Raw genomic sequence first — 230,686 nt, 5'->3', positions numbered from 1 at the left:
ATGTTCCCGTGAATCATCGGTCCAGGCTTGATGCCACGGCGTTGCGTCCCAGCATCTATGCAGTTCAATTCCAACAGCCAAACCCATTCAGAAGGATTTGAATCTCGCGCACTGACTGCATGGGTCAGCACAAACCGGATCGTCCAGGTTTTTCGAATCGTGATGCTGGCCATGATGCCTCCTGCAATCAATGAAATCATTGATTGCAGGACACCTTGTTCCATCAAAACTCGCAGAGCTGCCGAACGGCCTTACACGCAAATCGCATTGGTAAACACCAACCGATTGCCGAACGGATCGCTGATCGTCATGTCCTGGCTGCCCCACGGCATCGCCTGGATCTGTGGGTGTGCGAATTTGTATTCCTTGGCCAGCAATTGTTGCTGGAATGCCTCCAGCTCATCGGTCTCGATCCGCAACGCCGAGCCCGGTGTGCTGTCGCCATGGTGTTCGGAGAGGTGCAGCACACATTCGCCTCGGGAGACTTGCAGGTACAACGGAAAGTTGGGCTCGAAACGATGCTGCCAATCGATCTTGAATCCCAGGAAGTCGACGTAGAACTCCACGGCCTTGATTTCATCGAAAATCCGCAGGATGGGGGTGGTTTTGCCGAAGCTCATGGCGTTGCTCCCAGACTGATAAGGCCCACAGTGTAGCTGGGCGAGATGTCAGCGCTTCGGCTTGGTGATGGCTTTCTTTAGTCTCAATGTGCCATCACTGTGACGCAGCACTCGGAATGTTTACTGGAAACCATCACGCAAGTCCCCGTCCCTCGCCAGAAACCGCCCTTCCCTCCTTCCGTTTGCCTGGCCTTCGCTGTAACTCAAGGCACCGTTGACCCAAACCCCATCGATACCTTCCGCCGCTCGTTGCGGATCATTGAAATCCGCCACATCGCGAATGGTCGCAGGATTGAACAACACCAGATCCGCCCAATGTCCTTCACGGATTTCGCCACGTTCCTTCAAGCCAAATCGGGCCGCCGACAACCCGGTCATCTTGTGCACGGCGGTGTGCAGCGGAAACAGCCCCACGTCGCGACTGAAATGTCCGAGCACGCGTGGGAATGCGCCCCACAAGCGCGGATGCGGAAACGGGTCTTCCGGCAATCCGTCAGAACCGACCATCGACAGCGGATGCGCGAGGATTCTTCGTACGTCCGCCTCGTCCATTCCGTAATACACCGCGCCGGCCGGTTGCAGGCGTCGAGCGGCGTCAAGCAACGGCACGCCCCACTCGGCGGCGATGTCCATCAGGTCACGACCACCCACTTCAGGGTGCGGCGTTGACCAGGTGATGGTGATGCGATGAGCGTCGGTGACTTGCTTGAGGTCCAGCGTCGATGAACTCGCCGCGTAGGGATAACAGTCACAGCCTACCGGGTGGGTTTTCGCCGCGTGTTCGAGGGACGCTAGCAGTTGTGGACTGCGCCCCCAGTTACCGGCGCCGGCACATTTGAGATGGGAAATGATCACCGGTGTTTTGGCATGACGGCCGATCTGGAACGCCTCATCCATGGCCTCCAGCACCGGCTCGAATTCGCTGCGCAAATGGGTGGTGTAGACCGCGCCGAAAGCGGTCAGCTCTTCAGTCAGTTGCATGACTTCATCGGTGGAAGCCGAGAACGCGTTGGCATAGGCAAGCCCCGTGGACAGGCCCAACGCACCGGCCTCAAGACTGTCGCGCAGTTGCTCGCGCATCGCGCTGATTTCGTCCGGCGTGGCGGTGCGGAACAGGTCGTCGAGGTGGTTACTGCGCAGCGCCGTATGGCCGACCAGTGCAGCCACGTTCAGCGTGGTGTTCGCCGCTTCGACGGCTGCGCGGTAGTCGCTGAATCTCGGATAAACGAACGCCGCGGCGGTGCCGAGCAGGTTCATCGGGTCGGGCGGATCGCCGCGTAAACTCACCGGTGACGCACTGATCCCGCAGTTGCCGACTATCACGGTGGTCACACCCTGGCTGAGCTTGGGCAGCATCTGCGGCTGGCGGATTACCACGGTGTCGTCGTGGGTGTGAACGTCGATGAAACCTGGCGCCAACACGCGACCGGTGGCGTCGATTTCTTCGGTGGCGCTGGCATCGTGCAAGTCGCCGATACGCTCGATGCGGCCGTTCAGGATCGCCACGTCGGCGGGATAACCGGGCGCGTTGCTGCCGTCGATAATCAGGGCGTTGCGGATCAGCGTGTCGTACATCAGGTCAGTCTCCCAGCGGCAAATGATCGTCGCCGCCGCGGTAATCGTCGAGGGCGAGTTTGATCCGCCGCAGACGCTCTTGATTGTCTTCAGGATTGGCCAGCGCCAGCTCGGTGGCGAGCACGTCGATGGCCAGCAACATGCCGTAGCGCGCCGCCGTGGGTTTGTAGATGAATGAGGTTTCGACACCTTGCAGCGGCAGCAGCACATCCGCCAATTGCGCCAGCGGCGAGTCGGCCCGGGTGATGGCGAGAATTCGTGCGCCGTAGCTGCGCGCCAGCTCGACGGCCTCGAGCAGTTCGGGGGTGATGCCAGTCAGCGAGCAGGCAATGACGACGCGTTCGGCATCGAGGCTGGCGGCGGTGACGCGCATCATCACCGGGTCGTGGCACACCGCAATCGGGTAGCCGAATCGCACCAGCCGCACCTGCAATTCATCACTGCACAAAGTCGAGCAACCACCCATGCCGAAGGCGTGAATCATCCGCGCCTTGCCCAGCAATTTCACCGCGTCGGCGAAACGCGACTCATCGAAGGCCGACAGATGCTGGCGCAAGGTCGACTCGATATCGCCAACGATCTGTCCATAAAACGCCGACTGCTCGGGCGTGCCCGCCGGGTCCAAAAAACGACTGCCGACGCCGCTGGCCTGGGCCAGTTGCAGACGCAGATCGCGCAAGTCGCGACAGCCGACGGTGCGAGCAAAACGCGAGAGCGTGGCGGTGCTGACTTCCGCTTTCAGCGCCAGTTCATCCAGGCTGGCGGCGGAGGCAAATCCTACGTCGTCGAGCATCAGCCGAGCGATGCGTCCTTCACCCGCACTGAAGGAATCCTGACGGGCGCGGATCTGGTAGAGGATGTCCATGGCGGGCGGCTCCGGCTAAAGCAGGTAAGAAAGGCCAACGGTCAGACCGAAGGCGACGACCGAGATAATGGTCTCGAGCACCGTCCAGGTCTTGAAGGTCTGGGCGACGGTCATGTTGAAGTATTCCTTGATCAACCAGAAACCGCCGTCATTGACGTGGGAAAAGATAACCGACCCCGCGCCCGTCGCCAGCACCAACAGCTCTGGATGGGGATAACCCAGACCAATGGCCACCGGCGCAACGATACCCGACGCAGTGGTCATGGCCACCGTGGCAGAACCGGTGGCGATGCGCATCAACGCAGCAAACAGCCAGCCCATCAACAGCGGCGACAGCTGGAACACCTGCGCCAGACTGACGATCTGGTCGGTGACGCCAGCGTCCACCAGAATCCGGTTCAAGCCACCGCCCGCGCCCACCAGCAAGGTGATGCTGGCGGTCGGTGCCAGGCATTCGTTGGTGAATTTGAGGATCGATTCGCGGCTGAAGCCTTGGGCCAGGCCCAAAGTCCAGAAGCTCAGCAAGGTCGCCAGCAACAAGGCGATCACCGAATTGCCGATGAACAACAGAAACTGATTGAAACCACTGCCCGGCGTAGAAATCAGATTGGCCCAGCCGCCGATCAGCATCAGCACCACCGGCAGCAGAATGGTCGCCATGGTGATGCCGAACCCCGGCAGGCCGTCGCGTGGTTCACGCTCGAGGAACTGACGCTCCAGCGGGTTATCGTCCGGCAGTTGAATGCGCGGCACGATGAACTTGGCGTAGAGGGGGCCGGCGATGATCGCGGTCGGTATCCCGATCAAAATCGCGTAGAGCAAGGTCTGCCCCACCGAGGCCTGATAGGCCTGCACCGCCAGCATCGCCGCCGGGTGCGGCGGCACCAGCGCGTGGACCACCGAGAGCCCGGCGACCATCGGCAAACCGACCATCAGAATCGACACGCCCACGCGCCGCGCCACGGTAAATGCGATCGGCACCAGCAGGACAAAACCGACTTCGAAGAACAGCGGCAGTCCAACAAGGAAAGCGATGCAGACCATCGCCCAGTGGGCATTTTTCTCACCGAAGCGGTCGATCAACGTTCGCGCCATCTGCTCGGCACCGCCGGACTCGGCCATCATTTTGCCGAGCATCGTGCCCAGCGCGACCACCAGCGCAATATGGCCCAGCGTCTTGCCGACACCCGCCTCATACGCCCCCACCACGCCCGACGGCGGCATCCCCGCCAGCAGCGCCAGGCCGATGGACACCAGGGTGATGACAATGAACGGATTGAGTCGGTAGCGGGCGATCAGAACGATCAGCGCGATGATGGCGATGGCGGCGTAAACCAGCAGCCAATAGCCGAAGGACGGTGTCATGCGGTACTCCTCGAAAGGGTCACGTCGAATGGGTTGTGAAACTCATAAAACATTTCGAGACGTGATATTCAAACGAGGTGAAAGTAATTTTCGTGGAGGGGTAAGGGTTGTCGCGCAGAGGTATGAGAGGTCGCTAAATATGCAAATCAGATAGGCGAATTTACACCCCGATTTCCCTGTGGGAGCGAGCCTGCTCGCGATGAGGGAGAGTCAGTCAACAGTGATGTGACTGATACACCGCCATCGTCGGAACGCCGCCCGGAGCCGGCTCGCTCCCACAGGGATTTTGCTGGAGACCTCAGTCGTGACTGACCCGGGCGCGTTTGAGCAGCTTCTTGCAGCGTTCGGACAAGTGCAGCACGCGCAGGTGCTTGCCGGCCTTGGTGTAGCGTTCACGCAGCGTTTTTAGCGCAGCTATCGCCGAGTAGTCGACGAAGCTCAGGTGGCGACAATCGATCGTCACTACGGATGGGTCGTTGGCGGGGTCGAACTGGTTGAGAAAAGGCGTAGTCGAGGCGAAGAACAGCGTGCCATGCAGGTGGTAGAGCTTGCTGCCGTCGACTTCAAGATGACTGTCGGCATAGAGCTCGCGGGCCTGCTGCCAGGCGAAGTTGAGCGCCGCAATGATAATCCCGCAAAGCACGGCAGTGGCCAGGTCGGTGAACACCGTTATGACCGTTACCGCGATGATCACCAGCACGTCATTCAGCGGCACTTTGTTCAACACCCGAAGCGAGGCCCAGGCGAAGGTCTGCTGCGAAACCACGAACATCACCCCAACCAACGCGGCCAGCGGAATGCGCTCGATCAACGGCGACAAAAACAATATGAAAAGCAGAATCAGCACACCGGCCACCACACCGGACAGCCGACCGCGACCACCGGAGCTGAGGTTGATCACGGTCTGCCCGATCATCGCGCAGCCGCCCATGCCGCCGAACACGCCGGAGACCATGTTGGCCGCGCCCAGCGCCACACATTCGCGATCCGGGTAGCCACGGCTCTCGGTGATCTCGTCGGTGAGGTTCAGGGTCAGCAGGGTTTCCAGCAAGCCGACCAACGCCATCAATATTGCGTAAGGCACGATGATGCGCAGGGTGTCCAGGCTCCAGGGAATGTCTGGCAGTGCAAAGGTCGGCAAACCGCCGGCAATGTGCGCCATGTCGCCCAAGGTGCGGGTCGGCAAGCCGAGCAGATAAACCGCCAGCCCGACACCCAGAATCGCCACCAGCGCCGGCGGCACGGCGCGCGTCAGGCGCGGCAGCACGTAGACGATGGCCATCGTCACGGCAACCAACCCCGCCATCAGGTACAGCGGTGTGCCGCTGAGCCAGACGTCACCGCTCTTGAAGTGTTCCAGCTGCGCCAGGGCAATGATGATCGCCAGGCCGTTGACGAAGCCGAGCATCACCGGGTACGGCACCATGCGCACCAGCTTGCCCAGCTTCAGCAGCCCGAACGCCAGCATGATCAACCCGCCCAGCAACACGGTCGCCAGCAAATACTGCACACCGTGCTGAACCACCAGCGCAACGATCACCACGGCCATCGACCCCGCGGCACCGGACACCATGCCCGGCCGCCCACCGAAAAGCGCGGTCAGGGTGCAAATGATGAAAGCGCCGTAAAGTCCCATCAATGGATTGAGGTGCGCAACCAGCGCGAAGGCGATGCATTCGGGCAGAAGAGCGAATGACGTAGTGAGCCCGGCCAGGGTATCGGCGCGCAGATGTTTGGGTTTCATGGCTGATCTAAATACAGGCGGGAAAAGAGGGGGCGGATGTTACGGAATTGGGGGCGGCCCGGCCAGTTATTGGGTCGTCAGAAACGCAATCGCGGGCAAGCCACGCTCCCACAGGTATTGTGTCGTTCGCGAAACTGATGAACGACACAATACCTGTGGGAGCGTGGCTTGCCCGCGATGAACGATGACGCGGTCTAGAGCGAACTCACACCATCTCGTCACGAATCCATTCAATCACCGAAGTCCGCTTCGGCACCCAGCCCAGCAGTTCGCGCGCCTTGTTACCACGAACCCGGCTGTTGGAACCCAAACCATAGTTGGCCATTTCATACCCCCACTCGGCTTCGGCCTCTTTCAGCGGCCAGTCTTGTGGCTCACCCAGATTCAGCGCTTGGGCAATCGCAGTGGTCATGTCGATGAACGACGCTTCACCGCTTTCCACGAAGTAGAAAGTGCCCGGTACGTTGTTGGTCAGCACCAGCAGGTACAGGGCAACCACGTCTTCGATGTGCACGTTGGACCAGATGTTCTGGCCGGTACCGACATGCCGGACCACGCCACTTTTACGCGCCTGTTTCAGCAAACGCGGCAACTGCACGCTGTCGCGATTCACGCCCAGGCTGTGGCCGTAGATCAGGGTGTTGCAGATCACTGCCGAGTTCACCCCGTCCTTTGCTGCGGCAAGGATCAGGTTGTCGATGGCCACGCGCGCAGCTTTGTCGATAGTCGGCTCGGGCAGATTATCTTCGTAATAGATAACGTCGCTGGATTTACCGCCCGACGCATCGCCGACAATGCTCGAACCGCTGGTGTGCAGGAACACTTTGTTGGAACCGCGAAGTGCATCGAGCAACGCTTCTACCGCGCCGCGATGGTCGCTGCTGGCGGCGTTGATCACGGCATCGGCAGCGCGGGCCTGTTCGGCCAGTAGGGCGCTGTCGTCAAGCGTGCCGAGCACCGGGGTGATACCCAGAGCGCTCAGTTCATTGGCTTGTTCGGTGCTGCGAACCAGGCCAGTCACCATATGGCCAGCCTGGACCAGGCCGGTGGCGATGGAGCCACCGATAAAACCAGCTGCGCCGGTTACGAATACGTTCATGGAGAGACTCCCAGCGTTAATAAGTGATGCAGCCAGTATCGAGGACCGATGCCAGTGGAAACAGACGGCATCGCCCAATTCACTCTTGCGCAGGGATCACGAATCAGCCCTTGAAATCCGCATTCGCATAAGCCGCCAATTTGCCCTGGATGAAGTCCAGGAAGCATTGAATCCGTAGGGCAAGTTGCGAGTTGCGGTAGTACACCGCGTTGATCGGCTGGCGATAGCCGCTGTTGAAATCCGCCAGCAGCACCTGCAAACGTCCGGCGCGGATGTCATCAATCGTCATGAAGTGCGACAGGCAAGCGATGCCTTGGCCTTCCAGCGCCAGGTGCCTGATCGTCTCGCCGCTGGAGGCGCTGATCGACGCCTGAATCGGCCAACGATCACCGTGCACGTAACGCAGCGGCCATTGGTTGAGGCCTTCGTTGTGGGTAAAACCCAGCAACGTATGCCCGGACAAATCCGCCACTTCAGCCGGTACACCGTGTTTTTCAAGATAGGCCGGGCTGGCGACGATGTGCAGCGGACTGCAGCCCAGCGATCGAGCGTGCAGGGTCGAATCGGCGAGCGTGCCGATGCGGATGGCGATGTCGGTGCTTTGCTCGAGCAAGTCGATGATCAGATCGTTGCTGTTGAGCTCCAGCTGGATGTCCGGATAGAGCCGGCGGAACTCGTCGATGTACGGCACGATGGCGTGCAGCATGAACGGTGACGCGGCATTGATCCGCAGGCGCCCGGACGGGGTTTGCTGACGCGAGGTCAGACGCTCTTCAAGCTCGTCCATCTGATCGAGAATCAGCTTGGCGTGCTCGAAAAAATACTTGCCCTCTTCGGTCAGGTCCATGCGTCGCGTGGTGCGGTTGATCAGCGTGGTATCGAGTTTCGCCTCCAGCCGCGACAGCGTACGGCTGACCGCCGAAGGCGTTTGCCCGACCTGTTCGGCCGCAGCGGAAATCGACCCGCATTCAATCACGCAGACGAAAATCTGCAATTCATCGGATCTGGCTTTCACGGATGCCCCTCATTCAAAACTGGCTTGATAGTAGCTGGATGTGGGGCAAAAGGAACCTTACGCCGGCAGGCCGAACACCTCGGTCAAATGCTGCTCATAGCGCGCCACATCGGCTTCGATATTAGGGCGCTTCATCACATCAACGCACAGGAACGTTGGCAAACCGGTCATGCCGAGGAAGGTGTTGGCCTTGTGGAACGGGAAGTACACCGCGTCCACGCCCTTGGCTTCGAAGAAGTCGGTTGGATCGTCGAAGGCTTGCTGCGGCGCGTTCCAAGTCAGGGACAACATGTATTGCTTGCCCTGCAACAGACCACCGCTGCCGTACTTTTGCGACGCGTCGGAACGGGTGCGACCGTCACTGGCGTACAGGCTGCCATGGCCTTCGGTGAAGACTTCGTCGATGTACTTCTTGACGGTCCAGGGCGCGCCCATCCACCAGCCGGGCATCTGATAAATGATCACGTCGGCCCAAAGGAATTTGGCCACTTCTTCGGCGAGGTCGTACCCCTCGTCGATGAAAGTGGCTTTCACGTCGACGCCGCCGCGATCCAGCACGCTCAGCGCGGCTTCATGCAGGGTGGCGTTGTAACGGCCATCGGAGTGGGCAAATTTTTTGCCGCCATTGAGCAACAGGACTTTTTTCATGGGAAGTCTCGGAAGGTTGGAATTCGATGGCGCCAGAGTAGCGATCTGCCTCGCGCTGAATAAGCGCTGAATTCACAAAATTCATTTGACCAATACGCACGAATCGACAGGCGATTGTTGCCATAAACTTGCGTCGATTCTGAACTTGAGGAAATTTCTGATGAGTGAAATGCAAGGTTTCATCCTGCACGCCAAGACCCGCCCGGAAAAATCCGACGCCTTCGAAGCGTTTTTCAGCGGTTATGTGCAAGCAAGCCGCGCCGAACCCGGTTGCATCGAGTACCACATGTTGCGCGACAAACAGGACCCGACGCTGTTTATCTTCTACGAGATCTGGCAGTCCCAGGCTCACTTGGACGTGCACTCGAACCTGCCGCACATGAAGCAGTTCCTTGAGCAGCGTGATGAATACCTGGAACGGGATTTCGATATCCGCGCCATCGACATGCTCAGTCCGCCGTCCGCTACCCGCTGATCAGCAAGTGGCCGCCGAGCACGCCGAGGCCGATAAAGAACACACGCTTGAACAGCACGGCGCTGATCCGCTGGCGCAGCCATTGCCCCAGCAACATGCCGAGCACCGCCGGGATCAGCGCCAGCAACGACGCACTTAACTCGCCACCGCCCAGTGCGCCGCGCCATAACAATCCGCCGGCCAAGGCCAGGGTCGAGACGGTGAACGACAGACCCAGCGCCTGCACCAGTTCATCCTTGTTCAAGCCCAAGGCTTGCAGATAAGGCACGGCCGGAATCACGAAGACGCCGGTGGCCGAGGTGATGACGCCCGTCAACAGACCGCCAAGCGGACCGAGCCAACGCTCAGTGTGACGGCCGACACGCAAGGTCGGCAGACACAACCCGCTCAACGCGTAGAGCAACAGCGCAGCGCCCAATCCCCGCACGACCCAATGACCACTGGCCATGCCGATCCACAACGTGCCGGCCCCGGTGCCGATGAAGATCGCCAGCAGCATCGGCCACAGGCGTTTGATTAACCCTCGCAGATGCCCGCCGAATGCCAGTTGCCAGACATTGGTGAGCGTTGCGGGGATGATCAGCAGCGCGGCAGCCTGCGACGGCGCCATAGCCAGACCGAGCAAACCCATCGCGATGGTCGGCAGACCGAGGCCGATCACACCCTTGATCATGCCGGCCAGCAAAAAGGTGGCAATGACCATCAAGGAAAGGGCCAGACCGAGGTTTTGATAGAACGCGGCGAGAGTATTCATGGCGCTATCGTGAGCCTGGATTGGCTGCTTGAAAATCTGCCATATACTGAGGCAGCCTCTTGCTCAGCAAGAGGCATGATCGTTCCCACGCTCTGCGTGGGAATGCAGCCCGTGACGCTTCGCGTCGCATGCCAAAGCGGACGCAGAGCGTCCAGTGAGGCATTCCCACGCAGGAGCGTGGGAACGATCTTTGGGACTGACGATGCACTTCAACCTGACCGATCTGCGCCTCTACCTGAACATCCTCGACAGCGGCAACATCACCGCCGGCGCGGCTCGCAGTCATCTGTCCCTGGCGGCGGCGAGTGCGCGCATCCGCGCAATGGAGGCATCGTTGGGGATCGAATTTCTGCAGCGAGGTCGCCGCGGTGTCAGCCCGACCCCGGCCGGCAAGGCCCTGGCGCAACACGCCCGTGTCCTCCTGCAACAAGCCGAACGCCTGCAGCAGGATCTGGCGGAATACGCCAACGGCGTCAAAGGTCAGGTGCGGTTGTTGTGCAACACCACGGCAATCACCGAGTACCTGCCGGAGTTGCTTGCGGATTTTCTTCGCGACCACCCCAACCTCGACATCGATCTGCAAGAACTGCCCAGTGCACGCATCACTCACGCCTTGCGCCAAGGTGCCGCAGACCTGGGCATCGTCTCCGACGCCGTAGACACCGATGACCTGCAAACCCGCCCGTTTCGCGACGATCCGCTGGTGCTGATAATGCCCCGCGATCATCCCTTGGCACCCGCAAGTGTCGTGAGCTTCAGCGACACCTTGCACCACGACTATGTCGGCCTGAACGCCAACAGCGCGTTGGCGGTGTACCTGGAAGAACAGGCGCTGCACACCGGGTCACGCATGCAAATCCGCATCCGCGCCGACGGTTTCGATGGCGTGATGCGCATGGTCGCTCGGGGGGCCGGGTTGGCGATCGTCCCGCTTGCGGCGGTTGAGCGCTGGCGCGACGAACAATCTTTCAAAAGTCTCGCCCTGCAAGAACCTTGGGCTCAACGCAAACTCCTGCTCTGTGCGCGGGACTTTGAGACGCTGCCCGGCTATGCGAAGGCCTTGCTGCACGCCTTGACTCTCCCCTGAGGGGCAGACTTTACCCTTGGGCTTTCATCTTTGAGCGCAATGCGCGTTTCTGGACAGCTCAATGTCGAGTACAGACAACTGAGCGGCAGACGGGCGCTATAGGGTGCGACTTCAGTTCTCTAGTCCACTGCCCCGGAGTCCACATGACCGCACCTATTACCGTTCTTCGCGATACCCATCCACTGCCGGTGCTCGACGCCTGCAAATGGGAAAAACTCGAAGGCGACCCGCACACCGTCAACCTCAACGCCTACACCAGCGAAGACGGCAGCAAGATCATGGGCACCTGGATCTGCACGCCGGGCAAATGGTATGTGGAATACGTGAAGTGGGAATACTGCGATTTCCGCGAGGGGTACTGCATCATCACCCCAGAAGGAAAAGAGCCGATCCATCTGCGCGCCGGTGATATTTTCGTCATCGAGCCGGGCATGAAAGGCACGTGGGAAGTGGTTGAAACCGTGCGCAAGTATTTCGTGTTTGCCTGATGCAAAAAAACCGGGAGATCACCCGACGTGATCTCCCGGTAAATGTCGATAGGAACAATGCTGCCCCTGTGGGAGCCAGCTTTTGTGGTGAGGGGGTTTACCCCCGTTCGGCGGCGAAGCCGTCGTAAAACCTGCCTACACGGTATGCCTGAGGGAATGCGGGGGAGCGCTACGCACTCCAACGGGGGCAAGCCCCCTCGCCACAATCCCGGAAAACTCCTTATTGCGGTTTGCGATAGCTGTTGATGATCGCCGAGAAGTCCTTGCCACCTTCCCCACGCTGGCTCATCGCCTGATACAACTGCTGGGCCACCGCGCCGAGCATCACCGGTTGGTGCGCCTGACGTGCTGCCTCAGTAGCTAGCCCCAGATCCTTGAGCATCAACTCGGCACCGAAACCGCCGGTATAACCGCGCGAGGCCGGCGCCGTTTCGACGATGCCCGGCCACGGGTTGTACATTTCCGAACTCCAGCAACGCCCTGTGGAACTGTTGATGATCCCGGCCAGCACCGTGGTGTCGATGCCGAGCGCATCACCAAGCGCCATCGCTTCGCTGACTCCGACCATCGAGATCGCCAGCAGCAGGTTGTTGCAGATCTTGGCGATTTGCCCGGTGCCGACTTCGCCGCAATGAACGATGTTGCGGCCCATTTGCGCCAGCACGGGTTGCAGGGTGGCAAACAGCTCAGGGGTGGCGCCGACCATAAACGTCAGGGTCCCGGCTGCCGCACCACCGGTACCGCCCGACACCGGCGCATCCGCCATGGCCACGCCTTGCTTGGCCGCCGCCGCGGCGACATCACGCGCCGTCTGCGGATCGATGGTGCTGCAATCGACTGCCGGCACGCCCTTGGCGATACCCGCCAGCACGCCGTCTTCACCCAGCCACACGCTGCGCACATGCACCGCGGCGGGCAGCATGGTGATTACCAGTTCTGCGCCTTGAGCCGCTTCACGCGCCGAAGCGCTGATGCTGCCGCCCAGTTGCTCAAGCTCCGCCAGGACGGTTTTGTTCAGGTCGACCAGGTTCAACGAATGGCCGGCCTTGATCAGGTTGCGCGCCATCGGCGCGCCCATGTTGCCGAGACCGATAAAAGCGATTTTCATGACCGGCTCCTTAACGCAAGTTAATGGTGGTGTTCACACCGTCGTTGACGCTGTTGTCATCGAACCAGCGACTGGTGACAGTCTTGGTCTGAGTGTAGAACTGCACCACTTGCTTGCCATACGGACCGAGGTCGCCGAGTTTGGACCCGCGCGAACCGGTGAAACTGAAGAACGGGACCGGCACCGGAATCGGGATGTTGATGCCGACCTGGCCGACGTCGATTTCAGTCTGGAACTTACGCGCCGCCGCACCGCTTTGGGTGAACAGGCCAGTGCCGTTGCCGAACGGGTTGGCGTTGACCAATGCGATGGCCTCATCGAGGGTATCGACTTCCAGCACCACCAGCACCGGACCGAAGATTTCCTGGGTGTAGATCTGCATCTGCGGGGTGACGCCGGAGAACAGGGTCGGGCCGACAAAGTTGCCCTTCTCGAAACCAGGAACCGTGATATCGCGACCGTCCAGCTCCAGCTTGGCGCCTTCCTTGATGCCACTCTCGATCAGATCCAGAATCCGCGCCTTGGCCTTTTTGGAAATCACCGGACCGACGTCAGTGCCCGGCTCGCTGCCGGCATTCACTTTGAGTTTCTGCGCCAGCGCCTTCAGGTCAGGCAGCCATTGTTTGGCCGCGCCCACCAGCACCACCACGGAGGTGGCCATGCAGCGTTGCCCGGCCGCACCGAAACCGGCACCGACCAGCGCATTCAGCGCTTGCTCGCGGTTGGCATCGGGCAGCACAACCGCGTGATTCTTCGCGCCCATCATCGATTGCACACGCTTGCCGTGCTTACCGGCCAAGTCGTAGACGTGCGTGCCGACGGCGGTCGAACCGACGAAGGAAACAGCCTTGATGTCCTTGTGGGTGCAGAGCGCATCCACCACGTCTTTACCGCCATGAACGACGTTGAGCACGCCCGCCGGAACACCGGCCTCGATCGCCAGTTCCACCAGCAGCATGGTCGACATCGGGTCCTGTTCGGACGGCTTGAGCACAAAGGTGTTGCCGCAGGCGATGGCCATCGGGAACATCCACAGCGGAATCATCGCCGGGAAGTTGAACGGCGTGATGCCGGCGCAAACGCCGATTGGCTGACGCAGGGTGTAGGTATCGACGCCGCCCGCAACGTTCTCGGCGAACTCGCCCATTTGCAGGCTGCCGATGGAGCAAGCGTGTTCGACCACTTCCAGGCCGCGGAAGATATCGCCTTCAGCGTCGGCGATGGTTTTGCCTTGCTCGTTGCTGAGCACCACGGCAATGCGCTTGGAGTGTTCGCGAATCAACGCCTGGAGCTTAAGCATGATGCGCATCCGCGCGCCGATCGGCGTCAGCTTCCAGGTCTGGAAGGCGCGATGGGCGGCACTGATCGCAGCGTCGACTTCCTGTGCGGTGGCGAACGGAACCTTGGCCAGCACTTGCTGGGTCGCCGGGTTGACGATGTCGTGCCACTCGGTAGTCTGGGACTCGACCCACTCGCCGTCGATCAACAGCTTTACCGTTTGGACAGTGGTTTCGTTTGGCGTGAGCGAAGCGTTCATATTGGGTCTCCGGGAAGTTGTTCTTATTTAGAGAGCTATCTGTATAGCCAAGGCGAGACTGTCGCCTTGAAACGAGACGTGTGTCGCGAGTTGGTTCTCGGACTGTTTTTGGAGTATAGATGTGCAAACTTCTAATAAGAACGCACATAAAAGCCGGTCCATCATGCAAAAAAACATCACGTCTCTAGGCTCGTTGAACTGGGATGACCTCAAGTTTTTCCTTGAAGTCGCCCGCACCCGCAAGGCCAGCACCGCAGCCAAGCGCCTGGCGGTCGACTACACCACGGTGTCGCGGCGCATCAGCTCGCTGGAAGCGGCGTTGGGCACGTTGCTGTTCGAGAAATCCCGGACCAGCGGTTTTGTCCTGACTGCCGAAGGCCAGCGGTTGCTCGGTTATGCCGAGTCGATCGAAAGCACGCTGCACATGGCCTGTGAACAGGTTTCGGGGTCTGGCGTTGCGTTGTCCGGGCATGTGCGCATGGGCTGCACCGAAGGCTTTGGCAGCTTTTTCATCACTCCACAGCTGAGCCATTTCGTCGACGCCTACCCGGCAATCTCCGTGGACATCCTGCCGCTGCCGCACTTCATCAGCCTGTCCAAGCGCGAGGCCGACATCGTCATCGCCCTGGAGCGCCCGGAGCATGGGCCATACGTGTGCTGCAAACTCTGCGACTACAAATTGCAGCTCTACGCGACGCAGGATTATCTGGACAAGCACCCACCGATCCGCCGCCCGGCTGACTTGGGTAAACATTCATTCATCAGTTACGTCGACGATCTGGCGTTCAGCTCGGAGCTGTTGTACCTGGCGAATGTGTTGCCCGGCGCCAGTGCCAACCTGCGCAGCACCAGTGTGATTGCGCAATTCGTGGCCGCGCAGCAAGGGCGGTCGCTGGCGATTCTGCCGTGCTTCCTGGCCGCCCAGGATCCGCGATTGCTGCCGGTGTTGCCGGAGGAAATCAACATCACCCGACAGTTCTGGATGTACTGCCGCGAGGACCTGCGCAAGCTCAAGCGCATCACCCTGTTGTGGGATTACATCCGGGAGGTGACTGAGCGGAATCAGGGTCTGTTGATGGGTGAAAGTCGCGAGACCCTGTTCGCCGATTAGTCGGCGCTCACCACGATCGACACCCGGCGGTTCTCGGTACGGCCGGCCGGTGTGTTGTTGGAAGCAACCGGTTCACTGCTGCCGAGGCCGCGCAGCAGGATGTTTTGTTCCTTCATCCCGACAACGGTCAGCACCTTGCCGACGCTTTTTGCGCGGCGCAACGAGAGCTGCTCGTTGTAAGACTCTTTGCCCGAGGCGTCGGTGTGACCGTCGACCCGCACTCGTTCTATTTCAACCCCCAGCAATGCCTTGCCGATACGCTCGACGATGTCGGTGCTGGCTGGGTTGAGGCTGTCGTCGTCACTGCCAAACAGCACTTTGCCGGACAAGCCAAAGGCCCAGCCCTCATCGGTCAATTCGAAGCCTTGCTGCTTGAGCACAGCGATCTGCGCCGGAGTCAGGCCTTTTTGCGGCGCCGTCTGGCAACCGCTCAATGTCAGCAAAGCCATCAATAAGGTGAAGGTGAAAAATCGCAGGGAACGCCGGGTCAGTGAGAACACAAAAATTAGCTCCTGGTTTGAACATCGGCGACAGAGTGCTCCGACCCTGCCGTGTGCTGTGCGCCTCGGGAAAGACGCTTGGCTTGGTACATGGCCGCGTCGGCGGCGTTAAGCAAAGCACCGGGTGTGGTCCCATGGTCGGGGTACACGGCGATGCCGATGCTGAGTGAAGTCAACACCTGGGTATCGCCCGGCAACGGGATCGGTACTTCCATGCTGGTGATTATTTTGTCGGCAATCCACTCGGCATCCTCGATCCGGTGCAGCGGCGTCAGCAGGACGGCAAATTCGTCACCGCCCAGGCGTGCCACCAGATCCCCTTCGCGCAGTTGCGCTCGAACCCGATTGGCCACGGCCACCAACACCGCATCGCCAGCGGCATGACCGAAGCCATCATTGATCTCCTTGAACCGATCACTGTCGAGAAACAGCACCGCCACTTGCTCGTTGAGTTTGTTGGCATTACGCAGCGCTCGAATCAGCCGTCCTTCGAAAAACGCCCGATTCGGCAACCCGGTGAGGCTGTCATGGCTGGCCTGGTGGGCCAGGGTTTCGTTTTCGCTTCGCAGGTGGGTCTGCCAGGATTCAAGCTCATCGAGCAAGGCATTGAAGTCATTGCCCAGGTTGTCGAGTTCGGCGATGGCGGCGGGAGGCACACGCTGATCGAAGGCTCGCTCGCTGCGGGCGGCGTGAGCCACGAACGCCAGGCTGCGCAATGGCCCCGTGATTGCGCGAAGTTGTCGGCGCGCCAGATAGAGCGCCACCCAGGCACTGACGGCGGTACACAAAACGATGCCGAGCAGACCGCTGAGCAGAAACCGCAACAGGCTGCCCCCGTGACCGGTGAGCTGGATGCTTCCAATTGCCTGACCTTGATGGACGATTGGCATGCTGATCGGTTTTTCCAGAAAGGCCTTGGCAATCTGCATTTCGAGGTCCGAGAAGAAGCCCGTTTCCGGCCGCTCCCAGCGAGCCAGCAACGTGCCTTGCTCGTCCAGCACTTGGGCATCGGCCACTTCTTCGGTGGACGCAATCAATGCCAGCGCTTCGCTAGCGGCAGACTTGTCGTTGAACACCACCGCCGCTTCCACGGTGTAATTGATCGAGCGCGCAATCAGGTGCAAGTTGTGGTCGGCATAGACCCGCAAGGCCAGTACGCCGAGCAACGTCAGCGAGATACTGGCCATGGCCACGGCCACGAGTGCGACGATCAAATGTCCGCGCCCGATGACCGAGCGCAAGGTTGGGCGGTTACCCGGCTTGAAAAGACTCATGGCGCCGCCGGCTTGCGGCGGGACAGTTGCAGCACACTGGGGTGAATACGCACGCCGCTTCGGGCGACGGAATCCAGGTTGACTTCAAAGGACACTTGCTCATCGCTGACCCGCAGGCAAAACAGACTGCCGACGGTACAGGGGTCGTCGCGTTCGCTGATGCTCAGCACCGGACGCCCTGCCAGCGAAGCGAATAGCCGGCTACGTTCATCACTGGTCAGTTTGCCGATATACACCGCATCGCACTCACCGGTAATCGACGGGTTGTCGGCCAACAGACGTCGCACCGTGACGGGGCGACCGGTGGCCTGGGTCGTGCCTTTGACCAGATCGTCGGTGTATTCGGTGGGGCCCACAATGCACAAGCGCAGTTGTGCTGGCTCAACAGGCCAGCGGGCATAACTGAGAATCCCGAGGACCACCTGAGTGACGGATTGTGCGCGCTGATCGGCCATGCTCACAGGCGTTTGCGACTGAGCGAAAACGATGCCGGTGAACAAACAGAGAAGGCCGGCGAACAGCACGTGTTTGCACCCGGTAACGCGCTGTGTCGTCCAGACAGCGACCTTCATGCAGGGATTCTCTTCGATCGTAGCGAAATGATGCCGCAACGATAGCACAGCGTTCAAACGCCAGCGAGGCGGCGTCCTACGGCACTTCAGTCAGTTTCCGGCGCCTGACGCCGTCCCTTTCAATCCCTTGATTCGACACCCTCATCCAGTTCCAGCATCAACCCGCTCAAGCGTTTGACCTTGCGCCTCACCGCCTCTTCGAATACGCCGGTACGCGGCTCGATCAGGGTGAACCAGTTTTTGGCGCGGGTAATCCCGGTATAGATCAATTCCTTGGTAAGCACAGGGTTCAGGGCATCCGGCAGAATCAACGCGGTGTGGGCAAATTCCGAGCCCTGGGATTTATGCACTGTCATGGCGTACACAGTTTCCACATCATTGAGCCGGCTCGGCAGTACAAAACGTACGCCACCCTGACCATCATTACGCGGGAACGCCACACGCAGTACCTGTTTCCCAACCTCTGGCCCCTCGCGTTCCGGCAGCTTGAGGGCAATGCCGATGTCGCCATTCATCAAACCCAGGCCATAGTCATTGCGGGTCATCAGCACCGGTCGACCTTCGTACCACTGCTGGTCGCTGTCGATCAGCCGGGCCTTTAGCAGCGCGGCGGTCACGCGTTGATTCAAACCTTCAACGCCCCACGGCCCTTTGCGTACGGCGCACAACAACTGGAAGGTGTCGAAGGCTTGCAGGACTTGGCGAGCCCAATCGGTCCAGCAGGGATCATCAAGCGTGCTGTCGAGCGGTGGCCGCAGGCTGCGTAACAGACTCAGGTAATGCCGATAACCCTGCGGTCCATCGCCATGCCCCTCAAGCAGCAAGCGTTCCAGCGCCCGGTCCTGCTCCCCCTTGAGGGGCAGGGAAAACACGTCGTCATGGCTTCGCGCTGCCAACAACTTGCGAGCTTCCTCGGGTTGCTGCTGGTTGACCCAACGAGCCAATTGGCCGATGCCGCTGCCCTCTCCGAACCGACGCGAATGACGCAGCATCACAACTTGCTGGGCCAGCGGATGAGTGCCCTGGGTGTCTTCCCGCAAACCGCTGGCATCCAGGCTTTCACCACTGACCGCTTGCAGCCACCGGCGAGTCTGCGGGCTGTACCAACCGGCCTCGGCGTCGCGGCACAGGTCGCCCAGCACCGCGCCGGCCTCCACCGATGCCAGTTGATCCTTGTCACCGAGCAGCACCAGACGGGCATGAGCCGGCAACGCATCGAGCAGGTTGGCCATCATTTCCAGATCGATCATCGAGGCTTCGTCCACCACCAGCACATCCAGCGGCAAGCGATTACCGGCGTGGTGACGGAAGTGTCGAGTACCGGGGCGACTGCCGAGCAGACGGTGCACAGTGGTGACATCTGACGGGATCTTCACGCGTACGGCTTCATCGACTTCCAGTGTTCTGACCTGCTGACTGATGGACTCCGTCAGTCGGGCTGCAGCCTTGCCGGTGGGTGCCGCGAGACGGATGCGCAGCGGCTTGCCCGCCTCCACCGCCGGCGCCTGGAGCAACGCGAGCAAACGCACGACCGTCGTCGTCTTTCCGGTCCCCGGGCCACCGGTAACGATGCTGAAAGCGCTGCGGGTGGCGAGGGCGCAAGCGAGCTTCTGCCAGTCAATCACTTCCCCGGGCCTGGCTGGGCCGAACAAGCTGGTGAGGCGTTGGGGCAAATCATCCGGTGTGGTTTCGTGTTCGACCAGGCGTTGACGCAGCGACGTATCGATACGCCGTTCGTAAGCCCAGTAGCGACGCAAGTACAGGCGTTTGCCCGACAACACCAATGGCCGATGTTGCGCCGCCTCACGACCATCGACCGCCAATGCGACCAGGCTGCTGGAAGCCAGGACCTTGCACCAATGGGCACCGTCCAGCGCCTCAAGCAATTGCGACGGCAACAACATTGCGCCACTTTGCACATCACCTTCCGGTGGTAGCGACAGGGCGAAGTCCGGTTCCTTGAGCGTCTCGAACAGATCCAGGCACACATGACCGTGGCCCAGTTGATGGCTGGCCAACGCCGCGGCCAGCAGCACCAGTGGATCATCGCAGGGAGCGAGCTCGTGAAGAAAAGCGACGAAGGCTTTATCCAGCGCTCGCAGCCAGCCGCGCTCAACCCAGCGCGTCAGCAGTAGCAGCAAGTCATCGGCGCGACTCAACGGCGCCAGATCCACGAGGCTTTCGGCTGTCAACGAAGTCGGCAGCAAATCAGCGAAGGTGCGACTCATAGCAAAACTCCCTGTTCCCAGGCGGGTTCGGCCTTGGGTTCTGGCTTGCCCTGGAACAGCCGGTCGAGACGTTCGATCAACTCTTTTGGTGGACGGGCAAAATACACGCCTTGGCTGGGCGCGCGCGTACCACGCAGGAACAGGTACAACGCACCGCCGACATGCCGGTCGTAATCGTAATCGGCTAGTCGCGCCTTGAGCTGGCGATGCAGGGCCAACAGGTACAGCACGTATTGCAGGTCGTAACGGTTGTCGAGAATCGACTGCTCCATGGCCTGCTCGGTATAGGCCGCGTCATCGACGCCCAGCCAGTTGGATTTGTAGTCGGCGACGTAGTAGCGGCCGTCGTGTTCGAACGTCAGGTCGATGAAGCCCTTGAACATGCCATTGAGCAACACCGGCTCGGCAGCCACCCGGGCCACGCCGTTGTGGGTGTATTGGCGCACCAGTTCATCGAGCTTGAGCACATCGACCTTATGGCTGGCGAACCAGAATTCCATCTCGACGCGGTAGTGGGTCAATTGCTCGAATACCACGGGAGCCTGCCCACCACCGATATGCAGCGGAGAGGTAAGCAGATGCTGCAGCCAATCGCTCAGGGCGGTTATCCAGCCTTCCCAGCCACGTCGATTGCAACGACGGGCAATGGCGTCTTCCACCGCTTTTGGCGTGGCGGTAAAACCTTCGTCACCGGCCCATTCGAGCAAACCATGGAGAAAGGTGCCGGGGTTCGGGCCGCGAGGGAATCGATGGATATCCGCGCCGCCGGCCACTACTTCGCGTGGTGCTTGCGGATCGAGGCGTTCGTCGTCGAAGAGCTTTTGCGCTTGCGGGCTTTCCGGCGCTTCATCAGTGCCCACGCTCATGCTGTCGCCAATGCGCAGGGCACTGTAAGAGGCAATCCACCAGTTTTCGCTGGCCTTGCGCTTGGGTATCAGCGGAGCAAGCAACGTCGCATCGTTGCGAGGTGGATGGTAGTGCTCGACGGTCGCTTCAGGCATTTCACCGTAGCTCAGCGCAGGACAGTCCTGCTGCAGGTCTTCCAGCCACCGCTTCAAGCCTGCCGACTCGGCCAATGGCACTCCGCCGCCCAGCAGATAACCCAATGCCGACAGGTGCAGCACCGAGCTGTTGTTATTGCCGCGTTTGAGATCCGTCACTCCGAGCCAGCAGGCGTGTTGCGCCCGGGTCAAGGCCACGTAAAGCAAGCGCAGATCCTCGGCCAGTCGCTCATCATCCGCCTGAACAATCAACTCGGCCGTCGGCTTCAAGGTCACTTGGGCCTTGCCGCTTTCGTCGTGGTAATGCAGCGGCAGACGACTGCCATCCACTGGCTTCGCCGAGCAAACGAATGGCAGGAACACCAAGGGATACTCAAGCCCCTTGGACTTGTGAATGGTCACGACCTTGACCAGTTGTTCGTCGCTCTCCAGACGCAGGATCTGCTCTTCGCCGGCCTGACCGGACAACGCCAGGTGCTCGGACAAATGACGGATCAGCGCTTGCTCACCATCGAGCTCGGCGGCCGCCTGTTGCAGCAACTCGGACAGGTGCAGCAAATTGGTCAGCACCCGCTCGCCGTCACTGCGCAGAATCAATGTCTGAGGCAGCTGAAAGTCATGCAGCAATCGCCGCAGCATCGGCAACACGCCCTGCTTGCGCCAGAGCTCGCGATAATGACGGAACTGCATGACCCGCGCTTCCCAGGCCAGTTCGTCCTGATTCAGCCGTTCCAGCTCAGCCAGCGACAGGTTCAGCGTGATGCAGGCCAACGCGGCCCGCAGTGGACGCTCGACATCCGGCTCGGCACAAGCCTTGAGCCAGGTCAGTACGTCGTGGGCCTCTTGGGCAGCGAACACCGAGTCCTTGTCCGACAGATAGACGCTGCGCACGCCACGGGCGGAGAGTTCGCCGCGCACAGCCTGAGCTTCTTTACCGTCGCGGACCAGGATCGCGATATCCGCGGGTAGCAGCCCTCTGAAGTCCTTGTCATCCTGGATGAAACCCGCGCGACCTTGTTGCCCGCCGTTGAGCAAAGCGGTGATTTCACTGGCGCAGGCGGCGGCGAGTTGTTGTCGGTACACCGCGCCGGACAGCGGCTGATCGGCGGACAGGTGCCAGATGTTCAGGGCGGGCACGACCTGGCCGTCGATGTGCAGAACTTCTTTGCGCCCTTGGGATTCGACCGGCAGGAACGGTACCGGGTTCTCGCCGCTCTTTTCACGAAACAGGAACGCGCCCCGACCGGTTTCGCGAGATTCGGCGCGCTCGAACACATGGTTCACCGCACGGACCATGCCATGGCTGGAACGGAAATTCGTACCCAGAGTATGCAGTCGGCCAGTGGTTGCCTGGCGGGCGCGCAGGTAAGTGTAGATGTCGGCACCGCGGAACGCGTAGATAGCTTGCTTGGGGTCGCCGATCAGGAACAGGCCGCATTCGGGATTGTTGTCTTCGATGCGATAGATGCTCTCGAAGATCCGGTACTGCACAGGGTCGGTGTCCTGGAACTCATCGATAAGCGCCACTGGAAACTGCTCGCGAATCAGGGTCGCCAGCCGCTCGCCGCCATCGGATTGCAATGCTGCATCGAGGCGAAGCAGCATATCATCGAAGCCCATCTCCGCACGGCGACGCTTTTCTTCCTCGAACCGTGTACCGACCCACTGGGCGGCGTGTTGCAGCACGGCGGCATCAGGTGTCGGCAATCCATCGAGGCAGGTCTTGAGGCCGGGCATGGCGTCCAGCCCGGGATGACGGGGTACTTCACCCTTCCAGGCTTCGGCCATACCGTCGGGAGTCAGGCGCGTGAATCCGGTGCCGATATCCAGCTGCTCAAGGGATTCGTCTTCAGCCCAGGCCCTGATCTTTTCGAACCAGGGTTCGAAATAGCGCGCCTGCATCTTGCGACCGTCGACGCTCTTGCTCGCGACACCCTGGTGACAAATGGCAAGCAGTTCGTCCGCCCACTGGCGCCAGGGCATCTTGAGTTCGAGCAAGGCTGCCCGTCGCTCTTGCAGACACGCCGTTATCAGCTCGGCAGGTTCTTTACCTTCAACACTGTCTCGCTCACTGGCGAACAAACCACGTACTCGAGGCAGCAAGGCTGCCGGACCACCCCAATTCCCACGCACCCAGTTCAGCGCATCACCTTGCATCGGGTAACAAAACAGACGCCAGTAATCGCGCAGGACTTCGCCCAGCAAATCGCTGTGATCGGTTTCCAGGGTCTGTGTAAACAGACTGCCACTGTCGAACGCGTGCTCGCGCAACATGCGCTGGCACCAACTGTGGATAGTCGAAACTGCCGCCTCGTCCATCCACTGCGCAGCGATGTCCAAGCGGTTCGCGCATCCGGACCACTGCTCGGGAAGGTACTCCTCACGAAGCTCCGCGATAAGGCTGTCGGGCGCCGGTGTTTCATCACGGAAAAACCGTGCAGCTTCAGCGAGACGCGTGCGGATACGCTCGCGCAGTTCTTTGGTCGCGGCATCGGTGAACGTCACAACCAGGATTTGCGGCGGCAACAGTTCACGTCCGAAGCCGCTCGACTCTGCGCCGTGGCCAAGGACCAGACGCAGATAAAGCGCGGAAATGGTGAAGGTCTTGCCGGTCCCGGCGCTCGCTTCGATCAGTTGGCTGCCGCGCAGGGGAAATGCCAAGGCCAGAGGTTTTGTGGTCATGCGCGCGGCTCCTCGCTGTTCAATGAACGCCAAGGCGCTTCAAGCAACGGCCGATACAACGCGTTGCACCAATCCGGGAACGTTTCGTCTGCGGCAAGCGAGTCGAAGTCGGCGAACTGTCGGGCGAGTGCGGGGCTTTCGCGACGCTCGCCGTCGGTGGTCAGGCCATCGCCTTCATAGGCTTTGCGGGCTGCGGTCTGGGCTTTGACCGGATCAGTTTGACCCAGCCATGCGAAGCCGGTCTTCACCGCAATCGGCAATGGTTGACGCATGCCCGTCTGCCAAGCCATTAACAGGTCGCCCAGAATCCGCAAGGCGGCATCCTCCAGCATCGGACCGAGCAGCAGACTGTCGTCGCTGGCCACCAATGCAGTGGTCATCGCCATACCACTGGCGCAGGCAACCAGGTGATTGACCCATGGCCGTGTCAGCCGATGCCATTTGCGCGACTTGATTGAGCCGATGCTGTTGGGGATTGTAGTGACGGATAGCAAACCACCGTCCGCTCGCTGATGCAGACCGCTGAGCCAGCCTTCCAGGCGCAGCCCCTGCAACTCCAGATTCACTGGCAGAGCGTTGGTCAGAGGTGTTGGCCATAACGCCAAAAGCTGCTGATAACGCTGCAACAGATCCGGCAACGGTTCGATCAACTCTCGCTGTAGGCATTCGCCAAATCCGGCCATAGGCAGGAGCCCACTGTTTTGCAGACGTTTTGCCTGCGCTTCCAGTACCTGGTCGGTGCTTTCCAGATTCCCCAGTGCAGCTTCGAGCAAGCTGTCGCTGAGGCTGTAACGTTGCAACGCGTCGAGTACGAATGGCTCTTCATCAGCCAAGGGCACTTCAGCCGCTTCGAAGTACACTTTCAGCCGTTGACTGAAAAAATGCCGCACAGGATTACGCAGGAAGTCCTGCAGTTGTCCGAGACTTAGCGGCTCCTCCTGAACATACGGATCAAGGACTTCGGTATCAGTCGACGGCTCACCGGTTTGATGCAATACCTGCCATTCATTGGCGTAGCTGAACAAGTCATCGCCTTCATGAAAGTAGCGGGCGCTGAACGGTTGCAACGGATGTTCCTGAGTGATGGCCGCAAGCAAATCTTCGTCGACATCATGCAGTCGCCAACCGCTGGCCAGATGATCGCGCAATTGGCCAATCAGTACCGACGCGGGGCGTTCACTGTTATCGCGAATGCTGCGACCGACCCAGCTGATATAGAGTTGGTCCCGTGCCGACAACAGGGCTTCCAACAGTAGATAGCGATCATCTTCGCGTCGGGAGCGATCGCCAGGGCGGTAATCACTGCCCATGAGATCGAAGTCCAGTGGCGGTTGTGCACGCGGGTAGTCCCCGTCATTCATGCCCAGCAGGCAGACGAGTTTGAACGGGATCGCGCGCATGGGCATCAAGGTACAGAAGTTAACTGCACCGGCCAGGAAACGCTGGGACAGGCGGCCTTGGTCGAGGCCGGCGAGCCAGGCTTCACGGACCACGGTCAACGGCAGCTCATCATGCAAACCAACTGACTCGCAGGTCTCAAGCCAGGTTTCACGCAGCTCTTCGAGTTGGGCCAATACGTAGTCGTCATGTTCGTTACTGGCCAGGAAAAACAACTGAACCAGTGCGTGCAAGCGAAAGCCCCATTGTTTGGGAGCGGCAGGTTGAGAGAGCTCCTGGTGCGCAATCTCCAATGCGTCCAGCAGCGCAACCAAAGGGCCGATGAGCGCGGCGTCCAGACCACCGATCTCGTCGTAGGGTTCGATACCCTCGCAAGCACCGGCACTGCCTACGGCATAACCGAGCAGCATCCGTCGCAGGCCGAAACGCCAACTGTTTTGTTCCAGCTCCTGCGGCAGACCGAGACCCGCGCGCTGTTCGGCATTCATGCCCCAGCGGATGCCTGCGCCTTCGATCCAACGATGCAGTGTCGGCAGATCGCGTTCCTCTACACCGAAGCGAGCGCGCAGTGCAGGAACATCCAGCAGATCGAGGATCTCACTCACGGGGAAACGGCTGTCGGGCAGTTTGAGCAGGTGTTCGATAGCAATCAGTAGCGGGTCACGGCCGCGTTGGCCTTGATCTGCGAGTGTGAAGGGAATGAAACGCGGGTCGTGGCGTTCAAGCTGAGCAAACACCGCTCGAATATGCGGTGCGTAGCTGTCGATGTCCGGGACCATCACAATCACATCGCGAGGCCTTAAGTCCGGATCAGCACTGAAGCGTGCGAGCAACTGGTCGTGGAGGATCTCCACTTCGCGCTGGGCGCTATGGGCAATGTGAAAACGGATCGACTCGTCCTTCGCCGGATCGACAGCTGGCCAGCGCTCGCGAGTCTCGTTCAAGGGACGCAATTCAAGAATGTCGTCCTGCAATTGATTGAGCATGTTCTGTGGCTGGCTGTCGCTGAACAGGTCAATACGGCCATCGCGGAATGCCGAGCGATAACTGTTGGGATCATCGTAACTGTCGAGCAGATTGATATAGTCTCGCCCCTGTTTGCCCCAAGCCGCCAGTAGTGGATGCGCATGCTGGTGAAGGGTTTGCGGATCGAGCACAACCGGCATTCCGCTCTTACGAGCCTGACGCTTGTATTGATGCCGCAACAGGTCTTTATCGGCGACGATGTCTGCCCAATGGTGACGACACGGGTTGTGTACGCAGAGCAGAACCTGACTGAAGCGCGCCAGCCCCGCCAATGCTTCCAGTGCTTGAGCGGGTAGTGAAGAAATCCCGAAAACGATTACCCGCGAAGGCAATCCGCCAGGGGCTACGTCGAGGCTGTTGATGCGTTCGATAAACCGCTGATGGACGCCGGCTCGACTTTGCGCCATGCCTTGTTCACCCACATCCAGCAACAGCGCACGCCACAACTCTGCCTGCCAGCAGTTAGCCGGGGTCAGAGGTTTGGTTTCACCTCTGCCATTTCGTAGTTGATGACGACCTTCGGCCCAGTCTTCAAGCCAATCGGCCCGATACACCTGGTATTGGTCAAACAAATCCGCCAGCCGCTCGGCCAACTGATAGCGTTTGCGTAAATCGGTGTCATGGGTCAGGAAGCGCTGCAGCGGTTCGAAGTGCGGTTGATTGATCAACTGTGGAAGCAGACGCATCAGACGCCAGGTCAAAGGAGCTTTATCGAGCAGGGATTTGACCGGGATTTCGTCACGCCCAAGCACCATGCGATAGAGCTGCCACATAAAGCTACCCGGTAACTGAACGTCGATGGCTGCAGCGATTCCGCAGCCACCCATGTCGTCATCTTCAGGATCTTCCGCTAGTGCCAGCTTCAGCCATTGAGCGATGCCGTTGCTCTGTACCAGGGCAATTTCATTTTCCAAGGGAGCCAGCGGGTAACGCCGCATCCAGCTGACCACCAGGCTGCGCAACTCGTCCAGGCGATTGCCGTGAACCACCATAAAACCAGCACTGAGGGACGTCGCGTCCGGCATAAAGGCTTCCTTGGGAAAATACAAAAGCTAGGGCCGAACCTTAGCATTGTCGGGAGACTGTGACAGCCGGGAGCCGTCCGGGATTGCTGTACGAACTTTCCCGCGGACAAAACAAAACCCCTACCTGCATACGCAGATAGGGGTTTCGGAATTTAATCTTGACGATGACCTACTCTCACATGGGGAAACCCCACACTACCATCGGCGATGCATCGTTTCACTGCTGAGTTCGGGATGGGATCAGGTGGTTCCAATGCTCTATGGTCGTCAAGAAATTCGGTAGCCAGGTCGTGGGCCTTTGCAGGTTCACGCTCCAGCGAATGGGTATGTGATAGCCAGGTGTTTTGTGAGTATCTCGAACTTTCGGTTCGTTTCGTCTTCACACACCGCAATCTGGTGCCCTTTCGCCTTTCAGCTCGAAGCATGCAAATTGCTTGGGTGTTATATGGTCAAGCCTCACGGGCAATTAGTATTGGTTAGCTCAACGCCTCACAGCGCTTACACACCCAACCTATCAACGTCGTAGTCTTCGACGGCCCTTCAGGGGACTCAAGGTCCCAGTGAGATCTCATCTTGAGGCTAGTTTCCCGCTTAGATGCTTTCAGCGGTTATCTATTCCGAACATAGCTACCCGGCAATGCCACTGGCGTGACAACCGGAACACCAGAGGTTCGTCCACTCCGGTCCTCTCGTACTAGGAGCAGCCCCTCTCAAATCTCAAACGTCCACGGCAGATAGGGACCGAACTGTCTCACGACGTTCTAAACCCAGCTCGCGTACCACTTTAAATGGCGAACAGCCATACCCTTGGGACCGGCTTCAGCCCCAGGATGTGATGAGCCGACATCGAGGTGCCAAACACCGCCGTCGATATGAACTCTTGGGCGGTATCAGCCTGTTATCCCCGGAGTACCTTTTATCCGTTGAGCGATGGCCCTTCCATACAGAACCACCGGATCACTAAGACCTACTTTCGTACCTGCTCGACGTGTCTGTCTCGCAGTCAAGCGCGCTTTTGCCTTTATACTCTACGACCGATTTCCGACCGGTCTGAGCGCACCTTCGTACTCCTCCGTTACTCTTTAGGAGGAGACCGCCCCAGTCAAACTACCCACCATACACTGTCCTCGATCCGGATAACGGACCTGAGTTAGAACCTCAAAGTTGCCAGGGTGGTATTTCAAGGTTGGCTCCACGCGAACTGGCGTCCACGCTTCAAAGCCTCCCACCTATCCTACACAAGCAAATTCAAAGTCCAGTGCAAAGCTATAGTAAAGGTTCACGGGGTCTTTCCGTCTAGCCGCGGATACACTGCATCTTCACAGCGATTTCAATTTCACTGAGTCTCGGGTGGAGACAGCGCCGCCATCGTTACGCCATTCGTGCAGGTCGGAACTTACCCGACAAGGAATTTCGCTACCTTAGGACCGTTATAGTTACGGCCGCCGTTTACCGGGGCTTCGATCAAGAGCTTCGCGTTAGCTAACCCCATCAATTAACCTTCCGGCACCGGGCAGGCGTCACACCCTATACGTCCACTTTCGTGTTTGCAGAGTGCTGTGTTTTTAATAAACAGTCGCAGCGGCCTGGTATCTTCGACCGGCATGGGCTTACGCAGTAAATGCTTCACCCTCACCGGCGCACCTTCTCCCGAAGTTACGGTGCCATTTTGCCTAGTTCCTTCACCCGAGTTCTCTCAAGCGCCTTGGTATTCTCTACCCAACCACCTGTGTCGGTTTGGGGTACGGTTCCTGGTTACCTGAAGCTTAGAAGCTTTTCTTGGAAGCATGGCATCAACCACTTCGTGTTCTAAAAGAACACTCGTCATCAGCTCTCGGCCTTGGAATCCCGGATTTACCTAAGATTCCAGCCTACCACCTTAAACTTGGACAACCAACGCCAAGCTGGCCTAGCCTTCTCCGTCCCTCCATCGCAATAACCAGAAGTACAGGAATATTAACCTGTTTTCCATCGACTACGCTTTTCAGCCTCGCCTTAGGGACCGACTAACCCTGCGTCGATTAACGTTGCGCAGGAAACCTTGGTCTTTCGGCGTGGGTGTTTTTCACACCCATTGTCGTTACTCATGTCAGCATTCGCACTTCTGATACCTCCAGCAAGCTTCTCAACTCACCTTCACAGGCTTACAGAACGCTCCTCTACCGCATCACCTAAGTGATACCCGTAGCTTCGGTGTATGGTTTGAGCCCCGTTACATCTTCCGCGCAGGCCGACTCGACTAGTGAGCTATTACGCTTTCTTTAAAGGGTGGCTGCTTCTAAGCCAACCTCCTAGCTGTCTAAGCCTTCCCACATCGTTTCCCACTTAACCATAACTTTGGGACCTTAGCTGACGGTCTGGGTTGTTTCCCTTTTCACGACGGACGTTAGCACCCGCCGTGTGTCTCCCATGCTCGGCACTTGTAGGTATTCGGAGTTTGCATCGGTTTGGTAAGTCGGGATGACCCCCTAGCCGAAACAGTGCTCTACCCCCTACAGTGATACATGAGGCGCTACCTAAATAGCTTTCGAGGAGAACCAGCTATCTCCGAGCTTGATTAGCCTTTCACTCCGATCCACAGGTCATCCGCTAACTTTTCAACGGTAGTCGGTTCGGTCCTCCAGTTAGTGTTACCCAACCTTCAACCTGCCCATGGATAGATCGCCCGGTTTCGGGTCTATTCCCAGCGACTAGACGCCCTATTAAGACTCGCTTTCGCTACGCCTCCCCTATTCGGTTAAGCTCGCCACTGAAAATAAGTCGCTGACCCATTATACAAAAGGTACGCAGTCACCCAACAAAGTGGGCTCCCACTGCTTGTACGCATACGGTTTCAGGATCTATTTCACTCCCCTCTCCGGGGTTCTTTTCGCCTTTCCCTCACGGTACTAGTTCACTATCGGTCAGTCAGTAGTATTTAGCCTTGGAGGATGGTCCCCCCATATTCAGACAAAGTTTCTCGTGCTCCGTCCTACTCGATTTCATGACTAAGAGATTTTCGCGTACAGGGCTATCACCCACTATGGCCGTACTTTCCAGAACGTTCCGCTAATCTCAAAGCCACTTAAGGGCTAGTCCCCGTTCGCTCGCCACTACTAAGGGAATCTCGGTTGATTTCTTTTCCTCAGGGTACTTAGATGTTTCAGTTCCCCTGGTTCGCCTCTTAAGCCTATGTATTCAGCTTAAGATAACCATCTTATGATGGCTGGGTTCCCCCATTCAGACATCTCCGGATCAAAGTCTGTTTGCCGACTCCCCGAAGCTTTTCGCAGGCTACCACGTCTTTCATCGCCTCTGACTGCCAAGGCATCCACCGTATGCGCTTCTTCACTTGACCATATAACCCCAAGCAATCTGGTTATACTGTGAAGACGACATTCGCCGAAAATTCGATTCTTGCTCCAAAGAGCAACTCACAAATTTTACCTTAGCCTGATCCGTTACCAGTGAAAGTAACGTCCAGTCTATCTTTCTATCACATACCCAAATTTTTAAAGAACGATCTAATCAAAGACTAGAAATCAACATTCATCACCATCTTGGTGGAATGCTCATTTCTAAGCTTTCAACAAACAGAAGCAGTAGTGGTGGAGCCAAACGGGATCGAACCGTTGACCTCCTGCGTGCAAGGCAGGCGCTCTCCCAGCTGAGCTATGGCCCCGTATTTCTACAGGTGTTTCCCACACAAAATTGGTGGGTCTGGGCAGATTCGAACTGCCGACCTCACCCTTATCAGGGGTGCGCTCTAACCAACTGAGCTACAGACCCAATTTCGGGCTGCTTCTTATCGTCTTCTTCAATGAATCAAGCAATTCGTGTGGGAACTTATGGAGCAGCTGATGTCGTCGATTAAGGAGGTGATCCAGCCGCAGGTTCCCCTACGGCTACCTTGTTACGACTTCACCCCAGTCATGAATCACACCGTGGTAACCGTCCTCCCGAAGGTTAGACTAGCTACTTCTGGTGCAACCCACTCCCATGGTGTGACGGGCGGTGTGTACAAGGCCCGGGAACGTATTCACCGCGACATTCTGATTCGCGATTACTAGCGATTCCGACTTCACGCAGTCGAGTTGCAGACTGCGATCCGGACTACGATCGGTTTTCTGGGATTAGCTCCACCTCGCGGCTTGGCAACCCTCTGTACCGACCATTGTAGCACGTGTGTAGCCCAGGCCGTAAGGGCCATGATGACTTGACGTCATCCCCACCTTCCTCCGGTTTGTCACCGGCAGTCTCCTTAGAGTGCCCACCATTACGTGCTGGTAACTAAGGACAAGGGTTGCGCTCGTTACGGGACTTAACCCAACATCTCACGACACGAGCTGACGACAGCCATGCAGCACCTGTCTCAATGTTCCCGAAGGCACCAATCCATCTCTGGAAAGTTCATTGGATGTCAAGGCCTGGTAAGGTTCTTCGCGTTGCTTCGAATTAAACCACATGCTCCACCGCTTGTGCGGGCCCCCGTCAATTCATTTGAGTTTTAACCTTGCGGCCGTACTCCCCAGGCGGTCAACTTAATGCGTTAGCTGCGCCACTAAGAGCTCAAGGCTCCCAACGGCTAGTTGACATCGTTTACGGCGTGGACTACCAGGGTATCTAATCCTGTTTGCTCCCCACGCTTTCGCACCTCAGTGTCAGTATCAGTCCAGGTGGTCGCCTTCGCCACTGGTGTTCCTTCCTATATCTACGCATTTCACCGCTACACAGGAAATTCCACCACCCTCTACCATACTCTAGCTCGACAGTTTTGAATGCAGTTCCCAGGTTGAGCCCGGGGATTTCACATCCAACTTAACGAACCACCTACGCGCGCTTTACGCCCAGTAATTCCGATTAACGCTTGCACCCTCTGTATTACCGCGGCTGCTGGCACAGAGTTAGCCGGTGCTTATTCTGTCGGTAACGTCAAAACACTTACGTATTAGGTAAATGCCCTTCCTCCCAACTTAAAGTGCTTTACAATCCGAAGACCTTCTTCACACACGCGGCATGGCTGGATCAGGCTTTCGCCCATTGTCCAATATTCCCCACTGCTGCCTCCCGTAGGAGTCTGGACCGTGTCTCAGTTCCAGTGTGACTGATCATCCTCTCAGACCAGTTACGGATCGTCGCCTTGGTGAGCCATTACCTCACCAACTAGCTAATCCGACCTAGGCTCATCTGATAGCGCAAGGCCCGAAGGTCCCCTGCTTTCTCCCGTAGGACGTATGCGGTATTAGCGTCCGTTTCCGAGCGTTATCCCCCACTACCAGGCAGATTCCTAGGCATTACTCACCCGTCCGCCGCTCGCCACCAGGTACAAGTACCCGTGCTGCCGCTCGACTTGCATGTGTTAGGCCTGCCGCCAGCGTTCAATCTGAGCCATGATCAAACTCTTCAGTTCAAACATCTTTGGGTTTTTAAGAAACCCTAAACTTGGCTCAGCAATCGTTGGTTACATCTTTGATTTCTCGCGGAGTAACTTGTGATGCTGATAATCTTGTTGACTATCAGTCTGACTCCACAAGCACCCACACGAATTGCTTGATTCAGTTGTTAAAGAGCGGTTGGTTAAGATCTTTCGTCTCAACCGAGGCGCGCATTCTACAGCAGCCTCTGTTGCTGTCAAGCGGTTATTTTTCGAAGTTTTCAAAGTTTCCTTTGCAACTTCAACCACTTGCGCTTTCGATCTCTCGTTAGCGGGAGGCGAATTCTACAGCGTTACTCGCTGCTGTCAACACCTCTTTTACACCGCTTTCGACCGAGAAGATCGAACCGTCAAAAGAGCCAAACCACCTCGCTCTTTCAACTCCTTCTGGGCTTCGACGACCTGAAGCAACTCGCTGCCGAAAACCGCATAACTCATTGTTTACCAAGGAGTTTTCCGTTTCGACTGCGCCGGAAGTGGGGCGAATTATAGACTTCCAGGATCTGCCGTCAACACCTTTCTTCACAATTCTGTCATATAGGTGAACCCCCCCCTTAAACGCAAAGGCCGGCCCCAAGGGGCCGGCCTTCTTCCCTTCTACTTACAAGCTAGGAAATGCGAACTGCGAAGCTTCATGGCTCGCTCGTTGTGGCCAGCGCTGGGTAATGGCCTTGCGACGGGTGTAGAAACGCACGCCATCCGGACCATACGCATGCAAGTCGCCGAACAGCGAGCGCTTCCAGCCGCCAAAGCTGTGATAAGCCACCGGTACCGGCAGCGGTACGTTAACGCCGACCATACCGACTTCGATCTCGTCGCAGAACAACCGCGCCGCCTCCCCATCACGGGTAAAGATGCAGGTGCCGTTGCCATACTCGTGATCGTTGATCAGCTGCATCGCCTCTTCCAGGCTGTTAACCCGGACAACACACAGCACCGGCCCGAAGATCTCTTCTTTATAGATGCGCATTTCTGGTGTGACGTTATCGAACAGGCAGCCACCCAGGAAGAAACCTTCCTCATGACCCGCCACGCTCAGGCCACGACCATCGACCACCAAGGAAGCACCCGCCGAAACACCGTCTTCTATATAGCCACTGACTTTGTCGCGAGCCTGACCGGAAACCAGCGGCCCCATGTCCAGACCGCAGGAAGTACCGGCACCGATTTTCAGTGCCTTGATTTGCGGTACCAACTTGGCCACCAGCGCATCCGCCACCTGGTCACCGACGCACACAGCCACCGAGATCGCCATGCAACGTTCACCACAAGAACCATACGCCGCGCCCATCAATGCGCTGACCGCGTTATCCAGATCCGCATCCGGCATCAACACCGCGTGGTTCTTCGCGCCACCCAGTGCCTGAACACGTTTGCCGCGCTTGGTGCCTTCGGCGTAGATGTATTCGGCAATCGGCGTCGAACCAACGAAGCTCAACGCTTTGACTTCCGGCGCTTCGATCAGCGCGTCCACCGCAGCCTTGTCGCCGTGCACCACACTCAGTACACCTTTAGGCAGACCGGCCTCGATCAACAGTTGAGCAATCAACAACGTCGAACTTGGGTCACGCTCGGAAGGCTTGAGAATGAAGCAGTTGCCGCAGACGATCGCCAGTGGATACATCCACAACGGCACCATGGCAGGGAAGTTGAACGGCGTAATACCAGCCACCACGCCCAGCGGCTGGAAGTCCGACCAGGCATCAATATTCGGGCCGACGTTACGACTGTATTCGCCTTTGAGAATTTCCGGCGCGGCGCAAGCGAACTCGACGTTCTCGATTCCGCGTTTCAGTTCACCGGCAGCATCTTCCAATGTCTTGCCGTGCTCTTCGCTGATTAACTGAGCGATACGCGCCTCGTTCTGCTCCAACAATTGCTTGAAGCGGAACATCACCTGCGCACGCTTGGCCGGCGGAGTGTTACGCCATGCAGGGAATGCAGCCTTGGCCGAGTCGATGGCTTTTTGAATGGTTTCGCGACTGGCCAATGGCAGCTTGTGGATTGCCTTGCCGGTGGACGGGTTGAACACGTCAGCTGTGCGACCGTCTTCGGTCACCAGTTCGCCATTGATCAAATGCGGGATAAGGCTCATGCGGGGCTCCAGAAAAGTTGTCCACAGGCGCCCATCACCGGGCGCCTCTATATAGAAGGGAAAAATCAGTCGATCTTGTTCAGCACTTCGCCGACCGCGTCGAACAGACGATCAAGGTCTTGCGGCTTGCTGTTAAAGGTTGGGCCGAACTGCAGGGTGTCGCCGCCGAAGCGCACGTAGAACCCGGCTTTCCACAACGCCATGCCGGCTTCGAACGGACGCACGATGGCGTCGCCGTCACGAGGTGCGATCTGGATCGCACCGGCCAGGCCGTAGTTACGAATATCGATGATGTTTTTCGAGCCCTTCAGACCGTGCAGCGCATTTTCGAAATGCGGCGCGACTTCGGCCACGCTCTGCACCAGGTTTTCCTTTTGCAGCAGGTCGAGTGCTGCCAGGCCAGCGGCGCACGCCACCGGGTGCGCGGAATAGGTGTAGCCGTGCGGGAATTCCACCGCGTACTCCGGCGTCGCCTGGTTCATGAAGGTCTGGTAGATCTCGGAGCTGGCAATCACTGCGCCCATCGGAATCGCGCCGTTGGTAACTTGCTTGGCGATGCACATCAGGTCCGGGGTCACGCCGAAGCTGTCGGCGCCGAACATCGAACCGGTACGGCCGAAACCGGTGATCACTTCGTCGAACACCAGCAGGATGTTGTGCTGATCGCAGATCTCACGCAGACGCTTGAGGTAACCCTGCGGCGGAACCAGCACGCCAGCTGAACCGGCCATTGGCTCGACGAATACGGCGGCGATGTTCGAAGCATCATGCAGCTCGATCAACTTCAGCAGTTCATCGGCCAGTGCAATACCGCCCTGCTCCGGCATGCCGCGGGAGTAGGCATTGCTTGCCAGCAAGGTGTGCGGCAGGTGATCGACGTCCATCATCGCCTGACCGAACATTTTGCGGTTGCCGTTCACGCCGCCGAGGCTGGTGCCGGCGATGTTCACACCGTGGTAACCACGGGCACGACCGATCATTTTGGTCTTGGTGGCCTGGCCTTTCAGACGCCAGTAAGCGCGGACCATCTTCACTGCGGTATCAGCGCACTCGGAACCCGAGTCAGTGAAGAACACATGATTGAGATTGCCCGGGGTCAGGTCGGTGATTTTCTCAGCCAGCTGGAACGACAGCGGATGGCCGTACTGGAAGCCTGGCGAATAATCGAGGGTGCCCAATTGCTTGGCGACCGCGTCCTGAATTTCCTTGCGGGTATGCCCGGCGCCGCAGGTCCACAAACCGGAAAGCGAGTCGTAAACCTTGCGCCCCTTGTCATCAATCAGCCAACTGCCTTCAGCCGCCACGATCAGTCGCGGATCGCGCTGGAAATTACGGTTGGCGGTGTAGGGCATCCAGTGAGCATCGAGCTTGAGCTGGCTGGCCAGGGAAGTCGGGTTGTTTTCAGGCAAGTTCATTGGGCAAAACCTCGCAGGGCAATAAGCGGCATAGAGATCAAAAGCGTTCTTGCAGCTAAATTGCCACGGGGATAAAGTCGGTGAAATCCAACTCTTCTAACGTTCAGTCAGCCCGCCACTAAACTTTGAGTATTTTGAGCATGAGCAGCCGTCGCCCCGATCCGCTGGCGCAAGTCAGTGACTTTGATATCCGCCTGCTGCGGATCTTTCGCAGCGTGGTGGAGTGCGGCGGCTTCTCGGCAGCGGAGTCGGTGCTGGGGATCGGCCGCTCGGCCATCAGCCAGCAAATGAGTGATCTGGAACAGCGCCTCGGTTTGCGCTTGTGCCAACGCGGCCGAGCCGGCTTTTCCCTGACCGAAGAAGGACGCGAGGTCTATCACTCGGCGTTGCAGCTCTTAAGTGCGTTGGAAAGTTTCCGCACTGAGGTCAATGGACTGCACCTACATTTGCGCGGCGAATTGACCATCGGCCTGACCGACAACCTGGTCACCCTGCCCCACATGCGCATCACCCACGCCTTGGCGCAATTGAAGGAGCGCGGGCCGGACGTGCAGATTCAGATCCGCATGATCGCGCCCAATGAAGTCGAACAAGGCGTGCTCGACGGTCGTTTGCATGTCGGCGTGGTGCCGCAGGCCAGCGCGCTGTCGGGGCTGGAATATCAGCCGCTCTATAGCGAACGCTCGCTGCTGTATTGCGCGGTCGGTCATCCGTTGTTTTATGTCGACGATAAACAACTGGATGACGAGCGCCTCAATAGCCAGGACGCCATCGCGCCGACCTTCCGTTTGCCCGCGGAAATCCAGGCCCACTACCAGGCGCTCAATTGCACCGCCAGCGCCTCGGACCGGGAAGGCATGGCGTTCCTGATCCTGACCGGACACTTCATCGGTTACCTGCCGGACCACTACGCCAGCCTCTGGGTGCAGCAAGGCCGATTGCGTGCGCTGAAACCAAAGGTGCGTTTTTATGACCTGAGCCTCGCATCGGTCACGCGCAAGGGCCGTCGTCCGCATTTGGTGCTGGAAAGCTTCCTCGAAAGCCTGGCCGCGACGCGTTGAAACATGTGGGAGCGAGCCTGCTCGCGAAGAGGGCATATCAGTCGATACTTCTACAGCTGACCCGCCGCCTTCGCGAGCAGGCTCGCTCCCACAGTTTTATTGCGTCAGGACTTGTCTGATGCCGGTGGGTGCGCTATCAACGCTCTGGTTGCACCCACTCACTTGTTCGGAAGTGCCTATGACCTTTGAAGTCCCCGCTCACGGCGGCAAACCTGCCAGCCGCATTCGTCAGAAGAACGAAGAGACCATCATCAAAGCCGCCGAAGACGAGTTCGCCCGTCACGGGTTCAAAGGCACCAGCATGAACACCATCGCCCTGAATGCCGGGTTGCCCAAGGCGAATCTGCATTACTACTTCACCAACAAACTCGGTTTGTACGTGGCGGTGTTGAGCAACATCCTCCAGTTGTGGGACAGCACGTTCAACACCCTGACCGCCGAGGATGATCCGGCCGAAGCGCTGACTCGCTACATCCGCGCCAAGATGGAATTCTCCCGTCGTCAGCCACAAGCCTCGCGGATCTTCGCGATGGAGGTGATCAGCGGCGGCGAATGCCTGACCGAATATTTCAATCAAGACTATCGCGCGTGGTTCCAGGGTCGGGCGGGCGTGTTCCAAGCCTGGATCGACGCCGGCAAAATGGACCCGGTCGACCCGGTTAACCTGATTTTCCTGTTGTGGGGCAGCACTCAGCATTACGCCGATTTCGCCACGCAGATCTGCCGTGTCACCGGTCGCACCAAGTTGACCAAGCAAGACATGGAAGACGCCGGCGACAACCTGATCCGCATCATTCTCAAAGGCTGCGGCCTGACGCCAACGATCTAAGACACTTATGCCTTTTACCCTCAGCGGTTTTTGCGAGTACCGCGAAGAGATTCGCAAAAGCCGCTTCGTCACTTTCGCCGCGCCAATCAGCAGCCCTGCTGAAGCCCTGGCGTTCATCGAACAGCACAGCGATTTGAATGCCTCGCACAATTGCTGGGCCTGGAAGCTTGGCGACCAGTACCGCAGCACTGACGACGGCGAACCCGGCGGCACCGCTGGCCGACCGATTCTGGCGGCGATCGACGCGCAGGATTGCGATCAGGTCGCGGTGCTGGTGATTCGTTGGTATGGCGGCATTCAACTCGGCACCGGTGGCCTCGCCCGGGCGTATGGCGGCGGCGCCAACAAGTGCCTGCAAGCGGCGGCGAAGGTTGAACTGATCAGTCGGGTGCCGGTGAGTTGTGCCTGTGCTTTTGCAGAGTTGCCGCTGGTGAAGCTTCGGGTGGCGGAACTGGGTGGATTGGTGGTGGAAGAAACGTTCACGGCCAACGGCGTAGAGCTGCAATTGGCGATCGGCGAAAGCCAGATCGATACCCTGCAAACGCAGCTGGCGGATTTGAGCCGCGGACGCATTTTGTTGCAGCACTAATCGCACCAACAACGCTCACCGTCCTTTCGTCGAACCGGTGCATTTGCCCACATCTACTGTGCACCCGGCTGTGGATAACCTGAGCACACTCGGCTGTAACCCTTCTGTCATGCGGCTTTGCGGGCTTTGCTCACTTTTCGTCCAATCCGTTATCAAAAAAGATAAATCCACGTAAAAACAATCGGTTAACGCGGTTTATCACCATTAGAAGAAAGCCACCCAGTGCTTATGCCCGAGCTTCGAGCTTGCGCACAAATACTGTGGAGCAATCTGTGGATAACCCGTTCATGGCTGTCGCCGCCCCATGTCCGGCATGGCTTGGCGCCGGTTGCTTGTTTTTTGACCAAACGCCTTGTGCAAAACTGGAGCCTGATCAACGGCGCTGCCCTCAAGTGGTGCCTGGTTCGGATCGACATAGGGCGAGGCGCCGTCCTCAAAGCCTTTATCTGTAGCGCATTGGATTTTTCCTGACTCAATGGCCAGGAAATTGCTTTATCCACAGGCATCACTTCAATCGACCCGAGCCTGTCATGCCCAACCCCGTGCCGATCTCCGATCCAACACCTCGCCTGCAACTGCGCAACATCAGCAAGCGCTACCCCGGTTGCCTGGCCAACGATGCCATCGACCTGAGCATTGCACCCGGTGAAATCCACGCCCTGCTCGGCGAAAACGGCGCGGGTAAAAGTACGTTGATGAAGATCATCTACGGCGTCACCCACGCGGACTCGGGCGAGATGATCTGGCAAGGACAACGCCTGACCCTGCGCAACCCGGCTCAGGCTCGGGGGCTGGGAATCGGCATGGTGTTCCAGCATTTCTCGCTGTTCGAGACTTTGAGCGTGGCGCAGAACATTGCCTTGGCGATGGGCGCTGCGGCGGGTACACCGAAACAGCTTGAGCCAAGGATTCGTGAAGTCTCCCGGCGCTACGGCATGGCGCTGGAGCCGGGGCGACTTGTCCACAGCCTGTCGATCGGCGAACGCCAGCGGGTGGAAATCATTCGTTGCCTGATGCAGGACATCCGCCTGCTGATTCTCGATGAGCCAACTTCGGTGCTGACTCCGCAGGAAGCCGACGATTTGTTCGTCACCTTGCGCCGACTCTCCGGCGAAGGCTGCAGCATTCTGTTTATCAGCCACAAACTCGGTGAAGTTCGCGCGTTGTGCCACAGCGCCACGGTGTTGCGCGGCGGTCGGGTGGCCGGGCATTGCGTGCCGGCCGAGTGTTCGGATCGGCAACTGGCGCAGTTGATGGTTGGCGAAGTCGCTGCGCTGATTACGGATTATCCGAAAGTCACTGGCGCGAAGGCATTCCTGAACGTGACGGGACTGTCCTGGCACAACCCCGATCCGTTCGGCTGTTCACTGAAGGACATCGAGCTTGAAGTACGCAGTGGCGAGATCGTCGGCATCGCCGGGGTCGCGGGCAACGGTCAGGATGAGTTGCTGGCCCTGCTCAGCGGCGAAGAACAGCTCGGCCGCAACGATGGCGCAACGATCAGTTTCGGCGGGCAACCGGTGGCGCACTTGCGCCCGGATGCACGGCGCAAACTGGGCCTGGCCTACGTCCCCGCTGAACGTCTGGGCCATGGCGCGGTGCCGGACCTGAGCCTGTCGGACAACGCTCTGCTGACTGCGTTTCAACAGGGGCTGGTCAGCAACGGCCTGATCCAGCGTGGCAAGGTCGAAGCGCTGGCCGAAGAAATCATCCGCCGCTTCGGGGTCAAGACACCCGATAGCCAGACACCGGCCCGCAGCCTGTCCGGCGGCAACTTGCAGAAATTCATCCTCGGCCGGGAAATCCTCCAACAACCGAAACTGCTGGTGGCCGCGCACCCGACCTGGGGCGTGGACGTCGGCGCCGCCGCGACCATTCACCGGGCACTGATTGCCTTGCGCGATGCCGGCGCGGCGATCCTGGTGATCTCCGAAGACCTCGACGAACTGTTCCAGATCAGCGACCGCCTCGGCGCGTTGTGCAGCGGTCGATTGTCGCCGCTCAAGGCCACGGTCGACACACGCCTGATCGATGTCGGCGGCTGGATGGCCGGCCAATTCGACGCCCCTCAATCACTCGCACCCGCAACGGTTTAACGGAGTTTCACATGCTGCTTTCTCTCGAACCCCGTGGCCAGCAATCGCGCCTGATGCTGTGGTGCTCGCCATTGCTGGCGGCTGTCCTGACGTTGGGCTGTGGCTCGCTGCTGTTTATCGCGCTGGGGCATGATCCATTGCTGACGCTGCACACCTTGCTGATCGCGCCGATCAGCGACCTGTATGGCGTTTCCGAACTGCTGGTCAAAGCGCTGCCGATTTTGCTCTGCGCGTTGGGGCTGGCGGTGGCGTACCAGGCGCGGATCTGGAACATCGGCGCCGAAGGTCAGTTGCTGCTTGGCGCGCTGGCCGGCAGTGCGCTGGCGGTGAATATCATCGGCATGCAAAGCCGCTGGGCGCTGGTGCTGATCCTGCTCGTCGGCACCCTGGCCGGTGCCGCATGGGCCGGACTGACAGCGTGGTTGCGCACGCGTTTCAATGCCAATGAAATCCTCACCAGCATCATGCTCAATTACATCGCCCTGAACCTGCTGTTGTTTTGTGTGCATGGACCGTTGAAGGATCCGGCCGGGTTCAACTTTCCCGAGTCCGCAATGTTCGGCGATGCCAGCCGTTTGCCGCTGCTGATGGAGGATGGTCGGGTTCACGTCGGCGTGTATTTCGCCTTGCTCGCGTTGGTCGCTGTGTGGGTGTTGCTGCAGAAAAGCTTTATCGGTTTCCAGATCAAAGTCCTCGGGCTGGACAAGCGCGCAGCGGGGTTCGTCGGCTTTCGCGAGAAACGGCTGATCTGGCTGGCGCTGTTGATCAGCGGAGGATTGGCGGGGCTGGCCGGGGTGTGCGAGGTCACCGGGCCGATCGGCCAATTGGTACCGCAAGTCTCGCCCGGTTACGGCTATGCCGCGATCACCGTGGCGTTTCTCGGACGACTCAATCCCATCGGCATTCTGTTTTCCAGCCTGCTGATGGCGTTGCTGTACCTCGGCGGCGAGAGCGCGCAGATGAGCATGAATCTGCCACAAGCAATCACCCAATTGTTCCAGGGCATGATGCTGTTTTTCCTGCTGGCCAGTGACGTGCTGATTCTCTACCGACCGCGCTTGAACCTGCGCTGGACCCGTCGTGCACCAGCCACCGCCGTACACGCAGGAGCGCTGTGATGGATATCGATCTGCTGAGCAATATTTTCTACGCCATGGTCCGCTGCGGTACGCCGCTACTGTTGGTGGCACTCGGTGAGCTGATCTGCGAGAAGAGCGGCGTTCTGAACCTCGGCCAGGAAGGGATGATGCTGTTTGGGGCGGTGATCGGTTTTATCGTCGCCTTGAACAGCGGCAACCTGTGGCTCGGCGTGTTGCTGGCGATGCTTGCCGGGATGCTGTTGTCGTCGTTGTTTGCGTTGGTGGCGCTGGTGTTCAACGCCAATCAGGTGGCCACCGGGTTGGCGCTGACGATCTTCGGCGTGGGCCTGTCGACCTTTGTCGGCGCGGCGTGGGTCGGTAAACCGCTGGCAGGTTTTGAGCCGGTGGCGATTCCTTTTTTGAGTGACATCCCGCTGATCGGACGGATGCTGTTTGCGCAGGATCTGTTGGTGTATGTGTCGTTCGCGCTGTTTGCGCTGGTGGCCTGGGTGATGGTGAAAAGTCGCGTCGGGCTGATCATTCAGGCGGTCGGCGAAAACCCGGATGCAGCCAGCGCGATGGGTTTGCCGGTGTTGGGCGTGCGCACGCTGGCGGTGCTGTTTGGCGGGGCGATGGCTGGGTTGGCCGGGGCTTATTTGTCGTTGGCCTACACGCCGATGTGGGCGGAGAACATGAGCGCCGGGCGTGGCTGGATCGCCCTGGCACTGGTGGTGTTTGCCAGTTGGCGGGTATGGCGATTGCTGCTGGGGGCGTATCTGTTCGGGCTCGCCAGCATCCTGCATCTGGTGGCGCAGGGGTTGGGGCTGGCGATTCCGTCGAGTCTGTTGGCGATGCTGCCGTATGTCGCGACCATTGTGGTGTTGGTGCTGCTGTCGCGAGATGCGCTGCGTACGCGGTTGTATGCGCCGGTGTCGTTGGGGAAACCGTGGCAGGCCGGGCATTAGCGGTTGTCTGCACTGGCCTCATCGCGAGCAGGCTCACTCCCACAGTAGTACGGGTTTAACTCAGGATTGCGGGTCGACACGGATCCCCTGTGGGAATGAGCCTGCTCGCGATGACGTCCGCACTGGCAACACCTGAGCTACGCCCCACGCCAATTCAAAGACCAGAAAAATCACCAAAAGCGAACTGGCGCCATGGAGCAAGGCATAGAGCAGCCAAGCCGAAAACAGAAACCTGCCCACCGCGTCATACCGCCCATACACCTGCTGCGGATCACGAATCCGCAGCACCGCCCACACGCAGACAATCGACCCCAACAGATTGGCCATCAGCATGTGCATTGGCTCAAACGGCGGCAACTCGCCGGACAAATTGAGCGCTTGGCTCACACTCAACAAAACGCCATGCAACGCCACAAAACTCCACGGTGTGACAAACGCTGCCGTCACGATCAAGTCATACCAGGCACTACCCTTCACCAACCGGCGATATTGCGTTGAAGTCCACATCCGTTTTGCTCCAAAAAATCAGGGAGCAACAAGGCTAAAGCCTGGAGTATGCTCCAAGGTCAAGCCCTCTCGAGAAGTCATGATGCGCATCGGTGAATTAGCCCAGGCCAGCGCCGTCAGCCGCGACACGCTGCGTTTCTACGAGCAACGCGGATTGATTGCGGCACAACGCAGCGCCAACGGTTATCGCGACTATCCGGTGGACATGGTGCAACTGGTGCAGTACATCAAGACCGCTCAGCGATTGGGCTTTACCCTCGGCGAAATCGGCAACAGCGTCGCCGCGATAGGGCAGTCGCCCGATCCGGACAGCGCCATTACGCAATTGCTGCAAGACAAACTCAAACTGATCGAAACCCGAATCGACGAACTCGGCGCGCTGCGTCAGGAGTTGCAGCAACGGCTCGGTCAACGTTGTCCATTGAATCCGTGATCCTCATTTATCAAGGAAGCCACTTATGTCTACGGCAAAAACCGCACTCATCATCGGCGCCTCCCGAGGCCTGGGCCTCGGTCTGGTAAAAACCCTGCTGGCCGACGGCTGGCAGGTCACCGCCACCGTGCGCAACCCGCAGAATGCCGAAGCCTTGCAAGCCTTGGGCAAGGTGCGGATCGAAAAACTCGACATGGACGATCAGCAAGCGGTCATCGCTCTGAGCCAGCAGCTCAAGGGCGAAGTGTTCGACCTGTTGTTCGTGAATGCCGGGGTCAAAGGCCCGGACGTTCAAACGCCGGGCGGCGCGACCCTGGCCGAAGTCGGGCAACTGTTCTTCACCAATGCGGTGGCGCCGATCAATCTGGCTCAACGCTTTGTCGGGCAGATTCGCCCGGACAGCGGCGTGCTGGCGTTCATGAGTTCGGTGCTGGGCAGCGTGACCATGCCGGATGCGCCGGAGCTGGCGTTGTACAAAGCGAGCAAAGCAGCGCTGAACTCGATGACCAACAGCTTCGTCACTCAGTTGGGCGAGCAGAAACTCACCGTGTTGTCGCTGCATCCGGGTTGGGTGAAGACCGACATGGGCGGTGAAGGCGCCGACATCGATGTGGACACCAGTACGCGTGGGTTGGTCGATCAAGTGAACGCGTATGCCGGCAAGGGCGGGCATCATTTTGTGAATTACCGGGGTGAAACCATTCCCTGGTAACACCACTGCCCCCCTGTGGGAGCGAGCTTGCTCGCGATGAGGCCGTGTCAGTCAACATTGATGTTGAATGTCAGTCTGCAATCGCGAGCAAGCTCGCTCCCACAGGGATTTGAGTTGTTCTGTCGGGCCGGGCTTGCCGACAAAGCGGTTTTGTTCGAAACTCCGCACCTCGTCCCCGCGGCGACCCTGGATCAGCAGACAGGGTAATCACTGAGCTGGCTAACCTGAACCCCACTTTCAGAGGAGCCGGCCAACATGCCTGCGACCCGTACCTGGTTAAAAACCCCCCTCGCGATCTTCACTGCCAATGGCCTCGATGCCCGTGGCGGCCTGGTGCTGCAAGACGGTTTGATCGTCGAAGTGCTCGCCGCCGGCCAGCAACCTTCCGCGCCCTGTGGACAAGTCTTCGATGCCCGCGAGCATGTGATCCTGCCGGGGCTGATCAACACCCATCACCACTTCTATCAAACCCTGACCCGCGCCTGGGCGCCGGTGGTCAATCAGCCGTTGTTCCCGTGGCTGAAAACCCTCTATCCGGTCTGGGCCCGCCTCACCCCTGAAAAACTCGCCCTCGCCAGCAAAGTTGCGTTGGCCGAGTTGCTGCTGTCCGGCTGCACCACCGCGGCCGATCACCATTACCTGTTTCCGCAAGGCCTGGAAAATGCGATCGATGTACAGGTCGAAAGCGTTCGCGAACTGGGCATGCGCGCCATGTTGACGCGCGGTTCCATGAGCCTCGGCGAAAAGGACGGCGGCTTGCCGCCGCAGCAAACCGTGCAGGAAGGCGAAGTGATCCTCGCCGACAGCCAACGCTTGATCGCCGAATACCACGAGCGTGGCGACGGTGCGCAAATCCAGATCGCCCTCGCGCCCTGCTCGCCGTTTTCGGTGACCCCGCAAATCATGTCCGCCAGCGCCGAACTGGCGAACAAACTCGACGTGCGCCTGCACACTCATCTGGCCGAAACCCTCGACGAAGAAGATTTCTGCCTGCAGCGCTTCGGCCTGCGCACCGTGGATTACCTCGACAGCGTCGGCTGGCTCGGCCCGCGCACCTGGCTGGCTCACGGCATTCACTTCAACCCGGACGAAATCGCTCGCCTCGGCGCTGCCGGCACCGGCATTTGCCATTGCCCGAGTTCGAACATGCGCCTGGCATCCGGCATCTGCCCGACGCTGGACCTAACGGCTGCGGGTGCATTGCTGGGCTTGGGCGTGGACGGCTCGGCGTCCAACGATGCGTCGAACATGATGCTGGAAACCCGTCAGGCGCTGTACATTCAGCGGCTGCGTTATGGCGCCGAGAAGATCACCCCGGAACTGGTTTTGGGTTGGGCGACCAAGGGTTCGGCGAGTTTGCTCGGGCGTACTGATATCGGAGAACTGGCAGTGGGCAAGCAAGCGGACCTGGCGCTGTTCAAGCTTGATGAGCTGCGGTTCTCCGGCAGTCATGATCCGGTGTCGGCATTGCTGCTGTGCGGCGCTGACCGGGCGGATCGGGTGATGGTCGGCGGCAAATGGCGGGTGATTGATGGGCAGGTTGAAGGGCTGGATTTGAAAGGCTTGATTGCCGATCACAGCCAGGCGGCTCGGCAACTCATCGCCGGTACCTAATCCACCACCTGATCGTTCCCACGCTCTGCGTGGGAACGATCACCCATCAACTACAGGCCCAGCAGCGACAACATGATGAACGTCGCAAACAGCACAAAGTGGGTCATGCCTTCGATGGCGTTGGTTTCGCCATCATTGAGGTTGATCGCGCTGACGATCAGGGTGAGGAAGATCATCACGGTCTGCACCGGGGTCATCGCCATCTGGAACGGCTGGCCGGTGTAGAGCGCCATCGCTTCCATCACCGGCACTGTCAGGATGACTGTCGACAGCGATGCGCCCATGGCGATGTTGACCACCGACTGCATGCGGTTGGCCAGTGCCGCCCGCAACGCGGTCAGGATTTCCGGCGCCGCCGAGATTGCCGCCACCAGGATTGCCGTGATCACCGGCGGTGCGCCCGTCCCTTCGAGGCCCAGATCGAGGGTCTTGGACATTACCTCGGCCAATGCGCCGATCACCACCACGCCGAACACCAATGTCCCGATACTCAGCCCCAGATTGACCGGTTCAGGTTGTTCCTCCGAGACTTTCTTGCGACGTTTTTCCGGGTAGCTGTAGCTGAAGAAATAACTGTGCGGCCCGACCTGCATGCGCAGGAACAAGGTGTAGAGCACGACCATCGCACCAATGGTGAACGCCGAATAGAGTTTCCAGCGAGCCTCGGGGATGAACTCCGGCACCACCATGGAAACGCCCATGGCGGTGAGGATCATCACGCTGTAACTGCGCGCCGAGTCGTCATTGTAGGACTGTTCGCCGTGCTTGAGCCCACCCATCAACGCAGCGAGGCCGAGGATGCCGTTGATGTCGAGCATCACCGCCGAATAAATCGTGTCGCGTACCAGGGTCGGCGAAGCCTCGTTGCTCATCATGATCGCCAGGATCACCACTTCCACCAGCACGGCGGCCAGGGTCAGGATCATCGTGCCGTAAGGGTCACCGACTTTTTCCGCAAGCAGTTCGGCGTGATGAGCAACGCGCATGGAGGCAACGACGATGAAGGCAATCAGCACCAGGCCGGCGGTCAGCGCAATGGGTTGGCCGCTGTGTAGCATCCAGTGCTCCAGCGGGTAGGCGACGGTGGCGGCGATCACGGCCAGCAGCAGAAATTTTTCTTGCTTGAGGAGTGTGAGCATTGCGGGCCTTTTTGCCGTGTGAAGCGAAACCAGGGTGATGAGCTACTGACTGTGGGGCGGCGCTAACGTTTCGTTACACCTTAGCGCACCAGTGGATGGCAGCCGTGTCAGGCCATGCACTTTTATCGGCCTCAAGGGCCTCATCGCGAGCAGGCTCGCTCCCACATTGGAATGCGCTCTCCTGTGGGAGCGGCGAAGGCCGTTACGCGGTTTCGGCATTTGTTGTCTTGTTGGTCAGCAACTTGCATTGGCCTTGCCAACCTCACAACAACATGGAGTTCGAATTCATGCACAAACGTCCGTTGAAGAAGCTGCTTGGCGCCGTCGTCGCGGCCATCGGTCTGAGCGCCAGCCTGACCGCCAGTGCCGCCGACCCGCTGAAAGTCGGCTTCGTCTACATCGGTCCGATTGGCGATCACGGCTGGACGTATCAGCATGAACAGGGGCGCAAGGCGCTGGCGGAAAAATTCGGCGATCAAATCACCACCAACTACGTGGAGAACGTCGCCGAAGGTGCCGACGCCGAACGGGTGATCCGCAACATGGCCAAGGACAAGTACGACCTGGTCTTCACCACGTCCTTCGGCTACATGAACCCGACCCTGAAAGTCGCCAAGCAATTTCCCAAGGTGACCTTCGAACACGCCACCGGCTACAAACAGGACAAGAACCTCGGCACCTACCTGGCGCGCACGTATGAAGGTCGCTACGTCGGCGGCTTCCTCGCGGCGAAAATGACCAGGACCAAGAAGATCGGTTACGTCGCGTCCTTCCCGATCCCGGAAGTGATCCGCGACATCAACGCCATTCAACTGGCTCTGAACAAGTACAACCCGGGCACCGAGATCAAAGTGGTGTGGGTCAACTCCTGGTTCGATCCGGGCAAAGAGGCCGATGCCGCCAATGCGTTGATCGATCAGGGCGTGGACGTGGTGTTCCAGCACACCGACAGCCCGGCGCCGATCCAGGCGGCCGAACGACGCGGCGTGTATGCCGTGGGCTACGCGTCGGACATGGCGCACTTCGGGCCGAAAGCGGTGCTGACGTCCATCGTCAACGACTGGGCGCCGCACTACATTCAGGCGACCCAAAGCGTGCTCGATCACCTGTGGAAATCGCAGGATTACTGGGGTGGGTTGAAGGAAGGCACGGTTGAGTTACCGATGAGCGATCTGGTGCCGGCGCCGGTGAAAGCCGAGGCGGAGCAGATCATTGCCGATATCAAGAGCGGTGCTTTCCACCCGTTCACCGGACCGATCAAGGATCAGGCCGGCGTCGAGAAGATTGCGGCAGGCGCTGCGGCGAGCAATGCGGAGCTGGCATCGATGAACTACTACGTTGAAGGCATGAAGGCCGAGATACCGAAGTAACCTACCTCCATGATCGTTCCCACGCTCTGCGTGGGAATGCCTCAATGGACGCTCTGCGTCCGTTTTTGGGACGCGGAGCGTCCCGGGCTGCATTCCCACGCGGAGCGTGGGAACGATCGATATAGAGACTGCAAAATGAACCCGCTCCCGATCATCGACATCGCCCCGCTCTACAGCGATGACCCATCCGCCTGGCAATCAATCGCCACGCAAATCGACCATGCCTGCCGCGAGTGGGGCTTCTTCTACATCAAGGGTCATCCGATCAGCGCCGCGCGCATTAACGCCGTACTCGACAGCGCCCAACGTTTCTTCGCCCTGCCCGCCGCCGAAAAACTCAGGATCGACATCACCCAAACCCGTCACCACCGCGGTTACGGCGCCATCGCCACCGAACAACTCGACCCGAGCAAACCCAGCGACCTGAAAGAAACCTTCGACATGGGCCTGCACTTGCCGGTCGATCACCCAGACGTGCTGGCGGAAAAACCGCTGCGCGGCCCCAACCGTCATCCGTCGATGCCCGGCTGGGAGTCGTTGATGGAGCAGCACTACGTCGACATGCAAGCCTTGGCACAAACCCTGTTACGGGCCATGACTGTGGCACTGGGTATCGAGCGCGATTTTTTCGACAGCCGCTTCGTTGAACCGGTCAGCGTGTTGCGGATGATTCATTACCCACCGCGCCACACCGCCAGCTCCGAAGCGCAACAAGGCGCCGGCGCCCACACCGATTACGGTTGTATCACCCTGCTGTATCAGGATGCCGCCGGCGGCCTGCAAGTGCGAAACGTTAACGGCGAGTGGATCGATGCACCGCCGATCGACGGCACGTTCGTGGTCAACCTCGGCGACATGATGGCGCGCTGGAGCAACGACCGTTACCGGTCGACGCCGCACCGGGTGATCAGCCCCCTGGGCTTGGACCGTTACTCGATGCCATTTTTTGCCGAACCGCACCCCGACACGGTCATCGAATGCCTGCCCGGCTGTCAGGATGAACGGCACCCGACAAAGTATCCGGCCACCACCTGCGCCGAATTCCTGCTCTCGCGCTTCGCCGATACCTACGCCTATCGACGGCAACAGGAAGCGCTGTGATGAACCGGCTGGTCAGGTTTTGCTAATTGTTTCCACGAGCATCTGTAGAATGCTCGCCATCTGCACCTGATGAGAAAAGACTATGTACGACTGGCTGAACGCCCTGCCCAAGGCAGAACTGCACCTGCACCTTGAGGGTTCGCTGGAGCCTGAGTTGCTGTTCGCCCTGGCCGAACGCAACAAGATCGCCCTGCCGTGGAGCGACGTCGAAACCCTGCGCAAGGCCTATGCCTTCAACAACCTGCAAGAGTTTCTCGACCTGTATTACCAGGGCGCCGACGTGTTGCGCACGTCTCAGGATTTCTACGACCTGACCTGGGCTTACCTGTTGCGCTGCAAGGCGCAGAACGTGATTCACACCGAACCGTTCTTCGACCCACAGACCCACACTGACCGTGGCGTACCGTTCGAAGTGGTGCTCAATGGCATCGCCGCCGCGTTGAAGGATGGCGAACAGCAACTGGGCATCACCAGCGGTTTGATCCTGAGTTTCCTGCGTCATTTGAGCGAAGAAGAAGCCGAGAAAACCCTCGACCAGGCGCTGCCGTTCCGTGATGCGTTTGTCGCCGTCGGCCTGGACAGTTCGGAGATGGGTCATCCGCCAAGCAAGTTCCAGCGCGTGTTTGATCGGGCCCGCCACGAAGGCTTCCTGACCGTCGCCCACGCGGGTGAAGAAGGCCCGCCGGAGTACATCTGGGAAGCCCTCGACCTGCTGAAAATCCAGCGCATCGACCATGGCGTGCGAGCCATCGAAGACGAGCGGTTGATGCAGCGGATCATCGATGAGCAAATCCCGTTGACCGTGTGCCCGTTGTCGAACACCAAGCTCTGCGTGTTCGATCACATGTCACAGCACAACATTCTCGACATGCTGGAGCGTGGCGTGAAAGTGACCGTGAACTCGGACGACCCGGCGTACTTCGGCGGTTATGTCACCGAGAACTTCCACGCGCTGTATACCGATCTGGGCATGACCCAGGATCAGGCCAAGCGCCTGGCCCAAAACAGTCTGGATGCACGGTTAGTGAAACCGTAGTAACTGATCGTTCCCACGCTCCGCGTGGGAACGATCATCAAGCAACCGCCTCGCTTAATTCTTCCAGTGTCTTGCCCCGGGTCTCCATCCCGAACACCCACACCACCCCTGCCGCAATCGCAAAACACATCGCCCCCAGCGCAAACACCCCGCCCTGCCCGGTCATCGGGAACACCAGCCCGGTCACCATTGGTCCGAGCAACGAACCCACGCGGCCAATTGCCGACGCAAACCCCGAGCCTGTGGCCCGCGCCGATGTCGGGTACAACTCCGGTGTGTAGGTGTAAAGCACCGCCCACATGCCGAACAGGAAAAACTGCATCAGTAGCCCGGAGGTGATCAACAGGCTGACGTTGCCGCCAAACACCGCGCTCTGACCATACAGAAACGCCATCACCCCGCCGCCGAGTAACGTCACCACGCACACCGGTTTACGTCCCCAACGCTCCACCAGCCAGGCGGCCATCAGGAAACCGGGAATCCCGCCAAGGGAAATCAGCACCGTGTAATACACCGACTGGGTCACGGCAAAACCTGATTGCTGCAGCAAGGCACTGAGCCAGGACGTCAGGCCATAGAACCCCAGCAAAGCGAAGAACCAGACGCTCCAGATCATCATCGTGCGCTGGCGGTACAGCGGCGACCAGATCTGCCGCAACGCGGAAAAGAAATGGCCCGGCGTACTCGCTGCTCTCGGCAGGCGGATTGGCTCAGGCAGCTGCGAACACCCCAGCGAGGCCCGGACCCGATCTTCGATGCGCAGCAAAACCTTGTCCGCCACGTCATGATGCCCGGCCTGTTCCAGCCAGCGCGGTGATTCGGGAATGAAAAAGCGAATCGCCAGGACAAACACCGCCGGCACCGCCAACACCAGGAAGATGTCCCGCCAGCCAATTATCGGCAGCAGGAAGTACGACAGTACGCCGGCGGCGACGAAGCCCAGCGGCCAGAAACCGTCCATCAACGCGATGTAGCGCCCACGTCGTTTGGCAGGAATCAGCTCCGAGAGCATCGACTGAGCGATGGGAAACTCCATGCCCATGCCGATCCCCAGCAGGATTCGGAACAACGTCAGCGTCTCGACGTTCTGCGCCGTGGAGCACAGGTAGCTGGCGATCCCCCACAGCACGATGCTCCACTGAAACACCGGTTTGCGCCCGAAACGGTCGGCCAGCATGCCGGACAGTGACGCCCCCACGACCATGCCGAAAAAGCTCGAACTGGCCAGCAACCCGGCCTGTGCCGTGCTCAGGCCAAACTCGGTTTTGATCGAGCCGAGCAGGAAGGTCATCATCGCCAGGTCCATGGAGTCGAAGAAAAACGCCAAGGCAATGATGATGAAAATGATCCGGTGATAACCGCTGATGGGCAGCCGTTCCAGTCGTTCTGCTGCGCTAAAGCCTTGTGTTTCCATGCCACACCCCCTCAATCCGAAAGTCCCCGGACGAGTGTGCGCGATAGCTGCTGGGGGTTACTGCTGGATGCGACCTGTTCGCAGCTCTGAGCGACGCCCGCAGCTTCGGGCGTCGATCTCGATGCGTCTACAAGGCCATTTCCAGCTCGGTTTCCTTGGCGAACCGATGGATTTCACGCTGCCCCGCGGCGGTGATCTGCAAGGCTCGCGAATCGTTGGGCAGGCTCAGCCAGCCTGACTGCATGAACAATTGCAGCAACGCAGCCCCCAGTGATCCGCCCATGTGCGGGCGTCTTTCGCTCCAGTCCGGACAAGCGCAGGCGACCCGGCTGTTGCGATGAGCCAGCGCCTGGATGAACACACCGCGCGTCGCCAATTGCGTGGCGCCTTTGTGAGTGATCATGACCCGCTGATCGAACTGTTCGATCCAGCCTGCATCCAGCAGACGCTGGTAAAGATCGGCGGCAAGGGTGCCGCCCAAATGGTCGTCGCAAAGCCTGGCGCGCAAGAGTGACGAAGGCGCTGCCTGAGGTTTGGCGATCGGTGAGGTGCGTTTGAAAACATCCGGGATTTCCCGAGGCTTGCTGGCCAGGGTGGCGCTGGCCAGAGCTTCTATTGCAGCCCCCACTTCAGGCGCGGCAAGGCGGAAGAACCGCTTGCGGCCGCGGAATTCGACTTTCAACAGACCTCCAGCGGACAAGCGCCCCAGATGCGCACTGGCCGAAGACGGTGACAGGCCAGCCAACAAGGCCAGCTCCTCGGTTTGCCGCGCCGAGCCGTCCATCAAGGCCCACATCATTGCGCTGCGCTTTGGGTCAGCCAGCAATGTGGCGATCTGGCTGATGCAAGGTGCATGTTCCATGTATTCACTCCCTGTTGAATCGTTTCGTCTACTGCTCAGAGACATCTTGACCAGTAATGTGTCGTCGGCCAAGCCGAGGAAACCGCCATAAACCGGGCAAAGCCGATCAATCGCAGAGGCCATTGCTCGCAGGTTTCGCAAAGCCGCGGCGATTGACCACGGGGCCTGGCTGACTCGGACGTGACTCGCCATTGCGAGATCGACGGTGCGTACATGAGGCGAGCGCTAGTATATGCGGGTTGACCGCCGGTTCCTGCCCTTGAGAAACCATTGGTGGTGATAGTTCCTGAGTGAAATTTCGCTATTTGCCTGCGACTAATGATCGATGCCCGATAACGTGGGAAATCGGCTACTCAAGCTGGCGCAACGACTGGCAAGCATTTCCCGTAAAAGGTTCACCGGCTTACTCAATTGTGCGCGATGGGCGCACAACAAATTCAGCGGTGCGCGCTCACACAGCAGTTCCGGCATGAGCACTTGCAACCGACCGGCCAGCACATCAGCGGCGACATCGAGCCAGGATTTGTAGGCGATCCCGGCACCTGCCACGGCCCACAGACGCACGACATCGGCATCATCGCTGAAACGATCGCCGCTGACGGTCAGGCTGATCTCGCGTTTGCCGTCGTGGAAACTCCAATGATCGTGGACCCGGCTGCCGAGCATGAACAGCAGGCAGTTGTGCTGAGCCAGTTGCTCCAGTTGCCGTGGCTCGCCGTGCCGGGCCAGGTAACTCGGGGCGGCACAAAGGACGCGGCGGTTCTGCGGGGCGATGGGCAGCGCCACCAGGCTTGAGTCTTCCGGCTCGCCGTAACGCAGGGCAATATCCACCGGTTGGCGGAACAGGTCGGCGATGCGATCGCCCAGCAGCAAACGCACCGTAAGCTTGGGATGCTCTCGCTGGAACTCGTCCAGCCAGGGCAGCAGCAGGTTGCGGCCAAAGTCCGAAGGCGCCGACAGCTGCAAAATCCCACTGACCTGGTCCTGACCGCTGGCCAATAAGCGACGCCCCTCATCCAGATTGCTCAAGGCTGCCCGAGCGTATTCGAGAAATCCCTCGCCTTCGGCGGTCAGCCGCAGGCTGCGGGTAGAACGGGCGAGCAACCGGGCGCCGAGTTGCTGTTCGATGCGTTTCAAAGCCGCACTGGCTACCGCCGCCGACATGTCCATACCGCGCGCCGCCGCTGACAGACTGCCCAGGTCCGCCGCCCGGACAAATAACTGCAGGTCATCGAAACGCAGCATTGTTTAGCCTCGATTATCAAAAAATTATTGAAAGAGACTGCTCTTTTAGCGGGTTTTATCTTGCAGAGAAATAGCTAATCATCCCACCCATCCATTCATCCCGTTCCCGGAGTCGAACATGTCCCAACCTTTTACCGCCATCGCCACCCTCATCGCCAAACCCGGCCAGCAGGACGCCCTCGAACAGCACCTGCGGGCGCTGCTGGAACCGACCCGCGCCGAGGCCGGTTGCGGTCAATACGACTTGCACCAGGACCTCGCCAATCCTCTTGCCTTCTACATGATCGAAAAATGGAGCAGTGACGAAGCCCTGCAAGCCCATGACGACAGCGCGCACATCCAGAACTTCCGCGCCAAGGCTGGCGCCTTTCTCGAACACTTCGACCTCAAGCGCCTGCGTTCCATCGTCTGACCCGACTTCTTTATGACTTCTCAGGAGCCAGTATGAAAGCCATTGCCTACTACGCCTCGTTGCCCATCAGCGACTCAAACTCTCTGCAAGACATCAACCTGCCAGAACCGGTTGCCGGCCCGCGTGACCTGTTGGTGGAAGTCAAAGCCATCTCGGTGAACCCGGTGGACACCAAGGTCCGCCAGAACGTACAGCCCGAAGCGGGCACGGCGAAAGTGCTGGGCTGGGACGTGGCCGGTGTGGTCAAGGCCGTCGGCAGTGAAGTGACGCTGTTCAAGGCCGGCGACAAAGTTTTCTACGCCGGCTCCATCGCCCGCGCGGGCGGCAACAGCGAACTGCACGTGGTCGATGAGCGGATCGTCGGCCATATGCCGAAAACCCTCGGTTTCGCCGAAGCTGCCGCGCTGCCGCTGACGGCTATCACCGCGTGGGAATTGCTCTTCGAACGCCTGCAGGTGCGTGAAGGCAAAACCGATGAAGGCCAGAGCCTTTTGATCGTCGGTGCCGCTGGCGGTGTGGGGTCGATTCTTACGCAACTGGCCAGCCAGCTGACCGGGCTGAAAGTCATCGGCACCGCTTCCCGCCCACAAACCCAGAGCTGGGTTCGTGAGCTGGGTGCCGACCTGGTGATCGATCACAGCCAGCCGTTGAGCGAAGAGCTCAAACGCGCGGGTGTCGATCAGGTGACCCACGTCGCCAGCCTGACCCAGACCGATCACCACCTGGACCAGTTGGTCGAGGCACTGGCGCCGCAAGGCAAACTGGCCCTGATCGATGACCCGAAGGCGCTGGATGTGACCAAACTCAAGCGCAAGAGCCTGTCCCTGCACTGGGAGTTCATGTACACCCGCTCGCTGTTTGAAACCGCGGACATGATCGAGCAGCACAAATTACTCAACCGCGTGGCAGAGCTGATCGACGCCGGGACGCTGAAAACCACGGTCGGCGAGCATTTCGGAACCATCAACGCGGCGAACCTGCGTCGCGCCCACGAGCTGCTGGAAAGCGGCAAATCCAAGGGCAAGATTGTGCTCGAAGGGTTCTGAAACAAACTGACACAGTTGTCGCCCAGATGGGCGACACCGTCAGTCAGAGAGTTGACCGTTGTCACAATTGCGATCGTATTCGGGTCTACAATCGAAACCTCTGCGGCACAATCTTTTACGTAGCGTGTTTTACGAGAGGAGAGATCAGCAATGAAGATCCTGATAAAAGAATTGGCAAAATCCCAGTGGCAAGTCCGTCTTGACCAACACACCGTGACGTTCCGCAGCGAAGCCGAAGCCCGCGCCTTCACTCGTACCCTCGAAGCGCGACTACAAGCGCCTCATCAAATTATTGACCACCAGCAGCGTGCCGCTGGCTGAGTCCGCCCTCAGGCCTGGGCTTGCGCCAGCGCCCGGGTATTTTGCAAACGCCGGGTGAGCATTGCCACGCTCACCACCAGAACTCCGCACAGGCTGATGACCATGGCCATCGGCACGGCACTGCCATCGTGTAAAACGCCCACCAATGCTGCCGCCCCGGCGGCGACACTGAATTGCAGGCAACCGAGCATCGCCGACGCACTGCCGGCCCTTGCGCCCTGCCCGTTCATGGCGCAGGCCGAGGCGTTGGGGAGGATGCAACCCAGGCTGGCAATGCAGACAAACAGCGGAATCAGCAACGGCCATAGCTGCGCGGTGTGCAACGAACTGACGGCCAGCAGCGCCAGCCCGGCGCCGACGTAGATCCACACGGTGCGCGCCAGCAGAAACGCCGGACCACGCTTGGCCAGCAATCGCGCGTTGAGCTGCGCCACCAGAATGAAGCCCGCCGCGTTGGTACCGAACAGCCAGCCGAAATGCTCGGGTGGCACGCCATACAGTTTGATGAAGACGAACGGCGAACCGGCGATGTAGGCAAACATCCCGGCGATGGCGATGCCACCGGTCAGGGCGTGGCCGAGGAACACCCGGTCCGACAACAGTCGACCGTACTGACGCAACGCCCCGGACAACGGTTGACGCGGCACATGGGCCGGCAGGCTTTCCGGCAGCCCGAGGGCAACGGCCAACCCTGCCAGCGCACTGAAACCGCTCAGCACCAGAAAAATTGACTGCCAGCCCGTGGTGTTGACCAACAGCCCGCCCAGCATCGGCGCAAGAATCGGCGCCAGGCCCATCACCAGCATCAACTGCGAAAAGACCTTCGCCGAACCCACCGCATCGCATTTATCGCTGACAACCGCCCGCGCAATCACCATCCCCGCGCAGCCGCCCAACGCCTGGATGAAACGTGCGCCCATCAACCATTCGAGGCTCGGCGCATAAGCGCAGGCCAGGGAGGCGGCGGTGAACAAGCCGACGCCGGTCAGCAAGGGAATACGTCGCCCAAATCGATCCGCTACCGGGCCATATGCCAGTTGACCGATGGACAGGCCAAGGAAATAGGCGGCCAAGGTCAGCTGAACGTGTTTTTCATCGGTGCCGAAGGCGAGCGCCATCGCCGGGAAGGCCGGCAGATAGAAATCGATCGCCAGCGGACCGAAGGCGCTCAAGGCGCCAAGAATCAAAATGGTACGGAGGTTCATCAGGCATCCAGTCGGGCATGGGTCGGCAGGCCGACAGTCTAGCCCCGCAGGGACGCCTTGAACATTCCGTTAGGTCGCTAACTATTAAAAACCACTGAATGAATGCAATCCCCTGTGGGAGCGAGCCTGCTCGCGAAAACGGAGTGTCAGTCGACATCACTGCTGAATGACACACCGCTTTCGCGAGCAGGCTCGCTCACACAGGGAGGATTGCGCTTTGTTCTCAGGCAACCTTGGCGGCGTAGCCCTCTTCGGTTATCACCGCGATCACCTGATCCGCCGACAAAGCACTCTCGACGCCGACTTCTTTCGCGGCCAGATCGACACGCACGCTGGCCGCAGGATCCTTGGCTTGCAGCGCCTGGGTGATGGCTTTGACGCAGTGACCACAGGACATGCCTTGAACGTTGAACACTTGCATGGGATGACTCCTTGAGTGAGGTTGCGTGCAGTCTCGAGCTTGCCATCATGGCAAGGTCAAGTTCTGAAGTGAGCTGCCGGGCTGGCAATCAACGCCGCGCTCGGCCAAGCTGCGTCCATCAATGACTCGACATCAGGAGATTCAGCCATGCGCTGGTCAGCTCTCAGCCTGTTTGGCTTTCTCAGCCTTTTTGCCGCGACACCTTCGGTTCAAGCCGCCGGGGAGGACTATGGCGTACTGATCATTTCCCGCGAGCGCCTGGAAGTCGCGACCTCCTGCGAGATCGGCGTGTACATCCAGGATCAGTTGTCGGCGCGGCTGTTCCAGGAGCAAAGCACCTCGTTCAACCTGCCACCGGGCAATGTGTCCTTGCGCCTGAAGCTGCTGCCGGGCCAGGCACCGGGCTGCAATCCGGGCATGCTCGCCCCGGGTTCGCAGAACATCACGCTCAAGGCCGGCGACGTGCTGAAGTTCCGGATTGCGATGACGCAGGAAGGGATGTACCTGAAACCCACTGCCCTGGACTATTGATCGCCAGACCGATCGTTCCCACGCTCTGCGTGGGAATGCCTCAACGGACGCTCTGCGTTCGGCTTTTAAAGGGGACGCAGAGCGTCCCGGGCTGCATTCCCACGCAGAGCGTGGGAACGATCAGGTGCCAGTCTTTTGATCTGAGACATGGCGCTTGACCTTGCCAGCATGGCAAGGTTGATCCTGTAGGTATCTTCTACAGGGAGCGTGACCGATGTCCGAATCCACCACTTTCAATCTGCCGATTGCCGGCATGACCTGCGCCAGTTGCGCCGGGCGTGTCGAGCGTGCCTTGAGCAAAGTCATCGGCGCCTCTGCCGTCAGCGTCAACCTGGCCACCGAACAAGCCCGCGTGCAAGCGCCCAGAGACAGCCTGCCGGCCTTGATGGAGGCGGTGCAGCAGGCGGGTTACAGCGTGCGGCAACAGAGCCTGGAATTGAGCATCGACGGCATGACCTGCGCCTCCTGCGTCGGTCGGGTCGAGCGAGCGCTGGCCAAAGTGCCCGGAGTCAAAAGCGTCAGCGTCAACTTGGCCAATGAACGCGCCCACCTTGAACTGCTCGGCCAGATCGATCCGCAAACCCTGATCGCTGCCGTGACCAAGGCGGGCTACAGCGCCAGCGTCTGGGAAGTCGAACACCCGCAAACCGATAATCAGCAACAACGCCTGCGCCGCGAGCGTTGGGCCTTGATCATGGCGATCATCCTCGCCGCGCCGTTGGTGCTACCGATGTTGCTGCAACCGTTCGGCGTGCACTGGATGCTCCCGGCTTGGGTGCAATTCGCGTTGGCTACGCCAGTGCAATTCATCTTCGGTGCACGCTTTTACGTCGCGGCCTGGAAAGCCGTGCGCGCCGGTGCCGGCAACATGGATTTGCTGGTCGCGTTGGGCACCAGCGCCGGTTATGGCCTGAGCCTTTATGAATGGGCCACCGCCGCCGGGCGCATGCCGCACCTGTATTTCGAAGCCTCGGCGGTGGTGATCGCCTTGGTGCTGCTGGGCAAATACCTCGAAAGCCGCGCCAAGCGCCAGACCGCCAGTGCCATCCGCGCGCTCGAAGCCTTGCGCCCGGAGCGGGCGATTCAGGTGATCGACGGCCGCGAGCAGGACGTCGCGATCAGCGCCTTGCGCCTCAATGATCTGGTGATGGTCAAACCCGGCGAACGCTTCCCGGTGGACGGTGAAGTGGTCGAAGGCCAGAGCCACGCCGACGAAGCGCTGATCAGCGGCGAAAGCCTGCCAGTGCCCAAGCAACCCGGCGACAAGGTCACCGGCGGCGCGATCAATGGCGAAGGCCGGTTGCTCGTTCGCACCCTGGCCTTGGGTGCGGAAACCGTGCTCGCCCGCATCATCCGCCTGGTCGAAGACGCTCAGGCCGCGAAGGCTCCGATCCAGAAACTGGTGGATAAAGTCAGCCAGGTGTTCGTGCCAACGGTGCTGCTGATTGCATTGGCAACCTTGATCGGTTGGTGGCTGTACGGCGCACCGATGGAAACGGCGCTGATCAATGCGGTGGCGGTATTGGTGATCGCTTGCCCGTGCGCCCTGGGGTTGGCCACACCAACGGCAATCATGGCCGGGACTGGGGTGGCGGCGCGCTACGGGATTCTGATCAAGGACGCCGAGGCGTTGGAGCGTGCCCATGAAGTCAGTGCGGTGGTCTTCGACAAGACCGGCACGCTGACTTCGGGGACTCCGCGCATCGCTCATCTGAGCGCAATCAACCATGACGAAGAGGCCCTGCTGCAAATGGCCGGCGCCCTGCAACGCGGCAGTGAACACCCACTGGCCAAGGCGGTTCTGGACGCTTGCGCCGAACGCGGCTTGACGGTGGCCGATGTCAGCGACAGCCAGTCCCTGACCGGCCGTGGCATCGCGGGCACTCTGGGCGGTCGTCGATTGGCGCTGGGCAATCGTCGTCTCTTGGAAGAAAGCGGCTTGAACGCCGGTGAATGGGCTGAGTCTGCTGCCGCGTGGGAAACCGAAGGCCGGACCCTGTCCTGGCTGATCGAGCAAAGCCCCGAACTTCGGGTGCTCGGCCTCTTCGCTTTCGGCGACACCCTCAAACCCGGCGCGCTGCAAGCTGTGCAACAACTCAACGCCCGCCACATCAGCAGCCACTTGCTGACCGGCGACAATCGCGGCAGTGCCAAAGTGGTTGCCCAGGCGTTGGGCATCACGGATGTCTACGCCGAAGTGCTGCCCGCCGACAAAGCGGCCACCGTCGCCACACTCAAGAAAACCGGCGTGGTAGCGATGGTCGGCGACGGCATCAACGACGCACCCGCCCTGGCTGCCGCCGATATCGGCATCGCCATGGGCGGCGGCACCGACGTTGCAATGCACGCGGCCGGGATCACCCTGATGCGCGGCGACCCACGGTTGGTGCCGGCGGCGCTGGAGATCAGCCGCAAGACCTACGCGAAGATTCGTCAGAACTTGTTCTGGGCTTTCGTCTACAACCTGATCGGCATTCCGCTGGCAGCCTTCGGCTTCCTCAACCCGGTGCTGGCCGGTGCGGCCATGGCGTTGTCGAGCGTCAGCGTGGTGAGCAATGCGTTACTGTTGAAAACCTGGAAACCCAAGGATCTGGAGGACAACCGATGAACATCGGCCAAGCGGCCCGCCAAAGCGGCCTGAGCGCGAAGATGATCCGTTATTACGAATCCATCGGTTTGCTCAAGGCCGCCCATCGTACCGACAGCGGCTATCGGGTGTACGGCGACGACGACCTGCATACCCTGGCGTTCATCAAGCGCTCCCGGGACCTGGGGTTCTCACTGGATGAGGTCGGCAAACTGCTGACCCTCTGGCAGGACCGCCAGAGAGCCAGCTCCGATGTGAAAGCCCTGGCCCGTCAGCACATCGACGAGCTGAACCAAAAAATCCGCGAACTCGGCCAACTGCGCGACACCCTGCAGGACCTGGTCGAACACTGCCACGGCGATCACCGTCCCGACTGCCCGATCCTCAAGAGCCTGGAGTCGGGCTGTTGCGCACCACCCGCTCGCCCCTGATCGCCAGCACCTTCATCACCAACAAGGTGGTGAGGGGAATGCCGTGGAACAACAGCACCACGGCACCCGGCGTCCACCATGAATAGAACGGCGCGGCGATCAGCATGCCGACGCCGAACCCGGTCATTTGCAGCAGCGTCAGGAAGCTGAAGATCGGCAGGCGCAGGTTGTCCGGTTCGCGCTGCAGACGCGACATCAGGCCGACTTCCGAGAAACCGTCGCCCAAACCCGCCGGCAACGAGAACAACAGCAAACCGTAAAGCGTTTGCTGCTGGAACATCAGAATGAAGCTGCAGGACATCAGCAACACACCAAAGAAGAATCGCCGCTCCAGGTTCACGTTATCCGAGCGTTTCAGCCGGCTGGCGATGCGTGCACCGATGAGTTTTCCGCTGGCCCAAACGGCCAGCATCAGGCCCAGCGTGGTGCTGGCCGAGTCGGGCGTCAGCAGTCTGGAAATAATCGGAAAACCCACGTTGTGCGCGGCACTGCCAAGGGTGTCAGCCATCGCCACCGCGAGCATTGCCGCCACAACCGGTGTACTGCGCAGCCCCTGGAGCAGGGCCGCCCATTCACCACGTTTGTGGATCGGTTCATCGCTGGGCGCTGGGGGTGAAAAACGCAGCGGCAAGATGAACAACGCGGCCAGCAGGTAAGTGACCACGTTCAATGCAAACACTGTTTCAAAGCCGAATGCCGCCACCAATAGCCCTGACACCAGACTTCCGCCGACCATGGCGGCCGACGACGCCGAGGTGATCCAGGCGTTGGCCTTGAGCAACTGATCGGCCTCGATCAAGTGCGGCAATTGACTGTTGAGGCCGATGGCAAACATCGAATTGCCAAACCCCAGACCGAAAGCGATCACCGGCAACAGCAGCATTTGCTGGGCGACAGGCAGCACCAGCAGCAGGCCCAGCAGCCCGGCGCGTAACAGGTCGAAGGCAATCAGCGGCAGGCGCCCGGCCCAGCGGCGATAAAACGTCGTGCCGATAAGGCTGGCGAATATTCCACCGGCCACGCGGCTGGCGAGGAAAATGCCGACGCTCATGGCGCTGTTGCTGAGCAGGTAGACGTAGGTGGCCAGGGCGACCATGTTGAGGAAGGCGCCGAAGTCCGAGATCAGACGGGCGGCGATGATCAGTTGGGCATTGCGGGGGGATGCGGTGTTCACATTCAATCCTTGAGTGTGGGGAGCAGCAGGGAGAACATAAAACTCTGTTACACCAAAAATCCAATGTGGGAGCGGGCTTGCCCGCTCCCACATTGGTTCTTCAGCGTTTGGGGATGAGGTGACAGGCATCTACAAAAAACCCGGCCGAAGCCGGGTTTTTCGTTAACCGATCACTGCATCCAGGGCGGAGGCGGTTCTTCGGCTTTGCTCGGTGGCGCGTCATCTGCCGCGCGGATCGCTTGCTTGCGCTCTTCATCAAGGCGTGCGGCCTCGATTTCGCGCATGATCCCGCCAACATCGGCCAACTCTTCCGGCTCATCGAACTCGCCGGTCAAGATGCTGGCCGGGTGCAAGGTGCCGGCTTCGAACAGGGCCCACATTTCCTTGGCGTACTTGGTCTTTTTCAACTCCGGCGCAAACCGCCCGAAATAAGACGCCATGTTGCCCACATCCCGCTCCAGCATGCTGAAGGCGTGGTTGTTGCCCGCCGCATCGACCGCTTGTGGCAGGTCGATGATCACCGGACCGGTCGGGGTCAGCAGTACGTTGAACTCCGACAGGTCACCGTGCACCAGACCGGTACACAACATCAGCACGATCTGCGAAATCAGGAACGCGTGATACTCGCGCGCCTGATCCGGTTCCAGCACCACGTCGTTCAGACGCGGCGCGGCATCGCCGTACTCGTCGGCCACCAGCTCCATCAACAGCACGCCTTCAAGGAAGTCGTACGGCTGCGGAACCCGCACGCCAGCACCGGCCAGACGGAACAACGCCGCCACTTCGGCATTTTGCCAGGCGTCTTCGGTTTCTTTCTTGCCGAACTTGGAGCCCTTGGCCATCGCTCGAGCCTGACGGCTGTTGCGCACCTTGCGGCCTTCCTGATACTCGGCCGCCTGACGGAAACTGCGTTTATTCGCCTCCTTGTAGACCTTCGCGCAACGTAACTCGTTGCCGCAGCGCACCACATAAACAGCTGCTTCTTTACCACTCATGAGTGGGCGCAGCACCTCGTCGACCAGACCGTCCTCGATCAGGGGTTCAATGCGTTTTGGAGTCTTCATCAGCTTTTATTGGGGGTCCTTTATTACCAAACACGCGAAAGTCATTCGTTATACGGCAATCCACTCGTTCGGGGGAGGGGTTGCCGACCTATGAACGCTCCAATAACCGTCAACAAGCACACAACGTGCCGGATTAATCGGTCAACAACCGCCAGTCATCATCGGCCGCCACAGATCATAGCTGACCCTGCGTCACTTGTTGCTGAAGGGCCAAACGGGTATTTACGACAAAAGCTGACATCTGGATTCATACCCTTCGTAGGATTTTTCTAAACAGGCCTCAATTTCCGCCTCGGCCAGCCGAAGTCATCTGGGACAAAGTGATTTGTCCGACAATCGTTTACGGCTGCCAATAATCCGCGAGTCATCTGCACTGCGTGGGCCTACAAGAAAAATCTGGAGCGCGGATGAACATCAAACAGAAGTTGACCTGGGCGTTTGCAATCATCGCCTGCTTGCCGGTGGTGCTGGTCGCTACCCTGGTTGTGCTGAACTTGCGCAGCGATGCCAAGGACAGTTTCGTCGACGGCAGTGGCCGCGAGATTCGTCAGGTCAGCAACGCCATGCAACTGTTCTTCGACGGCATCAGCCAGAACGTGGATTACCTGGCCACCCAACCGCTGATCAAGAACTCCGATGACAGCCTCAAGACCTACATAAGCGCCAACGCCGAGAGCATTCCCCAAGGCGAGATGGACAAGAAGGTCTTCGCTCTCCTTCAGGACCTGGGTAACAGTCACCCGTCCTACGCCTATGCCATTCTCGGCACCGCGGCGGGCGGTTATGTGTCCTGGCCCGACGATGCCAAGCTGAACAATTACGACCCGCGCCAGCGCCCCTGGTACAAGGCGGCCCAGGCCAAACCCGGTAAACCGTTCCGCACTGAGGCCTATTACTGGGCCCAGGACGACGCGACGTACGTCAGTACCGTGCGCACCATCGATAACAAATTGGGCACTAATGGCGGCGTGGTCAGCATCGACGTGACGCTCAAGCAGCTCACCGAAATCGTCAAACAGATCAAGCTCGGTGAAACCGGCTACCTGATGCTGCTGGAAAACACCGGCACCGTGCTGGTCGATCCAAAGAGACCTGAACACAACTTCAAAGCGCTGAGCAGCCTCGGCGACGGCTACGCGCAACTGGCCAAGGCCGGCAAAGGGCTGGTGGAAGTCGAGCTGAACGGCGAACGCTACATGGCCAACGTCTGGCCGTCAGAGCAGCTGGGCTGGACCTTTATCGGCCTGATCAAGCAGACCGACGTGATGAGTTCGGCCACCCAACTGACCTGGTTGATCGCGATCATCGCCGCCGTGCTGGCGGTGCTCTTCGCCATCGTCGGCGCCAGTTTCGCCAGTCTGATCGTGCGGCCGATCCGCAGTGTGGCCAGCGGTCTGGAAGGCATCGCCCAAGGCGAAGGCGACCTGACCAAGAACCTGCAAATCCGTGGCAGCGACGAAACTGCGCAACTGGCCAACTGGTTCAACCAGTTTTTGGCGGCGATTCGCAACTTGATCCAGAGCATTGGCGGTGCCGCGACCAAGATCCTCGCCACCTCCAAGAGTTCGACCCAGGTCTCCAGCGACATGGCCGAAGCCGCCGGACGTCAGCGTGAAGCGGTGGACATGGTGTCCACGGCGTTCCACGAAATGGTCGCCACCGCCAACGAAGTCGCCCGCTCTTGCAGCCAGGCGGCGGAATCGGCCGACAGCGGCCAGCGCCAGGCGCGTGAAGGTCAGCAACAGATTGATGCAGCCGTGACCAGTGTTGATCGCCTGAGCCAGGAAATCGAACAATCGGCCCAGTCGATGCAGCAACTTGAGCGCGACAGCAACGACATTCAGTCAATCCTGGGGACCATTCGCTCGATTGCCGAACAGACCAACCTGCTGGCGCTGAACGCGGCCATTGAAGCAGCGCGGGCCGGCGAACAGGGTCGTGGGTTTGCGGTGGTCGCCGATGAAGTTCGGGCGTTGGCCAAACGCACGGCGGATTCCACGGCGGAAATCGACGGTTTACTGGGCAACCTCGCCAAACGTACCAGTCAGGTGACCCAGCAAATGCATGCGAGCCTGGAAGTGTCCCAGCAATCGGTGACGCGGATCGGTGAAGCACGCAGCAGCTTCGGGCTGATCAGGGAATCGGTCGACGTGATTCGCGACATGAACACCCAGATCGCTACGGCGGCGGAAGAACAGCATCAGGTGGCTGAAGACATCAATCGGCACATCAGCCAGATTCATGGTGATGCGCAATTAGTGGCGGAACTGGCCAACTCGGCGCGGCTGGATTCGCAGAGCCTGGCCGGGTTGTCGAATGAGCTGGATGGGTTGGTGCGCCGCTTCAGAACCTGATCCAGAATCCCGCTGGCCGCTGCGCGGCCAATCGCGAGCAGGCTCGCTCCCACAGGGTTTTGTTGATCGTTCCGTTCACTCCGCGTGGGAACGATCATAAACCCGGGGCTTGGGCTGATCCTGCTGCCGATCATGATCTACCACCCGCTGCAGCTGATCGTCTGCTCGGTGATGGCCGAGGGTTACGCCAACCGCAATCGGCAACTGGCGCAACAGCAAAACGCCCCAACCCTCAGCGCTCGATAATCGCCGTCACGCCCTGACCACCGGCGGCGCAAATCGAGATCAACCCTCGGCCCTTGCCCGCCGCATCCAGCAATTTCGCGAGGTTGGCAACGATGCGCGCCCCGGTGGCGGCAAAGGGATGCCCCGCCGCCAGTGAACTGCCTTTGACGTTGAGACGGCTGCGGTCGATGGAGCCCAGTGGCGCATCGAGACCGAGGCGGGTTTTGCAATACTCCGGATCTTCCCAGGCCTTCAATGTGCAGAGCACCTGCGCGGCGAAGGCTTCGTGGATTTCGTAGTAATCGAAGTCCTGCAAGGTCAGGCCGTTGCGCGCCAGCAAACGCGGCACCGCGTACACCGGCGCCATCAACAATCCTTCCGCTCCGTTGACAAAATCCACCGCCGCCGTCTCGCCGTCACGCCAATAGGCAAGGATCGGCAAGCCGCGCTCTTTCGCCCATTCCTCACTGCCCAGCAACACCACCGATGCACCATCGGTGAGCGGCGTCGAATTGCCCGCAGTCAGGGTGCCCTTGGCGCTTTTCTCGAAGGCCGGTTTCAGTGAGGCGAGTTTTTCCAGGGTCAGATCCGGGCGCAGGTTGTTGTCCCGGGTCAGGCCGAGGAACGGTGTGATCAAATCGTTGTGCCAGCCTTCGGCGTAGGACGCGGCCAGTTTCTGATGACTTTCCTGGGTCAGCTGATCCTGTTCGTCACGCGGGATGCTCCAGGTCTGGGCCATCATTTCACAGTGTTCGCCCATCGTCCGGCCGGTGCGCGGCTCGCCGATGCTTGGAAAGTAGGGCATCAAATGACGAGGACGCAGTTGCAGGAAGGTTTTCAGTTTGTCGGCGGTGCTGCGGGCGCGATTGGCCTGCAGGAGGATCTTGCGCAAGCTTTCGTTTACACCGATCGGCACGTCCGAAGCTGTGTCGACGCCACCGGCAATGCCGCATTCGATCTGACCCACTGCGATTTTGTTCGCCACCAGCAATGTCGCCTCCAGCCCCGTGCCGCAGGCTTGCTGGATGTCGTAGGCCGGCGTCATCGGCGACAACCGCGAGCCCAGCACGCATTCGCGGGTCAGGCCGGAATCGCGCAAATACTTGACCAGCGCACCCGCAGCCACTTCGCCCATGCGCACACCGTGCAGGTTATAGCGCTCGATCAGGCCTTCCAGCGCTGCGGTGAACATCGCCTGGTTACTGGCAGTGGCGTACGGCCCGTTGGACCGGGCAAAGGGGATACGGTTACCACCAATAATCGCAACGCGGCGCAGTTGAGTCATGAAAAGCTCCTGATGAAATTTCCAAATTGAAAACCAACCCCCTGTAGGAGCCAAGCTAGCTCCTACAATAGCCAAGCGTAGGCCTAATCTCGTGGATCGAACGACTGATTGCCATTCATGGTCCACACTTTGAATCCCAGCCGCTGGAGCGCGTTCCATGTCCGACCGTTATATCGACTTCGCTAATTCGTCCATCGGCCATCGTTTGGTCGGGGCCCTGGGTCTGCCGTCGCCGGTTCGGCTGGAGCGCTGGCAAGCCGGCCGGCTGCGGCCTGTCGAAGGGGCGCTGTTGATCGGCGGTGGCCCGTTGACGGAGAAAATCGGCACCTTTGCCAACCGCCTGACTGACGCGATTTACAGCTACGGCACCGAGCCTTCGCTGGCCACCGCGTGGATTCCCGGCCACGGCCCAAAACTCAAAGCCGTGGTGTTCGACGCCAGTGACCTGGTGCAGACCGATCAACTCAAACAGCTGCGCGAGTTCTTCCAGCCGTTGATCAAAAACCTCGATCACAGCGCGCATCTGGTGATTCTGGGGCGCGATCCGGAGAACTTGAGCGATCCCTTCGCCGCCAGTGCCCAGCGAGCGCTGGAAGGCTTCAGCCGTTCACTGGCCAAGGAATTGCGTAGCGGTGGCACCTTGCAGCTGATTTATGTCGGCGAAGGGGCTGAGGATCAGCTGGAAGGCCCACTGAGGTTTTTCCTCTCACCCAAAAGTGCATTCGTTTCCGGGCAAGTGATTCGCTTGAATGCCTGCGACGCGCAGGTGACGGACTGGACTCGCCCATTGGCCGGCCGCAAGGCGCTGGTCACAGGCGCGGCACGCGGCATCGGCGCCTCCATCGCCGAAACCCTGGCCCGCGACGGGGCGGACGTGATCCTGCTCGACGTAGCACCGGCCAAGACCGACCTCGAAGCCCTCGCCGCACGCCTCGGCGGGCGCAGCATCACCCTGGACATTTGCGCCGACGATGCCGCCGCGCAGTTGGTCGAGCAACTGCCCGACGGCATCGACATCGTGGTGCACAACGCGGGCATCACCCGGGATAAAACCCTGGCCAACATGACCCCGGAATTCTGGGACGCCGTGTTGGCGGTCAACCTCAACGCGCCGCAAGTGCTGACCAAGGCACTGCTCGACAGCGGCACCCTGCACGACAATGGCCGGGTGATCCTGCTGGCGTCCATCAGCGGCATCGCCGGCAATCGCGGGCAAACCAATTACGCCACGAGCAAGGCCGGGCTGATTGGCCTGGCCCAAGCCTGGGCGCCCTTGTTGAATGAACGCGGCATCAGCATCAATGCGGTAGCCCCCGGTTTCATCGAAACCCAGATGACCGCGCACCTGCCGTTCGCCGTGCGTGAGGCCGGGCGGCGCATGAGTTCGCTGGGCCAGGGCGGCCTGCCGCAAGACGTCGCCGAAGCGGTGGCCTGGCTGGCTCAACCGGGTACCGGCGCGTTCACCGGGCAGGCGCTGCGAGTGTGCGGGCAAAGTGTATTGGGGGCTTAGGCATGAGCATCGATTGGCACACACTCAACTGCGAACCCAGCCTGTCGGGACTGTACGTGCGGGCTGCGACGCGACGCAGAATCACCGGCACCACCCTGCCCGATTCGGGTTTGCGCTGCTGGATCAATGTCGATCCGACGCGCCTGGCGGACTACCGCAAGGTCTGCGGTTTTGCCGAGAACGGTTTGTTGCCGCCAACCTACCCACACATCCTCGGCTTCGCTTTGCAGATGCAATTGTTGACGGCCAGGGAGTTTCCGTTCCCGTTGCTGGGGTTGATTCACCTGAGCAACCGCATTCGTGTCTTTCGCCCCATGGGCGGCGTGAATCGTGTGCGGGTCAGCGTTCAGGTGCAAAACCTTCAACCCCATGAAAAAGGCGCCACGTTCGACCTGGTGACCACGCTCGACGATCAGTTGGGGGCGTTGTGGGAAGCGGAAAGCCAGATGTTGTGCCGTGGGGTCAAACTGGCAGGCGAGCCCGTCGAAGAAGTGTTGGCCTCGACGCTGGAAATGCCGGAAGTGGCCCGCTGGAAAGCGCCCGCGGACATTGGGCGGCAGTATGCCAAAGTGTCCGGTGACTACAACCCGATTCACCTGAGTGCCGTCAGCGCCAAACTCTTCGGTTTCCCGACGGCCATCGCCCATGGGTTGTGGAACAAGGCCCGAACGCTTGCGGCGCTTGCCGATCATCTGCCGGCGGCGAATGTCGAGATTACGGTGCAGTTCAGGAAACCGGTGCGGTTGCCCAGTGAGGTGACATTGCTGGCCAGCGCGGCGGGGTCGAGCGGGGACTTGCTGTTGGTGGGTGCGGGGGATTTGGAGCATATGGTGGGGCATTGGCGGCCGGTTGCCTGACCTTGATCGTTCCTGTGCCCGGTGTTCGGCTCTTGGGACGCGGAGCGTCCCTGGCTGCATTCCCACGCAGAGCGTGGGAACGATCAATCACTGACTCACTAAACCCATGCGAGGCTGCGGAAACAGATTGTTCAACGTCTCCAACAATCGCACGTGATAAATCGGCTTGCGAAACAGGTCGAGCACCTGCAACCGCAACATGTCGCTGACATCCTCCATGTCGGCATGCCCCGATGTCACGATCACCGGCAAATGCTGGCGGGACGTATGTTCGCGCAACCGTTTGATCAACGACATGCCGCTCTCCTCCGGCATCCGCAGGTCCGTGATCACCAACGCAATATCAGGGTGACGTGTCAGGTGGTTCAGCGCGAGCTTGACCGAGGTGGCGGTAAAGCAATTGAAGCCCTCGCCCTCCAGCAACTCCGCCAATTCGAGCAACGCATCCTCCTCATCATCGACCAGAAGAAGCTGTTGGCGCGGAAGTGAGGGAGCGTTCATGGGCAACACCTGCAATGGACTAAGCGTTGACGTTAGAAGCCCTTTGCGGGATTGGCAAGTAGCTGACCCTTGGCAGCAGGCAGGTCAAAGCGCGGCTTGGATCTTTGTAAACATGGCGGTGACAGCCGCGGAGATCGGCGTCACAAACACTGTTAGAGCGACTGCAACCATGCCTGCAATAATGGCGTACTCAATACCCGAAGCCCCCTCGGTATCTTTAGCCAGGCCTTTGTAAAAAGCGATTTCGGATTTGATCTTCTGAGCAATCTTGGAAAAGGACATGGCAGTTCTCCTGAAAGACGCGGGTGTTGCACGATCGCAACATGATTCCCCTTTGCCATCCTCAGCATTGTCGGCATTCCACCTACCCACAACTGTAAGAACGAATTATCACTAAAGTATTAGTTGCTTCGTTGACGCCAGAAAAGTCTTGTTTTCGCCCTAGCTGCTTACTTTCGTTAGTTATTTTCAGGTCCGTAATGGCTTTTTGCTCTAGCTGAGCTACCGTCAAATAGCGAAATAGTTCCATGTTCATAGCTGCCTGATTGCGAAGTTGTCTCGTTGGGCGCGACGAGGTCTCAAGCAGCAGGAAAGGGAGAGCCGTCATGAACAGTCGAATCACTCTGGGGCTGGCCGGCTTGTTTTTGGTGGGCGCCATTATTGCCGGTTACTGGGGTCTCACGCTGAGCAGCCAAACCGTTCCCGACCCTGTCGTGCAACCCGGAATTGTCACGCCTGCACCCACCGCCCAGACATCTGCTCCTATGGACGACCCCACCCGCCAACCCGTGGTGGTGCTGCTGCATGATGTGCCCCCGTTCGTACCGATCAGCGCCGCCGACGTGACCCTGGAAAAACTCCGTACCGCCCCGGCCGGCAGCCTGAGCCGCCTCGATCAAGCCATTGGCCGAACGCCCTGGCGTGCCCTCAGTGCCGGCACCTGGCTCAGTGATGAAAGCTTCGAAGCCGGCGGCAGACTCGCGCGGATGATTCGTCCCGATGAACGCGCCCTCGCCGTCGCCGTGGATGAAGTAATCAGTGCCGGGGGGCAACTGACACCGGGGGACTATGTCGATGTGCTGCTGTTTCTGCGCATGGACAACAACAACCCTCAACCGTCGGCGCAACTGGTGGTGCCGGCCTTGCGGGTGCTCGGCGTAGGCGAACAGATGGGGTTGACCAACGACGGTCAACCCGCAAGCCCGGCCCGCAGTAACGAAGAAAAACTCAAGCAGGAACAATTGCGTGCCAACGCCCGCAGCGTCTTGCTTGCCGTCCCCGAACAATTACTGAGTCGGTTGATGCTCGCGGCCCAGGCCGGCGTGTTGCGCCTGGCCGTACGCAGCGCCGATGAAAAACGCCTGGCTCGTTACTGGGCCGGCGAAAGAGTTTCATCGGCCAGTCTTGCCAGCACCAACCGCGAGTTGATGCAGTTCAGCCAACTGGCCATGACGCCCCCACCCAAACCTGCCGCTATCCCCAGCGGCACAGCACCGCGCAAGCCAAGCGTGGAAGTTATTCGCGGCAACGAAATTACCCAACAAACTCCCTGAATCGAGCAAGGACGCATCTAAATGCCCAGTCGTTCCATGCCGCTGTTTCAAGCACAACAAAGATCCGAACGGGTATCGCTTGTACTTCTTCGAAAACTGCAACTTCGATAAACGCAGCGGATTATCGCAATGAGCCAGAGCCAGAACCTGAGCCAGACCTTCCTCGCGATCACGCGCAACAGCACCGACCTTGAGTGGCTGCAAGGCGCCCTCGCCCCGTTGGGCCAAGTGGTCAGCGCCGGTGGTGGCAGCCTCGACGAATTGCTGGCGCTGGTGGACGTGACCTTCGCCAGCCTGGTGTTCATCGGCCTGGACCGTGAACACGTGGTGGCCCAAAGCGCACTGATCGAAGGTGCCCTGGAAGCTAAACCGATGCTGGCGATCGTCGCGCTGGGCGATGGCATGGACAACCAACTCGTGCTCAATGCCATGCGCGCCGGTGCGCGGGATTTCGTGGCTTATGGCTCGCGTTCCAGTGAAGTCGCGGGGTTGGTGCGACGGCTGGGCAAACGCCTGCCGCCCGTGGCCCCGAACACCCAACTGGGCAGCCTGACGGTGCTCTACGGTGTGCAGATCAACGCCGACGGCGCGCTGCTCGCCACGCACCTGGCGCAAGTGGTGCAAAAGAGCGGGCAGCAAACGCTGTTGCTGGACCTGGGCCTGCCACGCGGTGACAGCCTGGCCTTGCTCGGGCTGGAGAGTTCGTTCCACTTCGGCGATGCACTCCGGCACTTGCGGCGCCTCGACGCGACGCTGATCGACAGCGCGTTCACCACCTGCGCCGCCGGGTTGCGGATTCTCGCCTACGCCAGCCACGATATGCCGCTGGAACACACCAGCACCGCCGAGTTGTACATGCTGCTCAGCGCCCTGCGCCAACACTTCCAGCACATCGTGGTGAACCTGACTGGCCAGCCGGACAGCGAAGCGCTACGCACCTTCGTCACCCATTGCGACAAGTTGCTGTGGTACACCGATCAGAACGTCCTCGACTGCCGTCGCAACCTGGCAGTACTCGGCCTGTGGCGTGAAAAAGGCATGAAGCTCGATCACGCCAGACTGCTGGTGGACCGCTACCTGCGCAACGTCGCACCGGACGCCGACACCTTGAGCAAAAGCTTCGGCATGGAGATCATCGCGACCCTCGTCTACAGCCCGGAAGTACGACTCAACGCCAAGAACCAAGGGGTGACGCTGTTTGAACTGGCCCCCCGCGAAAACCTGACTCAAAGCCTGCGCGCCCTCGGCGATCAGTTGGCCAAGCGTTCCGAGGGCCTGGCCAAGCCCAGGCCTGGCTGGTTCAACCGGTTGAGGGGTGCGCAATGAGCGGTGAAAAACTTTTCGGTGCACCTGTACGCACCACCAGCGGCAACACCGACCACGAAGGTCTGAAACTGGTGCTGCACCGCTACATCATCGACGCCATCGAGGAATCCGGCCAAAACCTGCTGGAGGGTTCGCGGCAGTTGCTCTCACAGTTCGTCATCGACAAGGTTGCCGAGTACATCGCCCGGCTGCACCTGGCGATTTCCCGCTATGAAATGGAGCGTCTGGCCGAAGAAATCGTCGATGAACTCACCGGTTTCGGCCCCTTGGAAGTGTTGCTGCGGGACCCGGCGGTGACGGAGATTCTGGTCAACGGCCCGCACCGGGTGTTCATTGAACGCGACGGCATCCTGCATCTAAGCGACCTGCGCTTCATCGATGCGCATCACGTCGAACGGGTCATGCAACGGATCCTCGCGCCCCTGGGCCGACGGCTCGATGAGTCCTCGCCAATGGTCGACGCACGACTGCCCGACGGTAGTCGGGTCAATGCGATCATTCCGCCGATTGCGCTCGATGGTCCCTGCCTGTCGATCCGCAAATTTCGCAAGGACATGCTCAAAAGCTCAGACCTGGTGGCGATGCAAACCATCGATCAGGCGATCTTCGACTTCATTCAGGAGGCCGTGGGCCAACGCTGCAACATCCTGATCAGCGGCGGCACCGGCACCGGCAAGACAACTCTGCTGAACATTCTCAGCCAGTTGATCAACCCTCACGAGCGTATCGTCACCATCGAAGACGTCGCCGAACTACAACTGGGCCACCCTCACGTGGTGCGCCTGGAAACCCGACCGCCGAATGCCGAAGGCCACGGCGAAGTGAAGGCCAGCGACCTGATTCGCAACGCCCTGCGGATGCGCCCGGACCGAATCATCCTCGGCGAAATTCGTGGCGTCGAAGTGCTGGATGTACTCACCGCAATGAACACCGGCCACGACGGTTCCATGAGTACCGTGCACGCCAACAACGCCCAGGATGCGTTGTTGCGCCTGGAGACCCTGGTGGGCCTGACGGGCCGCACCATCGCCGAACGGACCTTGCGGCAAATGATCTGCGCCGCACTGGATGTCGTGATCCAGCTGACGCGCCTGCCCGACGGCCGCCGCTGCGTCAGCGAAGTGGTGGAGGTGATCGGTTTGCGTGATGACGTGTATGTCACCAACACGTTGTTCCGGTTCGACCGGCGTACCGGCTTCGGATTCATCCGTGAGGCGGTCAACCCCGCCGGCGACAAACTGCGCCGCGAGTCGGCGCTCTCTCCCTCTGTGTACTGAAGGCCATGGCATGCTCAAACCGGTGCTGCTCATCCTCCTTTGCCTGGTTTTGCTCGGACTGTCGATCCGCCTGTTTTATCGCGGTTTGCGCCAGTCCGGCACTGAGCGGGTGCTGGGACGCCTGATCCAGGGGCAACCGCAGCCGGTGCCGACGAAAGCCTCTTGGGTGGGCCTGGACCGGGCGTTTCTGCGGGCCGGCCTCAGGCGTCCTTCCGAGCGTCTGGGCGGGTGGCTGCTGCTCTGGGCCTTTGGCATCTTGCTCGGATTTGCTACCGGTGGCTGGGTCGGCTTGCTGGTTCTGTTACTGCTGCCGCCGCTGATGCTGCGTCTGTACGTCAATTGGCGTTATCAGCGCCGACTCCAGCGCATGATCGAACAACTGCCACAAATGCTCGATCACACCGTGCGCAGTCTGAAGTCCGGGCGCACCCTGGCCGATGCGGTGCTGGGCGCCATCGACACCGCTGAAGACCCGCTGAAAAACGCCATGGGGCGGATTCAGCGCAACGTGGTGTTGGGGGTCAGCCTGCCGGATGCCGCGGCGGACTTTGCCGAGCTGTATGAGAAAGACGAACTTCGCCTGTTCGCGCTGGGGTTGAAGGTCAATCACCGCTATGGCGGCAATGCCAGCGAATTGCTGGAAAACCTGATCAAGATGATCCGCGAGCGCGAGCAGGCTGCGCGCCAGCTCAGGGCCATGACCGGTGAAACCCGGGTGACCGCGTGGGTCCTGGGCTGTTTGCCGATTGGCCTGGCGGGTTATTTCCTCGCGACCAACCCTCAATACTTGCTTGCCATGTGGCACGACGGCTCGGGGCAAATCATGCTCGCGTCCGCGTTCGGCTTGCAGGTGATCGGCAGCCTGGCGCTCTGGCATATGTTGCGCAGCGTATGAAAGTGCCTTTGCTGATCTGCGCGTTGCTGTTGCTGGGGGCCACCCTGTTGCTGCTCAGCGGTTTGCTGGAACACCGTCGACGGGCTCGCCAGGTGGCACAACGACTCGACGGCAAACTGGCGAGCGACAACCGGGTAAATCAGTGGCTTGAGCTGCTGGGCAGCAGCCGGATCGGTCAGCGTTCGGTCAACCTGGATAACGAAACCCAGGCCTTGCTTAACCGTCTGGGCTGGCGCAGCGCCCGGCGACGTTCACTGTTTGCGGCGTTCCAGGTAGGCGCTCCGGTGCTGGCGCTGGCCCTGGCCTTGCTGATCCAGGGCGTGTTCTTCCCTCACGCAGACAATCAATGGATGGCCCCGGTACTCGCCACCTGCATCGGCTATTTATTGCCCAAACGGTTGCTGGCCGCTGCCGCGCAGCGTCGGCAAAAACAACTGGCGCTGGAGATTTCCACCTTCATTCCGCTGCTGCGCATCCTGTTCGAATCGGGCATGGCGGTGGAGCAGTCGCTGCGAGTGTTGAGCAATGAAGGCAAACAATTATTACCGGCCCTGACCCATGAATTGCGCTTGGTATTGGCCCGGGTCGATTCCGGCCTGGAACTGGGCGAAGAACTGCACAAAGTCACCCAACTGCTGGCCGTCGACGAGTTCACCGACACCTGCGTCATCCTTGAGCAGTTGATCCATCAGGGGGGCGGTGCGATGAAATCCCTGCTGACCCTCAAGCAATTGCTCGACGACCGGCGCCTGACGCGCCTGCAGGAATACATCTCCAAGCTGTCCGCCAAAATGTCCATCGTGATGATGCTGTTTCTCTTCCCGGCGCTATTGATCGTACTGGCCGGCCCGGGCTTCACCGCCCTGTCCCGTGCCTTTGGTTCTTAGAGGGATCGTAATGAAAGCAATGACTGGCCGGCTTGTGTCGGCTGTTGTCAGGCGGTTGCGCGAGCAACGGTGTGGGCACTCGTAAAAAAGACAACGACCTAATGCGCTGTCATCCCCTGACGCAATCCATGACCGGGCGACAAAGCCAGCGCCAACTGCGTCCGGTTATGCATATGCGTCAACCGCAAAACCTGCGACACATACAGCTTCACCGTGTTCTCGGTAATGCCCAGCTCGCAGGCAATCTGATAATTGGTCTGCCCCTTCCCCACCAACCGCGCCACCTCCAACTGCCTTGGCGACAGGTGACTGAAAACCGCCGGAATCTCTACCCGATCCACAGCAATGCCAGCCTCATCGGTGGAAACCGATAACCGCGGCCCACGACGGACCTTATCCAGATCCTGATACAGATCATCGATCGACTCGGCAAGGTATTGAAGCTTCTGATCCAGATGCTTGAGCTGCAGGCTCTTCTGCCGTTCCTGCAACACCACTGCCTGACGGGCAATCCCTTCAAGCAACTCAGCCGGATTGACCGGCTTCTGGTAGTAATCGGCAAACCCGGCCCGCAAAGCCTTGATCACATCCTGCTTGTCCGCACGCCCAGTGAGCATGATTGCTTCAAATACCCGGTGCTTGCCGGATAACCGTTGCAGCTCCTGAACCAGTTGAATCCCGTCCAGACCGGGCATGTGCAAATCGCAAAGCACCAGGCCAATGGCTTCGTCTTCATTGAAACGCTCGACGGCCTGACTGCCCGTCTCGCTGCAAACGCAACGGTAACCGCTGCCTTCAAGAAGCTCACAGAGCTCTGCGGCAATCAACGGCTGGTCATCGACCACAAGGATTTTTACTGCCGAAGGAAGTTTGATCACATGCGACTCCCTGCAAGGTCAAGGTTGACCGTTCCTCTACAAACAGCCACAGACAGTACAACTGCTGAATTGAAAGTAGACGTACTTTCCGACTCTGTACATACAGCGGGCCCTAGTGAAACCAGGCGAGTGTGAGCAACAGGCCCACCAGCACGAAGGGTGCGAAGGGTTGTTTCTTTGACATTCCAGGCTCCAGGTATCGAAGATGATTTCTAAGCCCTTGGCCCATATGAAGCCAGACTCTTGGCGCCAGCAGCAGCCACAAGACACTGGCCAATCCGGCACCGATGAACACGCCGAGCAGGTGCATGCCGTCAGTCGCCAGCCCCAGGCCGGTCATCAGTTTCACATCGCCTGCGCCCAGGCGTCTCAGCGCATAACCGGGCAAGGTAAAGGCCAGCGCCAGCAAAAAAGCCCAGCCGCCCTGCACCGCCTCGGCCCCCAGCCAGGTAGTGCCCGTCCATAGCAGATACGCCAGCGCCAACACCGCTGCGCCAAGGGTCAGGCCATTGGCGATGTGCCGTTCTCGAGCATCCTGTGCTGCGCAAAGCGTCAGCCAGATCAGTAATACAAAGCTCTGCATCCGGTAAAAAACGTCCGTTTTGGCTGAATGATTCTATGCTGATATCACGTGATGAATATCAGGGTAGACGCAGTCATGAAAACAGGCCTCCCCCGTAAGCAAAAAGGCGCTGTAGCGATTGAATTCGCGTTGGTATTTCTCATCTTTTTCGCCGTGTTCTATGGAATCGTCACTTACAGCTTGCCGCTGTTGCTGATGCAATCGTTCACCCAGTCGACCGCCGAAGCGGTGCGCCGAAGCGTGGCGCTGGATCCGAGCACCCCCGGCTACGACACCGCGGTAAAAACCGTTGCTACCACTGAACTGAGCCGACAATTGGCCTGGATTCCTGCCGCACTGAATTTCAATGTCACCACCGACGCCAGCGCCACCTACGTGGGCGGGGTGTTGACAGTCAGCATCAACTACCCCACCAGCAAATTGCAGCAGGTCATCCCGTTTCTGAACGTGCCGGGAATTGGCCAAGTGCCCAATCTGCCGGCAAACCTTTCCGCCCGATCGAGCCTGCAATTTTGAGTTCCGCAGACAAACTCTTCGGGCGCCTGCTCAACCGCCATCCGCCTGCGCCAGTGGACATGCCAGCTCCCCAGAGCATGCAAAGTGTCGGTTTGCAGATGCACCTCGATGCCGAAGGTCGAGTGATTCACCTGACCGGCCCGCTGCGGCATGTGCTGGCCCAACAGACACCCACGGCGCAAGCACCGCACCTGCTCGATTTCCTCATGCCTCACAGCGGCCTCACCGTTGAAGGCTCGCCCGCCGACTGGCTGGGACAGAGTCTGGACCTGGACTTCTACAGCCTTAACGGCCAACCCCTGCACTTGCGTGGCTGGGTCCAGCCATTGGCCGATACCTGGCTGTTGCAGTTGCTGGACATCGGCGACTTGTTGCTCGATCGCCAGCAATCACGCAGCCGCGAGCAATGCCAATTACTCGCAGCGCAGATCGGCGAACAGTTGCGCCGCTGCAACCTGACGCGCCTGCCCGAGGTGTTGGTGGAACAGCTGCAAGGCCTGGCCCAGCGTTTCCACATGCCCTGCATTGCAGTGGCATTACTCGATGAACAGGAAGAAGGCTGGCAGATACACCAGCATTACACGGCCTTCGACGCGCCCCAGCTGTGGCAAAACGCTCAGCGCCTGGGCACCGGGCTCGACAGCCTGAACGGCTCTGTGCCGCAACGCCTGACGCCCGCCGAACATCCCCGTTTGCAAAGCATCTTCGGCAATGCCGAAGGGTTCGCGGTGCCCTATCACGATGCCCAGGGGGTGGTCGCCTGGTTGCTGTGTGGCCTTTATCCAGTGCAGCAACAGGCACCTGACTTGAATGACCGCGACTGGTTACAACTGACCGCCGCGCTGGCAGGCCCGTTGCTTGAGCGCTTGCGCGAGCACCGGCACCAACTGCAACTGGAACGGCTGGAGTCGCTGCAAGCCCTGCTCGGCACCGGATGGTGGGAGGTGTTCAGCGACAGTCGCGAGGTGCAATTGGCGCCGTCGCTGGCCAGCAACCTGAACCTTACGATCGACCGCTTGCCGCTGCATGACTGGCTGGATCGGGTACACCCCGCCGACCGCGAAGAGTTGAGCAGTCGTTTGCAAGCCTTGCAAGACGACGGCACCCCGTTGCTGCTGTGCGTGCGTTTGGCCCAAACGCCGAACTGGTATCGCCTGCAAGGACAAGTCCTGGGCATCGGTAAAAACCGACGGTTAGTGGGTTTCATGCTCGACATCAGCGACATCAAGAACCAGGAGCAAAGCGCCGCGGCGGCCCATGCCCGACTGGACAATCTGATCGCCAGTTCACCGGCGGTGATCTACGTGCAACGCTATGACGAAGGTGCGCTGCAACCAACGTTTTTCAGTGACAGCCTGCTGCCGTTGCTCGGCTGGTCACTGGCTGATTGCGCCACGGGGACCTTGGTTGAAAGGGTCCACCCGGAGGACCGCGATCGGTATTTCGAACGTACCCGACATTTGCTGCGTGAAGGTTCGGTGCGCGCCCGCTATCGGCTGCGCGACAGTCGCGGCGAATACCATTGGCTACTCGATGAAGCCAAGCTCTTGCGCGACGATCTTGGCTTGCCGGTGGAAGCCGTCGGCCTGTGGCTGGACGTCACCGAAGCAACCCTGGCCGCCGAACAGGTGAAACAGAGTGAAGAACGCTACCGGATCCTGGTGGAAGACTCTCCGGCGATGATCTGCCGCTACCGCCCGGACCTGACCCTGAGCTTCGGCAACCGCCCGCTGGCGACTTACCTGGAGTGCCAGCCCGAGCAACTGCCCGGAGTGAACCTGGGCAGCTGGATGTCGCAGGAACAGCGCGAAGCGTTTCTCCAGCGGCTCAGCCGACTCAGCCCGGAATTCCCGGTCAGCACCGCGGAAATCAACCTGCAACTGCCGGGACGGGAACATGCCTGGTGGGTGTGGTCGGATCGCGGGGTGTTCGATGAGCACGGCCATTTGCTGGAGATTCAGGCCGTGGGGCGCGACAACACCGAGGTCCGCCGCGCCCAGCAGCAACTCACCCAAAGCGCAAAAATGGCCACCCTCGGTGAAATGGCCACAGGCTTGGCCCATGAAATCAATCAGCCGTTGAATGTGATGCGCATGGCCATCGTCAACGTGCTCAAGCGTCTGAGCAATGGCGATGCGCAGATCGACTACCTGACCGACAAGCTCAACCGCATCGATGCCCAGGTCCAGCGCGCCGCGCGGGTGGTGGATCACATGCGGGTGTTTGGCCGCCGTTCGGAGATCGAGCAGCAGCCGTTCAATCCGGCGCAAGCCATTGAAGGCACGCTGTCGCTGCTGGCCGAAGGGATGCGTGGCAAAGGGGTCAATCTGCGGGTCAACGAGATCGGGTTTGAAGTGCAAGTGCGCGGTTACGTCGATCAGCTCGAACAGGTGTTGATCAATCTGATGGTCAACGCTCGGGATGCGTTGCTCGGCAAACGCGAGGCCGACCGCGAGTTCAAACCTTGGATTTCGGTGTACGCCGAACGTGATGCGTATTCGGTGCGGCTGTGGGTCGAGGACAACGGCGGCGGTATCGATCCGCGGTTGCTGGAACGGATTTTCGAGCCATTCTTCACCACCAAACCCGTCGGTGTCGGCACCGGGCTCGGGTTGTCGGTGAGTTACGGCATCGTCGAGAACATGGGCGGAAAACTGAGCGTCAGAAACTCGGTCGAGGGCGCCCGGTTTTGTATCGAGCTGCCGATTATTGCCGACGATCAGATCACCAGCGTCGCTCGTCCTGAGTGACAGCTGAGGTTGGCGCCGACTTCGACCTTGTTCAGATCGATCCCCAGACTGAGCAGCAGTGTGTTGATCAAGGTGTCGAGTAACGGGCTGAGCACGCTGTTGATCACGTTGACCAGCAATGTCGTGACAGTGCTGAGGATCGCCCCCAGACCACCGACCAGACTGCCCGTCGGCCCGTGCATGTTGACCGTTATATTGGTCAGCGTGTCGGTAAGGCTGCTGACGATATTGCTAGTGGAATAGGAATAGTAGAACGGTGGCTGGCTCATCTCCGGCAGGCTGGTGGCCGGCGGTGCGGAATAGACGTGCGGCATGTTGGCGCTCTGTGCCACGGTGGTGTCGGCCATGATGTCGATACCGCCGCCGACGCCTGGAATCCGCGGGTCGCAACTGACAGGAAGGATCAGGAACCGGCGACAGGTTTTCACCCCGATATCGATCACCTTCAACGGTTGCACCACCACGACGGGCGGCGAGGTGTTGCTGCCGAACGCCGTGTTCGGATCGATCTTGCCGATTTTCAGGGTCACCAGTGAAGTGCTGGTATTGGTGGTCAGGGATTTGTTGGTGGCGCTGACGCAGCTGTAGGCGGTGACGTAACTGTTGGCACTCGCAACGTCCAGGGCGACATCGAGCCTTACGGTATCGGAAAGCGGCACGATCGAGGGTGTTTCACAGGCCGCGCCGAGCGCGCAGGTCAGTGAGTCAATGACTTCGACCAGATTGAGATTCAGCAAGGCGTTCAAGATATTGGTCAACGGTCCGGCAAGATCAGCCGCCGCCTCGAGCAAGGGTTGAATCGCACTCAGAATAGGCAAGTCGACCGACAGCAAGGTACGCACCTGAGCGGTTTTCACGTAGATCCGGTTGGGCCCCAACGGCGCAAGCGCGGCGTTTTTCGGATTGCCGATGGCCGAGAGTTGTGGCGGCTCCAGTATCTGCACCCGAGCGGTGATTTGCGCCAGCCCCGCGAGGTTGATCGGCACGGTCGCCACCAAACCGTTTTTCTTGTTGGCCAGTTGCACGACGGCTTCGATCAGGTCAAACACTTTCAGGTTGGTCCCCAGCGCCGTCACAGTGCTGCCAGCCTCGACGTGCAGTACGTTGCCGAGTACGACGGTGGTTGCACCTGCCGCGGCCTTCAGCGCTTGAAGACTTGCAATGGTTGCGGTCGCGCCGAATGTGCCGCCGGGGTCCAGTACATTGACGGCGGTCTGGATCAGTTGGCTGACGGCAATCGTATTGCCCAATACCTGGTCATACCCGGCAGCGCTGAGGTTAAGGTCGACCTTCAATCGATTGAGGTAGCCGAGCAGGCTGATGTTGGTGTTCACCAGTCCGTTCCAGCCCGCCGCGTCGATGTTCAAATTGCCCCCGAGCAAACCACCGAACAACGCGTTGAGCGTGGCCGATTTGCTGGTGTCGACGCTCAACATCGTGCTGCGCAGGGTCAGCGAAGCCTGCGGTGGCGGTAAGGCAGCAACAGCGCTGGCCGTCAGGTTGATGGTCGCTGCGCGTGGAGCGCCGCCGAACAGCGCGCCGACACCACCGGCGACACTCTGCGGGACCGAATGGCTGGCGATCACCCGAATGGCTTCGCTCTTGCTCGGGTCGGCACCAAATACTCGAAGGTTATCGGCATCCAGGGTCAAGGCACCGCAATCGACCAATAGATTGCGACTGGGGTCAGGAAGGGTAAAGTCGTTACGGTTTGCGCTGGCGGTGGCATAGACAGTGGCGGTGTTGCCAGCGGCGCAATCACCATTTCGGGTGGAGGCTTCAAGTGCGGCCATATCCGCCACACGCTGCAAGTCACGCTTTTCCAGGTACAAACGACCGCTGTCGACCACGACCAGCAAGAACACCAGGGCCAAGCCCAATGTCAGCGCCGCCATCAAACCGATCGCCCCCCGTTGCCGGGACGGCCTGCGAAACTGCAAACGCGGAGACATCGCGCACTCCTTTGCCGGTGCACAGCCGAGGGCTACCTCCATGGGTGAACAGCAGTGTAGTCAAGACTTGGCTGGACCGCTGGCAACATGCCAGCTCCTACAGGGGTTCGTGGTGTTTATTTGGGTGGGTAGTTGGCGAGAATTCGCCCGACCGTTTCCTGGATGGCAGTGCTGCGATCCGACGGGTTCGGTGTGCGGCTAAGTATCTGCTCGTCACTGCCGCGCCATACCAGTTTGCCGTCCTTGCCGTCGAGCAGGTCGATCTGGATGATCGCCACGTTGTAGCTGACGTTACGGGTTTCGGTGTACATCGGCCCGCCCCAGTAGCCGTTCCATGGATTACCCCAAGCGCCGCCGTAGTTGGTGGTCACTTGTTGCTGGCGCTGTTCGACGATCAGATAGGTCTGCACGTTCAAATCGCCCTTTTGGCCACCGGCAGCCGGACGCAGGCCACGTTGATCCAACTGATCGGCTACCGACTGGCGAATGCGTTGTTCAGTCAGGTCGCTCTTGATCCGTGGGTCGTCAGGGCGATATTGCAGGGCGGGTTCTTTCCAGTTCCAGCTGCGATAGGCGGCAAAGTCGCGGCTGGCATCGAAGTCATGATTGACCTGGCTGCCGGCGCAGGCACTAAGCAGCACGACCATAGCCAGTAAAGCGAGACGGCGGAACATGATGATTCTCCGGTTGAAGACATGAACCTGCGTAATGTTTCCTTACGAAAGCTAATTGGGAGGATACGCCGACATCGCCTTTTCTACAGCCTTGCGTATCGCATCGGCACGCTCGCTCTCGCTGCCGCGATTGCTGGTTTCGGCGCTGGCACTCCATACCGGCTGACCGCTCTGAGCGTCAAACAGATCAACCCGCACCACCACGACCTGTTCCTGATAAGTCCGCACGATCGGCACGGTGTTGTATAGGCCGTAACCGCTGCCGTAGCGGTTGTAACCGCCATAGCCGCCACCGTAATAACCATAGTCGTCGCGAACCTGACGCAGGCGGGTTTCCAGGTGCAGCTCGGCGCTGACAAACAGGTCGGCCGGGCGGTTATCCTGCAGCGGGCGCAAGCCACGTTGATCGAGCGCATTGCTGACGGCTTCGGCGACCTGCGCCGAATCCGCCCAGGCGGTGCCCGGCGGCAACTGCCCGTTGAGCCAGGCCCAGCTGCGGTAACGCCCGTAGTCACGCGGCGGTGCCGGGTAGGCGCTGCGGTCGAAGGTGTTGGCCGCCTGAGGCGGCGCGGGTGGCAAGGGGTTGGATGACGCCACATAAGGGTTGCTGCCCTGACAGGCCGCCAAGCCGAGACAGACCACCAATAACCCCGAACGACTGTTCATTTCGCGCTCCGATCAGACCGGCCGACAGATCCAGTGCAAGTAGCGCCCAAGCCCGGCAAAGCTTGGGTGACGACGGTGGGCCAGTTCCATTTCCAGCAAGTCCGCCAGTTCGACCCGAGCCTGGAATTCCACCGGCATGTAATCGTGAAAAACCCGCACCCCGCTCTGGCTTTCGACCTGCCACAGGTCTTCAAGTTGCGCCGCCAGTTCACGCGGATCAAGCGGCTGCTGCGGGGTCAGGCTTTGCTTTTCGCCGGCCATGTCGTTCTTGCGCATCTTGCGGAAGTGGCCTTTGAGCAGGTTGCGATAGATCAACGCATCGCGGTTGTAGAAGGCCAGGGATAACCAGCCATCTGGTTTGGTCAATTGATGCAGCACCGGCAGGATCGCATGGGGTTCGGCCAGCCATTCCAGCACGGCGTGGCACAGCACCAGGTCGTAGGGTTCGGTGAGTTGGCCGAGCAGATCCTGCCACGGCGCCTGGATGAACGTCGCTGTTTGCCCTGCATCGGCAAAGCGTTGGCGGGCGCCTTCGAGCATCGGCTCGGCGGGTTCGGCCAGCGTGACTTCATGACCGCGCTGGGCCAGCCACAATGACATGTGGCCCAGGCCGGCACCGATATCCAGTACGCGCAAAGGACGGTCCGGCAAGACTTCGGCCAGGTCGGCCTGAAGCACCGCCAGACGGATCGCGCCTTTGGCACCGCCGTAGATTTTTTCGGCGAAACGGGTCGCCAGTTGATCGAAATGACGGTCGCTCATCAGCTGAACCTCCGTTCGCTGTCCGCGAGTTTGCTGCGCACCACTTCATTCATATCCAATCCCAACTCGCTGCACAACAGCAGCAGATAGAGCACGATGTCACCGATTTCCTGCCCGGCATGGGCGAGCTTGTCCGCCGGTAACTGGCGCGACTGGTCTTCGGTCAGCCACTGGAAAATTTCCACAAGCTCGGACATTTCCACGCTCGCGGCCATGGCCAGGTTTTTCGGGCTGTGAAATTGCCGCCAGTCATTGCGGTCACGGATGGCGTGCAGGCGTTCGGTCAGTTCAACAAGGTTCATCGGGCTCTCCTGAAGGCGTATAGCTTCGGGGGGATAAGGAATGAAGGCAAGCGGCAAGCGTTGCAAAAACACTATGCTTGGAGGGAACTCGGCACCCGGCTCGACAGCCCAAGGCTCAAGTCCGGCAACCACGCCACCACTTTCATCAAGGACGCTCACAACATGCAGGTAGAAAGTTTTTTCGAATGGCTCGGCCAGGCTCTCGGTTCGGTTATCCGTTTCATCGTCGATGGCCTCAGTGGCTTGTTCAACCTGTTGAGCAACGCCGGCAGCAACTTTGTCGAAGGGCTGTCCAGTGCACTGGGCATGGATGCGTCGATCATCAGCATCATTGCGCTGATCGTGGGGTTGATGCTGTTGTGGTCGGCCATTCGGGCGTTCATGAATGCGTCGATCATCATGGGGATTATCTGGTTGCTGCTGGGGCTTTGGTTGCTGAGCTGGATAATCCATTGATCCCGATTGATCGTTCCCACGCTCTGCGTGGGAATGCAGCGCGGGACGCAGAGCGTCCCTGACTGCGTGACGCAGAGCGTCACAGGAGTCATTCCCACGCAGAGCATGGGAACGATCACCACAAACTGTCGCTACAATGCCGCTCCCCCAAGGAGCCTGCATGTCCAACCTGATCGCCGACTGGCGCGACCGCCCTACCCATCGTCGAGTCTGGGCGCTCGCCGCGCCGATGATTCTCTCGAATATTTCCGTACCGCTGGTGGCGCTGGTCGACAGCGCTGTCGTCGGTCACTTGCCCCACGCCCATCAGTTGGGCGCGGTCGCGGTCGGGGCCAGCCTGTATACCTTTCTCGCCTGGGCCATGGGCTTTCTGCGCATGGGCACCACCGGGTTCGCCGCACAGGCCGCCGGGCGGGAGGACGGCGCGGCTTTGCGGCAGATCTTGCTGCAGGGTCTGTTGCTGGCAATGGGTCTGGCCATAGTGCTGGGGACACTCGGCGTGCCGTTGAGCGGGGTCGCGCTGCATTTCATGCAGCCGTCGGCGGAGCTGGATCAGTTGACCCGCGAGTTTTTCCACACGCGCCTGTTCGGTCTGCCGGCGGCGCTGGCCAGTTATGCGCTGGTCGGCTGGTTCCTCGGCACGCAGAACGCCCGAGCGCCGCTGGCCATTTTGCTGAGCACCAACCTGGTGAATATCGCGCTGAACCTGTGGTTCGTTCTCGGGCTGGAGTGGGGCGTGGTCGGTGCGGCCCGTGCGTCGGTAATCGCCGAATGGACTGGCGCGCTGATCGGCCTGCTGATGACGCGCAACGCCTTGCGCGCCTATCCCGGCCACATCGTCTGGGCAGCACTGGCGCTGTGGCGGAGCTGGCGGCCGCTATTGGCGGTCAACCGCGACATTTTCATCCGCAGCCTGGCGCTGCAATCGGTGTTTTTCCTGATCACCGTGCAAGGCGCGCGACTGGGTGATGCCACCGTCGCCGCCAACGCTCTGCTGCTCAACGGTTTGCTGCTGACCGCCCATGCGCTGGACGGCCTGGCCCACGCGGTGGAAGCCCTTTGCGGGCATGCCATTGGTGCTCGCGATCGAGAAGCCCTGCGCCGTTCCTTGGTGGTGGCCTGCGGTTGGTCATTGCTGGCGAGCCTGGGTTTTGCCGTGCTGTTCCTGTTCGCCGGGCATTTGTTTATCGAGATGCAGACCGACATTCAGAGCGTGCGCGACACGGCATTCATTTACTTGCCCTACCTTGCCGCGCTGCCGCTGATTGCGGTCGAGAGTTACCTGCTCGACGGATTGTTTATCGGCGCCACCCGTGCCCGGGAAATGCGCAACGGCATGTTGCTGACGGTAATTCTGCTGCTGCCGTTTGCCTGGGCGCTGCAAGGTTTGGGCAACCATGGACTGTGGATAACCTTTCTGCTGTTCATGGTGCTGCGCAGCCTGACCCTCGGCGCGTTTGCCTGGTACCTGCACAAAAACGACGGCTGGTTCGCAGGCAAAGCTCACTGACTCGGCATGGCTGGTGTGCGGGAAATACAGGTATGCACCGGCACGCCAGAGCACCGGTGCGTTCAGGATTGATCGTTCTGCCACCGGTTGCGCAGGCTATCGAGACGCTCCTGCTGGGTGAGTCCCGGCAACGCATGCCCAGGCAAAGCGCCGGGGTACTGCAATCGTAGCCATAACCAGTCATCAAGTACCGGGCGCTCGGTAAACCCCAGCGCCAACCCTTCCTGCAGGTGGACCCACAGCGTGCTGTAGTCAGTCCCGGTGGATCGACTCCAGTGCCAGGCATGTTGCTCCAGCAGGCAGGTTTGCAGTTTTTCCTGCTGACGCGGACTGAGGCTTTCTTCAACCGCCAAAGGGCTGACGGCAAGCCCCGGATTGACCAGTTGCTGCCAGCCCTGACTGCCGATCGCGCGGTCGGCCCACGTCCCGCCGAACCAACGCACATGGCTGACAGGACCCAGCCAGCGACTCAGCTCCTGCGCATCGCAGGCATCGAACAAGTAACTGGCCGTTTGCGGGTTGTAGTAACTCAACAAGGCTCGGTGATGCAGACCGACTGTGACCGTGAGCATGCGGCGCAAATGCTCCAGCAATTGCGAGGACGACACCTCGCTGGCCATCAGCAAGCCGCGCCAGAGGGGCACTTCGCTGTGGCACAACCCGGCCAGCGCCGGGCATGTCCGAAGGTCGATCAGGGCCGGGCCGTGTTCATGTAGCGCATGCCACTCAGTGCCTTCGAACAACCAGAACCACCGGGCATGCGCAAATTGCTGTTGCAGCGCCACCCCCGCCTGCGGCGAACCCGGCACATCCAGCAATAGCCATTGCGGGGGCGCGACGATCATGCCGCACCGCTCTGGCCAAACCGCTTCGCGGCCCGGCAGGTGCAGAGGACCTGCGTGCAATGGTTGAAACTGCCGCCACCGGGCAGAAGGCATAGCAACATCAATGGTTCGCTCGATTGCAGTAGCGCCAGCAAGCCCCCGATTTCCTCGACCTCAGATGTGTGCAGCGGGCCGTCGTTATCAATGTCGTCAACGGACGAAGGAAGGTGAAGAACCCCGGTAATCAGCGGCTGATCCGGATCCCCCTCGATAAAGCTCACAACCACTTCTGCACCCTCATCCAACTGCTCGACTGCCGCGTCGCCCAGTTCAGCGGCCACCGGCAGCCAACTGTGACTGGGCACGGCGCCCTCGCCCTGATAAAGCCAGTCAAATTGCACGGCAACCGGTCTGGACGGATCGGGGCATGCCTCATCGATGTTGACCACCCAGGCCCGTTGCAGGCTGTGCATCCTGGGTTTCACTGCGCAATGAGGCGCGACAAAAGGCACCTGCCAGTGAATCGCATGGATCTGGTTGCTGTAGGACTGCGTTAAATCCTGGCTGCCCTGATGCTCCACCCGGGTCAGCAGCCAGAGATGATTACAGTCGGCGATCGGATGACCGGACAGTGGCATCAACTGCCCGCTGCGCAGCGCCGCCAGGTCCGTTCGACCTTCGGCAATCGGCGCGGCTGGTTGCCCAGCGCGCCCCAGAAGCTTGAACTGCCGCACGGCCGATTGTTCGCTCTCGACCTGGAAAACCGCGCTCTCGCTGAAACGAAAGTGCCCCTGACCATCACCGAAAACCACGCAATGCCCGCGCGCGTCGTGTTCGAAATGGTAGTGAAGCCGTTCCTGGACACACAAACGCTGGATAAATTGCAGGTCTGATTCCCGGTACTGCGTACAGAATTCACGGGGCGGGTAATCGCCACTCAGCTCAAAGCGCCGACTCTTGCCGACGATACCGTGCTCCTTGAGCACCTGACTGAGGATTTGCGGCACCGAGCGCGCGCTGAAAATTCGCTGACTGAAGCGCAGGGAAAGGCATGCCAGCTTCGGCCCCAGACGCACGCGACAGAGCCTGACAACCAGGTCATGGTCACACTGGACGAGTTCATGCAATTGTCCGTGGAAGCCATTTCCCGCTGGCCCGACATGCAAAAAGGCCGGACGGTACAGCAGGCTTGCAAGGTCGAGTGTGGGGTCATCGATCAGCAGATCCACGTCGAACACAAAAGGCTCGCTGATGGCTTCTCTACCGGTAAAGGCCAAGACCTCAAAGGGGTCGGGCAGACCCTCTACATCCAGACGAAATGACGGCTCGTTGACTGGATCGAACATCGGCGATTCTCTACAGGAGGGGCGGCCGGGGATTCTCTCCGAGAGAGTTGGCCGAGTAGAGTGCCGAAGTACAACTTAGGAAATGACCTACGCGAAAAGAAGACCACATCACTTGGATGGCCAGGAATGTAAGTCATTTCGCGTGAAATCCGAGAAGCATCTCACCAGGTCATCTGAAATTTCCGATACGTGCGGAACATTTTCAGACAACCTGGTGAGCGCAGTGCCTTACCTCAAGAAGACAGGTAAGAAGAACGGGTCAGCCCCAGACGCAATGCGTCGAGGAACTGGGTACGCTCGGCGGCGGTGATGCGGGCGCTGGCGCATTTGTCGCGGTAGTGGGTCATCAACTCTTCCGGCGACAAGTGCACGTAACGCAGCATGTCTTCGATAGTGTCGTGGGTTTCGATACCCGCGTGGTACACGCTGCCGTCAGCGTTCTGATAGATGTTCACCGAGTCGGTGTCACCGAACAGGTTGTGCATGTCGCCGAGAATTTCCTGGTAGGCGCCGACCAGGAAGATACCCAGCAGGTAGTCTTCACCTTCGTTCAGGCCATGCACCGGCAAGCTGGTCTCGATGCTCTGCTCGTCGACGTATTGCTTGATCTTGCCGTCGGAGTCGCAGGTCAGGTCTTGCAGCACCGCACGACGCAGCGGCTCTTCGTCGAGACGGTGCAGCGGCAGGATCGGCAGGACCTGGCCGATGGCCCAGGTGTCCGGCAGGCTCTGGAATACCGAGAAGTTGCAGATGTACTTGTCGGCCAGCTTGTCGTTGAGTTCGTCGAGCACCTGACGGTGCGAACGCTGACGCGCCTTCAACGAGTTGTGCAAGCGACGGCACACGGCGAAGTAGCATTGCTCGGCCAGGGCTTTCTCGGCCAGGGTCAACTTGCCATCGGCGTACTGGGTCGCAACATCACTCATGTAGTGAGTGGCGCGCCAGTAGGTTTCAGTGACCATCTCGATGTCGGTCGGGCCCAGCAGGTCAACCAGCCACTGCACGGTTTCCGGCAGTTCTTCCTTATTGTCGATTTTCGGCACGTCGTCGTTGTGTTTCTCGACGTCGGTGACCTGAACCACCAGCATGGCGTGGTGAGCGGTCAGGGAACGGCCGCTTTCGGAGAAGATGTTCGGGTGCGGCAGGTTCTGCGCGTCGCAGAATTCCTTGAGCATCCCGACCACGACACCGGCGTAATCGTCCATGTCGTAGTTGATCGAACTGGCGTTACGCGAGTGCGTACCGTCGTAGTCCACGCCCAAACCGCCACCGACGTCGATGTGATCCACCGGCAGGCCGAGGTTGCGCAGTTCGCCGTAGTAACGAATCGCTTCCTTGAAGCCGTGCTGGTAGTCCGCCAGGTTGGCGATCTGCGAGCCCATGTGGAAGTGCAACAGGCGAATGCCCTGATCCAGGCCAGCGGCGCGGAAACGCTCGACCACCGACAGCAATTGCGCCGCCGACAGACCGAACTTGGATTTCTCGCCACCGGTGTCAGCCCACTTGCTCGACGCCAGGGACGACAGACGCACGCGCAGGCCAACCTGAGGCTTGACCTTGAGCGAGGCGGCTTCTTCGATCACCAGCGCAACTTCGGATTCTTTCTCGATCACGATGAACACGTTGTGGCCGAGCTTCTGGCCCATCAGCGCCAGACGGATGAATTCACGATCCTTGTAGCCGTTGCAGACGATGGTGCCGCCCTTCGGCGCCAGGGCCAGCACGGCCAGCAGCTCAGGCTTGGAGCCGGCTTCAAGACCAATGGACACGTCCTGGGTGGCAATGATGTTCTCGATCACCGCTTCTTGCTGGTTAACCTTGATCGGGTACAGCGCGGTGTACTTGCTCTGGTACTCCAGACGCTCGATGTTGGCGTCGAACGCGCCGGTCAGCTGACGCACGCGGTCTTGCAGAATGTCAGGGAAACGCACCAGCAACGGCAAGGACAAACCGCTTTTACGCAGTTGGTCGACTTGCTCGAACAGGTCGATAGGCGAACTGGTCGGACCGTTCGGACGAACTTCGACGCGACCGGCGTCATTGATCGCGAAGTACCCGGCCCCCCAATGGCGAATCCCGTAAACACTGCGGCTGTCCGCAACTGTCCATTGGCTGCCATCGTCTTTGCGTGTGCGTCGTACGGACATTGAAGTCCCCTATAAAGAAGTCATAGAGCGTCGCCTGGGTTCAGGCCGGCGCAGTCTAAAGAATGAAAATGACGGTTCGTCAACGAGGGGATAGACCTCGCTGACCGCAGTGAGTTTAGAAACCGGTCAGAACAGGCTCTGTGAAAACCATGTAGACGACGCCAAACCTGAATCGGATCAGGACTGGATCAAGCCGAGGGTGGTTTTCACAGAGGCTGCTAGCCGCCGGACTTCTTCGCTTTGAAACCGTGTTTGATCAGCTCGGCCAAGAGTAGCTCGACATGATCGCCCTGGATTTCGATGATTCCGTCTTTCAACGCCCCTCCCGTTCCGCAACGTTTTTTCAACGTCGTGGCCAGGTCCTTGAGCGCCTCTTCGGCCAACGGCACACCAGTGATGGTGGTCACCGTCTTGCCGCCACGGCCCTTGCTTTCGCGACGCACGCGGGCAATGCCGTCGCCGGCCGGGATAACGGTCTGTTTGCAGATGCAGGCATCCACCGGTTTACTGCAATCCGGGCAATGACGACCTGCGTCGGTGGAAAACACCAGCCCACCAAGGGCGGCGAAGGATGCGGCTTTTTTGGCCACCGGCAATCCTCTTGGGAGGACAAAGACTGGTCGCGGCAACCCGGGAGGGAGCCATCGACCGCGAAGCCCCACTCAGGCAGGGGCAGCGCTACTGAGCCAGCCAATGCCGGTTCAGCTTGAAAAGGTCGCGCAGTGTAACGGCAAAAAGCCGACTTGCTAAGAGCCAATCGGCGCCAATTCATGCCTCTTTTGCGACGTCCGCCCCACGGGCCTGAAGATAGCGCTTCAAGGCGGCCAGAGAGTCCGGGCAATAAGGCTTTTGCTGGATTTCCAGCAGGACTTGATCAACAGGGATGAAGCGCGCTTCAAGGACTTCTTCCGGTTGCAGGATCAATGGACCATCCCACACCGCCGAAAACGCCGAACACCAGAGCCGATTACCGGTGTCTTCGAAGTAAAAGTGATCATGGGCGGTCAGTTCCACACCGCTCACGCCCAGCTCTTCTTCCAGCTCGCGGGCAGCCGATTCGGCGTAGGTTTCGGTCGCCAGCACCATGCCCCCCGCCGCCACGTCCCAGAATCCTGGATAAATGGCTTTGCTCAACGTGCGTCGATGCACGCAGAGTTCACCGGCGGAATTGAACAGCATGATGTAAGTGCCGCGCCCGATCAGCCCGCGTTCACGCAGGTCGGAGCGGACCAGGGCACCGAGCAGGTTGTCCTGTTCGTCCACCCAGGCGATCTGTTCGGCATCCGAGGCCGCGCGGTGCGCGACCTCTCTGGCGCTATCGACCATGACTCAGCCCTGATTGAGCAATTGACGCAAATCGATCACTGCGGCGTTGGCCCGGGAAATGTAGTTGGCCATCACCAGCGAGTGGTTGGCCAGCACCCCGAAGCCGCTGCCATTGAGGATCATAGGACTCCAAACCGGTTCCTGCGAGGCTTCCAGTTCACGAATGATCTGGCGCACGCTGACCGTGGCGTTCTTCTTGGCCAGCACATCGGCGAAGTCGACTTCGATGGCACGCAGCAGATGGGACAAGGCCCAGGCCTGACCGCGTGCTTCATAGAACACGTTGTCGATCTGCATCCACGGGGTTTCGACGATTTCTTCGTCAACCTGCGGCACCTGCCCCGGGGCGACGACTTCGGTTTTCAACGCGGTATTGAGCTTGACCCGGCCAACGCTGGCCGACAGGCGTTGCGACAGCGAACCCAGACGGGTGCCGACATCGCCCAGCCAGTTGTTCAGGTTGTCGGCGCGGGCGTAGAACAGTGCGTTTTTCTGCGACGGATCGGACAGGCGTGCCTGATAACGGCTCAGGGAATTCATGCCTTCCTGGTACTCGGACTCACTGGATGGCAGTACCCAGCTTTTATTGTCGAAGTTGAAACGCGGCTCGGCCTTGGCCAGATCGGAGTCTTCGGCAGATTGCGATTGCGAGCGGGCGAAGTCTTTACGCAAGGCTCGCGTCAGGTCGCGGACCTGGACCAGCACGCCATATTCCCAGCTCGGCGTGTTATCCATCCACAGGCCCGGCGGGAAACGGTCGTTGGAAATATAGCCACCCGGTTTGGTCAGCAAAGTACCGGCGACGGTCTTGAGGGTTTCGACCGTGGTGTAGCCGATGACCATTTGCTTGCCTTCTTTCTCGGCGGCCATCTGGGCATTCTGCTGAACCGGAAACAGCGCAGGTTCCTGGCTCCAGTACCAGCCCAGCGCAATAGCCACCAGCAAGTACAGGCCAATCAGAGTGGCCAGCGCCCGACTGAACAACAGGCCACCCAGGTAACTACGGGTGGCCGACTTCGGTTCAGCGGCACGTTCAGGCGCGCTGCCCGCGCGGTTCTTCCAGTCCAGCATGGCGATATCCTTTCAATCACTTGAGTTCATCGGTTCGACCACAACCATACAACAACGTGCCTTTGGCCGGCACCCGTCGCTCGGTTAATCCCGAAAAATTACAGCCGAACCTGCGGCAATCGTTGCCGATACTCAAGTGTCCCCTGGTGCGCTATACGCCGATGACCTTCATTGAAATCTGCCGCACCTCGCCCGATGTAAAAAGATGGGCGATGCCTTCGCCGTCGGTTTTCCTCTGGACAGACTGCCCGTCCACGGTTGCGATGTATGGCTGCTGCGCCAGCGGCTCGGCCGTCACGCTGTCAACGAGGCGAAAAATCCTTGGCGATCGTGAGGCCTGGGCGGGCGGGTTTCTCATCAACTCGATGACCTTCTGATCGAAGGTCCGCACCGGTAACGGCCAGTTGCCGTAGTCCGCCTCAGCCCGGACCAACCACCACGATCCACGTTCAAGCTGTTCCAGCACTTCGCTGTCGATATCGATCAGCAGCCCCGCACGCAACTCCTCAAGGCCATCGATGGGTTGCCGATCAAGCAATGCCTGGCGCACGTGATCCAGCGCTTGTTCACTGGAATAAGCCTGTTCGCGCTCCCACGCAGACAAATGAAACTCATTGACCAGCCTCATACCTGCTCCTCGGCGCGCCATTCATCGGAGCCCATGGTCCGGCTGATCTCATGCCGCCAATAGATCCGTCGGTAACTGAAGTGGACCTTTTCCAGCTGGGTCAGGTAAGCAGTGCCGGGGTCCTGGCAATGTGGCATGAGCACTTCAGCGCCGACGATCACCGCGTCTTCCAGCTCCATCGTGTAGAAATGCTCCTGCGTTCCGTGAGCCGAGGTCCGATACCACTCGACGCGGCACTGGCTGAGCAACTCCCCGGAACACAGCGCGATATTGATCAGCGGTGACGCCTTGTCGATGGCCTTGGTGATGACCAAGGGTTTGTGCATCCGCCGCCCGGCTCCCGACCCTTTCGGTACGAAGATGCCGTGGCTCAGGGCTTGAATCATGATCTGGTCTTCGCGGCCCAACTGATAGACGTTTCCCACTGATGCTTCGGTGAAAGCGCCTGCGCTGATCAATCCTTGTCTTTCACCCTTGAGCGTCATGAAGGCGGGGGTTGGCATGGTGGGGCTCCTTTTTTTTATTTGGGTTGCGGGGCGGGGAAGTGACTGGGCTCGTCGTACATGTCTTCGATTTCGTCAAAGGGCACCCAGGGTTTGGCGAGCGCGAGGGTGATGAGGTAGCGCTCTTCAGTCGGATTTCGGTAATCCTCGAAGCGGCCTAGTGCCAGCGAGACCTGATACTTATCGCCGGCTTGCCAGTAGGATCGCCCGTGCAAAATTCCTTTCCTCAGGTAGGCCCGCCATTCAGGGGTATCGACGATTACGGGATTGTTTCGCAGCCCTTTGGCCACCCAACCTTTTGCGCGCCATTGGTCTTGCAGGTCGAGAACGACTTTAAGCGCGTCATCAATCAGGAGCGGTTCGATCTGTGGGGACATGCGGAGGCTGTAAATGACATTGTCGTTGAATCCGACGGCAAAATAACGCGCCGCAGGTGTGCTGAACCCGAACTGCGGGTCGACGAATCGCAATCTTGCATCGGTCATGGGAATGCCGAACCAGATGTGCCCGCGTATCCCCGGACTAAAGGGGGCTGAAGAGCTCTTGCGCAATTCTTCATACGTCCCACCTATTTCCAGGACGATTTCGGGTTCATCCCACAGAGGTTGCGTCAACTGATGTAGGGCGGCCCACGTCAAGCCCCCCAGAAGCAGGAGGTATGCACCGCAGCGCCAGCCGAACAGCCTTGGTTGCAGATTCATAGCCTGCTACCACCCGATGCGATCTCGTTGATCGACTGTTCTAATGCGCTACGGTTGTGATCGCTGAGCATTTGATCAAAGCGTGTCGCGGCCTGGAGAACGAATGCCATTCGCTGCTTAATGTCCGACAAGTCCGCCAGCGGGTTGTTGCCAAAACCGATGGTGCGACCGTCCTCGACTCGCTGGCATTGGCTGGTAAGGGTCAATTCAATGGCCTGGGCAACGCCTGAAGGAAAGCCCGTAACAAAGGACGCATGGTTGGCACGCAGCAAAGCCACCAGTTGATGGTCCTCGTAAATTGCTGGCTGAAGGATATTGTTCTGCTCATGCCAGGCCAGATACTCCACACTCGCACCTATGTCGCCGGCCTCGATTGCTTCGAATGCCAACAAAACTTCGGAGTAAAACTTCCCGAACTCAAGCTTTTCCTGCCCCACTGGCCAAAGCACCGGAAACTTCGGATGCCCATAAATTTCGACCCGTGCTCCCAAGCACTTCTTCAACTCCCCCAACCCACGCTTCGCATAAAACTCATGCAGCGGATAAACGTCCAGAAACAGCGCGGTATTGCCCAGCGCCATCATGTCGTGCACATGCCGGAATTGCTGTTGAACGAGCGACATGTCCTCCCCTTGAGGACGGAAATCCACAGAGGGCACCGGATTGCGCGAGTCAGCTTCTTTATAGTCACGCAATTCATCTGCCTGTTCGGCCATCCGGCCCCGAGTCAACAACCCTGACTCACGACGGCTTTCCCGCAAACGCTGCCGTGCCTCACGCTCCTCGCGAATGAGTTCGATACTGTCCGCCGCATGCAACAATCCGCAACCGACCTGCTTGGAGGCAAACGCCGCCAACCCGGCCCACTGAAACCGCGAGTCGTGCAACCACAGTCGAGCGTACGCCGCATTGATAGCGCGGTTGCGCCCAACGGGGTCCGAAATCAATACGCCATCAGGCGCGACAATTTCTTCCGCCTCGCGCTGGAAGGTACGCCAGAGGCATGAGCACGTAAGAATCGGCACGTCGGTAATAAGGGTCTTGCTGCCATAAAGTCGCACCTCTTTGCATTCACAGTCAGCAACGGGTGTGCTGTTGTGGTTCAGGCGCTGATCATCAATGGGGTGTTCCTTGAAACACTGGGTCATGGTTTGCGGACGAGCGACTAAGGGAATCCCTGAACCCTAACAGCCGCAATTCCCGACCGGATCGCTTGACCGAAAAATCAGAAATACCTGACAGACGAGGCTCGCAGAGCCTTGGGAAATAACCTTGAAATGTTCAGGAAACGTCCTGAATCACCAGATTCCTCTGGCTCTATCGGCCAGTGACGCCCTGGCGGAGACTCATCGGTCATTAACTGAATCAGGTCGCTTTACAGTTAATTGACGTACGACACTCATGCGATGGAAAAGAGGTGCTAGCATAGAGCCACCAGTCAACCTCAGCATGCCCCCTAACTAGTTGTCAGGATATGACCGAGCCAGAAGACCCCAGCCGTGAGCGCCTCAAGCACCACTTTGCCCAGCGGGTAATTCATCAGGCACGTCAAATTCTTGAGATATGGCAGCGCCTGCAACGCAGCGAGTGGTCCACCACCGACCTATCGGAACTGAGCGAGGCCAACCTGCGCCTGCTGCGTTTCGCCGAGCGCTTCGAACAACCTGAACACACCCAGCTGGCGCGCCACATCGGTCAGTCGCTGGAGGCTGTCGATGCCAATCGCGGACGCCTGAGCAGCGGATTGATCACTGACCTCAATCGCTTGATGCAACGCTTGTCACGTACTGGCCTGCGCCATGGCGATCAGCTGGACCAGACCTTTCTGCCACCCCTGCGCAAGCCGGTTTACGTGATGCTGCAGGATCATGACCGTGGCGAGCGCCTGGCCAAACAACTGGAATTCTTCGGACTCAGCGCGCAAGCCCTCGACAGCGTTGCGGCGTTCCGCTCTTCGATGGTCGAGCGCTTGCCCGCGGCGATCGTCATGGACGTGGACTTCAGTGGCACCGGCATCGGCCTGAAACTGGCTGCCGAAGCCCAGGAAGGCCTCGATCATCAATTGCCGCTGTTGTTCTTCAGCCTGCACGAAACCGATACCCCGACCCGTCTCGCCGCCGTGCGTGCCGGTGGCCAGGAATTTCTGACCGGCACCCTCGAAGCCTCGAGCCTGCTGGAGAAAATCGAAGTCCTGACCTGTGTCGCCCAGTACGAACCTTATAAAGTGCTGATCATCGACGACTCACGCGCCCAGGCCTTGCACACCGAGCGCCTGCTCAACAGTGCCGGGATCGTTACGCGGACCTTGATCGAGCCGATCCAGGCCATGGCCGAGCTGGCGGATTTCCAGCCAGACCTGATCATCCTCGACATGTACATGCCGGCCTGCACCGGTACTGAACTGGCCAAGGTGATCCGCCACAACGACCGTTACGTCAGCGTACCGATCATTTACCTGTCGGCCGAAGACGATCTGGACAAACAGCTCGACGCCATGAGCGAGGGCGGCGACGACTTCCTGACCAAACCGATCAAGCCCCGGCACCTGATTACCACCGTGCGCAACCGCGCGGCGCGGGCACGCAATCTGAAAGCGCGGATGGTCCGCGACAGCCTCACCGGGCTGTACAACCACACGCACATTCTGCAATTGCTCGAAGACTGTTCGTTCCGCGCCCGTCGCGAGAGCAAACCGCTGAGCTTTGCGATGCTCGACATCGATCACTTCAAACGAGTCAACGACAGCCACGGCCACCCCATGGGCGACCGGGTGATCAAGAGCCTGGCGCTGTTTCTCAAGCAACGCTTGCGCAAGACCGATTTCATCGGCCGTTACGGCGGTGAAGAGTTCGCGATTGTCATGCCGGACACCGATCTCGAATCGGCCCACAAAGTGCTCGACGAAATCCGTCGGCGCTTTGCCGAGATTCACTACCCGGCTCAACCGCAAGACCTCTGGTGCACGTTCAGCGCCGGCGTGGTGGAACTGTGTGAACACTCCGACAGCCTGATGATGGCCAGCCAGGCCGACGAAGCGCTGTATCGCGCCAAAGACGCCGGACGCAATCGTGTGCAGGCTGCGCGAACATCAAAGCAAAGTGCCACCTTTTCATCGGAATCGACCCATTCGGTCATAACCCTGTAATACAAACGCAATAAATTCAGGCGCTTAACATTCTGCCGTTGGTAGACCCGCGATGCGCCTGAAGCTGCTGACCAATCTCAATACCCTCCTTTTAGTCGCCGTGTGCGTGGCCCTCGGCGCCACACTGTGGTGGTCGCAAAAGGCCCTGGAGCGCCCCTATCTTTTGATGGAGCGTTACCTGGGCTTGTCCCAGCAATTTCAAAATGAAGTCGCGCGCAATATCGGCGACTACCTCGCCAGCGGCGATGCCCTGCGCCTGAGCAGTGCCAGTCAGGCCATCGACGGCGTGCAAAAGGAGCTCGGCGAGTTGCCGCCGGCCTTGGCCGACACCTTGCGCCCGAGCCTGTCGAACCTCGAAGAATTCAGCAAAACCGACCTGCTGGCCGCTGGCAAACTCGCCGGCGATCCGCAAGCGCTGCTGCTTCAGGCCGAACGCGAACTCGGCGCCAGCCTCGATCAGCTCAGCCGGTACGCCAGCGCTGACGCGGCGTATCTGACGCCGTTGCTCGCCGCTGCCCAGCACTTGGGCAAATTGTCTCTGGCCCGGGACAAACTGGTCAGCAGCGGCCGCAGCGAATTGGCCGCCGATGTCGAGCGTGAACTCGCCAACATCCGCACTCAGGCTGAATTGTTGAGTGCTTTGCCGCTGCTGGGTGTAGCCAGCAGCAGCGAATCCGGCACCGATGATTTCGCGGCAATGATGGGCCTGGAGAACACCGACAAAGCTGTTGCCGAGGATGCAGGCGTTGGCCTCAAGCGTGAACTGAACAGCCTCCTCACGCGCTACCCGGCCGAACTGGCGCGCACTCGCGACCAGATCCAGAAACGCTCCGACCTCAGCGCCGCCACTCACCTGAAAATCGCCGCCGTGCAGCAGGCCATTGCCGGGCTGGAGCCGGTGGTTCGCGCCCAGCACGGACAGATCCAGGGCGAAGTGCGGCTGATGCAAGGCGTGATGATCGGCTTGATCCTGCTGATTGCTTTGCTGATCGACACCTTGCAACGGAAACTGGCCCGGACCCTGACCAACCTCGCCCCGGCGCTTTCGACCTGGGCCGAGGGCGACTTCAGCCGAGACATTCAATTGGGTAAAACCAACCGTGAATTGCACGACATCGAAGCATCGCTCAATCGCTTGCGCGCATACCTCGTGGACCTGGTCGGGACCATTCGCCTCAACGCCGAACAGGTTGCCGGCAGTAGCCGAACCCTGGCCGAACTGAGCAACGACCTGCACAGCGGCGCCGAACATCAGGCCGGCGACACGGCACTGATCCGTGATTCTCTCGGCGAACTGGAAGCGACCATTCAACAAGTTGCCGGCGATGCCAGCCAGGCGGCCGACGCGAGCCGACATGCCGGGCTGGCGGTGGAGCAAGGCCAGAAAGTCATCGGCTTGAGCCTCACCGGGCTCCACGCGCTGGTCGGCGAAGTGCAAGGCAACGCGCAAATGATAGAACACTTGGCCGAGGAGTCGGCCACCATTGGCGGCGTGCTGACGGTCATCCGTTCGATTGCCGACCAGACCAACCTGCTGGCCCTGAACGCCGCCATCGAAGCGGCCCGAGCCGGGGAAATGGGGCGCGGATTTGCAGTAGTGGCTGAAGAGGTTCGTTCACTGGCGCAACGCACCGCGGGTGCCACGGCAGAGATCCAGACGTTAATCGCCGGTTTGCAAACCGCGGCGCGCCAATCGGTGGAAGGCATGCGCGCCCAGGTCGAACACGCCGAGGCCACCGCCAATCAAGCCCAGGCCGCCGACGGTGCACTGGATAAAATCGTCGGTGCAATCCAGACCATTTCCGACACCGCCGTACGCATCGCCGATGTCACCGCCCAGCAGAGCGGCGCCGTCAGTGAAATCCGCGATCACAGTGAGCGGATTCACCAATTGGGCGGGGATAACTTGCTGCGCATCGGCGAGGGACGCGTGCAGGGGAGAATTTGTTGGTGCTGGGTGGACGCTTGCATACCGCCGTCCAGGCCTTTCGGGTCTAAAGGCTGCGGGGCCCGAATCCAGCGAACGATCTGGACCGTCGCCGCCTAAGCGCTTGTATGAAAATTCCTATTTCGCCATGCAGTGGTTTTTAGTCGTCGTGTTGATGCTAGGGTTTGGCGCTTCAATTAATCGTGCGCTAGGAGTGCCCCGTGATAGTTCCACCTTCGCCCCAGGCGTATCTGTGGAGGAAAACATGGCAGTTGCCTTCCATAAGAAAAAGATTTTGAAAGAGGGATCCGCATTCATTTACTCCTGGTTCTATACCCAGGTCAGAAATCGCGGCCCTTGGGATTACAAAAAACTGTCTTCTGACTATGAAGCTTTTGGTAACTTCAATTACGGCGCGGCCGGGATTGCTGCGGGATTTTCCGAAAGTGTCCTGTTACGTGCAGCCGGTGTTGCACAGACACAGGCAAAAACGACAAAAGTAGAATTTGGAAGCTGGTGGAGCGAGGCTCCTTTTGGCGATGATCCAGCGGATCAGGAATGGATCAAAAAAGGAGTCAGGTATGCCCGGTTCAGGAACTACTAAAAAAACCGGATACACAATCGTCACCACTTGTTTGCTAGCGGCATGCCTGGTTTACATCGGCTGGACATGGCTTTTGTCTTCCAGCCCCCCGGTGCTGACCGAGGTCGTACTCAAACTACCCCTTGGCGAAAATGGCTTCATCTACGGCGTCAAGGATGATCGAGGCGGAGCAACGGTGCCGTTCAGCTATCGATACTATGCCTATCGTGAACTGACATCCGATGAACAAATAGTGTCTGAACTCAAGACTGCTGGTCCGTTTCTCGTCACCCGAGACCCAGCCATAAAGGTCGATGTCCAAGGCACGGTCATCAATGTGTCGACCAACCATGAGGTGTACGAATATCACAGCAGCACGCTGTTTCGGCATACCGACAACACTCACTACACCCCTGTAACTATCAACCTGTGCAACCACTCCAGCGCATTGCCGTAGGAGCGAGGCAACACGCGTCGCCGTCCGCTATCATGCCCTCACTTTCGATACGCGAGATTGTCATGCGCCGTTTGCTCTGCCTGCTGTTTTTAGTGCTCGCCCTGCCGGCCTCCGCCGCCGGTTTGCTGGACGGTAGGCCCAGTTCGACATTGGGCTCGATCAACAACAGCGCCGACTTTCTGCCGGTGCGTGAAGCGTTTCAACTGAGCCTGATAGAAAGCACACCGCAATCGATCAAACTGCGTTTCGTCGCCACCGAGGGCTACTACCTCTACCGGCACCGCTTTCAGTTTCGCGCCGACCCGGCCGATGTTGGCCTGGGCGCCGCACAACTGCCCAAGGGCGAACAGAAGCACGATGAGTATTTCGGCGATGTCGAGGTCTACCGCGGCATTCTCGACATCGAACTGCCGCGCAGCGATCAACGCGCCTTTACCCTGGCGGTTACGTACCAGGGGTGCGCCGACAAAGGCTTGTGCTATCCACCCGAGACCGAGCGCCTGAGTATTGATGGTAATACAGGCGGGGCTGCGGCCTGGAGCTGGCGCGAACTGGCGCTGTTCTTCCTCGCGGGCGTAGGCCTGACGTTCACACCGTGTGTGCTGCCGATGCTGCCGATTCTGTCCGGCGTGGTGTTACGCGGTCAGGTGGGTGGTTTGCGCGGTTTCACTCTGTCCCTCGCTTATGTGCTGCCAATGGCCATCTGCTTTGCCCTGCTCGGGGCGTTGATGGGGATGTTCGGCGCACAGCTCAATCTTCAGGCGCGGCTGCAATCGGCGTGGGTACTGGTGCCGTTTGCGCTGTTTTTTGCGCTGTTTGCCTTGGCGATGTTTGGCGTCTTCGAACTCAAGCTGCCTCACGCTATCAGCAGTCGGCTGGACCGGATCGCCGGTCGCACCGAAGGTGGTTCGTTGTGGGGCGCTGCCGTACTGGGCGTGGTTTCCAGCCTGTTGGTGTCGCCCTGCGTCTCGGCACCGCTGGCCGGCGCGCTGCTGTACATCAGCGCCAGTGGCGATGCAGTGGGCGGTGGTCTGAAATTGTTCATGCTTGGCCTTGGCATGGGCGCCCCGCTATTGCTGGTCGCCACCGGCGGCGCCGCCTGGCTGCCGAAAAGCGGCCCCTGGCTGATCTATGTGAAAAACGCGATTGGCGTTCTGTTGCTGGGGCTGGCGATCGGTCTGCTCAGTCGTGTACTGCCGGGCCAGATCACGTTGCTGCTGATCGGCTTGCTGGCTGGCGGCGTCGGGTTGTTCATGGGCGCGCTGGAGTTCGTCTACAAACCGCCGAGAAAACGCCTGGGCCAGTTGCTGGGGATGTTCCTGCTGTTTTATGCGCTGGCGTGTTGGTACGGAGCGTTCAGCGGCCAGACCGATCCACTCAATCCGATTGGCCAGCCGCGCACGGTTGCCGGCAATGAGCAGCCGCAAAACACCAGCACCTGGCAAACCGTCAGCACTCCGGCCGACCTGGACCGCGCCCTCGCCGAAGCCAAATCGTCGGGCACCCCGCTGCTGCTCGACTGGTACGCCGACTGGTGCATCAGTTGCAAAGTCATCGAACATAAGGTGCTCAACGACGCCAGGGTCGTCGAACTTCTCAAAGGCTATCGACTGATCCGCTTCGACATCACCGCCAGCAATGCCGAGCAACGCGCCCTGCTTGACCGCTACAAGCTGTTCGGCCCGCCAGCGCTGATGTTTTTCGGCAAGGACGGCGTCGAACACACCGATGTGCGAGTGATCGGCGAGATCAACGCCACCGACTTCGCCGAACGTGTTGCGAAAGCAAATGACCGGATTTAATAACCCGGTCACATATTTCGCGCAAACATCGGCCATCGTGCTGGCTATTGCATAGAACTGGACAGTCACAAAGGCTTTGCGGCATAGTCGCCGGGTTCTGACAATTGCACACAGACAACAAGGAACAGCAGATGGCGACGCTACTGGTTCTGCACGGACCCAACCTGAACATGCTCGGCACCCGTGAACCGGGCACCTATGGCGCTACGACACTGGCGCAGATCAACCAGGACCTGGAACGCCGTGCCCGTGAAGCCGGCCACCATTTGCTGCACCTGCAAAGCAACGCCGAGTACGAATTGATCGACCGCATCCACGCTGCCAGCAGCGAAGGTGTGGACTTCATTCTGATCAACCCAGCAGCTTTTACACACACAAGTGTCGCATTACGTGACGCGCTGCTGGCGGTGAGCATCCCATTCATCGAAGTGCATTTGTCTAACGTGCACAAACGCGAACCTTTCCGCCATCACTCTTACTTCTCCGACGTAGCGGTGGGAGTGATCTGCGGCCTTGGCGCCAGCGGTTATCGACTGGCCCTGGAGGCCGCATTAGAACAGCTTGAAACACAGGCAACGACTTGAACTACAAGCGTTAAACGCCCCTGACCGACCCTTGGGAGTTGATGATTCATGGATATCCGTAAAGTTAAGAAACTGATCGAACTGCTGGAAGAGTCCGGCATCGACGAGCTCGAGATCAAGGAAGGCGAAGAGTCCGTACGCATCAGCCGTCACAGCAAGACCCCGGCTCAGCAGTACTACGCACCGGCTCCAATGCATGCTCCGGCGCCGGCGCCTGTTGCTGCTGCCCCGGTTGCCGCCGCCGCACCTGCTGCTCCGGCCGCGCCAGTTCTGAACGGCAACGTTGCCCGTTCGCCTATGGTCGGTACCTTCTATCGCAAATCTTCGCCATCCTCGCCGTCCTTCGTTGAAGTCGGCCAGACCGTGAAGAAAGGCGACACCCTGTGCATCGTCGAAGCCATGAAGATGATGAACCACATCGAAGCTGAATCCAGCGGTGTGATCGAATCTATCCTCGTCGAAGACGGCCAGCCGGTTGAGTACGACCAACCGCTGTTCACCATCGTTTGAACCGCGGAGAAACTTTGATGACTGCGAAGTTGGAAAAAGTTCTGATCGCCAACCGCGGTGAGATCGCCCTGCGGATTCTGCGTGCCTGCAAAGAGATGGGCATCAAGACTGTCGCCGTTTACTCCAAGGCTGACAAAGAGCTGATGCACCTGGGTCTGGCAGACGAATCCGTCTGCATCGGCCCGGCCTCGGCCGCGCATTCTTATCTGCACATCCCGGCAATCATCGCCGCGGCTGAAGTGACTGGCGCTACCGCCATTCACCCTGGCTACGGCTTCCTTGCGGAAAACGCTGATTTCGCTGAACAGGTCGAGAACTCCGGCTTCGCCTTCATTGGCCCGAAAGCCGACACCATTCGCCTGATGGGCGACAAGGTATCGGCCAAGCACGCCATGATCGCGGCTGGCGTTCCAACCGTTCCGGGTTCCGACGGCCCGTTGCCGGAAGACGAAGAAACGGCTCTGCGCATCGGTCGCGAAGTCGGTTATCCGGTGATCATCAAGGCCGCTGGCGGCGGCGGTGGTCGCGGCATGCGCGTTGTGCATAAAGAAGAAGACCTGATCTCCTCGGCGAAACTGACCCGCTCCGAAGCTGGCGCGGCGTTCGGCAACCCGATGGTCTATCTGGAAAAATTCCTGACCAACCCACGCCACGTGGAAGTCCAGGTACTTTCCGACGGCCAGGGCCACGCCATCCATCTGGGCGACCGCGATTGCTCGCTGCAACGTCGTCACCAGAAGGTTCTCGAAGAAGCGCCGGCACCGGGCATCGACGAGAAGGCACGGGCTGAAGTCCTCGCACGCTGCGTCAAGGCTTGCATCGACATCAACTACCGTGGTGCGGGTACTTTCGAGTTCCTGTACGAGAACGGCGCGTTCTATTTCATCGAAATGAACACCCGCGTTCAGGTTGAGCATCCGGTTTCGGAAATGGTCACCGGCATCGACATCGTCAAGGAGATGCTCAGCATCGCCGCTGGCAACAAGCTGTCGTACACCCAGGAAGACGTGGTTATCCGCGGTCATGCACTGGAATGCCGAATCAACGCCGAAGACCCGAAAACCTTCATGCCGAGCCCAGGCACGGTCAAGCATTTCCACGCACCAGGCGGCAATGGCGTTCGCGTCGATTCGCACCTGTACAGTGGCTATGCCGTTCCGCCGAACTACGACTCGTTGATCGGCAAGCTGATCACCTACGGCGCAACCCGTGACGAAGCCCTGGCGCGCATGCGCAATGCGCTGGACGAAATCGTTGTCGACGGGATCAAGACCAATATCCCGCTGCACCGTGACCTGGTCCGCGATGAAGGCTTCTGCAAAGGTGGAATCAACATCCACTACCTGGAACACAAGCTGGCCAAACAGTCGTAAGGCAGCAAACGATGCAAATAGAAACCCCGGTTCATTTGAACCGGGGTTTTTTTATGGTTTTTCACCACGGAAATGAACGGATCAGCTCAGCAACACCATAGCGAAGGCCTGCCCTTCGACCCTTTCCGGACTCGCCGGCCGGTTACTCGAATCGACCACAACACCGGATGCATTCTCGTGCAGCGGCTTTTGACGAAAACGCCTCATGAACATATCCGCCCGCCCTGATACCGGGCCGGTACCTTGTCCCGCGCGCCTCAGGATGGGGGTGTAATAACGGTCGACCTGCCTGATGGATGTCTTGAATACGGTGGTGACACCACTGCTCAAATTCAGCGAAACCGCGTAGTTGTTGCCCAGGCAAGAAGAATACGACCAGTAATCCCAGGCCGGCTGCAAGCCTTGCTGCCTCATCACGCTTCTGACCTGACCGCCGATGTCGGTTCCTGTCAGCCAGTCCCCGCCCACCAAGGTGCTGCGAATATCCTTCGCCGTCCCGCCGAGACGCTGCATCACATCCTTGAGACTGCGCTCGATCAACGCGCGAATATTGTGATCGAAATGAATGACAGCACCGATTTTCGTGGTCGGGTTGTACAGCGATGCGATCACGCACGTCTGTGCATTTAGCGAAAACAGATAGTTATCCATCGCCCCTGCCGCGAAGCGCGCCACAACGGCTTCCCCCTGCATCGCCCCCCTGTTGACTACCGGTTCGACGCGCCCGGGAAAAGCATTTCGCAGATTGTCCACGCTGCCGAGGTTGCGGACTCTACCGTTGCCTCCCCTCAGACCGACCTTGTCATGTACCCACTTGCCAGCCGCCGTCAGACGTACGGGTGGATTGTAGATCGCTGCAGGACGACTGGCGTCGACCAGGCACAAGCCATCAAAGTGAGGGCTTTTCTTAACCTGGTAGTACCTGCCCTTACTGCGTATGTAGTAAGCGGGTTGCGGTTGTGTTGCGCTGGCCGGTCTGCGCCATGTGCCGTAAAAAATGCCTTCGTCGGTGACCTTCTCCAGACTCTCTGGCGCCCTGCTGACCGCCTGCTTTGGTTTGAGGCGCAGCGTCCGACTCACAGGCAACGTTTCCCTGACAGCCAGCGGCGCCGTACTTTTGAGACGCTGAGTCAGCAATGAGACTGGCCGAGTCGCGTGTTTCAGGTTCGTGAGCGCTCGCCCGAGCAACTTGCCGGCACTGCGGGCGCCGACCACGGCGAACAGCGCGCCCCAGGACGCGACCAGCCAATGACCGAGTGCGCCCTGCGTGTCGCCTTCCCGATGTGCCTTGATTGCCTGTTCGGTGCTGATGGCGATAAACGCGATGTCCATCAGCAAGGCAAAAGGAGGAAAAACCATGCAAAAAGGCACAGCCCCCAACATCAGCCCCTTGAACACCTGGTTTTTGATCATCTCGGCACGACTGGTTGTGATGTCTTCCACATCAGTGACGGAACGTTCGATGTAAGCATTGAACTCGGCCCTGGCGTCGCCCACACGCTGATGTTCGTACAGCGTATCAACAGTCATGTTGTTCGCCGCCAGCGCCTGCAGGGATCGCTGGACTGTTTGCCGCGCGGAGTTCGCCACCCGCGCCATCACGTAGTCATGCAATTGTGCTGCGGTCTCACCGCGCAACCCCTGATACTCGCGGAATGTAACGCCGTCGGGGGCGTCCGGCGTGTACAACCAATAGGAACCGTCGGGATCGAAAAGGGCAAACACGTACACGCCCAACACGACATGACCACGGATGGTGAACTTGATCACGCCATCGCTCGTTACTACGCTCGACACAGATCCATCAACGGCGGCCACCGGGGCGCTCAACCGCGTGACTTGCCGAATGAGTGATGAGAACACCTTGTCGCTCAGTTGAGCCTTGCTTCTGGCCACACGCAGATCACGGTCCATTTTCGACAGCAGCACGTTTAGATAGGCATATCGGCGCTCATAGTATTTAGAGTCACGCGAGTCAAGAAACCGGCCACGAATCTCGCTGGCGTACTTCTCACCCAGATAGGCTGTGCGGATGTACAACGCCAGATCGGCACTGCGAACCAGGCTCAAGTCCTGACCGACCGACGAGCGCACACCTCTTTTTGGATGGTCTATTCCCCAGTTGTCATCGTATCCGCGGATGGCAAGGTCCAGCAGGCTGGCCACCTGTGAACTGCCATCGAAGAGTCCCGGGTTGTAATCGACAAGCACCGTTGCCGGGTCCACCGGTTCCAGCACCCCCTTGCTGCGCAGATAAGGTGTGACTCCCTGGGCGACAGTGCGTTTGGCAAAATCAATGAAGACCTCATATTCTGCCAGCAGATCGTTGAAGACCTGCTGATGCACCACAAACTCCTGGTTGAGGCTGCTGATACTGCGCCGGGCATCAAGCGAGAGCGTCGAATACCAGCGAGGCGAATGGTCCTGTTCGACCTGCGCCAGATTATTAGCCAGGCCCGTCAATACGGCATCCCCAACGCAATCGACAAACGCCGCTGCCGGCCTCCTGAGATCGCGACTGATATCCCAAAGGCCCGGCTTGGCCGAGATGCCGACAAAGTACTCGCGTGCTCTGCGACGGTCGTCCGGTGAGAGTTGCTGCAACAGATACTCGCGACCGGCCTCGTCCCGGGTCCACCCCCCAACCTCCCAGCTCAGGGCTTTGGGCGTAGCCAACCGGATCCACTCCTGACCGTCCGGTTTGTTGGGGGCATACAGCAGAAAATCACTAACTTCACCTCCTGCGCCTTCGCGGTAGAACAGCAAAAGGTCGGCACACTTCATGGCGTTTGGCAGGGTCAGGCCGGCTACATGCAGACTTGTCGACGGTTGTGCGGAAGCATTGCTGTGCCATAGCTTTTCGAGCTGGTCATGCTCGGCCAAGGTCATATGACCCGCGCAGCGTGCAATAAATGCGCTTTGCCTGAGTCGCACCGTGAACCAGTCGACCATGGCGCTTTTCAAGTCTTCACGACCGTATTGTTCCACCAGCGCCTGAAGGTATTGCGCCGGGTAATCCTGACCCGACAACATTTCGCTGATGAACGCCGGCTCAAGGGACTGGTTGCGCAATGAAATATCTTCGCTCACCTTGAGCACCGACGCGCAATCCTCTCTTATCGGTCCTGCCGCCAACAGTTCGCTCAGGCTGCGGGTCTGGATCGGCTGACCTACAGCCGACCGCCACATTAACTGCACCTGAATGCTGTCCGGCTCAACTTCCATATCCAGTTTGAGCCGGATGTAGTCTATGGCTTGCTGCCGTGCATAAGCCTGCAACGAGCCGTAACCATCGAGCAATTCATCCACCAATCCTTGGGCCTGTGTCGCCTGTTCCTGATAGTCGCCCAACTGATCCCGGTCAGGTTCGCTCAGCACCTGCAGCCAATGAGGCAACTGTGAGAATGAGATCGCCTCAAGATTCTTGCGCTCCCGGGATGTTGCCAGCGCGGTCAGACGATACCTTCGGACGTTGGTCTCCTGAAGCTTTTCAAGCCTGTCTCGCAACTGATCGGCCTTCAGGCCAGTCAGTCGGTCGGACCGGAAGGTTTTATCAATTGCGATGATGCAGCGCTTGAGCTTTCGCGCCAGCAGGCGGTCAAAGCCGGTGCCCTGCCCCGTGGTTTCCCAGTGTTCGCGCAGGTATTGCTTGTATTGATCGACAAAATACGAAGCCACCGCTGCCACAGTCTTGATCACCACCTCACGGCGATCCGCCGGCAGCGCCAGGTCCGCCCCGCCTGGCCAGCGGTACGGCGCATCCAGCATTGGCAGGAAAACCAATGGTTTGCGGTCGATGATCTGTTGCAGCACCGCATTGACCAGGGAGGTCATGAAGTTTGCATCGATGTTGCCTTGCGGGTAGTGGCTACGCAGTTCAACCAACGCGAACCGTTCCATTGCTTCCAGCAAGGTCAGCTGACTGCGCAAGCGCCTGTCGATCAGTGCCTGCCATTGCGTCAACCTCAATAGAACCGCTTGTACCGTGCCCGCCGGAGGAACAACTGGCAGCGCCTCATCGTTTACGATCTCTTGTTGATCCGTCATGTAATCCATCACTATCGTTCCTGCAAAATGAGCTTTCACTCTATTCGCCGACAAACACGTGCAAGCCTTACATATGTATATCCAGGCATGGAATCTGTAACAGGAAACTGGCTTGTCCACTTTGCTGGCGACCTGGCGTAAACTGCGCCCCTTTGCAGCCTTGGGCTGCCCCACGGATTTTTTTCAAAGGTGCCCGCCATGCCTTGGCTGCAAGTACGTCTGGCCATCAGCCCGGAACAAGCCGAAACCTACGAAGATGCTTTCCTTGAAGTCGGCGCCGTATCGGTGACCTTCATGGACGCTGAAGATCAGCCGATCTTCGAACCGGAACTCAATACCACCCCGCTGTGGTCGCACACGCACCTGCTGGCCCTGTTCGAAGGTGGCACCGAAGCCGCCACCGTACTGGCCCACCTTGAGTTGCTGACCGGCAGCCCGCTGCCCGAGCATCACAGCGAAGTCATCGAAGACCAGGACTGGGAACGCAGCTGGATGGACGGTTTCCAGCCGATGCGCTTTGGCCAGCGCCTGTGGATCGTTCCAAGCTGGCACGCCGCGCCAGAGCCTGACGCGGTAAATCTGCTGCTGGATCCGGGCCTCGCGTTCGGCACCGGCACCCACCCGACCACCGCGCTGTGCCTGGAATGGCTCGACGGCCAGGACCTGAAAGACTGCAATGTTCTGGACTTCGGCTGCGGCTCCGGGATTCTGGCGATTGCCGCCCTGCTGCTGGGCGCCAAGGAAGCCGTCGGTACCGATATCGACGTGCAAGCCCTGGAAGCCTCCCGCGATAATGCCGGGCGCAACAACATTGCCGAAACACTCTTCCCGCTGTATCTGCCGCAAGATTTGCCGCAGGTTCAGGCCGATGTGCTGGTGGCCAACATTCTTGCCGGCCCGCTGGTTTCCCTGGCGCCGCAGCTGTCCAGCCTGGTCAAGCCCGGCGGTCGCCTGGCGCTGTCGGGGATCCTTGCCGAGCAAGGTGAAGAAGTCGCCAGGGCTTACGCCGAGGACTTCGACCTGGACCCGATCGCCAATCGCGATGGCTGGGTGCGCATCACTGGCCGTCGGCGCTAGAATGAACGCCTGCATATACCGGATTGCCGCATGACCGACAGCTTCGTCACCCAGTGCCCGCATTGTCAAACCAGCTTCCGCGTCAGCCATGCTCAGTTGAGCGTGGCCCGTGGAGTGGTTCGTTGCGGCTCGTGCTTGCAGGTGTTCAACGCCGCCAAGCAGCTGCTTGAACAACGGACCGATAAGGACGCGATCACGCCGGCCGCCCCGGCCATCGTCGAACCGCCGGAGCCGCGGGCCATCAGCCAAAAGCAATGGTCGGCAGCCGAACTGGATCTGGACAGCCTGGACCTGGACGAAGAGCTAGCCCGCCTCGAACAACGGGAAATCCAGCCGACCACCGAATTCGGCCGACAGCGCGAAGACAACCTGAGTGCCAGCCGAGACACCGTCGAGCACGAAGAAAAACCGTGGCCCGACAGCCTGTTCAGCGAATCGGCCGCCGATCGCGCGCAGACCACTGAAACCGACTTGCCAGAGCTGGAACTCGATCCGGGCAAATACTCGCGCACCGAACCTTCGCTGTCCCTGGAACCGGTAGAGCTGGACGATGAACATGTGCCGCCACAGCTGCGCCTGCACGATCCACTCGATGCGCCACTGCATCACGAACGCCTGTCGGCGACCGACCACATCAACGATGACCTGCCATCGATCGAGCCTGCGCGCAAAAAACGTGGGCCGGCGGCCCGCGCCGAAGCCCTGCAAGACCTGACCGATGACCCACTGCAACTGGACTGGCAAAAGCGCCGCTCGCCCTGGGGTCGACGCTTTTTCTGGCTGCTGCTGATTCTGCTCGGCGTCGCCGGCCTCGCCGGTCAATACGTCGCCTACCACTTTGACGAGCTGGCACGCCAGGACCAGTACCGTCCGTGGTTCCAGCAACTGTGCCCGCACATCGGCTGCACCGTGCCTTCCAAAGTCGACATCGCCAAAATCAAAAGCAGCAACCTGGTGGTCCGCAGCCACCCGGACTTCAAGGGCGCACTGGTAGTTGACGCGATCATCTACAATCGCGCGCCCTTCTCCCAGCCTTTCCCGCTGCTGGAGCTGCGTTTTGCCGACCTCAACGGCCACCTGATCGCCAGCCGGCGCTTCAAGCCCGGCGAGTACCTCAATGGTGATCTCGAAGGGATGGCGGAAATGCCCCCGCAAACGCCGATCCACATCGCGCTGGATATCCTCGATCCAGGCTCAAAAGCGGTGAATTACAGCCTGAGCTTCCATTCGCCCGAGTGAAACGGTTCAGTGTTACGGCATTGACGGCCAATTTGCGACTCTGACCGCTCATATCAAACCGCTGGCGATAACAGAGTAACTGTTCAGAATTTGTTCAATTCAGCCTTTATCCAGTCATCGAGAGCGGGTATCATGCCAACCCTTTTTCGAACTCTCATGATCCGACCCCACAACAGGGAAGTCCTATGTCGGCGGTACGCATCGGTCCTTACACATTGCACAACGGCTTGATTCTCGCCCCGATGGCGGGGGTCACAGACCAACCCTTTCGTCAGCTGTGCAAGCGACTGGGCGCAGGACTTGTAGTCTCGGAAATGGTCACCAGCGACATGAGCTTGTGGAACACCCGCAAATCGCGGATGCGCATGATCCACGAAGGTGATCCCGAGCCCCGCTCGGTACAGATCGCCGGTGGTGATGCACAGATGCTGGCGGATGCGGCCAGGGCCAACGTAGAGCTTGGCGCACAGATTATTGATATCAACATGGGCTGTCCGGCGAAAAAGGTCTGCAACAAGGCCGCCGGGTCCGCGCTGTTGAAGGATGAAGCACTGGTGACCGAGATCCTGCAGGCCGTAGTGGCCGCGGTTGATGTGCCGGTCACCCTGAAGATCCGCACCGGCTGGGACCGGGACAACAAGAACGGCCTGACCGTGGCGAAGATCGCCGAGCAGGCAGGCATTACGGCGTTGGCGGTTCATGGCCGAACCCGTGCCGACCTGTACACCGGCGAAGCCGAGTATGACACCATCGCCGCGATCAAGCAGGCCGTGTCGATTCCGGTGTTTGCCAATGGCGATATCGATTCACCCGAGAAGGCCCGGTACGTGCTCGATGCGACCGGTGCCGATGGCCTGCTGGTAGGCCGGGCTGCCCAGGGGCGGCCGTGGATTTTTCGTGAGATCGATCATTTTCTGCGTACCGGCGAGAAACTCCCGGCACTGGAACTGATCGAGGTGGAACGCATTCTGCTTGAGCATCTGGCCGCGCTGCACGTCTTCTATGGAGACGTCATGGGCGTACGCATTGCTCGAAAGCATGTGGGCTGGTATCTCGCAACCTTGCCGGGCGCCAGGGAGTTTCGCGCCCACTTCAATCGTTTGGAAGATACGGAAGCACAATGCGCCAACGTTCAGGGCTTCTTCGCCGAACGTTACAAGAGCCTGACAGGGGACGGAGACGAGGTGGCCGCATGACGATGATGACCGAGACTTTAGTGAGTGGAACAACACCCGTGAGCGACAACGTGAATTTGAAACAGCACCTCAATACCCCGAGCGAAGAAGGTCAGACCCTTCGCGGGAGTGTCGAGAAGGCGCTGCACAATTATTTCGCCCACCTTGAGGGCGCTGCCGTCACGGATGTGTACAACCTGGTGCTTTCCGAAGTCGAGGCTCCCCTGCTCGAGTGCGTGATGAACTACGTCAAGGGCAACCAGACCAAGGCCAGTGAGCTGCTCGGACTGAACCGAGGCACGCTGCGCAAGAAACTCAAGCAGTACGATTTGCTGTAAGCATTCAATCAAACCAGAAAGGCGCCCGCGTAAAAACGGTCGCCTTTTTTGCTGACTTCCCTTGCTTTTGATGGAAATTGAAATGACCGACCAGACTACCCGCCTGCCGATCCGCCGCGCCTTGATCAGCGTTTCCGACAAGACCGGGATCCTCGAATTCGCCAAAGAGCTTGAAGCCCTGGGCGTCGAGATCCTCTCCACCGGCGGAACGTTCAAGCTGCTGCGCGACAACGGGGTTGCCGCAGTGGAAGTCGCGGATTACACCGGTTTCGCAGAAATGATGGACGGTCGGGTGAAAACCCTGCACCCGAAAATCCACGGTGGGATCCTCGGTCGTCGCGGGATCGACGACGCCATCATGAACGAGCACGGCATCAAGCCGATCGATCTGGTAGCGGTCAACCTGTACCCGTTCGAAGCCACCATCAACAAGCCGGGCTGCGACCTGGCGACCGCCATCGAAAACATCGATATCGGCGGCCCGACCATGGTCCGTTCGGCTGCAAAAAACCACAAAGACGTGGCCATCGTGGTGAATGCCAGCGACTACGCCAACGTTCTTGAAAGCCTCAAGGCCGGCGGCCTGACCTACGCTCAGCGTTTCGACCTGATGCTCAAGGCCTTCGAACACACTGCCGCCTATGACGGCATGATCGCCAACTACATGGGCACCGTGAACCAGGCTGCTGAAACGCTCAGCACTGAAGGTCGCAGCGAGTTCCCACGCACCTTCAACAGCCAGTTCGTCAAGGCTCAGGAAATGCGCTACGGCGAGAACCCGCACCAGAGCGCGGCGTTCTACGTTGAGTCCAAGCCTGCGGAAGTCGGTATTGCCACCGCGACCCAGTTGCAAGGCAAAGAGCTGTCGTACAACAACGTGGCCGACACCGATGCCGCGCTGGAATGCGTGAAGAGCTTCGTCAAACCGGCCTGCGTGATCGTCAAGCACGCCAACCCATGCGGCGTGGCCGTGAGCCCGGATGCCGAGGGCGGTATCCGCCAGGCTTACGAACTGGCCTACGCCACCGACACCGAGTCGGCGTTCGGCGGCATCATCGCCTTCAACCGCGAACTGGATGCTGAAACCGCCAAGGCCATCGTCGAGCGTCAGTTCGTCGAAGTGATCATTGCCCCGTCCGTCAGTGAAGAAGCTCGCGCTATCGTGGCGGCCAAAGCCAACGTGCGCCTGCTGGCTTGCGGCGAGTGGTCGGCTGATCGCGCGGCTGCCTGGGACTACAAACGCGTCAACGGTGGCCTGCTGGTACAGAGCCGCGACATCGGCATGATCGGGGCCGACGACCTGAAAGTCGTGACCAAACGCGCCCCGACCGAGCAAGAGATCCATGACCTGATCTTCGCCTGGAAAGTCGCCAAATACGTTAAGTCCAACGCCATCGTCTACGCCAAGAATCGCCAGACCATCGGTGTCGGCGCTGGCCAGATGAGCCGCGTGAACTCCGCGCGCATTGCTGCGATCAAGGCTGAACACGCTGGTTTGCAGGTGGCCGGTTCGGTGATGGCCTCCGACGCGTTCTTCCCATTCCGCGACGGCCTGGACAACGCGGCCAAGGTCGGTATCACAGCGGTGATCCAGCCGGGCGGCTCGATGCGTGATGCGGAAGTGATTGCCGCTGCCGATGAAGCCGGCATTGCCATGGTCTTCACCGGCATGCGCCACTTCCGTCACTAACTACACGATCAACTGTGGGAGCTGGCCTGCCAGCGATAGCATCCCCTCGGTTTAGCTGATAAACCGAGTTGTCTGCATCGCCGGCAGGCCAGCTCCCACAGAAAAGCGCCTCCGCGGCGCTCAACAGAATTAGCGTCATCCGAGGTTTTTGAAATGAATGTTTTGATCATTGGCAGCGGTGGCCGTGAACACGCCCTGGCCTGGAAAGTGGCTCAGGATCCGCGCGTACAGAAGGTTTTTGTGGCCCCGGGCAACGCCGGCACCGCCATTGAAGCCAAGTGCGAGAACGTCGCGATCGACGTGCTGGCCCTTGAGCAGCTTGCAGACTTCGCCGAGAAAAACGTTTCCCTGACCATCGTCGGTCCGGAAGTGCCGCTGGTCGCTGGTGTCGTCGATCTGTTCCGCGCCCGCGGCCTGGATTGCTTCGGTCCAACCGCTGGCGCTGCCCAGCTGGAAGGTTCGAAAGCCTTCACCAAGGATTTCCTGGCGCGCCACAAGATTCCGACCGCCGACTACCAGAACTTCACCGAGATCGAGCCTGCCCTGGCTTATCTGCGTGAAAAAGGCGCACCAATCGTGATCAAGGCCGACGGCCTGGCCGCCGGTAAAGGCGTGATCGTTGCCATGACGTTGACCGAAGCCGAAGACGCCGTACGCGACATGCTCGCGGGCAACGCATTCGGCGATGCCGGTTCGCGCGTGGTGATCGAAGAGTTCCTGGACGGCGAAGAAGCCAGCTTCATTGTCATGGTCGACGGCAAGAACGTATTGCCGATGGCCACCAGCCAGGACCACAAACGCGTCGGCGACGGTGACACGGGGCCGAACACTGGCGGCATGGGTGCTTACTCCCCTGCCCCGGTCGTGACCGCTGACGTGCACCAGCGCGTCATGGACCTGGTGATCTGGCCGACCGTGCGCGGCATGGCCGAGGAAGGCAATGTTTACACGGGCTTCCTCTACGCCGGCCTGATGATCGACAAGGCTGGTAACCCAAAAGTCATCGAATTCAACTGCCGTTTCGGCGACCCTGAGACCCAACCGGTGATGCTGCGTTTGCAGTCGAGCCTGGTGTTGCTGGTCGAAGCGGCGCTGGCACAAGCCCTGGACAAGGTCGAAGCACAATGGGATCCACGTCCGAGCGTTGGTATTGTATTGGCCGCTGGCGGTTACCCGGGTGACTACGCCAAAGGTGTTGCCATCAACGGCCTGGACGCAGCCGCGACACTGGAAGGCAAAGTCTTCCATGCCGGTACTGCGCTCAAGGACGGTCAAGTAGTGACCGCCGGTGGTCGGGTGCTGTGCGCAACCGCCATGGGCACCAGCGTCGATGCAGCCCAGCAGCAGGCTTACACACTGGCGGCTAAAATCGACTGGGAAGGCTGCTTCTACCGTAAGGACATTGGCTATCGCGCCATTGCCCGCGAGCGTGGCGAGAGTCAGGAATAAGCCATCCATCCGGCCAGGCGAGGGCTTGCTGCCCTTGCCTGACTATTCCGGCGCCGCGCATAGTTATACTTTGGCATTAACCTACGAAGGGATTTCGCCGTGCGCTGGCTCAGGATCGCCATAGGATTCACCGTCACTCTGTTGACCTTGCTCTGCATGCTCCCGGCCCAGGCCGCGCAAGGCAGTGGCTGGGCGGTATTGCTCGACGAACAGGGTGACCTGCAGCTCAGCGACATCCGTTCCGCTCGCTACACCAATCAATTCAGCCCCATTGAACTCGACCGCCTCACCGCCGCCGAGCCTGATGGTGCGTTATGGCTGCGCTTCAGGCTCGCTCCCGGCAAGCATGAGCAATTGCTGCGGGTATTCGCGCCCGACCTGTCGCACCTCAATCTGTATGTGCTGGACGGCGACACGCTGATCGAGCAACAGAACACCGGCACCCGCCAGCCCCAGGCTGAACGGCCACTGCCCAGCAGCGACTTCATGTTGCCGCTGCCACAAAACGAAAAACCTCTCGATGTTTACCTGCGACTGGTCTCCGACCATCAGTTGAGGCCTCACATCACCCTGCAGTCGGCGGTCATGACCGCGGCCAACCAGAATCAGACGCTGATCTTCGGAATGTTGTTCGGTTGTATCGCGATGCTGATCCTGCACAGCCTCGTCCGCTATGCCTATACCCGCTCACGCAGCAGTCTCTGGCTGGCCGGGTGCGAAGCCTTGTTGATGCTCAGCCTGTTGCTGTTGCTGAACCTGGCAGGACCCTGGCTGCCAAACTGGCACGCGGTACAGACCCCCGGCGCCTACCTCGCCCTGCTGCTGACGGCGCCGTGCGGCCTGATGTTCGCCTATTGCTTCTTCACCCCACTCGGCCCGCACCCGCTGAACAAGCTGCTGCTGGGGGACATTCTGTTTATCGTGGTCTGCGGCTTGCTTCTGCTGTTCGTCAACACGCTGCCGCTGAACATCATGACCTACGCCCTGGTCGCCCTGGCAGGCCTGAGCATGTTGTTCGTCAGCGCCTATCACTGGCAAAAAGGCTATCGCCCGGCGCGCCTGTTCGTCGCGGCAATGGTGGTGTTCAACATTGGCACTCTGATCATGTTGCCGGCACTGCTGGGATTGACCCTGGTCGCACCGCAGGGCTTGATCATGACGCTGCTGGGGTTAATCTGCATCAGCGGCATATTGATGAGCATTGCCTTGAGCGAACGTCAGCGCAGCATCACCGAAGCCCGTTTCAGCGTCAGCCGCGACCTGGCCGCCAGCAACGCCGAGATCAACGCCAAGGCCGAATTCCTGGCAAAAATCAGCCACGAAATCCGCACCCCGATGAATGGCGTGCTGGGCATGACCGAGCTGCTGTTGGGCACGCCACTCTCGGTCAAGCAGCGCGACTATGTACAGACCATCCACAGTGCCGGCAACGAACTGCTGACACTGATCAACGAAATTCTCGACATCTCCAAGCTCGAATCCGGGCAGATCGAACTGGACGATGTGCAATTCGACCTCAACGCGCTGATCGAAGATTGCCTGAGCATCTTTCGCGCCAAGGCCGAACAGCAGAACGTCGAGCTGATCAGTTTTATCCAGCCGCAAGTGCCACGCGTCATCAGCGGTGATCCGACGCGCCTGCGCCAGACCCTGCTGAGCCTGCTGGAAAACGCCCTGAAGAAAACCGACGAAGGCGAAATCCTGATCGTTGTCGCGCTCGATGAGCGCAGCGCCAAACCGCGCTTGCGCATTGCCGTGCAGGACAGCGGTGAGCCGATGGACGCCGAAGAGCGCGATGCATTGATGCACGCCGAACTGCACAGCAAGCACTTCCTCTCGGCCAACCGCTTGGGAGGCAACCTGGGGCTGGTGATCGCCCGTCAGCTGATTCGCTTGATGCACGGTGAGTTCGGGATCAAGAGCGGCGCCAATCAGGGCAGCACCTTGTGGCTGACCCTGCCGCTGGACCCCGACCGCCTCGAACACCCGACGTCCGACCTTGATGGCCCGTTGCAGGGTGCACGGGTATTGGTGGTAGACGATAACGACACGTGTCGCAAAGTGCTGATGCAACAGTGCACCGCCTGGGGCCTTAATGTCAGCTCCGTAGCGTCCGGCAAGGAAGCGCTGGCGCTGCTGCGCACCAAGGCTCACTTGCGTGATTACTTCGACGTGGTCCTGCTGGACCAGAACATGCCCGGCATGACCGGCATGCAACTGGCGGCCAAGATCAAGGAAGATCCGAGCCTGAACCACGACATCCTGCTGATCATGCTCACCGGCATCAGCAATGCGCCGAGCAAGATCATCGCGCGCAACTCGGGGATCAAACGCATCCTCGCCAAACCGGTGGCCGGTTACACCCTCAAGACGACATTGGCCGACGAGCTGAACCAGCGAAACAAGGGCCTCTCCATCTCGCAGCACCTGCCCACCGGCCCGACCTTGCCGGTCAAGGTGCCAAGCGATTTCCGCATCCTGGTGGCCGAAGACAACAGCATCTCGACCAAAGTGATTCGCGGCATGCTGGGCAAGCTCAACCTGCAACCGGACACCGCCAGCAATGGTGAGGAAGCGCTGATGGCGATGAAGGCCCAGCGCTATGACCTGGTGCTGATGGACTGTGAAATGCCGATCCTCGACGGCTTCTCCGCCACCCAGCAACTGCGTGCCTGGGAAGTCGGCAATCAGCGGATTCGCACGCCGGTGGTGGCTTTGACTGCGCACATTCTTGCCGAACACAAAGAGCGCGCGCGCCAGGCCGGCATGGACGGGCACATGGCCAAACCGGTGGAGTTGTCGCAGTTGCGTGAATTGATCGAGCATTGGGTTGCCCAGCGTGATCAGCAAATCCGGGCAGCGACTCAAACGTCCTGAGCCGACAGACCCCGCAGCGCCTGATAGACTCCTCCTCGACTTCCCTCGCCAGTGAGCTTGCACCATGCTCCACGTGTTGTTCAGCGTTTACCTGAAGATGCTGGTGCTCTACAGCCCGTTCTTCGTGTTGTCCTGTTTCATCAGTCTGACCCGCGGATATTCGCGCAAGGAACAACGCCGTCTGGCCTGGAAAGTGGCGACTGCCACACTGGTCTCCAGCGTCTTGCTGTACCTGTTCGGACGAGTGATTTTCAGTGTCTTCGGCATCACCGTGGACGCGTTCCGCATCGGCGCCGGCAGTGTGTTGTTCATCTCGGCGTTGGGTATGGCGCAGGGCAAGTCGGCAGTGCAGACCGACAACGTGCAGCAGGACGTGACCATCGTCCCGCTGACGATTCCCCTGACAGTCGGCCCCGGCACCATCGGCGCCTTGCTGGTGATGGGCGTGAGTCAGCCTCATTGGGACGACAAACTCACGGCCATTCTGAGCATTGCCCTGGCCAGTTTTACCGTCGGCGTGGTGCTTTACCTGTCCAACCGCATCGAGCGGATTCTCGGTGACCAGGGTTTGCAGATCGTCAGCCGGTTGATGGGGTTGTTCGTCTGCGCATTGGCGGCGCAGATCATCTTTACCGGGGTGAAGGGCTATCTGGTTCCCTGAATCGGCTTAGGGGCGGCCTTCCAGGCCGTTCCCCTGCCACACCAGCCGGCATACGGGTCCGCACGGGCGACTCGATAGATTACGTTGTTGTCTGGTGTTGATTACTTACTCCGGAGCATTTCTGCGGCGATTGAAGCGTTTCTGCAGCAGCGGCTTGTAATACTGACCCAAGTACGCTTCCAGCTCATTCTTCAGTCCAGCATAACGAATTGGGTTAAAGGTAATAAAAGAACTTCCGCGAAAGATATCGAGATGCGAAGTTCTCCAATTAAAAAAGAGGGGGTGGTTTCGCCACTACCGCCCACGCTGTCGATCGACACCAACGAAGTTACGATAATGCCATTGGTCAATTGATCACATGGCATCACCGCCAGCCTGACACCTTTACTGCCTGTAACTTCGCGATTGAACAAAGTGATCGCTTCCGGTTCCTGCTTCACGGCATTCAATGTCGAATTGGCAACTGCGTTGAGTACGGCAGCCCCCGGAATCGCGGCTTTCGCTGCATCCATACCGGCCTTGACGATGTCGGTAACGATGTTATCCATGGTCAATTGATGGGAACTCTTCTGATAAACGGTGTAGCCGGAATCCGCCACGAAGCACCCTGCTTCATCCATGCATCTCAGGAAAGCGAGATACCACGCTTCAGGGTCGTCGCCTGGAACTTCGTAACTTGCTTCCAGCTTCGAAAACTTGATCAGGTTCTCAATGATCGCCATATTTTCCAGCGTAATATTTTCGCCATACCCCACCAGCGTATTGGCCAGCACGACCGCATCCAGCTCTTTGGTCGGGCTCGAAGCGTCTGCTGCCACAAAAGACCGCATACGAATTACAGGTTGCTCAGACAGCCGCCGACTAATACGCGCTTTAACTAAAGCAGTACATTTTTCAACATTAACAGCACTTTCAATAACATCCATATCAAACATTCCATTCAATAAGTTAATAAGCACCCCAATTAGGGCAAAACGAATCTAACGCACCCTATGCAGACAAACAAACCACAATCAATTTCCATATATGTACAAGCACGACGCCACGACCGAGAGAAAACTTCACACACATATAAAGCCAGCACTAACACTCGTCATTGTAAGCTGCGAACATTGCACAGCCGTGCAATATCCTCACCAGGAACTATTATTTCTTTTAACAGGCATTACTTATGAACAACACACTACCATCCGGCATGGTGACAGGCCCCAATCTTATTTCATGCATCGGCGAACTTACTCTGCAAGACTTTGACGATTTAACCGATTGTACGCACATTGCCACACGGTCTGCCGACCTCGTCCATAATCGCTTTGCCAACTCACAATACTGGCTGGATGAATATGTTCGCACTCTCATGTTTCTCGGCTGGTCGCTCCATGAAGGTGCCATTACGACACGAATACGTTTTGATGTTTCTGGCAGCGTTGCCGATTTTCTGGTGCGCAAAGCTCAAGCCCTGAACGACTCCCAGCAAGCAAATGCCATGATTGACACCCTCGACGCCTTGCGACCAGACACTGGCGCCGTGCGCTCATTGGACGACGAGAGCCTTAAAGGGCGTCGATTTCAAGTGCTTCCTGCGCGTTATGACTCAAGTAGAAATCTCCATATAGCCGTTTTCAACCTCGAGTTGGTTGCCAATGAAACAAAGAACGGCTTCTTGTTTTGGTCCTGGGAAAAGCAATCGGCGAATCTCGTTCAACAGAGTGCCTTTCTCAAATTGAACAGAGCCATACTCGACACAAAAAGACCGCTTATGGAGACCAAGCTCCGTGAACAAGTCATGAAGCGATTTACCTTGAGGAAGGTAAATCCATAAACCGCCTCGCACACATAAAAAACCCTTCACACGTTTGAACATGTGAAGGGGCGACGCCGAACGCGGGAATCAGACTTGTACGATTGCTTCACTCTGCCGGGTCATCAACAACGTCATGCCCTCCTTCGTCATTAGCGCGGCAAGCTGCCTGTCCTTGCCATCGCTGGCCAGTGCCTGCACGAACTCATCAAGGGTTACGGTCATTGTGGTGCCATGAACCTGAAGACTCAGGCTCATCGCACGGCGCTCAGTCAAACTGTCGGAATGGTTGAGCAGGATCAGGCTGTGTCCGGTATTCGGGTCGGTAAACAGCAACTTATTTTCAACCAGACTGACCCGCCACGCATCCTGCGCCCCGGTATCCAGAATCAACGTGCCTGGCATCTGTGACTCAGCGCTCAACGAACGACGACAATCAACCATAATGCATTCAAGCCGCTGCCAGGCAGTGCTCGATAGGCTGCAGCTGATCGCTTTCGGCCCATAACTCAAGATCAACTGGGTAATGTCGTCAGGTATCAACGGCATAACGTCATTGAGCTCGCCCTGAAACTCCAGCATCAGTACCTCGTCTTCACGACGAGCAACGCTGTTCTCCAGCCACACATCCTTCGAAGCGCTGTATGTCAGTTGGGTGGGCGTTTCATGTAACAAGGCAATAGTTTTGTTTCGAACACCCAGCAGTCGGGTTTCCAGTCTCGTATCGACCTCACCCACCACACGATCGATACCCTCGACATACCATTGGTAGCCCGAGTAACCGCCAACCGATACAAATGCTTCGTGGGGATACTTGCTCACCAGCGCCCTCAACGCTCGCCTCACCCTTGCATCGTATGGGTCTTTCGTCCCCTGTTGCGCCAGCACCCAGCCTCCCGTGACGCCGACGATACGTGCCGGTTCACCGAACATCATCTCGAGTTCAACCCCTTCAAGCGTCCGCCCTCGCAGACCGGAGCCATGTGTCCATACCTGTGCAAAAGACCATTCGGGCCAAACCTTTTGTGGCACAGGCAACAGGTCCTGCCGCAGAAGCTGCAGACCATTGTCAAAGAGTGTCGGTAGTTTTTCAGGCTCAAGGAACGCTTGGCGGTAAAGTTGCCCAACGGAAACATCCAGCAGCCAGCCCGTCTCCTCATCTGGCGTCGTTGCCACCAACTGCACTACCTTGCCGGGGCCCATATCCGCCATCAGCCATCGATGGTCGACGTACCAGGCACACAGCTTTTCATCCCGTACGCCGCTCCCCAGACCCAGAATCGAAAAGCTCGACGCTTGATGCGCCGTGGCAAGCGCCTCAACCTCGGTCCAGAACTCAAAGCCTATGCCCAACGGCCCTCTGGCATCCTCTAGCCAGTCTTCGGAGACTCCGGCCAGCTGCGACTGCCCTTGCTCGTTGATATCGAAATACAGCCCTTCCCTGGTCAACGCAACGTAGCGTTTTTCATTAGCGATGACCTCAATCACATTCCAGGGCCCGATACGCTCAGCCTGGGCATCCACACCGGTGACGGTCATCCCGATCTTCTGGCGATAGAGGGTCCGATTGAGCTTGTCAAAGAACAGGACGGTATCACCCTTCCTGGTCGCGGGAGTCAGCAACATCGGGCTGACCGGGCCGCGCGGCCCCTCAATCTGCGGCACATCGGGACGAATCAACAGGCCATCGGCAGCACGGACCCACGTGCTGAGCGACTCCTTTTTGCCCTGTGTCAAAGGGGTTATCGAGACAAACGCCGCTGGCTGATAATCCACGACTTTCACTTGGGTCAAAGGCCAAAGCTTGGAGTCCTTGACCAACAATTCGTAATCCCACAGGAAGTTCGACCACCCCCGCATCACGCCCTTGAGCAGCAGGTCTTGCTGACGCTCGGTCAAATGACCTGCAATCGCCAGCAGCAAGACTTCGTCCTCACCCAACAGGTAGACCACCTCGGCTTCACGCCCGGTGCGCTGGGTCACTTGCTGGACAATCCGAATGACCCCCTGCCCCAGGACCTGGAACACCGAGATGCTCGAACCGGGCACCGGGTCCATCAGCCTATAGAATCGATTGACTTGCCCGGTGACCACGTCAGTGCGCCAGATGAGTGCTTCCCGGGAGCAATAGAAATACGCCTGCCCACCAATAACCGCGCCCAGCCTGGCTTGGTTCGCCAAGGCTGGTGGGAGGTCGCGAGCGTAGATGAAACGATCACGGGCCTGCTCATAAAAAGCCGTAGTGAGTTGTGGTTCTTGTGGGTCTGCGAACGGAACCGGGAAATTCTGTACCGCGGTGAATGGGCTGGCTAAACGATTGGCGCGGGCCAGGTTCCTGACTCGGGCCTGGATCATCGCGGTGTCGGCAGTCGGATCGTTCTCCAGCTCTTCGAGCAGCAGTTGCCGTTTCGCCCAGTCAACTCGAAACGAGTTATGCGAAGTCTGGATAACCAATTCGGGTGTACCCATGACATGAACGTCGATAGCCCCCACCTTCAAAAAGCCGTCGCTGACAACGATGTCCGCTTCACTCAACCAGAGCGCACGCAGCGTCCAGGCCATGGGGCGCGCCTTTGCCTGTGACAGATTGATCGAGCGCACGCCCGGGGCGAGTGTCAGCGTGCAATGACCACCCACCCCTTCAACACTGTAGGTCAGCTTGCCGTGCAACATCTTGGGCAGCTCGGGCACCAGCAACAACCGCGGTTCCTCATCCAGCAAGACCCTGATCGTCGTCTCGACCTCTATCGGATACAAGTTGTGCAGGATGTACTCGGAGGGGAACTTGTAAAAGGTAAACCAGAACTGGCGATTGCCTGCTGTGTCGTACTCCAGCTTCAGCGCGGTTTCAAAATGCTCGGAACGCGTGGTCGAAAACGGCAGGGCCGAGTAATCGAAACCGAACCAGGTCTTGGCCACACACGGCAGGACAATGGCCTGAAAGGTCGTCAAATCGCCAATAGCCGCATGCTCCGGCAACCCGAGGTGTTGACGAATGTTGATGGCTTTCGAACGATCAGGATTCTGATCTGGCGGGTTCAGCGTATAGGTGTTGGCCGACAAAATTTCCTGACTGTCAAACGTCAGCCGCTGGTTGCGCAAATCAATCTCGCGGATGGCCGCGTAAGGATTCGGATAAAACACACCCTCCCTGATCGAGTGACCGCCCGAGCGATACGCCTTATCGACGCGGTTCAGGTACTGACCGATCCGCCGCCCTCGTTCCAACGTGCCATTGAACCCTTCAACCAGCGCACTGACGCCAATGGCGAACCCACCCAGGATCACACCGGCTCCGCCAAGAAACGCAGCGACCGTACTGGCACCTGCCAGGCCGGCGCCTATGCCGGCCGCGGTCAGTGCCAACCCCGCGGAATCGAACGCCAACTGCGTACCGTATTGCGCCTGTTGCAGATCGTCCTTGGCATTGGCCAGCAGATAGATATCGAAACCCAGAGTAGCCAGTTGCATCACCGTGGCCAAACCATCCCTGGCAATATGTCCCAGCGCATTGACCACTACCGAGGAGGTGGTTCGGGCCACCAGCGGTGCGTCGTTTAACGCCACCCTGACCAGTTTGACCAGTTCCACGATGTCGAGCAGATTGCCATGGGCCAGTTGCGCGTAACTGAGGTAACCGTGCATTCGCACTGCTGTCGTCAGGCTGCGGTCTTCATTGATGGCGCTGATTTGCTCATGAGACTGGAGCGCTACCAACAGCGCCTGAACCGTAAACGCCGCATTCAAGGTATGCACGGCGCTGACATCGCTCGGGTCAACCCTGCCCGGCACTGACGGCTTGACCGACAGTGTCTGGAAAGTCTCCGTCAGGTAGGAGCGGATCCGCGGAAGAACCCCGTCAGTGCTTGGCACCCTGACGGTGCGCGTTGGATCCTTGAGATTGACCAGGCTGATTTCATAGTGTCCACCTGACACCTCTCGCACACTGTCGAACACCGGAACAAAGTCTCGCCCAAGGCTACTTTCCGCGTGGAGGCGATCAGCGCTGTGCTGAATCTGCTGCGCCCAGTGGCGGGCGTCCAGCTCACTCAGCCCTCGCCCCAGCCGGGCATTTTCCACCAATGAACGGGCCCGTAACTCAGCATGGTGTTCCCATGGCGCCACCGTTATCCCGATGCTGATCGGATCATGACTCAGCAAACCTGACACCTTGATCTGCGACGCAAGCTCCAGATCGGCGACACGTGGACCATTGAGGTCGACGACGTTGAACGTCGCTTCCATCACGTGATTGATCTCATAGAGTTTGGCCAGCTCAGGGCTGCTCAGGAACCGCTCAAGACCACGGTGCAGGTCCTGCGCCTGTTCGAATCCGAAGACACCGAAATTCGGATCGTAGAAGTGGTAAGCACTCGACTCGCCAGTGACGACTTTTGCCACCAACAGGGAATGGCTTTCGGTGTTAAGCATCAAGGTGCGGGTGGAAGTACTGGCTTGCAGGGTCCGCAGGACCTGATCCAACCCGGACTCTCCTGATAAAACGCCCAACCGCGCCATTGGCACAGTTCGCAGCTCATCGAGAGTTCGCAGAAAAGCATGGGTTTCATTGGCGTCGGGCGCAAGGTTGGCATTGGCCAACCTGCCGCTCAAAGCGTCCACAGCCGAGGGGCCTTTTTCGATGGCCGCCGCCATGGCCAATACCAGCGGATAACAACGCCTTCCAGGATCGCCTTCACCCCTGACCAGTAAACCCTGAGGCATCAACCTCCCCGTCGAAGCACCTTGCTCGATGAAGGTTTCCAGCACCGTGGCGCTGCGCTGGAAGATGTGTTGACGCAGCTCATGTTGGGCCTGAAACCTGATACGGGCCGTGTGCTCGCCCCATTGGCGCAAGGTCAGCGGTTTCTCGAACGCGAGGGCCTTGAGCACTTGAGCGCTGTTCTTCGATGGCTCACCCATTGCCTGGGCAGCTGCAAAACCGGCTTCGAATGCGGGATGCCTGCGTGTGAGCAAAGCCTGCTCGATGGCCAGATAACGCTGGGCGAAACCCAGATCGGTGTTGCTCTGCGCAAGGGCTCGGGTGTGCTGCCAGGCATCGTCGAATCCGGCATTATCCAGCGTCTGCGCACCGAACAGCCCGCCGAGTAACACCCGATGCACCGGGCTCAACTGATCAAGCGGCAGAGAGTCGTGGCCAATGCGAACGATCATTTCATTCAGATTGCCGATCGGCTCAAAACCGTGCGAGACCGGAAGTTCGACAGGGACTTGCGCCAGGATCCGCTGACGCTCATCGAAGCTCAGGGACCAAGGCTTATCGAAGCTCAGGTCGCCGCTAAGTTTTTCGTTCATGGCCCGGATAAAGGGGGTTCCCAGGTCATCCATCAATTGCTGCAGGATGTCGGTCTGTAAAACCGGGCGGCCCTCAATCACAGGCCAACCCTTTTCAAACGTCATGAGCTGACCTTTCAGCAGCTCCGTGATGTTGCCTTTGAAATGGGCCTTATAGCCGCCCTGGCTCGCTTTTGTTGTCTCAAGCTCGAACCAGGCCGCCTCAGTTTTGGCATTGTCTTTCCAGCTGTGATGGGTTTCTTCTTCGGTGGCGAGGTTAAAGCCGTCGAACAGGTCAACCTTGTCACTGATCTGTTGGCGGCTTTCAAGCACCGCATGGTCGTCAACAAAGTCACTCAACCCGCTGGACACCGCCGTCGGCCCGCTCATTGCAATGGCCGACTGGGCACCGAATCTGATCCCGTCGGCATCATAGTCATTGATCGCCTGCAAAAAACTGTTGAGGCTTTGCAGATTCGAGTTCCAGCTTGAAATCGGACCGTGTTGTTTCTCCATCTCCCGGATAATCAGATCGGGAAATGCCTGGCGATCCTGAAGCGATACATTGCTGCTCAAGGCCTGCGCAACTACCCGATCCAGGAATTGATAGTTGCTGCGAATTTTTTCCATAACGGCGGCGAGTTGTGCAGAACCTGCATGACCACTCAACAGGGCATTGGATAATCCGTTGAACGGCGTCTTGATTTGATTCGCCATCGAATCAGGCGCGTTTTTATTACCGACACGCAGGCCGTTCGACGCAACCATGACGTCATTGAACGGGGCAAAAATATCGCTGAGGGACGGCGCGCTTTTGGCAAATGCAGTTATCGCCTCTCGGTGTTGTTCGGGCACCTTGGGGCGAAAATCTGCATAGGCCTGTCCCCGATTCGGAAGTAGTGTCGGGTTGTAATCGAACAATACCTGCATCACACCTATACGTTCTTCGGCACTGAAGGCGGCGAGGTCCACTCCACCGAGCACTTTATGCAGAGACGGCAGCAAATCAGCATCAAGATAGGTTCCACTCTCGCTATTCAGAACTTGTAAACGTGTGATATCGGATGCAGCCGCCAAGTTGGTGCGAAACGAGATTTCGCGCTCATAAATATCGAACAACGGTTGATCGATAAGCTCTACGTGTATGTCTCGATGAGTCATTTCCAGGCGTTGCAGAGATTGAAGGTTGCGGGCTTTGAGCGCCTTGAGCGCACCTTCATCCTGGCCATAGGCACTGACCAAAAGATCAATTCGCGCCTGATCGGCGCTACCGCCCGCCCGTGTGACCGTCTGGATATGCTCGAACATCTGCTGTCGCAACACTCGAGTTCGCTCGATGTAACGGCGAGCCAGCGCAGCAGACGTATCGACGGCGCCTTGTGGCGCAGATATCGCCCCCAGCGCTTTGGCTGACTCGACGATAATGCGATTGGTCTCATGGGCCAGCAAAGCATCGCTGTCATACCACAGGTTGAGGCTGTAACCCTGTGGGGCAAGCGTTTGCCTCCAGACATTGATGTAGTCTCCCTGAATAGCACCAATGCCTCCGCCCACCCAGACAAAGTGCAACTTTTTAGGGACGGGTTTGCCGGTATTCAGTAGTTCGACCGTTGTACTCAAACGCAAGAAATAGTCCGTCAATTTATCCCGGACTTTTGGCAGTGTGGCCGCCGAACCTTTCGGGCTTGTTGATTCGAGCGTTTCCTTCAATAGACTTATCGCCGTCAGTTGAGCGTCAAGAGTCGACGCTTCGGTAGCACCGTCGAAGTAACGCAAGGCCGCTGCATGCGCCGGCATATCTTTGAAACCGCTCAACGCGAACTCCAGTTCGCTGCGATCAAACGGCGTGGGGAAAGTGTCAGTCTGATTTAGCGTTTCGCCAGTTGTACTTTTCATTTTCATATCCATATGTAAAAAGCTGACAGCCACTCCCCCATCGAACAGGCTCAATGTGTCAGTGGCTGTCAGAACTCAACCTTCTATCGTTTCAATTATTGCGGTGGGCAAAATGTCTTTGAGTAACACACTGCTCGTGCTGCCATTCCTGACCAGGGCACTCACCAGTGTTGACACCGCGAAGGACTGATAGCCGCTCATCGTCAGAAATACGTTCCGTTGCAAAACGACATCCGTCGAGAACACGTCGCGAAAGATCAAACTGTGTCCGCTGTCGGCATCCACAATCACCAAGTGCTCATCGACCCGGCTCGCCCACAACTGATCCACAACCACGATATCCCAGATCAGTTTTCCCGGATCCGAGGGCGAGTGGTCGAGCGAAGGGCGGCAATCGACAATGACCGATTGAAGTTTCAACCACGCGGCCCTGGTAAGCCGACAGGTCGTTGACCCCTCACCCATTTTGAGCACCAGGATGCTGACATCATCGGCAATCAGCGGCAGCAGGTCGCTACCTGTCTTTGGCCCATCGACCACCAGTACTTCGGCGTTGCGCTGGACATAGTCGAGCGGCCCGACCCTGCTGTTTTGCGGATAGGTGTGCAAAAAACCATCCCCGCGGTCATGCAGCATCACGTTGGTTTGATGCTGGGTGCCGACGAGTGTGAATTGCGCAGCGACAGCGGTCTTCGGAATGCGGATCAACCGCCCGGTCCGGACCACATACCATTGTTGGTAGTCAGGGTCTTCGACGGACAGAAAATCGGCGCATCGATGTTCATTCGCCAGCGCCGCCAACCCCTCGCTCAACTCACCTTCCAGTACCGCGACCCAATGGCTGTCAACGCCCGTAATCCGTGCCGGTGCGTTGTACTGTAAATCCACCTCCACACCTTCAAGCGTCGTGGCCCTCAGACCAGCGCCTTCTACTGTTACATCGCTAAATGTCCAGCTCGCCCATTCCTGCGTCGCGGCTGGCAATGCCGCAGGCGTTAACAGTTTCGTTCCCTGGGCAAATGCTGTGCTCAAGTGCTCTGGATCGATAAAACCCTGACGGACAATCTTCCCGGTTGATAGATCAAACAGCCAGCTGGCCTGATTGTCTGGAGTAATACTCAGCAACCGAACTTCTTTGCCTTGCCCCATTTCAGCGAGCAGCAGCCGACCATCCAGGTACCAGGCGCACAAGGCATCGCCCTTGAATCCGCTCAAACCCAGAATGGCAAAACTCGGCACCGGGTGGTGCAACGCAACCGTTGCCAGCGCCAACCACCATTGGCTTTTGTCCTTCAGCCAATGCTCGGTCAGCCCGCCAAATCTCAGGTTCCCGTGCGGCGCAATGTCAAAGAACAGACCCGCGTCGGTCAGGACGAGATAGTCCCGCTCAACGGCGACAACGTTTTTCAGTCCAGGGGGGGAGATGTTGCTGGACGACCATTGTGCACGACCATCCACCATCAACCTTTGCTGGCACATGAGGCCTTGGTGAAGTTTGTCGTAGGTAACAAACACTTCGCCCTCGGCACCAGCAGGAGCAATGAGCACAAGATCACTCAAGGCCTTGATCGAGTCTGCCCATCCTCGCGCACGGTGACGCCTGGCAGGTGCACGAATAATCAACCCATCACCGCTGCGCACCCAGACCAGATCCCGCAACTCGGCATCGATCTGCCAACAAATCGAAACCAGTGCAGCGGGACGCCAGTTCACCGTATTGGTGGACTCCAGCGGCAAGTGATAGTCGCCCAATACGTGCTTCCAGTCCGTCAGCATGTCGGCCTCTAAAAGCGACTGAAGTGCAGGATCCTGACCGCGGGTGATCGAACTGAGCAACACGCTCCGGTCATGGATCACATAGGTCAGTTCATCTTGCCGGTCGTCCTTTCCAGCGAGCCGCTGCACGATCTGAATGCCGCCATTGGCCACGGCCTCAAAGCGGACAATTGCCACGCCAGTTCTGTAAAGCAATCGATAGCGCTGAACCAGCGTCCCGGTGATCGCATTGACCTGCCAGACATAGAAATCATCGGGATGATAGAAGTAAGCCGAACCCTCCAACACTGCGCCCAATACCACCTCGTCGGACAACAGCACCTGCGGATCGCGGATGTACAGAAAACGATCCTGAGCCGAGTCGTAATACGCGACTACTGCCCTGGGTTCGTCCGGCTTTTCATAGGGCACCACAAAGTTGTGAACCGGGGTATAAGGCATGGCCAGGCGATGTTCACTGGCCAATGACTTGAAGTGATCCAGCAACGCTTGCTCACCAAGCGCCGGATCGGCCACTTCTTCGACCACCTCCAGCCGCAGGGCGGCAAGATCCACGCGCAGGATTTTGTTATCCGCAAGCTTGAGCAATACATGGTGAACGCCACTGCCACTGAAGGTCACATCCAATGTCCCCGAGACAAGGCGGCCCCCGGCCTCTATCCGGATATCTGCCTCCACCAGCCATGGCGTCAGCAGCACCCATTGCATCGCAATCTGACCGGGTGCGGCGAGTTCAAGGCGAACCCCGGGATTAAGCAGCACGGAACATTGAGCCCCTGCGCCTTCTACCCGGTAGGACACCAGCCCGTGCCACATTTTCGGCAGCGCAGGTACTGCCAGTGAACGCTCGACATTATCGAGACGAACATTGAATACCGTTGGCTTGTAGACCGGATTCAACCGGTTGACCACGTATTCACCGGGAAACGAATAGAACGAAAACAGAAACTGCCATTGCCCCTGTTCGTTCTTTTTTTCCAGTCGACGTGCCGTGTCGTAACCGTCGGCATGACGAAACGTGACAAAAGGCAGCAATTTGTATTCGTAGGCGTACCAGGTCTTGGGAGTGCAGGGCAGAACGATTGTCTGTCCTGCCTGTGGGGAGAAACGCGCCGAGTCCGGCAACCCAAGCCCCTGGCGAATATCGGTGGCGCGGTCGTAATCCACATCGAAATCCGGAACTCCGAAATGGTCCCGAAGCGGGAACAGTTTTGGACTGTCGAAATGGACAATGGATGCGCGCAAATCAAGATCGGCAAACACCAGCAAGGGATGCGCTATCCAGGCATTCGACGCCTTGTCCAGGTGATAGCCGCCTTGCAAGTACGCCTTTTCCAGCCCATCAAAAAACAGCGCGACCTCCTTGGCTTCCTCGGCAATGGTGGCAAAACCTTCGGCCAGCGCCGTAATGCCTACCGCCAGCCCGCCAAGAATCACCCCGCCCCCTCCCAGCACCGCAGCCACCGTACCCGCGCCAGCCAGTGCCGCACCCAGACCGGCTACGCCGACCACCGCACTCACGGAATCAAAGGCCAACTGCGTGCCGAACTGCGCCCTCTCAATGTCATTGGTGGCGTGGCTTAACTGATAAATATCAAACCCGACATTCACCAGCCCCAGCACAGTCCCGACGCCTTCATTGGCGATATGCCCCAAGGCCTTTTGCACCAACGGTGCGCTGGTACGGGCGATCAGCTTTTCATCGTTCAGGGCCTGACGCACCAGGTTCACTACGCCGAGCACATCCACGATGTTGCCGTGGGCCAGTTGGGCATAGTTCACGTAGGCATGCAGGCGAATGGCGGTGGTCAGGGCCTTGTCACTACCGCTGGCCGCGCCCTCGTGATGTCGCAGCGCATTCATCAGGGCTTGTACGGTGAACCCGGCATTGAGCGTATGAACGCTGCCAGCCTCAGTCGGATCAAGCGGACTGACCGATGCACGCGGGCGTGCGGCCAATGAATGGAAGGTGTCGGAGAGGAATTCTTTAATTCTCAGGAACCGGTGATCGCTGGTGGTGACACGCACGGTCTTCTCGGAAACGGGGTTAAGCACACTGATTTCGAATCCCCCTGTCGGGGTTATCTCCAGCGTCTCGAACAGCGCAACAGAATCCGACGCCAGCCCGTGTTGCTCCTGCAATTGACGTGTCGCCTGCGCGATCTGCCCACCCCACCAGTGCGCGTCCAGTTCCAGCAATGAACTGCCCAGCGCCGCATTGTTGACCAGCGACCGTCCCCGGGCACTGGCCAGCCGTTGTCTTACACGTGGCACCGTTTGCTCAGGCAGCGCGCCTGACTCCGAAAGGCTTGAAACCTCAATACCGGAGGCAAGTACCCTACTGTTCAGTTTTTCACCATCGAGCTCGATCAGATCAAAGGTCGGCCGTTGCGCATCGCCAAAGGCTGCGTAATGCATGGCCATTTCCTTGCGCAGGAAAAAGTCCGTCAATGCGTCCCTGAACGCCAACGACGTACCAATCTCGTAGGTCCCTAAATTCGGGTCGTAGAACAGGTAATTGCTGCGTTCGCCTTCAAAGATTTTCGCCACGAGCATCGAGTGGTTGTCCGAATTGAGCATCAGGGTTGTGCTGGCTGTTTTTTCTTCCAGTATCGCCACGACCTGAGCGAGATCTGAGCGCATCAGTGGATTGCCTATGTCATTGACAGGCGCGTCACGCAACTCCTCGATCATGCTCACAAATGCCTTTGAATCCGCGTCCTCAGAATTGATGACGGTCAGAAAAAAGCGCGCCCTCAAGGTATTTGCCGCCGTGTTGCTTTTGTGGAGCGCCGCCGCCATAGCCAGCGCCAGTGGGTAACAGCGCCCGGCAACCCGGTCGCCTGCACCTTTGAGCAACAAATCCTGTGGCGCAATTTTGAAGGTGTTGTCCTTGAAGCTCCCCAGCACTTCACCGGTTCGTTCGATGACCCGGTCGCGGTACTCGAGTTTCGCCACATGCTGAATTCTGGCGACCGAGCGTCCCCACTCCAGCAGGGTCAGTGGGCGTGCGAGCGCCTGCTTCTTGAGATCGACACTGGTTTCCGACAGGGCCACGGACGGATTGGAAGCCCCCTTCAATCCGGCAAGGAAAGCCGGATGACTTTGCTTGAACAGCTCCCGTTCGATGGCTCCGTAACGGTGGATGACCCCCATGTCCGACATCGAGTTGGCAAGGTTTTCAAGCGTTGCACTGGCTGCGGCAAAATGCTTTTTATCCAGTGTATTGACCCCCAACAGCCCTCCCAGCAACAGATATTGCAGCGGGTTTAATTTCATACTGATAAACGGGTCTTTAGCGGTCTGGCTCAGCAGTTCATCCACCGATAGGTTTTGTGTCGCTGCGTCCGCGGGGGGAGTCAGGGGATGGCTTCTGACATCCTGAGCAATGATTGCTTGCCGGTCATCGAAGCTCAGGGACAATGGCTTTTCAAACGTTACGCTGCCGTTTTGACGCTGTCTCATCGCCTGGCGAAATGGCTCACCGAGATCATCGGCCAGTTGCTGCAACAGATCAGTGATCAACACATGACGACCTTCGATCACCGGCCAGCCTGCATCGAAATCAATGCTCTGGTACTTGAGCAGTTGTGCGACATCGCCGGCATAGCGGGTTTTGAACTTTCCGGCCTCCCAATGCAGCTTTTCTCTATTCAGCCATTGAGCCGTGTCGCTCTCGTTCTCCTTCCAGGAGTGATCCTGCTCTTCCTCGGTCGCCCGGTTGACGGTGGCGATGGCGGGGATGAGGACTTCAGCTCTCGAAGCTTCAGCGCCCCGTGGGGTGAAATGCATCTTCTCGTAATCCGCCAGCCCATCGCGCACCGCAGCCGGGCCGGTCAGATAAATGGTCATTTCGATCTGTGGACGGATTCCGTCACTGTAGTAACCAGCGACAGCGTCAACCAAAAAACTGACCGTCATGTGTTCAATGTTCGGCAGTTCATGCAAGGGCCCGAACCTTTTCTCGGCCACTTCGTTGGCAACGTCAGCGACTGCCCGGACATCGATAAGCGCGATCTTTCTTTCGACAGCTAACCGGGCGGTGGCATCAACCACCTCATAGTTCAACCTGAAGCGGTCAAGAACGGCCTTGAGCATTGCTGACCCGGGATGAGCCATCAGGAACGCGTTACTAAACGAACTTCGCTCGGCGACGGCACGCAGTCCATCCGGTCGTACCTGACGTTCAACCGGGCGCCGGAAAACACTGGCGAGATCGGGCTTGCTCTTGGCAAAACGCTCCAGCGCCTCACGGTGCTCCAGGGGAATTCGCTCGAAATAGTTTTTGTACTTGCTACGTATAACCTGCCGCCCCGGCATCCACTCAGGACTGTGGTCAAGTATCAACTGCAAAACACCCAGGCGTGCATCCAGCTCAAACCGACTGATGTCCACCCCGCCCAACGTTTCCAACAGTGGAGGCAGGTTGTCGACATCGGCATAACTGCCACCGTCGGCGAACAACGCCTCGACGCGGACAATATCGGAGGCGGCAGCAAAGTTGCCACGCAAGCTGATTTCTCGCGCGTAGATGTCCTGCAAGTACAACGGTGTCGCCTCGGTGGCGAGATCGCGAAGGACAATACCGCCCTCGCCCAACGACAACAGACTCTGACGGTTCTTTTCCCTTAGAACCTTCAACCGTGCTTCATCTTGGCTATAGGCTCTCACCAACAGATCGATCCTGGCGTTGTCGGCGCTCTCACCGCTCTCTACCGCTTTATTAATGTGCGCAAACATTTGCTGCTTGAGAGCGATGGCCCGCTCTTCATACTTGTCGGCCAGTTCAAAAGCGTCACTAGTGGTCTGCCCGCCATTAAGCATGGCGTCAGCCTTGGCGGCCTCGACAATAATCCGATTGGTTTCGTGAGCCAGCAATGCATCGCTGTCGTACCAGAGCTTGAGGGTGTAACCCTGCCCAGCCAGGGTCTGTTTCCAGATATTGATGTAGTCGCGCTGGATATCGCCCAAACCGCCGCCGAGCCAGACAAAGTGCAGATTGTCAGGAACGTTGGTTTTGGGCGTTTGCAACTGCTGCGCACCGTTCGACAAACGAGCCTCGAAACCTTCGAGCCGTTCGTAGATGTCTACCATATCGGGGGCAGGGCTCTGGGGAGGAAGCGACTCAGTCGTTCGTCGCTGTCGACCCTCAGGCCCGACCAAAGATGCCAAAGCCTGTTTCAACAGGCCCAGCGGCTCCAGCATCCTGGGCGAATCGAGCAAATCGATGCAGCCAGAGTAATACCTGAAGATGGCGTCATACTCGTCAGTACCTTTGTGCGAAATCAACGCCTGTTGAAGATCTTCAAGATTGAAAAGCTTGGCAAATTTTACATACTCTCCGACATATGAAACATCCAAATAATTATTAGACAAGACACTCTCCAGCTTCAATACATGCAATTAAGTTCCGAAAGCCAGCCGCGCAAATACCGCTCGACGACAATGTCAGCTCTTTTGTATTTTTGAACGAGACCAGATCAATACGCGAAGCAATTGCTTCACATGAGACAAAACTAAATCGTAAAAACAGGCACTTCAAACCCGAAGAAATTCAATTAATTTCAATACAATCAAATTTGAAAAAAATAAAACCTTATATTGCAGACATAAATAAGCGCACTTAGACAAACAACATCGCGCGGACCATCAGCAAACAGCCGGCATTGTGACTCATGCGCAACGCCGAAGTGTTCGACTGCAAAGAAAGCATTGGATAACGAAAGAATACAGCGACAGAAAACAGTATTAATTCTTCGCGGCGAGAGTCATAAATCCCACAACGACAGGTGAAATAAACGACGCATCAACGCCAAAGGGAAAGTGCCGAACAGACGGAAATGTATGAAGTGAGAAGCGGCCCACGCGGGGCCGCTTTGCTCAGGAGGCAGGCTTGATGCCGTACCAACGCGGCGTATACACCCACTCGCCACCCTCGGCACGAGGGAACACGCAAGTGGTAGACGAACCGATCAGCACCATGGTGCGCATATCGACCTGGTCGGGGGTCAGTTCGCCAAGCGTGGTAACCCGCAACGTCTGGCCAGGACGGCCAATGTCGCGGCCCAGCACCACCACCGTTTCCGGTGTGCGATGCCGGCCGACGATTTCCAGCGCCTGGCCCAGTTGCCACGGCCGCGCACGGGAGATCGGGTTGTAGAACGCCAGCGCCAGATCGGCTTCGGCGGCCAGGTCCAGGCGCTTCTCGATGATCGCCCAAGGCTTGAGGTTGTCCGACAGCGACATCACGCAGAAGTCGTGCCCCAATGGCGCACCGGCCTGCGCAGCGGTCGCCAGCGAAGCGGAGACACCCGGCAGGATTTCCAGGTCGACGCTGTGCCAGCTCGGCTCGCTCGACTCATGCAACGCTTCAAGCACCGCCGCCGCCATGGCGAACACGCCGGGGTCACCGGATGAAACCACAATCACCGAACGGCCTTGCGCCGCCAGCTCGAAGGCGTGGCGGGCACGCTGCATCTCTTCGCGGTTGTCAGTGCAATGCAGCACCTGGTCTTCGCGGAACGGCCCGGCCATGCGCACGTAGGTTTCGTAGCCGAGGACGTCGGTGGCCCTGGCCAGTTCAGCCTTGACCGCTGGCACCATCAGTTCGGCGGCGCCAGGGCCCAGACCGATGACTGCCAAACGACCGCGTGCCCGGCCGATCTGCGTAGCGTCCAGCGGCTCAGTGGCCACCGCGATGGCAATGCCGGTATCCGCGGACACGATGGTCGCGTTCGGCACGGTTTGACGGGACAACTCGCTAACGCCACCGCTGACCGACGCAAACCGCAGCGGCACACCCAGTTCCAGTGCCGCTTCGCGCAGCGTCGGATTGGCCATGTGCAGATCGCTGGCCAACAGGCACGCCACCGATTGCACGGCGATTTTCGCTTGATGCAAGGCTGAGCGAATCGCGCCTGACAGATCCGCGACCTCGTCGCTCACTGCCACCAACACATTGCGCGGATAAATCATCAACTCATTGGCTGCCGGTGCCCGTTCGGCATGGCCGACATGGATCGACAACTGCGCATGAGGATCTTGCGGCAGCTGCGCCTGCACCAGCCACGGCGCAGCCCCTTCGACGCGTACGCTTTGGCCAGCGAGCAAATCCGAGACGAAGCGCTTGCCCAGTTCCAGATCGCCGAGGGCGTAACCGCTGGGAGGATTGAGCAGGCAGGTGCCGAAGCGCAATTCACCGCTGGTGGTGATCGCCGCAGCGACCTCGAGTCCGGCAGCAATCTCGCGCGCCATGACGTTCACGCCACCAAGACCGCCGAGCAGCGGCACCACGGCGCTGCCGTCTTCGGCCACGGCCAGCACTGGCGGCTCGGCGCCCTTTTCCAGCAGTAACGGCGCCAGGGTGCGGATCACAATGCCGGCCGCACACAAGGCGATAATCGGCGTGTCTTGCTGATAGAGCTCACGCAAAGTGGCGCCGAACTCGTGATAGACGCGGTCCGCGCCTTCCACCCGTTCGGCCAGACCATGGATCAATGCGCCAGGGTAAAGCTGCGCAATCTTGCGCGCAGTCGCGAGGCTGCCATTGCCCAGAATGACAATCGCCGGAACTGGACGGGCCATCAGCCTTGCCACCGTTCGCCGGGCACAATGATCAGCGAGAAGTACGGCGAGGACATCGGCTCGACCTGATCCAGCGGGACGATTTTCTGGTTGGCCATGGTCGCGCGTTCGACGTACAGCGCACGCTCCGCCAGTCCGAGTTCTTCGAGCACCTGACGGACCTTGGGAAAGTTGCGCCCCAGCTTCATGATCACCGCGGCATCGGCATCGGCCAGACGACGCTTGAGATCTTCGGCAGGCAACACACCCGACAGCACCGACAAACTCTGATTGCGATACACCAGCGGCGCACCCAGTACCGAGGCACCGCCGAGCATCGAGCAAACGCCCGGCACGACTTCGGCTTCATAACGCTCGGCCAGTCGATCGTGCAGGTACATGTAGGAGCCGTAGAAGAACGGATCGCCTTCGCAGATCACCGCCACGTCACGGCCAGCGTCCAGGTGCGCGGCCAGTTCTTCGCCGGCCGCATCGTAGAAATCGCTGATCACTTGTTCATACGACAGCGGTGCCGGAAGCGCCTCGGTGGTCACCGGATACACCAGCGGCAGCAGCGTTTGCGCGTCCTGCAAATGCGCCTCGATGATGCCGAACGCGTTGCCCTTCTTGCCCTTGGCGACGAAGTACGCCACCACCGGCGACTCACGCAGCAGGCGCAGGGCTTTAACGGTAATCAGCTCCGGATCACCGGGGCCGACGCCCAGGCCGATCAAACGTCCAGGTTGCTGCATCATTCGATCTCCGTGGCGAGGGCATTGACGGCGGCGGCGGCCATGGCACTACCGCCCAGCCGGCCTTGCATGATGACGAAAGGCACGCCACGGCTGTCTGCCGCGAGTGCTGCCTTGGATTCAGCTGCGCCGACAAAGCCCACCGGGAAGCCGAGGATCAGCGCCGGTTTCGGTGCGCCGTTGTCGAGCATTTCCAACAGATAAAACAGCGCGGTCGGCGCGTTGCCGATTACCACCACACTGCCTTCCAGGTGCGGGCGCCATAGCTCCAGCGCGGCGGCGGAGCGGGTGTTACCCAACTCACGGGCCAGCTCTGGCACGCTTTCATCACGCAGGGTGCAGATGACTTGGTTGTTCGCAGGCAAACGCGTGCGGGTCACGCCTTCGCTGACCATCCGCGCATCGCACAGGATCGGCGCACCCGCGGCCAGCGCATCACGCCCGGCCTTGCCCGCGCCTTCGGAAAATTGCAGGCCATCGATAGCGTCGACCATGCCGCAGGCGTGGATCACACGGACCGCGAGTTTTTCCAGATCGGCGGGAATACGCGCAAGGTTGGCCTCGGCACGAATGATCGCGAAGGAGTTGCGATAGATCTCCTGACCGTCGCGGATGTAATCAAGCATCAAGGGGGCTCCGTGAGCGGTCGTCGAGCAAGGCTGCGACCGCTTCAATAGTAAGGTTGCGTGCGTGCAGCGCGCCGAAACCCGGCAGCGCTGCATCGCGGAAATAGAGGTCGTAGTGACCGGGAGAAACGGCCAGCAATGTGACCGGCGCGATGTGTGCGGCCGCGCAGGAACGCTGGCAACCGGACAGGTGCACGTTCAGTGTTTGGCCGTGACGTTGCAGCAGCGCCGCCAGTTGTCGGGCATCGCCCTTGGTGTCGGCCAGGCCTTTGCCGCAGCCAGCGGAACCCGTGCAGGCAATCAACCGTGACAACGGCTGATCGGCATCACACAGCAGGCCCAGTTGTTCCAGACGCCGAATGACTTCGGGCGCGTGTTCTTTTCGAACATTGGGCAGCAACAGGCTTTGCCATGGGGTCAAACGCAGGCTCGCGTCGCCGAACTCGTGCGCCAATTGCGCCGCGCCCCTGAGCATGACGGGATCGAGCCGCCCCAAAGGCGGTACGGCACCGATGTAGACATGCTCCGCTTCACGTTGCAGATGAGTGCCAATGTGCAGAGCATCCGGGCTCAACGAACGCCGCCAATCGGTGATCGACTTCAAGGGCACTCGTTCGGCCAAGTGAGCAAGGAACTCTGCTAACGGGTAGTCGGCCAGCAAATGACGCATCCGCGTTTGATCAGGACGCGCCAGTTCAAGAAACAACTCCAGCACCGCAACGACCAGCGCATGCCCCTGCTCAAGTGGCACCGAGCCTGCGGGTTTGTCCGTGGGGCAACCCGCGAAACCGAACACCAGCAACCACTCACCCTCTCGCTCAACCGCAGACAACCACAGATCATGCGGGTGTTCGAGCATCGCCAACGCCTCGCCGCCATCGAGTTGCACCGCAAACTTGGCGCTGAGCTCGTGGAAACGTTCGTGGCTTTGCAGGGTGACAAGGATCTGTTCCGCCAGCGGACGCGTATCAAAGAGCATGCGCCGATCAATCCCGGCGCTCGGGCTGAGCATCAGATTGCGTACATCGTCGCCCGCCGCGGTACGCGGACCCAATCCAGCGGCGAGCAGGCTGTCGATCAGTGCTGTCTGTTCGCTACCGATCCCGCGAATCTGCAGGTTGGCCCGATTGGTCGCCTCGATCACGCCCCCGGCAAACCGTTCAGCCGCGCTGGCCACCGCTTCAGCCTGGGCAGCGCTGATCGAGCCGCCGTTCAATTTGATCCGACAGATGCCGCCATCCAGCGCCGGGACGATACGCAGCAACCCCGGGCAAGCCGAGGGGCGCAAAGCGGTGGACATCGGGCGTTCGTTCAAGGGGGCGACCGGCTGTGTGGGAAAGGCGCTTCGCGGGCGAAGGCGCGGTATTATGCCTGCTTTGTTCGACGGCATGAAAAGCCTGCCCGTCGGAACAGTCCATTTGAGGACTATATTTGAGGGCGATAGATGTCACCGTGGCTGACAGTAGTGGGAATCGGCGAGGACGGCTTCAAGGGCCTGGGCAAAAACGCTCGGCACGCTCTGCTGCGCGCTTCGCGGATCATTGGCGGTCAGCGGCAACTGGATTTGCTGCCGGTGTGCATCCGTGGTGAGCGGCAGTTGTGGCCCAGCCCTTTCTCCCTTGATCCGGTTTTGGCGCTACGCGGCGAGCCGGTCTGCGTGCTGGCCAGCGGCGATCCGATGTTCTTTGGCGTGGGCGCAAGCCTTGCCCGGAAACTGCCCAACGATGAAATGCTGATTCTGCCGGCGCCTTCCTCCTGCTCGCTGGCGGCGGCGCGAATGGGCTGGCCATTGCAGGATGTGGTCACGCTTTCGGTGGTGGCTCGCCCCATCGCCGCGCTCAACGCTCATCTGTTCAGCGGCGTGCGCTTGCTGGTGTTAAGCAACGATGGCCAGAGCCCGGCCGCCATCGCGACGTTATTGCGTGAGCGCGGTTTCGGGGCGAGTCGCCTCACGGTGCTGGAACATCTGGGCGGTGCCGCCGAACGACGCATCGAGGGTGTCGCCAATGACTGGAACAACCCTGTGATCGCCGACCTGAACCTGATCGCCATCGAGTGCATCGCCGAACCCGATACGCCGCGCCTCTCCCGATTGGCCGGTCTGCCAGACTCAGCCTTCAAGCACGACGGCCAACTGACCAAGCGCGATGTGCGCGCGATCACGCTCGCTCGCCTGGCTCCGGTGCCTGGTGAGTTGATGTGGGACGTCGGCGCCGGCAGCGGTTCGATTGGCATCGAGTGGATGCGTGCCCATCCGAGTTGCCGAACGCTGGCCATCGAAGCCGATGAAAGTCGGCAGTTGTTGATCGAACACAACCGCGATGCCTTGGGTGTCCCCGGTCTGCAACTGATTCGCGGCAGTGCGCCACAAGCCTTGACCGGTCTGGAACGCCCGGACGCGATTTTCATCGGCGGCGGCGTCACCCGCGAGGGCGTACTCGATACTTGCTGGGCACAACTCAAACCCGGCGGTCGACTGATCGCCAACGCCGTCACGCTACAAAGTGAAATGACATTGATGGCCTGGCGCGAGCAGCACGGCGGTGAGCTGACACGAGTCCATATCGCTCAGGCGCAACCGCTGGGCGATTTCGACACCTGGCGTCAGGCGCTGCCAATTACCTTGCTGGACGTGACGAAACCCCTCGATGCGTGACGAAACCGCCGAACAACCCGCACCGCTGCGCAGCGGCCTGACCACGGGCAGCTGCGCCACCGCCACCAGCCTTGCGGCGGCGCGCTTGCTGCTCAGTGGCGTAGAAGCAGACGCCGTCGAGATCATTCTGCCCAAAGGCAGGCGGGTGCAGATGCGCCTGGAATTCTGTCGGCTGACGGACGAAGGCGCCGAAGCCGGCACGATCAAGGACGCCGGCGACGACCCCGACGTGACTCACGGCGCCCTGCTCTTTTCCCAGGTGCGCCTGCACAGTGAGCCAGGCATTCGCTTCAGCGCCGGCCGTGGCGTGGGCACTGTCACCCGGCCGGGGCTGGTGCTGGGCGTCGGCGAACCCGCGATCAACCCGGTGCCGCGCAAGATGATTACCGACCACCTGACGCTGCTGGCCGAAGAGCTTGATTACCGGGGCGGCTTCGAGGTCACGGTAAACGTCGAGGACGGCGAAGCCCTGGCGCTGAAAACCATGAATCCGCGGCTGGGCATTCTCGGCGGTTTGTCGATCCTCGGCACCAGCGGCATCGTCCGGCCCTTCTCCTGCGCGGCCTACATCGCCTCGATCCATCAGGGCATCGACGTCGCCAAAACCAACGGTTACCTGCACATCGCCGCGTGCACTGGCAATGCCAGTGAAGACACCATGCGCCGGGTCTACGATTTTCCGGAAATCGCCCTGATCGAAATGGGCGACTTCGTCGGCGCCGTGCTCAAACACCTGCGTAAAGTGCCTGTGGATAAACTCAGCCTCTGCGGCGGCTTCGGCAAGATCAGCAAACTGGCCGCCGGGCACATGGATTTGCACAGTCGGCACTCCAGCATCGACCTGCCGCAACTGGCCGAGTGGGCGGCGGCGATTGGCGCCGATGAGGCGTTGCAGCAAGGGATTCGCGAAGCCAACACCAGCCAGCAAGCCTTGGCGATGGCCAGTGCTGCGGGTATCGCGCTGGGTGATGCGGTGTGTCAGCACGCGCTGGACTTTGCCCGCAGCGTGGTGCCGGCGCAGGTTCAGGTCGAAGTGTTCGCCATCGATCGCCAGGGCGGGATTGTTGGCCATGCAGGAGCTTTTTAATGAAGCGCGTGTTGTTGCTCGGTGGCGTGACAGAAGCCTTGGCCATCGCCCGGACCCTCGGACCGGAACACATCTATAGCCTGGCCGGCGTGGGGCGAGTGCCAACAGATCTGACCTGCCAGGTTCGCGTGGGCGGTTACGGCGGTGCCGAAGGACTGGCGCAATTCATTCAGGATGAAGGGATCGACCTGCTGCTGGACGCCACCCATCCCTACGCCGCACAAATCAGCCAGAACGCCGCCACCGCTGCGCGGTTGAGCGGTATTGCCTGCTGGGCCCTGCGGCGCCCGGCCTGGCAACCACAGGCCGGCGATGACTGGCGGGATGTCAGCGACTGGGCCGGGTTGATCGAAGCCCTCAAACCTTTTCGCCGTCCTCTATTCACCCTCGGCCGCGAACCCTTGCAGCACCTGCATGAAATCCCGCCAGAGCAATTCTGGACCCTGCGTGCACTGGACGTTTACCCCGGCAACGAACGCTGCGAAGTCATCGGCGCGCGTGGGCCGTTTCTGATCGAGGATGAACGTGAACTGTTTGAACGTCGGCAGATTGATGTACTGATCAGCAAGAACAGCGGCAGCACCGCGACCGAGCCGAAGCTTGAAGTGGCACGGCAGCGTGGGGTGCCGGTGATTGTTTTGCAGCGGCCAGAGTTGCCGGGGGTTGATCGGGAGTTTGGGTTGGTGAGTGAAGTACTGAAAGCCCTATCGGTGTAAGACGATTCCTGAGATCTCCATAACCTTGCCACTTTGCCGGCAACACTCTCGGACGGAGCCGGCTATCCACTCCATGGCTTCGATCCTATAGTCCGAGCCCTCTGATCCTAACAAGCACACCGACCTTACTTTCTAAGGACGAGTAAATTCGCCCCGAGTAAAGTGCGACTTGCCAACCTGTATCCCAAGGAATACGATCAAACATGATCGACTTCGAACGATCCCGAGCATTTGCTGACTGGCTCGACTCACTGAAAGACATCATTGGCAAAGCTCGCATCATTGCCAGGCTCCGAGCTGCCGAGCATGGAAATTTTGGTGATTGCGAACCGGTGGGTGGAGCTGTTTATGAAATGCGTGTGCATTACGGTCCTGGCTACAGGATGTATTTCACCCGCCGAGGTGAAGTGGTTTATCTGCTGTTGGTGGGCGGTGACAAGTCGACTCAAAAACGAGACATCAAACGCGCCATTCAAATGGCGCAAAACATCGGTAATGAGGAGTAAATCATGGCCGAACAATTCACCCGTTTCGATGCCGCCGAATTTCTAAAAACACCAGAAGAAATGGCGGCTTACCTGGACGCCTGTTTTGAAGAAGATGCTGGCGACGGAGTGCTCATACGTGCAGCCCTTAACGACATAGCCCGAGCAAAGGGCATGACACAGATTGCCCGTGACGCGGGGCTGGGTCGTGAAAGTCTGTACAAAGCATTGGGCAGCACTGGCAACCCGGAATTCGCGACTATCATGAAAGTGATGAAAGCATTAGGTCTGCGCCTGCATGCCAGCGCTCTCTGATTGCACTGCGACACCACACCGCACGCCGCTTTTTTACTTATCGGCCCTGATCAGGCTAAATAGCCGCGCCTGATCCCCCCACCCAACCGGATTTGCCCCATGTCCCGACAACGGCTCGCATTTGCCTGGATCGCCTGCTTCGCAGTGCTGTTCAACATGCTCGCCATGCCGATGACGGGAGCGATGGCGCAGACGGCGAAATCGCCTGCCGAGCAGTTGTTGTGGGGCAGTTTCTGTTCGTCCAGCGGCACGAAGATGGTGGCGATTTCCCTGGGCGATATCGAACAGAAAGCTCCTCAGAGTGACGATCACTCCAACATGCAACATTGCTGGTGCTGTTCAGGTTCCGCGCCACTGGTGGCGCTGCCGGGGCATGTGCCGCAACTGTACTTCGCACATTTCGAAGCCAATCGAAGCCTGCCTGATTCCTCTCTCGATACACCGACACCGCGCCAGCAATGGCCGAGTCTCAACCCCCGCGCGTCCCCTCTGGTGTGATTCCTTCTCGCAATTGACCTGCGTTTCGAATCGTTCTGGAGAACTGCCATGTTGAACAAACTCATCGTCCTGGCTGTATTGCTGCTGCCTGCCTGTTTTGCCAATGCTCACGAATACAAGGCTGGCGAGCTTGAGATCGCCCATCCGTGGTCGCAGGAGTTGCCGCCCAACGCGCCAACGGTGGCGGCGTATTTCGTGATTCACAACAGCGGTAAAACCGCCGACCGACTGCTCAGCGTCGACTCGCCCATTGCAGGCGAAGCCCAGTTGCACGAGCACGTCATGCAAAACGACCTGATGAAAATGCAGCAGGTGCCGAGCGTCGATATTCCTGCCGGTGGCAACGTCTCTTTTGCACCGATGGCCTACCACGTAATGCTGGTAAACCTGAAGGACCGCAGCCTGCTGAGCGACGGCAAACGCTTCCCGCTGACGATGCATTTCGAGAAGTCCGGCGCCGTAACGGTGGACGTCTCGGTGCAGAAGAAGCCGCCGGAAAGCATGCAGACGCACGCCCACGCCCAGTAAGCGACTGAGCAGAAACGCCCATGCGCCCGCTTAGCGCCAGGTCATCCGCACACCGTCGTCAGCCGTTAAGCCTGACGCGCGGCAGCTGGATCAGCTTGTTCGCCATGTTGATGATCTTTATCGGCCCGCTGATTTCTCAGTCGATGCCGATGGATCAACGCGCCTCGATGTCGATGTCGATGTCGATGGACATGTCGGCAATGGAGCACGCCGATCACGGCGCGCAAGCCGCGGCCGAGCACTGTCCACCAAAAGCCGACCACCATGCACTCTGGGAAAAATGTGGCTATTGCAGCCTGCTGTTCAATTGCCCGGCGCTGACTGGCGGCCATTCCTTCGTCGCATTCGACACACCAAAAGCCACCACTTTCACCACACCCTCCCCGCGCCTGGGCCACGCCCGGCAAACCTTCTTCCCCGGCGCCCGCACCCGCGCCCCGCCCATCGCCGCGTAAACACCCACCCCGATCTCACACGGTTTAAAAGCAGCCAAAGCAACCTGTGGGAGCGAGCCTGCTCGCGATCGCGATGGGTCATTCAACATTGATGTTGGCTGACCCTCCCTCATCGCGAGCAGGCTCACTCCCACAAGGAATGCGCAGGCTGCCGGCCGTGTCGTTTACGACTGTTCGATGGAAATTGTCATGTCCAGGTTTTCTGCTGACACACGCTTGAGCGCTGCCCAGGCTTCTTTTGCCCTGAACGAATCTCGCGTTCGCTTCAGGCACGCCACCGCCCTACTTTGCGGGGCACTGCTGACCCCCATGGTGCTGGCCGATGAACACGCCGGTCACAGTGAAGAACTGAGCCCGACGGTGATCACCGCCATCGCCCCGAGTTCGCCACTGACCATCGTCACCAATCCCAAGGACCCGCGCCAACCGGTGCCGGCCAGCGACGGTGGCGATTACCTGAAAACCATCCCCGGCTTCGCCCTCGTGCGCAACGGCGGCACCAACGGTGACCCGGTGCTGCGCGGCATGTTCGGCTCGCGATTGAACATCCTCACCAACGGCGGCCAGTTGCTCGGCGCCTGCCCCGGCCGAATGGACGCACCGACTTCGTACATCTCGCCGGAAACTTACGACAAGCTGACCGTGATCAAAGGCCCGCAAACCGTGCTCTGGGGACCGGGCGCGTCGGCCGGAACCATCCTCTTCGACCGTGAACCGGAAAGCTTCGGCGAACTCGGCACGCGGGTGAACGCCAGCGTGCTGGCGGGCTCCAACGGTCGTTTCGACAAGGTGGTGGATGCTGCGGCCGGCGGGCCATTGGGTTACGTGCGAGTGATCGGCAACACCGCGCATGCCGACGACTACCGGGACGGAAACAACGACACCGTGCCGTCGCGCTACGACAAGTGGAATGGCGACGTTGCGGTGGGCTGGACCCCGGACGCCGACACCCTGCTGGAACTCACCGCCGGCAAGGGCGATGGCGAAGCGCGTTACGCCGGTCGCGGCATGGACGGCTCGCAGTTCTTACGCGAAAGCCTGGGTTTGCGTTTCGAGCAGTCGAACATCGGCGATGTGCTGGACAAGGTCGAGGCGCAGGTCTACTACAACTACGCCGACCACGTGATGGACAACTACACCCTGCGCACGCCGTCCGGCACCGGGATGATGGCCGGCCCCATGGCCTCCAATGTCGACCGTCGAACCCTCGGCGCACGGATCAAAGCCACGTGGCGCTGGGCCGACGTGCAATTGATCAGCGGCATCGATGCGCAGACCAGCGAACATCGCCAGCGCAGCGCCATGGGCATCGACATCTACAAGGAGTTGCCGCGCAACAAGGATGCCGACTTCCACAACTACGGCGTGTTCAGCGAATTGACCTGGTACGCCGCCGACCGTGACCGGCTGATTACCGGCGCGCGCCTGGACCGCGCTTCGGCCAAGGATTTCCGGCAGACCAAGGGCTCCGGGATGATGGCGCGCCCTAATCCGACCGCCGACGACACCCGTGCCGACACACTGCCAAGCGGCTTCGTCCGTTACGAGCACGACCTGGCCGACAGCCCGACCACGCTGTATGCCGGCCTCGGCCACACCCAGCGTTTCCCGGATTACTGGGAGCTGTTTTCGCCCAAATCCGGCCCCGCAGGCTCGGTGAATGCCTTCGATTCGATCAAGCCTGAAAAAACCACCCAGCTCGATTTCGGCCTGCAATACAAGACCGAAGACCTCGAAGCCTGGGCCTCGGGTTACGTCGGGCAGGTGCGCGACTACATCCTGTTCAACTACACGCCAACCATGATGGGCACGACCTCGCAAGCACAGAACATCGACGCACGAATCATGGGCGGCGAATTGGGTGCGGCCTACAAGCTGACCAGCAACTGGAAAGCCGACGCGACCCTGGCCTACGCCTGGGGCAAGAACAGCAGCGACGGTAACGCACTGCCGCAAATGCCGCCGCTGGACGCCCGTTTCGGCCTGACCTACAGCGAAGACAACTGGAGCGCCGGGGCTTTGTGGCGAGTGGTGGCGGCGCAAAACCGCATCGACCAGAACAAGGGCAACGTGGTCGGCAAGGACTTCGACAAGACCCCGGGTTTTGGCGTGTTTTCGCTCAATGGTGCGTACCGGATCAACCAAAACTGGAAGGTCAGCACCGGCGTCGACAACCTGTTCGGCAAGGCGTACGCCGAGCACTTGAACCTGGCCGGCAATGCCGGTTTCGGCTACCCGGCCAATGACCCGCAAGCCATTAAAGAACCGGGGCGCACGCTCTGGACCAAGGTGGACATGAGCTTCTAAACGCATCGTCGGAACGCCGCCCGGAGCAAGCTCGCTCCCACATGGACCGTGTTGAACCTGTGGGAGCGAGCCTGCTCGCGATCGGTTGCGCAGCAACCGCAAACAAACAACTAAAAGACCCAAGCCTAGCGGAGCACACGTGATGAAACAGCCCAAACCGAATTTCTACAACCTGGCCTGGCGCTGGCATTTCTATGCCGGTCTGTTCGTCGCGCCTTTCATGGTGATGCTGGCCCTGACCGGCATCATTTACCTGTTCAAGCCTCAACTCGACCCGTTGATGTACGGCAGCCTGCTGAACGTCCCGGCCGGGCATCACAGCGTCCCGGCCGATGACCTGCTCAAGCGGGTGAAAGAGGCTTACCCACAAGCCACGATCAAGCAGTATTTGCCACCGGTCAACGCCGAACGCAGCGCGCAATTTGTCGTGCTCAATGCTGGTACCGAGCTCAACGTTTTCGTCGATCCCTACCATGGCGACATCCTCGGCGAGCAAGACGCGAAAAAGAATCTGCAAGCCGTTGCGCGAGCGATTCATGGCGAATTGATGATCGGCACCGTCGGCGACCGACTGATCGAACTGGCCGCCGGCTGGGGCGTGGTGTTGGTGGTCTCCGGGGTCTTTCTGTGGTGGCCGCGCGGCCAGGCGGCCGGCATTCTGTGGCCGCGCTTGAGCAGTCGCGGTCGAGTGCTCTGGCGTGACCTGCACGCGGTGACCGGGTTCTGGGGCGCGTCGTTGCTGCTGGTGATGCTGCTCAGCGGCATGACCTGGACCGGATTCTGGGGCAAGCAATACGCGCAAGTGTGGAACGTCTTTCCGGCCGCGATGTGGGACAACGTGCCCCAGTCCGATGTCGAGGCCCGCAGTCTCAACACCGCCACCCGCCAGACCGTGCCGTGGGCGATGGAAAACACACCGATGCCAATGTCCGGCGACCACGCCGAACACATGGCCCACCGCGGCACGCAAGCGGCCCCCGCCGCACCGACCATCAGCCTGCAAGACGTGCAGGACATCGCCGTGCAACGCAAAGTCGAACCGGGCTACAGCATCACTTTCCCGACCACCGCGACTGGCGTGTTCACCATCGCCGTGTTCGCCGACGACCCGCGCAACGACGCCACCTTGCATATCGATCAGTACACCGGCAATGTCCTCGCCGACGTGCGTTTCGAGCAGTACGGCACCGTCGCCCGGGCAACAGAAATCGGCGTGATGCTGCACGAAGGCAAAATGTTCGGCCCGCTCAACCAGATCATCATCCTGCTGATCTGCCTGATGATTCTGCTCAGCGCCGTCAGCGGTGTGGTGATCTGGTGGAAGCGCCGCCCACAAGGAAAATTCGGTATTCCGCCGCTGCGCCACGACTTGCCGAAATGGAAAATCGCGATGGTCATCATGTTTGCATTGGCGGTGGTGTTCCCGTTGGTGGGGGCTTCGCTGGTGGTGGTCTGGCTGCTCGATCGGGTGCTGCTGACACGCCTGAATCGACAAACTGAATCTGGCCCGGCTGCCTGAAGAATGAACTGATACCGAACAATGTAAGAAACGCCAAGAATAGGGGCCGGTGCTCTCTCCGATCCCGTTCTTGTTTCCCGCCTCAACAGGGATCAACCTGCAGGAGGCCGTTGCAATTGTGGACATTTTTTAATTCGGCCATATCGATGTCCGTGGATGGGTTGGGTGTGCCGCCACCGTACTGATTCTTGCAAGTAACCGTCATTCGACACTGGTCGTTCTCCAAGTCGATGACCTCCGGTATGTCCTGATCCGGCGAGGTGGCACTTGAGTAGGCCTTGCAGCTTTGGCTAACAGGATTTTGCTTCCAGGCACTGATGCAGTCTTGCCCAGCAATGGCCGTGGCAGCGCTCCAAAGAACCAGCAAACCGGACAATGTTGTGATGGCGAATATCCGCACGTTCAGTATTCCTCTGCCCGTTGACGAGATTTAACGCTAACGCTCGTGAGGGCCACGGTCTACTGTCACAAATGACAGTCAGGCCTGTTTTCTTGTGATTAAAAGAATCTCGGGCCAGCAAACTGAATCGGCCTCACCTTCATCATGAAACAGGCGAGATGCGCGGTTTAGAGGGATCTGTAGACTTCCCGCGCTTATCTCCCGGTGAATTTTAGTGTTACTGTATAACTCTAAATACACCGCCTGACCCGCACCCCTCGCTGCGGGTTTTCTTTGCATAAGTGGTTCACCGCCCCGATGAACAAGTACCTCTTGTCCGGCCTCTGCCTGCTCGCCATGAACCACAGCGCCGACGCGCAACCGTTGACGCTGCCCACCGGCACCATTACCGCCGAGGCCAATGACGACGAAACCGTCAGCCTGAACACCCCGACCACTGCCGGTTCGCGCCTGAACCTCACTGCAATGGAAACCCCTGCCAGCGTCGAAAGCCTGACCGGCGAACAGATCCGCGCGCGGGGTGATCGCAGTGTGCAAGACGCCGTGTCGCGCAGCACCGGGATCAGCCGCACCGGCACGCCGGGCGATGGCGGCACGTCGTTGTCGGCACGAGGTTTTACCGGGCAGGGTTCGGTGATGCAGCTGTATGACGGCAACCGCATGTACACCGGCATGGGCACCGTGACCTTCCCGGTCGACACGTGGTCGGTGGAGCGCGTTGATGTACTGCGCGGCCCGGCATCGGTGCTGTACGGCGAAGGCGCGACCGGCGCGGTGGTCAATGTGATCCCGAAAAAACCGTTTGAAGGCGAGATCGAAAACCATGTTCGTCTCGGCTACGGTTCCTATGACGGTCAGCAACAGGCCTTCGACAGCGGCGGCTCATTGAGTGACACCTTGAGCTACCGCTTGAACCTCAATCGCCTGCGCAGCAACGGCTGGGTTGATCGCGGCGATTCGTCCAGCGACTTCATCAGCGCCGCCCTGCGCTGGCAAGCGACCGACGATCTGGCGTTTACCCTAGCCCACGATTACGGCGATCAAAAGCCGATGAACACCTTCGGCACGCCGCTGATCAACGGGCGCTTTCACGAAGGCCTGCGGGACAAGAACTACAACGTCAGCAACGACAAGCAGCACTACAACGATCAATGGACGCGGCTGACCAGCGACTGGCAACTCTCCGAGAGCGTCAATTCGACTAACGAGCTGTATTACCTCAAGGCCCAACGCCGCTGGCAGAACGCCGAGAACTACAACTTCGACCGCGACACTCAACAGCTCAGCCGCAGCGGGTATTTCGGCATCGGCCACAAGCAGGAGCAGATCGGTGATCGCCAGACCTTCACCTTCAAACACACCCTGTTCGGCCTCGAAAGCCAGACCGTGACGGGTGTCGATTACAACCGGATTCGCTTCCAGCTCGACAGCAACTCGCCGTTCAATGACGCGTTACCGAATGGCCAACCGATCGATTTTCATCACCCACAGCGCGGTAGTTTTGAAAGCGCCGACCCGTACCGTGATCAGTTCCAGTCGACGACAAAACAGCTGTCGGCCTTCGCCGAAAACCGCACGCAGTTGAGCGAACGCTGGTCGCTGGTGACCGGCGTGCGCCGCGATTACGTGCACGTCGACCGCGACAATCTGGTGGATGGCAGCCAAAGTGACAAGACCCTGACCGGTAATAACTGGAAGGCTGGACTGGTGTTTGCCGTGACGCCTGACACCTCGTTCTACGGTCAGTACGCCACCAGCACCGACGGTGTCGGCGGGTTGATTTCCCTGAGCCCGAGCCAGCAGCAATATGACTTGTCCACCGCGAAGCAGGCCGAGATCGGCGTGAAGCAATTGTTCTGGGATCAGCGCGGCGAGTGGACGCTGGCGACGTATCGCATCGTCAAAAAGAAACTGCTGACTGACGACCCGGGCAATCCGACGCTCAAACAGCAGGTCGGCCAGCAATCGTCCAACGGCCTCGAAGCCAGCCTCGACCTGCAACTGCCGCACGCCTGGCAACTGCAGGCCAATGCGGCCATCGTCAAAGCCAGGTTCGACGATTTCGAAGAAGTGGTGAGTGGTATACCGGTGTCGCGCAACGGCAATCGTCCGGCGGACGTGCCACGGCGCACGGCGAATCTGTGGCTGAGCAAAGCGATCAATGATGACTTGAAGGCCGGCGCCGGCGTGCGTTATGTGGATGCGCGTTTTGCGGACATGGCCAACCAGAATGAGCTGCCGAGCTACACCGTGGTGGACGCCACGCTGTCCTGGAAGGCGCTGCGGAATACGACGCTGGGGTTGCAGGTGAACAATCTGTTTGACCGGCAGTATGCGCAAAGCCAATACAATGAGGGGCAGCAGTGGATCCTCGGCGAACCGCAGTCGTTTTTCGTCACCGCTGATTATCAGTTTTAAACCGTGTCGCCCCCATCGCGAGCAAGCTCGCTCCCACAGGTTTTGCACAGTCCTTGTGGGAGCGAGCTTGCTCGCGATGAGGCCATCAGCAACACCGAAAATTTCAGAGTAGATGCATGACCTCGCTGAACCTCACAAACCTCGCCTGGACACCCTTGGGCCACGGCCATTGCCATCACCAGTTCCAACTGCGTGAGGCGACCTTGCGCGTGCTCCCGGGTGAGTTCGTCGGCCTGATCGGCCCCAACGGCAGCGGCAAAACCAGCCTGCTGCGCTGTGCCTGGCGCTTCAGCAAACCCGAGTGCGGCGAGGTCAAGCTCGACCATCACAACGTCTGGAAGCAATCCTCGCGCTGGTGCGCGCAACGCATCGCCGTGGTCCTGCAGGAATTCCCCGACGCCTTCGGCCTCACCGTCGATGAAGTCGTCGCCATGGGCCGCACACCGCATAAAGGCTTGTTCGACGGCGACACCCCGGAGGACAGGAAACTCGCTACCCAGGCCCTCGAATCAGTCGGTCTGAAAGGCTTTGAAGACCATGACTTCGCCACCCTCTCCGGCGGTGAAAAACAACGCGTGATCCTCGCCCGCGCCCTGGCTCAGCAACCGCAAATGCTGATCCTCGACGAGCCGACCAATCATCTCGACCCGCGTTATCAGCTCGAACTGCTGCAACTGGTCAAACGCCTGAAGATCGGCACCCTGGCGAGCATCCACGACCTCAATCTGGCGGCTGCTTTCTGTGATCGGCTGTATGTGATCAATCACGGCCGCATCGTCGCCAGCGGCACGCCCGAAGAAGTCTTGACCGCCCCACTGCTGCGCGATGTGTTCGGCGTCGAAGCGCTGATCGATCAACACCCCTTGCACGGCTACCCACGAATTACCTGGATCACCCAACCATGACTTTGCGTTCCCTGCTTTGCGCCGCTCTGTTGCTGGGCAATGCCCAAGCATTTGCCGAGGCCACTCACTACCCGTTGACCGTGCAGAGCTGCAATCGCGAAGTGACCTTCAAGCAAGCGCCGAAACACGCGGTCAGCCACGACATCAACATGACCCAGATGATGCTGGCCCTCGGTCTGAAACCCAGCATGGCCGGGTATAGCGGTGTGACCGGCTGGAAGTCGGTCACGCCGCAGATGCAAACCATCCTCGAGGGCTTGCCGGAACTGGCGGCCAAGTACCCGTCGGTGGAAACCCTGCTCAACGCCAACGTTGATTTCTTCTTTGCCGGTTGGGATTACGGCATGCGCGTCGGCGGTGATCTCACACCGCAAACGTTGCAGCCGTTGGGCATCGATGTCTACGAGCTGACGGAGTCCTGCGCGTTCGTGATGAAGCGTCCACCGGCCAGCCTGGAAGACACCTACAACGACCTGCGCAACCTCGGCAAAATCTTCGACGTGCAGGATCGCGCCAACGCCTTGATCGCCCAGATGCAATCGCAGGTCGCCGAAGTGCGCAAGGATCTGCCGACGGACAAACCTCGCGTCTTCCTCTATGACAGCGGTGAAGACCGCGCCATGACGTCCGGTCGCCTCGGCATGCCGCAAGCGCTGATCGACGCCGCTGGCGGGCGCAATATTCTCGATGACGTCGAAGCGAGCTGGACCCGGGTCAATTGGGAAAACGTGGTCGAGCGCAATCCGCAGGTGATCGTGATCGTTGATTACGGCGAAATCACTGCCGAGCAGAAGCAACAGTTCCTGCTCAACAACAAGGCGCTGCAATCGGTGGACGCGATCAAGCATCAACGCTTCATCGTGATTCCGTATGTGCAAGCCACGCCGGGGATCGACAACGTGCTGGCAGTCGAAACCCTGGCCAAGGGTTTCCACCGCGAATGATCAATCGTCGCTACGCCTTGTTGCTGATGGCCCTTGGCGCGTTGTTGCTGGTGTCGTGTGTGGTGTCGCTGGGCTTCGGTCCGGCGCGGGTGCCGGTGGACGTGGTGTGGCGGATTCTGTTGCACAAGATTTTCGGTGTCGGCGTGCCGGACTGGGCCGCCGGGCAGCAACACATCGTCTGGCTGATTCGCGTGCCGCGCATGCTATTGGGTGCGTTGGTGGGCGCCGGGCTCGCGCTGATCGGTGCGGTGCTGCAAGCGGTGACGCGCAATCCGCTGGCCGACCCGCACTTGCTCGGGGTCACCTCTGGCGCGACCCTCGGTGCAGTGATCGTGGTGCTGCATGTGGGTGAAGTCGTTGGCTTGCTGACCTTGCCGATCGCGGCGTTTATCGGCGCATTGCTGAGCATGTTGATCGTGCTGATGATCGCCAACCGCAACGGACGGCTCGACAGTGACCGGCTGCTGTTGTGCGGCGTGGCGGTGTCCTTCGTGATGATGGCAATCGCCAATCTGCTGCTGTTTCTTGGCGACCATCGCGCGAGTTCGGCGGTGATGTTCTGGATGCTCGGCGGGCTTGGGTTGGCGCGTTGGGAGTTGCTCGCGGTGCCGGCGGCCAGCGTATTGCTGGGGCTGGTGCTGCTGCTGGGCATGGCTCGACCGTTGAATGCGTTGATGACCGGCGAACAGACCGCGGTCACCCTCGGCCTGAATGCTCGCACCGTGCGCTTGCGGGTGTTTTTGATTGCGTCGCTGATGACCGGGGTGCTGGTGTCGATCAGCGGGTCTATCGGGTTTGTCGGGCTGATGGTGCCGCACATTGCGCGGCGTCTGGTCGGGGCGGAGCATCGGCGGTTGCTGCCGGTGTGCGTGTTGTCGGGAAGCATCTTTCTGGTCTGGGTCGACGTCGCCGCCCGCACCCTGATCGCCCCCGAGGATTTGCCGATCGGCATAGCCACGGCGGCGATTGGCGGGTTGTTTTTCATCGGTCTGATGCGCAGGCGCTGATGCCAACGGCTGTGACCGCTACCCCGCCCCCTTACAACTCATCCCGCGTGGGGTGGGGAAAGATATCCTGAACCTGTTGGCGTCTGAGGCTCCAGTCGGAGCCCAGGCGCCTGGCCTGATTCCAGAAATACGCAGGCTTGAGCACCTGCAAATTGCCGATGTCCGCCAGACGGGTAATAAACACATCGGTCGACAGCACGGTGGCCCACTTTCCTTCGACGAGCTGAACTGGCTGGGTCAGCAGCAATGTTCGCTCCGAGGCCGAATAGGTTGGTGTGTATTTGAGCAATGCTCCATAACGCGTCGAATAGTAGTAGGCGTTGATATCGAACCCTTTGGCTTTCAAGGCATGGGTGTGCGCATGCACCTGGGCCGGAGAGGCGAAGTTTGCGTCAGTTGAATCGGAGTGTTCGGACAGTGTCGAGCCTGCGGCCTGGAAAAGCTGATGGCCGGCCACCAATGTGTAGCCGTCGGGAAAACGTGGCGCTTTATTGCGCGGTGAGGTCAAGGGATCACTCGCAATACGGAAAATTCGCTTGATGGCTTCATTGGGATACCCAGGGTCTGCAATGGGCTCCAGCGCAACAAAGGAATTAGTGCCGGGGCTGCTCAAAATCCCGCTGGCGTGCACTGTCGTTTGACTCTCGTGACTGCCCAGCCGCGACTGCGCATAAAGGGCCGCGTCGTCAGGGTGATGGAATATCGGTCCCAAGGCTGGCGCAGGGCTGTTTGCCCACTGCTCATCGACGGAAACAGAAGGCATGCGGGGCCGCCAGTTCTGGCTCACTTTGCCTTTTTGAGACCAATAGGCGCTGGTCACCAGGACCTCCAGTTCTCCGGACTTGGCCATTCGCTGGATGTAGCTGCTCAACCTGAACCTGCCCTCGCCGATGTCCTTCCAGTCACGTTGCGCGTGCTCGAGCGCGGCAAACGGATTGTTCTTGAATTCGTACTGGCCGAATTTGTCCCGCGAAAGGTCCGGGTCGAAGGGGCTGAGCAACAATCGCAACAAGGCACCATCGGCGCAGGAGAAGTAAATTGGCCTGAAGCCATGGGGCGTTCGTGCAGCGTCACGGGCCAGACTCACGTCCACGGGGGAAAGGAAATGCCGGTAATCATCGTCCGACAGCTTTTGCGGCGCTTGCCCCGCGCACAGGTGAATCGCGCTGCTGACATGGGAAGAAGGGAGTACACCGGGAAAGATTCGCTCATACGCCAACCATGTGCCTTGCACGTCAATGGGCAGGGTCGCAATGAAGACGCCGGTACGGGTATTTTTCAGAATGAATCCAAACCCCGTCGCTGAACGATTGCGTGCCCGTTCATGAGCGAAACAGGCCGCATCCTGTTCTCGAAGGTACATCGGGCTACAGGCCGGCTCGGCAACCGCTCGTGCATAGCCGGAAGTTACTGCTGCGGCCGGGGGATAGGCTTCGAATTCTGTCACGGTACGAGCCGGGCCCCATAGCGGGCTCCCTGAAACCACTTGCAGGTAACCGGACTTTGCCAGGCTTTTTACCCAGTTTGTCGGTGACAGCAGCCCCCGATAGATTTGTTCCTTGATCGATGCGGCATCCAGCTCTCGCCCTGGCTTGCCCGAAGTGCCCAGGGCTATGGCCAGGTCGGCTTTGAATCGTGCCCATAACCCGGCCCGATAGCGAATGGTCGCGCCGTCCGGCGCCAGAAAGTATTCATCGAACGTTTGCCCTTCGCGGGTGAATGCGGTGTACGCGACATCGGCGGAGAGCATGTTGAGATACACCTCCTTGTCGACTTTCGACAGCAGCACCGGCAACTCGCGAGGCACTCGGGAGCGATAGCGCGCCACCACCGAACACCCCGCCGGAAACTGGCCAAGGGTCACGGCTTCGTCCGGGAAGACCCACGGGATATCAAAGTCTTCTCGCAGGATAGCGATCGGATCGGTGGCCACAAAAAAACCATCGGCTCGTTTCAGGATCACACCGCCAAACGCCTTGGCGCTACCGCTCGGTATTTGCGAACGCGCATGCAGAGCCGCATCGTCAGCCGTCAGAAATACCGGGCCGAGGGTGCGCCGTTGCAGGTTCATGCTCGACTGCCAGTGCTTGTCGACCACCCCTTTACTGTCCCAGCAGACATTGGTGCGCATCACCTGCAACACACCGCTGTTGGCGACCACTCGGACAAAACCCGTCGGGGTCAGCACACCACTGGCCAGGTTTTTCTGGATTTCTTCCAGCCCCATGCCGGGGGTGTCGTTGTCGAACAGCTTGGTGCCCTTGCGCGGGACGTATTTGAGCAGGGCTCCGTCCTGAGTCGAGACGTAGAGAGGAATGACCCTGTCCGGGTCCAGCACCGGACGTTTGTTGGAGTCATAAACCACCACAAACAGATCCCTGGGCACAATGAAGTGGTGCGCCAGCCAGCGCCTGGCCGGGTCGCGGGCATGCTTGACCCGTTGGCGCGAATAGTAAAAAGCGTGGAGCTTGAATGACTCGGGATAGTCATAGTCCCCAGCCTTGCGGGAAATGCCAAACAGGCTGCGCAACGAGTAAAGTTTGTCTCTCCCATCGCTGACCGGGACCAGTTCAGTGGCGATGTACTCCTCCTTGCCTTGTTGTTTGAGGATGAATCCGAACCAGGTCCGTTCTTCGTCATGCAGCTCGGTGTCTTTGGCGTAGCGCTCGAGTGCCGCCTCATCGGCCGACCGGGAAACCGCGCCGAACGACACTCGCTCCGGCACGCTACGTTCCCACGGACCGGCGACGACAGGCCCGGTTATTCGTCCCCGGGGCCGCCAGCGACCGTTGCTGACGAGGACTTGTAAATCGCCGGCCGCCGCGGCTTCCTCGACGAATTGCTCCGGTTTGATGGCTCCCGTCTTCATTCCCAGCGCAAACACCCCGGGGGCGGCCTCGGTGCCCAGTTTGGCCACCAGGCTCGCTGTACGAGACCTGTCGGGAGTGAAACCGATCAGGCTGTTTTCGGCCCCCGAAAGATAAGCCGGCAGACCGCTCTGCAGGCTGTTGCGCAGTTCGTCAACGCTGAACATCAACAAGCTGGTCGCGGCATCTTCGACAGTCCATTTCAGCTGCGTAACCTTGGCGACTTCGAGCGTCGAAAGCGCGGGATGCGAATAGAAACGACTGTGCAAGACATGCTTGTCGGGGATCACCTTGTGATGGGAAGTCATGCTGACCGGGTGCCCGGTCAGGTCGGTGAGCACAAACCGCTGATCGTTTCGCTGAAGGATATAGCCGTAATAACCGCGGTTACGGTGGCGGCCGATTCGCTCATGGGCATAACGAGCGGCATCGTCCGCCGAAAGAAACGCCCTTTCCAATATGTTCAGTGCCGATCCCGCCGACTGGGTCGGCGCGAGTTGTTGGGGTTGTTCGTCCATGCAGTGGAACTCCATTGAGTCATTCAAGGGTGATCCCCACTCTCGCACCGCAACGCATTGCCCAGGCGGTACATAGTTACTACTTCGTGCGCTCGGCACCACTTGGACGCATCGCCGTGCCCGCGAGCGTTTTTATGCCCGTTCACGGTGCAACAAGTACCTGCACCGAACGTTCTCGCCCTTGCGCAAAAGCACTTCAGGTCTTAGGCACAGCCCTTGCTAAAGACCCTTTAGTAGTCCGCATCTGCCAACCAAGAAAACTCATAAGTTCATGGAGATCGCACAATGAAGCGTCGCAGTTTGATCAAGGCTTTCACACTCTCGGCAAGCATTGCCGCGATGGGCATGACCTGGAGCATCCAGGCTGCCGAGACCATCAAGGTCGGTATTCTGCATTCGTTGTCCGGGACCATGGCGATCTCCGAAACCTCGCTCAAAGACATGGCGCTGATGACCATCGATGAGATCAACGCCAAGGGCGGCGTGAACGGCAAGATGCTGGAACCGGTGGTCGTCGACCCTGCATCGAACTGGCCGCTGTTCGCCGAAAAGGGTCGGCAGTTGCTGACCCAGGACAAAGTCGCCGTGGTGTTCGGTTGCTGGACGTCGGTGTCGCGCAAATCGGTGTTGCCGGTGTTCGAAGAGCTCAATGGCCTGCTGTTCTACCCGGTGCAGTACGAAGGTGAAGAGATGTCGCCAAACGTGTTCTACACCGGCGCCGCGCCGAACCAGCAAGCGATCCCGGCGGTGGAATACCTGATGAGCGAAGAAGGCGGCAGCGCCAAGCGCTACTTCCTGTTGGGCACCGACTATGTCTACCCGCGCACCACCAACAAAATCCTGCGCTCGTTCCTGCACTCCAAAGGTGTGGCCGACAAGGACATCGAAGAGGTCTACACCCCGTTCGGCCACAGCGACTATCAAACCATCGTGGCCAACATCAAGAAATTCTCGGCCGGTGGCAAGACTGCGGTCATCTCCACCGTCAACGGCGACTCCAACGTGCCGTTCTATAAAGAGTTGGCCAACCAGGGCCTGAAAGCGACTGACGTTCCGGTTGTAGCGTTCTCGGTCGGCGAAGAAGAACTGCGCGGCATCGACACCAAACCGCTGGTGGGCAACCTCGCGGCCTGGAACTACTTCGAGTCGGTCGAGAACCCGACGAACAAGAAATTCGTCGCCGACTGGAAAGCCTACGCCAAGAAACACAACCTGCCGGGCGCCGACAAAGCGGTGACCAACGACCCGATGGAAGCCACGTACGTGGGCATCCACATGTGGGCGCAAGCGGCCGAGAAAGCCAAGTCCACCGACGTCAACAAAGTCCGCGAAGCCCTCGCCGGCCAGACCTTTGCCGCGCCGTCGGGTTACACGCTGACCATGGACAAGACCAACCACCACCTGCACAAACCGGTGATGATCGGCGAGATTCAGGCGGACGGTCAGTTCAACGTGGTGTGGCAGACCGAAGGACCGATCCGTGCTCAACCGTGGAGCCCGTTCATCCAGGGTAACGACAAGAAGCCCGATTATGCGGTGAAGAGCAACTAAGCCACCCCGCACAGCCTGATCGTTCCCACGCTCTGCGTGGGAATGCAGCCAGGGACGCTCCGCGTCCCAAAAGCGGACGCGGAGCGTCCGGTGAGGCATTCCCACGCGGAGCGTGGGAACGATCAATACGCAAGGCCAATGACATGCCCACTGCCCTTTACCGTTTCATCCTCGCCATCGCGCTGTTATTGCCGATGGCCGCGCATTCTGGCGACGCCGAAGACTTCGTCGTCGCCAATCCCATGCAGCAAGCCAGGCTTCTGGAAGCCTGGGCCGCGCAGCCCGATGCCGCCCGTATCGAGCTGATCAACGCCCTGCAACAAGGCGAGTTGACGGTCGATGGCCAACCAAAAACCCTGCGCCTGAACAATCGCCTGCGGGGTCTTATCGATACCGCGCTGGCCAGCCATCAATTGCTCGCCGCCGACGCCAAAATCCGTCTGGCCGCCGCGCAGCAATTGCAGAAAAGCGCCAAACCGGCGCAGTTGAAATTCCTCGACCAGCAACTGGCTGGCGAAAAAGATGAAACCGTACACGCCGCGTTGAGCCTGGCCCTGGCCAATCTGCAACTGGTGGACACCGACCCGGCCGTACGCCTCGCCGCGGTGCGTCTGCTGGGTGAAACCGGCGATCCGCTGGCTCGCACCCGCCTCGAAGGCTTGCTCCAGCCCGGTGTCGAAGCCGATGCCAATGTGCGCACCGCTGCCGAAACCAGCCTGGCCCAGGTCAAACGCAAACTGCTGATCGGCGAGATGCTTGGGCAGGCCTTCAGTGGCATGTCCCTGGGTTCGATTCTGCTGCTGGCGGCGTTAGGTCTTGCAATCACCTTCGGCCTGCTCGGCGTGATCAACATGGCCCACGGAGAGATGTTGATGCTCGGCGCGTACTCGACGTATGTGGTGCAGTTGATGTTCCAGCGCTTCGCCCCGCAAGCCATCGAGTTCTACCCGTTGATCGCGTTGCCGGTGGCGTTTTTCGTCACCGCCGCCATCGGTATGGCGCTGGAGCGCACGGTGATTCGTCACCTCTACGGCCGCCCATTGGAAACTTTGCTGGCCACCTGGGGCATCAGCCTGATGCTGATTCAGCTGGTGCGACTGGTGTTCGGCGCGCAGAACGTTGAAGTCGCGAACCCGGCCTGGTTGTCAGGCGGGATTCAGGTGTTGCCGAATCTGGTGCTGCCGTACAACCGCATCGTGATCATCGCCTTCGCGCTGTTTGTGGTGGTGCTGACCTGGCTGCTGCTGAACAAGACGCGCCTGGGCTTGAACGTGCGCGCCGTCACCCAGAACCGCAACATGGCCGCCTGCTGTGGCGTGCCGACCGGGCGCGTGGACATGCTCGCCTTCGGCCTCGGCTCGGGCATCGCTGGCCTTGGTGGCGTAGCCCTCAGCCAGATCGGCAACGTCGGCCCGGACCTCGGCCAGAGCTACATCATCGACTCGTTCCTGGTGGTGGTGCTCGGTGGCGTCGGTCAATTGGCCGGTAGCGTGCTGGCCGCGTTCGGCCTCGGTATCGCCAACAAGATTCTCGAACCGCAGATCGGTGCCGTGCTCGGCAAGATCCTGATCCTCGCGCTGATCATTCTGTTCATCCAGAAACGTCCGCAAGGCCTCTTCGCACTGAAAGGACGGGTGATCGACTGATGAATCAGCCCCTGCTCGTTACCGCAACACAAAAAGCCGGCCCCAAAGTCACGATCGCCATTGGCGCGGTGATCCTCGCTCTGTTGCTGGCGTTGCCGCTGCTGTCGTTGTTGTCGCCGGACAGCACGTTTCACGTCTCGGCCTACACGCTGACGCTGGTGGGCAAGATTCTGTGCTACGCCATCGTCGCCCTCGCGCTGGACCTGGTCTGGGGTTACGCCGGCCTGTTGTCCCTCGGTCACGGTTTGTTCTTTGCCCTCGGCGGTTATGCGATGGGCATGTACCTGATGCGCCAGGCCTCGGGCGATGGCTTGCCAGCGTTCATGACCTTTCTGTCGTGGACTGAATTGCCGTGGTACTGGACCGGCACCAGCAGCTTCCTCTGGTCGATGTGCCTGGTGGTGCTGGCGCCGGGGTTGCTGGCGCTGGTGTTCGGTTTCTTCGCCTTCCGTTCGCGGATCAAGGGCGTGTATTTCTCGATCATGACCCAGGCCCTGACCTTCGCTGGGATGCTCCTGTTCTTCCGCAACGAAACCGGGTTTGGCGGCAACAACGGCTTTACCAACTTCCGCACCATTCTGGGCTTCGGCATCACGGAACCGGGGACTCGCGCGGTGCTGTTTTTCGCCACCGTGGTGTTGCTGGTGGCGAGCCTGTTCATCGGCTGGCGTCTGGCGCAGAGCAAGTTCGGCCGGGTGTTGACCGCCCTGCGCGATGCGGAAAACCGCTTGATGTTCTGCGGCTACGATCCACGCGGTTTCAAGTTGTTTGTCTGGGTGTTGAGCGCGGTGCTGTGCGGCCTGGCCGGCGCGCTGTATGTGCCGCAAGTCGGGATCATCAACCCGAGTGAAATGTCGCCGACCAACTCCATCGAGGCCGCCGTGTGGGTGGCGCTGGGTGGTCGCGGCACGCTGATCGGCCCGCTGCTCGGCGCCGGGGTGGTCAACGGGATGAAGAGCTGGTTCACCGTGGCGTTCCCGGAATACTGGCTGTTCTTCCTTGGCGCATTGTTCATCGTCGTGACCCTGTACCTGCCCAAAGGCGTGATCGGTCTGCTGAAAAAAAGGGGTGAACAATGAGAGTCACTGCAACGGCTGAATTCATGCTCGAACCGGCGTTTTTTCCACCACTGGAACCCAACCGGGACGCCGGCAGCAGCCGTGACGCCATCGGCCTCGGCCAGCGCGCCGGCCCCGGCCTGAACACGCGCCACGGCACGATCCTGACCCTGGAAGACATCAGCGTCAGCTTCGATGGCTTCAAGGCGCTGAACAATCTGAACCTGTACATCGGCGTCGGCGAATTGCGCTGCATCATCGGCCCCAATGGCGCGGGCAAGACCACGCTGATGGACGTGATCACCGGCAAGACCCGGCCCAGTCACGGCAAGGCCTGGTTCGGCGAAACCCTCGACCTGACGCAGATGAGCGAAGTGCAAATCGCCCAGGCCGGCATTGGCCGCAAGTTCCAGAAGCCGACGGTGTTCGAAGCCTTGAGCGTTTTTGAAAACCTGGAACTGGCGCAGAAAACCGACAAATCGGTGTGGGCCAGCCTGCGGGCGCGCCTGAGTGGCGAGCAGAAAGATCGCATCGGCGAAGTGCTGGACACCATTCGCCTGACCCCGTCGGTCAATCGCCCGGCGGGCTTGTTGTCCCATGGTCAGAAGCAGTTTCTGGAAATCGGCATGTTGCTGATGCAGGACCCGCAACTGCTGCTGCTCGACGAACCGGTGGCGGGCATGACCGACGCCGAAACCGAATTCACCGCCGAACTGTTCAAGAGCCTGGCGGGCAAGCATTCGCTGATGGTGGTGGAACACGACATGGGCTTCGTCGGCTCCATCGCCGACCACGTCACCGTGTTGCACCAGGGCAGCGTGCTGGCCGAAGGGTCGCTGGAGCAGGTGCAGGACAACGAGCGCGTGATCGAGGTGTATCTCGGCCGCTGAGAGCTGTGGAGATGATCGTTCCCACGCTCTGCGTGGGAATGCCGCCGGGGACGCTCCGCGTCCCGCTGACAATGCAGGGCTCAAGTCCTGCGCACGGGTGACGCGGAGCGTCACGGGATGCATTCCCACGCAGAGCGTGGGAACGATCACTGGGGGAGGAATTTGAAAATGCTGCAAGTCGACAAGCTGCACCAGTTTTACGGCGGTAGCCACATCCTGCGGGGTCTGACGTTTGAGGTGAAAGTCGGTGAGGTCACTTGCCTGCTCGGACGCAACGGTGTGGGCAAGACCACCCTGCTCAAGTGCCTGATGGGTTTGTTGCCGGCCAAAGAAGGCGCGGTGAACTGGGAAGGCAAAACGATCACCGCGTTCAAGCCACACCAGCGGGTTCACGCCGGGATCGCTTACGTGCCTCAGGGCCGGGAAATATTCGGCCGGCTGACCGTGGAAGAAAACCTGTTGATGGGCCTGTCGCGATTTCCCGGTGCTGAAGCCAAGGAAGTCCCGGCGTTCATCTACGAGCTGTTTCCGGTGCTGCTGCAGATGAAACAGCGTCGCGGCGGTGACTTGTCCGGTGGCCAGCAGCAGCAATTGGCGATCGGCCGAGCGTTGGCCAGCCGTCCTCGCCTGCTGATTCTCGACGAGCCCACCGAAGGCATTCAGCCCTCGGTGATCAAGGAAATCGGCGCGGTGATCAAGAAGCTCGCCGCCCGTGGCGACATGGCAATTTTGCTGGTGGAACAGTTCTACGATTTCGCCGCCGAACTCGCCGATCAGTACCTGGTGATGTCCCGGGGTGAGATCGTGCAGCAAGGTCGCGGAGAAAACATGGAAGCCGAAGGTGTGCGTGGCCTGGTTACGATCTAATCTGAAGCGTCCTGACGATAAATAGAAACTATGAATTCACCTCTCCCCACTGCCCTGTTCACCCCCAGCTGGCACGCTGAGCTGGAACTCGGCTACGCCCGATTCGGCGACAGCACGCGCCCGGTTCAGCGCTGGCACAAAGGCCCGCTGCGGGTGCAGAAACATCTGTATGCCGAAGGGCCCGAGGTTTGCCAGCACATCATCGTGCACCCGCCGGGCGGGATTGCCGGCGGCGATCGGCTGGATATCTCGGCCAGTGTCGGCCGCGATGCCTGGGCGCAAATCACCAGCCCCGGCGCGGCCAAGTGGTATCGCGCGGCGGGGCCCGCTTATCAGAAGCTCGACTTGAAAGTAGCCGCTGGCGCGACACTGGAGTGGCTGCCCCAGGAAACCATTATCTTCAGCGCCGCACAGGCTGAACTCAGCACTTCGATTGATCTGGAAGGCGATGCGCGGTTGTTTTACTGGGACGTCGTGGCGCTGGGCCGGCCAGCCAGCGGCGAACGTTTCGACCTCGGGCATTTTCAGGCGCACCTGGACATCCGCCGCGACGGTCAGTTGCTCTGGCATGAACGCCAGCGCATTGTCGGGGCTGATGGTTTGCTTGATTCGCCGATTGGCCTGGATGGACAACCGGTGTTTGCGACCCTGTTGGTGACTGGCGACATCGATAGCGATTTGCTGGAGAAATGCCGCTCGCTGCCCCATGACGTGCGCGGAGACCTGACCCAGTTGCCCGGACTTTTAGTCGCCCGCTGCCTGGCCGGTGAAGCGTTGTTGGCCAGGGGGTGGTTGATCGATTTGTGGCGATTGCTCAGGCCTGCGTTGCTCGGCCGCGAAGCCGTCCCCCCCAGAATATGGAGCACCTGAATTGCTTTTCTGTGGGAGCGAGCCTGCTCGCGATGGCGGTCTCAAAGCCAACATCTTCACTGGATGTGACGACCTCATCGCGAGCAGGCTCGCTCCCACAGGGGTTTTGTGTTTACAGATCCGAATACCTTTTTTATCTGCCGATATGGATTCCAAACGATGGACCTGACCCCACGCGAAAAAGACAAGCTGTTGATTTTCACCGCCGGCCTCGTGGCCGAGCGGCGTTTGGCGCGCGGCGTGAAACTCAACTACCCGGAAGCCATGGCCTACATTTCCGCTGCGCTGCTCGAAGGCGCGCGCGACGGCCGGACCGTGGCCGAACTGATGCACTACGGCACCACCCTGCTCAGTCGTGAACAAGTGATGGAAGGGATCCCGGAAATGATCCCGGAGATCCAGGTCGAGGCGACCTTTCCCGACGGCACCAAACTGGTCACCGTCCACCAACCGATCGCCTGAGGCCTCGCCATGACTTACCACATCCGCGATGCAGCGCACGCCGACTTGCCGGCGATCCGCGACATCTACAACGACGCGGTGCTCAACACCACGGCCATCTGGAACGAACAGGCCGTGGATTTGGCTAACCGTCAGGCCTGGTTCAGCGCCCGCCAAGACCAGGGCTACCCGATTCTGGTGATTGCCGACGGCGATAACACGGTGCTGGGCTACGCTTCATTCGGTGACTGGCGGCCGTTCGACGGGTTCCGCCATACCGTCGAGCATTCGGTTTACGTGCGCAACGACCAGCGAGGCAATGGTCTCGGCCCGCAATTGATGACCGCGTTGATCGAACGCGCCAAAGGCTGCGACAAACATGTGATGGTCGCCGCCATCGAAAGCGGTAATGCCGCTTCTATTCGCCTGCATGAACGAGCCGGTTTCGTGACGACCGGCCAGATGCCCCAGGTGGGCACCAAGTTCGGTCGCTGGCTGGACCTGACTTTTATGCAACTGACCCTCAATCCTGGCGCGGAGCCGCCGACTGCCAACAAGGAGTAATTTGCCATGAACGCCGCCCAACTGCGCCGCGTCAATGTTGAAAGCTTTGCGCACTACCGTCAGGGTTTGATTGATCTGCTGCTCGACGCCGTCGGCTATGGCGCCAGCGTCGGGTTCATGGCCGATCTGGACGCCACCCAGGCCCGAGCCTGGTTCGATGAGGTCCAGGAGAACCTGAACAAGGGCAACGTGCTGCTGTGGGTGGTGGTCAAGGACGAACAGGTACAGGCCAGCGTGCAGCTGACCCTGTGCCAGAAAGCCAACGGCCTGAACCGCGCTGAAGTGCAAAAACTGTTGGTACGTGAACACGCGCGTCGCCGCGGTCTGGGCCAACAGTTGATGAGTGCTTTGGAACAAGCTGCCCTTCAGCACAAGCGCGGCATGCTCTACCTAGACACTGAGGCCGGCTCCCCTGCCGAAGACTTCTACAAAGCCCTGGGTTACACCCGCGCCGGCGAAATCCCCGACTATGCCTGCGACCCGAGCGGTCGCTATAAACCGACCGCCTTCTACTACAAGATTCTCCAAGGAGCCCATTGATGATTCCCGGTGAATACCAGATCCAGCCCGGTGACATCGAACTCAACGTAGGCCGCCGCACCCTCAGCCTGAAGGTGGCCAACAGCGGCGACCGGCCGATCCAGGTCGGCTCGCATTACCACTTTTTCGAAACCAACGATGCGCTGACGTTCGACCGCGCCGCCAGCCGCGGCATGCGCCTGAACATCCCCGCCGGCACCGCCGTGCGCTTCGAGCCGGGGCAGAGCCGGGAGGTCGAGTTGGTAGAGCTGGCCGGGCATCGCCGGGTGTTCGGGTTTGCCGGCAGGATCATGGGTGATCTCGACTGACTGATCGTTCCCACGCTCCGCGTGGGAATGCATCCCGTGACGCTCCGCGTCACATAACGGCGGACGCAGAGCGTCCATGGCGGCATTCCCACGCAGAGCGTGGGAACGATCAATGAAGGAACTGCAATGAAGATTTCCCGTCAGGCCTACGCCGACATGTTCGGCCCCACCGTCGGCGACAAGGTCCGTCTGGCCGATACCGAGCTGTGGATCGAAGTCGAGAAAGACTTCACCACCTACGGTGAAGAAGTGAAGTTCGGCGGCGGCAAAGTCATTCGCGATGGCCAGGGTCAAAGCCAATTGCTCGCCTCAGAGGTCGTCGACACGCTGATCACCAACGCGCTGATCATCGACCACTGGGGCATCGTCAAGGCCGATGTCGGTCTCAAGGACGGGCGCATCGCCGCCATCGGCAAGGCCGGCAACCCGGACATCCAGCCGAACGTGACCATCGCAGTCGGTGCCAGCACCGAAGTCATCGCCGGTGAAGGAATGATCCTCACCGCGGGCGGCATCGACACGCACATCCACTTCATCTGCCCGCAGCAGATCGAAGAAGCCTTGATGAGCGGCGTCACCACCATGATCGGCGGCGGCACCGGCCCGGCCACGGGCACCAATGCAACCACCTGCACGTCCGGACCGTGGCACTTGGCGCGCATGCTCCAGGCCGCCGATGCGTTCCCGATGAACATCGGTCTCACCGGCAAGGGCAACGCCAGTCTGCCGGAGCCGTTGATCGAGCAGGTCAAGGCCGGTGCCATCGGCCTGAAGTTGCACGAGGATTGGGGCACCACCCCGGCGAGCATCGACAACTGCCTGACCGTCGCTGACCAGTACGATGTACAAGTGGCGATTCACACCGACACCCTCAACGAATCCGGTTTCGTCGAAACCACCCTCGCCGCGTTCAAGGGCCGCACCATCCACACCTACCACACCGAGGGTGCGGGCGGCGGTCATGCGCCGGACATCATCAAGGCCTGCGGCTTTGCCAACGTGCTGCCGAGTTCCACCAACCCGACCCGGCCGTTCACCCGCAACACCATCGACGAACACCTCGACATGCTGATGGTCTGCCATCACCTGGACCCAAGCATTGCCGAAGACGTGGCCTTCGCCGAAAGCCGCATCCGTCGCGAAACCATCGCCGCCGAAGACATCCTCCACGACCTCGGTGCGTTCTCGATGATCAGTTCCGACAGCCAGGCCATGGGCCGCGTTGGCGAAGTGATCACCCGCACCTGGCAGACCGCCGACAAGATGAAAAAACAGCGCGGCCCGTTGCCCGGTGATGGCGAAGGCAACGACAACTTCCGCGCCAAACGCTACATCGCCAAGTACACGATCAACCCGGCAATCACCCACGGCATCAGCCATGAAGTGGGCTCGGTGGAAGTGGGCAAATGGGCCGATCTGGTGCTCTGGCGTCCGGCATTTTTCGGCGTCAAACCGACGCTGATCCTCAAGGGTGGCGCCATCGCCGCCAGCCTGATGGGCGATGCGAACGCGTCGATCCCCACACCGCAACCGGTGCACTACCGCCCGATGTTCGCCAGCTACGGCGGCTCCTTGCATGCCACCAGCCTGACCTTCATCAGCCAGGCGGCACAGGACGCCGGATTGCCCGAAGCGCTGGGTTTGAAGAAGAAAATCGCCGTGGTCAAAGGCTGTCGCGAGGTGCAGAAAACCGACCTGATCCACAACGATTACCTGCCGAACATCGACGTCGATCCGCAGACTTATCAGGTCAAGGCCGACGGGGTTCTGCTGTGGTGTGAACCGGCTGATGTGCTGCCCATGGCGCAGCGCTATTTCCTGTTCTGAAGGTTCAAGGCACAAGAAAAAACCCTGAGTGCGTCAACACACACTCAGGGTTCTTCTGTTGTATCACCCGTTCCTTGAAGCGGGGTTTCAGCCAGGTCAGCTATTGGTGTCCACAGTAAAGAGCGGAGGTTCAACCCGCTGCAGTTTTGCCCGGTCCATGGCTTGCTGGGTCAGTTGTTTGAGAAGGGTTTCACGCGCCTCCTTGATCAGGTCAAGCTCGGCGGCAAACGCTTCATCGGTCACGACTTGCCCCGGCGCAAAGGCACTTTCAGGTTTACCGAGTTCGGCGGCCAGTATCCTTATTTCTTCCTTCAGCTTCTCTCGCTCTTCCAGTGTCAGGTCCGTGCGGGAGGCTCGTTCGTCAAGAGCAACCTTGAACTCGGTCGTGGCTACCGTCTTGCGATCAAACGCCCTGAAACGTGCGCGATTCGAACGCTGCACATAGGTCCGCCAAAATGGCTGCTCGGCAATCAAATCACGCAGCAGATCGCCCTCCTCCAGCCCCAAGATCCGCTGGTAGGCGTTTTCGATCATTTCGCCGGTAACGCCCGCGATCTGGCGAAACTGCATTCCACGCGCCTGCCAGGGCAGGTCAAGCCGTTCTGCCAGGTCCGTCATGAACGCGAGGTGAACCTCGACCTCGTCAATGGTCCCGCTGACATTGCCTTCAGCGTCGACGCGTCGAAAACGTTCACCCGCGGCCTCGCGGTCGATGATATGGCGACGGGCGATTCGCTCGACTTCATCCAGGCGGCTCTTACCCCTGGCCAACTCGATCAACTGCGCTTCAGTCAAACTGGGGTTGCCCAATTCAAGGGCTTCCTGGACCAGCACATCTACCCCCAGAACGTTGAATAGCTGGGTCGCGCCATCCACGCATTGGCTGCGCGCCGTAGCTTCGGTGAAAAACTTCGTGCGCAGTTCAGCGTCCTTGGCCATGGTCTCGATCATCCGCCACATCTTGGCTGTCAGATCGGTTCGATAGGCGCCACCAGCGGTGAAGTCCGCCGATTGGGTCAGGCGCCTGATCTCGTCGAAGAAACCGGTCGAGTTGAACTCGTCTTCAAGCGCATCCCAGAGCTTTTGTTTCTCTACCCACTCGTCAAAGGTAATGCCTTGTTGCCAGCTCAGGGTGTCACGCACGCCCCGGGGTGGATACGGGCGCTCAGGATCCAGCCCCACTGAACTGATGTAGTCCTTGAGCAGCTCCAGGTTTTCCGGTGACATAAAGGGCGGCTGGCGGCTGAGCAACGTACGTGCCAGCAACTCCGCGTCGACCGAACCTGGCGTGACTTCGGGTATGTGTGTGAGCAGGTTGCGCTGCAGGTCCAGATGGAAATGCCGGGGGCGCTCAAGGTCGAACAGCCCCGGTGGCCAGGTGGTCGCTCCGGTGTCGTACAGAAGCAGTGTGTGCAGGTCGGGCATGCGACTGATGTTCGGCAGCAGACTCAACGGATTGCCGGCCAGCGCCAGGGTTTGCAGCTTCGTGCAGCGGCCGAGCATTTCGACATCGGCGGGCTTCAGTACAATCCGGTTTCCCGTGAGTTCGAGGAAATTGAGGTGCGGCATGTCGGCGATGTGTCGCGGCAAAGTGGTCAGTTTATTGCGACCAAGGTCCAGGGCACGCACCTTGCGAAACGGTTTTAGAAAGGACTGTTCCGCATCGGTAATACCGGCGTTATATAGTTTCAGGTACGTGACATGGTCGAAATTGCCCTCCAGCGCCGGCATTTTTTTGAAATGCAGGTTCAACGGAAAGCTGCTCAGGTCGAGCTTCTGCCCAACCACATTGCCGAACGAGTCAAACTGTTTTGGCCCGGTACGCTGCCAGCACTGCCTGATTTTTCGGGCGAATTGATTCCTGGCATTCCACTCCCCGACGCCACTGGGACTCAAACGAAAATCCCGGGTCGGCGAATTCACCCACCGCTTCAGCGTTGTATTCAACCGTTCGAATTCAAGTTCAAGCTCTTCGAGCTGCATGTCGACCGGAATCCCTTGTTGGTTGAAACGCTCCAGCAACGCAGTGGATTCTTCCTCCGTGAAAGCGGGGTAGAGCTTTCTGATCCGCGCCTGCGAACTTTGCTCCCCACCCCCGCCAGCGAGCTCACGCAAATACCCCAACATGCCGCCCGGCAAGCGCATGGCTTGCGAGTCGTACACCGGTTTACGAATCGGCTGCTCAAGCAGGATCGGTTCGAATTGCTCGTGGCTGAGTGGTGAACGCCGTACCGCATCCTTGAGCCGTGCACTTTCGTGAATGTCATAACCCAATGCGTTGCGTTCGGTATCCGGCAGGGCATGCAACACCGAGGCGTAAAGATCGTCGGTACCGTGCAGGTGCTGATCCTCCGCGCCCCGCGCCTGATAACGACCGTCCTCGTCCAGCACCAATACTTTGCGGATCGGCGCATCCGCCGCCCCTGCGCTTGCGAGCAGATCCCCGGAAAATCCCAAATGCCGAATTTCGATCCGGACTTGCGTCGACCATCCGGGCAGGCTGGCCAGCGTGGCCAGTTCGAGCCGGCGAGTGTCGGTACTTTCCAGTTCATCCAGGTAAAGCCCCTCATACGCCCGGTTCAAGCGCACGCGCTCCTGCGCCCGGCGTGTCTGCTGGCGCAAACGCAGCGGCAGGCGCTGTTTCTCGGTCAGGTGTTGCAGGTCGGCGGGCTCGGCGCTATCGAGTAATTCTTGCGCCACGCTGGCGGGCAGTTGCGGGGAATCGTCCACCAGCAAACGCACCTGCGCGCTGTCGGACACATTTCGACTCTTGTATAGCGCGTCGAACAGGCGCTTGTGTTGTTTGCGCGCCTGCATGGCCAATCGGCTGCGCAGCGCGTCGATCCGTGAGGGCGTGTCATTGGCGACCTGTGCGCCAAGCATTTCCCGCAGTTCGGTCGGGTTCAGGGATTCAATCACTCGCTCAGGCAGTTTCCCGGCCACCACCTCCGAGCGGCTGATCTTGATGCTTTGTGGTCCAGTGGCCATGGCGTTGCCATGTTTGACGGACGCCCCGGTGCGATCATCGCCTTCGAACACCTCCAGGGCTCGGGACTCCGGCCAGCGTGGCAGCTCGACCAGAGTCGCCGGCAGAAAACCGGACATCTCCTCTGGCACCTGATTGGCCAGGATTTGCTCGGGATAGCGTTCCGCGTCGGCGTAGGTATTGAAGCGCTTGAGGGTGTCGCGCAGCAGCGCCGGCGGTGTTTCATGCTCGGCATGCAGCCGGCGCAACACGCCCTCTTCAACGCCGCTCACCTTCTGGATTTTGGCCAGGGTGGCGGCCGAGTAATCCTCCATAGAGTCGTCCAGTCGACGCATCAGGCGAGTCGTGTCCCAGCCCAGCGGTTGCTCGGTTTCAGCTTTCCAGGCGCCGGCGCCGTTATGCTCCACCATAGGTTGATAAGCGTTGGGCCGGGTCGGATGTTGCAGGCGATGCTCGCCCGTCGCCGGGTCCTGGCGCACCTGGTAATGCTTTTGCTCCAGGCGCAGCCATTGCTGATCGTTGTGTCGATACAGCCCCAGGTCATCGGGTTTGGCCTCGGTCGGTAGCGTCAGCGGGTGCTCGTACGGCGTCAGGTCCGGTTTCCACAGGCGGGTCTTGCCCGTGGGCAGTTCCACCGGTTTGAGGTTGTCGATCAGCGGACTGGGTTTGACCGGGATCCGGGCCGCCTGCGGGATGACGTGCCCGGCGCTCATCAGGGCCAGTTGCGCAAAGTTGATGATCACTCCGTTGATGTGCGCCGATGCCTCGTCGCGGTCGCCCTTGCTCCAGTCTTCGATGCCTTCCAGCAGTTCGGCGGCCATCTGCGCCACCATCAGCGCCAGCATGGCTTCGCCCAGCCCCGGCACAAGCATCGCGGCAAAGTTGAAGACGTTCCAGCCGATGTCCAGGTAGCTGCTCAGGCGTTTCCAGCGCGTGGTGGCGTCTTCATCGCCGGTGGGGACGGCAATCGCTCGCGCGTCGCTGAGCGCCTTGTCGCGCTTGAGCCGATACAGCAGCGGCCACAGCTCGCCCGTCAGCCGGTGGGTGATCGGCTCGGCATTCGGATTCTCCACCGCGGTTTCCCGCCACCACGGCCCCATGTCCAGCGGTTCGCGCTGCTGCCAGGTGATCCGGCTCAGGCGCTCGCGGGCCCGGGCAAAGAACCGGCCCTGGTCCTTGTGCGCGACGAAGCGGCTGAAAAACGCCTGATAGTCCGGCTCGCGCAGTTGGCGGATCAGCGTTTTCATGAAGTCCGCCAGCGAGGCGTACTCTTTCAGCGGGTGCTGCGGGTCGTCCGGCATATAGGCAATCACCGGGCCGCTCAAGCGGCTTTGCCGGTAGATGTCCTGCTGGCGCAGCATCTCTTCGCTGACCCCGGTCGGGCCATTGGCGAAAAAAGCCTGCAGCAATTTGAACTTGTCCAGGTCGAGGCCCGGTGACATCGTCGACAACACGCTCGACCAGTCGAGCCAGGAGGCCCGCGCGTCAGGCGCCAGGGCCTCCACCGCCGCCTGGATCATGCCCGCATCGCCCTCGGCGCTGAACAACACCACACCGTGCAACTTGAAACCCATCAGCGACAGCCGATGCGGGTGCAGCGGCCGATGGTGAAACCGGATATCGCTTGTATGCTCGCGGACCTGGCGCAACACCCCGTAGGCGTTGGAGCTGATGTCGTCTTTCAGCAGGGCGATCAGCGAGGCCAGTTCGAACGCCGCTTTTTCACTGGCGGCGCCATGCTGTTCCAGGGTTTGCCTTTTCTGCGCATCGGCCGGCAGCAGCCGGGCTTGCAGATGCGCTTGATACTGCCCGCCGAGGTCCAGCCGACGACACAGCGCGGCGATTTTACTCACCGTCATCGCGGGTATCAGCGACGGTTCTCCCCTGAAGTTGCTGCGATAGACCCCGGAGCCGGTCCGGAAATAATCGGCGGCGGTTTCCGGCTCTTCGAAGTTATGCAGCGCCGCGTCCAGGAGGCTGGACTCGCGCAGATGGCTGGCGCCGCGATCGATACCGAAGATGATCCGGTCCGGCACATACAGCTTAAGGGTCAGTTGGCTGACGTCCTCATGGCTGTTGAAGTTCGAACTCATCGACAAGGACAGCAAGGGTTTGGCAAACGCCCTGATGTCCTGTTGCAGGTCTTGCAACGGTGCATCCACCAACCGCTGCAACAACCAGCGCTTGTCGAGCAATTCCTTGAGGTATTGCCGGTCGATTGCGGAAGCTTTGAGGTACCAGCCCGGTGTCGGGACCGTGGTGCTGGTGAGCAACGACATCCTCACCGGCGGGGTCGCTGTTATAGCGGGAGGAAGCGCCTGAACGATACGTTCATAATGAACACCGTTGTTGTCCGCCGGTAATACTGGCGAACTTGAAACATCGTTAACATCCTGTAATTCATCCATAGACTGACAATCCAAGACAACTTGATAAGCCCTCAGCTTAAATCCTGCGCAATAAAACAAAAGACTAAAAACCCGCTGAACTTTGCGGGCAATCGTTGAATAATCATTCGAATACTAAAGAGATGGATATATATAAATACCACCACCTCCCATCACTTATGTTCCACCAGCGAGCGAATATAAAAAAACCCCGAACGTTGCATTTGCAGCAACCTTCGGGGTGTTCAATACGCGTAGTGTTAATCTCCCGCGTTCAAATCAGGTAATTCCATCTGCGTCTTGCGTTTGATAAATGCATCTTCAACCGCTTCGAACTCCCTGGCCAGTTCCGCACTTTTGACCAGGTATTCCTGACTTGCCATCTCCGTTGCCGTCAGCGCCTCGAGTCGTGCGTGCAACGGCTCTTGTTCCAACAGAAACTCATCGGCGTATTTGTGCTTCAGAAACCCTCGCCAGAAATCACGCTGGGTGGTCGCCGCAAATTCCTGGGGCGAATTGTCCAGGGCCAACACCCGCTGCTCGGCAGCATCGAGCATCGCCGCCGTCACATCAGCCACGCCGAGATACCTGGCCTGCTGCGGCTGCCCCGGTAAACCCAGTCGATCCTTCAGTCCGATACGGTAAGCAAGACGAATCTCGACTCGATCGATCAGCAGAATTTCCTGGATCTTCTGCTCCAGGGTCAACGCGTGATTGGCCGAAATGCTCTGAATCCGTTCGCTCGCATCCTGTTGCGCAATCCGTTCGACTTCGTCGAGCCTGAACAAACCTTTTGCCAGCGTGGAAAGCTCCGGGGTCGCCTGCGTGCTCAAGCCGTGGCTGATCAGACTCTTGACCTCCAGGCGACTGAAAATCAGCGCAGCCCCATCGGCACAGGTTGCCACATCCCCGGCCAGACGGAACAACTCGGTGCGCAATTGCTCGGACTGTCCAGCGGCGTCCATCAGTGCCCATACCCGAGCCTGCAGATCAGGGTAAGCGTTCCTGAACTCGCCTGTTTGTCGCAGATTCTCCAGCAGCCTGAAGAACTCCTGACTGCGGGGATCTTCCCCCTCGAGCAAACTCCACTGCTCTTGTCTGGCGGCACGCTCGTCGGCGGGAAGGTCCCGCATCCAGTGTTGCAATCGCTCATTGGAGTTTGCCAAAGGGTCGGCAACCGCGAGGGGTTCAATGGGTATTGGCACTCCCTCCTCGGGTGGCGGAATACGTAGCCAGGCCTGGGCATAGTCTTCCAGAGCAGCCGGAGTGAGCGGGTTACCGTCCAGAACGGCACTGTTGAACACCCGGTATGCAGCAGCTGCGTTTTCCTCGGCGGGATTGAGAATTTCGTCCGCCACCCGAGTGATGATGTTATCGCGCAGGTCGATGCCTTGAAGGTGCGGCAAAGCATCCAGCCCCGCTGGCCACTCGGTAAGGCCAGTGTTGCGCAGGTTGAGTTGTCTCAACGTTGGCATCCGCCGGAAATCGGGAATGCGCCCTAATGGATTGTGGCTCAGGTGCAGTTGTCGCAGCGCCGGGTATCCCTCGAGGGCCACGATGGCTTCCGGACTCAACGAAATGACATTCCTCGAGAGATACAGCGCCTGCAGCCGCGGCATCAGCCGCAATGTTTGCGGAAGCGTTTGCAGCCGATTGTTCTCCAGGCTCACCTCGCGCAAGTTGGGGAACGCCTCAAGGAAATTGGCCGTTATCTCACCAAGCGCCATGGCACTGAGGTCCAGTGAATAAACGTGCGTAAAAAGAGCTCGAGTCAACACTGGAAGCTCCCCGATACGCAGGCCGGTCAGGCTCAGAATGCCCTCGGCGTACAAACTGCCGGTCGCTTGCTGCGGCGAATTGGTCCTTTGCCAGCAACGCCGGAGCAAGTCGGCCACCCGCTGCCGGTCCTGCCGGTTGACCGGTTCAATACTCCCATCGGGCAAGACGTGCGTCCCCGGTGTATCCACCCAGGTGTTCGCCTCCTGTTGCAGGCTGGCGAACTCTTCTTCAAGACCCAGCAAATACTCTTCGACTGACAACGGATAGGTGGGATGAGCCTGCGCCCGCTCCGCCTGTGCCAAAACCATTTCGACATCTGCATTGCCAAGGGAGGGATACAGCCGGCGAACTCTCGCACGTCGCTCTGCCATCTGCAGATTCGTGCCTTGCCCACGACCACTCAAAGGATAGCCAAAAGTGCCGTCGCCCCCGCGCATTGGCGCCTTGAAAAAAGGTTTGATCGGCTGCATCCGCAACGCCTTGCGCAAGCCGTCGCGCGACAGAACATGCTGCTTGATCAGCTGCTTCAATTCCGCTCCCTGCCCTACATGAGGAAGCCTCAGCGCGGCACGATGGTTTTGCGGCAAAGCATGCTGCAGAGCCACATACAGATCGTCCGCGCCGTGCAGATGGTTATCGTCGCTGTCACGCGCTTCGTATCGTCCGTCTTCGTTGCGCACCAGGACCTTGCGCTCGGTCGCATCCTCCGGGCCGACGCTGGCACGCAGTTCGCCATTGAAGGAACCCTCTCGCACTTCAATACGCAGGTTTTTTTTCCCGCTCGGTAATGCTTCCAGTGTGTGCAGAACCAACGTCTCGGTATCCGGCGTCAATGCGACCGGCAGATACAGCCCTTCATAGGCCCGCGACAGACGCACTTCCCGCTGAGCATTGCGCAGCGCCTCGGCCAGGCGCAGAGGAACAGGCTTGGTCTGTTGCGGGTTGGCAAAATCCCATTGCGCCATTTGTCGGCGCTCGGCGCTGGAAGCACCGGCCAGCACGTCTTCGACAATGTTGGTGGGGAGGCCGGTGAAACGGCTTTTGATCAGCTCGACACGCGGATCACCCGACGCCTGCTGACTGGCGTAGCGCGCATTGAACAATTCGGTCTTGTGATCGAGCGTCACGTGGACACCCGACTCAGCGCTTTCCATCCGTGAGACCAGGTTTTCGGTGTGTCGGTAGGCCTCGAAACGGCTGAGGGTATCGGCCAGCAATGGCGGCAGGGGCTCACGCTCGACATACATTCTGCGCAACAGGCCTTCGTGGGTGCCGCTGATCTTGCGGGCCAGCTCAAGCTCGCCATCGCTCAACGCATCCACACGATGGCCAAGGCGTCGTAACAGAGTCGGACGCTCCCAGGTCAAGGGTTGCTCGGTTTCAGCTTTCCAGGCGCCGGCACCGTTATGCTCCACCGTCGGTTGATAAGCGTTGGGCCGGGTCGGATGTTGCAGGCGATGCTCGCCCGTCGCCGGGTCCTGGCGCACCTGGTAATGCTTTTGTTCCAGGCGCAGCCATTGCTGATCGTTGTGCTTATACAGCCCCACGTCATCGGGTTTGGCCTCGGTCGGCAGCGTCAGCGGGTGCTCGTACGGCGTCAGGTCCGGTTTCCACAGGCGGGTCTTGCCCGTGGGCAGTTCCACCGGTTTGAGGTTGTCGATCAGCGTGCTGGAGGTGACCGGGATCCGCGCCGCCTGCGGGATGACGTGCCCGGCGCTCATCAGGGCCAGTTGCGCAAAGTTGATGATCACTCCGTTGATGTGCGCCGACGCCTCGTCGCGGTCACCCTTGCTCCAGTCTTCGATGCCCTCCAGCAACTCTTCGGCCATCTGCGCCACCATCAGCGCCAACATGGCTTCGCCCAGCCCCGGCACCAGCATCGCGGCAAAGTTGAAGACGTTCCAGCCGATGTCCAAATAGCTGCTCAGGCGTTTCCAGCGCGTGGTGGCGTCTTCATCGCCGGTCGGGACGGCAATCGCGCGCGCGTCGCTGAGTGCCTTGTCGCGCTTGAGCCGATACAGCTGCGGCCACAGCTCGCCCGTCAGCCGGTGGGTAATCGGCTCGGCATTCGGGTTCTCCACCGCGGTTTCCCGCCACCACGGCCCCATGTCCAGCGGTTCGCGCTGCTGCCAGGTGATCCGGCTCAGGCGCTCGCGGACCCGGGCAAAGAACCGGCCCTGGTCCTTGTGCGCGACGAAGCGGCTGAAAAACGCCTGATAGTCCGGCTCGCGCAGTTGGCGGATCAGCGTTTTCATGAAGTCCGCCAGCGAGGCGTACTCTTTCAGCGGGTGCAGCGGGTCGTCCGGCACATAGGCAATCACCGGGCCGCTCAAGCGGCTTTGCCGGTAGATGTCCTGCTGGCGCAGCATCTCTTCGCTGACCCCGGTCGGGCCATTGGCGAAAAACGCCTGCAGCAGTTTGAACTTGTCCAGGTCGCGACCCGGCGCCATCAGCGACAACACGCTCGACCAGTCGAGCCAGGAGGCCCGCGCATCAGGGGCCAGGGCCTCCACCGCCGCCTGGATCATGCCCGCATCGCCCTCGGCGCTGAACAACACCACACCGTGCAACTTGAAACCCATCAGCGACAGCCGATGCGGGTGCAGCGGCCGATGGTGAAACCGGATATCGCTTGTATGCTCGCGGACCTGGCGCAGCACGCCGTAGGCGTTGGAACTGATGTCGTCTTTCAGCAGGGCGATCAGCGAGGCCAGTTCGAACGCCGCTTTTTCACTGGCGGCGCCATGCCGTTCCAGGGTTTGCCTTTTCTGCGCATCGGCCGGCAGCAGCCGGGCTTGCAGATGCTCTTGATACTGCCCGCCGAGGTCCAGCCGACGACACAGCGCGGCGATTTTACTCACCGTCATCGCCGGTATCAGCGACGGTTCTCCCCTGAAGTTGCTGCGATAGACCCCGGAGCCGGTCCGGAAATAATCGGCGGCGGTTTCCGGCTCTTCGAAGTTATGCAGCGCCGCGTCCAGGAGGCTGGACTCGCGCAGATGGCTGGCGCCGCGATCGATACCGAAGATGATCCGGTCCGGCACATACAGCTTAAGGGTCAGTTGGCTGACGTCCTCATGGCTGTTGAAGTTCGAACTCATCGACAAGGACAGCAAGGGTTTGGCAAACGCCCTGATGTCCTGTTGCAGGTCTTGCAACGGTGCATCCACCAACCGCTGCAACAACCAGCGCTTGTCGAGCAGTTCCTTGAGGTATTGCCGGTCGATTGCGGAAGCTTTGAGGTACCAGCCCGGTGTCGGGACCGTGGTGCTGGTGAGCAACGACATCCTCACCGGCGGGGTCGCTGTTATAGCGGGAGGAAGTGCCTGAACGATACGTTCATAATGAACACCGTTGTTGTCCGCCGGTAATACCGGCGAACTTGAAACATCGTTAACATCCTGTAACTCATCCATAGACTGACAATCCAAGACAACTTGATAAGCCCTCAGCTTAAGTCCCGCACAATAAAACAAAAGACTAAAAACCCGCTGAACTTTGCGGGCAATCGTTGAATAATCATTCGAACATTAAAGAGATGGATATATATAAATACCACCACACCTTGCCGATACATCAACTACCAGAGTATCAATCTCAAAAAGGCCAGATCTTTTGATGTTGAACTACTCGATCACCAACCGGGCCAACCGCTGCTTGAGCATGCGGTTCTCGGCCCGCAGTTGCTGGACCTCTTCCAGCAGGTCCAGCGCCAGGGCGACGCCTTCCCATTCCAGCTCAAGGTCGCGCCGCAGCTTGGCGGCACGTTTGGCCAGCACCAACTCATAATCGGTGAAACGCCAATCCTTGGGCTGCTTGCCCTGAGGTTCGAGGATGCCGTGCTCGACGATTTCGATCACGTAGACGTCCGGCAGGTCGGTCGCCTCGCAGAATTCTGCCAGGTCCAGTTGAACGATCAGGGGGTTGCTCATGATGGGCTACTCCGTCTCTTGGATCAGAAGTTTTCTCTGGGGTTGAAAGCCGCTTTTTTCGCCAGTTCCTGCCACAGCGCCTTGACCTCGTCGTCCGAGGTTTTAGGCATGACTGCCTTGAGCTGTACAAACAGATAACCGCGATGACCGGCCTTGTTCAGCAAACCGTGGCCCTTGGCGCGCATGCGCTGGCCGTTCTGGCTGCCGGCCGGGATCTTGAGGTTGATCTTGCCTGTCAGGGTAGGCACTGCCACCTCAGTCCCTAATGCCAACTCCCACGGCGCCAGCGGCAAGGTAATGATCAGGTTCTCGCCTTCGACGTCGAACTTGGGGTGCGGCGCAAAGCGAATGATCAGGAACAAGTCGCCATTGGCCCCGCCACCCGTGCCCGGAGCCCCCTGGCCCTTGAGGCGGATGCGCTCGCCGTCGGCCACGCCGGCCGGGATCTTCACGTTCAGGCTTTTGCTGGTGTTGCTGACATGCTGGCCGGCAGCGTTGTACTGCGGCACCTGGAAGGTGACCTTCTTCGATTCGCTCGAAAGGGTTTCTTCCAGGAAAATCCCGAGTTCCATTTCCACGTCTTGCCCTCGACGCCCGGCGCTACGGCCCGACTGTCCACCACCAAAACCAGGGCCACGGTTGCCGAAGATCGAACTGAAGAAGTCCGAAAAATCGCCCGTGTCCTGACCACCACCGAAACCACCTGCGCCACGCCCCTGCCAACCCGGCGGGCCCTGGAACGGTTGGCCGTGCTGGCCGTATTTGCGCAAGTCGTCGTATTCGGCGCGCTTGTCGGCGCTTTTCAGCGCTTCATAGGCTTCCGAGGCGTCCTTGAATTTGGACTCGGCGTCCTTTTCCTTGCTGACATCCGGGTGATATTTACGCGCCAGCTTACGATAGGCGGCCTTGATCGTCTTATCGTCCGCGGTCGGTTCCACACCGAGAATCTTGTAATAGTCTTTGAAGTCCATCTAAGGATCACCATCCGTTATCGATATCGCGCCACTACCGGCAGCATGCGCTCTTTGGCAGCCGCCAGGTTGATCGATCTCAAGGTGGCAGCGCATCAGAAGTTTTTCGGCAGCAGTGGGCGGTTCTTGCGACCGTCCGAGGGCTGCCAGGGCCAATGCAGACAAGTTTGGGGCATCTGGCCGTCTTATCAAGGCGCTAATCGCTGAGATTTAGCGGATAGTCGGCCTTCGAATCTGCGCCGCACTGACATACACTGCGCGGCCGTTTTTTAACCGGAACTCGATAGACATGAAAAACGCATCTCCAGCCCGTGCCTGTGGTATCGACTTCGGCACGTCCAACTCCACCGTCGGCTGGCTGCGCCCCGGCATGGAAACGCTGATCGCGCTGGAGGACGACAAGATCACCCTGCCTTCGGTGGTCTTCTTCAACATGGAAGAACGCCGCCCGGTGTACGGCCGCCTCGCGCTGCACGAGTACCTGGAAGGTTATGAAGGCCGGCTGATGCGCTCGCTCAAGAGCCTGCTGGGCTCCAAGCTGATCAAGCACGACACCAGCGTCCTCGGCACGGCAATGCCGTTCAAGGATTTGCTTGGGCTGTTTATCGGCCAACTGAAGAAGCGCGCCGAAACCGCCGCCGGTCGCGAGTTCGATGAAGTGGTGCTCGGTCGTCCGGTGTTTTTCGTCGATGACGATGAATTGGCCGACCAGGAAGCCGAAAACACCTTGGTGGACGTGGCCCGCGCCATCGGCTTCAAGGATGTTTCGTTCCAGTACGAACCGATTGCGGCAGCCTTCGACTATGAGTCGACCATCGAAAAAGAAGAGCTGGTGCTAATCGTCGACATCGGCGGTGGTACCTCGGACTTTTCGCTGGTGCGCCTGTCCCCTGAGCGCCGTACCCACGACAACCGTCACGATGACATCCTCGCTACCGGCGGCGTGCACATCGGCGGGACCGATTTCGACAAGCAGCTGAGCCTGCAAGGCCTGATGCCGCTGTTCGGCTATGGCAGCCGGATGAAGAGCGGCGCCTATATGCCGACCAGCCACCACATGAACCTGGCGACCTGGCACACCATCAACTCGGTGTACTCGCAAAAGTCGACCCTGGCGCTGGGCAGCATGCGCTACGACATCGAAGACACCGGCGGCATCGATCGCCTGTTCAAGCTGATCGACCAGCGCGCCGGCCATTGGCTGGCCATGGAAGTGGAAGAAACCAAGATCCAGCTGACCCACGCCGACAGCCGCCATGTGCCGCTGGACCGCATCGAACCGGGGTTGAGCGTGGAACTGAGCCGGGCACTGTTCGAATCGGCCATCGACAACCTGCTCGAGCGCGTGCGTAACAGCGTGACCCAGCTGTTGAACGACGCCAATGTACGAGTCGATCAGGTCGATACGGTGTTTTTCACCGGCGGTTCGAGCGGTATTCCGGCACTGCGCAACAGCGTCTCGGCGATGTTGCCGAACGCGCGGCATGTGGAAGGGAACATCTTCGGCAGCATCGGCAGTGGCTTGGCGATTGAAGCGATGAAGCGCTACGGCAACATGGACTGACCCGAACCCGAGCTAGTGATCGTTCCCACGCTCTGCGTGGGAATGCATCCCGTGACGCTCCGCGTCACAGCCTCAACAGCAGACGCAGAGCGTCCATGGCGGCATTCCCACGCAGAGCGTGGGAACGATCGGGTGGTAATCAAACCATCCCCACCTGCTTCAACTCACTCTTCAGGTACGCGTAATAAATCGGCCCTGCCACCACCCCCGGCAGGCCGAACGCGGCCTCGAACACCAGCATCGCCAGCAGCAACTCCCACGACTTGGCACTGATCTGCCCGCCAACGATGCGCGCGTTGAGAAAGTATTCGAGCTTGTGGATAACAATCAGGTACCCCAACGCCGCCACGGCCACCCAGATCGACAGCGACAGACCGACGATGGTGATCAGGGTGTTCGACATCAGGTTGCCGATCACCGGCAACAAGCCGAGCAGGAACGTCAGCACGATCAGGGTTTTGGTCAGCGGCAGCTTGATCCCGAACATCGGCAGGACCACTGCCAGGAAAATCCCGGTGAAGAAGGTGTTGAGCAGGGAAATCTTGATCTGGGCGAACACGATGTTGCGAAACGCCTGGACCAGCAGGTGCAAGCGGTCGAACAGCGCAGCAGCCAATGGTTTGCGCTTGGTCACGTCCGGCACGCGCTGCAAGGCAATGATCGCCCCCAGCACCATGCCGATCAGCAGCGTCACAAACATGTGCGCCGCATCCTTGCCCACCAGTTGCAAATCGCTGAGATGCTTGCTGACCCATTCGCCAATCGCCACGCGGAACTCGGCGGCGCTGGCGGGCAGATAGGCGTCGATGAACGGCGGCAGTTGCCCGCGTGCCCGATCAACCACGACCATGAATTTGTCGAGAGAAGCGCCGGGATTTTCCGCTTCATGCAGCAGAAAGCTGAAGGCACCGGCAAAGATCAGCGTCAACACACTGACCACTAGCGTCCCCAACAACGCCACCGCCAGCCAGCGCGCACGCCGACCTTCAATCAGCCGCTGCAATTGCGGGGTGAGCATGTTGACCAGTTCGAACACCAACAGGCCGGCCAGCAAACTCGGCAGTAATCGCAGCGGGATCACCAGCAACAAACCGCCGAAAATGATGACCCAACTGATGGCTTGCAAGACTTGGCGTTGAGAAAACGTTGGCATACAGCCTCAAAACGAACGGCGTAAAAGGATTGGCAGTCTGCCAGCGTTCCGGTGCAAGCACTAGGGATTGTGCAGGTTGGCCTAAGTGGGGGCACTGGCGGTTTTTTTCAGTGCCCTTGCCGGCCTCATCGCGAGCAGGCTCACTCCCACATTTGTCCTGCGGACACAGATCCATTGTGGGAGTGAGCCTGCTCGCGATGAGGCCCTCCCAGCCCCCACAACTTGCGGCCCAATGATTATTTTTTCTTCAGGCATTCGCTCATGAAGGCTTTACGCGCATCGCCTTTCAACGCCTGAGTGGCCGCATCGGCATTACAGGTTTTCATCTTCTCTTGCTGAGGGGTAAGGGGTTTGGCGGCATCGGCGGCGGGCGCCGCTTTGAGGCAATTGCTCATGAAAGCTTTGCGTTCGTCTCCCTTGAGGCTTTTCGCGGTAGCGTCAGCATTGCAGGTGGTCATCTTGTTCTGTTGCTCGGTGGCGGCAAAGCCCTGGGCGCAGAACAGCAGACCGATCATCAACAAAGGGACACGCAACATCTTCATGGAGTTTTCTCCTTGTTGCCGCGCCGACGAGCACGGCCTCGCTCAGGAGTGTAGACAACACCTGTTACACCTTCCTGGCCTCAAGGTGACTGCGTCGATACTGTTCCGGCGTGCACTGCGCCTGGCGTTGAAACATCGCGATAAACGCAGAGCCAGTGCTGTAGCCCATGTCGAATGCGATCTCCTGAATGCTGCGGTGACTGTCCAGCGCTTCGATCGCCGCCAGAAACCGCAGCCGCTGCCGCCACTCGCCAAAACTCATGCCCAACTCACGCACGAACCGCCGCGCCAGGGTGCGTTCGCTGACATGGATCTGCGCGGCCCACTCCGCCAAAGGTCGGTTATCACCGGGCTCGGCCTGCAAGGCTTCGAGTATCCCGAACAAGCCAGGGCTGCTGGCGTAGGGCAAATAACACTCCTGCACTGGCGCCTGCTGCAGTTGGTCCACCAACACCTGGGCCAGACGTTGGTCGGCTTCGCGCTCGGGAATCTTCACATCGCGGCTGGCGAAGTCTTTGAGGATCGCTTTAAGGATGTCGCTGATGGCCAGGGTGCAGGCCTGTTGCGGCAGGTCCTGGCACATCGGCGGAGCCAGGCAGACCGCGCGATAGTTGATCGGCTGATGGCTATAGAAGCTGTGTTCGGTCTGTGGCGGCACCCACACCGCGTATTGCGGCGGTGACATGAAGCGGCTGCCACCGATTTCCATGTGCAATACGCCGTGGGCCGAATACTCCAGCGTGCCCCATGGATGACGGTGCGCCGAGGCATAACGATGCGCATCAAAGTCGGCGTAACGGAAGTACACCGGGGCAGGCAGTTCGCTGAAGTCGAGCAGATCGATGTGTTTGCTGTTCATGCTGTCCGTCATCAGGGGCAGGTTGTCTGGATCGAAGTATAGGCTTGTATCCAGACAAGTGATAATCACCCCTCATTAACGCTCTGGTTTTCTCTGATGCAATACGCTTATCCCCTGCTGGCCATTTTCATTTGGGCCGGCAACACCGTGATCACCAAGATGTCGGCCGGGGCGATCTTCCCCGCCGAGATCGGCTTCTACCGCTGGCTGCTTGCCGGACTGCTGTTCACCCCCTTCATGCTCAAACCGGTGATCGCCCATTGGCCAGCGATCCGCCCGAACCTGGGCAAGATCTTTGTCCTCGGCGTGCTCGGCATGGCGGTTTACCAAAGCCTGGCGTACTTCGCGGCGAGCCTGACCTCGGCCACCAACATGGGCATCATCCTGTCGCTGATGCCTCTGATGTCGCTGGCCATGGCGATCATCAGCCTCGGCCAGCGCCTGACTATCGGCGCACTGGCCGGTGCGGTGCTGTCGTTCGCGGGGGTTTTGGTGGTCGTCTCGTCCGGCAGCCTGGGTGCGTTGCTCGAACACGGGGTGAACCTGGGTGACGCGATGATGCTGATCGCCACCCTGGCCTATGCGATCTACAGCACGCTGCTGAAAAAGTGGCAGCTGCGTTTGCCGCCGCTGGTGTTGCTGTACTTGCAGGTATGGGTGGCGGTGGTGGTGCTGTTTCCGCTGTTTGTCGCCTCGCCAAAGATTGGCCTGACCTTGCAGAATATTCCGCTGGTGCTTTACGCCTGCCTGCTGGCCTCGATGGTTGCGCCATTGGCGTGGATGCAGGCCGTGATCCGCCTGGGGCCGAGCCGGACCACGCTGTTTTTCAATCTGCTGCCGTTGATTACTGCGCTGATTGCGGCGGTGGTGCTGCATGAGCAGTTGGCGATGTATCACCTGGTGGGCGGGATGTTGACGTTGGGCGGGGTGATTCTTTCAGAGCGTTGGACCACGGTTCTTGGCCGCGCCTAATCCTTTATGGCGAGGGAGCTTGCTCCCGCTCGAGCGCGAAGCGGTCGCAATTCGGGGCCGCTTCGCAGCCCAACGGGACGGTGCGGCGTTCCGACAAGCCCCCTCACCACAGGGGTCTAAACCCCAGCCGCTTTCAGCCGCGCCGCATGCTCGACAAACAACCGCACCGGCTCCGCGCCTTTGCCCACCAAACCCAGCGACTGATTGACGATATCGAAGTGATCCATCGGGTACTCATCGCCAATCACCGTCCCCAGATGGGAGCTGTAGCGCCCGACCATCCCGTCGCAATGCCCGACCTCTCGAACGAAGGTCCTGGCAAACAACCGACAACTGCGGTTGGTCCCATCAAACCGGTTTCGCCCGCCATCGGTCTTGCCCGGCTGCAAGGTCCCGGACCAGGAGTAATACCGCACGCCATTGACCTCTTCCGGCCCATGCCCACCCCAGGTTTCAGGCAGGCCCTGTGGATAACGCTGATTGAACAGCGCCACCCCTTCGCTCGTCAGGGAATGATGGGAGGCAGGGATATCCACCGGCAATTTCGGTCCGCGATACCCGGTTTCCAGCAGGCACATCAACGCACTGATCCACCGCAGCAAAACGCTGAGCAAACGCCCCTTGGCACTGTCTCCCGGATAGTGTTTGTGCAGGTAATCCGCCAGTTCCGAACCGTGATTGGGCCCGGCCACCGACGTCACCGACGCCACCTGATCCGGACGCTTGGCAGCGGCGTAACGGGCGGTGAGCGAGCCTTGGCTATGGCCGATCAGGTTGACTTTCTCGGCCCCGGTTTCCCGCAGGATTTCCTCGATCCGCGCCAGCAGCTGCTCGCCACGCACTTCGCTGGAGTTGAGCGGAGAAACCTGTACCGCAAATACCGTCGCCCCACCCCGGCGCAGCGCAGAAATGATCCCGTACCAATACGGATAGATCAGCAGACGGATAAACCCGAGCATTCCCGGGACCAGCACCAACGGATAACGCGTGGCGGAACCTTGCGACATGGGCGAACGTCCTTGTGATCGGTGAGGTGAAGCAAGGCTTGAATGCAAGACATCAGCCAAGCATCGGTATTGAAGATGACAACTCGACGACCAGTCTATGACATCCCGCCCTACTTGAGCCCCACCACCCCCGCAACGATCAATCCGACCGATACCAGTTTGACCGCCGTCAGGCTTTCACCGAGCAACGCAAACCCGAGAAACACCGTGCCCAGCGAGCCGATGGCGGTCCAGATCGGGTAAGCGATGCTCACCGGCAACTCGCGCATGGCCAGGGTCAGGAAGTAGATCCCGCCCACCGCGGCCACCACGGTGATCATCGACGGCCAGAGCCGGGTGAAGCCCTCGGCGTACTTCATGCCCATGGCAAAGGTGACTTCGAAGCCGGCGGCGATCAGCAAAAACAGCCAGGCCATCTAGAACACCCTGGCCAACGCCAGCAAGCGCTGCTCGGCCTCGGCGGCGGAGATCTGGAAGGTGCGTTCCTCGGACTCTTCGCCTTCGGCGGCCACGACCGTGATGTCGGTGATGCCGATGAAGCCCAACGCCGTTCGCAACAACGGATCGGCATGGTTCATCGCCTCAAGTTCCCCACCGGGCCCGAAACCGAACCCGCCGCGACTGGTGACGATCAACGCCTTTTTGCCCTGCACCAGCGGCTCGTATTGAGCGATGCCATTGTCCAGGGTGTGATTGAAGGTCAGCCCCAGCCGCACAATCTGATCGATCCAGGCCTTGAGGCCGCTGGGCACGCTGAAGTTGTGCATCGGCGTGGAAATCACCAACAAATCGTGACCGAGTAACTCGCCCACCAGTTCATCGCTGAACGCCAGGTCGGCCTGCATCGACAGTGGTCGCGCATCGGGTTCGGGGTAAAACGCGGCGGCCACAAACGCCTCGTTGACCGGCGGAATCAACGCCCGACCGACTTCGCGACGGGTCAGGTGCGACTGCGGATTGGCCGCCTGCCAGGCTGAAAGGAACACCTCGGCCAAGCGCCGGGAGTGAGAACGCTCGCCACGGGGGCTGGCATGTACGGCAAGAATTGTGCTCATCTGTATCTCCTGAAGAACTAAACTCAAACTGCTGGTGACTTGCAGCTTGAAGCGCATCGCAGTCTTTCTTCAAATGAGAAAAAATCAGTTTGGATGAATTGATTTCATCCATGGAGCTTTCAAATGTTTGCCTCGCTGCCGCTGACCGCCTTGCGCGCCTTTGAATCCGCCTCGCGCCTGCTGAGCTTCAAGGCGGCCGCCGAAGAACTCGCGGTGACGCCGACGGCGGTTTCCCATCAGATCCGTTCGCTGGAGACCTGGCTCGGCGTGCCGCTGTTCGAGCGACTGCCGCGGCAAGTGCGCCTGACGGACTGCGGTGAACGGCTGTTCCACAGCTTGCACGGTGCCTTGCTGGAAGTGGCGCAAAGTGTCGATACCTTGCGCCCGCAACGTAGCGGCGCGAGCCTGACAATCTCCACCACCGCCGCTTTCGCCGCGTTGTGGCTGGTGCCACGACTGGGCCGGTTCTACGCCCGGCACCCGAACATCAGCCTGCGGCTCGACACCCATTGTGAAGTCATCGATCTGCATCAGGACGCCAGCGTCGATCTGGTGGTGCGCTACAGCCTCGATGACTACCCGAACCTTTATGGGCTGTGCCTGTTCGACGAATCCTTCGGCGTCTATGGCTCGCCGGAGCAAGTCGCCTTGGCCGCCAGCCGGGCGCCGACGCTGATCAGCGTGCGCTGGCACAACTCCAAGCTGTACGCTCACGGCTGGGAGGCCTGGTGCGCAAAATCCGGCGAAAACTGGCTTGCCGGGCAACCCGCGGTTCGCGAATACGACGAAGAGCACTACGCCCTGCAAGCGGCAATTGCCGGGCAAGGCCTGGTGCTGGCGAGCAATATTCTGGTGTCCGAGAGCGTGGCCAATGGTTTGCTGGTGGCTTACAAGGGTGAAGTTCAGGTCGATGGCGCCGGTTACGCGGCACTGTGCGTGCCGGGGCGCGAACGGCACCCACCGGTGCGGGCATTTTTTGCCTGGTTGCAGGAAGAAGCAGCGTTGTCAGGGTTATTGCCAAGGTCGCAGCTTTCGGCAACTGACTGATCGTTCCCACGCTCTGCGTGGGAATGCAGCCCGGGACGCTCTGCGTCCCATAAAGGCCGAACGCGGAGCGTCCGTAGAGGCATTCCCACGCAGAGCGTGGGAACGATCTCCAACGATCTGTGACTACCGGGTGGGTTTGACGGTGACCGGCGCCTTGCCGGCCTTCATCTGTTCCAGCAACGGCGCGCACTGATTCGGTTCGCCAGCGCTCGGCGCTATCAGCGCCAGCAAGCCCGCCGCCGGCGCGGCAAGCACACCCAGCGCCACCATTCCCGCCCCTCGCAACATTAGCGGTACAGCCTTCACACCGGCATCAGGCTTGATGAACTTACCCCGCACATACAGCGGCGAACGCAGCGAAATCACGCGCCAGCCCTTGGATTCCGGGGTGATGGTCAGGTCCAGTTGCTCAGTCGCCATGTTGGCGGTGCCATCAATGTAGACGATCGCGTTTTCGGTATCGAAGACGAACAGGCGCGTAGTCGCCAGACCCGCCTGGATGTCGAAGTCGGCGGCAGCGCAGTTGATCTTCACTTCCTTGTCGCCAAAGATCTTGCCGACCACATAGTTGCCGACGTTCAGCCCGGCCAGCTCCATCAACTCACGGCTGATGGCCCCATCGTTAATCAGCAACTTCAGATTGCCATTGGCAGTGCCCAGCAGTTTTGCCACCGAGTTGCCGCGACCGGTGATGTCGGCGTCACCGTTGAGCTCGCCGAAACTGGTTTTCATCAGCTCAAAGGTCGGGAACAACTGCTTGAGTTTGAACTTGCGTGCGGTGAGTTTGGCGCGGCCTTCCAACGGTTCGGTTCGGCCATTGAGGCGAATCTGAGCGTCCAGGTTGCCGCCGGCCACGCCGAAGCGCAGGGGTTCCAGGCTGAGTACGCCGTCAGTCAGTATCAGATGAGTGTAGAGATCGTTGAACGGCAGTTTTTCGCTGTGGACGATGCGCTTGCCGGTGAACTCGACGTCCGCGTCCATAACCCGCCAGCGCTCGGTTTTGAACTCTTCGACCGGCAACACCTTGTCGGTCGGCTGCTTGCTTTCGCCGCCACGAGCCTTTTGTTCGGCGTTGGAATCGGCACCGATCAGCGGGGCGAGGTCGGCAAACAGCAATTGGTTGGAAACCAGCGATCCACTCAGTTTCGGGCGCGGCTGACTGGCGACATACACCAGGCTGCCATGGATATCGCTCTGACCGATCTTGCCGTTGAATTCTTCGTAACGAAACACTGCACCGCCCGCTTCCTGCAACTTGGCGATCAAGTGCCCGTCAGTTTCGTACGGCGGTGTGTCCGGCAGGGTTACGCCGATCAGCGGGTAGAGATTGCCCAGGCTGGTACCCGCCAGTTTCAGGCGCAAATCCAGGGCGCCGAGGTTCAGTGGATCGGTGAGGGTGCCCGCCAGTTCCACGCGGGTGTCAGCGATTTTCACCTGTGCCTGAAGCGGGAGCGGTCTGGACGCATCCTGCAACGCCAGCAAGCCGCCGACCTTGCCTTCGCCCGCGAGTGTCTGGCCGTGGTACTGACCTTTGACCTTCAGCGCGAACGCGTAATCCTGCGGCGCGGCGCCCTTTTCCGCGGCGGTTTTCGCGGCTTTGTCACCGACGATGTCACTGAACGGAATCGGTTTACCCAGCGGGTCGATGATCAAGTCGAGCTGAGTCTTGAGGTTCTGGTCGTCGAGGATGACATGGCCTTTGTCGAAGCCGATCGCACCGATGTCCACCACCCAGTTTGAAGGCTCGGCGTTCGGGTCCTTGGGGTCGAACTTGAAGGTCCAGTTAGCACGACCGTCGGCCAGGCGCTGGAGGTCGGCATTCGGTTCGGTCAGGTCAATGCGCGGAATGACCAGGCGCTGCGCCAGCAAGGCCAGGGGCGAGATGCGCAGCTCGACGCGTTTGAGGGTGACCATCTGCGGTTTCTTCGACCAGTCCGGGTTGCCCAGGCTCAAGTCTTGCGCCACGACATGCGGCCACGGCACCCAGGCGCGCCAGCCTCCCTCCTCGGGCTCACGCTGCCAGATCACCGCCAGGTTGCCGTTGATGGCGAACGGGCGGTGCAGCTCTTCGGAAACCTTGGCGTTAAGCGATGGTTTGATCCGGTTCCAATCGAAGAACGCAATGATCACAACCAATGCAGCCAGCAGGACAACAAGGCTGGCGAGGGTCCAGATAAATGCTTTACGAGTGCGCGTCATTGCACAGGGCTCCTGATACGACTGAGCGCCCTGACTGCGACGCACGTTTGAAACGTTAGGCCAGAACCGGCCTGCCGTTGAGTTTAGGACTTGGAAATGGTGCGCAGGTTTAACCGAAATTCCGCTTAACGTTCAAATAATCGGTCGGCGAGAGGATGCGCCCCGAGTCCAGCGTTACCGGCCCCGCACTTTTGCAATGCGCAAGTGAGTTGAAAATACCCATCCCAGCGCAAAAACATCCGCCGGAAACGCCCGATTTAGAGCTGTCTCACGGAACAATCAATTCCGTTGATTATTACCATTGCGTTTATGAACTTTTGTATCGACTTATCGAGAGTAGCATTGCCCTCGTACCCACTTTACCGCCCTCCTACGGAGCACCCGATCATGAAACGCCAATTATTGCTTAGCCTTACCCTCTCGATGCTGGCCAGCACTGCTTTCGCCCTGCCAGCGGCTGACCAAGCAACCCCACAAGTCAAATCCACCCACTCGGTGTTCAGCCAAACCGTTGCCGAAGGTGGCAATGATCGCCTGAAAGAAAAAGGCCTGATCACCCAGGATGGCTCGGACCGCACTCCACAAGGCCAGACCCTGGCTGCTGATGGTTCCGACCGTACCCCACAAGGCCAAACCCTCGCTGCTGACGGTTCCGATCGTACTCCACAAGGTCAGACCCTGGCTGCTGACGGTTCCGATCGCACTCCACAAGGTCAAACCCTTGCTGCTGACGGTTCCGATCGCACTCCACAAGGCCAGACCCTGGCGGCTGACGGTTCCGACCGCACTCCACAAGGTCAGACCCTGGCCGAAGGTGGTGGTGACCGTGTCATCGAACGCAACAGCGCCTTGAGCTGAGCCCATGGCGGCCCTGAAAAAAAGCCCAATCCCCGGATTGGGCTTTTGACGTTATAGAGGCCTCACTTCCCCGCTTGATTCCCTGATAGTCATTCGACGCCGGCAAAGCCGATTTGCTAGAGTGCGCCGCTGTCTTATCCAGAAAACACCCTTGCGATGCTGCCCCGCGCCGAACAGAAACAACAGACCCGCAACGCCCTGATGGACGCTGCCCGCCACTTGATGGAATGCGGCCGAGGATTCGGCAGCCTGAGCCTGCGCGAAGTCGCCAGAACCGCCGGCATCGTGCCCACCGGTTTCTACCGGCATTTTGCCGATATGGATGAACTGGGCCTGGTGCTGGTAAGTGAAGTCGGCCAGACCTTCCGCGAAACCATTCGCCTGGTGCGCCACAACGAGTTCGTCATGGGCGGCATCATCGACGCCTCGGTGCGGATCTTTCTCGACGTGGTCAGCGCCAATCGCTCGCAGTTCCTGTTCCTCGCTCGCGAGCAGTACGGCGGTTCGCTGCCCGTGCGCCAGGCCATTGGCCGATTGCGTGAAGACATCAGCTCGGACCTGGCGGCCGACTTGTCCTTGATGCCGAAGCTGCAACACCTGGACCTCGCCGGCCTGAGTGTCATGGCTGACCTGATTGTCAAAAGCGTGTTCGCGACCTTGCCGGACATCATTGATCCGCCTGCCGAGGCGCTGCCCGAACATCTGACCCCGCAGGCAAAAATCACCCAGCAGTTGCGCTTTATCTTTATCGGCCTCAAACACTGGCAAGGCCTCGGCAGCACCGAGTAAATACCCCCCTGTGGGAGTGAGCCTGCTCGCGATAGCGTCGCAACAGTCAACACTTGATGTGACTGATACTCCGCCATCGCGAGCAGGCTCGCTCCCACATTGGTGCGCGAAAACCCCGCATGCACCAACATGATCCAAAATTCTGAAACATCCACTGAGCTCCGACAGGCATTTCCTACGCATCACCCGATTGGCAAGCCCCTTGCTCTAGCCTAAGCATTGTCCATTGCTGGAAGCCTTCCGATGCTGGTGATTCATCGCAGAATCGACCCTCAACCCGTCTGGGCCGCCGAGTTGCACCTGAACTTCGAAGCCCGGAGCAAAAGCCGTTTGCGCTGTTTCAGTGCCGAGGGTGAAGACGTCGGGCTGTTTTTGGAGCGCGGTCAGCCGCCGCTGCATGACGGCGAGTGCCTGCAAGCCGAAGACGGACGCATCGTGCGCGTCTGCGCCCGAGCCGAACAGCTGCTGCACGTCACCTGCGCCAATGCTTTCGAACTGACTCGCGCCGCCTATCACCTCGGTAATCGCCATGTCGCCCTGCAAGTCGGTGACGGCTGGTTGCGCCTACTCGACGACTATGTGCTCAAGGCCATGCTTGAACTGCTTGATGCCAAGGTCGAGAACATCGAAGCGCCGTTCCAGCCGGAACACGGTGCTTATGGCGGCGGCCACCACCATTCCCGTCACGGCGATGAAGACTTCAACTACCCGCCGAAATTGCATCAGTTCGGCGTGCGGCTATGAACCCAGCCTGGGCGTTGTTGCGCCTGGCCAGTCCGCAGTTGCCGATTGGCGGTTACAGCTATTCCCAAGGTCTGGAAATGGCGGTGGATAACGGCCGAGTGAATGATCCTGACAGCGCACGTCGCTGGATCAGCGATCAGTTACTGCTGAACCTGGCGCGTTTCGAAGCGCCGTTGCTGCTCGCCCATTGCGTGGCCGCAGCAGAAGAAAACTGGGGTGAACTGCTGCAACGCTGCGAAGAACATCGCGCCAGCCGGGAAACCCGCGAGCTGCATCAGGAAAGTCGGCAGATGGGTTATTCGTTGCAGCAACTGCTCAAGGGTTTGCCAGAACTCGATGCGCCCGCCCGTGCTTTTCTCGAACAACGTCCCGAGCCGCACCTGGCCCTCGGCTGGGCACTGGCCGCTCGCGCCTGGAATATCAGTCCGCAAGATGCCTTGGCCGCATGGCTCTGGAGCTGGATGGAAAACCAACTGGCAGTACTGATGAAAACCCTGCCGCTGGGTCAGCAAGCCGCGCAACGCCTGACCAGCCAATTGCTGCCGCTGCTGCAAGAGGCTCAGCAGAACGCCACCCGAATCAACCCCGAACACTGTGGCAGCGCTGCTTTCGGCCTGTCCCTGGCGTGCATGGCCCATGAGCGCCAGTACAGTCGTCTATTCCGTTCCTAGGGCCTGTAATTTTGGCCCTGTTATTTTGGAGAAGCACATGAACACACAACCTCTGCGCGTCGGCATCGGCGGCCCGGTCGGTTCCGGCAAAACCGCTTTGACGTTGGCCCTGTGCCTGGCGCTGCGCGACCGCTACAACCTGGCGGTGGTCACCAACGACATCTACACCCGCGAAGACGCCGACTTCCTGGTGCGCAACGAAGCCCTGGCGCCGGAGCGAATCATCGGCGTGGAAACCGGCGGCTGCCCGCACACGGCGATTCGCGAAGACGCCTCGATCAACCTCGAAGCCGTGGACCAATTGAACCGCCGCTTTCCGGGGCTTGACCTGATCCTTGTGGAGTCCGGTGGTGACAACCTGTCCGCCACCTTCAGCCCGGAACTGTCCGACCTGACCATCTACGTGATCGACGTCTCGGCCGGCGACAAGCTGCCGCGCAAGGGTGGGCCAGGGATCTGCAAATCGGATCTGCTGGTGATCAACAAAATCGACCTCGCGCCCTTGGTGGGTGCGTCGCTGGAGCTGATGGACAGCGATACCAAACGCATGCGCAACGGCAAACCGTTCGTTTTCAGCAACCAGAAAACCGGACTCGGCCTGGAAGAAATCATCGCCTTCATCGAACGCCAGGGCCTGCTGATAGCGGCGTGAACACGATCAACTTTTATCAACAAGGAAGCTTATCCATGACACTTAAACGCATTCTGGGCGCCATGGCCCTGCTGCTGGCCCCAGCCATCGCCTTCGCCCACCCGGGGCATGACGATAATGGTTTGATCGCCGGGATCAGCCACCCGATCGGCGGCCTCGACCACTTGTTGGCGATGCTTGCAGTCGGTTTGTGGGCGGCACAACAGAAAGGCGCTGCACGCTGGGCGCTGCCATGCACGTTCGTCGGCATCATGCTGATCGGCGGGTTGCTGGGGTTTGAAGGTCTGAACCTGCCAGCACTTGAGAGCGGCATTGCGGCGTCGGTGCTGGCGCTGGGTCTGGCGGTGGCTTTGGCCGTGCGTCCGCCGTTGAGCCTCGCCGTTGCGGCAACCGCTTTGTTTGCGCTGTTCCATGGGGTGGCGCACGGACTGGAGTTGCCGCAGATGTCGAGCCCTTGGCCGTACGCGGCGGGTTTTGTAGCAGCGACGGCTGCGTTGCATGGATTGGGTTACGCCGTAGTGCGGGTGTTGCCGCAAGCGGCGGCGCCGTTGGTTCGGTTGGCGGGAGCGGCTTCGGCGGCGACTGGCGTGTGGTTGCTGGCGGGCTAGCCGACCATGATCGTTCCCACGCTCCGCGTGGGAATGCCTCATTGGACGCTCCGCGTCCGCTTCGAAAGGGACGCGGAGCGTCCCGGGCTGCATTCCCACGCAGAGCATGGGAACGATCGATGCGTTCACTCTGATAACATGTCGCGCAATCAACCCTGCCGTGACGACGCCAGCCAATGCCGCCTGTTTCCCGCTCCGCCTCCCAGCCTGAATTGACCGCTCTGTTTGCCTCGGTGCAACAGCACTTTTTGGACGTGATCGTGCCGCTCTGGCAAGGGCCCGGCTGGAATGCCGACATGGCGCTGCCCTATGAAGCGCTGGACGCCGAGCATCAACCCTTGCAGCCCCAACGCTACCGGGCCATGGCCTGCGCGCGTCAGCTCTATCTGTTTTCCAGCCTGATCGGCCAGGTACCGGCCGCCGAAGAGCGCGCCGCAGCGCTGTTCCGCTCCTTGCAGCAGTATTTCCACGATGCCGAGCATGGCGGCTGGTTCTACAGCGTCGATCCGCAAGGTGCGCCGCTGGATCAGCGCAAAGACCTCTACACCCACGCCTTCATCCTGTTCGCTTGCGCCCATTATTGGGACAAAGTCCGCGAGCCGCGGGTGGAATCGGTGCTCAACGCCGCATTGGAAGTGGTCGCGCAGCGCTTTGCCACGGGCGACGGCCTGTATGAAGCCAGCCTTGACCGTGACTGGTCCTCGCTAAAATCCGGCCCACTGCAAAATCCCCTGATGCACCTGGCTGAAGCCTTCCTCGCCACGCTGTCGGTGCGCGAAGACGTTGCCGTGCAAGGCGCGCTGATCGAGTTATGCACAGCCCTGCAGCAACGCTTTATCGATCCGCAACACGGTGTGTTGATGGAACAGCCGTTGGAGGCTGTGGATAACTGGTTTGAACCAGGGCATCAGTTCGAATGGTATTTCCTCCTGGAATCGTCGCCGTTGCTGCGCGGCTCGGCACTGCACTCTTCACTGGAACGCGCGTTCGCGTTCACTGAACAACGGGGCGTCGATCCACAAACCGGTGCTGTTCGGGCGATGCTCAAACCGGGTGGCCCTACGAAAGACGCCACCCAACGAATCTGGGCTCAAGCCGAATACCTGCGGGCGCTGACCTTGCGACCCGATAGCGAGGACGCGGTACTGCGCCAACTGCGGGCGTTGCAGCAGCGTTTCCTGCATTCGGGCGGCTGGTATGAGTGCAGGGATCAGAACGGTGACGTGAGCCGACAGGACATGCCGTCGACCACGCCTTATCACTTGGCGACTTGTTATCGCAGCTTGGTCGACTATCTCGGTTGACTGCTCGCGAAGGACCTCAAAGAGGTCACAGGCTGATCACGCAATCCATTTTCGATCACCGGTAAAGCTGATGGTCAGCCATCGCGCCGCATCCGGCTTGCCGAGCTTCGTGGAAATCTCTTCCCGCAGGCTGTCCAGCTGCCCCACGCTCTTCAGCGGATACTCCACCGGCAATACCACATGAATCTCGATAAAACGGGCACGTCCGTGCTTCTGCACGTAGGAAACGTAGTCGTCGAAGCCATGCTCAAGTTTCGCCGCGTCCATCACCTGGCGCACCTTGTCGTCCAGTTGATCCGGCGCAATCCCCAGCACGTCGCGCAAGGCCGGGCCGAGGATTTTGAAGGCCGGTGCAAGCATGCTCAGGGCCAAAAGAATCAGGATCAGCGGGTCGACGTACACCGCCCACTGGCCATAACCCTGCGCCTTGAGCAGCAGCGCGGCGAGAAAACTCACCAGCAAGCCCACCGATAGCATCGCGTCCACCAGCCAGCTGATGTTGTCGAACTGGATCAGCGTTGATTTGAGCCGCCGATTACGGTGGCGGATGTAGAAGAAATACGCGAACTCGACAACGGTAAACACCGCCGCGTAGATGATCACCAGTCCAAGTTCAATCTCGCGTCCGCCGTTGATGATGCCGAACACACCGTTGAGAAAGGCATAGATCGCAATCAAGAACAGAAAGCTGCCTTCGATCAGCAGCACCATCGGCTCCAGGTGCCAGAAGCCGAACTGGAAACGCTGGTTGCTTTCCTTGGCGATCAGCTTGGCGGTGATCAGCATCAGGACTTTGATAAAGGTCGCGATCAACGAAAAAAAGCCATCGAACAGGATGGATTGGGCACCCGAAACAAAACCGGTGACGATCCCGGCAATCGCCACGGCGAGCATCAGGAGGGTCGATTGTTTGAGCAGCGACTGCTCACCTCGGTTACTCACATAACCTCCTCTGAAAACCTTGAAACCGCGGGGTGCGGTGGGGTTATTGGACGAGGAGTCTAGCTTATGTGTTGTTTTGCCTGTGCCGGCCTCTTCGCGAGCAAGCCCGCTCTCACACTGGAATGCGTTCCCTGTGGGTTCAAAATGCGTTCCCTGTGGGAGTGAGCCTGCTCGCGATTGGCCGTTACGCGGTCTTACGCCTTGGCATTACGCTCAATCGCAAACCCGCTCCACGTCTGGCTCACCGGCATCAGCTCAAGGCTGTTGATGTTGATGTGAGCCGGGGCATTGAGCACCCAGAAAATGGTGTCGGCGATGTCTTGCGGCTGGATCGGCTCGGCACCTGCGTAAGTCGCGTTGTAGCGCTCCTGGTCACCGGCGAAACGCACCAGCGAAAACTCGCTTTCGCACAGGCCCGGTTCGATGTTGCTGACCCGCACGCCCGTACCTTGCAGGTCGCAGCGCAGGTTCAGGGAGAACTGTTTGACGAATGCCTTGCTCGCGCCATACACATGGCTGCCCGGGTACGGATAGTTGCCGGCGATGGAGCCAAGGTTGACGATGCTGGCACCGCGACCGTGAGCAATCAGGCGGGGCAACAACAGACGAGTGCTGTACATCAGGCCTTTGATGTTGGTGTCGACCATGGTGTCCCAGTCGTCGAGGTCGCACTTGGGCGCCGGGTCAACGCCCAGGGCCAGGCCAGCGTTGTTGATCAGCCCGCGCAGTTTGGCGAAGGACGGCGGCAGGTTGGCAATCGCCTCCTCCATGGCCTTGCGATCACGCACGTCGAGCACCAGGCCATGGACCTCGGTCTGCTTCGACAACTCGGCGCACAACGCATTGAGGCGCTCTTCACGACGGCCGGTCAGCACCAGTTTCCAGCCGGCTTCGGCAAAACGACGGGCGCAGGCTTCACCAAAACCGGAGGTCGCGCCGGTAATAAACAGGGTGTTGGACATCGTGTTCTCCTTGCTTCGGCTGATCGGCAGCCACGGGAATAGAAAATCAGCAGCCAGCATGCCCGGCCTTGCCCACAGCAGCAACTACCGCAGAAGCTGTACAAAAAACGATCAAACGTCGCAGCGCCTTACCGGCCGTGGCTTCCAGCCATGTGCGCGCACCTTATCCACAGGCCGGTCCACAGTTTCCGGGGGCAAGTGAAAAAGCTGAAAGCCGCTGTGCACAAGGCTTTGCGGGCAAATTGGAAATTTATTTGCTTGACCGTGGAACGCGCGGTGTGTAGCCCATGGCATTTTGCACGATTGACCGGTCATACCGACGATGGCGCCAAGCCAGTAACTACGGCCTTCAGCCGAGTCTTTCCAGAGTTTAACCACAGACTTATCCACAGGCAGCCTGGCCCGGTTTCAGCCCGTTTTCATCACCAACAAAAAGGTTGACAAAGCCCGCTCGACGCCGCGTAAAAACCCCTGATCAAAAAACAACCACAACTCTGCAAGCCACGGTTTCAAAGGCTTTCAGCCAGCTACTCCCACGTTATTCACAGCCAGCTCCACAGCAAACGGGGACAAGTCAAAACCGTGACAAAACAACTATTTGCAGCGGCTTTATGTCGCGGTTTCAGAGCTTGTGAATATTGTTTTCCACAATTTGCGGAAAGCACACAGAGACACCTGTGGGAGTGAGCCTGCTCGCGATAGCGATAGGTCAGTCAACGTTGAAGTGACTGATCCACCGCTATCGCGAGCAGGCTCACTCCCACATTGATTTGTGATGTTTTGAAGGTGTAAAAAAGCCCCGGCGATAGCGCGCCGGGGCTTGGTATTACAACAGCGAACTCAGTGCCCGCCGAGATAGGCGTTGCGCACTTCCTCGTTAACCAGCAGCTCCTTGCCGGTGCCCGTGAGGCGGATCTCACCGTTGACCATCACGTACGCCCGATCGGACAGTTTGAGGGCGTGGTTGGCGTTCTGCTCCACCAGGAAGATGGTCATGCCGGTTTTCGCCAGCTCCCGCAGGGTCGCGAAGATCTGTTTCACCACAATCGGCGCCAGACCCAGGCTCGGCTCATCGAGCAACAGCAGTTTCGGCCGGCTCATCAACGCTCGTGCGATGGCGAGCATTTGCTGCTCGCCGCCGGACATGGTCATCGCCCGCTGATTGCGCCGCTCTTCGAGTCGCGGGAACAACTCGAACATGCGTTGCATGTCTTCCTTGGCGTACTTGTCACCGATAGGAATGGTGCCCATTTGCAGGTTTTCCTCGACAGTCATGTCAGGGAACACCCGCCGACCTTCCGGCGATTGAGCGATGCCGTTGGACGCGATGTAGTGGGACGACTTGTGGGTGATATCCACACCCTGATAAATGATCTGCCCGTCCGCCGCCCGCGGTTGACCAAAAATCGACATCAGCAGGGTCGACTTGCCGGCGCCGTTGGAGCCGATCAGGCTGACCGTTTCACCTTCATTGATGTGCAGCGAGACATTCTTCAGAGCCTGGATCGGCCCGTAAAACACATCCAGATCCTTCAGTTCGAGGATGGGTTGGCTCATAGCACCACTTCCTCTTCATCGGCGCCCAGATAGGCCGCAATCACTTTCGGATCGTTACGAATCGCATCAGGCCCGCCCTCGGCGATGACGATGCCGTGGTCCAGCACCACGATGTGGTCGGAAATGCTCATTACCATGCCCATGTCGTGTTCGATCAGCACCACGGTCAGATCGTGCTCGTCGCGCAGCAGCCGGATCATCGCGCTCAGCGCTTCGGTTTCCTGAGGGTTGAGGCCGGCGGCCGGTTCGTCGAGACAGATGATCTGCGGCCGGGTGCACATGGCCCGGGCGATTTCCAGACGACGTTGCTGACCGTAGGACAATTCACCGGCCAGACGGTTGGCGCAGTCCACCAGATCCACCACTTCCAGCCAGTAGAACGCATGGTCCAGCGCATCGCTTTCGGCCTTGCGATACCCCTTGGTGTTGAGAATGCCGGCCAGCAGGTTGCGGTTGACCCACATGTGCTGGGCGACCAGCAGGTTTTCCAGCACCGACATTTCCTTGAACAGGCGAATGTTCTGGAACGTCCGCGCCAGGCCGGCCCGGTTCACCAGGTGGGTGCCGCCGAACATCTTGTAGAACATCCGACTGGCGAAGGATTTCGGCGAAACGAAATCGACCGGTTTGAACGATTCGCCCAGCAGCTTGATGACGTTGGTCTGCTCGCCGCGGATGTTGAGTTCGATCTTGCCGCCCGAGGCCTTGTAGAACCCGGTCAGGCAGTTGAACACGGTGGTCTTGCCAGCGCCGTTGGGGCCGATCAGGGCGAAGATCGAGTTGCGCTTGACCTTCAGGCTGACATCGTTCAACGCCTTGATGCCGCCGAAGTGCATCATCAGCTTCTCGACCGAAAGTACGACTTCGCTCATGGCGCTACTCCTTTACGCGGGGTCACACCGGTACGGCTGATCCGAATCAGGCCGCGCGGTCGCCAGATCATCATCAACACCATCAGGATGCCGAACAGCAGCACGCGGTATTCCGCGAACCCCCGCAGCAGTTCCGGGGCGACGGTCAGCACGAAAGCCGCAATCACCACACCGATGGTCGAGCCCATCCCGCCGAGTACCACGATGGCGAGGATCAATGCCGATTCGAAGAAGGTGAACGAGGTCGGGTTGACGAAACCTTGATAGGTGGCGAAGAACACGCCAGCCAGACCGGCCGTCGAGGCACCGATGGTGAACGCCGAAAGCTTGACCAGTACGTGGTTCAGGCCCATGGAGCGGCAAGCGATTTCGTCTTCACGCAAGGCTTCCCAGGCGCGACCAACCGGCATCTTGACCAGACGATGCTTGATGTACAGCACGGCCAGTACCACCAGGAACAACACCGCGTAGATGAAGTAGTACTTCACGTCCGGGTTATAGGCGATACCGAAAAACTCATGGAACGGAACCCCACCCTCCTTCGCCCGTTTACCGAACTCGAGGCCGAAGAACGTTGGCAATGGAGCCGCCATGCCATTCGGGCCGCCAGTCAGGGACAGCCAGTTATTGAGGATCAAGCGGATGATTTCACCGAAGCCCAGAGTCACGATCGCCAGGTAGTCACCGTGCAGGCGCAGCACCGGAAAACCGAGGATGCAACCGGCAAGGCCCGCGGTGATCGCCGCCAGCGGCAGCACCGTCCAGAAGCCCAGACCGAGGTATTGGTAACCGAGCGCCAGGCCGTAGGCACCGATGGCGTAGAACGCCACGTAACCCAGGTCGAGCAGACCGGCCAGGCCGACCACGATGTTCAGCCCCAGGCCCAGCAGTACGTAAATCAGCCCGAGGATGACCACGCCCAGCAGGTAGGAGTTGGAGAAAAACGGGAACACCACGGCAATCACAATTACCAGCGGGATGATCCAGCGCAACCGGGTTTTGTAATCAGGCGGCAGTACATGAACCCCGGAGCCGGTGCTTTCAAAGCCTTCAAGAATTCTCAGGCCCTTGGGAGTTTGCAGGAACAGGCTCAAGGCGAAGCGGCCGGCCATGACGATGGCGACAATCCATGCCACCCGGGTCGTTTCCAGGTTGAAGCCGTAGCCGTCGAGGACCACGCCGACAATCGGGCCGAACACAATCAGGGCGACAAGGCCGGCAAGAATCGCGTCAACCAGGCTTCTTTTGAGATCAATGGTTTTTTTAGTGGTTGAAGACATCGCTTACACCTTCGACACAAGAGGACGGCCGAGCAGGCCTTGGGGCCGAAAGACCAGAACGAGAACGAGCAGCGAGAAGCTGAAAACGTCTTTGTAGTCCGAGTTCACCAGACCAGAGAACAGCGATTCGGAAATCCCCAGAATGATCCCGCCGAGCATGGCACCAGGTAATGAGCCGATTCCGCCGAGTACCGCTGCGGTGAACGCTTTGATCCCAATGATGAAGCCCGCGTAGAAGTCGAATGTGCCGTAGTTCATGGTGATCAGCACGCCGGCCAGGGCCGCCATCGCTGCACCGATGATGAACACGTAGGAAATCACCCGATCGGTGTTGATCCCCAGAATCGAGGCCATCTTGCGATCTTGCTGAGTGGCGCGGCACATGCGGCCGAGCTTGGTGTACTTGATGATGTAGGTCAGCAGGGCCATCCCGGCAAACGCTGCGACCAGAATGAAGATCTTGGTGTAGGTCAACTGCACAAAACCTGTACCGATTTCGACGCGCCAGGCCCCCGTGAGCAAGGTGGGAACACCTTGTTGCTTCGCGCCCTGGGCGATCTGTGCATAGTTTTGCAGGATCAGCGAAATGCCGATGGCGCTGATCAGCGGTGCCAGTCGGGTGGAGTTACGCAGGGGTTTATAGGCAACCCGTTCGATGACCCAGCCATACACCGCCGTGACGATGATGGTGAAGATCAGTGTGCCAAGCATCAGCAGTGGGAAGGATTCAATACCGAAGTATGCCAGCAGAGCCAGACTGATCGCCGCGAGGTAAGCAGAGATCATGTAAACCTCGCCGTGGGCGAAGTTGATCATGCCGATGATGCCATAGACCATTGTGTAGCCGATGGCGATCAGGCCATAGACCGACCCGAGGGTCAGGCCGTTGACCAGTTGCTGCAGGAAAATACCATCCATAACGCAATCTCACGCATTTGAGAGACTGCACAGAAGCCGGATGCGACGGACCGGGGTTCAGCCACCGGCGCAACACGGTTGTGTGCAGCTCTACGAGAAAAGACAGGTACTGCACGGACATGTTGATTGATGGCCCGGCGCACAAGGGGCCGAGCCATCAGCAGTTCATATCACTTCTGTTTTTCCAGCTGGTGGTATTTGCCGTCCTTGTCCCACTGGTAAACCACGTAGTCGGAGACTTTCAGGTCGCCCTTGGCGTCCCAGGTCTTCTCGCCCATCACGGTTTTGACCGGGTTCTTCTTCAGCCACGCGGCAGCCTCTTCGCCCTTGTTGGACTTGGCACCATTGAAAGCAGCGGCCAGGGTCTGAACCGAAGCGTAGGCGTACAGGGTGTAGCCTTCAGGCTCGGTGCCTTTCTTGCGGAACTCGTCCACTACGGTCTTGCTGTCTGGCAGCAGTCGTGGGTCGGCGCCGAAAGTCATCAGCACGCCGTCGACGAATTGCGGACCGCCAGCAGTGGTCACCAGTTCATCGGTCACGATGCCATCATCGGACATGAACTTGACGTCTTTGAGGCCTTGTTCACGAAGTTGACGAACCAGAGGACCGGCTTCCGGGTGCAGACCACCGAAATAGACGACGTCGGCACCAGCGCCGCGGATTTTGGTCACGATGGTGCTGAAGTCTTTTTCACCACGAGTCAGGCCTTCGTACAGCACCGGCTTCACGCCGCGTTTTTCCAGCTGGGCCTTGGTAGCGTCCGCCAGGCCTTGGCCGTAGGTGTCCTTGTCATGCAGGACAACGACTTTTTTGCCCTTGAGCACATCGACGATGTAATCACCGGCCACGATGCCTTGCTGGTCGTCACGCCCGCACATACGGAACATGGCGCTCAGGCCACGCTCGGTAACGGCCGGGTTGGTGGAACCTGGAGTGATCGCGATGATGCCCGCTTCGTCGTAGATCTCCGAAGCCGGGATGGTCGAGGAGGAGCAGAAGTGACCGACTACCCCAGCGACTTTCTGGTTGGTCAGGTCCTTGGCGACCGTCACAGCCTGTTTCGGTTCGCAGGCGTCATCGCCTTTGACCAGTACGATTTTTTCCCCGTTTACGCCGCCCGCTGCGTTGACCGCATCGGCCGCAGCCTGTGCACCCTTCATGTACTGCTCGCCAAATGCCGCGTTGGCGCCTGTCATCGGTCCCGCCACACCGATTTTCACATCAGCCTGTGCAAACGCAGAAACACCCAACGCAGTTGCCACTGCGAGGGCCAAAAAGCCTTTTTTGTAAAACGTCTGGGACATGAGGTGGTGCTCCAAGGGTTTTTTTTAGTTGGCACTGCGACTTCCTGAATGCTCAGAGCAAGGGCCGTGCCATCGGTTTTTTATTCTGAAAAAAGTCGCTGCTTTATTGTTATTTCGACTGTTTCGATCCCATTTTCATTGGGCGTGCAACCGTCTAAACCGCGGAAGGTGAAACCATTTATTTTTAAAGGCGCAACCCGAGCGCGCCATCATTGCAACCGCAGCGCCAAACGACGTGCAACCAGCCTGTAACAACGTGCGTCACCGAAGTGCACACTGCTGGTGCGGAACTGCTACAACCCGCACCTTTTACAGGCTAGCCGCTGCGCGAAAAAGCGCCGCTTTCAGCAACAAATTTCAACAATCAAATAACGATCCGCAAGCACTGGCCTGCGTGATACAGCGAGAATCCGGCCTCGTACAGGCAGCTGCGCAATCCCACGCCCGCCAATGGCTGCATGGGCGCGAAGGGAATCGGCAGCGCCTGAGGATTCCCGTGACACAGATAATCGGCAAAGGCTTTGCCGACGACAGTGCCAGTCGTGACGCCCCGGCCGTTGTAACCGGTGACTGCCACTAAACCGGGCGCCGGCTCGAACAAACGCATCAAATGATCGGGGGTAAAGGCAATGCAACCGGTCCAGGTGCACTCCCATTCCACCGGTTTGAGGTAAGGGAAATAGTGCTGCTGAACCCGATCGGCCCAGGCTTTGAGAAACCAGGTTGGTTTCTGATTGCCATTACCGAGACTGCCGAGCAGCAGACGACCGTCCTTGTCGCGACGAACACTGCTGAGAACCTGGCGGGTGTCCCAGGAACCCTGGCCACCGGGGAGAATTTGCTGCGCCGCCTCTTCGGTCAGTGGGACCGAGGCCACTTGATAGTAATAGCCGGGGAAGAAGTTACGCCGCAATTCCGTCCAGTCACCTTCGGTGTAGGCGTTGGAGGCAATCACGACTTGCTCGGCAAGCACCGAACCCTGAGCGGTTTGTACCGACCAGCGCTGGCCCTGGCGTTCGAGCCGGGTTACCGGGGAATGATCGAACAACTGACCGCCCAGACCGATGGCCGCTTTGGCCAGCCCCGTCGTGTAAGCCATTGGGTTGATCGTGCCGGCTCGACGATCGAGCAGCGCAGCGGCGATCTTTTTGGTGCCCGTTGCTTGTTCGCAGGCTTGACCGGTCAGCAGTTCCACCGGCGCGCCGCGACGTTTCCATTGTTCTTCACGGCTGCGCAAGTCCGCTTCGCCACGGGCGTTGTGCGCCATGTGCAGCGTGCCTTCGCGGCGCAATTGGCAATCGATGTTGTACTTGTCCACAAGGCTGAACACCAGGGACGGTGCCGCACCGAGCATGCGATTGAGCTGACTGCCGACCGCTTCGCCAAAACCGGCTTCGATCTCGTCCGGTGGAATCCACATCCCGGCGTTGACCAGCCCGACGTTGCGCCCCGATCCGCCATGACCGGCGCGATGGGCTTCCAGCACACAGACGCTTTTGCCTTTTTCCAGCAGATGCACCGCCGCCGACAGACCGGTAAAACCGGCGCCGATGACGCAGACATCCACCGTCACCTCCCCCTTGAGCGCCGCGTTGTCAGGCCTTTGCGGCGTCAGTTTTTCCCACAGACACTCTTCGCGTAACGGCATTGCCAGACTCCAACAGAAACCTAACCAACACACACCATTCATTGTGGGAGCGAGCCTGCTCGCGATTGCTATCTGTCAGCCACATTGATGTCGGCTGACAGGCCCTCATCGCGAGCAAGCTCGCTCCCACAGGGTTCTTTATGGGTTCAAGAACTGTGTTTAATCGAAGGTAATACCCTGAGCCAACGGCAACTCCAGCGAGTAGTTCACGGTGTTGGTCTGACGGCGCATGTAGCCGCGCCATGCATCGGAACCGGACTCACGACCACCGCCCGTTTCTTTCTCACCGCCAAACGCCCCGCCGATTTCCGCGCCGCTCGGGCCGATGTTGACGTTGGCGATGCCGCAGTCGCTGCCCACCGCCGACATGAACTGTTCGGCTTCACGCACGTCAGTGGTGAAGATGCACGACGACAGGCCTTGTGGCACGGCGTTGTTCAGGCGCAACGCTTCGTCGAAATCCTTGTAACCGACCACGTACAAAATCGGCGCGAAGGTTTCGTTGCAGACCACGTCGCTCTGCTCCGGCATTTCAACGATGGCCGGCGAGACGTAATAAGCATTAGGGAATTTGTCTTCCAGTTGGCGCTTGCCGCCGAACACCCGGCCGCCTTCGCTCAAGGCCTGCTCAAGCGCGTCCTGCATGTTTTCGAAGCTGTGTTTATCGATCAACGGACCGATCAGATTGCCTTCCAGTGGATTGCCGATGCGCACTTTGGAGTACGCGGCTTTTAGGCGGGTGACGATTTCTTCTTTCACCGATTCATGGGCAATCAGGCGACGCAACGTGGTGCAACGCTGACCGGCAGTGCCGACGGCGCTGAACAGGATGGCTCTTACGGCCATGTCCAGGTCGGCGCTTGGACCGAGGATCATCGCGTTGTTGCCGCCCAGTTCCAGAATGCTGCGAGCGAAACGTGCGGCGATTTTCGGCGCCACTTCACGGCCCATGCGGGTGCTGCCGGTGGCGCTGATCAGCGCGACACGCGGGTCATCGACCAGGGCTTCACCGGCATCGCGACCGCCGATGATGACTTGGCTCAGGTGTGGCGGCGCATCGCTGAAATTCTTCAGTACACGGTCGAACAGTGCCTGGCAGGCCAGTGCGGTCAGGGGCGTTTTTTCCGATGGCTTCCAGATCACCGGGTTGCCGCAGACCAGCGCCAGCGCAGAGTTCCAGGCCCAAACCGCAACCGGGAAGTTGAACGCGCTGATCACGCCAACGACGCCCAGCGGGTGCCAGGTTTCGCGCATGTGGTGGCCCGGACGCTCGGAAGCGATGGTCAAACCGTACAACTGACGGGACAGGCCGACGGCGAAATCACAGATGTCGATCATTTCCTGAACTTCACCCAGGCCTTCCTGAGTGATCTTGCCGGCTTCCCAGGACACCAGCTCGCCGAGGTCGGCCTTGTATTCACGCAGGATATCGCCCAGTTGGCGGACCAGTTCGCCACGGCGCGGGGCCGGGACCTTGCGCCACAATTCGAACGCATGATCTGCACGACTGATGTGCTGCTCGACTTCAGCGGCGCCTTCCCAGTTCACGGCGGCGATCCGGCTGCCATCGATCGGCGAATGCACCGGCACTTTGCCGTTCTGGTACAGGGCCGGGTTCACACCAAGACGATCAAGCAATGCGGCAACCATGGGTCACTCCTCAAGCGAAAAACAGAAAACGTGCAGCCGGATTGATTCGGCTGGTGAGGCCTGTAGTTTTAGCGCTCCCGACGTTACCCAACAAACGACCTTTAAGAGAGATATCATTCCGTTTATTCATGCTGCGAACTGCTGGTAGAAAGAAACAAGAAAAAAGGACAACCAATGCTGAATAAACGCTACTTGCCGTCGATCACCGCGCTGCAGTGTTTTGAGGCCGTCACCCGGCATTTGAGCTTCACCCGGGCGGCTGAAGAGCTGAACCTGACCCAGAGCGCTGTCAGCAAACAGGTCGCGCAACTCGAAGAATTGCTGCAGCACCTGCTGTTCCGCCGGGTGCGCCGACGCCTGCAAATGACCCCGGCCGGTGACTTGTACCTGGTGGAGGTCAGAAAAATCCTCACGCAGGTCGAGATGTCGACCCACTACCTTCGCTCCTACGGCGGTGAAACCGAAGTCCTGCGCGTCTCGACGCCTCCGACCTTCGGCGCGCGCTGGCTGGTGCCACGCTTGAAAGGCTGGCGCCTGCGCCATCCGTCGATCCATCTCGACTTGTGCAGCGAACAGGAAGCCGACGATCTGTTGCAAGGTCGCAGCGACCTGGCGTTTTATTTCGGCCAGGGCTCTCGGCCCGGCACCGAATGCCTGAAGCTGTTCGGCGAAGAACTGGTGCCGGTCTGCGCACCGGGCAGCCTGCCGGACACGCCGTTCACCGATCCTACGCAGCTCACCGACCTGGTCCTGCTGCAAAACGCTTCCCGACCCCAGGCCTGGCACGACTGGTTTGACAGTCAGGGCTACCACACCGAACACAGCTACCATGGTCCGCGTTTCGAAACCTTTTATATGTGCATCCGCGCCGCCCAGGTCGGCTGCGGCGTGGCGCTGTTGCCGCGGTTTCTGGTGGAAGAGGAATTGGCCGACGGCAAATTGGTCATACCCTGGCAGCACGCGATGCCCAGCACCGACGCCTATTACCTGGCGTATCCGGAGCACTCGGCGGAAGTGCCGAAGGTGCGCGATTTTGTGAAGTGGATGCTGGAGCAGATTGATAGCCCGGAGACAGCACAAATTTAGGGTTACACCACAATACCTGTGGGAGCGAGCCTGCTCGCGAAGACGGCGGCACATTCAACATAGATGTGACTGAAAGACCGCTTTCGCGAGCAGGCTCGCTCCCACAGTAAACCGTGGCGGTTTAAAAAATCACTGGCAGTACCTGCCGTTGATATGCGCCACTAGCCCCATTCATTGAAACAGCTGCAACGTCGCTGCCACAGGCCGCGGCCAGCCGGAGAACCCCGTTATGAGCGAGAGCGTGTTTGGCGATCGCATCGTGCAGAACCTGCTCGACACCGACTTCTACAAACTGACGATGATGCAGGCGGTGCTGCACAACTACCCGAACGTGGAAGTCGAATGGGAGTTTCGTTGCCGCAACAGTGAAGATTTGCGCCCGTACCTGGCGGAAATCCGCTTCCAGATCGAGCGCCTCGCTGAGTTGAGCCTGAGCGCCGACCAGTTGAGTTTCATGGAGCGCATCAGCTTCATGAAGCCGGATTTCCTGCGCTTTCTCGGGTTGTTCCGCTTCAATCTGCGCTACGTCCACACCGGTATCGAAAACGGCGAGCTGTTCATCCGCCTGCGCGGGCCATGGCTGCACGTGATTCTGTTTGAAGTGCCGCTGCTGTCCATCGTTAGCGAGGTGCGCAACCGCTATCGCTACCGTGAAGTCGTCCTGGAACAGGCGCGCGAGCAGCTCTACCGCAAGTTCGACTGGCTCACCACCAACGCCAGCGTGGAGGAATTGTCCGAATTGCAGGTAGCCGATTTCGGCACTCGTCGTCGCTTCTCGTACCGCGTGCAGGAAGAAGTGGTGAACGTGCTCAAGCACGATTTCCCCGGGCGTTTTGTCGGCACCAGCAACGTGCACCTTTCACGGGAGCTGGACATGAAACCGTTGGGCACCATGGCCCACGAATGGATCATGGCCCATCAGCAACTCGGCCCGCGGTTGATCGACAGTCAGATTGCCGCCCTCGATTGCTGGGTCCGCGAGTACCGTGGCCTTTTGGGGATCGCCCTCACCGACTGCATCACCACCGATGCCTTTCTCAGCGATTTCGACCTGTATTTCGCCAAGCTGTTTGACGGCCTGCGCCATGATTCCGGGGACCCGGTGCTCTGGGCAGAAAAGGCCATCGCGCACTATCACAAACTGGGCATCGACCCGATGAGCAAGACGCTGGTGTTCTCCGATAGCCTGACGCTGCCAAAATCCCTGGAGATTTTTCGGGCGTTGCGCGGTCGGATCAATGTCAGCTTCGGTATCGGCACCAACCTGACGTGCGATATTCCGGGTGTCGAACCGATGAGCATCGTGCTTAAAATGGCCGCCTGCAACGGCCAGCCCGTGGCAAAGATTTCCGATGAGCCTGGCAAGACTCACTGCAAAGACCCGAATTTCGTCGCCTATTTGCGACACGTTTTCAAAGTACCTGCTGCCATTTCCAGCACATCAAGCAAGGAGTGAATTCATGCAAGCCGAACAGCGTGAGATTGCTGAACAGCTCAAGGTCCAGCCGCCGTTCGCTGACCAGGCCGCCCTCGAGGCTGAAGTCGCCCGGCGGATTACCTTCATCCAGGATTGCCTGGTCAATTCCGGGCTCAAGACCCTGGTGCTCGGTATCAGCGGCGGCGTCGACTCCCTGACCGCCGGCCTGCTGGCCCAGCGTGCCATGCGCGAACTTCGCGAGCGCAGCGGTGACGACAGCTACAAGTTCATCGCCGTGCGCCTGCCGTACGAAACCCAGTTCGACGAACACGACGCCCAGGCCTCGGTGGATTTCATCGCCCCGGACGAGCGCCACACCGTGAACATCGGTCCGGCGGTCAAATCCCTGGCCAGTGAAGTCGCAGCCTTCGAAGGCAAGCACGCAGTCTCGGTGGATTTCGTGCTCGGCAACACCAAGGCGCGGATGCGCATGGTCGCCCAGTACACCATCGCCGGCGCAGCCCACGGCCTGGTGATCGGCACTGATCACGCGGCGGAAGCGGTGATGGGTTTCTTCACCAAGTTCGGTGATGGCGCCTGCGATCTGGCACCGCTGAGCGGCCTGGTGAAAAACCAGGTCCGGGACATCGCCCGCAGCTTCGGCGCACCGGAATCATTGGTGGAAAAAATCCCGACGGCGGACCTTGAAGACCTCTCGCCCGGCAAGCCGGATGAAGCGTCCCACGGCGTGACCTATGCCGAGATCGACGCGTTTTTGCACGGCGAGCCAGTGCGTGAGGAAGCGTTCAAGATCATTTGTGACACGTATAAAAAGACTCATCACAAGCGAGTGATGCCGTTTGCGCCTTGATTTCACCCCATAGGCGCCTGTAGGCGCCTGTAGGCGCCTGTAGGAGCCTGTAGGAGCCTGTAGGAGCTGTCGAGTGAAACGAGGCTGCGATCTTTGGACTTTGATTTTTAAGATCAAGATCAAAAGATCGCAGCCTCGTTTCACTCGACAGCTCCTACAGAGATTGGCGTTGACGGGATTTGCGTTGGCCAATAAGTAAACAAAAAAAAGCGTCCCAAGTGGACGCTTTTTTTATGCGTTCGATTCGATTACTTAAGCACAACAGTGCCTTTCATCATCGAGATGTGGCCAGGGAACGAGCAGAAGAAGCCGTACTTCTCGGCAGCATCGAGCTTCGACACGTCGAAGGTCACCGAGTCGGTTTCCTTGGCGCCGATGATTTTGGTGTGGGCGATGATGCGCGCGTCACCTTCCGGCAGGTAGTTCTTTTCGATGCCTGCGGCCAGACCCGCGGTGGCGATCGGCTGCATATCAGCTTCTTTACTCAGCACCCAGTTATGGCCCATGACGTTTTTAGGCAGGTTGCCGGAGTGTTTCAGCTCCACGGTGAACGTCTTGCAGCTCTTGTCGATGCTGATTTCCTTGGTATCGAAGGACATCTGGTCAGTCGAGTCGACAGTGACCTTGCACTCGGCAGCCATCAATTGGCTGCTGGCCAGAGTCAGCAGGGATACTGCAACAAGTTTGGCAAACATGGTGAATCTCCAAGGCAGGGTTAATAAAAGTGCGAGTGGACAGAAGACTGCCTGAAAACTTCGCAAGTTCCTATGACCTGAATCAAAAATTGTATACAACTTTAGAGCTATGACACCTATCGAAACAATCTACCAGCCAGACGTCTGGGACGGCCCTATCATCAGCGCGTCCTCACCCATCTGGAGCGTCAGTCATGTCCCTTAACAGCCTGTTGCGCAGTTTGCTCGCCGCCTACGCCTGTGGCGCCAGCGGAACCTGTGGAACACCTGAAAGCGAAGTGTAGACCTTGGAACGCCGCGTGCCTGCCTTTACTCTGTGGCCATCCTGACCATGGAGTAAGGCATGTCTTTAGCGTCCGTTTGTGTATTTTGCGGTGCCAGCACTGGCACCAACCCGGCTTATCGTGAAGCGGCTGTCGCCTTGGGGCGAGCATTGGCCGAGCGTAAGCTGACCCTAATTTATGGCGGCGGCGCGGTCGGACTGATGGGCATCGTCGCCGATGCTGCGCTGGCGGCCGGCGGTGAAGTGATCGGGATCATCCCGCAAAGCCTCAAGGACAAGGAAATCGGCCACAGCGGCCTGACTCGTCTGGAAGTGGTCGACGGCATGCACGCACGCAAGGCGCGAATGGCCGAACTCAGTGACGCCTTTATCGCCCTGCCCGGCGGCCTGGGCACGCTGGAAGAACTGTTCGAAGTCTGGACCTGGGGCCAGCTCGGCTACCACGGAAAACCACTGGGGCTGCTGGAAGTGAACGGTTTCTATAGCAAATTGACGTCTTTTCTCGATCATATCGTCGGCGAAGGCTTCGTTCGCGAACCGCACCGTGACATGCTGCAAGTGAGCGAATCGCCGCAAACCCTGCTTGATGAACTCGATGCCTGGCAGCCGACAGTGGTGCCAAAGTGGATCGAGCAAAAACCCAGCTAACGGCTGGGCATCGATACAGGGCAGAATACGCGCCGCTCAACCTCACCTTCGACCCCAGAGGATCGCCCATGGCTAAACCCAATTATTCCTTCGCCAAACGTCAGAGAGACTTGGCCAAGGAGCAGAAGAAAGAGGAAAAGCTTCAGCGCAAGAAAGCTACAGCTGAAGAAGAAGCCGCCGCACTGAACCCGGATGCAGAAGGTGAAGTGGCCGCAGAAGACGCAGTTGAAACACCGAAAGATCAGGCGCCCGACGCCTGAGACCCTCAGGGCCCGATGATCTGATCAGGCCCACCGGATCTGTGTCCAGGGTCAGCAGTCTCTTTGCTGACCCTCACAGTCCCATCTGAAATGCCCCCTCCAGAACTGACTTGCCCATTCCCTTGTGGGAGCGAGCCTGCTCGCGATGACGGCGGCACGCTTGGGGACTGATGCACCGCTATCGCGAGCAGGCTCGCTCCTGCAGTGGATCGTGGTCACTCCAGTGGCATTACGGTGACGCGGACTTCCGGGTCATGATTACCCCCTCCCAGAATCACCCCGCGCAACGGCGATACATCGGAAAAATCCCGGCCCCAGGCCAAGGTGATGTGTTCCAGCGCTGGCTGCACGTTGTTGGTCGGGTCGAAATCCACCCACCCGAGCACCGGGCAAAACACTGAAACCCAGGCATGTGACGCATCGGCGCCGATCAGTCGCGGCTGGCCCGGTGGTGGCTGGGTCAGCAGGTAGCCACTGATGTACCGCGCCGCCAACCCACGGGAGCGTACGCAGGCGAGCATCAGGTGAGCGAAGTCCTGACAAACACCGCGCCGGCGCTCCAGCACTTCCACCAGCGGCGTCGCCACTTGGGTCGCCTCGGCATCGAAGGTGAACTCGCTGAAGATCTTCTCCATCAGCGCCTGAACACCCAACAGCAGCGGCCGACCCGGTGGAAAACAGCTTTCGGAAAACTCGACGAAGTTGCGTTTCAAATGCACGTAGGGCGATTCGAACCGGTAACGACACGCTTCCAGCAATTGGGGGGAAAGCGGCTGACTGCTGTAGGTCAACGCGTTGCGGGTTTCTTCCCACGCGGGGGATTGATTGAAAACCAGCGCGGGCCGGGCCAGCACTTCGACGGTGAGCCGGGCATTGACCAGCAATTCATCATGCGGCCGTTCGAACGCCAACCGGGTCAGCGGATTACCGAACACATCCAGTTCATCGCGGCGGCTCGTCGGGTCGGGACTGATCTGCAGTTGCTGCTCGGTGCAGCGCTGCCAGGCACACGCCCGTGGCCACAGGTGCGCAAGTTGCTGCGCCAGAGAGACCGGGCTGTCGTAGTGATAATGGGTGTCGTGGAGAATCTGGTAACGGGCGCTCATCAGACGGACACCGTGCGCTGGCTGACGTCATCGACGTGGGCGAAATGGCGCAACGCCAGACGATCCGACACTTGTCCGCTGGCGTCGGCGATCTCTTGTAACAGGTCGGCCAGCCCCTCGATGGCTGCCCGCACGCTGGCTTCGCCGAACAGCGAGTTCTCCAGGCATCCCAGATCGAACTGTGCCAGGCGTTCCACCAACTGCGGCAACCCCACTTCGCGAGGCACGCCGAAGTCGTCATTCAAGCGTTTCAAGGTACGAGTCACCAGTTTCAATTGAAACAGCACGGCATGAGGGTTCTGCTCGTCGAGCAGTAACAGGTCAAGCACCGGAATCAGTTGCGCCACCGCCAGATACCGCGAACGGTAGGTGATGCTGCTGTTGCCCAGCTCCAGCAGCCACTCCAGTCCGGCCTGATCGAAAGCACCGGCACCGCGCAAAAATGCCGCCAGGCTGGCGCTGAGAAATTGCAGCCGTTCGATCCGGCGGCCGATCATCAAGAAGCGCCAGCCTTCGTCCCGGGTCATATCGTCGAGGGCAAACCCGGATAACGCCGCCAGGGACATCACCAAACGGTTGAGGAAATCCAGCAATTCGCCGAAATCCGGCGCTTCGGCTTCCAGCTCCAGGGCCTCGCGCTGCAGCTCCACCAGCGCTTGCCAGTTTTCCCGTGAGAGCTTGCCGCGCACCTGCGAGGCCGCCCACTGCAAACGCTGCAGGTTGGAGCGCAGGCTGAACGACCAGTCATCGCCGAGCAATGCCGCCAGCAAACGCTCCGGCAACTCGCCTTCATCGGGCAACAACATCAACCGTTCGCCCAGATCGACTGCCGCCTCAAGGGCTTGAGGGTCGTCGCCATCGACATACCGCGCCAGCATGATTCGCAGCAGCCGCGCGCTGTCATCACAGCGTTCACAATAACGGCCGAACCAGAACAGGTTTTCCACCACCCGCGAAGGCAGATACGGATCCCGTCGCACCAAATCGTGTACGCCGATTGTGCGCTGGGTTTTCCATTGCTCACCGCTCGGCGGGCGATCGCCCAACACCCAGGTGTCCTTGCTCGCGCCACCGCGTTGCATCGACACCACTTCGGCGTCAGCCTCGGCGGCAACCCGGGTAAGGCCGCCGGGCAAAACCCGATAGCCCTCACGGCTGGCCACTGCGTACACGCGCATGCCAATGGCCCGAGGTTGCAGGTGACCGTCTTCAGCCTGCCAGATCGGCGCTTGAGAGAGCTGAGCCAATTCTTGCGCGACATAGGCGTAAGGCCGGGCCTGCATGCGCTCAGCCAGCTCCTGACGCTGTTTTTCACTCAAATCGCGGCCAAAAACCGGAGTAAAGCTCTGTGAGGGGAAAGCCGGTTTGATCAACAACTCCGGCAATTTTTCCAGGGCCTGGGCCAGCACCGGCGCTTCACCGCACCACCAGGTGGCGATGGAGGGCAGGATCAATTCTTCGCCGAACAGGAATTGATTGATCCTCGGCAGAAAGCCTAACAACCCCGGCGACTCCAGCACACCGCTGCCGAGGGCGTTGGCCACCAGCACCCGCCCTCGGCGTACCGCTTCCAGCAATCCCGGCACGCCAAGGGCCGAGTCAGTGCGCAGCTCCAGCGGATCGCAGAAGTCATCGTCGAGTCGCCGCATGATCGCGTGAACCCGGCGCAATCCGCTCAAGGTTTTCAGGTAGACCGTGGCATCCCGGACGGTCAGGTCGCCGCCCTCTACCAGCGGATAACCGAGCTGGCGCGCCAGATAGAGGTGCTCGAAATAGCTTTCGTTGAAACGTCCCGGCGTCAGCAGCACGATCAGCGGCGCGTCATTATCACTGGGCGCCTGACGGGCCAGGGTTTCCTGAAGCGTGCGAAAGAACCCGGCCAGGTGCTGCACTTTCAGATCGCGATACAGCTCGGGAAAGGCGCGGGACACGATCGTGCGGTTTTCCAGCGCATAACCGGCACCGGATGGCGCTTGCGTCCGATCCGCCGTGACCCACCAGCGACCGTCAGGCGTACGCGCCAGATCCACGGCGTACAGATGCAGAAAAGCCCCGTCGGGGGGCGTAATGCCCTGACAGGGCCAGAGGAAATTGTTGTGACCGAAGACCAGTTCAGCAGGCAGCAGACCCTCAGCGATCAGCCGTTGCGGGCCGTACAAATCTGCCAGCACAGCATTGAGCAAGCGTGCCCGCTGGGCGATCCCCGCCGATAACTGCTGCCATTCATCAGCCGCAATCACGTGCGGCAGCAGATCAAGTTCCCAAGGTCGATCCGCCCCCTTGGGATCGGCGTAGACGTTATAGGTCACGCCGTTTTCCTGGATCTGCCGAGTCAGCAGCGCCTGACGCTGCACCAATTGTGTTGGCGTGCTGCGCTGCAATTGATCGAACAACCGACGCCAATGCGGGCGTACCGCGCCGTTGTCGTCGAGCAGTTCGTGATAAGTGCCCGCCGTCAGCGGGTAGCGGTCAAGCAGGTCAGGCATGGAAAGCTCGGCAGACAGCTAGGAACGGTCAGACTAACGCAGGCTCATGACGCCCGGATATACGAAAAATCCGAGCGTCGCGTACGGTTTAGAAACGTCGTAAATCGAGAGTCATCGGTAGCTCGTCGTTAATTTCCATATTGGGTATAGGAAGTTTCCCCGGCGTATGTCCGATGCGGAAAAAACGCGCCATTCGACGGCTCTCCGCCTCATTGGCGTTCACCGGCAAGCTGTCGTAGTTGCGCCCGCCCGGATGGGCAACGTGGTACTGACAACCACCCAGCGAGCGCTGCATCCAGGTGTCGAGCAGGTCGAATACCAACGGCGCATGGACCGGGATAGTCGGTTGCAGGCAGTTGGCCGGTTGCCAGGCGCGAAAACGCACCCCGGCGACAAACTCGCCGACCCGCCCGGTGGGTTGCAATGGCACTGGAATGCCATTGCAGGTCAGCACATAACGCTGTGGTGACAGGCCCGTGAGCTTGACCTGCAAGCGTTCCAGCGACGAATCCACATAACGCACCGTGCCGCCGACCGCGCCCTCTTCGCCCAGCACATGCCAGGGCTCCAGCGCTTGACGTAATTCCAGTTCGATCCCGCTGACCGCGTAATCGCCGACCTTGGGAAAACGAAACTCAAGATGCGCCGCAAACCACTCGGCGCGCACCGGATAACCGGCGGCATTGAGGTCGACGATGACGTCGGCGAAATCCTGTTCGATAAAGTGGGGCAACAGGAATCGGTCGTGCAGCTCCGTGCCCCAGCGCGCCAGTTTCGGCGGTGCATAAGGCTCGCGCCAGAATCGAGCCACCAGCGCCCGCAGCAACAACTGTTGTGCCAGGCTCATGCGAGCATGGGGCGGCATCTCAAAGGCGCGTAATTCGAGCAACCCCAGGCGTCCCGTCGCGCCATCCGGTGAATACAGCTTGTCGATGCAGAACTCGGCGCGGTGCGTGTTGCCGGTCACGTCGATCAGCAGGTTGCGCAGCAGCCGATCCACCAGCCACGGCGCGCACTCCTCACCCGCCTGAGGCATCTGGGCAAAGGCGATTTCCAATTCATACAGCGCATCATTACGCGCTTCATCAACCCGTGGTGCCTGGGACGTCGGGCCGATGAATAATCCGGAAAACAGGTAGGACAAGGACGGGTGGTTATGCCAGTAGCTGATCAGGCTGCGCAGCAGATCGGGGCGGCGTAGAAACGGTGAGTCAGCCGGTGTCGCGCCGCCCAGTACGAAATGGTTACCGCCGCCGGTGCCGGTGTGCCGGCCGTCGATCATGAATTTCTCGGTGGTCAGTCGGGTCTGGCGCGCTTCTTCGTACAGAAATTCGGTGCGCTCGACCAGTTCATCCCATGTGGCGGACGGCTGCACGTTGACCTCGATCACACCCGGATCGGGGGTGATCCGGAAGTTGCTCAGGCGCGGATCGCTCGGCGGTTCATAGCCTTCCAGCAACACCGGGCAATGCAATTCCTCGGCGGTGGCTTCGATGGCGCTGACCAGTTCCAGATAATCCTCGACCCGCTCCAGCGGCGGCATGAACAGGTACAACCGGCCTTCTCGCGCCTCCGCGCAGAACGCGGTGCGGGTCAGCCAATCGGCGGACTCGTCGATCTTTGGCGTGCGTTCTTCAGCCACCGCAGGCTCGCCCTGGCTCTGAAGTTGGGCAGTGTCGGGCAGCGCGGGGAAATCCTGATTCGGGTCCACAGGATGAATGAACGGGTATTCCGCCGCTTTCACCCATGGCTGCGAGCCGAGCGGCAAGCGATAGCCCAGCGGCGAATCCCCTGGCACCAGTCGGCAATGCTCGTCGCGCAGATACCAAGGGCCGCTTTGCCATTGATCGCCCTTGGCGGTGCGCGCCAGCGGCAGGACCTGGCCGATGACCTTGTCCAGGCCCTGGCTGAAGACTTTGCGCAGGCGCGCCCGCTCCAGCGGCTCTTCCAGACGCGAGTCTTCGGCGCTGACGTTCTGCGGCAAAGTGCCTTCGCGCCAGAGGTAATAGAAATTATCTTCGTAGGCTGGAAACACAAAACGTGTCGGAATTTTCAGGCGCTCAGCGACACTCGCCAGAAAACGCCCGGCCAACTCGCCATCGGCACCGTAGTCTTGCTGCTCATCGGCAATCAGCGCGCTGTTGCGCCAGATCGGTACGTTGTCGCGGCGCCAGTAGCAGTTCAACGACCAGCGCGGCAATTGCTCGCCGGGGTACCACTTGCCCTGGCCGAAATGCACCAGACCATTGGGCGCGTAGTGCTTGCGCATGCGCTGGAACAGTTCGGCGGACAGACGCCGCTTGTCTGGCCCCAGTGCCGCCGTGTTCCACTCGGCGCCGTCTGGATCGTCGATGGAAACAAACGTCGGTTCGCCGCCCATGGTCAGGCGTACGTCACCCTCCAACAGGTCGGCATCGATCTGCCGACCCAACGCCTGGATCGCCAGCCATTGGTCTTCGGTGTAGGGCTTTGTTACCCGTGGTGCTTCCCAAATCCGCTCCACCGACATTTCGTGGGTGAATTCGCACTCGCACGGTTCAACCAAGCCACTGATCGGTGCCGCAGAGCCCGGATCGGGACTACAGGCCAACGGAATGTGTCCTTCCCCGGCAAACAGCCCTGACGTCGCGTCCAGGCCGATCCAGCCAGCACCGGGCAAATAGACTTCACACCAGGCATGCAGGTCGGTGAAGTCCACGTCAGTGCCCGACGGGCCGTCGAGGCTTTTGACGTCGGCGGTCAGTTGAATCAGGTAACCGGAGACGAAACGCGCCGCCAGGCCGAGGTTGCGCAACAACTGCACCAGCAACCACGCCGAGTCGCGGCAGGAACCAGAGGCATGTTCGAGGGTATGTTCGGGCGTTTGCACGCCCGGCTCCATGCGAATCAGGTAACCAATGTCCTCGCTCAGGCGCTGATTGAGTGCGACCAGAAAATCCACACTGGGCAGCGGCGTGCGGTCGATGCCATCCAGATACGCCTTGAATTTCGGCGTCAGGGGCAAGGTTTCCAGATACGGCGCCAGCTCCTTGCGCTCATCCGCTGCGTAGGCAAAAGGAATCTTTTCCGCGTAGGGCTCGAGGAAGAAGTCGAACGGATTGAAGACTGCCATCTCCGCCAGCAGATCGACTTCAATGCGCAGCTCTTGAGTTTTCTCCGGGAACACCAACCGCGCCAGGTAATTGCCCTGGGGGTCCTGCTGCCAGTTAATGAAGTGCTGCTCGGGGGAGACTTTCAACGCATAGGACAATATCCGCGTGCGGCTGTGGGCAGCCGGGCGCAGGCGAACGATCTGCGGACCGAGTTCGACGGCGCGGTCGTATCGGTAATGCGTGACGTGGTGCAATGCGACATGAATCGACACGGCGTGCCTCCTGCGAGCCTGGACGTTATCGAAAGCGGCGCAAGACTTATGCCAGAGCAGCGGTCATTGCGCTTTATCAACAGACCCGGTGCAGTACAGCACCAAAACGGCGCCGTGGCTGCGGTTATAGTGCGAGGGCTGCACATATTTGTGGCGCACGTGTGAGGCGCGGGGGCTGAATCTATCCAACTAACGGGCTTTGTGCTTTGCAATAAAAGCTTGGCGCAAGTGACGTACTTCAAGCAGCTTTTGGCGCATCTCGCGGTGACGTTTGCTGTTGAGCAGCAATAGCGCCAGCAGTGGGAACAGCAACGTCACAGCATAAACCAGGGGATGCACCTCATATGCAATGGTGGGCAATACCCCAAGAAAACAAAGGGCCAGGAGCACGACCAGAGGTCGCACCCATTGCGGGCGACCGCGCGCGACCATGAAATGGCAGTGCACGACGATGAGGGTCAGCGCGATCCCCCCGAAAAAAGAGTACTTGGCGTTGTCAGCCAACGGAAGGTTTCGAAAATAGCTTTCGAAAAACAAAGGCACCGCAAAGACCAGGGTAAAAATTGACGCGAATATTGCCCCCATGAAGACCGGGAAATACTTCGATAGAAAATGGCGAATGCTGGGCAGTTCATTCATTGCTCAGCCTCCTCGTACAGGCCTACGGCAATGGTGCGGACATTCCCCGAAATTGCACTGCCGGTAAAACCGATAGCGGCGCCCAAGGCGTCTTTTATCTGAGTGACCGTTGCATGCTTGACCTCGGTGGGTGTGAAACGCTTGGGCAATTCACCCGACAACTGCTTCAACTTGATCATCTTCGACGTCAAGCGCGGGTCGTTGATGCTCAATAGTTCTTTGGTCAATTTGGCACGTTCCTGTCGATTCAGCCCCCTGAGCACTTCCCTGACACTTTTCCCGGTCGTGGCCTTATTCAGCCTGACCAGTTTGAGTGTTGTCAGCGCGGATGCGCCTACCCCGACCAAGGACGCAGCATCCAGCGCAATCATGGTGTACTGGTACCACTCTTCGCTGTCGAGCTCATCGTTACGGGCAGGGTTGACGATCTCATTGCGGGTCCGATAGCCGCTGGCAAAACACTGCACGGTGCTGGCAGCCGCAGCGGTATAACCGAGCGCAGCGACCACCGTACTTGCCCCTGCCGAAAACGGAATAGCCACGGAACCACTGAGCACTACGATCCAGCCGATCACTGCACCCACGCACGATAAGCTGGTGTTGACTGCCTCACCCACCAGGCGCGATTCACGCGGATTGTCCCGCACCTGCTGGGCGAATTGAGCAGGCGCAATGTACTTCTGCGCCTCGCGCAAAATGATTCGCTTGGGCCTGATGCTGCAAATCGGCTTGAACTCGCGCAGGGTCACTACGTTGAATTCGGCATCGATGTACACCACGCCCGCGCCGACGATTCCGGGGTCGGCGTCGATGGCGGCGAACAGGCGTGGCAGGTTGATCTGGCTTTCGATGCGTTGGCGGGCCATGAACTGGGAGGGGCTGTAGTCCATGCCGATACCCGGTAAGGGGTTGCTCATGTGAATCGTCCTTGAAGATCGCGGGTTAAATCTTTAATGCCTGTGCAGGCGACTTCCGTCTTCCACAGGGTTGGCGTTGCACGGGAAATCGATTTTCCGGGCAGCCATTGAAGCGAGCGTCACCTTAGCAAACGGGCCGCACAGTCGCTAGAAAACAAAACGCCAGCACTCAGGCTGGCGTTTTGCGATATCGCGGGCAGATTAACGCGGCACGACTGGCTTGCGGGCCGGTTTGGGCCCCTTGCCTTTGGCCGCATCCTTGCGATCCTTGGCCGCCTGCTGGTTGCGGGCGAATGCCGCAGCCTTGGCCTGTTCACGCTTGTCCCACGGGTTGCCGCCATCGCTGGCGCGCGGTGGCAAGCCAGTGTGCTGGGTCAGGATCTTGGTGGTCTTCTCACCCGCAACTTTGTGGCTGCCAGCCGGCGTCGAGTTCTTGCGACGGGCGCTCTGGTAGCTATCGGTCGCCGGTTGGTGCAGCGGGATCAACTGGTTCTTGCCCGGCCCGATCAGGTCGGCGCGGCCCATGCGGGTCAGCGCTTCACGCAGCATCGGCCAGCCTTTGGGGTCGTGATAACGCAAGAACGCCTTGTGCAGGCGACGCTGCTCTTCGCTCTTGACGATGGTCACGGCGTCGCTCTTGTAAGTGACTTTGCGCAGCGGGTTCTTGCCCGAGTGGTACATCGCGGTGGCGGTGGCCATCGGCGACGGGTAGAACGCCTGCACCTGGTCGGCACGGAAGCCGTTGCCCTTGAGCCACAGGGCCAGGTTCATCATGTCTTCGTCGGTGGTGCCCGGGTGAGCGGCGATGAAGTACGGAATCAGGTACTGCTCTTTCCCGGCTTCCTTGGAGTACTTCTCGAACATGCGCTTGAACTTGTCATAGCTGCCGATGCCCGGTTTCATCATCTGATTGAGCGGACCTTCCTCGGTGTGTTCCGGGGCGATCTTCAGGTAACCACCGACGTGGTGGGTCACCAGCTCTTTGACGTATTCCGGTGACTCGACTGCGAGGTCGTAGCGCAGACCGGAAGCGATCAGGATCTTCTTCACACCCGGCAAGGCACGGGCGCTGCGGTACAGCTGAATCAGCGACGAGTGATCGGTGTTCAGGTTCGGGCAGATGCCGGGGAACACGCACGACGGTTTGCGGCACGCGGATTCAATTTCCGGGGTCTTGCAGGCGATGCGGTACATGTTCGCGGTCGGACCGCCGAGGTCGGAAATGACGCCGGTGAAGCCGGGGACCTTGTCGCGGATCTCTTCGATTTCGCGAATGATCGACTCTTCGGAACGGTTCTGGATGATCCGGCCTTCGTGCTCGGTGATCGAGCAGAAGGTGCAGCCGCCGAAGCAGCCACGCATGATGTTCACCGAGAAGCGGATCATGTCGTAGGCAGGGATCTTTTCCTTGCCGTACGCCGGGTGCGGAATGCGCGCATAGGGCATGCCGAACACGTAGTCCATTTCTTCGGTGGTCATCGGAATCGGAGGCGGGTTGAACCAGACGTCGACTTCGCCGTGCTTCTGCACCAGCGCACGGGCGTTGCCCGGGTTGGTTTCCAGGTGAAGCACGCGGTTGGCGTGAGCATAAAGAACTGCGTCACCGCGGACTTTCTCAACCGACGGCAAACGAATCACGGTCTTGTCGCGAGTCATCTTCGGACTCGCCAGGATCTGCACGACCTTGGCTTCGCTCGGGTCTTCAACCGGGCCCTTTTCCTGCTCGATGGCACAGGCTTGGGTGTCCTGGGTGTTCACGTACGGGTTGATGATCTTATCGATCTTGCCCGGACGGTCAATACGCGTGGAATCGATTTCGTACCAGTCTTTCGGGGTATCGCGACGAATGAACGCGGTACCGCGCACGTCGGTGATGTCTTCGATCTTGTGACCGTAGGACAGACGCTGGGCAACTTCGACGATCGCACGCTCGGCGTTGCCGTAGAGCAGGATGTCGGCGCAGGCGTCGATCAGGATCGAGTTGCGAACCCGGTCCTGCCAGTAATCGTAGTGGGCGATGCGACGCAGGGAGGCTTCGATGCCACCAAGAACGATCGGCACGTTCTTGTAGGCTTCCTTGCAACGCTGGCTGTAAACCAGGCTCGCGCGATCCGGACGTTTGCCCGCCATGCCGCCAGGGGTATAGGCGTCATCGGAGCGGATTTTCTTGTCGGCGGTGTAGCGGTTGATCATCGAGTCCATGTTGCCGGCCGCGACACCGAAGAACAGGTTCGGCTCGCCGAGCTTCATGAAGTCGTCTTTGGACTGCCAGTCTGGCTGGGCAATGATCCCGACGCGGAAGCCTTGCGACTCCAGCAGCCGGCCGATGATTGCCATGCCGAACGACGGATGGTCAACGTACGCATCACCGGTGACGATGATGATGTCGCATGAATCCCAGCCAAGCTGATCCATCTCCTCCCTGCTCATCGGCAGGAATGGCGCTGGACCGAAACATTCGGCCCAGTACTTGGGATAGTCAAATAACGGCTTGGCTGTTTGCATGACGATGACCGGTGTTGAGATGAAAAATCGCGGGCGCGGAATATAGCACAAAAAATAACCAATTCCGACAACAGCGGTCGGCTTTTACCCTCAGGCCTGCCCCCCTGACCGATACAGCACATTTCGCTGGGCAAAGGTCACTACATAGAGATTCTTCAAGCAAAAAACCCGCGAGTAATCTGGCGCTTCAATTATCAGACTGGCTTATCCAGAGCCACGGAGCGCCCTTGAACGATTCGACTTTACACAATACGGCCCCCGCACCTACCCCTGCGGCCCTATCTGCTCACGCAAGTTTCATCCAGAGCAAGCTGCCTGGCTGGCTAGTCGAGGGATCCGCCGAACAACGCAAAACGTTTCGCGCTTGCCTGCTCAAAAGCAATGCCGCCAGGCAGGCGCTGGCCTCAGTCTTCGAGGATCTGAAAAACCCCGTGAACTTTGCCCGATCCTTGTTGAGTGAAAAGCTTACAGGGCACCTGGGATCGCTGGACGCTGAAAAATCCACATTGCTGCGCGAGTGGAAGAACTCCCATCTCCTGGGCCTGATCAAAACACATCATAAAACCACCGAACAAACGCTTGTAGACGCCGCTCTGCAGAACTTCGAACCTTCCGAAGCCCTGAGCGGTGGTTTTGAAGCGGGATCGGCCATCTATTTGTCCGGGTACGTCGAAAAGAAAAAAAGCGCTGTCAGCCCAGAAAACTTCGCCGGGGTTTGCCGCGAGCTGGACATTGGCATGCAGTACCAGAGACACATCAGCGAAATACTGGAACCTTCCGCGACTGCGGGAACAACCGTCACTCACTCGGCAAACCAGATAAAGGCCCTGATCAGGAACGACGATCAAAATACTTTTGAGGCGGCGATCCACATCGCCCTGATGAAGAAATCCATCAACAACGATCTTTACACGCTATTACTCGAACTGAAACACGCCGGCAGCCACAAGGACTTGATCTGCTCACAGCTGACACTGGACGGCATAGCCCTTCCGGGCATCCTGATACTTCGGGATAAATGGCCTCAGATCAAACACGTCCTTTACATTCCCGATGACCCCGATCACGCGATCAAACGATATGACTCATATAACGAGCTTCAAAAAGCCTTGGCAATCAAGCTGGACACACCCTCTTACCGCAAGTTCTTCAATCGCTTCATTCCGTTCGAGCGCCAGGGAACGCCGCTGACCACAGGCACTTTGTGGTCAGGCGAATCCCGCCTGAGTAATCCGTCTTTTGCCAAACCCTTAGTGCGTGTCGATATTGCCGGTGACATCTATGAAACGGCCTTCAAGCAACGCATTGCCCACCTGAAAGCTGATGCACGTGTGCTGGCGGTCCCCACGGCAGATGCCAACACCGCCGGCAGTTTGAAAAAACGTCAGGAGCTCGAGGCCGCAGGAGAGTCGCTGTTGGTTTTCGCCGCGTCCTTCATACCGGTCATCGGTGAAGTGATGCTGGCGGTAACAGCCTTGCAGTTACTCCACTCGGTCTATCACGGCGTCGCCGCCTGGAGTCGTGGCGATACCGATGAAGCGTTGAATGATCTGCTCGACGTCGCAGACGCCGCAGCCCTGGGCATCATCACGGCCGGCGCAATAAAAACCACCGGGATCGCCACTCACCTGGTGAAAATCAGGTTGAGCGACAATAGCGAACGACTCTGGCACCCCGATCTGACGCCCTACCGGAATACACTTCAACTTCCTGAAAACATCCATCCCAACGCTCAAGGCTTGTACAAACACAACGCAAAAACCTATGTAGCACTGGAAGACCATTTCTATGAAGTAAAGGTCGACATCGCCACCCAAAAGTGGGAGCTGCAACACCCTTCTGACCCAAACGGGTATGCACCACAGATGGTACAAAACGATGCCGCCGGATGGCGCCATCTACACGAGGACCCGCGCGCCTGGGATGGGTTGAAACTGATCAGGCGTCTTGGCCCTGTCGCACGCAATATCCGCCAAGAAGCCGTCGAGCCCATTCTGCTGGTCAGCGGACTAGACCGATTGGCTCTCATTGAACTTCATCTGAACACCCAACGTCCGCCGCCCCTGCTGACCGATGTGTTGAAGCGCTTTGATTTGAGGCAGGAAATAAATGATTTCAAGATAGAACGCAGCAAAGGCACTAAAACCGGCACTTACTCACCGTTCATCTTGATGCACCTGCTCACCACACTGAGCGGCTGGCCAACCACTCGATACCTGACCGTAGTCGACGGGACTGAAACGCTCTTTGCTTTTGGTGACTCCGCCAATGCAACACTGCCAGAACTTAGATTGACCTACGCCCAACTCAGAAACGGCGAACTGACTGACGCTGTTGTCGAGCAGTTGGAAACTGAAGAGCTCAGTGAGCTGTTCAAAGGGCTGGCACCCTCCACTGCCTCTAACGCAGAGCGCCTGGCGCAGTGTCTCGAGATCAAACTTGCGGCAACAAAAGATCTGCTGTTTCCAAAAATTTATGCACTGACCGATCAACCGGAAAACTCGATACAGGAACACATTCGCACCCAGTATCCAACGCTGCCAAAAAGCTATCTGCAACAAATGACACTCAGCCTCAGCACACTGGAAAAACAACAAATCGTGCGGGAACGGCAGTTGCTGCCACTCATGGAAAAGGAAGCAGCCGAATATTCCAAGGAAGTTGAAACAGCACGTACTTATGAGGGGCTTTATCTTGATTCGGCTCGCCCGCTCGACACCGACAAACTCATCCTCACGAACCTCAGGCACTTGCCTGACTGGGCCGACTCGGTGCACATCGAAATGCGTGATGCAACTCTCAACGGCACATTGCTGAGCAGCGTCGGCAGTGACACAGCCGTTCATCGCAGAGTTCTGGTTCGAGTAGGCGCGCAGTACAGGGCTTACGATGCTGCAGGAAATTCGCTTAATGGATTGGCCGACCTCTATACCTCGATCAAAGCGGCCCTGCCTGAAGCCGAGCGCTTTGCCATCGCCAATCGCTGGACTGACCGTGTCAAAACCGCGCTCAACAACGTTATTGAGCATTTACACAAACAACCTTTGGCTATTCGGGAAGCTGATGCGTCATGGGCTACCGAGCCTGTAACCCCAGGCTTGCCTCTTGATACCTATTTTGCCCGGCAAGAAACACCGACGAACCTGTCGCTGCGCGCAGATGGCGTTTATGAACAGTGCCCCGGACAAGGTGGCACGCACACGTATTACGTGCAGGAAAACCGCCTGTACTATCAAGTGCAATACGCCAAACCGGGCTGGCAAGTCATCGATGCGCGCAGCCCCTATCGAGCGTACAAGCCTTATGTGCGGAAAAAGGCTGGGGGTGGTTGGGAGATCGATACCGATAGCGGATTACCGGGCGGCACCCCGGGCGTTGGCTCGTCAAGGCACCTCGATATTCCGGAGGAGGCGAGCGGCAGCTATCACAGCGCCACCGAATACATCATGCCTGTGCCATTCACTGCCGCCGAACGCGACCGAATGTCCAGCATCAGATCCTTTCAACAGGCCATCAACACACGCGGCAACTATGATCGCGCCAACAACGGCCGTTACCCCCTCAGGGACTTGAAAGGGCAACCGTTACGCATCAAAAAAATTCAGCAGCAGGCCAGATCAGCTGATGGCGGTACCCGCTACCAGGCCGCGGCAATCAAACCTTACATTCAATGGGAGGGCTTCGAAGACGTAGCCAACCTGTACGAAGAGAAACTGGCGCTACGTACATTCACCGCCGCCGACTGCAAGATGCCTGAGGAAAGGACCTTGATCGGACAAGACATGGTGAGCAACAAAAAGCCGCTGGTTAAAGGGGAGATTCTTGGGGTCTATGGGGGAGGATTGATACCCGGTTATGTCGGTGTCGCCAGAAAGGACCCGTTCCTCATCGATGTACTGCCCGGGAAGCTGTTCACCCACGCCCGACCTTCTACCGTTCTATTGTCTGGAGACAATGTGCTGTCCCGAATGAATACGCTCTTCGAGTATGAACAGGGCAAGCCGGCACGACAGGCAACAACGGGTTACAACGTCGAAGCCGTGCCGTTCGATGTGGTGGTTCAAGCCCAAGGCGCAGGCACGGAAAAATACTTGCTGTACGCCTTCTTTGCCACCGACGACATTCCCGTCGATAACGAGCTGCGTTGGAACTATGGCTACACCGAGCAAGCGATCAGAGCCCTGTTCGCCTGAAACACAGCTATCAACCGGACATCCTTGACGTTACTCGTCGTCGAAGTTGTAGCTACCCGGCGCCAGGTTTTCGAAGCGGGTGTACTTACCGATGAACGCCAGTCTTGACGTGCCGATCGGGCCGTTCCGCTGTTTGCCGATGATGATCTCGGCGATGCCTTTGTGCTCGGTTTCCGGGTGATACACCTCGTCCCGGTACACGAACATGATCACGTCGGCATCCTGCTCGATCGCTCCGGATTCCCGGAGGTCGGAGTTGATCGGGCGTTTGTTCGGTCGTTGCTCCAGGGAGCGGTTGAGCTGGGACAGCGCCACCACCGGGCAGTTGAATTCCTTGGCCAGGGCCTTCAAGGAACGGGAGATTTCAGAAATCTCGTTGGTTCGGTTGTCGCCGCCAGAACCCGGGATCTGCATCAATTGCAGGTAGTCGATCATGATCAGGGCGATGTCGCCGTGTTCACGCACCAGACGCCGGGTCCGTGCGCGCATTTCCGACGGGCTGATACCGGCCGTATCGTCAATGAACAGCTTGCGATCGTTGAGCAAGT

At 59.5% G+C, this 230,686-nt stretch carries 179 protein-coding genes, 2 tRNA genes, 3 rRNA genes and 2 pseudogenes (2 of these 186 only partly in view); 95 read left to right on the top strand and 91 right to left on the bottom strand.

Translation table 11 applies throughout. The annotated features are described in order from the left end of the window. Positions 1-101: the final stretch of an RHS repeat-associated core domain-containing protein gene (locus BLW70_RS08795; protein WP_074873593.1), read on the top strand. 2,734 nt of this gene lie to the left of the window's left edge; the window shows 101 of its 2,835 coding nt (coding positions 2,735-2,835); its start codon lies off the left edge, out of view; it ends in the stop codon at positions 99-101. 150 nt (positions 102-251) lie between these two features. Here the strand turns inward: BLW70_RS08795 and BLW70_RS08790 are convergent, their stop codons facing one another. The 8 genes from BLW70_RS08790 to BLW70_RS08755 form a co-directional block, all read right to left on the bottom strand. After that, positions 252-620 carry a glyoxalase superfamily protein gene (locus BLW70_RS08790; RefSeq protein WP_074873591.1) on the bottom strand — a complete coding sequence of 123 codons (369 nt, stop codon included), beginning with the start codon at positions 618-620 and terminating at the stop codon, positions 252-254. 120 nt (positions 621-740) lie between these two features. Beyond that, positions 741-2,198 carry an N-acyl-D-amino-acid deacylase family protein gene (locus BLW70_RS08785; protein WP_074880474.1) on the bottom strand — a complete coding sequence of 486 codons (1,458 nt, stop codon included), beginning with the start codon at positions 2,196-2,198 and terminating at the stop codon, positions 741-743. A gap of 1 nt (position 2,199) precedes the next feature. Further along, the gene (locus BLW70_RS08780) at positions 2,200-3,060 is read right to left on the bottom strand and encodes a MurR/RpiR family transcriptional regulator (protein WP_074873589.1); all 861 of its coding nucleotides are present in this window, start codon (positions 3,058-3,060) and stop codon (positions 2,200-2,202) included. Positions 3,061-3,075: 15 nt separating this feature from the next. After that, a complete protein-coding gene (locus tag BLW70_RS08775; protein WP_074873587.1) occupies positions 3,076-4,425 on the bottom strand; it encodes a GntT/GntP/DsdX family permease in 1,350 nt (449 codons plus the stop codon). 298 nt (positions 4,426-4,723) lie between these two features. Beyond that, positions 4,724-6,169, bottom strand: a complete 1,446-nt coding sequence (locus tag BLW70_RS08770; RefSeq protein WP_074873585.1) for a SulP family inorganic anion transporter — start codon at positions 6,167-6,169, stop codon at positions 4,724-4,726. Positions 6,170-6,374: 205 nt separating this feature from the next. After that, positions 6,375-7,268 carry an NAD-dependent epimerase/dehydratase family protein gene (locus tag BLW70_RS08765; protein ID WP_074873583.1) on the bottom strand — a complete coding sequence of 298 codons (894 nt, stop codon included), beginning with the start codon at positions 7,266-7,268 and terminating at the stop codon, positions 6,375-6,377. Between the two features lie 103 nt (positions 7,269-7,371). After that, positions 7,372-8,283 carry a LysR family transcriptional regulator gene (locus tag BLW70_RS08760; protein WP_074873581.1) on the bottom strand — a complete coding sequence of 304 codons (912 nt, stop codon included), beginning with the start codon at positions 8,281-8,283 and terminating at the stop codon, positions 7,372-7,374. 57 nt (positions 8,284-8,340) lie between these two features. Further along, positions 8,341-8,931, bottom strand: a complete 591-nt coding sequence (locus tag BLW70_RS08755) for an NADPH:quinone oxidoreductase MdaB (RefSeq protein ID WP_074873580.1) — start codon at positions 8,929-8,931, stop codon at positions 8,341-8,343. Positions 8,932-9,091: 160 nt separating this feature from the next. Here BLW70_RS08755 and BLW70_RS08750 point away from each other — a divergent pair, with 160 nt between their 5' ends. Then, the gene (locus BLW70_RS08750) at positions 9,092-9,406 is read left to right on the top strand and encodes a putative quinol monooxygenase (RefSeq protein WP_074873578.1); all 315 of its coding nucleotides are present in this window, start codon (positions 9,092-9,094) and stop codon (positions 9,404-9,406) included. On the opposite strand, the gene BLW70_RS08745 is transcribed toward BLW70_RS08750, so the two are convergent. Next, entirely contained in the window at positions 9,396-10,160 is a 765-nt protein-coding gene (locus BLW70_RS08745; protein WP_074873576.1) for a sulfite exporter TauE/SafE family protein, read from the bottom strand. The genes BLW70_RS08750 and BLW70_RS08745 overlap by 11 nt on opposite strands. A 202-nt stretch (positions 10,161-10,362) precedes the next feature. Between BLW70_RS08745 and BLW70_RS08740 the strand changes: the two genes are divergently transcribed. Next, a complete protein-coding gene (locus tag BLW70_RS08740) occupies positions 10,363-11,247 on the top strand; it encodes a LysR substrate-binding domain-containing protein (RefSeq protein WP_074873573.1) in 885 nt (294 codons plus the stop codon). Positions 11,248-11,390: 143 nt separating this feature from the next. After that, positions 11,391-11,735: a cupin domain-containing protein gene (locus tag BLW70_RS08735; RefSeq protein WP_007946320.1), complete on the top strand. Its 345-nt coding sequence runs from the start codon at positions 11,391-11,393 to the stop codon at positions 11,733-11,735. Between the two features lie 220 nt (positions 11,736-11,955). On the opposite strand, the gene mmsB is transcribed toward BLW70_RS08735, so the two are convergent. Both mmsB and BLW70_RS08725 read right to left on the bottom strand, forming a co-directional pair. Continuing rightward, positions 11,956-12,843, bottom strand: coding sequence for a 3-hydroxyisobutyrate dehydrogenase (gene mmsB, locus BLW70_RS08730; protein ID WP_074873572.1), 888 nt, complete (start codon positions 12,841-12,843; stop codon positions 11,956-11,958). A 10-nt stretch (positions 12,844-12,853) separates the two neighbouring features. After that, positions 12,854-14,380, bottom strand: a complete 1,527-nt coding sequence (locus tag BLW70_RS08725) for a CoA-acylating methylmalonate-semialdehyde dehydrogenase (RefSeq protein WP_074873570.1) — start codon at positions 14,378-14,380, stop codon at positions 12,854-12,856. A gap of 163 nt (positions 14,381-14,543) precedes the next feature. Here BLW70_RS08725 and BLW70_RS08720 point away from each other — a divergent pair, with 163 nt between their 5' ends. Then, positions 14,544-15,491 carry a LysR family transcriptional regulator gene (locus tag BLW70_RS08720; RefSeq protein WP_074873568.1) on the top strand — a complete coding sequence of 316 codons (948 nt, stop codon included), beginning with the start codon at positions 14,544-14,546 and terminating at the stop codon, positions 15,489-15,491. On the opposite strand, the gene BLW70_RS08715 is transcribed toward BLW70_RS08720, so the two are convergent. The 13 genes from BLW70_RS08715 to aptA all read right to left on the bottom strand — a co-directional run bounded on the left by BLW70_RS08715 (position 15,488) and on the right by aptA (position 36,120). After that, positions 15,488-15,991: an outer membrane lipoprotein YfiB gene (locus BLW70_RS08715; protein WP_074873567.1), complete on the bottom strand. Its 504-nt coding sequence runs from the start codon at positions 15,989-15,991 to the stop codon at positions 15,488-15,490. The genes BLW70_RS08720 and BLW70_RS08715 overlap by 4 nt on opposite strands. Positions 15,992-15,996: 5 nt before the next feature. Next, entirely contained in the window at positions 15,997-17,265 is a 1,269-nt protein-coding gene (locus BLW70_RS08710; protein WP_074873565.1) for a diguanylate cyclase DgcN/YfiN, read from the bottom strand. Further along, the gene (locus tag BLW70_RS08705; RefSeq protein ID WP_074873563.1) at positions 17,262-17,837 is read right to left on the bottom strand and encodes a regulatory sequestration protein YfiR; all 576 of its coding nucleotides are present in this window, start codon (positions 17,835-17,837) and stop codon (positions 17,262-17,264) included. Before BLW70_RS08705 ends, BLW70_RS08710 begins: the two co-directional genes overlap by 4 nt. 119 nt (positions 17,838-17,956) lie before the next feature. Then, positions 17,957-20,065 carry an exodeoxyribonuclease V subunit alpha gene (gene recD, locus BLW70_RS08700; protein ID WP_074873561.1) on the bottom strand — a complete coding sequence of 703 codons (2,109 nt, stop codon included), beginning with the start codon at positions 20,063-20,065 and terminating at the stop codon, positions 17,957-17,959. Next, the gene (recB, locus tag BLW70_RS08695) at positions 20,062-23,748 is read right to left on the bottom strand and encodes an exodeoxyribonuclease V subunit beta (RefSeq protein ID WP_074873559.1); all 3,687 of its coding nucleotides are present in this window, start codon (positions 23,746-23,748) and stop codon (positions 20,062-20,064) included. The genes recD and recB overlap by 4 nt, the downstream gene beginning before the upstream one ends. Beyond that, on the bottom strand, positions 23,745-27,197 hold the full coding sequence (recC, locus tag BLW70_RS08690) for an exodeoxyribonuclease V subunit gamma (protein ID WP_074873556.1): 3,453 nt from the start codon (positions 27,195-27,197) through the stop codon (positions 23,745-23,747). The genes recB and recC overlap by 4 nt, the downstream gene beginning before the upstream one ends. A 156-nt stretch (positions 27,198-27,353) precedes the next feature. Continuing rightward, positions 27,354-27,469, bottom strand: a 5S ribosomal RNA gene (gene rrf / locus BLW70_RS08685). A 173-nt stretch (positions 27,470-27,642) separates the two neighbouring features. Continuing rightward, positions 27,643-30,534 (bottom strand): 23S ribosomal RNA (locus tag BLW70_RS08680). Between the two features lie 248 nt (positions 30,535-30,782). After that, positions 30,783-30,858: transfer RNA gene (locus BLW70_RS08675), tRNA-Ala, on the bottom strand. A gap of 30 nt (positions 30,859-30,888) precedes the next feature. Beyond that, positions 30,889-30,965 (bottom strand) — tRNA-Ile (locus BLW70_RS08670). An 82-nt stretch (positions 30,966-31,047) separates the two neighbouring features. Then, positions 31,048-32,586 (bottom strand): 16S ribosomal RNA (locus BLW70_RS08665). Together the 16S, 23S and 5S rRNA genes with 2 tRNA genes alongside form the textbook arrangement of a ribosomal RNA operon. 625 nt (positions 32,587-33,211) lie before the next feature. Further along, positions 33,212-34,705, bottom strand: coding sequence for a CoA-acylating methylmalonate-semialdehyde dehydrogenase (locus BLW70_RS08655; protein WP_074873554.1), 1,494 nt, complete (start codon positions 34,703-34,705; stop codon positions 33,212-33,214). Positions 34,706-34,770: 65 nt separating this feature from the next. Beyond that, entirely contained in the window at positions 34,771-36,120 is a 1,350-nt protein-coding gene (gene aptA, locus BLW70_RS08650; protein WP_074873552.1) for an omega-aminotransferase AptA, read from the bottom strand. Between the two features lie 140 nt (positions 36,121-36,260). On the opposite strand from aptA, the gene BLW70_RS08645 reads away from it, so the two are divergent. The 6 genes from BLW70_RS08645 to BLW70_RS08620 all read left to right on the top strand — a co-directional run bounded on the left by BLW70_RS08645 (position 36,261) and on the right by BLW70_RS08620 (position 42,739). Then, positions 36,261-37,181: a LysR family transcriptional regulator gene (locus tag BLW70_RS08645; RefSeq protein ID WP_074873550.1), complete on the top strand. Its 921-nt coding sequence runs from the start codon at positions 36,261-36,263 to the stop codon at positions 37,179-37,181. Between the two features lie 178 nt (positions 37,182-37,359). Then, entirely contained in the window at positions 37,360-38,010 is a 651-nt protein-coding gene (locus BLW70_RS08640; RefSeq protein ID WP_074873548.1) for a TetR/AcrR family transcriptional regulator, read from the top strand. Positions 38,011-38,017: 7 nt separating this feature from the next. Further along, a complete protein-coding gene (locus BLW70_RS08635) occupies positions 38,018-38,599 on the top strand; it encodes an IMPACT family protein (protein WP_074873546.1) in 582 nt (193 codons plus the stop codon). 530 nt (positions 38,600-39,129) lie between these two features. Continuing rightward, a complete protein-coding gene (locus tag BLW70_RS08630; protein WP_074873544.1) occupies positions 39,130-40,695 on the top strand; it encodes an ABC transporter ATP-binding protein in 1,566 nt (521 codons plus the stop codon). 11 nt (positions 40,696-40,706) lie between these two features. After that, positions 40,707-41,813, top strand: a complete 1,107-nt coding sequence (locus tag BLW70_RS08625; RefSeq protein WP_074873542.1) for an ABC transporter permease — start codon at positions 40,707-40,709, stop codon at positions 41,811-41,813. Continuing rightward, the gene (locus BLW70_RS08620) at positions 41,813-42,739 is read left to right on the top strand and encodes an ABC transporter permease (protein ID WP_074873540.1); all 927 of its coding nucleotides are present in this window, start codon (positions 41,813-41,815) and stop codon (positions 42,737-42,739) included. Before BLW70_RS08625 ends, BLW70_RS08620 begins: the two co-directional genes overlap by 1 nt. A 60-nt stretch (positions 42,740-42,799) precedes the next feature. Here BLW70_RS08620 and BLW70_RS08615 read toward each other — a convergent pair whose 3' ends face one another. Next, the gene (locus BLW70_RS08615; protein WP_074873538.1) at positions 42,800-43,246 is read right to left on the bottom strand and encodes a hypothetical protein; all 447 of its coding nucleotides are present in this window, start codon (positions 43,244-43,246) and stop codon (positions 42,800-42,802) included. Positions 43,247-43,328: 82 nt separating this feature from the next. Here BLW70_RS08615 and BLW70_RS08610 point away from each other — a divergent pair, with 82 nt between their 5' ends. The 3 genes from BLW70_RS08610 to BLW70_RS08600 all read left to right on the top strand — a co-directional run bounded on the left by BLW70_RS08610 (position 43,329) and on the right by BLW70_RS08600 (position 46,005). Next, positions 43,329-43,679 carry a MerR family transcriptional regulator gene (locus BLW70_RS08610; protein ID WP_074880472.1) on the top strand — a complete coding sequence of 117 codons (351 nt, stop codon included), beginning with the start codon at positions 43,329-43,331 and terminating at the stop codon, positions 43,677-43,679. Between the two features lie 25 nt (positions 43,680-43,704). Next, on the top strand, positions 43,705-44,391 hold the full coding sequence (locus tag BLW70_RS08605; protein ID WP_074873536.1) for an SDR family oxidoreductase: 687 nt from the start codon (positions 43,705-43,707) through the stop codon (positions 44,389-44,391). Between the two features lie 255 nt (positions 44,392-44,646). After that, positions 44,647-46,005, top strand: coding sequence for an 8-oxoguanine deaminase (locus BLW70_RS08600; protein WP_074873534.1), 1,359 nt, complete (start codon positions 44,647-44,649; stop codon positions 46,003-46,005). A gap of 50 nt (positions 46,006-46,055) precedes the next feature. On the opposite strand, the gene BLW70_RS08595 is transcribed toward BLW70_RS08600, so the two are convergent. Next, the gene (locus BLW70_RS08595) at positions 46,056-47,144 is read right to left on the bottom strand and encodes a calcium:cation antiporter (protein ID WP_074873532.1); all 1,089 of its coding nucleotides are present in this window, start codon (positions 47,142-47,144) and stop codon (positions 46,056-46,058) included. A 287-nt stretch (positions 47,145-47,431) separates the two neighbouring features. Here BLW70_RS08595 and BLW70_RS08590 point away from each other — a divergent pair, with 287 nt between their 5' ends. The 3 genes from BLW70_RS08590 (at position 47,432) to BLW70_RS08580 (ending at position 50,651) form a co-directional block, all read left to right on the top strand. Next, positions 47,432-48,514, top strand: coding sequence for a BMP family ABC transporter substrate-binding protein (locus BLW70_RS08590; RefSeq protein WP_074873530.1), 1,083 nt, complete (start codon positions 47,432-47,434; stop codon positions 48,512-48,514). Positions 48,515-48,649: 135 nt separating this feature from the next. Next, positions 48,650-49,615 (top strand): 2-oxoglutarate and iron-dependent oxygenase domain-containing protein, encoded by a 966-nt coding sequence (locus BLW70_RS08585; RefSeq protein ID WP_074873528.1) that lies wholly within the window; start codon positions 48,650-48,652, stop codon positions 49,613-49,615. Positions 49,616-49,697: 82 nt separating this feature from the next. Continuing rightward, positions 49,698-50,651: an adenosine deaminase gene (locus BLW70_RS08580; protein ID WP_074873526.1), complete on the top strand. Its 954-nt coding sequence runs from the start codon at positions 49,698-49,700 to the stop codon at positions 50,649-50,651. Between the two features lie 37 nt (positions 50,652-50,688). Here the strand turns inward: BLW70_RS08580 and BLW70_RS08575 are convergent, their stop codons facing one another. The 3 genes from BLW70_RS08575 to BLW70_RS08565 form a co-directional block, all read right to left on the bottom strand. Beyond that, positions 50,689-52,065, bottom strand: coding sequence for an MFS transporter (locus tag BLW70_RS08575; protein ID WP_074873524.1), 1,377 nt, complete (start codon positions 52,063-52,065; stop codon positions 50,689-50,691). 127 nt (positions 52,066-52,192) lie between these two features. Next, positions 52,193-52,927, bottom strand: coding sequence for an ArsR/SmtB family transcription factor (locus tag BLW70_RS08570; protein WP_074873522.1), 735 nt, complete (start codon positions 52,925-52,927; stop codon positions 52,193-52,195). Positions 52,928-53,242: 315 nt separating this feature from the next. Further along, entirely contained in the window at positions 53,243-54,172 is a 930-nt protein-coding gene (locus BLW70_RS08565) for a LysR family transcriptional regulator (protein ID WP_074873520.1), read from the bottom strand. A gap of 118 nt (positions 54,173-54,290) precedes the next feature. Between BLW70_RS08565 and BLW70_RS08560 the strand changes: the two genes are divergently transcribed. From BLW70_RS08560 to BLW70_RS30775, 3 genes are all read left to right on the top strand, one after another. After that, the gene (locus tag BLW70_RS08560; RefSeq protein ID WP_074873518.1) at positions 54,291-54,584 is read left to right on the top strand and encodes a putative quinol monooxygenase; all 294 of its coding nucleotides are present in this window, start codon (positions 54,291-54,293) and stop codon (positions 54,582-54,584) included. A 32-nt stretch (positions 54,585-54,616) separates the two neighbouring features. Further along, a complete protein-coding gene (locus BLW70_RS08555; RefSeq protein WP_074873516.1) occupies positions 54,617-55,630 on the top strand; it encodes a zinc-binding alcohol dehydrogenase family protein in 1,014 nt (337 codons plus the stop codon). A 150-nt stretch (positions 55,631-55,780) separates the two neighbouring features. Then, positions 55,781-55,951 carry a hypothetical protein gene (locus BLW70_RS30775; protein WP_162842849.1) on the top strand — a complete coding sequence of 57 codons (171 nt, stop codon included), beginning with the start codon at positions 55,781-55,783 and terminating at the stop codon, positions 55,949-55,951. An 8-nt stretch (positions 55,952-55,959) separates the two neighbouring features. Here BLW70_RS30775 and BLW70_RS08550 read toward each other — a convergent pair whose 3' ends face one another. Both BLW70_RS08550 and BLW70_RS08545 read right to left on the bottom strand, forming a co-directional pair. After that, complete coding sequence (locus BLW70_RS08550) at positions 55,960-57,156, bottom strand: multidrug effflux MFS transporter (RefSeq protein ID WP_074873514.1); 1,197 nt, start codon at positions 57,154-57,156, stop codon at positions 55,960-55,962. Positions 57,157-57,379: 223 nt separating this feature from the next. Then, complete coding sequence (locus BLW70_RS08545; RefSeq protein ID WP_074873512.1) at positions 57,380-57,577, bottom strand: heavy-metal-associated domain-containing protein; 198 nt, start codon at positions 57,575-57,577, stop codon at positions 57,380-57,382. A gap of 147 nt (positions 57,578-57,724) precedes the next feature. Between BLW70_RS08545 and BLW70_RS08540 the strand changes: the two genes are divergently transcribed. The 3 genes from BLW70_RS08540 to cueR all read left to right on the top strand — a co-directional run bounded on the left by BLW70_RS08540 (position 57,725) and on the right by cueR (position 61,126). Then, positions 57,725-58,108, top strand: coding sequence for a hypothetical protein (locus BLW70_RS08540; RefSeq protein WP_074873510.1), 384 nt, complete (start codon positions 57,725-57,727; stop codon positions 58,106-58,108). Between the two features lie 214 nt (positions 58,109-58,322). After that, positions 58,323-60,716: a heavy metal translocating P-type ATPase gene (locus tag BLW70_RS08535; RefSeq protein WP_074873508.1), complete on the top strand. Its 2,394-nt coding sequence runs from the start codon at positions 58,323-58,325 to the stop codon at positions 60,714-60,716. Next, positions 60,713-61,126, top strand: coding sequence for a Cu(I)-responsive transcriptional regulator (gene cueR / locus BLW70_RS08530; RefSeq protein WP_074873506.1), 414 nt, complete (start codon positions 60,713-60,715; stop codon positions 61,124-61,126). Before BLW70_RS08535 ends, cueR begins: the two co-directional genes overlap by 4 nt. Here the strand turns inward: cueR and BLW70_RS08525 are convergent. Both BLW70_RS08525 and BLW70_RS08520 read right to left on the bottom strand, forming a co-directional pair. After that, complete coding sequence (locus tag BLW70_RS08525; protein WP_074873503.1) at positions 61,080-62,300, bottom strand: MFS transporter; 1,221 nt, start codon at positions 62,298-62,300, stop codon at positions 61,080-61,082. The genes cueR and BLW70_RS08525 overlap by 47 nt on opposite strands. A 170-nt stretch (positions 62,301-62,470) precedes the next feature. Then, entirely contained in the window at positions 62,471-63,364 is an 894-nt protein-coding gene (locus BLW70_RS08520; protein ID WP_008156543.1) for a PA4780 family RIO1-like protein kinase, read from the bottom strand. A gap of 407 nt (positions 63,365-63,771) precedes the next feature. Between BLW70_RS08520 and BLW70_RS31445 the strand changes: the two are divergent. The 3 genes and pseudogenes from BLW70_RS31445 to BLW70_RS30120 all read left to right on the top strand — a co-directional run. Further along, positions 63,772-64,860, top strand: a pseudogene (locus BLW70_RS31445) (cache domain-containing protein); the annotation flags it as partial. A 90-nt stretch (positions 64,861-64,950) separates the two neighbouring features. Further along, on the top strand, positions 64,951-65,718 hold the full coding sequence (locus BLW70_RS31440) for a methyl-accepting chemotaxis protein (RefSeq protein WP_371916927.1): 768 nt from the start codon (positions 64,951-64,953) through the stop codon (positions 65,716-65,718). Positions 65,719-65,817: 99 nt separating this feature from the next. Beyond that, positions 65,818-65,964 (top strand): annotated as a pseudogene (locus tag BLW70_RS30120) (bile acid:sodium symporter); the annotation flags it as partial. Here BLW70_RS30120 and BLW70_RS08505 read toward each other — a convergent pair. Then, positions 65,951-67,228 (bottom strand): acetyl-CoA C-acetyltransferase, encoded by a 1,278-nt coding sequence (locus BLW70_RS08505; protein ID WP_074873498.1) that lies wholly within the window; start codon positions 67,226-67,228, stop codon positions 65,951-65,953. The pseudogene BLW70_RS30120 and the gene BLW70_RS08505 overlap by 14 nt on opposite strands. Positions 67,229-67,385: 157 nt before the next feature. On the opposite strand from BLW70_RS08505, the gene BLW70_RS08500 reads away from it, so the two are divergent. Next, on the top strand, positions 67,386-68,738 hold the full coding sequence (locus tag BLW70_RS08500; protein WP_074873496.1) for a 3-oxoacyl-ACP reductase: 1,353 nt from the start codon (positions 67,386-67,388) through the stop codon (positions 68,736-68,738). Between the two features lie 2 nt (positions 68,739-68,740). Beyond that, positions 68,741-69,595, top strand: a complete 855-nt coding sequence (locus BLW70_RS08495; protein ID WP_074873494.1) for a MaoC family dehydratase — start codon at positions 68,741-68,743, stop codon at positions 69,593-69,595. Between the two features lie 87 nt (positions 69,596-69,682). Here BLW70_RS08495 and BLW70_RS08490 read toward each other — a convergent pair whose 3' ends face one another. Together BLW70_RS08490 and BLW70_RS08485 are read right to left on the bottom strand one after the other, a co-directional pair. Continuing rightward, entirely contained in the window at positions 69,683-70,096 is a 414-nt protein-coding gene (locus tag BLW70_RS08490) for a response regulator (RefSeq protein WP_074873492.1), read from the bottom strand. A gap of 84 nt (positions 70,097-70,180) precedes the next feature. After that, positions 70,181-70,378: a Flp family type IVb pilin gene (locus tag BLW70_RS08485; RefSeq protein ID WP_074873490.1), complete on the bottom strand. Its 198-nt coding sequence runs from the start codon at positions 70,376-70,378 to the stop codon at positions 70,181-70,183. A 323-nt stretch (positions 70,379-70,701) separates the two neighbouring features. Here BLW70_RS08485 and cpaB point away from each other — a divergent pair, with 323 nt between their 5' ends. The 5 genes from cpaB to BLW70_RS08460 all read left to right on the top strand — a co-directional run bounded on the left by cpaB (position 70,702) and on the right by BLW70_RS08460 (position 76,034). Then, positions 70,702-71,649 (top strand): Flp pilus assembly protein CpaB, encoded by a 948-nt coding sequence (gene cpaB / locus BLW70_RS08480; protein WP_074873488.1) that lies wholly within the window; start codon positions 70,702-70,704, stop codon positions 71,647-71,649. Between the two features lie 129 nt (positions 71,650-71,778). Further along, a complete protein-coding gene (locus tag BLW70_RS08475) occupies positions 71,779-72,975 on the top strand; it encodes a CpaE/TadZ family protein (protein WP_074873486.1) in 1,197 nt (398 codons plus the stop codon). Then, positions 72,972-74,252, top strand: a complete 1,281-nt coding sequence (locus tag BLW70_RS08470) for a TadA family conjugal transfer-associated ATPase (protein ID WP_074873484.1) — start codon at positions 72,972-72,974, stop codon at positions 74,250-74,252. The genes BLW70_RS08475 and BLW70_RS08470 overlap by 4 nt, the downstream gene beginning before the upstream one ends. A gap of 10 nt (positions 74,253-74,262) precedes the next feature. Then, the gene (locus tag BLW70_RS08465; protein ID WP_074873482.1) at positions 74,263-75,147 is read left to right on the top strand and encodes a type II secretion system F family protein; all 885 of its coding nucleotides are present in this window, start codon (positions 74,263-74,265) and stop codon (positions 75,145-75,147) included. Then, positions 75,144-76,034, top strand: coding sequence for a type II secretion system F family protein (locus BLW70_RS08460; protein ID WP_074873480.1), 891 nt, complete (start codon positions 75,144-75,146; stop codon positions 76,032-76,034). The genes BLW70_RS08465 and BLW70_RS08460 overlap by 4 nt, the downstream gene beginning before the upstream one ends. Before the next feature lie 98 nt (positions 76,035-76,132). Here the strand turns inward: BLW70_RS08460 and BLW70_RS08455 are convergent, their stop codons facing one another. Both BLW70_RS08455 and BLW70_RS08450 read right to left on the bottom strand, forming a co-directional pair. Beyond that, the gene (locus BLW70_RS08455) at positions 76,133-76,912 is read right to left on the bottom strand and encodes a response regulator transcription factor (protein ID WP_074873478.1); all 780 of its coding nucleotides are present in this window, start codon (positions 76,910-76,912) and stop codon (positions 76,133-76,135) included. Between the two features lie 112 nt (positions 76,913-77,024). Further along, positions 77,025-77,495 (bottom strand): prepilin peptidase, encoded by a 471-nt coding sequence (locus BLW70_RS08450; protein ID WP_074873476.1) that lies wholly within the window; start codon positions 77,493-77,495, stop codon positions 77,025-77,027. Between the two features lie 75 nt (positions 77,496-77,570). Here BLW70_RS08450 and BLW70_RS08445 point away from each other — a divergent pair, with 75 nt between their 5' ends. Both BLW70_RS08445 and BLW70_RS08440 read left to right on the top strand, forming a co-directional pair. Then, positions 77,571-78,011, top strand: a complete 441-nt coding sequence (locus BLW70_RS08445) for a TadE/TadG family type IV pilus assembly protein (RefSeq protein ID WP_074873473.1) — start codon at positions 77,571-77,573, stop codon at positions 78,009-78,011. Further along, the gene (locus BLW70_RS08440; RefSeq protein WP_074873471.1) at positions 78,008-80,761 is read left to right on the top strand and encodes a PAS domain-containing sensor histidine kinase; all 2,754 of its coding nucleotides are present in this window, start codon (positions 78,008-78,010) and stop codon (positions 80,759-80,761) included. The genes BLW70_RS08445 and BLW70_RS08440 overlap by 4 nt, the downstream gene beginning before the upstream one ends. Here the strand turns inward: BLW70_RS08440 and BLW70_RS08435 are convergent. The 5 genes from BLW70_RS08435 to BLW70_RS08415 form a co-directional block, all read right to left on the bottom strand. Continuing rightward, positions 80,731-82,713 carry a pilus assembly protein TadG-related protein gene (locus tag BLW70_RS08435; RefSeq protein ID WP_074873469.1) on the bottom strand — a complete coding sequence of 661 codons (1,983 nt, stop codon included), beginning with the start codon at positions 82,711-82,713 and terminating at the stop codon, positions 80,731-80,733. The genes BLW70_RS08440 and BLW70_RS08435 overlap by 31 nt on opposite strands. Before the next feature lie 116 nt (positions 82,714-82,829). Then, positions 82,830-83,387 (bottom strand): DUF4136 domain-containing protein, encoded by a 558-nt coding sequence (locus BLW70_RS08430; RefSeq protein WP_074873467.1) that lies wholly within the window; start codon positions 83,385-83,387, stop codon positions 82,830-82,832. 51 nt (positions 83,388-83,438) lie between these two features. After that, a complete protein-coding gene (locus BLW70_RS08425) occupies positions 83,439-84,053 on the bottom strand; it encodes a DUF4136 domain-containing protein (RefSeq protein WP_074873466.1) in 615 nt (204 codons plus the stop codon). Positions 84,054-84,065: 12 nt separating this feature from the next. Beyond that, the gene (locus tag BLW70_RS08420) at positions 84,066-84,815 is read right to left on the bottom strand and encodes a methyltransferase domain-containing protein (protein ID WP_074873464.1); all 750 of its coding nucleotides are present in this window, start codon (positions 84,813-84,815) and stop codon (positions 84,066-84,068) included. Beyond that, the gene (locus BLW70_RS08415; protein ID WP_008011269.1) at positions 84,815-85,117 is read right to left on the bottom strand and encodes a MazG-like family protein; all 303 of its coding nucleotides are present in this window, start codon (positions 85,115-85,117) and stop codon (positions 84,815-84,817) included. Before BLW70_RS08415 ends, BLW70_RS08420 begins: the two co-directional genes overlap by 1 nt. A 162-nt stretch (positions 85,118-85,279) precedes the next feature. On the opposite strand from BLW70_RS08415, the gene BLW70_RS08410 reads away from it, so the two are divergent. Together BLW70_RS08410 and BLW70_RS08405 are read left to right on the top strand one after the other, a co-directional pair. Continuing rightward, positions 85,280-85,573: a hypothetical protein gene (locus tag BLW70_RS08410; protein WP_074880469.1), complete on the top strand. Its 294-nt coding sequence runs from the start codon at positions 85,280-85,282 to the stop codon at positions 85,571-85,573. A gap of 160 nt (positions 85,574-85,733) precedes the next feature. Next, positions 85,734-87,083 (top strand): MATE family efflux transporter, encoded by a 1,350-nt coding sequence (locus BLW70_RS08405; protein ID WP_074873463.1) that lies wholly within the window; start codon positions 85,734-85,736, stop codon positions 87,081-87,083. A gap of 62 nt (positions 87,084-87,145) precedes the next feature. Here the strand turns inward: BLW70_RS08405 and BLW70_RS08400 are convergent, their stop codons facing one another. The 10 genes from BLW70_RS08400 to BLW70_RS08355 form a co-directional block, all read right to left on the bottom strand. Beyond that, positions 87,146-87,928, bottom strand: coding sequence for a DUF4123 domain-containing protein (locus tag BLW70_RS08400; protein WP_074873460.1), 783 nt, complete (start codon positions 87,926-87,928; stop codon positions 87,146-87,148). Beyond that, positions 87,925-89,253, bottom strand: coding sequence for a type VI secretion system Vgr family protein (locus BLW70_RS08395; protein WP_074873458.1), 1,329 nt, complete (start codon positions 89,251-89,253; stop codon positions 87,925-87,927). The genes BLW70_RS08400 and BLW70_RS08395 overlap by 4 nt, the downstream gene beginning before the upstream one ends. A gap of 233 nt (positions 89,254-89,486) precedes the next feature. Then, positions 89,487-91,400, bottom strand: a complete 1,914-nt coding sequence (speA, locus tag BLW70_RS08390) for an arginine decarboxylase (protein WP_074873456.1) — start codon at positions 91,398-91,400, stop codon at positions 89,487-89,489. A gap of 218 nt (positions 91,401-91,618) precedes the next feature. Next, a complete protein-coding gene (locus tag BLW70_RS08385) occupies positions 91,619-91,990 on the bottom strand; it encodes a translation initiation factor Sui1 (RefSeq protein WP_074873454.1) in 372 nt (123 codons plus the stop codon). A gap of 178 nt (positions 91,991-92,168) precedes the next feature. Continuing rightward, entirely contained in the window at positions 92,169-92,726 is a 558-nt protein-coding gene (locus BLW70_RS08380) for an NUDIX hydrolase (RefSeq protein ID WP_074873452.1), read from the bottom strand. A 3-nt stretch (positions 92,727-92,729) separates the two neighbouring features. Then, complete coding sequence (locus BLW70_RS08375) at positions 92,730-93,797, bottom strand: DUF2333 family protein (RefSeq protein WP_074873450.1); 1,068 nt, start codon at positions 93,795-93,797, stop codon at positions 92,730-92,732. Between the two features lie 151 nt (positions 93,798-93,948). After that, positions 93,949-94,425, bottom strand: a complete 477-nt coding sequence (locus tag BLW70_RS08370; RefSeq protein WP_074873448.1) for a hypothetical protein — start codon at positions 94,423-94,425, stop codon at positions 93,949-93,951. Beyond that, positions 94,422-94,928, bottom strand: a complete 507-nt coding sequence (locus tag BLW70_RS08365) for an Hcp family type VI secretion system effector (protein WP_074873446.1) — start codon at positions 94,926-94,928, stop codon at positions 94,422-94,424. Before BLW70_RS08365 ends, BLW70_RS08370 begins: the two co-directional genes overlap by 4 nt. Positions 94,929-94,945: 17 nt before the next feature. Beyond that, the gene (locus BLW70_RS08360; protein WP_074873444.1) at positions 94,946-95,629 is read right to left on the bottom strand and encodes a hypothetical protein; all 684 of its coding nucleotides are present in this window, start codon (positions 95,627-95,629) and stop codon (positions 94,946-94,948) included. Continuing rightward, positions 95,626-96,777, bottom strand: coding sequence for a DUF2515 family protein (locus tag BLW70_RS08355; RefSeq protein ID WP_074873442.1), 1,152 nt, complete (start codon positions 96,775-96,777; stop codon positions 95,626-95,628). The genes BLW70_RS08360 and BLW70_RS08355 overlap by 4 nt, the downstream gene beginning before the upstream one ends. A 326-nt stretch (positions 96,778-97,103) precedes the next feature. Between BLW70_RS08355 and gcbA the strand changes: the two genes are divergently transcribed. The 8 genes from gcbA (at position 97,104) to accC (ending at position 106,010) form a co-directional block, all read left to right on the top strand. Beyond that, the gene (gcbA, locus tag BLW70_RS08350; protein ID WP_074873440.1) at positions 97,104-98,774 is read left to right on the top strand and encodes a diguanylate cyclase GcbA; all 1,671 of its coding nucleotides are present in this window, start codon (positions 97,104-97,106) and stop codon (positions 98,772-98,774) included. Positions 98,775-98,826: 52 nt separating this feature from the next. Then, positions 98,827-100,821 (top strand): methyl-accepting chemotaxis protein, encoded by a 1,995-nt coding sequence (locus BLW70_RS31665; protein WP_459564924.1) that lies wholly within the window; start codon positions 98,827-98,829, stop codon positions 100,819-100,821. A 145-nt stretch (positions 100,822-100,966) separates the two neighbouring features. Beyond that, on the top strand, positions 100,967-101,305 hold the full coding sequence (locus tag BLW70_RS08340) for a polymorphic toxin type 44 domain-containing protein (RefSeq protein ID WP_074880467.1): 339 nt from the start codon (positions 100,967-100,969) through the stop codon (positions 101,303-101,305). Next, on the top strand, positions 101,283-101,741 hold the full coding sequence (locus BLW70_RS08335; RefSeq protein ID WP_074873438.1) for a hypothetical protein: 459 nt from the start codon (positions 101,283-101,285) through the stop codon (positions 101,739-101,741). Before BLW70_RS08340 ends, BLW70_RS08335 begins: the two co-directional genes overlap by 23 nt. A 62-nt stretch (positions 101,742-101,803) precedes the next feature. Next, positions 101,804-103,543, top strand: coding sequence for a protein-disulfide reductase DsbD (locus tag BLW70_RS08330; protein ID WP_074873436.1), 1,740 nt, complete (start codon positions 101,804-101,806; stop codon positions 103,541-103,543). A 131-nt stretch (positions 103,544-103,674) separates the two neighbouring features. Continuing rightward, complete coding sequence (aroQ, locus tag BLW70_RS08325) at positions 103,675-104,127, top strand: type II 3-dehydroquinate dehydratase (RefSeq protein WP_074873434.1); 453 nt, start codon at positions 103,675-103,677, stop codon at positions 104,125-104,127. Between the two features lie 48 nt (positions 104,128-104,175). After that, entirely contained in the window at positions 104,176-104,637 is a 462-nt protein-coding gene (accB, locus tag BLW70_RS08320) for an acetyl-CoA carboxylase biotin carboxyl carrier protein (RefSeq protein WP_008153753.1), read from the top strand. Between the two features lie 17 nt (positions 104,638-104,654). Continuing rightward, positions 104,655-106,010, top strand: coding sequence for an acetyl-CoA carboxylase biotin carboxylase subunit (gene accC, locus BLW70_RS08315; protein WP_074873432.1), 1,356 nt, complete (start codon positions 104,655-104,657; stop codon positions 106,008-106,010). Between the two features lie 81 nt (positions 106,011-106,091). Here the strand turns inward: accC and BLW70_RS08310 are convergent, their stop codons facing one another. Beyond that, a complete protein-coding gene (locus BLW70_RS08310; RefSeq protein WP_074873431.1) occupies positions 106,092-110,066 on the bottom strand; it encodes a dermonecrotic toxin domain-containing protein in 3,975 nt (1,324 codons plus the stop codon). Between the two features lie 189 nt (positions 110,067-110,255). Here BLW70_RS08310 and prmA point away from each other — a divergent pair, with 189 nt between their 5' ends. The 8 genes from prmA to BLW70_RS08270 all read left to right on the top strand — a co-directional run bounded on the left by prmA (position 110,256) and on the right by BLW70_RS08270 (position 120,563). Beyond that, the gene (gene prmA, locus BLW70_RS08305) at positions 110,256-111,134 is read left to right on the top strand and encodes a 50S ribosomal protein L11 methyltransferase (RefSeq protein WP_074873429.1); all 879 of its coding nucleotides are present in this window, start codon (positions 110,256-110,258) and stop codon (positions 111,132-111,134) included. Positions 111,135-111,164: 30 nt separating this feature from the next. Beyond that, on the top strand, positions 111,165-112,373 hold the full coding sequence (locus tag BLW70_RS08300; RefSeq protein ID WP_074873427.1) for a DUF3426 domain-containing protein: 1,209 nt from the start codon (positions 111,165-111,167) through the stop codon (positions 112,371-112,373). A gap of 185 nt (positions 112,374-112,558) precedes the next feature. After that, positions 112,559-113,569 (top strand): tRNA dihydrouridine synthase DusB, encoded by a 1,011-nt coding sequence (gene dusB / locus BLW70_RS08295; RefSeq protein ID WP_008153758.1) that lies wholly within the window; start codon positions 112,559-112,561, stop codon positions 113,567-113,569. Next, entirely contained in the window at positions 113,566-113,886 is a 321-nt protein-coding gene (gene fis, locus BLW70_RS08290; protein WP_007907419.1) for a DNA-binding transcriptional regulator Fis, read from the top strand. The genes dusB and fis overlap by 4 nt, the downstream gene beginning before the upstream one ends. Before the next feature lie 82 nt (positions 113,887-113,968). Then, a complete protein-coding gene (gene purH, locus BLW70_RS08285; RefSeq protein WP_074873426.1) occupies positions 113,969-115,576 on the top strand; it encodes a bifunctional phosphoribosylaminoimidazolecarboxamide formyltransferase/IMP cyclohydrolase in 1,608 nt (535 codons plus the stop codon). Between the two features lie 153 nt (positions 115,577-115,729). Then, positions 115,730-117,025: a phosphoribosylamine--glycine ligase gene (purD, locus tag BLW70_RS08280; RefSeq protein ID WP_074873424.1), complete on the top strand. Its 1,296-nt coding sequence runs from the start codon at positions 115,730-115,732 to the stop codon at positions 117,023-117,025. 99 nt (positions 117,026-117,124) lie between these two features. Beyond that, a complete protein-coding gene (locus tag BLW70_RS08275) occupies positions 117,125-119,902 on the top strand; it encodes a hybrid sensor histidine kinase/response regulator (protein ID WP_074873423.1) in 2,778 nt (925 codons plus the stop codon). A 64-nt stretch (positions 119,903-119,966) separates the two neighbouring features. Then, complete coding sequence (locus BLW70_RS08270) at positions 119,967-120,563, top strand: MarC family protein (RefSeq protein WP_007937197.1); 597 nt, start codon at positions 119,967-119,969, stop codon at positions 120,561-120,563. Between the two features lie 191 nt (positions 120,564-120,754). Here the strand turns inward: BLW70_RS08270 and BLW70_RS08265 are convergent, their stop codons facing one another. Continuing rightward, on the bottom strand, positions 120,755-121,489 hold the full coding sequence (locus BLW70_RS08265) for a hypothetical protein (protein WP_235864990.1): 735 nt from the start codon (positions 121,487-121,489) through the stop codon (positions 120,755-120,757). Between the two features lie 245 nt (positions 121,490-121,734). On the opposite strand from BLW70_RS08265, the gene BLW70_RS08260 reads away from it, so the two are divergent. Beyond that, the gene (locus BLW70_RS08260) at positions 121,735-122,385 is read left to right on the top strand and encodes a hypothetical protein (RefSeq protein WP_074873421.1); all 651 of its coding nucleotides are present in this window, start codon (positions 121,735-121,737) and stop codon (positions 122,383-122,385) included. A 69-nt stretch (positions 122,386-122,454) separates the two neighbouring features. Here the strand turns inward: BLW70_RS08260 and BLW70_RS08255 are convergent, their stop codons facing one another. From BLW70_RS08255 to cobG, 6 genes are all read right to left on the bottom strand, one after another. Next, entirely contained in the window at positions 122,455-129,585 is a 7,131-nt protein-coding gene (locus tag BLW70_RS08255; protein ID WP_139273370.1) for a TcdA/TcdB pore-forming domain-containing protein, read from the bottom strand. Between the two features lie 42 nt (positions 129,586-129,627). Beyond that, positions 129,628-136,533: a TcdA/TcdB pore-forming domain-containing protein gene (locus tag BLW70_RS08250; RefSeq protein WP_235865031.1), complete on the bottom strand. Its 6,906-nt coding sequence runs from the start codon at positions 136,531-136,533 to the stop codon at positions 129,628-129,630. Positions 136,534-137,208: 675 nt separating this feature from the next. After that, a complete protein-coding gene (gene cobJ, locus BLW70_RS08245) occupies positions 137,209-138,912 on the bottom strand; it encodes a precorrin-3B C(17)-methyltransferase (RefSeq protein ID WP_074873415.1) in 1,704 nt (567 codons plus the stop codon). Beyond that, entirely contained in the window at positions 138,912-139,643 is a 732-nt protein-coding gene (locus BLW70_RS08240; protein WP_074880464.1) for a precorrin-2 C(20)-methyltransferase, read from the bottom strand. Before BLW70_RS08240 ends, cobJ begins: the two co-directional genes overlap by 1 nt. Then, entirely contained in the window at positions 139,643-140,269 is a 627-nt protein-coding gene (locus BLW70_RS08235; protein WP_074873414.1) for a precorrin-8X methylmutase, read from the bottom strand. The genes BLW70_RS08240 and BLW70_RS08235 overlap by 1 nt, the downstream gene beginning before the upstream one ends. After that, entirely contained in the window at positions 140,262-141,569 is a 1,308-nt protein-coding gene (gene cobG / locus BLW70_RS08230) for a precorrin-3B synthase (protein WP_074873412.1), read from the bottom strand. Before cobG ends, BLW70_RS08235 begins: the two co-directional genes overlap by 8 nt. A gap of 144 nt (positions 141,570-141,713) precedes the next feature. Between cobG and cbiE the strand changes: the two genes are divergently transcribed. From cbiE to BLW70_RS08180, 10 genes are all read left to right on the top strand, one after another. Continuing rightward, positions 141,714-142,925, top strand: coding sequence for a precorrin-6y C5,15-methyltransferase (decarboxylating) subunit CbiE (cbiE, locus tag BLW70_RS08225; RefSeq protein WP_074873411.1), 1,212 nt, complete (start codon positions 141,714-141,716; stop codon positions 142,923-142,925). Further along, positions 142,918-144,012: a cobalt-precorrin-5B (C(1))-methyltransferase gene (locus BLW70_RS08220; protein ID WP_074873409.1), complete on the top strand. Its 1,095-nt coding sequence runs from the start codon at positions 142,918-142,920 to the stop codon at positions 144,010-144,012. Before cbiE ends, BLW70_RS08220 begins: the two co-directional genes overlap by 8 nt. Continuing rightward, the gene (locus BLW70_RS08215) at positions 144,012-144,728 is read left to right on the top strand and encodes a cobalt-precorrin-6A reductase (RefSeq protein ID WP_074873408.1); all 717 of its coding nucleotides are present in this window, start codon (positions 144,012-144,014) and stop codon (positions 144,726-144,728) included. Before BLW70_RS08220 ends, BLW70_RS08215 begins: the two co-directional genes overlap by 1 nt. Before the next feature lie 203 nt (positions 144,729-144,931). Then, positions 144,932-145,234, top strand: coding sequence for a type II toxin-antitoxin system RelE/ParE family toxin (locus BLW70_RS08210; protein ID WP_074873405.1), 303 nt, complete (start codon positions 144,932-144,934; stop codon positions 145,232-145,234). 3 nt (positions 145,235-145,237) lie between these two features. Next, positions 145,238-145,528: an addiction module antidote protein gene (locus BLW70_RS08205; RefSeq protein ID WP_074873403.1), complete on the top strand. Its 291-nt coding sequence runs from the start codon at positions 145,238-145,240 to the stop codon at positions 145,526-145,528. 99 nt (positions 145,529-145,627) lie between these two features. Beyond that, positions 145,628-146,026 carry a DUF2946 domain-containing protein gene (locus tag BLW70_RS08200; RefSeq protein ID WP_074873400.1) on the top strand — a complete coding sequence of 133 codons (399 nt, stop codon included), beginning with the start codon at positions 145,628-145,630 and terminating at the stop codon, positions 146,024-146,026. A 48-nt stretch (positions 146,027-146,074) separates the two neighbouring features. Next, positions 146,075-146,554, top strand: a complete 480-nt coding sequence (locus BLW70_RS08195; RefSeq protein WP_074873399.1) for a copper chaperone PCu(A)C — start codon at positions 146,075-146,077, stop codon at positions 146,552-146,554. A gap of 20 nt (positions 146,555-146,574) precedes the next feature. After that, positions 146,575-147,009 carry a DUF2946 domain-containing protein gene (locus tag BLW70_RS08190; RefSeq protein WP_074873397.1) on the top strand — a complete coding sequence of 145 codons (435 nt, stop codon included), beginning with the start codon at positions 146,575-146,577 and terminating at the stop codon, positions 147,007-147,009. Between the two features lie 189 nt (positions 147,010-147,198). Further along, a complete protein-coding gene (locus BLW70_RS08185; protein ID WP_074873394.1) occupies positions 147,199-149,316 on the top strand; it encodes a TonB-dependent copper receptor in 2,118 nt (705 codons plus the stop codon). Positions 149,317-149,458: 142 nt separating this feature from the next. Then, complete coding sequence (locus tag BLW70_RS08180; protein ID WP_074873391.1) at positions 149,459-150,835, top strand: PepSY-associated TM helix domain-containing protein; 1,377 nt, start codon at positions 149,459-149,461, stop codon at positions 150,833-150,835. A gap of 82 nt (positions 150,836-150,917) precedes the next feature. Here the strand turns inward: BLW70_RS08180 and BLW70_RS08175 are convergent, their stop codons facing one another. Further along, positions 150,918-151,235, bottom strand: a complete 318-nt coding sequence (locus BLW70_RS08175; protein WP_074873388.1) for a hypothetical protein — start codon at positions 151,233-151,235, stop codon at positions 150,918-150,920. 297 nt (positions 151,236-151,532) lie between these two features. Between BLW70_RS08175 and BLW70_RS08170 the strand changes: the two genes are divergently transcribed. The 4 genes from BLW70_RS08170 (at position 151,533) to BLW70_RS08155 (ending at position 156,509) form a co-directional block, all read left to right on the top strand. After that, a complete protein-coding gene (locus tag BLW70_RS08170) occupies positions 151,533-153,653 on the top strand; it encodes a TonB-dependent receptor (RefSeq protein ID WP_074873384.1) in 2,121 nt (706 codons plus the stop codon). A 116-nt stretch (positions 153,654-153,769) separates the two neighbouring features. Next, positions 153,770-154,558, top strand: coding sequence for an ABC transporter ATP-binding protein (locus tag BLW70_RS08165; protein ID WP_074873381.1), 789 nt, complete (start codon positions 153,770-153,772; stop codon positions 154,556-154,558). Continuing rightward, positions 154,555-155,502 carry an ABC transporter substrate-binding protein gene (locus tag BLW70_RS08160; protein WP_074873378.1) on the top strand — a complete coding sequence of 316 codons (948 nt, stop codon included), beginning with the start codon at positions 154,555-154,557 and terminating at the stop codon, positions 155,500-155,502. The genes BLW70_RS08165 and BLW70_RS08160 overlap by 4 nt, the downstream gene beginning before the upstream one ends. Next, the gene (locus tag BLW70_RS08155) at positions 155,499-156,509 is read left to right on the top strand and encodes a FecCD family ABC transporter permease (RefSeq protein ID WP_074873375.1); all 1,011 of its coding nucleotides are present in this window, start codon (positions 155,499-155,501) and stop codon (positions 156,507-156,509) included. The genes BLW70_RS08160 and BLW70_RS08155 overlap by 4 nt, the downstream gene beginning before the upstream one ends. Before the next feature lie 31 nt (positions 156,510-156,540). Here the strand turns inward: BLW70_RS08155 and BLW70_RS08150 are convergent, their stop codons facing one another. Beyond that, complete coding sequence (locus BLW70_RS08150; RefSeq protein WP_074873372.1) at positions 156,541-159,894, bottom strand: hypothetical protein; 3,354 nt, start codon at positions 159,892-159,894, stop codon at positions 156,541-156,543. Positions 159,895-160,179: 285 nt separating this feature from the next. On the opposite strand from BLW70_RS08150, the gene urtA reads away from it, so the two are divergent. From urtA to ureC, 11 genes are all read left to right on the top strand, one after another. Beyond that, positions 160,180-161,445 (top strand): urea ABC transporter substrate-binding protein, encoded by a 1,266-nt coding sequence (urtA, locus tag BLW70_RS08145; protein ID WP_074873368.1) that lies wholly within the window; start codon positions 160,180-160,182, stop codon positions 161,443-161,445. Between the two features lie 143 nt (positions 161,446-161,588). Then, the gene (gene urtB / locus BLW70_RS08140) at positions 161,589-163,091 is read left to right on the top strand and encodes an urea ABC transporter permease subunit UrtB (protein WP_074873363.1); all 1,503 of its coding nucleotides are present in this window, start codon (positions 161,589-161,591) and stop codon (positions 163,089-163,091) included. Beyond that, positions 163,091-164,170, top strand: a complete 1,080-nt coding sequence (gene urtC, locus BLW70_RS08135) for an urea ABC transporter permease subunit UrtC (RefSeq protein WP_074873360.1) — start codon at positions 163,091-163,093, stop codon at positions 164,168-164,170. Before urtB ends, urtC begins: the two co-directional genes overlap by 1 nt. Then, complete coding sequence (gene urtD, locus BLW70_RS08130; RefSeq protein ID WP_074873357.1) at positions 164,167-165,039, top strand: urea ABC transporter ATP-binding protein UrtD; 873 nt, start codon at positions 164,167-164,169, stop codon at positions 165,037-165,039. The genes urtC and urtD overlap by 4 nt, the downstream gene beginning before the upstream one ends. Before the next feature lie 168 nt (positions 165,040-165,207). Continuing rightward, the gene (urtE, locus tag BLW70_RS08125) at positions 165,208-165,906 is read left to right on the top strand and encodes an urea ABC transporter ATP-binding subunit UrtE (RefSeq protein ID WP_074873355.1); all 699 of its coding nucleotides are present in this window, start codon (positions 165,208-165,210) and stop codon (positions 165,904-165,906) included. Positions 165,907-165,936: 30 nt separating this feature from the next. Next, entirely contained in the window at positions 165,937-166,776 is an 840-nt protein-coding gene (locus tag BLW70_RS08120; RefSeq protein ID WP_074873352.1) for an urease accessory protein UreD, read from the top strand. A 159-nt stretch (positions 166,777-166,935) separates the two neighbouring features. Beyond that, positions 166,936-167,238 carry an urease subunit gamma gene (gene ureA, locus BLW70_RS08115; protein WP_074873350.1) on the top strand — a complete coding sequence of 101 codons (303 nt, stop codon included), beginning with the start codon at positions 166,936-166,938 and terminating at the stop codon, positions 167,236-167,238. Between the two features lie 9 nt (positions 167,239-167,247). Then, the gene (locus BLW70_RS08110; protein WP_074873347.1) at positions 167,248-167,781 is read left to right on the top strand and encodes a GNAT family N-acetyltransferase; all 534 of its coding nucleotides are present in this window, start codon (positions 167,248-167,250) and stop codon (positions 167,779-167,781) included. A 6-nt stretch (positions 167,782-167,787) separates the two neighbouring features. Then, positions 167,788-168,321 carry a GNAT family N-acetyltransferase gene (locus tag BLW70_RS08105; protein WP_074873345.1) on the top strand — a complete coding sequence of 178 codons (534 nt, stop codon included), beginning with the start codon at positions 167,788-167,790 and terminating at the stop codon, positions 168,319-168,321. Then, the gene (locus BLW70_RS08100) at positions 168,321-168,629 is read left to right on the top strand and encodes an urease subunit beta (RefSeq protein ID WP_074873342.1); all 309 of its coding nucleotides are present in this window, start codon (positions 168,321-168,323) and stop codon (positions 168,627-168,629) included. The genes BLW70_RS08105 and BLW70_RS08100 overlap by 1 nt, the downstream gene beginning before the upstream one ends. 126 nt (positions 168,630-168,755) lie before the next feature. Then, on the top strand, positions 168,756-170,456 hold the full coding sequence (gene ureC, locus BLW70_RS08095; protein ID WP_074873339.1) for an urease subunit alpha: 1,701 nt from the start codon (positions 168,756-168,758) through the stop codon (positions 170,454-170,456). Positions 170,457-170,552: 96 nt separating this feature from the next. On the opposite strand, the gene BLW70_RS08090 is transcribed toward ureC, so the two are convergent. From BLW70_RS08090 to BLW70_RS08075, 4 genes are all read right to left on the bottom strand, one after another. Then, positions 170,553-175,721, bottom strand: a complete 5,169-nt coding sequence (locus BLW70_RS08090; RefSeq protein ID WP_235864989.1) for an NEL-type E3 ubiquitin ligase domain-containing protein — start codon at positions 175,719-175,721, stop codon at positions 170,553-170,555. Between the two features lie 368 nt (positions 175,722-176,089). Then, positions 176,090-180,895, bottom strand: coding sequence for an NEL-type E3 ubiquitin ligase domain-containing protein (locus tag BLW70_RS08085; protein ID WP_074873333.1), 4,806 nt, complete (start codon positions 180,893-180,895; stop codon positions 176,090-176,092). A gap of 339 nt (positions 180,896-181,234) precedes the next feature. Continuing rightward, complete coding sequence (locus tag BLW70_RS08080) at positions 181,235-181,540, bottom strand: chaperone modulator CbpM (RefSeq protein ID WP_074873330.1); 306 nt, start codon at positions 181,538-181,540, stop codon at positions 181,235-181,237. Between the two features lie 23 nt (positions 181,541-181,563). Continuing rightward, the gene (locus BLW70_RS08075; protein WP_074873327.1) at positions 181,564-182,511 is read right to left on the bottom strand and encodes a DnaJ C-terminal domain-containing protein; all 948 of its coding nucleotides are present in this window, start codon (positions 182,509-182,511) and stop codon (positions 181,564-181,566) included. Between the two features lie 289 nt (positions 182,512-182,800). Here BLW70_RS08075 and BLW70_RS08070 point away from each other — a divergent pair, with 289 nt between their 5' ends. Continuing rightward, positions 182,801-184,075: an Hsp70 family protein gene (locus BLW70_RS08070; RefSeq protein ID WP_074873323.1), complete on the top strand. Its 1,275-nt coding sequence runs from the start codon at positions 182,801-182,803 to the stop codon at positions 184,073-184,075. A 139-nt stretch (positions 184,076-184,214) separates the two neighbouring features. On the opposite strand, the gene BLW70_RS08065 is transcribed toward BLW70_RS08070, so the two are convergent. From BLW70_RS08065 to BLW70_RS08055, 3 genes are all read right to left on the bottom strand, one after another. Continuing rightward, entirely contained in the window at positions 184,215-185,228 is a 1,014-nt protein-coding gene (locus BLW70_RS08065) for an AI-2E family transporter (RefSeq protein ID WP_074873320.1), read from the bottom strand. A 236-nt stretch (positions 185,229-185,464) separates the two neighbouring features. Beyond that, positions 185,465-185,770 carry a PsiF family protein gene (locus tag BLW70_RS08060; RefSeq protein WP_074873318.1) on the bottom strand — a complete coding sequence of 102 codons (306 nt, stop codon included), beginning with the start codon at positions 185,768-185,770 and terminating at the stop codon, positions 185,465-185,467. A 64-nt stretch (positions 185,771-185,834) separates the two neighbouring features. After that, positions 185,835-186,629, bottom strand: a complete 795-nt coding sequence (locus BLW70_RS08055) for an AraC family transcriptional regulator (RefSeq protein WP_174553763.1) — start codon at positions 186,627-186,629, stop codon at positions 185,835-185,837. A gap of 96 nt (positions 186,630-186,725) precedes the next feature. Here BLW70_RS08055 and BLW70_RS08050 point away from each other — a divergent pair, with 96 nt between their 5' ends. Further along, a complete protein-coding gene (locus BLW70_RS08050; RefSeq protein ID WP_074873315.1) occupies positions 186,726-187,601 on the top strand; it encodes a DMT family transporter in 876 nt (291 codons plus the stop codon). 116 nt (positions 187,602-187,717) lie between these two features. Here BLW70_RS08050 and BLW70_RS08045 read toward each other — a convergent pair whose 3' ends face one another. From BLW70_RS08045 to BLW70_RS08035, 3 genes are all read right to left on the bottom strand, one after another. Then, positions 187,718-188,608 carry an esterase/lipase family protein gene (locus BLW70_RS08045; RefSeq protein ID WP_074873313.1) on the bottom strand — a complete coding sequence of 297 codons (891 nt, stop codon included), beginning with the start codon at positions 188,606-188,608 and terminating at the stop codon, positions 187,718-187,720. Positions 188,609-188,718: 110 nt separating this feature from the next. Further along, positions 188,719-189,024, bottom strand: coding sequence for a DMT family transporter (locus tag BLW70_RS08040; RefSeq protein ID WP_008157366.1), 306 nt, complete (start codon positions 189,022-189,024; stop codon positions 188,719-188,721). Then, positions 189,025-189,663: an FMN-dependent NADH-azoreductase gene (locus tag BLW70_RS08035; protein ID WP_074873310.1), complete on the bottom strand. Its 639-nt coding sequence runs from the start codon at positions 189,661-189,663 to the stop codon at positions 189,025-189,027. It lies immediately after the preceding gene. A gap of 123 nt (positions 189,664-189,786) precedes the next feature. On the opposite strand from BLW70_RS08035, the gene BLW70_RS08030 reads away from it, so the two are divergent. Next, positions 189,787-190,710 (top strand): LysR substrate-binding domain-containing protein, encoded by a 924-nt coding sequence (locus BLW70_RS08030; protein WP_074873307.1) that lies wholly within the window; start codon positions 189,787-189,789, stop codon positions 190,708-190,710. A 123-nt stretch (positions 190,711-190,833) separates the two neighbouring features. On the opposite strand, the gene BLW70_RS08025 is transcribed toward BLW70_RS08030, so the two are convergent. Continuing rightward, positions 190,834-192,909, bottom strand: coding sequence for an AsmA family protein (locus BLW70_RS08025; RefSeq protein ID WP_074873304.1), 2,076 nt, complete (start codon positions 192,907-192,909; stop codon positions 190,834-190,836). Between the two features lie 387 nt (positions 192,910-193,296). Between BLW70_RS08025 and BLW70_RS08020 the strand changes: the two genes are divergently transcribed. The 7 genes from BLW70_RS08020 to BLW70_RS07985 all read left to right on the top strand — a co-directional run bounded on the left by BLW70_RS08020 (position 193,297) and on the right by BLW70_RS07985 (position 198,535). Then, positions 193,297-193,767, top strand: coding sequence for a hypothetical protein (locus BLW70_RS08020; protein ID WP_008157373.1), 471 nt, complete (start codon positions 193,297-193,299; stop codon positions 193,765-193,767). A gap of 156 nt (positions 193,768-193,923) precedes the next feature. Beyond that, positions 193,924-194,556, top strand: a complete 633-nt coding sequence (locus tag BLW70_RS08015; protein WP_074873302.1) for a TetR family transcriptional regulator — start codon at positions 193,924-193,926, stop codon at positions 194,554-194,556. Between the two features lie 243 nt (positions 194,557-194,799). Further along, a complete protein-coding gene (gene ureE, locus BLW70_RS08010; RefSeq protein ID WP_074873298.1) occupies positions 194,800-195,300 on the top strand; it encodes an urease accessory protein UreE in 501 nt (166 codons plus the stop codon). Next, positions 195,297-195,971 carry an urease accessory protein UreF gene (locus tag BLW70_RS08005; protein WP_074873294.1) on the top strand — a complete coding sequence of 225 codons (675 nt, stop codon included), beginning with the start codon at positions 195,297-195,299 and terminating at the stop codon, positions 195,969-195,971. Before ureE ends, BLW70_RS08005 begins: the two co-directional genes overlap by 4 nt. Before the next feature lie 37 nt (positions 195,972-196,008). Beyond that, positions 196,009-196,623, top strand: coding sequence for an urease accessory protein UreG (ureG, locus tag BLW70_RS08000; protein ID WP_074873292.1), 615 nt, complete (start codon positions 196,009-196,011; stop codon positions 196,621-196,623). Between the two features lie 35 nt (positions 196,624-196,658). After that, complete coding sequence (locus tag BLW70_RS07995; RefSeq protein ID WP_074873290.1) at positions 196,659-197,231, top strand: HupE/UreJ family protein; 573 nt, start codon at positions 196,659-196,661, stop codon at positions 197,229-197,231. Positions 197,232-197,407: 176 nt separating this feature from the next. Then, a complete protein-coding gene (locus BLW70_RS07985) occupies positions 197,408-198,535 on the top strand; it encodes an AGE family epimerase/isomerase (protein ID WP_074873283.1) in 1,128 nt (375 codons plus the stop codon). Between the two features lie 36 nt (positions 198,536-198,571). On the opposite strand, the gene BLW70_RS07980 is transcribed toward BLW70_RS07985, so the two are convergent. The 9 genes from BLW70_RS07980 to amaB form a co-directional block, all read right to left on the bottom strand. Then, a complete protein-coding gene (locus tag BLW70_RS07980; RefSeq protein ID WP_074873282.1) occupies positions 198,572-199,477 on the bottom strand; it encodes a cation diffusion facilitator family transporter in 906 nt (301 codons plus the stop codon). A gap of 194 nt (positions 199,478-199,671) precedes the next feature. Next, on the bottom strand, positions 199,672-200,439 hold the full coding sequence (locus tag BLW70_RS07975) for an SDR family oxidoreductase (RefSeq protein WP_074873280.1): 768 nt from the start codon (positions 200,437-200,439) through the stop codon (positions 199,672-199,674). Between the two features lie 840 nt (positions 200,440-201,279). After that, positions 201,280-201,996: an ABC transporter ATP-binding protein gene (locus BLW70_RS07965; RefSeq protein WP_074873278.1), complete on the bottom strand. Its 717-nt coding sequence runs from the start codon at positions 201,994-201,996 to the stop codon at positions 201,280-201,282. After that, on the bottom strand, positions 201,993-202,868 hold the full coding sequence (locus tag BLW70_RS07960; protein ID WP_074873276.1) for an ATP-binding cassette domain-containing protein: 876 nt from the start codon (positions 202,866-202,868) through the stop codon (positions 201,993-201,995). The genes BLW70_RS07965 and BLW70_RS07960 overlap by 4 nt, the downstream gene beginning before the upstream one ends. Continuing rightward, complete coding sequence (livM, locus tag BLW70_RS07955; RefSeq protein ID WP_074873274.1) at positions 202,865-204,148, bottom strand: high-affinity branched-chain amino acid ABC transporter permease LivM; 1,284 nt, start codon at positions 204,146-204,148, stop codon at positions 202,865-202,867. The genes BLW70_RS07960 and livM overlap by 4 nt, the downstream gene beginning before the upstream one ends. 3 nt (positions 204,149-204,151) lie before the next feature. Next, positions 204,152-205,066 carry an ABC transporter permease subunit gene (locus tag BLW70_RS07950; RefSeq protein ID WP_074873272.1) on the bottom strand — a complete coding sequence of 305 codons (915 nt, stop codon included), beginning with the start codon at positions 205,064-205,066 and terminating at the stop codon, positions 204,152-204,154. A gap of 170 nt (positions 205,067-205,236) precedes the next feature. Beyond that, entirely contained in the window at positions 205,237-206,370 is a 1,134-nt protein-coding gene (locus BLW70_RS07945) for an ABC transporter substrate-binding protein (RefSeq protein ID WP_074873270.1), read from the bottom strand. A 364-nt stretch (positions 206,371-206,734) separates the two neighbouring features. Beyond that, entirely contained in the window at positions 206,735-208,018 is a 1,284-nt protein-coding gene (gene amaA, locus BLW70_RS07940; RefSeq protein ID WP_074873267.1) for an L-pipecolate oxidase, read from the bottom strand. 159 nt (positions 208,019-208,177) lie between these two features. Next, the gene (gene amaB / locus BLW70_RS07935) at positions 208,178-209,668 is read right to left on the bottom strand and encodes an L-piperidine-6-carboxylate dehydrogenase (protein WP_074873264.1); all 1,491 of its coding nucleotides are present in this window, start codon (positions 209,666-209,668) and stop codon (positions 208,178-208,180) included. Positions 209,669-209,842: 174 nt separating this feature from the next. Between amaB and BLW70_RS07930 the strand changes: the two genes are divergently transcribed. The 3 genes from BLW70_RS07930 to nadE all read left to right on the top strand — a co-directional run bounded on the left by BLW70_RS07930 (position 209,843) and on the right by nadE (position 213,042). Further along, positions 209,843-210,754 carry a LysR family transcriptional regulator gene (locus BLW70_RS07930; protein ID WP_074873261.1) on the top strand — a complete coding sequence of 304 codons (912 nt, stop codon included), beginning with the start codon at positions 209,843-209,845 and terminating at the stop codon, positions 210,752-210,754. A 229-nt stretch (positions 210,755-210,983) separates the two neighbouring features. Then, a complete protein-coding gene (gene pncB, locus BLW70_RS07925; protein WP_074873257.1) occupies positions 210,984-212,210 on the top strand; it encodes a nicotinate phosphoribosyltransferase in 1,227 nt (408 codons plus the stop codon). 4 nt (positions 212,211-212,214) lie between these two features. Further along, the gene (gene nadE / locus BLW70_RS07920; protein ID WP_074873254.1) at positions 212,215-213,042 is read left to right on the top strand and encodes an ammonia-dependent NAD(+) synthetase; all 828 of its coding nucleotides are present in this window, start codon (positions 212,215-212,217) and stop codon (positions 213,040-213,042) included. A gap of 248 nt (positions 213,043-213,290) precedes the next feature. Here the strand turns inward: nadE and azu are convergent, their stop codons facing one another. Further along, positions 213,291-213,737, bottom strand: a complete 447-nt coding sequence (gene azu / locus BLW70_RS07915; protein ID WP_046054918.1) for an azurin — start codon at positions 213,735-213,737, stop codon at positions 213,291-213,293. Between the two features lie 343 nt (positions 213,738-214,080). Here azu and BLW70_RS07910 point away from each other — a divergent pair, with 343 nt between their 5' ends. Together BLW70_RS07910 and BLW70_RS07905 are read left to right on the top strand one after the other, a co-directional pair. Then, positions 214,081-214,668: an LOG family protein gene (locus BLW70_RS07910; protein WP_074873251.1), complete on the top strand. Its 588-nt coding sequence runs from the start codon at positions 214,081-214,083 to the stop codon at positions 214,666-214,668. 68 nt (positions 214,669-214,736) lie between these two features. Continuing rightward, positions 214,737-214,928, top strand: a complete 192-nt coding sequence (locus BLW70_RS07905) for a hypothetical protein (protein WP_074873247.1) — start codon at positions 214,737-214,739, stop codon at positions 214,926-214,928. Positions 214,929-215,143: 215 nt separating this feature from the next. Here the strand turns inward: BLW70_RS07905 and BLW70_RS07900 are convergent, their stop codons facing one another. The 6 genes from BLW70_RS07900 to BLW70_RS07875 form a co-directional block, all read right to left on the bottom strand. Further along, a complete protein-coding gene (locus BLW70_RS07900) occupies positions 215,144-216,034 on the bottom strand; it encodes a transglutaminase family protein (RefSeq protein WP_074873245.1) in 891 nt (296 codons plus the stop codon). Next, the gene (locus BLW70_RS07895) at positions 216,034-218,520 is read right to left on the bottom strand and encodes a circularly permuted type 2 ATP-grasp protein (RefSeq protein ID WP_074873242.1); all 2,487 of its coding nucleotides are present in this window, start codon (positions 218,518-218,520) and stop codon (positions 216,034-216,036) included. The genes BLW70_RS07900 and BLW70_RS07895 overlap by 1 nt, the downstream gene beginning before the upstream one ends. Before the next feature lie 88 nt (positions 218,521-218,608). Then, complete coding sequence (locus tag BLW70_RS07890) at positions 218,609-221,884, bottom strand: transglutaminase family protein (protein WP_074873238.1); 3,276 nt, start codon at positions 221,882-221,884, stop codon at positions 218,609-218,611. Positions 221,885-222,073: 189 nt separating this feature from the next. Further along, on the bottom strand, positions 222,074-222,523 hold the full coding sequence (locus BLW70_RS07885; RefSeq protein ID WP_074873235.1) for a hypothetical protein: 450 nt from the start codon (positions 222,521-222,523) through the stop codon (positions 222,074-222,076). Further along, positions 222,520-223,440, bottom strand: a complete 921-nt coding sequence (locus BLW70_RS07880) for an Ssp4 family T6SS effector (RefSeq protein ID WP_074873232.1) — start codon at positions 223,438-223,440, stop codon at positions 222,520-222,522. The genes BLW70_RS07885 and BLW70_RS07880 overlap by 4 nt, the downstream gene beginning before the upstream one ends. Before the next feature lie 201 nt (positions 223,441-223,641). Continuing rightward, entirely contained in the window at positions 223,642-225,945 is a 2,304-nt protein-coding gene (locus BLW70_RS07875) for a YgiQ family radical SAM protein (protein WP_074873229.1), read from the bottom strand. A gap of 227 nt (positions 225,946-226,172) precedes the next feature. Between BLW70_RS07875 and BLW70_RS07870 the strand changes: the two genes are divergently transcribed. After that, a complete protein-coding gene (locus BLW70_RS07870) occupies positions 226,173-230,138 on the top strand; it encodes a dermonecrotic toxin domain-containing protein (protein WP_074873226.1) in 3,966 nt (1,321 codons plus the stop codon). A gap of 30 nt (positions 230,139-230,168) precedes the next feature. On the opposite strand, the gene dnaB is transcribed toward BLW70_RS07870, so the two are convergent. Next, a protein-coding gene (gene dnaB / locus BLW70_RS07865) for a replicative DNA helicase (RefSeq protein WP_033055553.1) crosses the window boundary here: on the bottom strand, positions 230,169-230,686 show its 3' end. 877 nt of this gene lie beyond the right edge of the window; 518 of the gene's 1,395 nt are visible here — the last part of the coding sequence; its start codon lies off the right edge, out of view; it ends in the stop codon at positions 230,169-230,171.

The organism is Pseudomonas frederiksbergensis (assembly GCF_900105495.1).
In the GTDB taxonomy this organism is placed as follows: Bacteria; Pseudomonadota; Gammaproteobacteria; order Pseudomonadales; family Pseudomonadaceae; genus Aquipseudomonas; species Aquipseudomonas frederiksbergensis.
Note: the sequence above shows the minus strand (reverse complement) of the source record. Positions and strands in the feature narration are given on the sequence as shown.

Coding starts and splice junctions, on each gene's coding strand:
- BLW70_RS08790 (WP_074873591.1), bottom strand. CDS start 620: ATGAGCTTCGGCAAAACCACCCCCATCCTGCGGATTTTCGATGAAATC.
- BLW70_RS08780 (WP_074873589.1), bottom strand. CDS start 3,060: ATGGACATCCTCTACCAGATCCGCGCCCGTCAGGATTCCTTCAGTGCG.
- BLW70_RS08775 (WP_074873587.1), bottom strand. CDS start 4,425: ATGACACCGTCCTTCGGCTATTGGCTGCTGGTTTACGCCGCCATCGCC.
- BLW70_RS08770 (WP_074873585.1), bottom strand. CDS start 6,169: ATGAAACCCAAACATCTGCGCGCCGATACCCTGGCCGGGCTCACTACG.
- BLW70_RS08765 (WP_074873583.1), bottom strand. CDS start 7,268: ATGAACGTATTCGTAACCGGCGCAGCTGGTTTTATCGGTGGCTCCATC.
- BLW70_RS08755 (WP_074873580.1), bottom strand. CDS start 8,931: ATGAAAAAAGTCCTGTTGCTCAATGGCGGCAAAAAATTTGCCCACTCC.
- BLW70_RS08750 (WP_074873578.1), top strand. CDS start 9,092: ATGAGTGAAATGCAAGGTTTCATCCTGCACGCCAAGACCCGCCCGGAA.
- BLW70_RS08745 (WP_074873576.1), bottom strand. CDS start 10,160: ATGAATACTCTCGCCGCGTTCTATCAAAACCTCGGTCTGGCCCTTTCC.
- BLW70_RS08740 (WP_074873573.1), top strand. CDS start 10,363: ATGCACTTCAACCTGACCGATCTGCGCCTCTACCTGAACATCCTCGAC.
- BLW70_RS08735 (WP_007946320.1), top strand. CDS start 11,391: ATGACCGCACCTATTACCGTTCTTCGCGATACCCATCCACTGCCGGTG.
- mmsB (WP_074873572.1), bottom strand. CDS start 12,843: ATGAAAATCGCTTTTATCGGTCTCGGCAACATGGGCGCGCCGATGGCG.
- BLW70_RS08725 (WP_074873570.1), bottom strand. CDS start 14,380: ATGAACGCTTCGCTCACGCCAAACGAAACCACTGTCCAAACGGTAAAG.
- BLW70_RS08720 (WP_074873568.1), top strand. CDS start 14,544: ATGCAAAAAAACATCACGTCTCTAGGCTCGTTGAACTGGGATGACCTC.
- BLW70_RS08710 (WP_074873565.1), bottom strand. CDS start 17,265: ATGAGTCTTTTCAAGCCGGGTAACCGCCCAACCTTGCGCTCGGTCATC.
- BLW70_RS08705 (WP_074873563.1), bottom strand. CDS start 17,837: ATGAAGGTCGCTGTCTGGACGACACAGCGCGTTACCGGGTGCAAACAC.
- recD (WP_074873561.1), bottom strand. CDS start 20,065: ATGAGTCGCACCTTCGCTGATTTGCTGCCGACTTCGTTGACAGCCGAA.
- recB (WP_074873559.1), bottom strand. CDS start 23,748: ATGACCACAAAACCTCTGGCCTTGGCATTTCCCCTGCGCGGCAGCCAA.
- recC (WP_074873556.1), bottom strand. CDS start 27,197: ATGCCGGACGCGACGTCCCTCAGTGCTGGTTTTATGGTGGTTCACGGC.
- BLW70_RS08655 (WP_074873554.1), bottom strand. CDS start 34,705: ATGAGCCTTATCCCGCATTTGATCAATGGCGAACTGGTGACCGAAGAC.
- aptA (WP_074873552.1), bottom strand. CDS start 36,120: ATGAACTTGCCTGAAAACAACCCGACTTCCCTGGCCAGCCAGCTCAAG.
- BLW70_RS08645 (WP_074873550.1), top strand. CDS start 36,261: ATGAGCAGCCGTCGCCCCGATCCGCTGGCGCAAGTCAGTGACTTTGAT.
- BLW70_RS08640 (WP_074873548.1), top strand. CDS start 37,360: ATGACCTTTGAAGTCCCCGCTCACGGCGGCAAACCTGCCAGCCGCATT.
- BLW70_RS08635 (WP_074873546.1), top strand. CDS start 38,018: ATGCCTTTTACCCTCAGCGGTTTTTGCGAGTACCGCGAAGAGATTCGC.
- BLW70_RS08630 (WP_074873544.1), top strand. CDS start 39,130: ATGCCCAACCCCGTGCCGATCTCCGATCCAACACCTCGCCTGCAACTG.
- BLW70_RS08625 (WP_074873542.1), top strand. CDS start 40,707: ATGCTGCTTTCTCTCGAACCCCGTGGCCAGCAATCGCGCCTGATGCTG.
- BLW70_RS08620 (WP_074873540.1), top strand. CDS start 41,813: ATGGATATCGATCTGCTGAGCAATATTTTCTACGCCATGGTCCGCTGC.
- BLW70_RS08615 (WP_074873538.1), bottom strand. CDS start 43,246: ATGTGGACTTCAACGCAATATCGCCGGTTGGTGAAGGGTAGTGCCTGG.
- BLW70_RS08610 (WP_074880472.1), top strand. CDS start 43,329: ATGCGCATCGGTGAATTAGCCCAGGCCAGCGCCGTCAGCCGCGACACG.
- BLW70_RS08605 (WP_074873536.1), top strand. CDS start 43,705: ATGTCTACGGCAAAAACCGCACTCATCATCGGCGCCTCCCGAGGCCTG.
- BLW70_RS08600 (WP_074873534.1), top strand. CDS start 44,647: ATGCCTGCGACCCGTACCTGGTTAAAAACCCCCCTCGCGATCTTCACT.
- BLW70_RS08595 (WP_074873532.1), bottom strand. CDS start 47,144: ATGCTCACACTCCTCAAGCAAGAAAAATTTCTGCTGCTGGCCGTGATC.
- BLW70_RS08590 (WP_074873530.1), top strand. CDS start 47,432: ATGCACAAACGTCCGTTGAAGAAGCTGCTTGGCGCCGTCGTCGCGGCC.
- BLW70_RS08585 (WP_074873528.1), top strand. CDS start 48,650: ATGAACCCGCTCCCGATCATCGACATCGCCCCGCTCTACAGCGATGAC.
- BLW70_RS08580 (WP_074873526.1), top strand. CDS start 49,698: ATGTACGACTGGCTGAACGCCCTGCCCAAGGCAGAACTGCACCTGCAC.
- BLW70_RS08575 (WP_074873524.1), bottom strand. CDS start 52,065: ATGGAAACACAAGGCTTTAGCGCAGCAGAACGACTGGAACGGCTGCCC.
- BLW70_RS08570 (WP_074873522.1), bottom strand. CDS start 52,927: ATGGAACATGCACCTTGCATCAGCCAGATCGCCACATTGCTGGCTGAC.
- BLW70_RS08565 (WP_074873520.1), bottom strand. CDS start 54,172: ATGCTGCGTTTCGATGACCTGCAGTTATTTGTCCGGGCGGCGGACCTG.
- BLW70_RS08560 (WP_074873518.1), top strand. CDS start 54,291: ATGTCCCAACCTTTTACCGCCATCGCCACCCTCATCGCCAAACCCGGC.
- BLW70_RS08555 (WP_074873516.1), top strand. CDS start 54,617: ATGAAAGCCATTGCCTACTACGCCTCGTTGCCCATCAGCGACTCAAAC.
- BLW70_RS30775 (WP_162842849.1), top strand. CDS start 55,781: ATGAAGATCCTGATAAAAGAATTGGCAAAATCCCAGTGGCAAGTCCGT.
- BLW70_RS08550 (WP_074873514.1), bottom strand. CDS start 57,156: ATGAACCTCCGTACCATTTTGATTCTTGGCGCCTTGAGCGCCTTCGGT.
- BLW70_RS08545 (WP_074873512.1), bottom strand. CDS start 57,577: ATGCAAGTGTTCAACGTTCAAGGCATGTCCTGTGGTCACTGCGTCAAA.
- BLW70_RS08540 (WP_074873510.1), top strand. CDS start 57,725: ATGCGCTGGTCAGCTCTCAGCCTGTTTGGCTTTCTCAGCCTTTTTGCC.
- BLW70_RS08535 (WP_074873508.1), top strand. CDS start 58,323: ATGTCCGAATCCACCACTTTCAATCTGCCGATTGCCGGCATGACCTGC.
- cueR (WP_074873506.1), top strand. CDS start 60,713: ATGAACATCGGCCAAGCGGCCCGCCAAAGCGGCCTGAGCGCGAAGATG.
- BLW70_RS08520 (WP_008156543.1), bottom strand. CDS start 63,364: ATGAAGACTCCAAAACGCATTGAACCCCTGATCGAGGACGGTCTGGTC.
- BLW70_RS31440 (WP_371916927.1), top strand. CDS start 64,951: ATGGCCGAAGCCGCCGGACGTCAGCGTGAAGCGGTGGACATGGTGTCC.
- BLW70_RS08505 (WP_074873498.1), bottom strand. CDS start 67,228: ATGACTCAACTGCGCCGCGTTGCGATTATTGGTGGTAACCGTATCCCC.
- BLW70_RS08500 (WP_074873496.1), top strand. CDS start 67,386: ATGTCCGACCGTTATATCGACTTCGCTAATTCGTCCATCGGCCATCGT.
- BLW70_RS08495 (WP_074873494.1), top strand. CDS start 68,741: ATGAGCATCGATTGGCACACACTCAACTGCGAACCCAGCCTGTCGGGA.
- BLW70_RS08490 (WP_074873492.1), bottom strand. CDS start 70,096: ATGAACGCTCCCTCACTTCCGCGCCAACAGCTTCTTCTGGTCGATGAT.
- BLW70_RS08485 (WP_074873490.1), bottom strand. CDS start 70,378: ATGTCCTTTTCCAAGATTGCTCAGAAGATCAAATCCGAAATCGCTTTT.
- cpaB (WP_074873488.1), top strand. CDS start 70,702: ATGAACAGTCGAATCACTCTGGGGCTGGCCGGCTTGTTTTTGGTGGGC.
- BLW70_RS08475 (WP_074873486.1), top strand. CDS start 71,779: ATGAGCCAGAGCCAGAACCTGAGCCAGACCTTCCTCGCGATCACGCGC.
- BLW70_RS08470 (WP_074873484.1), top strand. CDS start 72,972: ATGAGCGGTGAAAAACTTTTCGGTGCACCTGTACGCACCACCAGCGGC.
- BLW70_RS08465 (WP_074873482.1), top strand. CDS start 74,263: ATGCTCAAACCGGTGCTGCTCATCCTCCTTTGCCTGGTTTTGCTCGGA.
- BLW70_RS08460 (WP_074873480.1), top strand. CDS start 75,144: ATGAAAGTGCCTTTGCTGATCTGCGCGTTGCTGTTGCTGGGGGCCACC.
- BLW70_RS08450 (WP_074873476.1), bottom strand. CDS start 77,495: ATGCAGAGCTTTGTATTACTGATCTGGCTGACGCTTTGCGCAGCACAG.
- BLW70_RS08445 (WP_074873473.1), top strand. CDS start 77,571: ATGAAAACAGGCCTCCCCCGTAAGCAAAAAGGCGCTGTAGCGATTGAA.
- BLW70_RS08435 (WP_074873469.1), bottom strand. CDS start 82,713: ATGTCTCCGCGTTTGCAGTTTCGCAGGCCGTCCCGGCAACGGGGGGCG.
- BLW70_RS08430 (WP_074873467.1), bottom strand. CDS start 83,387: ATGTTCCGCCGTCTCGCTTTACTGGCTATGGTCGTGCTGCTTAGTGCC.
- BLW70_RS08425 (WP_074873466.1), bottom strand. CDS start 84,053: ATGAACAGTCGTTCGGGGTTATTGGTGGTCTGTCTCGGCTTGGCGGCC.
- BLW70_RS08420 (WP_074873464.1), bottom strand. CDS start 84,815: ATGAGCGACCGTCATTTCGATCAACTGGCGACCCGTTTCGCCGAAAAA.
- BLW70_RS08415 (WP_008011269.1), bottom strand. CDS start 85,117: ATGAACCTTGTTGAACTGACCGAACGCCTGCACGCCATCCGTGACCGC.
- BLW70_RS08410 (WP_074880469.1), top strand. CDS start 85,280: ATGCAGGTAGAAAGTTTTTTCGAATGGCTCGGCCAGGCTCTCGGTTCG.
- BLW70_RS08405 (WP_074873463.1), top strand. CDS start 85,734: ATGTCCAACCTGATCGCCGACTGGCGCGACCGCCCTACCCATCGTCGA.
- BLW70_RS08400 (WP_074873460.1), bottom strand. CDS start 87,928: ATGATCGTCGCGCCCCCGCAATGGCTATTGCTGGATGTGCCGGGTTCG.
- BLW70_RS08395 (WP_074873458.1), bottom strand. CDS start 89,253: ATGTTCGATCCAGTCAACGAGCCGTCATTTCGTCTGGATGTAGAGGGT.
- speA (WP_074873456.1), bottom strand. CDS start 91,400: ATGTCCGTACGACGCACACGCAAAGACGATGGCAGCCAATGGACAGTT.
- BLW70_RS08380 (WP_074873452.1), bottom strand. CDS start 92,726: ATGGTCGATAGCGCCAGAGAGGTCGCGCACCGCGCGGCCTCGGATGCC.
- BLW70_RS08375 (WP_074873450.1), bottom strand. CDS start 93,797: ATGCTGGACTGGAAGAACCGCGCGGGCAGCGCGCCTGAACGTGCCGCT.
- BLW70_RS08370 (WP_074873448.1), bottom strand. CDS start 94,425: ATGAGGCTGGTCAATGAGTTTCATTTGTCTGCGTGGGAGCGCGAACAG.
- BLW70_RS08365 (WP_074873446.1), bottom strand. CDS start 94,928: ATGCCAACCCCCGCCTTCATGACGCTCAAGGGTGAAAGACAAGGATTG.
- BLW70_RS08360 (WP_074873444.1), bottom strand. CDS start 95,629: ATGAATCTGCAACCAAGGCTGTTCGGCTGGCGCTGCGGTGCATACCTC.
- BLW70_RS08355 (WP_074873442.1), bottom strand. CDS start 96,777: ATGACCCAGTGTTTCAAGGAACACCCCATTGATGATCAGCGCCTGAAC.
- gcbA (WP_074873440.1), top strand. CDS start 97,104: ATGACCGAGCCAGAAGACCCCAGCCGTGAGCGCCTCAAGCACCACTTT.
- BLW70_RS31665 (WP_459564924.1), top strand. CDS start 98,827: ATGCGCCTGAAGCTGCTGACCAATCTCAATACCCTCCTTTTAGTCGCC.
- BLW70_RS08340 (WP_074880467.1), top strand. CDS start 100,967: ATGGCAGTTGCCTTCCATAAGAAAAAGATTTTGAAAGAGGGATCCGCA.
- BLW70_RS08335 (WP_074873438.1), top strand. CDS start 101,283: ATGCCCGGTTCAGGAACTACTAAAAAAACCGGATACACAATCGTCACC.
- BLW70_RS08330 (WP_074873436.1), top strand. CDS start 101,804: ATGCGCCGTTTGCTCTGCCTGCTGTTTTTAGTGCTCGCCCTGCCGGCC.
- aroQ (WP_074873434.1), top strand. CDS start 103,675: ATGGCGACGCTACTGGTTCTGCACGGACCCAACCTGAACATGCTCGGC.
- accB (WP_008153753.1), top strand. CDS start 104,176: ATGGATATCCGTAAAGTTAAGAAACTGATCGAACTGCTGGAAGAGTCC.
- accC (WP_074873432.1), top strand. CDS start 104,655: ATGACTGCGAAGTTGGAAAAAGTTCTGATCGCCAACCGCGGTGAGATC.
- BLW70_RS08310 (WP_074873431.1), bottom strand. CDS start 110,066: ATGGATTACATGACGGATCAACAAGAGATCGTAAACGATGAGGCGCTG.
- prmA (WP_074873429.1), top strand. CDS start 110,256: ATGCCTTGGCTGCAAGTACGTCTGGCCATCAGCCCGGAACAAGCCGAA.
- BLW70_RS08300 (WP_074873427.1), top strand. CDS start 111,165: ATGACCGACAGCTTCGTCACCCAGTGCCCGCATTGTCAAACCAGCTTC.
- dusB (WP_008153758.1), top strand. CDS start 112,559: ATGTCGGCGGTACGCATCGGTCCTTACACATTGCACAACGGCTTGATT.
- fis (WP_007907419.1), top strand. CDS start 113,566: ATGACGATGATGACCGAGACTTTAGTGAGTGGAACAACACCCGTGAGC.
- purH (WP_074873426.1), top strand. CDS start 113,969: ATGACCGACCAGACTACCCGCCTGCCGATCCGCCGCGCCTTGATCAGC.
- purD (WP_074873424.1), top strand. CDS start 115,730: ATGAATGTTTTGATCATTGGCAGCGGTGGCCGTGAACACGCCCTGGCC.
- BLW70_RS08270 (WP_007937197.1), top strand. CDS start 119,967: ATGCTCCACGTGTTGTTCAGCGTTTACCTGAAGATGCTGGTGCTCTAC.
- BLW70_RS08265 (WP_235864990.1), bottom strand. CDS start 121,489: ATGGATGTTATTGAAAGTGCTGTTAATGTTGAAAAATGTACTGCTTTA.
- BLW70_RS08260 (WP_074873421.1), top strand. CDS start 121,735: ATGAACAACACACTACCATCCGGCATGGTGACAGGCCCCAATCTTATT.
- BLW70_RS08250 (WP_235865031.1), bottom strand. CDS start 136,533: ATGCTGGAGCCGCTGGGCCTGTTGAAACAGGCTTTGGCATCTTTGGTC.
- cobJ (WP_074873415.1), bottom strand. CDS start 138,912: ATGGCCCGTCCAGTTCCGGCGATTGTCATTCTGGGCAATGGCAGCCTC.
- BLW70_RS08240 (WP_074880464.1), bottom strand. CDS start 139,643: ATGCAGCAACCTGGACGTTTGATCGGCCTGGGCGTCGGCCCCGGTGAT.
- BLW70_RS08235 (WP_074873414.1), bottom strand. CDS start 140,269: ATGCTTGATTACATCCGCGACGGTCAGGAGATCTATCGCAACTCCTTC.
- cobG (WP_074873412.1), bottom strand. CDS start 141,569: ATGTCCACCGCTTTGCGCCCCTCGGCTTGCCCGGGGTTGCTGCGTATC.
- cbiE (WP_074873411.1), top strand. CDS start 141,714: ATGTCACCGTGGCTGACAGTAGTGGGAATCGGCGAGGACGGCTTCAAG.
- BLW70_RS08220 (WP_074873409.1), top strand. CDS start 142,918: ATGCGTGACGAAACCGCCGAACAACCCGCACCGCTGCGCAGCGGCCTG.
- BLW70_RS08215 (WP_074873408.1), top strand. CDS start 144,012: ATGAAGCGCGTGTTGTTGCTCGGTGGCGTGACAGAAGCCTTGGCCATC.
- BLW70_RS08210 (WP_074873405.1), top strand. CDS start 144,932: ATGATCGACTTCGAACGATCCCGAGCATTTGCTGACTGGCTCGACTCA.
- BLW70_RS08205 (WP_074873403.1), top strand. CDS start 145,238: ATGGCCGAACAATTCACCCGTTTCGATGCCGCCGAATTTCTAAAAACA.
- BLW70_RS08200 (WP_074873400.1), top strand. CDS start 145,628: ATGTCCCGACAACGGCTCGCATTTGCCTGGATCGCCTGCTTCGCAGTG.
- BLW70_RS08195 (WP_074873399.1), top strand. CDS start 146,075: ATGTTGAACAAACTCATCGTCCTGGCTGTATTGCTGCTGCCTGCCTGT.
- BLW70_RS08190 (WP_074873397.1), top strand. CDS start 146,575: ATGCGCCCGCTTAGCGCCAGGTCATCCGCACACCGTCGTCAGCCGTTA.
- BLW70_RS08185 (WP_074873394.1), top strand. CDS start 147,199: ATGTCCAGGTTTTCTGCTGACACACGCTTGAGCGCTGCCCAGGCTTCT.
- BLW70_RS08180 (WP_074873391.1), top strand. CDS start 149,459: ATGAAACAGCCCAAACCGAATTTCTACAACCTGGCCTGGCGCTGGCAT.
- BLW70_RS08170 (WP_074873384.1), top strand. CDS start 151,533: ATGAACAAGTACCTCTTGTCCGGCCTCTGCCTGCTCGCCATGAACCAC.
- BLW70_RS08165 (WP_074873381.1), top strand. CDS start 153,770: ATGACCTCGCTGAACCTCACAAACCTCGCCTGGACACCCTTGGGCCAC.
- BLW70_RS08160 (WP_074873378.1), top strand. CDS start 154,555: ATGACTTTGCGTTCCCTGCTTTGCGCCGCTCTGTTGCTGGGCAATGCC.
- BLW70_RS08155 (WP_074873375.1), top strand. CDS start 155,499: ATGATCAATCGTCGCTACGCCTTGTTGCTGATGGCCCTTGGCGCGTTG.
- BLW70_RS08150 (WP_074873372.1), bottom strand. CDS start 159,894: ATGGACGAACAACCCCAACAACTCGCGCCGACCCAGTCGGCGGGATCG.
- urtA (WP_074873368.1), top strand. CDS start 160,180: ATGAAGCGTCGCAGTTTGATCAAGGCTTTCACACTCTCGGCAAGCATT.
- urtB (WP_074873363.1), top strand. CDS start 161,589: ATGCCCACTGCCCTTTACCGTTTCATCCTCGCCATCGCGCTGTTATTG.
- urtC (WP_074873360.1), top strand. CDS start 163,091: ATGAATCAGCCCCTGCTCGTTACCGCAACACAAAAAGCCGGCCCCAAA.
- urtD (WP_074873357.1), top strand. CDS start 164,167: ATGAGAGTCACTGCAACGGCTGAATTCATGCTCGAACCGGCGTTTTTT.
- urtE (WP_074873355.1), top strand. CDS start 165,208: ATGCTGCAAGTCGACAAGCTGCACCAGTTTTACGGCGGTAGCCACATC.
- BLW70_RS08120 (WP_074873352.1), top strand. CDS start 165,937: ATGAATTCACCTCTCCCCACTGCCCTGTTCACCCCCAGCTGGCACGCT.
- ureA (WP_074873350.1), top strand. CDS start 166,936: ATGGACCTGACCCCACGCGAAAAAGACAAGCTGTTGATTTTCACCGCC.
- BLW70_RS08110 (WP_074873347.1), top strand. CDS start 167,248: ATGACTTACCACATCCGCGATGCAGCGCACGCCGACTTGCCGGCGATC.
- BLW70_RS08105 (WP_074873345.1), top strand. CDS start 167,788: ATGAACGCCGCCCAACTGCGCCGCGTCAATGTTGAAAGCTTTGCGCAC.
- BLW70_RS08100 (WP_074873342.1), top strand. CDS start 168,321: ATGATTCCCGGTGAATACCAGATCCAGCCCGGTGACATCGAACTCAAC.
- ureC (WP_074873339.1), top strand. CDS start 168,756: ATGAAGATTTCCCGTCAGGCCTACGCCGACATGTTCGGCCCCACCGTC.
- BLW70_RS08090 (WP_235864989.1), bottom strand. CDS start 175,721: ATGTCGTTGCTCACCAGCACCACGGTCCCGACACCGGGCTGGTACCTC.
- BLW70_RS08085 (WP_074873333.1), bottom strand. CDS start 180,895: ATGTCGTTGCTCACCAGCACCACGGTCCCGACACCGGGCTGGTACCTC.
- BLW70_RS08080 (WP_074873330.1), bottom strand. CDS start 181,540: ATGAGCAACCCCCTGATCGTTCAACTGGACCTGGCAGAATTCTGCGAG.
- BLW70_RS08075 (WP_074873327.1), bottom strand. CDS start 182,511: ATGGACTTCAAAGACTATTACAAGATTCTCGGTGTGGAACCGACCGCG.
- BLW70_RS08070 (WP_074873323.1), top strand. CDS start 182,801: ATGAAAAACGCATCTCCAGCCCGTGCCTGTGGTATCGACTTCGGCACG.
- BLW70_RS08065 (WP_074873320.1), bottom strand. CDS start 185,228: ATGCCAACGTTTTCTCAACGCCAAGTCTTGCAAGCCATCAGTTGGGTC.
- BLW70_RS08060 (WP_074873318.1), bottom strand. CDS start 185,770: ATGAAGATGTTGCGTGTCCCTTTGTTGATGATCGGTCTGCTGTTCTGC.
- BLW70_RS08055 (WP_174553763.1), bottom strand. CDS start 186,629: ATGAACAGCAAACACATCGATCTGCTCGACTTCAGCGAACTGCCTGCC.
- BLW70_RS08050 (WP_074873315.1), top strand. CDS start 186,726: ATGCAATACGCTTATCCCCTGCTGGCCATTTTCATTTGGGCCGGCAAC.
- BLW70_RS08045 (WP_074873313.1), bottom strand. CDS start 188,608: ATGTCGCAAGGTTCCGCCACGCGTTATCCGTTGGTGCTGGTCCCGGGA.
- BLW70_RS08040 (WP_008157366.1), bottom strand. CDS start 189,024: ATGGCCTGGCTGTTTTTGCTGATCGCCGCCGGCTTCGAAGTCACCTTT.
- BLW70_RS08035 (WP_074873310.1), bottom strand. CDS start 189,663: ATGAGCACAATTCTTGCCGTACATGCCAGCCCCCGTGGCGAGCGTTCT.
- BLW70_RS08030 (WP_074873307.1), top strand. CDS start 189,787: ATGTTTGCCTCGCTGCCGCTGACCGCCTTGCGCGCCTTTGAATCCGCC.
- BLW70_RS08025 (WP_074873304.1), bottom strand. CDS start 192,909: ATGACGCGCACTCGTAAAGCATTTATCTGGACCCTCGCCAGCCTTGTT.
- BLW70_RS08020 (WP_008157373.1), top strand. CDS start 193,297: ATGAAACGCCAATTATTGCTTAGCCTTACCCTCTCGATGCTGGCCAGC.
- BLW70_RS08015 (WP_074873302.1), top strand. CDS start 193,924: ATGCTGCCCCGCGCCGAACAGAAACAACAGACCCGCAACGCCCTGATG.
- ureE (WP_074873298.1), top strand. CDS start 194,800: ATGCTGGTGATTCATCGCAGAATCGACCCTCAACCCGTCTGGGCCGCC.
- BLW70_RS08005 (WP_074873294.1), top strand. CDS start 195,297: ATGAACCCAGCCTGGGCGTTGTTGCGCCTGGCCAGTCCGCAGTTGCCG.
- ureG (WP_074873292.1), top strand. CDS start 196,009: ATGAACACACAACCTCTGCGCGTCGGCATCGGCGGCCCGGTCGGTTCC.
- BLW70_RS07995 (WP_074873290.1), top strand. CDS start 196,659: ATGACACTTAAACGCATTCTGGGCGCCATGGCCCTGCTGCTGGCCCCA.
- BLW70_RS07985 (WP_074873283.1), top strand. CDS start 197,408: ATGCCGCCTGTTTCCCGCTCCGCCTCCCAGCCTGAATTGACCGCTCTG.
- BLW70_RS07975 (WP_074873280.1), bottom strand. CDS start 200,439: ATGTCCAACACCCTGTTTATTACCGGCGCGACCTCCGGTTTTGGTGAA.
- BLW70_RS07965 (WP_074873278.1), bottom strand. CDS start 201,996: ATGAGCCAACCCATCCTCGAACTGAAGGATCTGGATGTGTTTTACGGG.
- BLW70_RS07960 (WP_074873276.1), bottom strand. CDS start 202,868: ATGAGCGAAGTCGTACTTTCGGTCGAGAAGCTGATGATGCACTTCGGC.
- livM (WP_074873274.1), bottom strand. CDS start 204,148: ATGTCTTCAACCACTAAAAAAACCATTGATCTCAAAAGAAGCCTGGTT.
- BLW70_RS07950 (WP_074873272.1), bottom strand. CDS start 205,066: ATGGATGGTATTTTCCTGCAGCAACTGGTCAACGGCCTGACCCTCGGG.
- BLW70_RS07945 (WP_074873270.1), bottom strand. CDS start 206,370: ATGTCCCAGACGTTTTACAAAAAAGGCTTTTTGGCCCTCGCAGTGGCA.
- amaA (WP_074873267.1), bottom strand. CDS start 208,018: ATGCCGTTACGCGAAGAGTGTCTGTGGGAAAAACTGACGCCGCAAAGG.
- amaB (WP_074873264.1), bottom strand. CDS start 209,668: ATGGTTGCCGCATTGCTTGATCGTCTTGGTGTGAACCCGGCCCTGTAC.
- BLW70_RS07930 (WP_074873261.1), top strand. CDS start 209,843: ATGCTGAATAAACGCTACTTGCCGTCGATCACCGCGCTGCAGTGTTTT.
- pncB (WP_074873257.1), top strand. CDS start 210,984: ATGAGCGAGAGCGTGTTTGGCGATCGCATCGTGCAGAACCTGCTCGAC.
- nadE (WP_074873254.1), top strand. CDS start 212,215: ATGCAAGCCGAACAGCGTGAGATTGCTGAACAGCTCAAGGTCCAGCCG.
- azu (WP_046054918.1), bottom strand. CDS start 213,737: ATGTTTGCCAAACTTGTTGCAGTATCCCTGCTGACTCTGGCCAGCAGC.
- BLW70_RS07910 (WP_074873251.1), top strand. CDS start 214,081: ATGTCTTTAGCGTCCGTTTGTGTATTTTGCGGTGCCAGCACTGGCACC.
- BLW70_RS07905 (WP_074873247.1), top strand. CDS start 214,737: ATGGCTAAACCCAATTATTCCTTCGCCAAACGTCAGAGAGACTTGGCC.
- BLW70_RS07900 (WP_074873245.1), bottom strand. CDS start 216,034: ATGAGCGCCCGTTACCAGATTCTCCACGACACCCATTATCACTACGAC.
- BLW70_RS07895 (WP_074873242.1), bottom strand. CDS start 218,520: ATGCCTGACCTGCTTGACCGCTACCCGCTGACGGCGGGCACTTATCAC.
- BLW70_RS07885 (WP_074873235.1), bottom strand. CDS start 222,523: ATGAATGAACTGCCCAGCATTCGCCATTTTCTATCGAAGTATTTCCCG.
- BLW70_RS07880 (WP_074873232.1), bottom strand. CDS start 223,440: ATGAGCAACCCCTTACCGGGTATCGGCATGGACTACAGCCCCTCCCAG.
- BLW70_RS07875 (WP_074873229.1), bottom strand. CDS start 225,945: ATGCAAACAGCCAAGCCGTTATTTGACTATCCCAAGTACTGGGCCGAA.